The following is a 225,365-nucleotide window of genomic DNA, read 5'->3' as shown; positions in this document are numbered from 1 at the left end:
CCGCGTCCACTTCACCGGCTCCCACACCGCGACTCGCTGGCGCGCCTTCATTGACGGCGCGATCGAGTCGGGGAAGCGTGGAGCCAACGAGATCATCGAGAGCCAGGGAGGCGCAGCATGACCGTCGGACCCGTCGACGCGACCCGGATCCCGCGCTACGCGGGCGACACCACCTTCGCCCGGCTGCCGCGGCTGAGCGACGTCGAGGACGCCGACACCGTGATCTGGGGCGTGCCCTTCGACGGCGGGGTCTCCTACCGCCCCGGCGCGCGCTTCGGCCCCAACCACATCCGCCAGTCCTCGAGACTGCTGCGCCCCTACAACCCGGCCCAGGACAGCGAGCCCTTCGCCCGCGCCCAGGTCGCCGACGCCGGCGATCTCGGCGCCAACCCGTTCTCCCTCGACGAGGCGATCGCCTCCATCGAGGCCGGTGCCCGCGACCTGTCCGGCACCTCCCGCACCCTGCTCACCATCGGCGGCGACCACACCATCGCCCTCCCGCTGCTGCGGGTGCAGGCCGAGCGGCACGGCCCGATCGCCGTGCTCCACTTCGACGCCCACCTCGACACCTGGGACACCTACTTCGGCGCTCCCTACACCCACGGCACCCCCTTCCGGCGCGCGTCCGAGGAGGGCCTGATCGACTTCACCCACGCCATGCACATGGGCATCCGCGGTCCGCTCTACAGCAGGCTCGACCTCGACGAGTCCGAGGAGCTCGGCTTCTCCGCCGTCCACGCGCGCGACTTCGTGCGCTCGCCCATCGACGACATCATCAACCGGATGCGCGATCGTCTCGGCGACCGCCCCGTCTACGTCTCGCTCGACATCGACGTCCTCGACCCCGCCTTCGCGCCCGGCACCGGCACCCCCGAGGCCGGTGGCCTCTCCAGCGCCCAGCTGCTGGAGGTGCTCCGCGGCCTCGACGGGCTCAACGTCGTCGGGGCCGACATCGTCGAGGTGTCGCCGGCGTACGACCACGCGGAGATCACCGGCATCGCGGCCGCGCACGTCGCCTACGAGCTGCTGTCGGTGCTGCCGGGCCGGCCCGCCTGAGAGCTCGCCGCGGACGCGCGAAGGGCCCGACCTCGTGGCGGATTCGAGGGGTCGTCGCAACACCGCTGGTTGTTCTAGGTGGTGAGTAGATCATGCAGGCGCTCGGCTGGGGTTTCCCAGTCGAGCGTTTTGCGTGGCCGGCCGTTGAGTTCCTGGGCGACGTGTTCGAGGTCTTCTGGACCGTGGACGGACAGGTCGGTGCCCTTGGGGAAGTACTGGCGCAGCAGCCCGTTGGTGTTCTCATTGGTGCCGCGCTGCCACGGTGATGCCGGGTCGCAGAAGTAGACCTGCAGATCGGTCGCGGTCTTGATCTCCTTGTGCCGCGCCAGCTCGCAGCCCTGGTCCCAGGTCAACGACCCACGCAGGTGTGCGGGCAGGGTCGCGATGGTCGCGACCAGCGCGTCACGGACCTGTTCTGCGTTGTGCCCCTCGGGCAGGTGCAGCAACATCGTGTACCGGGTCGCACGCTCGACCAAGGTCCCGATCGCTGACTGGTTGCCGGCGCCCATGATCAGGTCGCCTTCCCAGTGCCCGGGCACGGCCCGGTCCTCGACCTCGGCCGGCCGGTCGCTGATCATCACCATGGGATCGACGAAACGCTGGGTTCGTTGCCCGGGCTGGCGGTGCGGTTTGCGGCGGGTCCTGCCACTGCGCAACGCGGTCTGGACCTCGCGCTTGAGCCCGCCACGGGCCTGGAAGTACAGCGCCTGGTAGATCGTCTCGTGGCTCACGCGCATGCTCTCGTCGTCGGGGTGATCGAGTCTGAGCCTGTTCGAGATCTGCTCGGGCGACAACTTTCGTTCCAGCCCGTGCTCGACCTCGGCACGCAGTCGGGTGTTGGTGACCAGCTTCGACGGCTTGGGGCGGGCACGCGTGGCCGCGGCGTCGCGGTGTGCCTGGTGGGGTAAGTAGATGCCTTCGATACGGTGTCGGGCGACCTCACGTGACACGGTCGAGACGTTCTTCCCGATCCCGGCCGCGATCGCGGTCAGTGTGTGTTTGTTGACCAGGCCGTCCGCGATCGCCAACCGGTCATCGAGGGAGAGGTACCGCTCACTGATGGCGACCTCGGCGCGTGCAGCTGGCGTCATAGCCTTCTGATAGCGGGTGCCGCTGGCGTAGTCCACGACCGTGCCGTCGGGATAGGTCCGCGTGTTGCTGGTCTTGGTGATCCCGCGTCGCCAGTCGCGTGCGGTGCGCTCGTTGACTCCGACCTCGCGAGCGGCGCGTGCTGAGGACCAGCCGTCGGTGATCAGCTCGAAGAACCTCGCCTTGGCATCCGCTTTGCCGGCCTTGTTCTTGGTCTGGGCGACCAGGCCGGCCGCGACCAGGATCCGACGCGCGGCGTCGTGGCTCAGTCCGCTCGCGATCGCGGCACGATTGACCTTGCCGGTCGCGGTGAACACCTCGACCACGACCCGACGATGCTCCTCGGTGATCCTCGCCTTCGGTCCCCGCCCACGGCCGGCGGCCTGCAGCAGCTCGTAAGCCCGACCCTTCGAAACTCCCAGAGCCGTGGCGGCTGCGGGGACCGGGACCCCGCTATCGACCAACCGCAGAAGACGGGCCTTCTCCTCCGAAAACGACACGGTCGTCGCAACTCCTCAAAACTCGAGGTGTTGCGACGACCGTGTGAACCCAAGCGTCGAGGTCGGGCCCTTCGTCGCCGTCAGGCGGACGTCACCAGGTGCGCACCCACATGCAGTACTCCGCCTTGCTCAGCGCCTCGACCGCCTCGGCCGACAGCGGCGCGGCGGCGTCGGTGACGACGTACCCGAGCCCGTCCTTGGTGGCGAGGTGCTGGTCGACGACGTTGTCGCCGGCGGCGGCGAAGGTCGCGTTGAGCTCGGCGAGGACGCCGGGGAGGTTGCGGTGGAGCAGGCCGATCCGGCGGCCGGGCGGCAGCTCCGAGGGGAGGACGGCGGGCAGGTTGACCGAGAGCGCGGTGGAGCCCTCGAGGGCGAACCGGGCGAGCTTCTCGGCGACGAACCAGCCGATCTCCTCCTGGGCCTCCTGGGTCGAGCCGCCGATGTGGGGGGTGAGGATGACGTTGTCGAGCCCGCGCAGGACGGAGTCGAAGGGGTCGCCCTGGGCCTTGGGCTCGGCGGGGAAGACATCGACGGCGGCGCCGGCGATGTGGCCGGAGAGCAGGTTGTCGCGCAGCGCCTCGTAGTCGACGACCATGCCACGCGAGGCGTTGATGAACAGGGCGCGGGGCTTCATCGCGGCGAACTCGTCGGCCCCGAAGAAGCCGGCGTTGCCGGGGCGGCCGTCGACGTGGAGGCTGACGACGTCGGCGATCTCGAGCAGCTCGCGCAGCGACCGGACCCGGCGGGCGGTGCCGTGGGCGGGGCGGTCGGCGGTGTCGTAGAAGACCACGTTGAGGCCGAGCGCCTCGGCGACGGTGGAGAGCTGGGTGCCGATGTTGCCGTACCCGACGATGCCGAGCGTGCGCCCCCGAACCTCGTGACTGCCCTTCGCCGACTTGTCCCAGGTCCCCTCGTGCATCCGCTGCGTCTTCTCCGGCAGCCGGCGCGCGAGCGAGATGATCTCGGCGATGACGAGCTCGACCACGCTGCGGGTGTTGGAGTACGGCGCGTTGAACACGCCGATCCCCTTCTCCGCGGCCGTCGCCAGGTCGACCTGGTTGGTGCCGATGCAGAAGCAGCCGATCGCCAGCAGGTCGGGCGACTCGTCCAGCACCCGCTTGGTCACGGTCGTGTTGGACCGGATCCCCAGCAGCTGGACGCCGTCGGAGAGGGCCGCGATCAGCTCGTCCTCGGACAGGGAGCCGGCTCGCAGCTCGACGTCGTAGCCGCGGGCCTCGAGGGTCTCGACGGCGGCCGGGTGGATGTTCTCGAGCAGGAGCGCCTTCACATCGGAATCCTACCGGCGGCGGCGCCTCGACCCCGGCCCAGGCCGCTCTCGTGGACACGGTCGAGAAAGTCCGGAAGGACCCGGTGATTCCCAGGTACGACGCGAGTACGTACTCACGAAAGGCCCCACCCACCGAGGAGCAACCATGACCACCACCGAGATCGACGCGGTCCTCGCCGAGACCTACCAGGCCTGGACCGACAACGACGCGGACGCCTTCGTCCGGCACTACACCGAGGACGCGACCGCCGTCCTGCCCGGCTCCCTGCGCGCCGGCCGGACGGCGATCCGCGACGCCATGGCCGCGAGCTTCGCCGGCCCCCTCGCCGGCAGTACGACGGTCGACCGGCGGCGGAGCCTGCGCTTCGTCGGCGCGGACGTCGCGATTGCCGTCCACGAGAGCGGGATCCGGCTCGCGGGGGAGAGCGAGCTGCCGGAGGGCCGCACGGTCGTGGCCACCTGGGTCTTCGCCCGGCGCGATGGGAGGTGGATGATCGCGGCGTACCACAACTGCCCGGCGTGAGGAGCCCCGTGACGACGTACGACGACCCCGGGTTCGCCGCCGCGGTGGAGCCCTTCCGCGGCGAGCTCACCGCCCACTGCTACCGGATGCTCGGCTCGGTGCAGGACGCCGAGGACGTCGTCCAGGAGACCTACCTGCGGGCCTGGCGCGCCCGCGACCAGTACGACGAGCAGCGCGCCTCGCTGCGCACCTGGCTCTACCGCATCGCCACCAACGCCGGGCTCACCGCGCTCCGGGGCAGGGGCCGGCGTCCGCTGCCGTCGGGGCTGGTGCCGGAGACGGACCCGCGCAGCCCGTTCGAGCTGGGGGAGGTGCCGTGGCTGCAGCCGATCCCGAGCGCGCGCGTGCCCGACGCGGACCCGGCGAGCCTGCGGCTGGCGTTCGTGGCGGCGCTGCAGCACCTCTCGCCGCGCCAACGGGCGGTGCTGGTGCTGCGCGACGTCCTCGACTTCTCGGCGGCAGAGACGGCCGATGTGCTCGACACCACGGTGGTCTCGGTCAACAGCGCGCTGCTGCGCGCCCGGTCCGCCATGAGCAGGGCCGATGCCGATCGCACCCGGGAGCCCGACGAGGCCGAGCGCCGGGTCTGGATCGACCGCTACACCGCGGCCTTCGTCGCCGCCGACGTCGAGGCGCTCAAGCGGCTGCTCGCCGCGGACGTGGTGATGGAGATGCCGCCGATGACCAACTGGTTCACCGGACCCGAGAAGTACGGCGTGTTCATGGACTGGGTCTACACGGCCAACGGCACCGACTGGCGCACCCTCCCGGTCGAGGTCAACGGCGGGCGCGGCTTCGCGGCGTACGTCCGCAAGGACGACGGACGCTACCACCGGCACACGCTCCAGGTGCTCGCGTTCTCGCCCACAGGAGAAGGCGTCACGCGCAACTCGGTGTTCGTCGAGGCCGACGTCCTCGATGCGTTCGGGCTGCCGTCTACCGTGGCGAGATGACGACCGTCCGCCAGATCCAGGTCACCTTCGACTGCGCCGCTCCCGACCGCGTCGCCCGCTTCTGGTGCGACGTCCTGGGCTACGAGCTCGCGCCCGGTGCCGAGGGGGAGACGGCGTGGTCGGCGTGCGTCGACCCGACGGGTGCCGGGCCGCGCTTCTACTTCCAGCGGGTGCCGGAGGGCAAGGTCGCCAAGAACCGCGTGCACGTCGACGTACGCGCGGGGACCGGGCTCGTCGGCGCCGCCCGCCTCGCCGTGCTCGAGGCCGAGCGCGACCGGCTGGTCGCCCTCGGGGCGACGTGCGTGGAGGTGCTGGCGGCCGACGAGGAGAACGAGTGCTGCATCGTGATGCAGGACGTCGAGGGCAACGAGTTCTGCCTCGATTGAGCGAAGAGAAGGACCGCCCCTCGCCGTCGGCACGGCGAGGGGCGGTCCGGAGCCGAACCTCGTGACTGACTCAGCTCCAGTCGACGCTGTAGTAGCGCGTCTCCTGGTACTCGCGGATGCCCTCGTGCGCACCCTCGCGGCCGATGCCGCTCTGCTTGACCCCGCCGAACGGCGCGGCCGGGTCGGAGACGATGCCGCGGTTGATGCCGACCATGCCGGCCTCGATCTGCTCGCCGAGGCGCAGCGCGTCCTGCAGCCGCCCGGCGTACACGTACGCCGCCAGCCCGAACTCGGTGTCGTTGACCGACGCGAGCAGCTCGGCCTCGTCGGTCCAGGTGACGATCGGCGCGACCGGCCCGAAGATCTCCTCGGACAGGATCGGCGCGCCGAACGGTACGTCGACGAGCACGGTTGGCGGGAAGAACCAGCCCTCCGCCGGGACCGAGCCCTGCACGGCGACCTTCGCGCCGTCGGCGACCGCGGCGTCGACCAGCTTGGCGATGCCGGTGAGCGCCTTCTCGCTGATCACCGGGCCGATCTGGTTGTCGGCGTCGGCGGACGGGCCGACCTTGAGCGCGGCGACAGCGGCGCCGAACTTCTCGACGAAGGCGTCCGCCACGTCGGCGTGCACGTAGAAGCGGTTGGCCGCGGTGCAGGCCTGGCCGCCGCCACGGAACTTCGCGATCATCGCGCCGGCGACGGCCGCGTCGAGGTCGGCGTCGGCGGTGATCACGAACGGCGCGTTGCCGCCGAGCTCCATGCTGGAGTTGAGCACCCGGCCGGCGGCCTGGCGCAGCAGCATCCGGCCGACGCCGGTCGAGCCGGTGAAGCTGACCTTGCGGACCCGGGCGTCCTCGAGCCAGGCGGTGACGACCCCGGCGGCGTCGGTGGTCGGGACGACGTTGACGACGCCCTCGGGCACGCCGGCCTCGAGCAGGATGCGGGCCACGGCGAGCGCGGTCAGCGGCGTCTCCGCGGCGGGCTTGACGACGACGGTGCAACCCGCCGCCAGCGCGGGCGCGATCTTGCGGGTGGCCATCGCGGCCGGGAAGTTCCACGGCGTGACGAGCGCGGCCACGCCCACGGGGACGTGCGTCACGAGCGTCTTCACGCCGCCGTTGGGGGCGTCGCTGTAGGTGCCCTCGCCGCGCACGGCCTCCTCGGAGAACCAGCGGAAGAACTCCGCGGCGTAGGTGACCTCGGCCCGCGCGTCCGCGACGGACTTGCCGTTCTCCGCGGCGATCAGGCCGGTGAGCAGGTCCGCGTCGCGGATCATCAGGTCGTAGCAGCGCCGCAGGATCTCCGCGCGGGCCCGGGCCGGCGTGGCAGCCCAGGCCGGGAAGGCGGCGGCGGCCGCGTCGACCGCGGCGGTCGCGTCGGCGACGGTGCCGTCGGCGACGGTGTCGATGACCGCGCCGGTGGCGGGGTCGTGGACCTCGAAGGTGTTCGTCATGGTCGTCTCCAGATCGGGGTGCGGGATCACGGGTAGAGGCCGCGCAGCTGGTGCGCCTGGGCCACGCGCTCGACGGCGAGGCAGGTCGCCGCCGTGCGCAGCGGGACGTCGAGCCGGGTGGCGGCGGCGTTGACCGAGTCCCAGGCCGCCAGCATCCGCTCGGCCAGCCGGTCCTCGACCTCGTTCTCGCTCCACCAGTAGGCCTGGTTGGCCTGGACCCACTCGAAGTAGGACACGATCACGCCCCCGGCGTTGGCCAGGATGTCCGGTACGACGAGCCGGTCGGCCTCCTGCAGGATCCGGTCGGCCTCGGGCGTGGTCGGGCCGTTGGCGCCCTCGACGACGACCTTCGCGCGCACCCGGCCGGCGTTGTCGGCACGCAGCACGCCCTCGACGGCGGCGGGGACGAGCAGGTCGACCTCGGCCTCCAGCACGTCGTCGTTGGTGATCGGGTCGGCGCCGGGGAACCCGACGACCGAGCCGGTCGCGTCGACGTGCTGTTCCAGGGCGACGATGTCGAGGCCGGCGGCGGCGAACACCGCGCCGTACTGGTCGGACACCGCGAGCACCCGGGTGCCGGCCTCGGCGAGGAAGCGGGCGGCGTACCGGCCCACCTTGCCGAAGCCCTGCACCGACGCCGTGGCCCCGTCCGGCGAGATGCCGCGCGAGCGCAGCGCCGCCAGGGCGACGTGGACGACACCGCGCGAGGTGGCGGTGGCCCGGCCGCGCGAGCCGCCGAGGCTGATCGGCTTGCCGGTGGTCACGCCGAGGACGGTGTGGCCCTGCTGGACGGAGTAGGTGTCCATCAGCCAGGCCATCGTCTTCTCGTCGGTCCCGATGTCGGGGGCCGGGATGTCGCGCTCGGGCCCGATCAGCGGGCTGATCTCGGAGGTGTAGCGGCGGGTGACCCGCTCCAGCTCGGCGGCCGAGTACTGGCGCGGGTCGATCCGGACCCCGCCCTTCGCGCCGCCGTACGGCACGTCGAGCAGCGCGCACTTCCAGGTCATCCACATCGCCAGCGCGCGCACCTCGTCGAGGTCGACGTCGGGGGAGTAGCGCAGCCCGCCCTTGGCCGGGCCACGCGAGAAGTTGTGCTGGACCCGGTGGCCCACGAACAGCTCGGTGCTGCCGTCGTCGCGGCGCAGCGGGATGCTGACGGTCACCTCGCGGCGCGGGGTGGCGAGCATCTGGTGCAGGCCCTCGTCGTAGCCGAGCAGCGTGGTGGCCTCCCGCAGCTGCGTGCGGGCGTCGTTCAGCGGCCCGGTCGCCGTGGCGACGGGCTCCTGGAGCGCGGTCATCAGCTCTCCTGGAAGACTTCCGTGAGGAGGTCGAGCGCCTCGTCGAGCAGGTGGTCGGGCATCGACAGGGGCGGCAGGAAGCGCAGCACGTTGCCGTAGGTGCCGCAGGTCAGCACGACCAGGCCCTTGGCGTTGGCGGCGGCGGCGACCTTCTTGGTGAGGTCGGCGTCGGGCTCGATGGTGCCCGGCTTGACCAGCTCGACGGCGATCATCGCGCCGCGGCCGCGGACCTCGCCGATGCGCGGGTCGCTCTCCTGCAGCGCGGCGAGCCGCTCGGTCATCGTCTTGCCGATGGTGCGGGCGCGGTCGACCAGCCCCTCGGCCTCGATCGTCTCGAAGACGGCGAGCGCGGCGGCGCAGGCGAGTGGGTTGCCGCCGTAGGTGCCCCCGAGGCCGCCGGCGTGGGCGGCGTCCATCAGCTCGGCGCGGCCGGTGACGGCCGCGAGCGGGAGGCCGCCGGCGATGCCCTTGGCGGTCACGATCAGGTCGGGGACGACGCCCTCGTGGTCACAGGCGAACAGCTCGCCGGTGCGCGCGAAGCCGGTCTGCACCTCGTCGGCGACGAAGACGACGCCGTTGTCGCGGCACCAGGCGACCAGGGTCGGGAGGAAGCCCTCGGCCGGGACGATGAAGCCGCCCTCGCCCTGGATGGGCTCGATCACGATCGCGGCCAGGTTGTTGGCGCCGACCTGCTTCTCGATGACGTCGATGGCCTTGCGGGCCGCCTCGGCACCGTCGAGCCCGCCGTCGCGGAAGGGGTAGGACAGCGGGGCGCGGTAGACCTCGGAGGCGAACGGACCGAACCCGCTCTTGTACGGCATGTTCTTCGCCGTCATCGCCATCGTGAGGTTGGTGCGGCCGTGGTAGGCGTGGTCGAAGACGACCACGGCCTGCTTGCCGGTGGCGGAGCGCGCGATCTTGACGGCGTTCTCGACGGCCTCGGCCCCGGCGTTGAACAGCGCGGAGCGCTTCTCGTGGGTGCCGGGCGTGAGCTCGTTGAGCTTCTCCGCGACCGCGACGTAGCCCTCGTAGGGGGTGACCATGAAGCAGGTGTGGGTGAACTCGGCGACCTGGCGGGTGACCGCCTCGACGACGCGCGGGGCGCTGTTGCCGACGGTCGTCACGGCGATGCCGGAGCCGAGGTCGATCAGCTGGTTGCCGTCGGCGTCGACCAGGATGCCGCCGCCGGCGGCGACGACCTGGACGGGCAGGCCGACGGCGACGCCGGACGCGACCGCCTTGGCCTTGCGGGCCGCGAGCTCCTGCGAGCGGGGGCCGGGGATCGCGGTGACGAGGCGGCGCTCCTGGGTGATGCCAGGGCCGCCGGAGGTGGGCGCGGAGGCGGTGTCGGTCATAGGTACGACGGTAGGACCGAGCGCTCGCCGCCACCATGCCCGTCCTGCACAATCTGAGTTGCCTAGTTGTGCAAGAATCGCACTGTGGTGACGGTGGCGGACCTGGTGGCGATGCCGGGCCTGGGCCTGCGGCCCGCCGAGGGTGCGCCGGCGCTCGACGGCCCCGTGCTGCGCTGGGTGGCGACCAGCGAGCTGGCCGACCCGACGCCCTATCTCGAGGGCGGGGAGCTGCTGCTCACCACCGGGCTCGGCACCCGCGGCTGGAGCCAGGAGTGGACCGCGTACGTCGACCGGTTGGCCGCCGCCGGCGCCGCCGCCCTCGGGCTCGGCACCGGCCTCACCCACGACCGGCTCCCGGCCGCCCTGGTCGCGGCCTGCGCGGAGCGCGGGCTGGTGCTGCTCGAGGTCCCGCGGGCCACCCCCTTCGTGGCGGTGTCGCGGGCCGCGGCCGAGCTGCTGCAGGACCAGGAGGCGACCACCACCCGGCTGGCCCTGGACCTGCAGCGCCGGCTGACCCGGGCCGCGCTCGGCCTCGACCTGCGCCCGCTCGTCGAGCGGCTGGCCCAGCTCCTCGACGCCGGCGTCGCGCTGGTCCACCGCGACGGCGAGCCGGCCGAGGGCCCGCTCGGCCCCCACCCCGAGACCCTGGACCTCGGGCTGGTCCGGGCGGAGGTGACGCGGATCAAGGGCCAGGGACTCGGCGCGGTCTCCACGACCGCCCAGGACGGCGGCACCACCGTGGTGCGCCCGATCGGCCTCGCCGGTCGCCCCGAGCTCTACCTCGCGGTACGCCTGCCCGGCCCGCTCGGCGACCCGCAGCGCTCCGCGGTCAGCACCGCCGCCGTCCTGCTGAGCCTCGCGGTGGAGCGCCGTGCCGAGCGCCGTGCGGCCGACCGCCGGCTGCGCGGCCGGGCCCTGGAGCTGCTCTGCGCCGGCGACCTGCGCTCCGCCGAGGTGCTCCTCGACGCCGCGGAGGGGGAGCGGTCGGTGCCCGAGCGGCTCCGCGTGGTGCGGATCGCCGGCGCCGAGGAGGCGCTCGGCGACCTCCTCGAACGGCTGGAGGACGACCTCGACGACGACGGCGTGCTGGCCGGTCCGGTCGATGACGAGCTGGTCGTCGTCGTACCCCCGGCCCGGCTCGCCGGCGTGCTCGCCGCCGTCGCCGACACCGGCCTGAGGGCGGGCGTCGGCCGCGCGGTGGCGGCTCCCGACGCGCGCCGCGGCGCCGAGACCGCCGGCCACGCACTCGACCGCACCACCGTCGCCAGCCCGGTCCGACGCTGGGAGGAGGTCGCCGACGCGGGGCCGCTGGCGCTGGTGCCCGAGGCCCTCGGCCAGGAGTACGCCGCCGCCTTCCTCGCGCCGCTGGACCCCGAGCACCGCGCCACCCTGGCCGCCTTCCTGCGCCACCACGGCTCCCGGGGCGCCGTGGCCGACGAGCTCGGGGTGCACCGCAACACGGTGCGCAACCGGCTGGCCGAGATCGAGCGGCTCACCGGACTGGACCTCGACGATCCGGCGGCCCGGGTGGGGGCGTGGCTGGCGCTGGAGCTGGCTGCCCCGTCCTAGGAGCGTCTCACCCGGCGTCCGGGTCGCGGATCCGGGGAGAAGGCGACCGAGATGCCGGGTGAGATGCACTCACCCCGGGAGCTCGCTGCGCCGGACCTTGCCGGTGAGGGTGCGCGGGAGCTCGGCCAGGAAGACGTACGTCTTGGGCCGCTTGGGCGGCGCGAGGTTCTCCCGCGCGAAGGCGACGAGCTCCGCCTCCGCGGCGGACCCGACCACCGCTGCGCACACCCGCTGGCCCCACTGCGGGTCGTCGACGCCGTAGACCGCGATGTCCTGGACGCCGGGACAGCCGCCGAGGACCTGCTCGACCTCGGTGGGATAGACGTTGACGCCGCCGCTGATGACGAGGTCCTCGCGGCGACCGTCGAGGTAGAGATAGCCGTCGGCGTCGAGCCGGCCCAGGTCGCCGACGGTGAACGCCGCTCCGTCGGGAGTCTCGCGCCAGGCGGCGGCGGTCTTCTCGGGCGCCCCGAAGTAGCTGAACCGCGCGAACTCCGGAACCGTGCACCAGATCGTCCCGTCGGGATCGGTGTGGAGGCGGCGCCCGGGGCGGGCCCGGCCGACGGTCCCGGGCCGGGCCAGCCACTCCTCGCTGCGGCATGCGGTGAACTGGCCCTCGGTCGAGCCGTAGAACTCCCAGGTCGAGCCCGCCGGGAAGGCCTCGATCAGCCGGCGCTTGAGGTCGGTGGGGCAGGGCGCGCCGGCGTGCGCCACCAGCCGGAAGCAGGACAGGTCGGGCCGCCCGTGCTCGTCCCAGTGCGCGAGGAGCCGCTGCAGGTGGGTCGGCACGCAGAACATCGTGGTCGGCCGCTCGGTCTCGATCGCCGCCGTCACCGCGGCCGGGTCGAACGGCCCGGGGATCACGATCCGGCCGCCGGCGAGGATCGTCCCCATCGCGAAGCGCAGCGGCGCGGAGTGGTACAGCGGGCTGAGGACCAGGTTCACGTCGTCGGACGCGAAGCCCCACAGGTCGCGCTCCTCGGCCACCAGCGCGGTGGCCTCCGCCGGGCTCAGGAGACCGGAGTAGACGCCCTTCGGCACTCCCGTCGTCCCGCTCGTGCAGTGCATCGGCCGGCCCAGCGGCAGCCCCGGCGCCGGCAGGCCGGCGGTGAGCGCGGCCAGCTCGGCGTCCGTGCGGACCACGGCCGTCGGCTCCAGCCCGGACAGGATCCGCTCCTGCTCGCCGGGCGTGAGCCGCGGGTCCAGTGGGATGGGGAAGACGCCGGCGGTGAGCATCCGCAGCACGGCGTCGACGTACGCGTGGGAGCCGGGCAGGAGCAGGGCGACCCGTTCGTTCTCCACGGGCTCACAGTAGGGTCCGCATGTGCGCGTCGGACTGACCGGGGGGATCGCCTCGGGGAAGAGCACCGTCTCCTCGATCCTGCGCGAGCTGGGCGCCGTCGTCATCGACGCCGACCAGATCGCGCGCGAGGTCGTCGCCCGGGGCACGCCCGGGCTCGCGGCCGTGGTCGAGGCATTCGGCCCCGAGATGCTCACTCCCGAGGGCGAGCTGGACCGGCCCAGGATGGGCGCCCTCGTCTTCGGTGACGAGGCGGCGCGGCGCCGCCTCGAGGGCATCGTGCACCCCCTCGTCTTCGAGAGGTACGCGGAGCAGGAGGCCGCCGCTCCGACCGACGCGATCGTGGTCCACGACATCCCGCTGCTCGTCGAGTCCGGCCGAGCGGGGGAGTTCGACGCGGTGATCGTCGTCGACGCCCCCGAGGAGCTGCAGCTCGAGCGGATGGTGCGCGACCGCGGCTGGACCGAGGACGAGGGCCGCGCCCGGATCGCCGCCCAGGCGACCCGGGAGCAGCGCCGCGCCGTGGCGACCTACCTGATCGAGAACACCGGGACGCGCGAAGACCTCCGTCAGCGCGTGACGGAGGTCTTCGACGTGCTGGCGGCTGTGGCTTAGGCCGCCATGTCCGGGTCGCCGAGGCGGCGCAGCTTCTGCAGCGCCTCGCGCTCCAGCTGGCGCACCCGCTCGGCGGAGATGCCGTGCTTGACGCCGATGTCGGCGAGCTTGTGCTGGCGGCCGTCGGTGAGGCCGTAGCGCGAGCGGATGATGTCGGCGGCTCGCGGGTCGAGCTGGTCGACCAGCGAGTTGAGCCGGTCGCGGGCCTCCACGTCGAGCACGGTCAGGTCGGGACCCGGGGCCGTCTCCTGCGCCATCAGGTCACCGAGGGACGTGTCGCCGTCCTCGTCGACCGGGGTGTCGAGACTGACGTGCTCGCGACCCCACGCCATCAGGTCGAGGACCCGGTCGACCTCCAGACCGAGCTCGGCGGCGATCTCGGCGGGCTCCGGGTCGCGGCCCAGCTGGCGCTCGAGGGTGCGGCGGGCGCCGCCGACCTGGTTGAGCTCCTCGACCACGTGCACGGGGAGCCGGACCACGCGGGCCTGCTGCGCGATGCCGCGGGTGATCGCCTGGCGCACCCACCAGGTGGCGTAGGTGGAGAACTTGTAGCCCTTGGCGTAGTCGAACTTCTCGACCGCGCGGATCAGGCCGGTGTTGCCCTCCTGGATCAGGTCGAGCATCGGCATCTGGGCCCGGCCGTACTTGCGGGCGATCGAGACCACGAGGCGCAGGTTGGCGTTGATGAACTCCGTGACGGCCTTGCGGCCCTCCTCGGCGATCCACTCCAGCTCGGCCTGGCTGGCCTGCTTGGGAGCCCCGCCCTTGCGCCGGCCGACCCGGCCCTCGGCGAGCAGGTGCTCGGCGTACAGGCCGGCCTCGATCGCCTTGGCGAGCTCGACCTCCCGTGCGGCGTCGAGCAGGGGGGTACGCGCGATCTCGTCGAGGTAGAGCCCGACGCTGTCGCGTCCCTCGATCTCGCGTCCGGTGTTGCGCGTCCTCGTCATCGTCGCTGCCATGGCGTCCCTCCTTGCCCGTGCGGCTGGAGCCCATCCGCACCTGTGGTTCCCAACACCGGGGAGGTACCCAGGATTCCCGAGGACCTTCGGTGTTGCTCTCACCGGCTTTGACGTCTGGGAATCCCCGGAAGTTGCGCCTGAGGCCGAATCTCAGGGAGTTCTCAACTTGCGGGCTCCGCGTCGGCCAGGCCGAGGCGGTCGAGGATCCAGGCGAGCGAGAACGCCCGGTCCTCCCAGGCGCGGTAGCGACCCGAGACGCCGCCGTGCCCGGCCGCCATCTCGGTGCGCAGCAGGACGTCGGCCCGCGGCGCCCGCTCGCGCAGCCGGGCCACCCACTTGGCCGGCTCGACGTAGAGCACCCGGGTGTCGTTGAGCGAGGTCTCCGCCAGGATCGGCGGGTAGGGGAGGTCGGCGACGTTCTCGTACGGCGCGTAGCCGGCGATCCGCTCGTAGGCGACCGGGTCGTCGCTCGGGTTGCCCCACTCGTCGTACTCCGGGACGGTCAGGGGCAGCGTCGCGTCGAGCATGGTGGTGAGGGTGTCGACGAACGGCACTCCCGCCACGAACCCGCCGAAGGCCTCCGGCGCCTGGTTGGCGACGGCGCCGATCAGCAGGCCGCCGGCGCTGGCGCCCTCGGCGACGATCCGGTCCGAGGTGGTCCAGCCGGTCTCCACCAGGTGGCGGGCCGCGGCGATGAAGTCGTCGAAGGTGTGCTGCTTGTGCTCGAGCTTGCCGTCGTCGTACCAGTGGCGGCCCATCTCGCCGCCGCCGCGCACGTGGGCGATCGCGAACGCCGCGCCGCGGTCCAGCAGGGACAGCCGGGCGACCGCGAAGTAGGGGTCGATCGAGGCCTCGTAGGCGCCGTACCCGTAGAGGTGCACGGGAACCGGCCCGGCGGTGCGCACGCCCTTGCGGACGACCAGCGAGATCGGCACCCGTACGCCGTCGACCGAGGTGGCCCACAGGCGGTGCTCCTCGTAGTCGTCGGCGTCGTAGCCGCCGAGGACCGGCGCCTGCTTGCGCAGCACCAGCTCTCCGGTGCGCAGGTCGTGGTCGTAGACCGCGGAGGGGCGCGCGAGGCTGGTCATGCCGACCCGGATCGTCGGCTGCTCGAAGGCGGGATTGCTGCCGGCGCCCACGGTGGCCAGCTCGCCGGGGAACTCGACCAGCCGGTCGCCGGTGACCGGGTGCTCCGGGTCGTCGCCGAGGGTGAGGACGCGCACCTGGCTGCTGCCCGCGCTGCGCTGCTGGACCACCAGGTGGCCCGCGAACGCGTCGACGTCCTCCAGGCGGACGGCGAGGTCGTGGGGGAGCAGCGGGCGCCAGTCGGCGGGCTTCGTGGGGGCCGCGGGAGCGTGACCGAGCTCGAACTCGGGCCCGGTCGCGTTGTGCAGCACCAGGAACCGGTCCTGGCCCCCGACGACGGCGTGCTCCAGCGAGTACTCGACGCCGGCGGTGCGCTCCGCGAAGCACACCGGCCGGGCCTCCGGGTCGGTCGCGTCGAGGACGTGGAACTCGGAGGTGGTCTTCGAGCTGGCGGCGATCATCACGTAGCGCCGGCTGCGGGTGCGCCCGACGCCGACGAAGTAGCGGCCGTCGGGCTCGTGGAACACCAGCTCGTCGTCGGCCTGGGCGGTGCCGAGGCGGTGTCGCCAGACCTTGTCGGGACGCCACGCCTCGTCGACGGTCGTGTAGTAGAAGTGGTCGGAGGAGCCGCCCCAGGTGACCCCGCCGAGCACGTCGGTGAGTACGTCGTCGTGCAGCTCGCGGGTGGTGAGGTCGAGCACTCGCACGGTGTAGCGCTCGTCGCCGACCACGTCGACGGCGTACGCCAGGAGGCGGTCGTCGGGGCTGACCGAGGAGCCACCGAGGCTGAAGAAGTCATGGCCCTCGGCGAGCGCGTCGAGGTCGAGCAGCACCTCCTCGCCGGGCAGCGCCGGCTCGTCGGGCCTCGCGTCGGCCGCGGGACGCGGGGGAGTCCAGTCGTCCGGGTCGGTCACGGGGACCCGGCAGCTGGCGCCGTACTGGCGGCCCTCGAAGGAGCGGCCGTAGTACCAGAAGCCGCGCACCCGGGTCGGCACCGACAGGTCGGTCTCGAGCGTGCGGGCCTTGATCTCCTCGAAGATCCGGGTGCGCAGGTCGGCGAGGTGTGCGGTGCGCTCCTGGGTGTAGGCGTTCTCGGCCTCGAGGTGCGCGATGACCGCCGGGTCCTCCTTGTCGCGCAGCCACTCGTACTCGTCGGTGCGGGTGTGGCCGTGGTGCGTCGTGGTGACGGGGTGGCGGGGGGCGCTCGGCGGGACGGGCATGCCTGGAACGCTACTGCCACCGGGTCAACGCGGGGTCGTCGGCACGGAAGGAGCGGACCGGGCCCGGCGGCGTCTCGGCCGTCTCGAAGCGGACCGTGACCACCCCCCGGCCCGAGCCCCACACCCAGCCCCGGCCGTACTCGGCGTGCACCACGTCGAGCCCGGGCGCCCAGGTCGCGCTGCGCCAGCGGGCGCCGGCCTGGTCGGGCTCGGCCTCGGCCGGCTCCTCCTCGGCGTCCGGCTCCTCGGCCGTCAGGGCGAACAGGTCCTCCTGGATCCAGTCCGCCAGCCCCGAGACGCCGACGCCGAGCAGACGCACGCCGCCCGAGGTGTCGAGGTCGTCGAGCAGGGTCCGGGCCAGCCGGGCGACGGTCGCGGGATCGTCGGTCGGCGCGGGCAGGGTCGACGAGCGGCTCAGCGTGGTGAAGTCGTAGAGCCGGACCTTGATCGTGACCGTGCGGCCCGAGAGCCCGCTCTTGCGCAGCCGCTTGGCGACCTCGCCGGCCTGGCGGGTCACGATCGCGCTCATCTGCTGCCGGTCGGTCAGATCGGTCTCGTAGGTTCCCTCCACGCTGACCGACTTCGTCTCGCGGTCGGGTACGACGGCCCGGTCGTCCTCGGCGCGCGCGAGGTGGAACAGGCTCTGGCCCTGTGCCTTGCCGACCAGCCGCACCAGCTCGTCGAGGCCGACCCGCTCCAGCTCCGCGACGGTGTGCACCCCCGCCCGGCGCAGCCGCTCGACGGTCGCCGGCCCGACGCCGGGGATCACCGAGACGTGGAGGGGGCGCAGCAGCGCCAGCTCGGTGCCGGGCTCGATCACCACCAGTCCGTCCGGCTTGCGCAGGTCGCTGGCGATCTTGGCGAGGAACTTCGACGACGCCACACCGACCGACGCGGTCAGCCCACCCGTCACCTCGTGGACCCGGCCGCGCAGCTCCTCGGCGAGCGCGGTCACCGTCGGCACCTCCAGGTCCGGCAGGTCCGCCGCGGCCAGGTCGACGAACGCCTCGTCGAGCGACAGCGGCTCCACCAGCGGCGAGCAGTCTCGCAGCACCTCCATCACGGCGGCGCTGGTCGAGCGGTAGGCCTCGAAGCGGCCGGAGAGGTACGCCGCGTGGGGGCAGCGGGCGCGCGCCTCGCGGGTCGACATGGCCGAGCGGACACCGAACGCACGCGCCTCGTAGGACGCCGTCGAGACCACGCCGCGCCCGCCGACGCCGCCCACGACGACCGGCTTCCCGCGCAGCGACGGCTTGTCGCGCTGCTCCACGGCCGCGAAGAACGCGTCGAGGTCCAGGTGGAGGACCGAGGCGTGGGGGCGCACTCGCGTCACGCTAGCGCTCACTGACGACATTCCCGTCCCTCGTCTCTCCACAGCCGCCTCCCCGCCCCACCTCCTCCACAGCCCCCTCCTCCCTTCCCCGCCCCCCGTCGTACCTCCCCACCAAGGTCGCCCCATGACCACCACACCCCGCCCCACCACCGCCCTCCACCTGCGCGAGCTCACCGACCTGATCGCCGTCGCCCCGGTCCTGCTCGGCTTCTGGCCCGAGCAGTCCGTGATGCTGATGACCTTCGGCGCCCGCGACCCCTTCCACGTCCGCGTCGACCTCCCCCGACTCCCGGCGCAGCGTCCCGACCTGCGCCGCGAGCTCGGCGAGGTGCTGGTCGAGCCCGCGGTGCGCCACGGCGCGAGCCACGTCGCGCTGCTCTACTACACCGACGACCCGGCCGAGGCCGAGGCGACGCACCGCTGGCTGCGCCGTGCGGCCCGGCGCGTGGGCCTGGTCGTGATGGCCGCGCTGCACGTCGAGTCCGCCCACTTCCGCGACCTCCACCATCGCGACCCGGCCGTGCGGACCCGGCGCCGTCCCTACGACGTCAGCGCCCACCCGCTCGTCCTCGAGGCACAGCTGTCGGGCCGGCCCATCCACCGCTCCCGCGCCGACCTCGCCGCCTCCCTCGACCCCGACCCCGCCGCGGTCGCCGCCGTCAGCTCGGCCCTCGTCGCCGGGCGCTACGCCGACGCCGGCATCCCGACCAACGGGCGCGCGCTGCGCGACGCCGGCGAGTGGGTGCAGCACGCCGTCCACGACCTCGTCGTCGACGAGACCCTGCCCGGCGACGACGACCTGGCCCACCTGCTGTGGGTGATGCAGGCCGGCCGGGTCCGCGACGCCGCCTGGTCCGCCATCGACCGCCCCACCAGTGCCGCCCACCTCCGCCTGTGGACCGACGCCGTCCGGCGCGCCCCCGACCCGCTCAGCGCCGCCCCCGCCGCCTTGCTCGCCTGGTCCGCCTGGCAGGCCGGCGACGGCGCGCTCGCCTGGATCGCCGTCGACCGCTCCCAGCGGGCCCACCCGGGCTACGTGATGGCCGACCAGCTCGCCACCCTCCTGCGCGGAGCCGTCCCGCCGTCGTACTGGGTGCCCGGGTTCGCCTGGGACGAGGGCCTCCCCGACGCCTCCGGCGACGGGTGAGGTCCATGCCGGTCGCGGGGCCTCCCTGCGCCGCTCGTCCCCCCGCCCGATCGTCTAGTGTCGGCCCATGGGAGACGACGTCGCGGCCCAGGAGTTCACCCCCGCCGACCGGACCCGCTACCGGGAGAAGGTCCGGCGCTGTCTCGACGTGTTCGAGCGGATGCTGCGCGAGTCGGCGTTCGACACCGATGATCCGTGGACCGGCGTGGAGGTCGAGCTCAACCTGGTGGACCAGGCGGGGGATCCGGCGCTGCGCAATGCGGAGGTGCTCGAGGCGATCGAGGACCCCGACTTCCAGACCGAGCTCGGTCAGTTCAACATCGAGCTCAACCTGGCGCCGGGACCGTTGGCCGGCGGCGGCCTGGAGGCCTATGAGAAGCAGCTGCGGGCCAGCCTCAACCACGCGGAGGAGCGGGCGGCGCCGCTGGGCGCCCACCTGGTGATGATCGGGATCCTGCCGACGCTGGCGCCCGAGCACCTGCGGGCCGAGGTGATCAGCGCCAATCCGCGCTACCGGCTGCTGAGCGAGCAGATCCTGCGGGCCCGCGGCGAGGACATCCTGATCGACATCCGCGGGGTGGAGCGGCTCAACACCACCGTCGACACGATCATGCCGGAGGCGGCGTGCACCAGCACCCAGTTCCACGTCCAGGTGAGCCCGGACCAGTTCGCGTCGTACTGGAACGCGTCGCAGGCGATCGCCGGCATCCAGCTCGCGGTCGCGGCCAACTCGCCGTACCTGCTCGGCAAGCAGCTGTGGGCGGAGACCCGGATCCCGCTCTTCGAGCAGGCCACCGACACCCGCGGCGAGGAGCTGAAGGCGCAGGGAGTGCGGCCGCGGGTGTGGTTCGGCGAGCGCTGGATCACCTCGGTGTTCGACCTGTTCGAGGAGAACGTCCGCTACTTCCCGCCGCTGCTGCCGGTGATCGACGAGGAGGACCCGCTGACCGTCCTGGAGGCCGGCGGGACGCCGAACCTGTCGGAGCTGCGCCTGCACAACGGCACCATCTACCGCTGGAACCGGCCGGTCTACGACATCACCGGCGGCCTGCCGCACCTGCGGGTCGAGAACCGGATCCTCGCGGCCGGGCCCACGGTCGTCGACACCGTGGCCAACGCGGCCTTCTACTTCGGCCTGGTCCGCGCGCTCGCCGACAACGACCGCCCGCTGTGGTCGCAGATGTCCTTCAGTGCGGCGGAGGAGAACTTCCACAGTGCGGCGCGCCACGGCATCGACGCCGAGGTCTACTGGCCCCAGCTCGGCCGGGTCCGCGCGACCGAGCTGGTCGTCCGCCGGCTGCTGCCGCTCGCCCACGAGGGCCTGGCGGCCTGGGGCGTGTCGTCCGAGGAGGCGCACCGCTATCTCGACGTCATCGAGCAGCGCTGCCTGGCCGGTACTAATGCCGCGGACTGGTTCGTCCGGCGGGTCCAGGAGCGCGACGACGCCGATCGCTACGACGCGCTGCGGGCGGTGCTCGCGGACTACCGGCAGCGGATGCACGACAACGAGCCGGTGCACACCTGGACCTGAGGGTCAGTGCCGCAGCCGGGTCCACCGCCGCCCGACCCCCGAGCGCGGATCGAGCCAGGACCGCCGGGTGACCACGACCAGGTCGAGGCGCACGCCGAGCTCGGGCCCGGCGCAGCCGGCGGCGGCCGCCCAGGCGAGGTCCTCGACGTCGGGACCGTCGGGGCCGCGGGTCAGCCAGAGCAGGGGGACGACGTCGCGGGCCAGCGGGTCGCGGCACATCGCCTCGACCAGCTCGATGCGCAGCGCCAGGTCGAGCACCTCGCCGGGGACCAGCTCGAAGGAGCGGACGGCGCCACCCGGGATGCCGACGTGCAGCGCGGGCGGCAGCCGGCGGCGCCCCTCGGCCGCGGCGTGGTCGCGCACGGCGCGCTGGAGCACCCGCTCGAGCAGCGTCGGGACCGGCTCCTGGATCATGCGGCGAGCCTGCCGGATCCGCGACCGTGGCGGGCGCGTCCTCCACAGGACCTCCTAGGCTCGCGACATGAGGTCGGGCCTGATCAGCGTCGAGGAGCTGCGCGCCACGCTCGGGGAGGTGAGCGTGCTCGACGTCCGGTACCGGATGGGCGGACCGGCGGGACCGGAGGAGTACGCGTCGGGCCACGTCCCCGGGGCGGCGTACGTCGACCTGGACGGCGCGCTCGCCGCCGCACCCGGGCCGCGCGGGCGGCACCCGCTCCCGGACGAGGCGGTGTTCACCGCCGCGATGCGCGCGGCCGGGGTGAGCGCCGGGCGTCCCGTGGTGGTCTACGACGACTGGTCGGGTCACGCGGCGGCGCGGTGCTGGTGGCTGCTGAGGTACCACGGCCACCCCGACGTGCGGGTGCTCGACGGCGGCTGGGCCGCCTGGCGCGAGGCCGGCGGCGAGTGCGAGACGGGTGCCGGCACGGAGCGCGAGAGCGGCGACTTCACCGCCCGTCCGGGCGCACTGCCCGTCGTCGGAGCCGACACCGTGCGCGCCGTGGACGTCCTGATCGACGCCCGCGCGGCCGAGCGGTACCGCGGCGAGGTGGAGCCGGTCGACCCGGTGGCGGGCCACGTGCCGGGTGCGGTGAACGTGCCGACCAGCCGCAACCTCGACGAGAACGGCCGGTTCCGCGCACCGGCCGGGCTCGCGGCGACCTACGCGGAGGTCGGCGCGGTGCCCGGCGCGGACGTCGCGGTCTACTGCGGCTCGGGCGTGACGGCGGCCCACGACGTGCTCGCCCTGGAGCTCGCCGGGGTCACCGCCGCGCTGTACCCCGGCAGCTGGAGCGAGTGGGTGGCCGACCCGAGCCGGCCGGTCGCGACCGGCTGACCTACCAGTGCACGCCCCGGAACAGCTGCGCCATCAGCATCTGCTCGGTCTCGCGGCGGTTGGAGGCGGGCGCCTCCTCGGCCGCGGCGGCCGCCTGCGACGCGGGCTTCTGGCCCTTCGCGGCGGCGGAGTCCGGGAACACCTGGTAGGCGAGGTTGAGGACCCGGAAGGCGGTGCGCGGCGCGATGGTGTGGGCCAGCTCGCCGGCGGTGCCGAGGGCGGTGTTGATCTCGTGGGGCTTGTCGACCATCGCCTTGACCACCACGTCCGCGGCCTGGGCCGGTGAGATGGTGGGGAACTTGTCGTAGATCTTGGTCGGGGCGATCATCGGCGTCCGCACCAGCGGCATGTGCACGTTGGTGAAGGTGATGCCGTGCCCGACGACCTCGGAGGAGACGACATTGCTCCAGGCGTCGAGCGCCGCCTTGGAGGCGACGTACGCCGAGAAGCGGGGCGGGTTGGTCTGCACGCCGATCGAGGAGATGTTGACGATGTGGCCCGAGCGCTGGTCGTGGAGCTGGGGCATCAGGCCCATGACCAGCCGGATCGCGCCGAAGTAGTTGAGCTGCATGGTGCGCTCGAAGTCGTGGAAGCGGTCCTGGGACAGCTTCAGGGAGCGGCGGATCGAGCGGCCGGCGTTGTTGATGACGTAGTCGACGCTGGGCAGCTCGGTCGTGAGCTGCTCGCACAGCCGGTCGATGGCCTCGAGGTCGGACAGGTCGCAGGGGAACACCTCGGCCCGGCCGCCGCGCAGCTCGATGAGGTCGCGGGTGGCCTCGAGCTTCTCCTTGCCGCGCGCGACCAGGACCGGGACGCCACCGGCCTGGGCGACCTTGAGCGCCACGACCTGGCCGATGCCGGACGAGGCGCCGGTGATGACGACGTACTTGTCCTTGAGCGCGGCCACGGCCTTCGGGTCGCGCCCGGTGGCGTCGTCGAGGTGCTCCTCCCAGTAGCCCCACAGCGCCCGGACGTAGGTCTCCAGCGGCGGCACGCTGATGCCGGAGCCGGCGAGCGCCTTCTCGGTGATCCGCGCGTCGAAGACCGACGGGAAGGAGGTGTGGGCGAGCACCTCGGCGGGGACGCCGAGCCGGCCGATGGTCTGGTCGAGGACCAGTTGGGCGGGGGCGGAGCGGACCACGGCGTTCATCAGGTTGATCGGGCGCAGTGCGCGCGGGATCAGGCCCAGCGGGCCGGCCGTGGTGACCGAGCGGTCGACGGGGGTGGCGAAGCGCGGCGCGCCCGCGGCCGAGCAGAAGGCGTTGATCATCTCGATCACCGGCTGCGGCTCGGGGTTGACCAGGTGGAAGGCCTCGCCGTCGCGCTCGGGCAGGTGGGCGAGATGGTCCATCGCCTTGGCGACGTAGTCGACCGGGACCAGGTTGGTGTCGCCGAGGTCGAGCCCGACCAGCGGCAGCCACGCGGGCAGCGAGTCGCGCAGCCGCTTGATCAGCGGGAAGAAGTAGTAGGGCCCGTCGATCTTGTCCATCGCGCCGGTCTCGGAGTGACCCACGACGATCGCGGGGCGGTAGACCCGCCACGGGATGGTGGCCTCGTCGCGGACGATCTTCTCCGACTCGTACTTCGTGCGGTGGTACGGCGAGGGCAGCGGCTGGCCCTCCTCGAACATGGTCTCGTCGAAGCGGCCGTGGTAGTCGCCGGCCGCGGCGACGGAGGACACCTGGTGGAAGACGCCGGCCCGCAGCGACTCGGCCAGGGCCAGCGCGTTGCGGGTGCCGTCGATGTTCATCGCGTCGTTGGTGGCGTCGTCGGCGGTGATGTCGTAGATCGCGGCGAGGTGGAAGAAGTGGTCGATCGAGCCGGCGTGCTCGGCGACCCAGGCGGGGTCGACGCCGAGACCGGGCTGGGTCAGGTCGCCGACGACGGGCTGCACCCGCTCGGAGCCCCACTGCCGGACCAGGGCCTCCATGCGGGGCAGCGACGACGCGCGGACGAGGACGAAGACCGGGCCGTCCCGGTGGTCGACGAGCTCGGCGATGAGGTGGCGCCCGATGAACCCTGTGGCGCCGGTCACGAAGTAGGCCATGCGCGCACGCTACGCGCTTTTGCCCGGCTCCGTTACCGGCCGGTCACTTGGCGGTTCCGCCTGCTACTGGTCGCCGCCACCGAACATGATCTCGTCCCAGCTCGGCACCGACGCGCGGCCTCGCTTCTTCTGCACCGGACGGCGGTGCTTGGCCCGCTCCGTCTCGCTCTCGGCGCCCTCGGCCGCCGGCGCCGCGGGCTCGGTCGGCTCGGGAGTCGTCGCGCGGATCGGCTCGTCGGCGAGCGGCTCGGCCGCCTCGCCGGAGACCAGGTCCAGTGCCTGGTCGACGGAGTCGCCGAGCGGCAGCGTGTCGTCGACCGAGCCGAGGGGCAGCGCCTCGCCGCCCAGCGGCAGCTCCTCGGGTACGGCGGCGAGCCGGCGCTCGCGGGCCTGCTGGAGGTCGTCGCGGGCCGGCGCGGCGGCGGGCGCCAGGACCTCCCCGATCAGCCAGCGCGCGTCGTCGTTGTCGGTGAGCACGTAGTTGCCGGGGGCGTCGTAGGTGAACCGCGCGACGCCGCCGCGCTCGGCGGTCTCGAAGGTGCCGGTGAGCACCCAGCGACCGGTGTCGCGCCGGTAGGCGTCCCAGGCCACCGACTCGGGGTCGCCGCCGCGCCCGCGCAGGTGGGCGGCGACCGCGTCGCCGAGCACCCGGCTGGCGGCCGGACCGGACTGGCCCTCGCCGGGGGTGCGCCGCACCGAGGCCTTCTGGGCCCGCTCGGCGACGTGCTCGCGCTCGGCGAGCACGGGGGCGACGTAGGGCATGATCGCCTCGACGGAGGTCCCGGCGGCCTCGGCCACCGCCTCCGCGGACTCGCCGGACCGGATCCGGGTCTGGATCTCGCGGGGCCGGATGCTGCTGCTCATCGGTGTCTCCAATCGACGCGGTGAGTCGCCGCGCACGGCTGCGCGCAGGTCGGGCGTGATGTCGAGGGTGAACTCGCCGCCCTGGTCGTCCACCAGCAGCAGCCGCCGCCGGTCGGGCCCGGCGGACTGACCAGCGGCGAGGGTCAGGCGCACGGGGCGGTGCGTGCCGCCCTGGTCCGCCGTGTCGGTCATGCTGCCCTCGGGTCGTCGGTGCTGTCGGTGCTGCTGGTGCTGCTGGTCTGCTCGCTGAAGGTTATCGGTCGAGCCTACGCCCTCCAGCGGGCCCGGCCGCGGACGTAGAGCCAGGTGTCGCCCTGCCGGCGGAAGCGGCTGATCTCGTGCAGCGAGCCCGGCCGGCCGTCGCGGGTGAACTGCGCGACGAACTCGACCATGCCGCGCTTGTCGGCGGGCCCGCCGTCCTGGGCCGCCAGCACCTCCAGGCCGGTCCAGGTGACGAGGTCGTCGAGCTGCAGTGCCGGCGGCCGGGTCGCGGGATGCCAGGTGTGCAGCAGGTAGGACACCAGCCCCTTCACGAACGCGGAGTACCGCGAGCGCATCAGCGCCTCGGCGGTGGGCGCCGTGCCCGGGTCGCGGTGGTAGGGGCGGCAGCACTCGTCGTAGGTCCGCCCGGAGTCGCACGGGCACGCCGGCCGCCCGGCGGCGTCAGCCACCGAGCACCCGGTCGAGGTAGGCGTTGGTGAAGACCCGGTCCGGGTCGAGCCGCTCGCGCAGGGCGAGCACGTCGGGCAGGCGCGGGTAGAGGCCCGCGAGGTCCGCGGCGTCCAGGGTGTGCAGCTTGCCCCAGTGCGGCCGGCCGGCGTGGGCGCGCAGGATCGGCTCCAGCACCGCGAAGTACGCGCGATGGTCGGCCAGGCGGTGGGTGTGGAAGGCGAGGTAGAACGAGTCGCGCTCGTACGACGTCGACAGCGGCACGTCGTCGGCCGGCGCCACCCGGATCTCGACCGGGAAGGAGACGGTCAGCCCGGAGCGCTCGAACGCCGCTCGGCACTCCCGCAGCACGTCGAGGCCCGCGGCGCGGGGGACGGCGTACTCCATCTCGCGGAAGACGACCTTGCGCTCGGTGGTGAACACGCGGTGCGCGAGGTCGGTGTAGGTGCGCGGCCCGAGCAGCCGCGACGCGAACCGGTTGGCGGCCGGGATCGCCCGCGGGGCCAGGTTGAGCGCCGCGGTCTGGGCGCCGAAGACCTGGTTGGAGAGCAGCTCGTCGTCGAGCCAGGCCCGCCAGCGGGGGAGCGGCTCGGCGGCGTCGAGGTCGGTGCCCAGCCGGGTGTTGCGCTTGGTGAGCATCCGGTCGGAGTGGGGGAACCAGTACATGTCGACGTGGTCGTGGGCCGCGGTCAGGTCGTCGAAGGCGGCCAGCGCGTCGTCCCACGACATCGGCCGCTCCTCGGCCCGCAGCAGGAACAGCGGCTCGACGGCGAAGGTGAGCGTGGTCAGCACCCCGAGCGCGCCGAGGCCGACCCGGGCCAGGTCGAGGACGTCGGGGTTCTCGGTGGCCGAGGCCCGCAGCACCTCGCCGGTCCCGGTGACCAGCTCCAGGCCGACGACCTGGGCGGCCAGGCCGGCGGCCCGGCCGCCGGTGCCGTGGGTGCCGGTGGACACGGCCCCGGCGAGGGTCTGCTCGGCGATGTCGCCCATGTTGTGCAGGCTCAGCCCCAGCCGGGCCAGCTCGGCGTTGAACACCTTGAGCTGGGTGCCGGCCAGCGCCGTCACCGTCATCGCGTCGCGGTCCACCGCGACGATGCCGCGCATCCGCTCGGGACGCAGGTGCACGTGGCGCGGGGTCGCGATGCCGGTGAAGCTGTGCCCGGTGCCCGCGCTCTTGACCGTGCGCCCGGCGGCGCGGGCCCGGCGGACGACCTCGGCGACCTCGGCGGCGTCGGCCGGCTGGACCACCTCGAGGCCGCTGGCCGACTCGAGGCCGGACCAGTTACGCCAGCTCGGCGCGGTGGGGGTTGTGCTCATGGGGAGGCACGCTATCCGGCCGCGGCGCCACCCGGATGAGCAGCGCGCCGACGAGGACCAGGACGCCGCCCACCAGGCACACCAGGTACGCCGGCGAGGCGCCCGCGTCGTCGATGACCACCCCGGCGACGGCGGCGCCGGGGGCGAGCCCGACGGCCAGGCCGGTCTGGATGAAGGCCATCCCCTCGGTCAGCCGGGCGGTCGGCAGCACCTGCTCGGCCAGCGACATCGCGGCGATCAGGGTGGGGGAGATGGCCAGGCCGCTGAGCAGCAGCACCGGCGCCATCACGACCAGGTTCGGGACGAAGGCGAGCGGCACGGTGGCGACCACCATGCCGACCGCGCCGATGCGCAGCCGGGCCAGCGGCCCGCGCCGCCAGGTGATCGCGCCGGAGACCACGCCGGCGAGCAGGCTGCCGAGCGCCCAGACGGCGAGATAGACGCCGGCCAGGGACTGGTGGCCCTGCTCGTCGGCGAACGCGACGGTGACGACCTCGGCCGCGCCGAAGACGACGCCGAGCGCGGCGCCGACCAGGGTGAGCGGCGCGATCGCGCCCCAGGGCATCGGCGGCCGGACGGCGTGCCGGTCGGTGCGCGGGTGGACGGGCGGCTCGGTCGCGCGCTGGACCGCGAACGCCCAGGTCCCGACCAGGCCGACGACCAGCGCCGTGCCCAGCCCGGCCGCCGGGTGCACCGAGGTCGCCAGCAGGGTGACCGCGACCGGTCCGGCGATGAAGACCGCCTCGTCGCCGACGGCCTCGAACGAGAACGCGGTGTGCAGCAGCGCGGGCCGGTCGGCGAGGGTGTGGGACCACCGGGCGCGCACGCAGGTGCCGACCGAGGGCAGCGCGGCGCCGGCGAGCACCGCGAAGGCGTACGTCGACCAGGTCGGCCAGTCCCACGACAGCGAGCCCATGGCCAGCGCCAAGCCGATGCCCCACAGGGTGATCACGACCGGCAGCACCCGGCCCTGACCGAGCCGGTCGATGAGCCGGCCCTGGGGGATCGCGAACACCGCGTTGGCGATCACGGCGGTCGCGGAGACCGAGCCCGCGAAGCCGTAGGAACCGGTCTCGTGCTCGGCCAGCAGGACGATGCCGAGGCCGACCATGGAGATGGGCAGGCGGGCGACCAGCCCGGTCAGGCTGAAGCGCGCGGTGGCCGGCGTGAAGATCTGGCGATAGGTCTGCAACATTGCGGGCTCATCGTCCTCCCTACGATGGTCGCGTGCCCAATCCGGACCCCCAGCCGACCGAGCCCTACGACGCCCTGCTGCTGCTGTCCTTCGGCGGACCCGAGCGCCCCGAGGACGTCGTCCCCTTCCTGGAGAACGTCACCCGCGGACGCGGCATCCCGCGGGAGCGGCTCGAGGCGGTGGGCGAGCACTACTTCCTCTTCGGCGGCCGCTCGCCGATCAACGACCAGAACAAGGCGCTGATCGCCGCGATCGAGGCGGACCTCGCCGCCCACGGGCTCGACCTGCCGGTCTACTGGGGCAACCGCAACTGGGAGCCCTATCTCGCCGACACCGTGGAGCGGATGGCCCGCGACGGCGTGCGCCGGGTGCTGTGCCTGGCCACGTCGGCGTACTCGTCGTGGTCGAGCTGCCGCCAGTACCGCGACAACCTCGCCGACGCGCTCGCCGCCGTGCCCGAGGACCTGGTCGCGCCGCGCATCGACAAGATCGGCGCCTTCTACGACCACCCCGGCTTCGTCGCCGCCAACGCCGACGGCGTGCTCGACGCGCTCGCCGGGCTGCCCGCGGAGGTCCGCGAGCACGCCCGGCTGGTCTTCGTCACCCACTCGATCCCGATCTCGATGAGCCAGTCCAGCGGTCCCGACGGAGGCGCCTATGTCGCCCAGCATCTCGAGGTCGCCGCGGCCGTCGCCGCGCGGGTCGCGGAGGCCACCGGCGTGAAGCGGCCCCACGAGCTGGTCTACTGCTCGCGCTCGGGCGCACCCCACATCCCCTGGCTCGAGCCCGACGTCAACGACCGGCTCGAGGAGCTGGCGGCCGAGGGCGCCGCGGCGGTCGTGCTGGTCCCGGTGGGCTTCGTGTCCGACCACATGGAGGTCGTCTACGACCTCGACACCGAGGCGCTGGCCACTGCCGAGCGGCTCGGCCTGCCCGCCCGGCGCGCGGCGTCGGCCGGCACCCACCCCGCGTTCGTGGCCGGGATCCGCGACCTGGTCCTGGGGCGCGCCGCCCGGGAGCGCGCGCTCACGCCGGTGCCCCGCGACCACTGCCCGCTGGGCTGCTGCGGGGGAGGCCGGTGACCGAGCCCGCCGCCCTCCGGGCGCTGGCCGAGGAGGTCGCCCGGGCGGCCGGCGTCCTGGTCCGCGAGCACGCCGCCGCGGGCGTCTCGGTCGCCGCCACCAAGTCGAGCGACATCGACGTGGTCACCGCGGCCGACCGGGCCAGCGAGGAGCTGATCCGGCGCCTGGTGCTCGCGGCGCGACCCGACGACGGCTTCCTCGGCGAGGAGGGCGACGACATCGTCGGCAGCTCCGGCGTGCGCTGGGTGGTCGACCCGATCGACGGCACGGTCAACTTCCTCTACGGCATCCCCGAGTACGCCGTGTCGATCGCCGCCGAGGTCGACGGCGAGGTGGTCGCGGGCGTGGTGCTCGACGTCGCCAAGGACGTGCTCTACGCCGGTCACCTCGGCGGCCCGGCCACCCGCGACGGCGTACCGCTCACCGTGCGCGGCCCCGCGCCCCTGGCGCACCGGCTGGTCGCGACCGGCTTCAACTACACCCGGCCGGTGCGGGAGGTCCAGGCCGCCGCGGCGGCCCGGCTGCTGCCGCGGATCCGTGACATCCGCCGTACCGGCTCGTGCGCGCTCGACCTGTGCCGGGTCGCCGAGGGCGCCCTCGACGGGTACGTCGAGGAGGGGGTGCACCTGTGGGACCACGCCGCCGGCGGACTGCTCGCGAGACTCGCCGGCGCCCGCCTGGTGGTCTGCGTCGGAGCCGGCGGCCAGGAGGCCGTCGTGTGTGCTCCGGAACACGGTTTCGAGGAGCTCCTGGAGGCGGTCCGGGACGCCGGGTTCCTGCGGGAATAGGACGGCCGCGAGGACTGTTCTGGGGACTCGCACCGACCCGGGTGTCGCGAACCGGCTCCGATGGTGCACAATCTGCCGCGCCCACCCGCACGATCCAGCGGGTGGCGGCCAGCCGAGGGGAGAGATCAACCAGTCATGGCGACTGACTACGACGCACCGCGCAAGAACGAGGACGAGCAGTCCGAGGAGAGCATCGAAGAGCTCAAGGCGCGCCGCCACGACAAGAACTCGGGCAAGGTCGACGAGGACGAGACCGAGGCAGCCGAGTCCTTCGAGCTGCCCGGCGCCGACCTGTCCCACGAGGAGCTCGCCGTCGAGGTCAAGCCCAAGCAGGACGACGAGTTCACCTGCATGAGCTGCTTCCTGGTCCACCACCGCAGCCAGCTCGCGGATCCCAAGAAGATGATCTGCAAGGACTGCATCTGACAACGACCGGAGCGGCCGTGGCGGTCTGACCGCCGCGGCCGCTCTGTCATGTCCTCAGCCGGGTTGCCCGGCCCGGGTCAGGCGTCGCCCTTGCGCAGTCCCGGCGGCAGCTGGCCGGTCGACTTGAGGTAGTAGCCGGCCGCCCGGCGCTGGGCGAGCATCTTGGCGAGCGCCACGAAGGTGCCGCTGACCGCCGCCCACGCGACCGCCTCCCAGACGTCGACGTCGGGGTCCGCCGGGTTCACCGGCGGCTTCTTGCCGGTTGCCGCGCGCCAGCTGGTGTCCAGCCCCTTCTTGGCGACCGCTGCGGCGCCGAGCGCCGCGACGAGGGAGAACGTCGACCAGACCTTGGAGCTGTCCTTTGCCATGGAGGCGAGCCTACTGGTCGGCCGCGCCGCCCGTCCGGACGGCGTTGAGGGCGCCGGCGAGGGCCCGCGGGTGGCGCGAGCTGACCAGCCAGTACGGCGCCGGGTCGGCCGGGTCGGTGATCTCCACCTTGACCGACTGGCGCAGGTAGGGGCGCAGCAGCAGGTAGGCGCGGGCGTCGGCCTCGGGGCCCGACACCCGGCGGGTCCGCTCGGCGTCCAGCGCCTCGGCGGTGCCGACGTACGTCAGCTCGATCCGGGCCCGGCCGGCCCGGAACCAGCCGTCGGACACGACCAGCCGGGCGCCGCCGTAGGACCGCAGCCAGGCGGCCATGCCGGCCAGCACCACGCCGGTCACCGCCCACGCCAGCCAGGCGGCGTGTCCGATCAGCGCGACGATCAGGGTCAGCCACAGCGTCGCGACGAGCATCGTGCCCTGGGCCCACCAGCGCAGCGGAACGCGCAGCCGCTCCTGGTAGCTCGCACTCTCGCTCACGGGGAGGATGATCCCATCCCGCCCCAGCCGGTCGTGCCCTAGGGTCTCCCCGTGCCCGACGACCTGGTGATCGCCGTCCAGCAGCTCGACCCCGGGCTGCCCCTGCCCGCGTACGCCCATCCGGGCGACGCGGGAGCCGACCTGGTGGCCGGCGTCGACGTCGACCTGGCCCCCGGCGAGCGGGCGCTGGTGCCGACCGGGATCGCGATCGCGCTCCCCGAGGGCTACGTCGCGCTCATCCACCCGCGCTCGGGCCTGGCCGCCAAGCACGGCCTGTCCATCGTCAACACCCCGGGAACCGTGGACGCGGGCTACCGTGGAGAGATCAAGGTGCTGCTGATCAACCACGACCCGGTGGAGGCGATCACGCTGCGCCGGGGAGACCGCATTGCCCAGCTGGTCGTCCAGCGGGTCGAGCGGGCCCGGTTCGAGGTGGTGACCGCCCTTCCGGACAGCGTGCGTGGCAGTGGCGGCTACGGTTCAACCGGAGGGTTCCAGTCGTGAGGAGGACACAGTGAGGCTGCGGCGCAAGGCTGCCGACCAGGCGGTCGAGGACGCGGGGGAGGAGACCACCGAGGTCGACCCGACCGCCGAGGTCGCCGCGAGCGACGCGACGGACGGCCCGTACGACGCCGACGACATCCCCGACGACGGCGTGGCCCGGCTCGACCTGGGCTCGCTGCTGGTCGCTCCCACCGAGGACCGCGAGCTGCGGGTGCAGGTCGACGAGCAGTCCGGCGCGGTCCGCGCCGTGCTGCTGGCGAGCGACGCGGGCGCGCTCGAGCTGCGCGCCTTCGCGGCGCCGCGCAATGGCGACCTGTGGAGCGAGATCCGACCCCAGATCGCCGCCGACGCCGCGCGCCGCGGCGGCACCGCCACCGAGCGCGAGGGCCGGTTCGGCACCGAGCTGGTGTGCGAGGTGCGGATGACCCGTCCCGACGGCGCCACGGGCACCCAGACCTCGCGGGTGATCGGCATCAACGGCCCCCGCTGGCTGCTGCGCGCCACCCTGCTGGGCGACCCGGCTCGCGAGCCGGAGTCGGCCGAGGCGTGGGAGGCCGCGATCGCCCAGGTCGCGGTGCGTCGTGGTGCCCATGCCATGCCCGTCGGCGAGCAGCTCCCGCTGTCGCTGCCCGAGGGCGCCACGCCGCGCGCCGTACCCACCAGCTGAGCGCTCCCATGCGCACCAAGAGCCGGCTGCGGCGCACCATCAGCAGATGGGCCAACCCCGACGAGGCCGAGGCCCGCGATCTCCGCAAGACCTTCAGCGGCACCGGCGTGGTGTGCATCGGCGAGGCACCCGACCGCGAGCCGGTCCGGCTGCGCGGCACCTTGCGCACGGTCACGCTGCGGCCGCGCGGCGGCGTCCCCGCGCTCGAGGCCGAGCTGTACGACGGCACCGGCGTGGTCACGGTGATCTGGCTGGGCCGGCGGCGGATCGCCGGCATCGACCCCGGACGGGCCCTCGAGGTCCTCGGCCGGGTCAGCAGCCAGGACGGCCACCGGATCCTCTACAACCCCCGCTACGAGCTGCTGTGAGCGCGGCGATCGGGGTCGACACCGTCGAGGCGCTGGTCCGGCGCCAGCTCGCCACCGCGCTCGGCGGGCGGCGAGGCATGGCCGAGGCCGCCATCCCGGGCGTGGTGTTCACGGCGGTGTGGCTGAGCACCAAGGAGCTCCAGTGGGCCCTGATCGGCAGCCTGGTGGTCGCCGGTCTGGCGCTGCTGGCTCGCCTGGTGCAGCGCTCGAGCACCCAGTACGTCCTCAACGCGGTGTTCGGCATCGGCATCGGCTGGGTGTTCGTGCGCTGGGCGCAGAGCTCCGGCGGCTCCGAGTCCGACCAGGCGCTGGCGTTCTTCCTGCCCGGCATCCTGATCAGCCTCGGCTACACCGTGGTGCTCGGGTTCAGCTGCCTGGTCGGCTGGCCGATGCTCGGCTTCATGCTCGGCAGCGTCACCGGCGACGCGACGGCGTGGCACGACGATCCGCAGGTGGTGCGGCTGTGCAGCCGGCTGACCTGGGTGATGCTGCTGCCCGGTGCGATCGGGGTGCTGCTGCAGGGACCGGTGTGGCTGCTCGGGCACAGTGGGCGGATCGACCCGGACCAGGCGGTCGTGCTGATCCTGATCCTGCGCACCGGCCTGGGCTGGGTGCTGCGGATCGGCTCCTGGTCGGCGATGATCTGGCTGCTCGCGCGCAACGCCACGCCGCTCTCGACACCCGCCGAGGTCGCCGAGGGCGCCGAGGCGCCGGACGCCGAGCCGGCCTGAGCCGGATCCGCGGGGCTACTTCTGCGGGTGCGAGCCCGGGGCCAGCAGGCGCTCGAGCTCGTCCTCGGCCTCGGCCGGCACCACGAACAGCAGCTCGTCGCCGGACTCGACCGGCTGCTCGGGCGTCGGCACGTAGACCTGCCCGTCGCGCAGGATCGAGACCAGCGCGCAGTTCTCCGGCAGCGGGATCAGCCCGGACGCCTTGCCGACGTACGGCGAGTCGGCCGGCAGCACCATCTCGACCAGGTTGGCGTTGCCCTTGCGGAAGGTGAACAGGCGCACCAGGTCGCCGACGCTCACCGCCTCCTCGACCAGCGCCGACATGATCCGCGGGGTCGAGACGTTGACGTCGACGCCCCACGCCTCGGTGAACAGCCACTCGTTGTTGGGGTGGTTGACCCGGCCGACCGTGCGCGGGACGCCGAACTCGGTCTTGGCGAGCAGCGAGGTGACCAGGTTGGCCTTGTCGTCGCCGGTGGCGGCGATGACGACGTCGCACTTGTCGAGGCGGGCCTCCTCCAGGGAGGAGAGCTCGCAGGAGTCGGCGAGCAGCCACTCGGCGTCCGGCACCCGCTCGGGCCGGATCGAGGACGGGGACTTGTCGATGAGGAGCACCTCGTGGCCGTTCTCGATCAGCTCCCGCGCGATCGAGCGGCCGACGGCGCCTGCTCCGGCGATGGCGACACGCATGTGTTTTCCTTGCCCCTCAGACGGTTCAGTCGGCGTGCTCGGGCCCGCGGCCGAGCACCTCGTAGGCCTGGTCCGCGGACTCCTCGCGGGTGACCAGGTGCAGCATGTCGCCCTCCTGGATGACGCTGTCGCGGTCAGGCAGCAGGCCCTCGCCGAGGCGGTCGATCCAGGCGACCCGGCAGCGGGCCTGCTCCTGGAGCTGGCCCACCCGGGCGCCCACCCAGACCTCCGGCGCCGGGAGGTGGTCGACCCGGATCGTGCCCGACGGGTCGCGGAAGTCGGGCTCGGCGCCCGCCGGCAGGATCCGGCGCAGCACCTGGTCGGCGGTCCACTTCACCGTCGCGACGGTGGTGATGCCGAGGCGCTGGTAGACCTCGGCCCGGCCCGGGTCGTAGATCCGGGCGACGACCTGCTGGATCCCGAAGGTCTCCCGGGCCACCCGCGCCGCGATGATGTTGGAGTTGTCACCGCTCGACACGGCCGCGAACGCGTCGGCCCGCCGGATCCCGGCCTTCTCCAGCACCTCCTGGTCGAAGCCGATCCCGGGGATCTTGTCCCCGTTGAAACCCGGCCCGAGGCGCCGGAAGGCGTCGGGCTCGCTGTCGATGATCGACACGGTGTGGTTGCGGTCCTCGAGGCTGCGGGCCAGGGTCGAGCCGACCCGGCCACAGCCCATGATCACGACGTGCACGGTGAGCACGCTATCCCACGTCTCATGCCGCAGGGCATGACCGCCGGCCCGCCGCCTGCTGCGCGGAGCACGGCATCCGACCTGGCGGCGTCGGCGTCGCTCGGAAGGCGATCCGGCCTGCCAGCGCTCCGCCGCCTTGCCAGCGCTCCGCCGCCTTGCCAGCTCGGCGCCGTACACCGCTCGCGACGACGCCAGTCCGGCGGTCATGCCCTACCGTTGTCGCTCGTGGGTGTCGGAGACGTATCGAAGCGCATCCTCCTCGGACGCAAGCTTCGCAGCGCCCAGTTGGGGGAGACGCTGCTTCCCAAGCGGATCGCGCTCCCGGTGTTCGCGAGCGACGCGCTGTCGTCGGTCGCCTACGCCCCGGACGAGATCTTCATCATGCTGGCGATCGCCGGTGCCTCGCAGTACATCTGGTCGTGGAAGATCGGCATCGCGGTCGCGATCGTGATGGCGGCGGTCATCGCGTCCTACCGGCAGACCGTGCACGCCTACCCGTCCGGCGGCGGCGACTACGAGGTGGCCACCGTCAACCTCGGGCGCACGGCCGGCATGACGGTCGCGAGCGCGCTGCTGGTCGACTACGTGCTCACGGTCGCGGTGTCGATCTCGTCGGGAGCCAACTACGCCTCGGCGGCGATACCGGCGTTCCAGGACCACGAGGCGCTGATCGCGGTCGTGCTGGTGCTGCTGCTGATGGCGATGAACCTGCGCGGCATCCGCGAGTCGGGCACCTTCTTCGCGATCCCCACCTACCTGTTCATGGCCGCGATCCTCGGGATGTGCGCCTACGGGCTGATCGAGGGGATCAGCGGCTCGCTGCCGATGGCCGAGAGCGCCGGGCTCGACATCGAGCCGCGCGAGGGCTGGGAGGAGCCGCTGACGACCTTCGGCCTGATCGTGCTGCTCGCCCGCGCGTTCTCGTCGGGCTGTGCCGCGCTGACCGGCGTGGAGGCGATCTCCAACGGGGTGCCGGCGTTCAAGCGGCCGAAGAGCAAGAACGCCGCCTCGACCCTGCTCCTGCTCGGCCTGATCGCGATCACGATGATGATCAGCGTGATCGTGCTGGCCAAGCAGATCGGGCTGAAGTACGTCGACCCCCACGAGCTCGAGCGGCTCACCATGAACGGCGTGCCGGTGCCGAAGAACTACGACCAGCACGCCGTGATCGCACAGATCGCCGACGCCGTCTTCCACGACTTCAGTCCCGGCTTCTACTTCGTCGTCACGGTCACCGGCATCATCCTGGTGCTGGCCGCCAACACCGCGTTCAACGGCTTCCCGGTGCTCGGCTCGATCCTCGCCAAGGACGGCCTGGCCCCGCGCGCGCTCGGCGCCCGCGGCGACCGGCTGGCCTACAGCAACGGCATCGTCTTCCTCGCCCTGATGGCGATCGTGCTGATCGTCGCCTTCGACGCCGAGACCACCAAGCTGATCCAGCTCTACATCGTCGGCGTCTTCGTCTCCTTCAACCTCAGCCAGCTCGGCATGATCCGGCACTGGACCCGGGCGCTCGCCACGGAGCGGGACGCCGCCGAGCGGCGCCGGATGATCCGCTCGCGGACCATCAACGCGGTCGGGCTCTCCTTCACCGCGGTGGTGCTGGTCGTCGTCCTGCTGACCAAGTTCCTCGCCGGCGCCTGGATCACCGTGCTCGCGATGGGCTTCTTCTTCGCGGTGATGAAGGGCATCAAGCGCCACTACGACAACGTCGAGCGCGAGCTCGCCGCCGACGAGGCCGACAAGGCGCTGCCGACCCGGGTGCACGCGATGGTGCTCGTCTCCAAGCTGCACAAGCCGACCCTGCGCGCGCTGGCGTTCGCGAAGGCGACCCGGCCCAACGCGCTGGAGGGCGTCTACGTCTCGGTCGACCAGAAGGAGACCGCGCGGCTGCTGGAGGAGTGGGACGAGCGCAACACCGGCATCCCGCTCAAGGTGCTCCACTCGCCGTACCGCGAGGTGGCCAAGCCGATCGTCGAGTACGCCTCCGCGATCCGCCGGGCCAACCCGCGGGGCGTGGTGGCGGTCTACATCCCCGAGTACGTCGTGGGCCGCTGGTGGGAGCAGTTCCTCCACAACCAGACCGCGCTGCGGCTCAAGGGGCGACTGCTGTTCACCCCCGGCGTCATGGTCATCTCGGTGCCCTACCAGCTGCGCTCCTCCCAGATCGCCCTCGAGCGCGAGGAGCGCGAGGAGCAGCGCGTCCACGCCGGTGACCTGCGCCGTGGCCGGGTGCGCGGCAACGACCGGCAGCACCCGCGGTGAGCCGGCCGGCTCGTCGTCCGTCGCGGCGGCCCCGGGCCCGCGCCGCGCGCGGCGACTCGGTCGCCGGCCGGCGGTTCGAGGCCGAGATCGGCCCGGTCGCCCACGGCGGGCACTGCGTCGCCCGGGTCGAGGACCGGGTGGTCTTCGTCCGGCACGCCCTGCCCGGTGAGCGGGTGGTCGTCGAGATCACCGAGGGCACCGAGGGCGACCGGTTCTGGCGCGGCGACGCCGTCGAGGTGCTCACCCCGGCACCCGACCGGGTCCCCGCTCCCTGTCCGTACGCCGGCCCCGGGCTCTGCGGCGGCTGCGACCTCCAGCACGTCACGCTGCCCGCGCAGCGCCGGCTCAAGGCCGAGGTGGTGCGCGAGCAGCTGCGTCGGCTCGCCGGGATCGACGTCGACGTGAGCGTGGAGGCGGTCCCCGGCGACGAGGACGGGCTGCACTGGCGCACCCGCCAGCGCTACGTCCCGCTGCCCGGCGGCGGCCGGGGCATGCGCAAGCACCGCTCCCACGACGTGGTCCCCGTCGAGGCCTGCCTGCTCGAGGCGCCCGCCGGTCCGTCGTACGTCGTGCGCGGGGTGGCCTTCGAGGTCGCCGACGGCGGCTTCTGGCAGGTCCACCCGGGCGCTCCCGAGGCGCTGGTCGACGCCGTCCTGGCGGCCCTGGATCCGCGGCCGGGGGAGAGCGCGCTCGACCTGTACGCCGGCGTCGGCCTGTTCAGCCGCTTCCTCTCCGAGGCGCTCGGCCCGACCGGCCGGGTCGCCGCGGTCGAGGGGGACCGGGCGGCCTCGGCCCTGTCCGAGCGCAACTGCCCGGGCGTCACGGCCGTCCCCGGCGACGTCGCCTCAGTGCTGGCCACCGGACTCCCCGCGGCCTGGAGCCGGGCCGACCTGGTCGTCCTGGACCCGCCCCGGGCCGGCGCCAAGCGGGCCGTCGTCGAGCAGGTCGTGGCCCGCGGTCCCCGCGCGGTCGCCTATGTCGCCTGCGACCCCGCGGCACTCGCCCGCGACGTCGCGATCTTCGCCGAGCACGGGTACCGGCTGGTCACGCTGCGCGCCTTCGACCTGTTCCCGATGACCCATCACGTCGAGTGCGTGGCGCTGCTGACCCCCTGACCCCGGCTCACCGGTGAGGCACGATCTGGTAACCCTTTGCCATGACGTCCGCCACGGTGGCGGCGCCACCCCACCGACAGGAGCCCCCATGACCTCCACCCCCTCCGCCGTCACCGACGAGATGGTCAACGCCTTCGCCGACACCTACTACGGCGGGCTCAGCTCCAGCATCTACGCGACCCCCGTGCCGCTCGACCCGGCGGACACGGTGCTGGTGCTGATCGACATCCAGGAGTGCATCACCAAGGATGCCTTCCTCAAGACCTTCGCCGCGCTCGGTGTCGACGCGGAGCCGATGCTGCCGGTCCTCGACCGGATCGAGGCCGACATGCGCGCCACGGTCGGCAACATCTCGGCCGTGCTGGAGAAGTGCCGGGAGACGGGGATCCGCCCGATCCACGTGCGCATCCAGGCCCAGCTCCCCGACGCCGCCGACACCGGCGCGCTGCACCGCTCGGCCGGGATGTTCTACCCGCCGGGCTCCAAGGACTCCGAGTTCCTCCCGGAGGTGATGCCGCGCGAGGACGAGATCGTGCTCAACAAGACCTGCTCGGGCATCCACGTCGGCACCCACATCGACCAGGTGCTGCGCAACCTCGGCGCCCGGAAGGTGCTGGTGGTCGGCTTCTACACCGACCAGTGCATCAGCGCCTCGGTCCGCGACCTGTCCGACCTGGGCTACCAGGTCGACCTGATCGAGGACGCCGTCGGCGCGCTCAGCCCCCAGCGCCACGAGTACGCGCTGCAGAGCATCAGGAAGATCTACGCGAACTCCGAGACCACGCAGACGCTGCTGGGTCGCCTCGCCGAGCTCCCCGCGCGCTAGTGTCCGCGGTCACCCACGCGGGCGCCCTGGCGACGGCCGTCGCGGTCCGCCGGTCGATCCACCAGCACCCCGAGCTGAGCTTCGAGGAGCACCGGACCTCCCGGCTGATCCAGGAGCACCTGGACCGGATCGGGCTGCCCTACCGGGCCGGCGTCGCGGGCACGGGCGTCGTCGCCACGCTCGCCACCGGCCGCCCGGGCCCGGTCACCGCCTTCCGCGCCGACCTCGACGCGCTGCCGATCGCGGAGGACACCGAGCAGCCGTTCCGCTCCACGGTCCCGGGCGTGATGCACGCCTGTGGGCACGACCTGCACACCGGGATCCTGCTCGGGCTGGCCGAGCGGCTGGTCGCCGAGGCGGCCGCGCTGAGCGGCACGATCGTCTTCGTCTTCCAGCCGGGGGAGGAGGCCAACGGCGGCGCCCAGCGGGTCATCGACGCCGGCGGGCTCGCCGCCGGGGTCGAGCGGATCTTCGCGCTGCACGTCGTGCCCGAGCTGCCGACGGGCTCGATCGCGGTGCGCGACGGCGCCCTGACCGCGACCGACGACGAGTTCGAGATCGCCGTCGCCGGACGGGAGGCGCACAGCTCGCAGCCCGAGCTGGGCGTCAACGCGCTGTCGGTGGCCGCCCGCATCGTGACGGCGCTCGACGGTCTGTGCGCCACGCTCAGTCCGTTCAGCGTGGCCACCTTGACCGTCGCCTCGGTCCACGGCGGAGAGGCGGTCAACGTGATCCCCGGCTCCGCCGAGGTGCGGGGGATGATCCGATGCGTCGAGTCCGCCGACAAGCTCGAGCTGCGCGAGCGGCTGGTCACGACGGCCGAGGCGATCGCCGCGTCGATGGGCGCGTGGGCCACCGTGCGCATCGTCGAGGGCTTCCCGCCGGTGGTCAACGACCCGGACCTGGCAGCCACGGTGCGGGCGGCGGCTCGCGACGTCCTCGTGCCGGGGGCTGGGGTCATCGAGCTGGAGCGACCCCACCTGGGCTCGGAGGACTTCGCCTACTACCAGCAGGTGGTGCCCGGCGCGATGTTCATGCTCGGCTGCGGGCGGCCCGGCGCCACGGCCGGCGGGCTGCACACGCCCACCTTCGACCCGGACGAGGGCGCGCTGGCCGTCGGCCTGGCGGTGTTCGGTGCGATCGCGCACCGGGTCCACGGCGCGACCTGACCGACGGGGCAGACTGGCCGTCATGACGAACCTGGTCATGACGGACGGGGCGGTCGCGGGGCTGCTGGAACCCACCTCGGTGGAGCTCACCCCTGGCGAGGTGGTGGTCGCGGTGGGCCGGCCGGGCCACGGGAACGTGGCCCTGGCCCTCGCCCTGGCCGGGCGACTGCGGCTGACGGGCGGCACCGTCGCCCTCGGTGAGGACGCCTCGCCCGGGGTGCTGCAGGCCGCCGTGGTGCTGGTCGACGTACCCGGGGTGACCGAGCCGGACGACAGCGTGCCGTTCCGGGTGGTCGTCGCCGAGGAGCTCGCGCTCGCCGGGCGGCCCGCGGGTCCGCGCTCGGCGTCGTCCTGGCTGCGGGCGCACCGGCTGGGCACCGGGCCGGGGCTGCGCACCGAGGACGTGCCGCCCGCCGACCGGGTCCGCTCGCTCACCGAGCTCGGGGCCGCCCGGCCGGACGCCCGGTTCCTGGTGCTCGTCTCGCCCGACCGCCACGGCCTGCACCGGCGGGACTGGTGGCCACCCGTGCGCGCGGCCGCGGACGCCGGCCTCGGGGTGCTGGTGACGGTCAGCGAGGCGGTCGACCTGACCGGCGAGGTGGTCCGCCGGGCCACGATCGGAGGCGCGGCATGAACACCCTGCGGATCGCCTGGAGCGAGCTGTCGCGGCTGCTGAGCCTCCGGATGGGCCGGATCACCGTGCTGGCGCTGGTGACGGTGCCGACGATCTACGCCGGCCTCTACCTCTACGCCAACCACGACCCCTACTCCGCGCTGGACCGGGTGCCGACCGCGCTGGTCGTCGAGGACACCGGCGCGACCGGTCTCGACGGGAAGCAGCTCGACGCCGGCCGCGAGGTGGCCGACCAGCTGCTGCAGTCCGCGGACTTCGGCTGGCACGAGGTCGACCGGGCCACCGCCAAGGCGGGGGTCGACGACGGGACCTACGACTTCGCGCTGCTCATCCCGCGCGACTTCTCCGCCGCGCTGACCAGCAGCTCGGGCGGGGACCCCGAGCAGGCGCGGATCACGATGCTCACCAATGACGCCAACTCCTATCTGTCGACCACGATCGCCAACACCGTCGCCACCAAGGTGCGCGACGCGATCGGGCAGCAGGTCTCCAAGGAGGCGGTCGGTACCTTCCTGCTCGGCATCGCCGACGTCCGGCAGGGCCTGCAGCAGGGCGCCGACGGGGCGGGCCAGCTCCACGACGGCCTGAAGCAGGCGCGACGGGGCTCCCGCGAGCTGGTCACGGGGAGCGGGCAGCTGGCCGACGGCACCGGGCAGCTCCACGGCGGCGCGACCCGCCTGCACGACGGGCTGACCACCCTGGCCACCCGTACGTCGAGCCTGCCGCAGCAGGCCCGGAAGCTGGCGTCGGGCGCCCGCCAGGTCGCCGACGGGGATCGGAAGGTGGCCGACGCGGGCGACCGGATCGCGGGTGCGGTCCACGACGCGCGCAAGGCGTTCGACGGCGGCCGGGCCGACCTCGTCGCCCAGATGAACCAGCTCGGCATCGACGCTGCGGCCCAGGACCGGCTGCTCGCGGTCTACGACCGCGTCGGCGGCAAGGTGCACGGCGTCGACGCCAAGGCGGGCGACGTCCGCAAGCAGCTCAACCAGCTCGCCGCCGGAGCCGGCCAGGTCGCCGCCGGCGCCGACCAGCTCGCCCGCTCGGCACCGGCCCTGGTGGACGGAATCCGCCAGGCGCGCAACGGCGCCGGAGAGCTGGAGTCGGGCGCCGCCCGGCTCGACAAGGGGGCCGGCACGCTGCACGACGGCACCGTCGAGCTGCGCCAAGGCCTGCGCCGGCTCACCGCCGGCGCCGGCAGCCTGCGCGACGGGCTCGCCGCCGGCGTCGAGAAGGTGCCCGACACCACCGCGGACTCGCGCGAGCGGATCGCCGCGACCATCGCCGACCCGATCGACGTACGGGCGCGCAGCGACGCGGCGGCCCGCAACTACGGCGCCGGCCTGGCGCCCTTCTTCCTGGCCCTGGCCGCGTGGATCGGCGGGTACGTGCTCTTCCTCCTCGTCCGCCCGCTGTCCAGCCGGGCGCTGGCCGCCAACCAGCACCCGCTGCGGATCGCCGTCGGCGGCTGGCTGCCGCCCGCCCTCATCGGCGCCACCCAGATGACCCTCGCGTTCGCGGTGGTCGCGCTCACCCTCGACGTCGGCATCGTCGAGAGCCTGCGCACCTGGCTGTTCATGATCCTGATCTCGGCGACCTTCGTCGCGATCGTGCACCTGATGAACGCGCTGCTCGGCACCCCCGGCCAGTTCCTCGCCCTGGTCCTGATGGTGGTCCAGCTGGTCACCGCGGGCGGCACCTTCCCCTGGCAGACGATCCCCGAGCCGCTGCACTGGCTGCACCAGGTGCTGCCGATGAGCTATGCCGTCGACGGCCTGCGCCAGCTGATGTACGGCGGCGACCCGGCCCGGGCGTCCACGGCGGTGCTGGTGCTGGTGGCGTACCTGGCCGGCGCGCTGGTGCTCACCTCGCTGGTCGCACGCCGGCACCGGGTGTGGACGCCGAGCCGGGTGAAGCCGACGGTGGTGCTGTAGCCCGGCTCAGCAGAGGTCAGCGCACCACGGCGTAGCAGAGCTTCTGCACGCCGTTGGCGTACGCCTCGCTCTCGACCAGGTCCAGCTTCTGGCGGTCCTTGTCGGTCTCGCTCCACATCCGCTTGCCGGCGCCGAGGACCCACGGGAAGACGAGCAGGTGGTAGCGGTCGAGCAGCCCGGCGTCGGCGAGGCCCCGGGCCAGGCTCGCCGAGCCGTGGATCGAGATCGGCCCGCCGTCGGTCTCCTTGAGCGCGGCGACGTCGTCGAGCGAGCGCAGGATCGTGGTCTCGCCCCAGTCGGCAACGAGGTCCTCGTCCTTGAGCGTGGTCGAGACGACGTACTTCGGCATCGCGTTGTACTTCGGGAACTCCTCGGTCATCGACGGCCACACCGGCGCGAACGCCTGGTAGCTGACCCGGCCGAGCAGCAGCGCGCCCGCCTCCTCCTGCTCGCGGCCCTTGAGCTCGTAGACCTCCGGGAGGAAGTCGATGCCCTGGAAGGTCCAGCCGCCGTTGCGGTAGCCGTCCTCCGGGCCGGGAGCCTGGACGACGCCGTCGACGGAGACGAAGGCGGTGTAGATCAGGGTGCGCATGGGTGACCTCCGGGGTCGGGATTGGGGGCGCTGACATCCTCTCCACGAACGGGCGTGGACGGATACGACAGGCCGACCGATTCTTTTCTCGGTGATTCTCCTGGGCGGGAGTCGCCGGCTTGTCCTCATGTCGGCTTGAGGTTCTACCTTCGGCACATGAGCATGGAGTCGATCGCCTGGAACCAGGTGTACCGGGGGATGCACGGGCCGGACGAGGAGCGGGAGTTCAGCGCCACGACCGCGAAGCGGATCCTGCGCTTCGCGCGTCCCCACCGCCGCAAGCTGATCGGGTTCCTGGTGCTCAGCGTCGTCACGGCCGGGCTCGCGGTCGCCACGCCGGTGCTGGCCGGTCACGTCGTCAACGCGATCGTGGCGGGCGACAGCCGCTCGGTCGTCGTCCGGCTGGCGCTGGGGATCGCGGTGCTCGCCGTGCTGGACGCCGGGCTCGGGCTGGTGTCGCGCTGGCTGTCGTCGAGCATCGGCGAGGGGCTGATCCTCGACCTGCGCACGGCCGTCTTCGACCACGTGCAGCGGATGCCGGTCGCCTTCTTCAGCCGCACCCGCACCGGTGCGCTGGTCAGCCGGCTCAACAACGACGTGATCGGGGCGCAGCGCGCGTTCAGCCAGACCCTGTCCGGCGTGGTCGGCAACCTGGTCACGCTGGTGCTGACGCTGGTCGTGATGCTCGGCATCTCCTGGCAGGTCACCCTGCTCGCGCTCGTGCTGCTGCCGGGTTTCGTGGTGCCGGCGCGGCGGATGGGCCGGCGACTGGCCGGCATCCAGCGCGAGGCGGCCGACCACAACGCCGCGATGGGCAACCAGATGACCGAGCGGTTCTCGGCGCCCGGCGCCACCCTGGTCAAGCTGTTCGGCCGGCCCGAGCAGGAGTCGGTGGAGTTCGCGGCCCGCGCCCGGCGGGTGGCCGAGATCGGCGTACGCACCGCGATGGTGCAGACCACCTTCGTCACCGCGCTGACCCTGGTCTCCGCCCTGGCCGTCGCCGTGGTCTACGGACTCGGCGGCGCCCTCGCGCTCCAGGGCACCCTCGACGCCGGTGACGTGGTCGCCCTCTCGCTGCTGCTGACCCGGCTCTACGCGCCGCTGACCGCCCTGGCGAGCGCCCGGGTCGAGGTGATGAGCGCGCTGGTCAGCTTCGAGCGGGTCTTCGAGGTGCTCGACCTCCAGCCGCTGATCACCGACCGGCCGGGCGCCGGCACCGTGCCCGAGGGACCGGTCGCGGTCGAGCTCGACGACGTCCGGTTCGCCTACCCGGCGGCCGACAAGGTCTCGCTCGCCTCGTTGGAGGCGGTGGCGACCCTCGACACCCGCGGTGGCGAGGAGGTGCTGCACGGCATCTCGCTGCGCGCGGAGCCCGGCCAGGTGGTGGCCCTGGTCGGCTCCTCCGGCGCCGGGAAGTCGACCATCGCCCAGCTCGTCTCCCGGCTCTACGACGTCGACGCGGGCGCGGTACGCCTGGCGGGGGTCGACGTGCGCGACCTCACCGCCGCCTCGATCCGCGACGCCGTCGGCATGGTCACCCAGGACGGCCACCTGTTCCACGACACGATCCGCGGCAACCTGCTGCTGGCCCGGCCGGAGGCCTCGGAGCAGGACCTGTGGGACGCGCTGTCCCGGGCCCGGCTGGCCGACCTGGTCGGCGCGCTGCCGGACCGGCTGGACACGGTGGTGGGGGAGCGCGGCTACCGGCTCTCCGGCGGTGAGCGGCAGCGGCTGACCATCGCCCGGCTGCTGCTCAAGCAGCCCCGGGTGGTGATCCTCGACGAGGCGACCGCGTCCCTGGACTCGACCTCGGAGGCGGCGGTGCAGGCGGCGCTCGGCGAGGCGCTGGCCGGCCGGACCGCGCTGGTGATCGCGCACCGGCTCTCGACGATCCGGGCGGCCGACCTGATCGCCGTGGTCGAGGACGGCCGGATCGTCGAGCGCGGCAGCCATGCCGCGCTGCTCGCGGCCGGGGGCCGGTACGAGGAGCTGTACCGGACCCAGTTCGCCGAGGACGCGCCGGACCCGGCCGAGCGTGGTGATCTGCCCACCCATCGTGTATCTTGACATCAAGAGATATCGGATCCCCGGATCTCTGCGGACTTAGGTCAGCCTCACTATCCCTTCCGCCGCTCGCGGCGGCAGGATGAACGGCAGACCTAGCGACAACGATGAAGTCGATGTGGACGGAGACGCGATGGCCAGCAAGAACAGCTTCGGAGCCAAGAGCACCCTGGACGTGGAGGGGAAGTCCTACGAGATCTTCCGCCTCGACGCGGTCACGGGGGAGGGCCTCGACGTCGAGAGCCTGCCCTTCTCGTTGAAGGTGCTGCTCGAGAACCTGCTCCGCACCGAGGACGGCGCGGACATCACGGCCGAGGACATCAAGGCCCTCGCGGGATGGGACGAGACGGCCCAGCCCGACAAGGAGATCCAGTTCACGCCCGCCCGCGTGATCATGCAGGACTTCACCGGCGTCCCCTGCGTCGTCGACCTCGCCACCATGCGCGAGGCGATGGCCGAGCTGGGCGGCGACGCCACCAAGATCAACCCGCTCGCGCCGGCCGAGATGGTCATCGACCACTCCGTCATGGCCGACGTCTTCGGCACCCCCGAGGCCTTCGCGCGCAACGTCGAGATCGAGTACGAGCGCAACCGCGAGCGCTACCAGTTCCTGCGCTGGGGCCAGGGCGCCTTCGACGACTTCAAGGTCGTCCCCCCCGGCACCGGCATCGTCCACCAGGTCAACATCGAGCACCTCGCCCGCACCGTCTTCACCCGCGAGGTCGACGGTGAGCTGCTGGCCTACCCCGACACCTGCGTCGGCACCGACTCCCACACCACCATGGTCAACGGCATCGGCGTCGTCGGCTGGGGCGTCGGCGGCATCGAGGCCGAGGCGGCGATGCTCGGCCAGCCGGTCTCCATGCTGATCCCGCGCGTCGTCGGCTTCAAGCTGTCCGGCGAGCTGCCCGAGGGCTCCACCGCCACCGACCTGGTGCTCACCATCACCGAGATGGTCCGCAAGCACGGCGTCGTCGGCAAGTTCGTCGAGTTCTACGGTCCCGGTGTCGCGGCGCTGCCGCTGGCCAACCGCGCCACCATCGGCAACATGTCGCCGGAGTTCGGCTCGACCATCGCGGTCTTCCCGATCGACGGCGAGACCATCAGCTACCTGCGCCTGACCGGCCGCTCCGAGGAGCAGATCGCGCTCGTCGAGAAGTACGCCAAGGAGCAGGGTCTCTGGCTCGACCCGGCCGCCGAGCCGCGCTACTCCGAGAAGCTCGAGCTCGACCTGGCGACCGTCGTCCCCTCGATCGCCGGCCCGAAGCGCCCGCAGGACCGCGTGCTCGTCTCCGAGGCCAAGGAGTCCTTCCGCGGCGCGCTGGTCGACTACGCCGGTCCGGCGCAGGACGCACAGGGCTACGACGAGGCCGTCGAGGAGTCCTTCCCGGCGTCCGACGCCCCGTCGCACGACCCCCACCAGGCCAACGGCGCCCCGGCCCCGAGCAACCACCTCTCCGCGGCGCCCGCCGACGGCGGCCGGGTGTCCAAGCCCGTCGAGGTGACCCTCGAGGACGGCACCACCTTCACCCTGGACCACGGCGCGGTGACGATCGCCTCGATCACCTCCTGCACCAACACGTCCAACCCGTCGGTCATGATCGGCGCCGCGCTGCTCGCCAAGAAGGCCGTCGAGAAGGGCCTGGCCCGCAAGCCGTGGGTCAAGACCACCCTCGCGCCCGGCTCGCAGGTCGTCTCCGACTACTACGAGAAGGCCGGCCTGACGCCGTACCTCGACAAGCTCGGATTCAACCTGGTCGGCTACGGCTGCGTCACCTGCATCGGCAACTCCGGCCCGCTCATCCCCGAGGTCTCCGCGGCGGTCAACGAGAACGACCTCGCCGTCGTCTCGGTGCTCTCCGGCAACCGGAACTTCGAGGGCCGGATCAGCCCCGACATCAAGATGAACTACCTGGCCTCCCCGCCGCTGGTCGTCGCCTACGCGCTGGCCGGCTCGATGGACGTCGACCTGTTCAACGACGCGCTCGGCCAGGACGCCGACGGCAACGACGTCTTCCTCAAGGACATCTGGCCCTCGCCGGCCGAGGTCGAGTCGACCATCGCGGGTGCCATCAACTCGGAGATGTTCGCCGAGTCCTACGCCGACGTCTTCAAGGGTGACGAGCGCTGGCGCTCGCTGCCCACCCCCGAGGGCAACACCTTCACCTGGGACGAGGCGTCGACGTACGTCCGCAAGGCCCCGTACTTCGACGGGATGCCCGACCAGCCCGCCCCGGTCACCGACATCTCCGGTGCCCGCGTGCTGCTCAAGCTCGGCGACTCGGTCACCACCGACCACATCTCGCCGGCCGGCTCGATCAAGGCCGACTCGCCCGCGGGCAAGTACCTCACCGAGAACGGCGTCTCCCCGCGCGACTTCAACTCCTACGGCTCGCGCCGCGGCAACCACGAGGTCATGATCCGCGGCACCTTCGCCAACATCCGGCTGCGCAACCAGATCGCGCCCGGCACCGAGGGCGGCTTCACCCGCGACTTCACCGTCGCGGACGGCCCGGTCACCACCGTCTACGACGCGTCGGTCAACTACCAGGCCGCCGGCATCCCGCTGGTCGTCCTGGCCGGCAAGGAGTACGGCTCCGGCTCCTCCCGCGACTGGGCCGCCAAGGGCACCTCGCTGCTGGGCGTCAAGGCGGTCATCGCCGAGAGCTACGAGCGCATCCACCGCTCCAACCTGATCGGCATGGGCGTGATCCCGCTGCAGTTCCCCGAGGGCCAGAACGCCGAGTCGCTCGGCCTGACCGGCGAGGAGACGTTCTCCATCGCCGGCATCACCGAGCTCAACGAGGGCACCACGCCCTCGACGGTGAAGGTCACCACCGACACCGGTGTGGAGTTCGACGCGGTCGTCCGCATCGACACCCCCGGCGAGGCGAACTACTACCGCAACGGCGGCATCATGCAGTACGTGCTGCGCAACCTGCTGCGCGGCTGAGTCTGCTCGATCCGACGGCCCGTCCCTGCTGGGGGCGGGCCGTCGGCGTATCTCTGGCTTGGGGCTGCTGGTGGCGGCTGTGGCGGCGGCGGCTGTCGGGCGGCGCTGTAACACGTTGTCCGCTGCTCCTCCTGACCCCGACCGCCTGTACCGGACCCGCTCAGACCCCCTCGACCGACGTCCCGGGTCCGGAAGAGCAGCGAACACCGTGTTACAGCGGGTCGCGGATCCCCACGCCCCCACCAGCCGCACCGCGCCACCTGCCCGGCCCGGCTCGATAGCACCAGCGCGGGCCGGTGTGCCACCCTGGGCACGTGGTGATCGCGGTCGTGCTCCCGGGGGCAGTGCTGCTGCTGTTCGGCGCCCTCACCGGGCTGGGCGAGCGCCGCCGCGGCGGATCGGCGCCGGTCGTGGCGCTGGCCGCGCTGGTGTTCCCGGTGGCCTGGGCGGTCTGGCATCTCCGGGACGAGCGGCCCTACGGCCGGCTCACGCGGCCTGCCGCCTGAGGCCGCCGCTCGTGCGCACCATCCCGGACACCTTCGACCAGTCCGCCGTCGCCGCGATCGACGGCCGGCTGGAGGACGTCGCTGCAGCCCACTGCGTGCGCATCCCGTGGGCGGTGGAGAGCGGGAGCCGGGCGTGGGGCTTCGCCTCTCCGGACAGCGACTACGACTGCCGCTTCCTGTTCGTGCGCCCGGCCGCGGCCTACCTGGCGCTGTGGCCGGCTCGCGACGTGATCGAGACGCCCCTCGACGGACTGCTCGACGTCAACGGCTGGGACCTCGCCAAGGCGGTCCGGCTCGCCACCGCCGGCAACGCGACGGTCGGGGAGTGGCTGCGCTCGCCGCTGGTGTACGACGGCGACCCGGCTTTCCGCGACGCCCTGCTCGACCTGCTGGCGGCGGTGACCGACCGCGGCCGGGTCCGGCGGCACTACCTGCACGTCGGACGCGGTCAGTGGGCGCACGCCCGTGCCGGTGCGGACGTCGTACGGCTCAAGCGGGTCTTCTACGCCGTGCGGCCGGCGCTCACCCTGCGCTGGCTCGACGATCACGCCGGCGTGCCGCCGATGAACCTCGACGAGCTGCTCGCCGAGACCGACCTGCCGCTCGGCGTCCGGGCCGAGATCGAGGAGCTGCGCCTCCTCAAGGCCCGGTCCCGCGAGCTGGGCGAGGCGCCGGTCCCGCCGGCGATCGCGGCGTGGGTGGAGCAGGTGCTCGCCCCCGAGCCCGACGTCGCCCCCGATCCGGGCTCCGCGGTGCGGGAGCGGGCGAACGCCGGCTTCCGCGACCTGCTCGACCGCTGGGCGCCCGCCGGCCGGTGAGGCCCGCCTGACTACCGTGGGCGCATGCTCGTCGCCTTCAGCATCAGCCCCTCCACCTCCGACGACACCGGTGGCGTCTCCGAGGCGGTGGCTGCCGCGGTCCGCATCGTCCGCGAGTCGGGGCTGCCCAACGAGACCAATGCGATGTTCACCAACATCGAGGGGGAGTGGGACGAGGTGATGGCGGTCGTCAAGCGTGCCGTCGACGCGGTCGCCGCCGTCTCGCCGCGGGTCGGGCTGGTGCTCAAGGCCGACATCCGCCCGGGCTTCACCGGCGAGCTCACCGCCAAGGTGGAGCGGGTCGAGCGGGCGCTCGAACAGTGACCCAGCCGCCGTTCCCGCCACCCCCACCACCCCCGCCGTACGGGCCGCCACCGGCGTTCCCGCCGGCGTTCCCCCCCGCCCCCGCGCCGTCGCTCGCCGCTGCCGATCGTCCTGGCGGTGCTCGTCGCCGTCCTCGTGCTGGCGGCCGCCGTGCTGGTGCCGCTGGCCCTGGCGAAGGACGACGACCCGGCCGCGACCGAGTCCGGGGCAGGCGGCGCGGAGACGGTCGACACCGACGGTCTCGCCGCCGTCGAGGAGTACGACGGGCTCACCAACCAGCATCTCGCCCCCGGCGTCGAGCACGACTACCCCCAGTCGCCTCCCGCGGGCGGCGACCACGCGCCGTACTGGCTGGAGTGCGGCGTCTACGACGAGCCGGTCCCCGAGGTCAACGTGGTCCACGACCTCGAGCACGGCACCGTCTGGCTGACCTACCGTCGCGACGACGTCGACGCGGCCGGCGTACGGCGGCTCGCCGACCAGCTGCCCGACAACGGCATCCTGTCGCCGTACGACGACCAGGAGGCGCCGGTCGTGATCACGGTCTGGGGCCGGCAGCTCGCGCTCACCGGCCCGGACGACCCGCGGATCGCCCAATTCGTCGCGGAGTTCGGTGCGGGCGACACGGCGCCGGAGCCGTTCGCGTCCTGCCACGGGGGAGTCGACCCGGCGGACCTGCCGCCGTCGGGCACCAGCGTCTGATCGGGGCTGCCGGCTGAGGTGGTCAGACCAGTCGTCAATTGGGCACAGACTGCAACAGATCGGCCGGATTTTCACGGATTGGTCCCAAACCGCAACTGGTCAGACCACCCCGCGTAGGCTGCCGGAGTGACCTCCCTCACCGTGCTTCCCGTCCCCGGCCACGGCGCGGAGGACGTCGTCGTGGCGACCTCAGGACCCGACCGGGGCTGTGTCTTCACCGGCACCGAGGACGGTGCCGTCTTCCGGGTCGGTCCCGACGGCGCCCGGGTGGACCGGGTCGCCCACACGGGCGGGCGCCCGCTCGGGATCGAGTTCGCGCCCGACGGTCGGCTGTTGGTGTGCGACGCGCAGCGGGGCCTGCTCTGGGTGGATCCGGCGAGCGGTCGGGTCGAGCTGATCACGGCCGATGTGGAGGGCCGGCCGATGCGCTTCTGCAACAACGCCGCGATCGCCGACGACGGCACCGTCTGGTGGTCCGACTCGTCCACGGAGTACGGCATCGCGCGCTGGAAGGACGACTTCGTCCAGCACACCCGCACCGGCCGGCTGCTGAGGCGCGACCCCGACGGCACGGTCGCCGTGGTCCTCGACGGCCTGGCCTTCGCCAACGGGGTCGCCCTCTCCGCGGCGGGCGACTTCGTCTGCGTCGCCGAGACCGGCGCCCGCACCGTCGTGCGGCAATGGCTCACCGGCGAGCGCCAGGGCACCCGCGACTTCCTGGTCACCGACCTGCCGGGCTACCCCGACAACATCGCCCGCGGCTCGGACGGACTGATCTGGATAACGATCGCCAGCCCCACGGACCCGCTCGTCGAGCGGCTCCAGCGCGGCCCGATGGCCCTGCGGAAGCTGGCCACCAGGCTGCCCGAGGCGCTGCAGCCGAAGCCGAAGCAGACCGTCCGCGTGGTCGCGTACGACGAGCGCGGCACCCTGGTCCACGACCTCGACCTCGCCTCCTCCGGGCCGGGTGCGGCGTACCACATGGTGACCGGCGTCCGGGAGCACGAGGGCCGGGTCTGGCTGGGCAGCCTGCACGAGCCCGCGATCGCGTTCACCGACCTGTGACCGCCTAGACTGGCCTTCATGTCTGTCCTCGAGAGCATCAGCACCCCGCGTGATCTGCGGGCCCTGTCCGAGGACGAGCTGACCCAGATTGCGGCGGAGATCCGCGACCTGATGATCCGCACCGTCGCGACCAACACCGGTCATCTCGGACCCAACCTCGGCGTCGTGGAGCTGACCCTCGCGATCCACCGGGTCTTCGACTCCCCGCGCGACAAGATCGTCTTCGACACCGGCCACCAGTCCTATGTCCACAAGCTGGTCACCGGCCGGGCCGGCGACTTCGGCACGCTGCGGCGCGAGGGCGGGCTGAGCGGCTACCCCAGCCAGGCGGAGTCCGAGCACGACCTGGTCGAGAACTCCCACGCCTCCACCGCGCTCAGCTACGCCGACGGCATCGCCAAGGCGTTCCGGATCCGCGGGGAGGACCGCCACACCGTGGCGGTCATCGGCGACGGAGCGCTCACCGGCGGCATGGCCTGGGAGGCGCTCAACAACATCGCGATCCAGCACGACTCCAAGCTCGTGATCGTGGTCAACGACAACGGCCGCTCCTACACCCCGACCATCGGCGGCCTGGCGACGGCGCTGACCAGCCTGCGCACCAACCCGCGCTACGAGACGGTCCTCGACATCGTCAAGCGCCGGCTCACCGCGGTTCCCGGCGTCGGCTCGGCGGCGTACGACGCCCTGCACGCCATGAAGAAGGGCCTGAAGGACGCGCTGGCGCCGCAGGGCCTGTTCGAGGATCTCGGGCTCAAGTACGTCGGACCGGTCGACGGCCACGACCGCGCCGCCGTCGAGCAGGCGCTGAGCCAGGCCAAGCGCTTCGGCGGCCCGGTGATCGTGCACGCGATCACCCGCAAGGGCTTCGGCTACGACCCGGCCGAGCGCCACGAGGCCGACCAGTTCCACTCGCCGGGCCCGTTCGACGTCCAGACCGGCGCCGAGAAGCCCAAGGGACCGATCTGGACCGACCACTTCGCCGAGCACATCGTGACCATCGGCGAGCGGCGTCCCGACGTCGTCGCGATCACCGCCGCGATGATGCACCCGGTCGGCCTCGACCGCTTCCAGGCCCGGTTCCCCGAGCGCACCTTCGACGTCGGCATCGCCGAGCAGCACGCCGCCACGTCGGCCGCGGGCCTGGCGATGGGGGGGCTGCACCCCGTCTTCGCCGTCTACGCGACCTTCCTCAACCGGGCCTTCGACCAGGTGCTGATGGACGTCGCGCTCCACCGGTGCGGCGTGACCTTCGTGCTCGACCGCTCCGGCGTCACGGGCGACGACGGCGCCAGCCACAACGGCATGTGGGACATGTCGCTGCTGCAGGTCGTGCCCGGGCTGCGCCTGGCCGCGCCGCGCGACGCCACCCGGATGCGCGAGCTGCTCGACGAGGCGGTGGAGGTCGCCGACGCACCCACCGTCGTCCGGTTCCCGAAGGGCCCGCCGCCGGCCGACCTCGAGGCGGTCGGCAGGGCCGGCGGCTGCGACCTGCTCGTCCGCGAGGGAGCGCGCGACGTGCTCGTCGTCGCGGTCGGCTCGATGGCCGAGACCGCCGTCGACGTCGCCCAGCGGCTGGTCGACCAGGGCATCGGCGTGACCGTCGTCGACCCGCGCTGGGTCAAGCCGGTCGACCCGGCCCTGATCGAGCTGGCCCGCACCCACCGCCGCGTCGTCACGATCGAGGACAACGGCGTCATCGGCGGCGTCGGCGCGGTGCTGCTGCAGACCCTGGTCGCCGCCGGCGTGCGCACCCCGGTCCGGATCCACGGCATCCCCCAGGAGTTCCTCGACCACGCCAAGCGGCCCGCGATCCTCGAGCGGATCGGGCTCACCCCCTCCGCGATCGCGCTGGACATCCTCCACGACATCACCGCCGAGCCCGTCGCGGAAGGTCGGTCGCTCCTCGATGTCGACGGCTCGCGCTAGGACCCTGCTCCCGGTCCTGGCCCTGCTCCTGCTGCCGCTCACCGCCTGCTCCGCCGACCCACCCCCGCCGACCGACTCCGGAGCCGGGTACGACGACGTCGCCACGTTGATCCAGCGGACGCTCGACAAGCGGGCCCGCGGCCTGCGCACCCACGACGTCGCCCGGTTCCGGAAGGCGCTGGACCGCTCCGACCCCGGACTGGTCCAGGAGCAGCAGACCTACTTCGACAACCTCGCCCAGCTGCCCGTGGGCGAGCTGCACTACGAGGTCGCCGCCGACACCATCACCCCGGTCGAGGGGAGCGAGGACTACTGGGTCGAGGTGGTCCTCAGCCTCGGCCTCGACGGGTACGACGCCGCGCCGACCCGCACCCGCGACCGGTTCCTGTTCACGCGCTCGCGCGACGGCCGCCGGCTGGTCATCACCTCGACCACCGACCACGCCTGGGAGACCGCCCACCCCGGCAACGTGCAGCCGTGGGACCTCGGCCCGATCCGGGTCGAGCGGACCGCGGGCGTGCTCGGCATCTTCGACGACACCACGGTGCGCCATGCCCGTGAGGTGCTCGCCGCCGCCGGCACCGGCCGCTCCGACGTCCGCGGCGTGATCGGGTCGACCGGCGAGGACGCGCCGTCGGGAGTGGTGGTCTACTCGCTGCGCGACCCGGCGTTCCTGCGCGGCCTCGCCGACCGGACCGTCGGCGACCCCGACCGCGCGGACGGGCTGACCATCGCCGTGCCGGTCGACGGGACCGACCCGGGCCAGGGCGTCGCGTCGTACCGGGTCTTCCTCAACCCGCGGGTCCTCGACCAGCCGGTCGGCGTGCTCGGCAGGCTGGTGCGTCACGAGCTCACCCACGCGACCCTCGGCTCGCGGGGCCGGGGCGCGCCGCTGTGGCTCAGCGAGGGGGTGGCGGAGTACGTCTCGGTCCAGTCGATGGCGCCGGCCCGCCGCCGGCTGCCGGCCCGGGCCCTCGACCTGGCGGCCGGCGTGCGCGACCTGCCGGGAGCCGCGCAGTTCGGCAGCGCGGATGCCGAGGCGTGGTATGCCGTGTCCTGGTGGGTCTGCGAGTACGTCGCGAGCGTCTACGGCCGCCCGATGCTCTTCCTGCTGCTCGACCGGCTCGCCGACGGCGCCGACCAGGCGCAAGTGCTGCCGGAGGTCCTCGGTGTCACTCCCGCACAACTGGCCCAACGGGGTGTAGGACTGATGGCACGCACCTACTCGGGTCAGGAGTAGTTCCATGAGCCTCTTCCGCACCAAGTCCGTCGAGCAGTCGATCGCCGACACCGACGAGCCGGACCACCGGCTGCGCAAGGACCTGTCGGCGCTCGACCTCACCGTCTTCGGCGTCGGCGTCATCATCGGCGCGGGCATCTTCGTGCTCACCGGCACCGTCGCCGCCAGCAACGCCGGTCCCGCGCTGGCGCTGAGCTTCGTGATCGCCGCCGTCGCCTGCGGCCTCGCGGCGCTCTGCTACGCCGAGCTCGCCTCGACCGTCCCGGTCGCCGGAAGCGCCTACACCTTCAGCTACGCCACCCTCGGCGAGCTGGTGGCGTGGATCATCGGCTGGGACCTGGTGCTGGAGTTCACCGTCGGCGCCGCGGCGCTCTCGACCGGGTTCTCGGCGTACCTCCAGGAGGTGCTGAGCATCGTCGACATCACCCTGCCGACCCAGATCGCCTCCGCCGCCGACGGCTTCATCGACCTGCCGGCGGTGGTGATCGCGCTGCTGGTGACCTTCCTCCTGATCCGCGGCACCAAGTTCTCCAGCCGGTTCAACCAGGTCGTCGTGGCGCTCAAGCTGGTCGTGGTCGCCGCCGTCATCGTGGTCGGGATCGCCCACATCGACGTGAGCAACTGGACCCCGTTCATCCCCGACGCCCAGCCCGCGCCCGAGTCCGGCGGCGGCTTCGCCGACGTGCCGCTCATCACCAGCCTGCTCGGCCTCGAGCCAGCCGTGTTCGGCATCGCCGGCGTCATCTCGGGCGCCGCGATCGTCTTCTTCGCGTTCATCGGCTTCGACATCGTCGCCACCACCGCCGAGGAGACCAGGAACCCCCAGCGCGACGTCCCGATCGGCATCCTCGGCTCGCTGGCCATCGTCACGGTCCTGTACGCCGCGGTCAGCCTGGTCGTCACCGGCCTGCGCAGCTACCGGGACATCGACCCCGACAGCGCCGCGCCGCTCGCCGACGCCTTCAAGGCATCCGGCGTCGACTGGATGCCGAACCTGATCTCGATCGGCGCCTGCATCGGCCTGGTCGTCGTCGCGATGATCCTGATGCTCGGCCAGTCGCGGGTCGGCTTCGCGATGGCGCGCGACGGGCTGCTCCCGCGGGCGCTGGCGAAGGTGCACCCCACCTGGGGCACGCCGTACCGGATCACCATCCTGACCGGCGTCGCGGTGGCCGCGATGGCGGGCTTCATCGACCTCAGCACCCTGGCCCACCTGGTCAACATCGGCACCCTGTTCGCGTTCATGCTGGTGAGCATCGGCGTGGTGGTGCTGCGCCGCACCCGGCCCGACCTGCCCCGCGGCTTCCGTACGCCGGCCGCCCCCGTCGTCGCGGCGATCTCCACCCTGATGTGCTTCTACCTGATGCTCAACCTGACCGGCGACACCTGGATCAGGTTCGGGGTGTGGATGCTCATCGGCTTCGTCGTCTACTTCGTCTACGGACGTCGGCACAGCCGGCTTCAGGCTGCGGTGCCCGGGACCGACCTCAGTGCCGACCGGGGTCGGCGCGCCGGGACGTGAGCAGCAGGAGCAGGGCGATCCCCGTCAGGACCGCCGCCACCCACACGGGCCCGACGTCACCGGAGCCCGACCGGGACACAGCCGCGACCGCGGGCCCGGCCGTCGCACCCAGGTTGAGCGCCGCGGTCGCGTAGGAGCCGGCCATGGTGGGCGCGCCGGCCGCCGCGTGGAGCACCCGGGCGATCAAGGTGCTGCCCACCGCGAACGCGACGACCCCCTGGACGAGGACCAGGCCGAGCACCAGCAGGGGACGGGTCGCGGTCACGCCGAGGGCCAGCCACCCCAGGAGCAGCACGGGAGTGGCCACGTCGAGGAGCCGAGTGGAGTGCCGGTCGGAGAGCCGCCCGGCGACGGTGACTCCGAGGAAGGAGCCGACGCCGAACAGGACCAGGGCCAGGGGGACCCAGATCTCGTCCAGTCCAGCGGTCCCGGTCACGAGCGGGGCCACGAAGGTGAAGACGGCGAAGGTCCCGCCGTTGACCAGGGCGCCGAGCGCCATCGCGAGGAGCAGCCGCGGCGCGCGCAGCGCAGCGAGCTCGGAGGCCAGAGAGGGACCGGCGGCGACCTCGGACGCCGGCGCCACGCCGGGGCGGATCCCGGCGACGATGGCGACTCCGGCGGGGACGCAGAGCAGCGCGACCGCCCAGAAGGCCGCGCGCCAGCCCAGCGTGGTCCCGAGCAGCGCGCCGGCCGGGACGCCCGCGACGGTGGCGAGCGTCGTACCGGACAGGAGGACGGCCAGGGCGCGTCCCTTCTGGTCCGTGGCCACCAGCCCGATCGCGGTGCTGAGCGCCACGGCCAGGAAGCCGGCGTTGGCGACCGCGGCCACGACCCTGGTTCCGAACAACACGGTGAAGGAGGCGGTCGTCGCGGCAACGACGTGGCACAGGGCGAAGACCGCGACACAGCCGAGGAGTGCGGACCGCGCCGGCCAGCGACGGGCGACGGCGGCCATGAGGGGTGCGCCGAGCACCATCCCGACGGCGAAGGCGGAGGTGAGGAGCCCGGCGGACCCGACCGACACGTCGATGTCGGCGGCGATATCCGGCACCAGGCCGGCGAGCATGAATTCCGAGGTGCCCATGGCGAAGACCGCGAGGGCGAGCAGGTAGAGCGCGAGAGGCATCGAGTTGCTCCGAGGCGAGAACGGACGGGAGGACGTCTCGTCACCGGGTCAGCCCGAGGGGACACCTGCATCGCGCTCCCGCGGGCAGCGGGAGAATGCGAGAGGTCAGCGGCGCAGGGGGCTGACGGTGTGACCGAAAGCCCCCGACGTGTCCGATTCGGGGCTCGCCATGCGCCCCAGGCTAGCGACGGGTACCCGGTGCCCGCACCTGCGTTTCGTCGAGCCGGACCGCCGCCAGCGAACTCCCGTCCTGCAGCAACTAGGCTCTCCGTGTGACCTCATCGCCCCGTCTCGTCCACATCGTCGACGAGGTGCCCGAGCTGGAGGGCGTCGAGAAGCTCGCCCTCGTGGTCGCGCTCGAGGGCTTCCTCGACGCCGGGAGCGCCGGTGCCCTCGCCGCCCGCCACCTGGTCCGGGCCGGCGCGTTCTCGACCGACGGCGGCGGCGTCGTGGTGGCGACCTTCGACGTCGACCAGCTCCACGACTACCGCGCCCGCCGGCCCCCGATGACCTTCGCCCGCGACCACTACGAGGGCTACGAGGCCCCGCGGCTGGTCGTCCGGATGCTGCGCGACGCCGGCGGTACGCCGTACCTCCTGCTCCACGGGCCGGAGCCCGACATCCGCTGGGAGGCGTTCTGCCGCGGGGTGCGCGAGATCGTGGAGCGCTTCGAGGTGTCCCTGGTGGTGTCGATGGGCTCGGTGCCGATGGCGGTGCCCCACACCCGGCCGATCGCGATCACCCACCACGCCAACAACCCGGACCTGCTCACCGGCTCCAGCCCGTGGCGTGGTGAGCTGAGGGTGCCGAGCAGTGCGCAGGCGCTGCTGGAGGTCCGGCTCGGCGACTGGGGCCACGACGCGCAGGGCTTCGTCGCCCACGTGCCCCACTATCTCGCCCAGCTCGACTACCCGCGGGCCTCGGTGTCGCTGCTCGAGCACGTCGAGCTCGCCGCCCGGCTCACCGTCGACCTCTCCGAGCTGCGCAGCGCCGCCGAGGCGCGCGAGGAGGAGATCGGCCGCTACCTGTCGGCCAACGACGAGGTGCAGGACGTCGTGACGGCGCTGGAGCAGCAGTACGACACCTTCGCGCGCGCCGAGCAGGAGGGCAGCAGCCTGCTGGCCGAGGACGAGCCGCTGCCCACGGGCGAGGAGATCGGTCGCCAGTTCGAGCAGTTCCTGGCCGGTCTCGAGGGCCCCGACGAGACCGGGGGCACGCCATGACCGACCAGGCGAAGGAGCGGGAGATGGGGGAGGCGACCCAGCGGCTGGTCGACCTGCTCGACCTCGAGCAGCTCGACACCGACCTGTTCCGCGGCCAGCAGCCCGAGACCATCCGCCAGCGCGTCTACGGCGGCCAGGTGGCCGCGCAGGCGCTGATCGCCGGGTCGCGCACCGTCGACGCCGACATGCATGTCCACTCGCTGCACTCCTACTTCCTGCTGCCCGGTGACTACAACGTCCCGATCATCTACGACGTCGAGCGGATCCGCGACGGGCGCTCCTTCGCCACCCGACGGGTGCTCGCGCGCCAGCACGGCCGCCCGATCTACTACCAGTCGCTGAACTTCCAGCGGGCCGAGGAGGGCCTCGAGCACCAGGACGTGATGCCGCAGGTGAAGCCGCCGGAGGACGGGCTCGACCTGATGCAGCTGATGGCCGACCGGGGCAGCGACGACGGGCTGAGCAAGGAGTGGGCGGCGCTCGACGTACGCTGGCTCGGCAGCTCCGCCTTCGGCCTGGACCCCGACCCGCTCCACCCGGCGCAGACCCAGGTCTGGATCCGGGTCGACGGCCGCCTCAGCGACGACCCGATCGAGCACCTCGCCACCTTCACCTATGCCAGCGACGTCTCCCTGCTCGGCGCGACCCTCGCCGCGCACCCGGAGCACGGCCCCCACAAGGTGCAGATGGCCTCGCTCGACCACACCATCTGGTTCCACCGGCCCTTCCGCGCCGACGAGTGGTGGCTCTACGACCAGTGGTCGCCCTCGGCCAGCGGCGGCCGCGGCCTCGCGCTGGGTCGGATCTTCACCCAGGACGGCACCCTCGTCGCCACCGTCGCGCAGGAGGGGCTGATCCGACCGCGCGCCCGCTAGGGCGGTCCCGACGCCGAACCCCGCCGTGGCGAGGGCGCGCGGCCCGCGCCCCTTGCCTCCGGGCCGCCGTAGGAGTTACGTGAGCCCATGGCGGACAAGCGCGCGGAGAGGCGGGGCGAGCACGACCTCGCGGTGACCGGGCCCGACCAGGTGCGCAACGTGGTCCTGGTCGGCCCCTCCCATGCGGGCAAGACCTCCCTGGTGGAGGCCCTCCTGCTGCGGGCCGGCGCGATCGGCCGCGCCGGGAGCACGCTCGACGGTACGACGGTGTGCGACACCGAGGAGGCCGAGCGTGCCCACGGCCGCTCCGTCTCGCTCGCGGTCGCGCCCCTGGTGCATCGCGGGGTGAAGGTGAACCTGGTCGACACCCCCGGGTACGCCGACTTCGTGGGCGACCTGCGCGCCGGCCTGCGCGCCGCCGACTGTGCGCTGTTCGTGGTGGCTGCCAACGAGGAGGTCGACGAGGCGACCCGGCAGCTGTGGCGCGAGTGCGACCAGGTCGTGATGCCGCGTGCGGTCGTGGTCACCAAGCTGGACCATCCGCGTGCCGACGTCGACGGCGTCGTGGCGCAGGCCCGGGCGGCGTTCGGGGAGCAGGTGCTGCCCGTCTACCTCGCCGGCCCCGACGGGCTGACCGGGCTGCTCACCGGCGCCACGGACGATCCGCGCCGCGGCGAGCTGATCGAGGCGATCATCGAGGAGTCCGAGGACGAGGATCTGATGGACCGGTACGTCGGCGGCGCGGAGATCGAGGTCGGCGTCCTGATCCGCGACCTGGAGACCGCCGTGGCCCGCGCCGGCCTGCATCCGGTGGTCCCGGTGTGCGGGGCGACGGGGGTCGGTCTCGGCGAGCTGCTCGACCTGTGCGTCGACGGCTTCCCCTCGCCGCTGGAGCACGCCTCGCCCGAGGTGTTCACCCCGGCCGGCGCCGCCGTGGGCCAGGTGTCGTGCGATCCCGCCGGGCCCCTGGTCGCCGAGGTGGTCAAGACCTCCGGCGACCCGTACGTCGGCCGGATCAGCCTGGTCCGGGTGTTCTCCGGCACCCTCCTGCCCGATGCGGCGGTGCACGTCTCCGGGCACTTCTCGGCCTTCTTCGCCGGCGACGCCGGCCACGAGGACCATGACGAGGACGAGCGGATCGGCCCCCTCGGCCACCCCTTCGGCGCGGCCCAGGTGCCGGCCGGGCAGGTGCTGGCCGGCGACCTCGGCACCGTCGCGCGTCTCTCCCGCGCCGAGACCGGCGACACCCTGTCCGCCGTCGACCGGCCACGGGTGCTCCGGCCGTGGTCGATGCCCGACCCGCTGCTCCCGGTCGCGATCGAGGCCGCCACCCGCTCCGACGAGGACAAGCTGTCCCAGGCCATGGCCCGGCTCACCGCCGAGGACCCGAGCCTGCGGGTCGAGCACAACGCGGAGACCGGCCAGCTGGTGCTGTGGGTGATGGGGGAGTCCCACGCGGACGTCGTCCTCGAGCGGCTGGCACAGCGGCACGGCGTGGCCGTCGAGCAGCGGGAGCTGCTGGTGCCGCTCCGCGAGTGCCTCACCGGGACCGCCAAGGGCCACGGCCGCAACGTCAAGCAGTCCGGCGGGCACGGACAGTACGCGATCTGCGAGCTCGAGGTCGAGCCGCTCCCGCAGGGCAGCGGTGTCGAGTTCGTCGACAAGGTGGTCGGCGGCGCCGTACCGCGCGGCTACATCCCCAGCGTCGAGAAGGGGGTGCGCGCCCAGCTGGAGCGCGGCCTGCGCCACGGCTACCCGGTCGTCGACCTGCGAGTCACGCTCACCGACGGGAAGGCCCACAGCGTCGACTCCTCCGACCTGGCCTTCCAGAGCGCCGGCGCCCTCGCGCTGCGCGACGCGGCCGAGGCTGCCGGCGTCGCGATGCTGGAGCCGTACGACGAGGTCGGCGTCCTGGTGCCCGACGACCTGGTCGGTCCGGTGATGAGCGACCTGAGCGCACGACGGGCCCGGCTGCTCGGCAACGAGAACGTCGCCGGCGGCCGGACCCTGGTCCGCGCGCACGTCCCGCAGCGCGAGCTGGTCCGCTACGCGGTGGACCTGCGAGCGGCCACCCGAGGTGCGGGCACCTTCACCCGCACCTTCGCGCACTACGAGCCGATGCCCGAGGAGCAGGCGCGGCAGGTGACGCCGCGCGAACGGTGACCGTCGGGCTCGAGGAGAGCCCGACGCAGGTCAGAGCGCTCTGGTGCGACCCAGCAGGTGGGGCGCGCCGGTCTTCGGGTTCACGAGGGTGAAGTCGTAGCCCGTCGAGGTCGCCTCGGCGCCGAACTGGGCCTTGCCGGGGAGGAAGATCGGCTTCTTGAACGCGACCTCGACCCGGACCGCGTCGGGCAGCCGGTTCTCCAGCGCCGCGATGCAGCGGGCCTTGCTCCACATGCCGTGGGCGATGTGGCGCGGGAAGCCGAGCGCCTTCGCGGTCAGCGGGTAGAGGTGGATCGGGTTGCGGTCGCCCGACACGGCGCCGTACCGGCGGCCGATGTTCTCGGGGATGCTCCACACCGGGCCCTTGGCGGTGATCGCGTCGAGCGACATCCCGGGGTCGCCAGCCTCCTTGTCGCCCTTCCCGACCCGGAGGTACGTCGACACCGACTCCCAGACGACCTCCTCGCCGACGGTCCCGGTGACGTTCATGTCCCAGGCCCGGCCCTTCGTGCTGGCGCGCAGGTTGTCGGCCGTCAGCGACAGCGACACGGTCTCGCCGATCGCGACCGGTCGGTGCTGGACGATGGTGTTCTCCAGGTGCACCGAGCCGATGGCCGGGAACGGGAAGCGCGCGTCGGTCATCAGCTGCAGGTGCAGCGGGAAGGCCAGCATGTGGAGATAGGGGACCGGCGCGACGTCGCGGTTCGGGAAGCCGCACACCGCGGCGTACCGCTCCACGGCCGAGCGCTCCACGAGGACGTCCTCGCGCGACAGGGTGAGGTCGGGCAGCGCGCCGCCGGTCTTCTTGATGCCGGGCAGCTGGTTCACGCCGGGGACCGCGGGCAGCGCGGCCTTCAGCATCACGGGGAGCGCCATCGTCAGGCTCCCAGCATCATCTGGCCGCAGACCCGCACGACGTTGCCGTTGACGGCGGTCGAGGCGGGGGAGGCGTACCAGGCGATGGTCTCGGCGACGTCGACCGGCAGTCCGCCCTGCGCCATCGCGTTGAGGCGCTGGCCGACCTCGCGGGTCGCGAACGGGACCGCGGCGGTCATCTGGGTGATGATGAAGCCCGGCGCGACGGCGTTGATCGTGATCCCGTCGTCGAGCTTCTCGGCGAGGGAGTCGACGAAGCCGATCACACCGGCCTTCGAGGCGGCGTACGACGTCTGGCCGAGGTTGCCGGCGATGCCGGCGATCGACGCGACGCCGATGATCCGGCCGTTGGCGTTGACGACCTTCTGGTCGAGCAGCTCGGCGGTGATCCGCTCCGGCGCCTCCAGGTTGATCTGCAGCACCTTGCCGAAGCGCTCCGGCGTCTGGTTCGCCAGCTTCTTGTCCAGGGTCACGCCCGCGTTGTGGACGACGATGTCGACCCCGCCGTGCTTCTCCTCGAGGTGGTGCGCGATCCGCTGCGGCGCGTCGGCCGCGGTGATGTCGAGGGTCAGCCAGTCGCCGTCGAGCTCGTTCATCACCTTGACCAGCTCGTCGGCGGCCTGCGGGACGTCGAGGCCGACGATCTTCGCGCCGTCGCGGTGCAGCACCCGGGCGATCTCCTCGCCGATGCCGCGGCTGGCGCCGGTCACGAAGGCGACCTTGCCGGCGAGCGGCCGGGTCCAGTCGGCGAGCGCCGAGCCGTGGGTCTCGTCGTGGGCGCCGATCCGGACCACCTGGCCCGAGACGTACGCCGACTTCGGGCTGAGCAGGAAGCCCAGGGTGGAGAGCACGGAGTCCTCGTAGCCGTCGGCGACGTAGACCAGCTGGACGGTGCCGCCCTTGCCGATCTCCTTGCCGAGGCTGCGGGTGAAGCCCTCGAGGGCGCGCTGCGCGATCTGCTCGCTGTCCTCGACCAGGGCGGGCGGCGTACCGATCACGACGACGCGGGCGCAGCTCTTCAGGCTGCGCAGGACCGGGGTGAAGAAGGCCTGCAGGTCGACGAGCTGCTCGACCGTGGTGATGCCGGTGGCGTCGAAGACCAGGCCCTTGTACTTCTCGCCCTCGGCCTGCGTGGTGACCGAGGCGATGCCGAGCACGTCGAGCAGGCCGGGCAGGGACTCGATCAGGCGGCCGCGGCCGCCGACGAGGACGGTGCCGTCGACCAGGGGGTCGCCGGCGCGGTAGCGGTCCAGCTTGGTGGGGTTCGGCAGTCCGAGGTTCTTGACGAGGAGCTTGCCGATCGGGGAGCTCACGAAGCCCTGGTACTTGTCAGTCATGACACCATGTAACTAGATGTGTAACTCTGAGTCCACATTTCGTGATCTCGCCCTCAATGGGTTCTCCCGAGGGCTCCGCTGCGTGAGGATTGAGCCATGACCGAGACTGTTCGCCGGGCCGCCGTACTGGGCGGTAACCGGATCCCGTTCGCCCGCTCCAACGGCGCCTACGCCACCGCCTCCAACCAGGAGATGCTGACCGCTGCCCTCGACGGCCTCGTGGCGCGCTTCGGGCTGGAGGGCGAGCGGCTGGGCGAGGTCGCCGGTGGCGCCGTGCTCAAGCACAGCCGTGACTTCAACCTGGTCCGCGAGTCGGTGCTGAGCACCCGCCTCGCCCCCGAGACCCCGGCCGTCGACCTGCAGCAGGCCTGCGGCACCGGCCTGCAGGCGATCAACTACATCGCCAACAAGATCAAGCTCGGCCAGATCGACTCCGGCATCGGCGGCGGCGTCGACACCACCTCCGACGCGCCGATCGCGATCTCCGAGAAGCTGCGCAAGAAGCTGATCCAGCTCAACAACGCGCGCTCGGCCAAGGACCGCCTCGCCGTGCTCGCCACCATCCGCCCCGGCGACATCGGCCTCGCGATCCCCTCCAACGGCGAGCCGCGCACCAAGCTCTCGATGGGCGAGCACCAGGCCCTCACCGCGCTGGAGTGGCAGATCGCCCGCGAGGCCCAGGACGAGCTGGCCGTCGCCTCCCACCACAACCTCGCCGCGGCCTACGACGAGGGCTGGCAGGACGACCTGATCACGCCCTTCCGCGGTCTCGAGCGCGACAACAACCTGCGCGCCGACTCCTCGCTCGAGAAGCTCGCCAAGCTCAAGCCGGTGTTCGGCAAGGGCGAGGCGGCCACCATGACCGCGGCCAACTCGACCCCGCTCACCGACGGCGCGTCCGCCGTCCTGCTCGGCTCCGACGAGTGGGCCGAGGCCCACGGCCTCGAGGTGCTCGCCTACTTCGTCGACTCCGAGGTCGCCGCCGTCGACTTCGTCAACGGCGCCGAGGGCCTGCTCATGGCGCCGGCGTACGCCGTCCCGCGGCTGCTGCAGCGCAACGGCCTGACCCTGCAGGACTTCGACTTCTACGAGATCCACGAGGCGTTCGCCTCGCAGGTGCTCTCCACCCTCGCGGCCTGGGAGAGCCCGGTGTTCTGCAAGGAGCGCCTCGGCCTCGACGCGCCGCTGGGCTCGATCGACCGCGCCAAGCTCAACGTCAAGGGCTCCTCGCTCGCCGCGGGGCACCCGTTCGCCGCGACCGGCGGCCGGATCGTGGCCAACACGGCCAAGCTGCTCAAGGCCAACGGCGGCGGCCGGGCGCTGATCTCGGTCTGCGCCGCGGGTGGCCAGGGCGTCGTCGCGATCATGGAGCGCTGACCCCCGCTCGCTGCTCGACGAGAGGGCGCGTCCGGCACCGGGACCGGTGGCCGGGCGCGCCCTTCGGCTATGCGGGCTCGATGTCGAGGACGTCGTACCAGCTCGAGGTCGGCGCCTCGCGGAGCACGCGGGCGACCTCCACCGGGCGCAGCCGGTCCTCCGGCGCGAGCCACGCGGTGAGCAGCGTGTCGCCGCGGCGGACCATCACGACCCGGTCGTCGTCGACCGTCTCCAGCCAGTAGCCGTCCTCGACCGTGCACGTCTCCCGCTGACACACCTCGTCCGGCAGCGGCGTGGCCCGGACCGAGAGGGTGGTGTACGGCGAGACCTTCCTGACGTAGTGCAGCCAGTAGTCGCCGGGATCGTCGTCCGGTGCGTCCTCGCCGTGGTCCCGGCGGTAGCCCGCCAGCTCGGGGGCGTACGGCGTCAGGCCGAGCGTCTCGAGCTCGGCGCCCCGGGCCTCCTCCGCCAGGGTCGCGCCGCGCTCGCCGGTCAGGAAGAAGCCGGCGACGGCCCCGCCCACGACCACGACCAGCACGATCGCGCCGAGGGCGGACGTGAGGTCCTCGATCCACAGCGAGCCGGTGCGGTGGGACAGGCTCACGGCGCCCAGGGTGAGCACGACGGCCGGCGGGCCCACCGCGAGCACGCCCCAGGTGTGGCCGGTGACGGCGCAGAGCGCTCCGGCCGTCAACAGCGCCACCAGGACGAACATCACCGCGGTGACCAGGCCGACGACCAGACCGGCGCGCCGCGCCCCGGCGACCAGGCCGGCGCCGACGAGCCCGGCGAGGGCCGCTCCGGCCGTCAGGGCGAGCACGAAGGTCGGCGTACGCGTGGTGCCGAGCGCGACGTGCAGCGGCGCCAGCAGGACCAGGCCGCCGCCGAGCGCCACGGCGCGCACCTGGCTCGCGGGCAGCGGGTGGGTTCGCATGGCCGCTCCCTGCCCGCCGCGGGTCTGGTGAAAACCGGGACTCAGCCCGCCGTGGGCGTCGAGACCAGGGCGAGCGCCGAGCGGACGAGGTAGGAGCGGACCTGGGCCGCCGAGATCTGCCCCACCGTCGGGATCCCCGGCGCCGCCTCGCTGACCAGGATGCCGAGCCGGGCGAGCTGCAGCGCGCCCAGGCCGCTGGCGTAGAGCGCGTTGGCGAGCAGCACCGGGTCGTCGCTCAGCGTGAACGCGCCCTCGTCGACGCCGCGGCTGAGCGTGTCGGACAGCACGGTCAGGCAGGACGTGATCCCGCGGCCCAGCCGGAACAGCGGGCCCTCGGCGATCTCGTCGAGCAGCTCGTCGCCCGGACGCACCATCAGCGCCTGCGCGCAGTCGACGAACGCGGGGTGGGCGACGCCGTAGTCGACGAACGCCCCCACGATCCGCTCCAGCTGCTCCCCGGGTCGCTCACCGCTCGCCGCGGCCGCCGCCATCGCGTCGCGCAGCTCCTCGAGATAGCCGACCAGGGTGAGCGCGAACAGCTCCTCCTTGCCGGTGAAGTGCCGGTAGACGATCGCGCGGTTGATCCCGACCGCACTGGCGATCTCCTCGATCTGGACGTCCCGCACGCCCTTGGAGTCGAAGATGAGGCGGGTCGCCGCGATGATCTCCGCCTGCCGCGCCTTGCGACGGGCTGCCGCGGCCTTGCGACGGCCGTCGGTGGCTGGTGCGTTGGTCGCCATGGGGGAAGTGTACGAGACGTGCAACTCGGTGTTGCAACATCTCGCCGGGCGGGTGGCTACGAACCCGGGGGAGCCGCCAGTGCCCGCACGGTCTCGATCGTGTCCGCCTCGTCGGCGCCCTTGTCGTCGCGGTAGCGAACCACCCGCGCGAAGCGCAGCGCCAGGCCACCCGGATAGCGCGTCGAGCGCTGGAGCCCGTCGAACGCGATCTCGACGACCTGCTCCGGGCGGACCGTGACCACCCAGCCGTCGTCGGCGACCTCCAGCTCGCGGAACCGGGAGGTCTGCCAGGCGAGCATCTCGTCGGTCATCCCCTTGAACGTGATGTGGAAGCGTGACTGAAGGCGGTCACAGCGCCACTTCGTCAGGGTTGATCTCGTCGGCTCTCCAGACAGTGTCGGCGGCATCGAAGAACCACACGGGCTGGTCGATCGCTTCGGCCACCACAAGTGACAGCGCCGCGACGCGCGCACCATCCCGGCACTCGACCATCGTCGCGCTCATCGGGGTGAGGTCCAATGCTGGTTCGCCACTTGCTGGCAGAACAGGTACTTGCCAGTCGTCGTTGACTGCGTACAGCAGGGCTGGAGCTTGCGAGTCGGGATCTACCTGGACGTACTCGCCGTCGTCACTGATGGCGGCACCGCCCCGTGCCAAGGCTTTGCGGACCAGGTCGAAGAATTCGGGCGCTTCGCTGACCAGCAAGCCTCCACGCATGGCGTGAGCCTAGAGATACGACCGCACCGTGGCGATGGTGTCGGCCTCCCCAGCGGTCTTGTCGTCTCGATAGCGGACGACGCGCGCAAACCGCAACGCGACACCGCCTGCGTATCGGCTGGAGCGCTGGACCCCATCGAAAGCGATCTCGACGACCTGCTCCGGTCGAACACGGACAACCCGGCCGTCGTCGGAGACCTGGAGCTCCCGAAACCGCTCGGTCTGCCACGCCAACATCTCGTCGGACATCCCTTTGAAGGTCTTTCCGACCATCACCCAGCCCGGTTCGTAACCCGTTTCCTCCAACGTCTTGCCGAGCATCACGAACCCGGTCGGCGAGGAGGCGTCCCGCGCGCCGAGGTGGATGTTGGAGAGCAGGCCGCGGCGCCGGCCCGAGCCGTGCTCGACGGCGAGCACCACCAGGTCGAGGGTGTGGACCGGCTTGACCTTGACCCACGCGGAGCCGCGGCGGCCGGCGTCGTAGGGCGCGTCGACCGACTTCACGACGACGCCCTCGTGGCCGGAGGCGAGGACGGTGGCGGCGAACTCCGTGGCCGCGGCGACGTCGGAGCCGATCCAGCGCCGGACGCGATGGGCGGCGGGGACGAGGCGCTCGAGGACCTGCCAGCGCTCGTGGGCCGGCTGGTCGATGAGGTCGGTGCCGTCGAGGTGCAGCACGTCGAAGAAGTACGGCGACACCACCGACTCCGCGTCGCCGCCGGCCGAGCTGGAGGTGCGGGAGGCGGTCTCCTGGAACGGCCGGGGCCGGCCGTCGGCGGCCAGCCAGAGCGCCTCGCCGTCGAGGACGACGCGGTGCGCCGGGAGCGACCGCGCCACGGCGACCACCTCGGGGAGGCGGTGGGTGATGTCGTCGAGGCTGCGGGTGGCGACCACGACGTCGTCGCCGTCGCGGTGTACCTGGATCCGGATGCCGTCGAGCTTCGCGTCGACGCCGACCGTCGCGGAGCCGGCCTTCGCGACCGCGGCGGCGACGTCGGGCGCGGACGAGGCGAGCATGGGCAGCACCGGTCGGCCGACGGTGAGGCCGACCTCGGCGAGTGCGGCGGGTCCCTCGAACGCCGCGTCCACGACGTACGTCGCCCCGCCGGCCAGCATCGCGGCGCGGCGCACGGCGGTGAGGGGTACGCCGGCGGCGGAGGCGAGCGCCTCGGTCACGATCGCCTCCAGCGCGCCCTGGCGGACCTCGCCCACGGCGACGGCGCGCAGCCACTGCTGCTCCTCGGCCGTGGCGCGGCCGAACAGCTCGGCGACCGCGGCGGTGCGCAGGCCGGCCGAGCCGGGCCCGGCGAGCAGTGACATCGCCTCGAAGGCGGCGTCCACCTCGCCGACCTCAAGCGACGACTCGGAGGAGGGGGAGGGGAGCGCCTGGAGGCCGCGCCACCCGAGGCCGGTGCGCCGCTGCCGCAGCCGCCCGCCGAGGTAGTGGGCGACCAGCGCGCGTTCGCCGGGCTCGGCCCGCAGCAGCAGTGCGCCGATCAGCTGGGTCTTCTCCTTGCGCGAGCGGGTCGCGGCCACCTGGCGGGAGACGTCGACCAGTTCGCGGAGCAGCATGGTCAGCGGGTGGCGTCCAGCGAGGCGGCCGTGACGCCGCCGTCGATGACGTGCTCGTAGACCTCGTCGAGGTCGACCAGCTCGGCGTTGGTGCCGGACAGGTCGCCGAAGTAGCCCGCGACCTCCAGGGAGACGAAGCCGTGGAGGCAGGCGAACAGAGCCATCGCGTTCTGGAGCAGCCGCTCGTCGGGCAGGCCGGCGGAGCGGCCCATGATCGCCAGCGCCTCGATGGCGTCGAGAGCCGCGGCGTAGAACGCCTCGCGGTCGATCGGGGGACGGGTCAGGGCGGCGTAGCGCTGGGGGTGGGTGCGGGCGAAGGCGCGCAGCGCGTGGCTCAGCGCGCGCAGGCCGGCGACGCCGGCGTGTCCCATCGCGGCGCCGCGGACGTGGTCGCCGAGCAGCCGCATCGCGCGCACCTGGATGAGCGCGCGCAGGTCCTCCAGGTTCGCGACGTGGTTGTAGAGGGAGGAGACCCGGGCCTCGAGCTCGGCGGCCAGCGAGGTCATGGTGAGGGCGTCGTACCCGTCGCGGTCGACGAGCGCCTCCGCCGCCTGGAGCACCGCCTCCTGGTCGAGGCGGGCCCGGCGACCGCGGGTCGTGTCGATGCTCAACTGCCCTCCGGAGCCTGAGGAAAGGTCGGTGATGAACGAAAGGTATTCGTTGCTGCGTGACAGAGCCTAGTCTCTCCCGACCCGGAGCGCAGGGACCCGCCCGCGCCCTACAGTGCTCCCGTGACCTCCCCGGACCAGCCGGTCGCCCCGGACGCCGCGCGCGTGTGGCGCCCCGGCCACCCGGTCCCGGTCGGTGGGCTGCTGCGCCAGCAACGCCACGGCGGCGGTGACCCGACCCATCGGCTGGCGCTCGCGGGCCGCCACTGGCGCGCCTGCCGTACGCCGCAGGGCGCGGTCACGCTCGCGGTCACCGAGCAGGACGCCGACGGCGCGGTCACGGCCCAGGCGTGGGGTCCCGGTGCCGACTGGGCGCTCGCCCAGCTGCCCGACCTGCTCGGCGAGCGCGACGACTGGAGCGCCTTCGAGCCGCGGCACCCGGTCCTCGCGGAGGCCCGGCGCCGGCACCCGCACCTGCGCCAGGGCCGCACCGGCCTGGTCCTGGAGGCGCTGGTGCCCGCGATCATCGAGCAGAAGGTGACCGGCCAGGAGGCGTTCGCCGGCTTCCGCGCCCTCGTACGACGGCACGGGACTCCGGCGCCCGGGCCGGGTGCCACGCTCGGCCTGATGCTGCAGCCCGATGCCGCGACCCTGCGGCAGGTCCCGTCGTGGGAGTGGCTGCGCTTCCACATCGACCCGGCCCGAAGTCGCGCGGTGGTGACCGCCGCCCGCCATGCCGAGGCCCTGGAGCGGGCAGCGGGCCTGAGCGGCGAGGAGGCCGAGCGGCGGCTGCGGGCGCTGCCCGGCATCGGCGTATGGACCGCTGCGGAGGTCCGCCAACGGGCGCTCGGCGACCCGGACGCCGTCTCCTTCGGCGACTACCACGTCGCCAAGGACGTGGGCTGGGCCCTGGAGGGGCGGCTGTTCGACGACGCCGAGCTGGCGCGCTACCTGCGTCCCTGGGCGGGCCAGCGCGGCCGGGTCCCGATGCTGGTGGCGGCCGCGGGACTGCACCGGCCACGCCGTGGTGCGCGGATGTCGCCACGCGAACATCTCCCGACCCGTGACCAAATGACGTGATAACTGTTACACCGAGCAACAGGCAGTCATGGGGGGCTGTTTCACGACCGAGGTGATCGGCGAGACAGGCAGGGGTGGTTATGCACGAGAGGCGGTTGCCCGGATGAGCGCCGTGGTCGCCGGAGGACGGTCCGTCCTCGACAACCTGACCGGTCGGTTCAAGGCAGGGGTGATCACCACCGGTGAGCTGGTCAAGCTCGCCGTGGAGTCCATCCAGTGGGGCTTCTCCGACATCGTCGCCCGCCGGTTCTCGTGGTCGGAGTTCCTGCTGCAGTGCTGGTTCATGACCAGGGTCTCGCTGCTGCCGACGATCCTGGTCGCGATCCCGTTCGGCGTGATCACCTCGGTCCAGATCGGCGCGGCGGCCAACCAGATCGGCGCCCAGTCCTTCATCGGCGCGGTCAACGGCATCGGCGTACTCCGCCAGGGTGCGCCCCTGGTGACCTCCCTGATGATCGCCGGCGCGGTCGGGTCCGCGGTGTGCGCCGACCTCGGCGCCCGCACCGTCCGCGAGGAGATCGACGCCCTCAAGGTGATGGGCATCTCGCCCATCCAGCGGCTGGTGGCGCCCCGCATCCTCGCCGCCCTGCTGGTCTCGGTGCTGCTGACGATCATCGTCGCGATGACCGCGATGACGACCGCGTTCGTGATCGTGGTGGGCGGTGGCCAGATCTCGTCGGGCACCTACCTCGACTCGTTCGTCGGCCTCGCCCAACCCGGTGACCTGGTGCTCGCCGAGTTCAAGGGACTGCTCTTCGGGTTCGTCGCGATCATCGTGTGCGCCCACAAGGGGCTCAGCGCCCACGGCGGCCCCAAGGCCGTCGCCGACGCCGTCAACCAGGCCGTCGTGCTCAGCGTGATCATCCTCGCGGTGATCAACGTGGGCCTGACCCAGGCCTACGTGATGCTCTTCCCCGGAGGTGCCTGATGTCCGAGGTCCAGCTCGGCCGCAGCATCGGCGCCCGCTTCTCCGACGCGCTCGTCGGCCTCGTCGACTCCGTGATGAGCACGCTCGCGATGCTCGGCTCCTTCGTCAGCTTCTCCGGCAAGGTCTTCCGCGAGATCCCCGCGACGCTCGCCCTCTACCCCAAGGAGGTGCTGCGCCAGATCAAGGACATCGCGTGGGGCAGCGGCGCCCTCCTTGTCGGCGGCGGCACCGTCGGCGTGATGATCCTGCTCTCCGTCGCCGCCGGCACGTCCATCGGCATCGAGGGCTTCAACGGCCTCGAGATCGTCGGCCTCGCGCCGCTGACCGGCTTCATCTCCGCCAGCGTCAACACCCGCGAGCTGGCTCCGCTGATCGCCGCTCTCGCGCTCGGCGCCCAGGTCGGCTGCCGGTTCACCGCCCAGATCGGCTCGATGAAGATCCACGAGGAGATCGACGCCCTCGAGGTGATGGCGGTCAGCGCGGTGCGCTACGTCTGCACCACCCGGGTGATCGCCTGCATGGTCGCGATTCTGCCGCTCTACCTGATCGGCCTGATCGGCAGCTACGTCGCCTCCCAGGCCTCGGTCGTCGTCCTCTTCGGGCAGTCACCCGGTCAGTACGACCACTACTTCTCGACCTTCATCCAAGGCAGGGACATCGTCTTCTCGATCATCAAGATCCTGATCTTCTCCCTGACCGTGGCGCTCATCCACTGCTGGTACGGCATGCGCGTCGGCGGCGGTCCCCAGGCAGTCGGCGAGGCGACCGGCACCGGCATCCGGGCCAGCATCGTCTCGATCGTGCTGCTCGACATGGTCCTCACCCTGGTGTTCTGGGGTGGCGACCCGGGCTTCCGGATCTCCGGGTGAGGTGACGACATGGCTCGTGAGATCTCCCGCAACCAGCTGGCCCGCCGCGGCCTGATCGCGATCGTCGCGCTCGCCGTCATCGGCGCCTTCATCACCCTGCGCAGCAACGGCACCTTCGGCGCCAAGCCCCACATCAGCGCCGAGGTGGCCAACGCCGGCGGCGCGCTCCGCTCCGGCTCCGACGTCAAGATGAACGGCGTCATCGTCGGCAAGGTCACCGAGATCAGCCGCGCCGCGTCCGGCGGGGTCGCCGTCGACATGGAGATGTCGAAGCAGGACCTGGACGTCGTCCCCGGCAACGTCGTGGCGCGGATCCTGCCCGCCACGGTGTTCGGCACGACCTTCGTCGACCTCGTCGTCCACGGCAAGCCGGCCGGCGAGCTCAAGGCGGGCGCGAAGGTCCCCGCCGACGGCAGCCAGGAGACCCTGGAGCTGCAGCAGGCGCTCGACGACATCGACCGCCTGGTCAAGGCGCTCGGCCCGGCCGAGCTCGCCTCCGCGATCGGCTCCGCCGCCGAGGCGCTCGACGGCCGCGGTGGCCAGATCGGGCAGACCGTCCGCACGCTCAACGACTACCTCGACCGGATCAACCCGCGGATGCCGCAGGTCCGGGCGGACCTGCAGGCCCTGGCCTCGACCACCCAGCTGGTGAACGAGATCGCGCCCGACCTGCTCGACGCGACCGACGACGTCCTGGTCACCCTCCACACCATCGTCACCCAGGAGGCCGCGATCACCGCGCTGATCAGCGGTGGCACCAACCTGGCGAAGACCTCGGGTGCCTTCCTGAACGCGAACAAGAAGAGGCTGGTGGACTTCATCAACGGCTCGGCCGTCCTGCTCGACGCGGTCTACGACAACCGCAAGGCCGGGATCACCGACGCGCTCGCCGTCAACATCATGCTCGGCACCACCCTGCCGCAGGCCGTGCGGGGCGGCTTCGTCAAGACCGACGGCACGCTGCGGCTCTCGCCGCCGCCCTACTACGGCAGCGGCCAGCGCCCGACGTACCGCACGGGCAGCACGGACCCGGCCGGTGTCGGCCGGCTGTGGGGGGAGGGCCGATGACCGGGCTGCGCTCCATCGCGATCAAGTTCACGGCCTTCGCCGTGGTGAGCGGGCTGATGCTGCTCCTGCTGGTCAACACCATGCAGAACGGCGTGCCCGGTGGCACCCACGAGTTCACCGCCGAGTTCGCCGACGTGAGCGGCCTGCGGGTCGGCGACGACGTCAAGGCCGCGGGGGTCCGGGTCGGCCAGGTCAAGGGCATCGAGGCCACGGCCGACGGCGCCGAGATCAAGGTCGAGCTCGTCAAGGACCAGCCGCTGCTCGACACCACCAAGCTGGTCATGCGCTACCAGAACCTCCTCGGCCAGCGCTACATCTCCCTGGTCCAGGGCGCCCAGCGCGGGCCGAAGCTGAAGGACGGGGCCACGGTCCCGATGGCCCGCACCGACCCGGGCTTCGACCTGACCGGGCTGCTCAACGGCTTCCGGCCGCTGTTCAAGGTGCTCCAGCCCGGTGACGTCAACAAGCTCGCCACCTCGCTGGTCAAGGTGCTCCAGGGCGAGGGCGGCACGGTCGAGCAGCTGCTCGCCCAGACCGGTGAGCTCAGCAACTTCCTCGCCGACCGCGACCAGGTGATCGGCGAGGTGATGACCAACCTCAAGCCGGTCCTCGACAACATCGCCGGCAAGGGCGACGAGCTCTCCCAGACCGTCGTCGAGCTGCGCAAGCTGATGACCGGGCTGGCCGAGGACCGCAAGTCCATCGGGGCGTCGATCGACGGCGTCAGCCGCCTCGTCGGCGCGACCAGCTCGTTGCTCAAGGAGGTCAAGGTGCCCCTGACCAAGACGACCGACCGCCTGGTCACGGTCGCGGACATGTTCGAGCGGTCGCGCGGGAGCCTGGTGCAGGCGATCCCGGCGTTCACGACCGTCTTCGAGTCGCTCGGCCGCGCCACGTCGTACGAGAACGCGCTCAACGTCTACGTCTGCTCGCTCTCCGTGGCGCTGACGGCGAACGGCTCGGGCATCAACCCGGCCGGCAACAACGGGCCCTGGTCGGCGGCGTGCCGATGAAGCCGATGAACGAGCGCAACCCGCTGCGCGTCGGCATGGTGACCCTGGTGGTCATCGGCCTGGTGGCCGGCCTGGTCATCTTCCTCAGCGTCAGCACCTTCGGCACCAAGAAGTACACCGCGCTGCTCGAGCACACCGCCGGCCTGCGCAAGGGCGAGGACGTCCAGGTCCACGGCGTCATCTCCGGCAAGGTCACCGGCATCGAGATCCAGGACGACCACGTCCTGGTGACCTTCGCCCTCGACTCCGACATCGGGCTCGGCGACCGGTCCACCGCGACGGTCAAGGTGGCGACCCTGCTCGGCACCCACTACCTCGAGGTCGACCCCAACGGGACGGGCAGCCTGGCCGGCGGCCAGATCCCGCTCGACCGGACCTCGGTGCCCTACAACCTCCAGGACGTCATCGAGAAGGGCACCGACGCCCTCGACGAGCTCGACCCGGAGCTGCTCGCCAAGGCGCTGACCGCGATGGCCGGCACCCTGGGCGCGAGCCAGGACGAGATCGGCCCGGCGCTGGAGGGCGTCGCCCGCCTCTCCGAGGTGGTGTCCAAGCGGTCCGACCAGGTCGGCGACCTGCTCGCCTCGACCCGCAAGGTCACCGACCAGCTCTCGGCCAGCAGCCAGGACATCGTCGGGCTGATGAAGCAGACCAACCTGGTCGTCAGCGAGATCACCGCCCGCCGCGAGGCGATCCACCGGCTGCTCGTCGAGACGACCGACCTGTCCAAGGCGCTCACCGCGATCGTCAAGTCGACCAACGGCAAGCTGAAGCCGGCCCTCAAGGACGTCAAGGCCGTCCTCGACACGCTCAACAGCCAGGACAAGCAGCTCACCAACCTCCTGGAGAACATGGCGCCCGCGATCCGGTACGTCGCCAACGCGACCGGCAGCGGCCCCTACCTCCCGCTCTACGTCAAGCCGCCGGCGATCCCGGCCGACGACACCACCTGCAAGCTGGAAGGGACGTGCCAGTGATGACCGCGGCACTCGACACCAGGCGCGTCGTGCGCGCCGCGGGCGCGGCCCTCGCCGCTCTCGCGGTCCTGCTCACCACCGGCTGCGGCGTCGTCGGGGGATCGGACACGATCACCGTCAAGGCCTACTTCGCCGACTCCGCGGGCCTGTTCGTCGGCAACGACGTCGGGGTGCTCGGCGTCACCGTCGGCTCGGTCACCTCGATCGAGCCGAAGGGCGACAAGGTCCTGGTCACCATGGAGGTCGACTCCGACCAGCCCGTACCGGCCGACGCCGGTGCGGTCGTGGTCGCCCGCTCGGTCGCGACCGACCGCTACGTCGAGCTGACGCCCGTGTTCCACCAGGGCGACCAGAAGATCGCCGACAACGCGACCATCGCCCTCGACAAGACCCAGACCCCGGTCGACTTCGACCAGGTGCTGGAGTCGCTCAACGACTTCGCCACCGGCATCGGCGGCAACGCCGAGACGACCAAGGCCGTGCAGCGGTTCATCGACGCCGGCACCCAGGCCCTGCAGGGGCGCGGCCCGCTGCTGAACCAGACCATCCACTCGCTGGCCAACGGCATCGACGGCATCGCCACGCACCGCGAGGACATCGCGGCCACGCTGAAGTCGCTCGACGTACTGCTGACGACGATCTCGGCCAACGAGGACACCGCACGTACCTTCATCCAGCAGGTCTCGCAGGCCTCCCAGCTGCTCGCCGACGAGCGGGGCAACTTCCAGCAGGCGCTGCGCTCGCTCGACGAGGCGGTGACCACGGTCGCGAAGTTCGCGGTCGACAACCGCCAGTCGATCGTGGACAGCCTCGACGGCTCGACCACGCTGATGAAGACGCTGCTGACCAAGCAGGACCAGCTCGCCGAGATCCTGCGGGTGATGCCGCTGGCGCTGCAGAACCTGCAGCTGATCCAGGGCGACCGGCTCCCGGTCCGGATCGACCCGCTGATCCTCGACCCGCTCGGCGGCGTCCTGCAGACGCTGTGCAAGGGCCTGCTCGGCCCGCTGTGCAGCATCATCAACGGCACGCAGCCGGGAGCGTGAGGGAGCGATGACCGCGATGAGGACGACGGCGAGGACAGGCCGCACCCTGGCGCTGCGCGGCGCCCTGGTGGCGCTGCTGGCCCTGGCGCTCGGCGTGATGTCGGCGTGCAGCACCACCATGCGCGACCTGCCGATCCCCGGGACGGGGGTCTCGGGCGACACCATCGAGATCAAGGCCCAGTTCGACGACGCGCTCAACCTGGCCGTGGGCGCGCCGGTCAAGGTCAACGGCGTCGACATGGGCAAGGTCAAGTCGATCGAGGCGGCCGACTTCACCGCCAGCGCGACGCTCACGGTGAAGAAGGACGCCGAGGTGCGCGAGGGGGCCCAGGCCCGGCTGCGCTACACCACGCCGCTCGGCGAGCTCTTCGTCGACGTCACCAACCCGGCGAGCGGCACCGTGCTGGCCGACCAGGCCGTCCTGACCCGGGAGAGCACCACCACCGCGCCCTCGGTCGAGGACGCGCTGGCCCAGGCCTCGCTGCTCATCAACGGCGGTGGTCTCGACCAGCTGCAGACCGTCACCGAGGAGCTCAACACCGCCCTCAACGGCAACGAGGCCGACTATCGCGCACTCCTCGACAAGGCATCGGTGTTCCTCACCCAGGCCAACTCGACCACGCAGGCCATCGACAGCGTGCTGACCTCGATGAACTCGCTGTCGACCACGCTCAACGGGCGCAAGAAGACGATCAACCGGGCCCTGAAGGACATCCGTCCGGCGGCCGAGGTGCTCCGCGAGAAGACGCCGGCGTTCACCGAGCTGCTCGCCGAGGTCGAGAAGTTCAGCGGCGCGGCCAACGACACCGTCACCAAGACCCGGACCCAGCTGCTCACCATGCTCAGCGAGCTCGAGCCGGTGCTCGCCGAGTTCGCCGCCAACAACGGCACCTTCGAGAGGTCCCTGCAGGCCGTGATCAAGGCGTCCGGCTCGGCCGACGCGGTGATCGGGACCGACTACCTCAACATCGCGCTCGAGCTCCACGTCGACAACCTCAACGTCAACGGGCTGCTGAACGGCACCGTCAACGGCGTGGTCACCGGCCTGCTCGGGCTGATCGGGCTCGACGACCTGCTGCCGAACCTGCCGCTGCTCGGCGGCAACAAGACCGGCGGAGCCAAGTCCGGCGCCAAGGGCGGCGGTACGCCGGCCACCGGGTCACCCGGCGGCACCGGCGGCACCGGCGCCACCAGCACCGACCCGCTCGGACTCGGTGGTCTGCTCGGGAACCTGTTCGGGCGGGGGGCCTGAGATGCTGAAGCTGCTGGGCAACAAGCTCTACCTGAGCCTCGCCGGCATCATCGTCGTGCTCATCGTGACGACCGCCTACATCTTCGCGGCGGTGCTCGACCAGCCGCTGACCTCGCGGCCGGTCGAGGTGAAGGTCGAGCTGGCCCAGACAGGCGGGCTGTTCGAGGGCTCGGTGGTCACCTATCGCGGCATCAAGGTCGGCAAGGTCAGCAAGATCCTGCCGACCGCCCAGGGCGTCGAGGCGACCATCCGGATCACCTCGGGCACCGAGATCCCGAAGGACTCGCTCGCCCGGGTGCGCAGCCTCTCGCCCGTCGGCGAGCAGTACCTCGACTTCCAGCCGAAGCAGGTGAAGGGGCCCTATCTCGCCTCCGGCGACGTGGTCCCCGCCGAGTCGACCGACCTGCCCAAGAGCCTGAGCTCGACCGTCGTGGCCGTCAACAACGTGCTGCGCCAGATCGACGACAAGAAGCTGCGGATCGTGCTCGGCGAGCTGAGCACCGGCCTCAAGGGCACCGGCGACGACCTCGGCCAGATCCTCGACCAGGGCACCGCCATCCTGCAGACGCTCGACGAGGTGTGGCCCGAGACCGACCGGATCATCTCCAACTCCGGCAGCGTGCTGTCGATCGCGACCGACAACGCCGACTCGCTGCGCCGGCTCGCCACCTCGGCCAAGCAGTTCGCGCGCTTCCTGCGCAACTACGACCCCGAGCTGCGCGACCTGCTCAAGCGCGGTCCCGGCCAGGTCGACGAGCTGATCAAGCTGGTCGAGGACGCCAACCAGGTGCTGCCCGGGTTCTTGTCGACGGGCGTTAGCTTCACTGACGTGTTCCGTTCCTACGAGCCCCACCTGCGCGCGCTGCTGCAGAACTACTCGCCCGGCCTGCAGTCGCTGCTCTCCAAGGTCCGCGACGGCGAGCTGCGCATCGAGCTCATCCCCGACATGGACCCGCGCTGCGACTACGGCACCACCCGCCTCGACCCGAAGCGCACCGAGCGCCGGGCGCTGCAGAAGGACGGTCGCTGCGCGGCCTCCTTCGCGACGCTCCAGCGCGGTGCCGCCCACGCGCCGGGACCGGTGCGGTGAACCGGGTGCGGCGAGGTCCGCTGGCGCTGCTGTGCGCGGCGCTGCTCGCGGTCGGGCTGCTGGCCGGTGGCTGCGGCTCGGGCGCCGACGACAAGGCACTCGAGGACGCACTGGCCAAGGTCGACGAGCTCACCGCGCGCAATGACGCCGAGCAGGCGGCGCTCGAGGCGGCCAAGCAGCTGCTGGTGCAGATCACGTCGTACTCCTGGAAGGACGGGGAGCACGACTTCGCCTGGGTCGACAAGATCGCCAACGCCGAGCTGAAGTCCAAGCTGGAGCCGAATGTCGCCGACCTGCAGAAGGCGATCGTCGAGGGCAAGGTCACCGCCAAGGGCCAGGTCGTCGACGCGGCCGGTCGGGTTGTCGACGACACCCAGGTGGAGGTCCTGGCGTTCGTCGACCAGGCGATCACCGACGGCGAGAACGCCGACGTCAAGATCGAGGAGCAGCGCACCAGCATGACCATGAAGCTGGTCGCCGGTGAGTGGCTGATCGACAGGCTGGACCTGCTCAGTGGGACCAACAGCGGCGAGGGTGCACAGTAGCCGCGCGGGCCACGCACTAGATTGACCCGCGTGGCGAACGACGACGGGGACACGCTGGCCGGTCTGCGGACCGTGCTGCGCCGGGTCCTGCTGACCCTGGTCGGCGTGCCGTTCGTCGTCGCCATCGCGATGTCGCTGGTCGACTCCTACCGGCGCCGCGGCAAGCGACCCAAGCCGTTCCCCACCACCGAGCCGCGCACCGTCGCGGTCGGCGACGGCGACGTCACGACGTACACCTTCGGCCGAGACCTGTACGACGACATGCTCGCCGCGATCGAGGGCGCCCAGCGCCAGATCCTCTTCGAGACCTACATCTGGAAGGGCGACGCGACGGGGGAGCGGTTCAAGCGCGCGCTGATCGCCGCCGCCGAGCGCGGCGTCGACGTCTACTGCATCTACGACGGCTTCGCGAACCTCGTGGTCTCGCCGGCCTTCCAGCGCTTCCCCCCGAGCGTGAAGGTGCTGCGCTACCCGGTCTACCCCGCCGGCTGGCGCTTCTTCGACCTGCGCCGCTACGGACGCGACCACCGCAAGATCCTCGTCGTCGACGACAACGTCGGCTTCGTGGGCGGCTACAACATCGGCTCGGCCTACGAGTCGGAGTGGCGCGACACGCACGTGCGGATCACCGGTCCGGCGGTCTGGGACCTCAAGCGGGCGTTCGCCGACTTCTGGAACCTCAACCGGCGGCGCCGGCTGCGCTCCTCGGAGCGGCCACTGCTGCTCGAGACCGCCTCGACCTGGGAGCCGCGGGTCCGGGTGCAGCGCAACGTGCCGCGACTGTGGATGTTCCCGATCCGGGCGATGTACATCGAGGCGATCAACCGGGCCAGCCGCAATGTGTGGATGACCCAGGCCTACTTCCTGCCCGACGAGGACTTCATCGACGCGGTCAAGGCGGCGGCGCGCCGCGGGGTCGACGTACGCCTGCTGCTGCCGCTCAAGTCCAACCACATCGTGGCCGACTGGATCTCGCGCGGTCACTTCACCCAGCTGCTCGACGCGGGCGTGCGGATCCTGCGCTACCGCGACGCCATGGTGCACGCCAAGACCGCCACCGTCGACGGCACCTGGGCCACCGTCGGCACCGCCAACATCGACCGGCTCAGCCTGACCGGCAACTTCGAGATCAACGTCGAGATCATCGACGAGGCCTTCGCCCGCGAGCTGGAGGCGATCTTCGAGGTCGACCAGTCCAACTGCCTCGAGCTCACCAGTGGTGAGTGGGAGGCGCGCGACGTGCACCGCAAGTTCACCGAAGCGGTGCTCGCGCCGCTGAGGCCGCTGTTGTAGCGGGGGTTTGCCAGACGCTTGCGTGGGCGCTGGGGGTGCGCGCTGGGTTGGTGCGCTGCGTGAGGGACTCACGGTGTTTGTTTGGCTCGCTGCTCTCGCATGTCGGGCGCGCTCTTATCGCGTGATCTTCCCTCGCTGCGCTCGCTTCCTCGCTGGCGCTCGGTCGCTCGCTCCACTCGGTCCAGATCACGCGGCGCGCCCGACGGAAACCCCGCTCGGCCGCATGGGGCAGCCGAAGGTCGTGCGCATGCGAAGGTCGTTCAGCTGAGTCTCGTCGCGCGCGCCGCGTTGCCTGGACGGAGCGCAGCGAGCGCCAGCGAGCGGAGCGGAGGAAGGCAACGCGTCAAGAGCGCGCGCGACCTGCGAGCGCAGCGAGCCAAACCAACACCGTGAGTCGGTTGCGTAGCGCGTCAGCCCCGTCGTTCAGCCGAGTGTCGTGCGCATGCGAAGGTCGTCCGGCTGTGTCCCGTCGCGCGCGCCGCGTTGCCTGGACGGAGCGCAGCGAGCGCCAGCGAGCGGAGCGGAGGAAGGCAACGCGCCAAAAGCGCACGCGACCTGCGAGCGCAGCGAGCCAAACAGCATTGACGAACAATGATGTTCGTGGAAGTCTCCGGACCATGGCGACCCTGCCCCGCGGCCGACACGGCCTGAGCCGCGCCGAGGTGGCCGCCGACCAGCGCGAGCGGATGTTCCACGCGCTCGCGGCGGCGATGACCGAGCGGGGCTATGTCGCGACGCCGGTCGCGGAGGTGATCAAGCGGGCGGGGGTCTCGCGGGAGACCTTCTACCAGCACTTCGGCTCCAAGCAGGAGTGCTTCATCGCTGCGTACGACTGGGCGACCGACGCGCTGCGGGCCGGCTTGGCGACGGGGCTGACGACGAGCGGCACCCCGCTGGAGCGGTTCGGCGTCCTGCTCGGCCGCTATCTGGGCGCCCTGGCCGAGGATCCCGACCGGGCGCGGCTGTTCCTGGTCGAGGTGTACGCCGCGGGCCCGGAGGCGATGCGCCGGCGGGTGGCGGTCCAGCAGGAGGCCGCCGCGACCCTCGCGGAGGTCGTCGGCGCCCGCACCGAGCAGGAGCGGTTCGCCTGCGAGGCGCTGCTCGCCGCGACGGTCCAGCTGGTCACCGCGCGGATCGGCCTCGGCGAGCCCGAGGCGCTGGCCGACCTGCACCCCCCTCTCGTCGCCCTGGCGGCGACGCTGTTCCCGAGCTGAGGAGAAGTCCATGTGGTTCCGAGCCCCGGTGCGTGATCTCGCCGGCAAGCAGGTCCTGGTCACCGGCGCCGCCAGCGGCATCGGTCGCGCGGTGGCCGAGCAGGCGGCCGCCAGCGGCGCCGTCCTGCACCTGACCGACATCCAGCCCGAGGCGTTGGCGGCCGTCGCCGACGGCATCCGGGCGCGGGGTGGCCGGGTCGGCACCGCCGAGGTCGCCGACGTCTCCGACCACGCCCAGGTACGCCGGCTCGCGGCGCTGGTCACCGAGCGCGCCGGTGCGATGGACGTGGTGCTCAACGTGGCGGGCATCGCCGTCTGGGGGACCGTGCGCAGCCTGGAGCCGGAGCACTGGCAGCGGTTGGTCGACGTCAACCTGATGGGCCCGATCCACGTGATCGAGGAGTTCGTGCCGCCGATGATCGACGCGCGGCGCGGCGGCCAGCTGGTCAACGTCTCGTCCGCGGCGGGGATCATCGCGATGCCGTGGCACGCGGCGTACAGCGCGACGAAGTTCGGGCTGCGCGGCGTCTCCGAGGTGTTGCGCTACGACCTGCGCAGGCACCGCATCGGCGTCAGCCTGGTGTGTCCCGGTGGTGTCGACACCGGCCTGGTCGAGACGATCCGGATCGCCGGCATCGACCAGCAGAGCAAGGCGTTCGTCCGCGCGCGCCGGCACTTCCAGAAGCGCGCGGTCTCGCCGGAGCAGGCGGCGGAGGCGATCTGGCGCGGAGCGCTGCGCAACCGCTACTGGGTCTACACCTCCGCCGACATCCGGCTGGCCCACTGGCTGCAGCGCTACTTCCCGCCCGGCTACGCCGTGGCCATGCGGATCTTCAACTACGGCGCCAACCGGGTGCTCCCGGCCGTCGAGCAGGCCCGCCGGGCCGACGCCGCATGAGCGAGCCGCGGATCGCTCCGGGCGGCTGGCGCGAGGTCGGGCCGTTCGTGGCCGGCTTCGCCCGGGTCGCGGGGCGGGTGCAGGGCACCGAGCCGCCCGCGGTCTTCCTCACCCTCGGCCGGCACCGCCGGCTCTTCTGGGGCTGGCTGCACTTCGCCGGCCGGCTGATGCCCGGGGGGCGGCTGTCGCGGCGGGAGTCGGAGCTGGTGATCGTGCGGGTCGCGGCGCGTCGAGCGTCGGCGTACGAGCTCGAGCAGCACCGGCGGCTGGCCCGCCGGGCCGGGCTGTCCCGCGAGGAGATCGTGGCGGTCGAGTCCTTCGCCGACCATCCGGGGCTCGCGGAGCGGGAGCGGCTGCTGCTGCGCGCCACCGACGAGCTGCTCGCGGACCAGGACCTGTCCGACGGGCTGTGGGCCGAGCTGGGGGAGCGCTTCGACGACCGGGAGCGGATCGAGATCCTGATGCTCGTCGGCCACTACGCGATGCTGGCGACCGCCCTCCACGCACTCCGGGTGCGCCCCGACCGGGCGCGTCGCGGCAAGGACTAGAACAGGTGTTCGAATCTGTGGTAGGGTGGCGTCAGGCCGTACGGCGGGATGCTTCGAGTGGTTCCGGGGACCTGAGGCCGAGCGTTGCCGGACAGGGCGCGCACCTGTGTGGTGCGTCACGACCGCTGAGCCCGAGGGGTTCCTCCGTGCAGGGCGAGACCGTGTTGTCGCGCCCTGGGAGTTTCAATGTCTGCCGCTGTTCTCACCGCACCGCACCCGATCGTGGGGTGTGCTGCTGAGTTGAGCGCGGTGTTGGCCCGGGTGGGGCAGGTGCAGCCGGTGTTCATGTCGGTGGCGGAGAAGGAGTCCGCGCTGGTGGGTCTGGCTCGGGTCGAGGCGCAGGTGGCCGAGCTCAAGGCCCGGGTCCTGGCGGCGGGTGAGGATGTCGCGGTGGCTCACGGTGCTCGGGACGTGGCGGCCTGGCTGGCCCAGGCGACCCGCTCTGATCCGGCCCCCGTGCGCGCGGAGCTTCGTCTGGCGCGGGCGCTGGAGCAGCGTGTGGTGGTGGCGGCGGGGATGCGCTCGGGTGAGGTGTCGCCCGCGCAGGCGCGGGTGATCGCCCGGGCGGTCGCGGAGCTGCCGGCCGGCCTGGGTCCGGAGCTGGCTACGCGGGCGGAGGCGACGTTGGTGGGCTATGCCGCGCATCATTCGCCGCGGGAGTTGAAGCGGCTGGGGCGTCGGATCCTGGAGGTGGTGGCGCCGGAGGTGGTGGAGGCCGAGGAGGGGCGCCGGTTGGAGGATGAGGAGCGTCGGGCGCGGGAGACGGCGTCGTTGCGGTTCCACGACCTGGGTGATGGCCGGACCCGGGTCGCGGGAGTGTTGCCCACGCCGGTGACCCAACGGCTGGAGCACTACCTGCAGGCGTTCACCTCACCGCGCCGGCCCGGCCGTGACGGCCCTGGTGACGGCCCTGGTGTTGGTAGTGGTGTTGAGCGGCTGCCGCGGCATCGTGCCTACGCGGATGCGTTCGCGGCGTTGTTGGAGCGGCTCGATCCGGCGCGGTTGCCCGAGCATGGTGGGGACGCGACGACGGTGCTCGTCACCATCGACCTGGCCGCGCTGCGGGCCGACCTGGCGATGGCCGAGGTGATCGGCGGTGATGGGGTGGAGTCGATCTCGGCGGGGCAGGCGCGGCGGTTGGCGTGTGGGGCGGGGATCGTGCCGGTGGTGTTGGGTGGTCGGGGTGAGGTGCTCGACCTGGGGCGGCGTCGGCGGTTGTTCTCGCGGGCGCAGCGGCGGGCGTTGCGGGTGCGGGATCGGCGGTGTCGGGCCGAGGGCTGCACGATCCCGGCGGTGTGGACCGAGGCTCATCATCTTCAGCCGTGGTCGTGGGGTGGGCGGACCGATCTGGGCAACGCGGTCAGTCTGTGTTCCCACCACCATCACCGCATCCATGACCGGGCCTACCGTGCGGAGCGGTTGGCGAGCGGTGACGTCCGGTTCCATCGACGCACGTGAGGAGGTGGAGCAGCGGTGTCGGTGGCCCCTCGTACGCTGGATCCATGCGTCCGGTCACCGATCTCGAGCGTCGCGTCGCGCCCTTCCACGTCCAGTCCGACTACCAACCCTCCGGCGACCAGCCGGCGGCGATCGCGGAGATCACGAAGCGGCTCAACGACGGCGTCCAGGACGTCGTCCTGCTGGGCGCGACCGGAACCGGAAAGACCGCGACGGTGGCCTGGGTGGCCGAGCAGGTGCAGCGGCCGCTGCTGGTGCTCCAGCCCAACAAGACGCTGGCCGCGCAGTTCGCCAACGAGCTGCGCCAGCTGTTCCCCGACAACGCCGTCGAGTACTTCGTCTCCTACTACGACTACTACCAGCCCGAGGCCTACGTCCCCCAGACCGACACCTACATCGAGAAGGACTCCTCGATCAACGAGGAGGTCGAGCGGCTGCGCCACTCCGCGACCAACAGCCTGCTCACTCGGCGCGACGTGATCGTGGTGTCGACGGTGTCGTGCATCTACGGTCTCGGCACCCCCCAGGAGTACGTCGACCGCATGGTCCGGCTGCGCGTGGGCGAGGAGCACGACCGTGACTCGGTGCTGCGTCGGCTGGTCGAGATCCAGTACACCCGCAACGACCTCGCCTTCACCCGCGGCACCTTCCGGGTGCGCGGCGACACCCTCGAGATCTTCCCCGTCTACGAGGAGCTCGCGGTCCGCATCGAGTTCTTCGGCGACGAGATCGAGCGGCTGATGACGCTGCACCCGGTCACCGGTGAGGTGCTCACCGAGGACCAGGAGCTCTACGTCTTCCCGGCCAGCCACTACATCGCCGGTCCGGAGCGGATGGAGCGGGCGATCCGCGGCATCGAGGCCGAGCTCGCCGAGCAGCTCGCGACCTTCGAGAAGCAGGGCAAGATGCTCGAGGCGCAGCGGCTGCGGATGCGCACGACGTACGACATCGAGATGATGCGCCAGGTCGGCTCCTGCTCGGGCATCGAGAACTACTCGATGCACATGGACGGCCGGTCGCGCGGCAGCGCGCCCAACACCCTGCTCGACTACTTCCCCGAGGACTTCGTGCTCGTCGTCGACGAGTCCCATGTCGCCGTCCCCCAGATCGGCGGCATGTACGAGGGCGACATGTCCCGCAAGCGCAACCTGGTCGAGCACGGCTTCCGGCTGCCGAGCGCGATGGACAACCGGCCGCTGCGCTGGGAGGAGTTCCTCGAACGGATCGGGCAGACCGTCTACCTCTCGGCGACGCCGGGCGACTACGAGCTCGACAAGGTGCAGGGCGACGTCGTCGAGCAGATCATCCGCCCGACCGGCCTGGTCGACCCCGAGGTGGTGGTGAAGCCGACCAAGGGCCAGATCGACGACCTGATCCACGAGATCCGGCTGCGCGCCGAGAAGCAGGAGCGGGTGCTGGTCACCACGCTCACCAAGAAGATGTCCGAGGACCTCACCGACTACCTCCTCGACGCCGGGATCCGCACCCGCTACCTCCACTCCGAGGTCGACACGCTCAAGCGGATCGAGCTGCTGCGCGACCTGCGCCTGGGCGCCTACGACGTCCTCGTCGGCATCAACCTGCTGCGCGAGGGCCTTGACCTGCCCGAGGTGTCGCTGGTGTCGATCCTCGACGCCGACAAGGAGGGCTTCCTGCGCTCCGACAAGTCGCTGATCCAGACCATCGGCCGCGCGGCGCGCAATGTGTCCGGCGAGGTCCACATGTACGCCGACCGGATCACCCCGTCGATGGAGTCCGCCATCGACGAGACCAACCGGCGCCGGGCCAAGCAGGTCGCCTACAACGAGGCCCACGGCATCGACCCCCAGCCGCTGCGCAAGAAGATCGCCGACATCACCGAGATGCTGGCCCGCGAGGACGAGACCACCCAGGAGCTGCTGCAGACCTGGGCAGATGTCGGCCAGAAGGGCCGCGCGGGGGGAGTGAAGCCCAAGAAGTCCCCGACCCCCCAGCTCCGCTCGACCGACATCGGCGGGCACGCCGCCGAGCTGGCCGGGCTGCCGAGCTCCGACCTGGCCCAGCTGATCCAGGACCTCACCGACCAGATGAAGGCGGCTGCTGCCGAGCTCCAGTTCGAGCTGGCGGCGCGGCTGCGCGACGAGATCGGGGAGCTGAAGAAGGAGCTGCGGCAGATGATGGAAGCGACGAAGTGAGGAGCGAACGCCGGCCGAGGAACGAGGCCGAGTGTTCGCGACGAGCGAGGAGCTGTGCGAGCGAAGCGAGCACCGGCGACCAAGTGAGGAGGGAGCGCCGATCGAGGAACGAGCGGGGGCGCCGCGTGAGCGGGCGCACGTCCGGCTGAAGTCGTCGCCCGTCGGAGCCCGCCGGTAGCCTGGTCGCGTGAGCGACGCGCCTGGGATCACCCCGGGTCGCAGCTACCTCGTCTGGATCGTCGGCCTGCTGGCCTATGCCCTGGCGGTCTTCCACCGAAGCAGTCTCGCGGTCGCCGGCCTGGCCGCGACCGAGCGCTTCGACATCTCGGCCAGCCAGCTGGCGTCGTTCACGGTGCTGCAGCTGCTGGTCTACGCCTCGATGCAGATCCCGGTCGGGCTGCTGGTCGACCGCTTCGGCTCGCGGACGGTGCTGACCGTCGCGGTGGCCGTGGTGAGCACCGGTCAGCTGGCGTTCGCGTTCGCCGACAGCTACCCGCTGGCGCTCGGGGCCCGGGTGCTGGTGGGAGCGGGCGACGCGATGACCTTCATCTGCGTGCTGCGGCTGGTGTCGTCGTGGTTCCCGCGGCACCGGGTGCCGCTGATCAGCCAGCTCACCGGCAACCTCGGCCAGCTCGGCGCGCTCGCGGCCGCCGCGCCGATGACCTGGGCGCTGGGGCACCTCGGCTGGACCCGTGCCTACCTCGGCGGCGCGCTCGCCGGTCTGGTGGTGCTGGTCGTGCTGCGGCTGCTGCTCCACGACACGCCGACCGAGCCGCACCTGCGGGGCGTGCCGATGTCGGCCCGGGCGCTGGGCGCCAGCCTGGCCTCGTCGTGGGCGCAGCCGGGGACCCGGCTCGGGCTCTGGGTGCACTTCTCGACGCCGTTCAGCACCACCGTGATGGGGCTGCTGTGGGGCTATCCCTTCCTGGTGACCGCCGAGCGCGTCTCACCCGGTACGGCGAGTGCGCTGCTCTCGCTGCTCGTCGCTACCTCAGTCGCGTACGGCCCGCTGCTCGGCTGGCTGGTCGGCCGGCATCCGTGGCACCGGTCGACGACCGCGCTGATCATCGTCGCGGCGCTCGCGGGGGTGTGGGGCCTGGTGCTGCTGTGGCCGGGCGACGCCCCGCTGCCGCTGCTGGTGCTCCTCATCGTCGTGGTGGGGGCCGGCGGGCCGGGGTCGATGATCGGCTTCGACGTCGCCCGGACCAGCAACCCCGACCGGCGTACGGCGAGCGCCAGCGGAATCGTGAACGTCGGCGGCTTCACCGCCGGGCTGCTGGCGGTACTGGCGGTGGGCACGGTGCTGGACGTGCTGACACCCGGGACGCAGGAGTACACGCCCGAGGCGTTCCGGTGGGCGATGGCGACGCAGTACCTGCTGTGGACCCTCGGCGTGGTCCAGGTGCTGCGCTACCGGCGCCGGATCCGCGGGCTCACCACCCGCGACCAGGTGGCCGCCGGCTCCTCGATGGTGGACCTCACCCCCGACGCGCGCTGAGCCCGACCAGCCGGGCGACCACGAGCGCCACGTAGAACACGCCGGCGACCTGCTCGACCATCACGAACGAGCGCGCCTGGCTGAGGACCGGGTAGACGTCGGACAGCCCGACGCTGGTCAGCGTGGTGAAGGAGAGGAAGAGCAGCTCGAACCAGCTCAGCGGGGTGCCGCCGTCGGGACTGTTGAAGCCGACGAACGAGCCGGGCCAGAGCACCTGCGCGGCGGCGTACAGGTAGGCGAAGGCCCAGGCGACGACGGTGAACGCGGCACCGGTCGCGAAGATCTCGTCCACGGTGACCCGGTCGTCGTGGAACAGGTAGCGGATCATCGCGTAGGAGACGAAGAGGTAGAACGGGACATGGAAGGCCGCCGAGGCCAGCACGATCCAGTCCACCTCGGGGTGCATGGCCTCGAGCACGGCGAGCACGACGGCCGGTGCGCCGAGGAGCAGCACCACCCAGCGCAGCGTCGCGGTCCGACGTACCGCCCACACCGCGGACAGCACGACGACCATCTGGATCACGCCGACGACGGCGCGTCCCGCGGCGGAGTCCTCGAGCGCCGGATAGGCGAGCACCACCACGAGCTGCGCCGCGAGCAGGACGGCGGAGGGGTGTCGGCTGATCGTCTCCAGGGGGCGGCGGCGCGGCGCGGCGGGGGAGGGCACGGCCCGATCCTAGGGAGGCCGCGGCGTGACCCCCGCCACTCCGGCGGCGTTGAGCAGGCGGAGGAGGGAAATTCCGACCGGGGGCAGCCGAGTCGTCTTGGTCACAACGAGAACGTGTTCTAATATCGCCGGAACCCTGGAGCGGGGTCGGGCTGGAACAGTCGTGGGGAGAGGAGTCGGGGCGTGGCTTTCAATGCCATGGCGGTCGTGCGTGGCCCTGGCGAGATCGCGCTGATGGTGGTCGAGGTGACCAAGCGGATCTTCACCCGGCCCTTCCAGTTCCGAGAGTTCCTCGAGCAGGCCTGGTTCGTCACCAGCGTGACGCTGATGCCGACGATCATGGTGTCGATCCCGTTCGGCGCGGTCATCTCGCTGCAGGTCGGCAACCTGACCGGCCAGCTCGGTGCGCAGTCCTTCGCCGGCGCGACGGCGGTGCTCGCCACCGTGCGGGAGGCGGCGCCGATGGCCGCGGCGATGATCATCGCCGGAGCGGCCGGGTCGGCGATCTGCTCCGATCTCGGGGCGCGCAAGATCCGCGAGGAGATCGACGCCATGGAGGTGCTCGGCATCGATCCGCTCGAACGCCTGGTCGCCCCGCGCGTGGTGGCGACCATGTTCGTCGCGTTCATGATCAACGGCATCGTGATCGGCACCGGCATCGGGGGCGGCTACTTCTTCACCGTGATCGTCCAGGGCGGGTCGGCGGGCGCCTTCCTGTCGTCGTTCACCGCCCTCGCGTCGCTGCCGGACCTCTACATCGCGATGATCAAGGCGATCATCTTCGGCTGGCTGGCCGCCATCATCGGCGCCTACAAGGGCCTCAACGCGGGCGGCGGCCCGAGCGGTGTCGGACGGGCGGTCAACGAGTCGGTGATCATCGCCTTCATGGCGCTGTTCTTCCTCAACGCCGTGATCACCGCGATCTACTTCCAGGTCGCTCCGCCGGTGGGGTTGTGATGGCGGCCGCCGGAGAGCTCATCAACGACGCCTACAAGAGTGGGCGCTCCACGCTCGAGGGGTACGGCGACCAGCTGCTCTTCTACGTCAAGGCGCTGGCCTGGGTGCCGCGGGCGATCAAGCGCTACCCGCGCGAGATCCTGAACACCCTGGCCGAGGTCGCCTTCGGCGCCGGTGGCCTGAGCCTGATCCTGGGCTCGGTCGGCGTGATCGCGTTCATGGCGTTCTTCGCCGGCACCGAGGTCGGCATCCAGGGCTACGCCTCGTTGAGCCAGATCGGCGTCGCGAAGTTCAGCGCGTTCATCTCGGCCTACTTCAACACCCGCGAGGTCGCGCCGCTGGTGTCCTCGATCGCGCTCGCCGCCACCGTCGGCTGCGGCTACACCGCCCGTCTCGGTGCGATGCGGATCTCGGAGGAGATCGACGCGCTCGAGGTGATGGGCATCCCGTCGCTGCCGTTCCTGGTGACCACCCGAATGGTGGCCGCGTTCATCGCGGTCATCCCGCTCTACATCGTGGCCCTGTGCGCGTCGTACCTCTCGCCGCGGCTGATCGTCACCATGATCTACGGCCAGTCGGGCGGCACCTACGACCACTACTTCCTGCAGTTCCTGCCCCCGATCGACATGGTCTGGTCGTTCTTCAAGCTGCTCTTCCTGGCCGTGGCGGTGATCCTGATCCACTGCTACTACGGTTACACCGCGTCGGGCGGCCCCGCCGGCGTCGGGCGTGCGGTCGGCAAGGCGATCCGCACCAGCATCGTGACCATCGTGATGGCCGACTTCTTCCTCACCTTCGCCATCTGGGGCTCGACCACGACCGTCCGGATCACGGGGTGAGTGGCCGATGCTGATGAACATCCACCACGACAGCGTCAAGGAGCACAACCGGCTCCTCGTCGCCGGCGTCGTCTTCCTGTCCGTGATCGCGCTGCTGATCTGGCTGTCGATCGCGATCTACAACAAGACCTTCGACAGCTCCACGACGGTCACGGTCAAGGCGGACCGGGCCGGCCTGCAGCTGGCCAAGTTCGGCGACGTCCGGATCAACGGCGTGCTGGTCGGCCGGGTCGACAAGATCGACCAGGACGGCGAGCAGGCCGAGATCACCCTCGCGCTCGACAACGAGGCGGCCAAGCGGATCCCGGCCAACGTCACCGTGCGGATCCTGCCGACCACGCTGTTCGGCCAGAAGTTCGTCGCCCTGGTGCGCCCCGAGGCCGCGGCCGGGCGGCTCCAGGACGGCGACGTGATCCCGTCGGACCGGGTGGAGACCAATGTCGAGCTGAGCCAGGTGCTCGCCGACCTGTTCCCGCTGCTGCGCGCGGTGCGTCCCGCCGACCTCAACGCCACCCTGCACGCCGTGGCCACCGCACTCGAGGGCCGCGGTGACCAGCTCGGCGCCACCATGGACCAGCTCGGCGACTACATCGGCGCGATCGAGGACCACCTGCCGACCCTGCGCCAGGACCTGGTCGCGCTGGCCGACGTCGCCGATGCCTACGACGTCGCGGCGCCCGACCTGCTCGACGTGCTCGACAACGTCACCGTCACCAGCAAGACGGTCACCGAGAAGGCCAAGGACCTCGACGTCTTCTTCTCCGACCTCACCGGCCTGTCCGACACCGCGACCAGGTTCCTGGCCGACAACGAGCAGAACCTGATCCGGATGGGCCAGGTCACCGCGCCGGTGCTCGACCTGCTCGCCGAGTACTCGCCCGAGTTCCCGTGCCTGATCCGGGGGGCCGCCAACTACGCGCCGATCCTGTCCAAGACCTTCGAGGGCAACGTGGTCAAGCAGTACATCGAGTTCTTCCAGCCCCAGTTCCGGCCCTACGACGAGCGCGACCTGCCGACGTACGGCGAGGTCGGGCACGGTCCGTGGTGCCTGGGTCTGCCCAACTTCACGGTGCCGGCGCCGGCGCACCCCCTCGACCAGGGCTCCGACATCGACGAGAAGGGCGGCTTCTCCCCGCTCCCGCTGCAGGGCCTCCTGGGCCGACCGGCCGCCATCGACAGCGGGTACGCCGGCAGCGCGGCCGAGCAGCGCGTGGTGAACGCGATGCTCGCCGGTGAGACCGGCCATGACCCGGAGTCCTACGGCGCCCTCGGCACCCTGCTCTACGGACCGGTCGTCCGGGAAGGGAAGGCGGCCGGATGAGGCCCGGAGGCAACCAGCGCAACGCGGCGACCACGGCCGCGGCGGTCAAGCTGGGCGTGTTCACGCTCGTGTCGATCTTCGTGACCGGGCTGCTGGCCGTGATCATGGGCAATGTCGGCTTCGGGCCGCGCAACGAGTACCAGGCGATCTTCACCAACGCGACGATGCTCGAGAAGGGCGACGACGTCCGGGTCGCCGGCGTCAACGTCGGCGAGGTGAAGAAGGTCGAGCACTACCGGCGGACCATGGCCAAGGTGACCTTCAAGGTCGACTCCGGGGTGAAGATGACGACCGCGTCCCGAGCCAACATCCGCTTCCTCAACCTGGTCGGCGACCGCTACATGAGCCTGGAGCAGGGGACCGGCGCCGAGGAGGCCCGGCCGCTCGCCGACGGCGCCACCATCCCGGTGTCCAACACCGAGCCGGCTCTCGACCTGACCGTGCTCTTCGACGGCTTCAAGCCGCTGTTCGCGGCGCTGACGCCCGACCAGGTCAACGAGCTGAGCATGAACCTGGTCCAGGTGCTGCAGGGGGAGGGCGGCACCGTCAAGAGCCTGCTCGACCACACCGCGTCGCTGACCTCGACCCTCGCCGACCGCGACCAGCTGATCGGCGACGTGATCACCAACCTCACCCAGACCCTGAAGACCGTCGACGACAGGCACCAGCAGCTCAGCTCGCTCATCGTGGAGCTGAAGGACTGGATGACCGACCTCGCCAAGGACCGCGACACCATCGGCTCCTCGCTCGACAACATCTCCCAGCTGACCGTCGCCGTCGCCGACCTGCTGCGCCGCGGCCGGCCGCTGCTCAAGGAGGACATCGCGGCGCTGCGCGAGCTCGCCAAGCTGCTCAACAAGAAGGAGAACCGCGACAACCTGGCCAGCCTCCTGGACCGGATGCCGGAGATGATGACCGACCAGACCCGGACCGGCACCTACGGCTCCTGGTACCAGTACTACGTCTGCGGCGTGTCGGCCCGGATCGTGCTCCCCATCATCAAGGACCTCCCGATCCTCAAGGAGATCCAGGACTACATCACCAAGTTCTCGTTCAAGTCCAAGGCGCCGAGGTGTCAGGACCGATGAACAAGCACCAGCGCGCCCGCGACGCCCGCGTCCTCCGCCTCGGCGTGATCACCCTGGTGATCATGGCCGTGGTGTCGGCCGCGACCTTCAACCTCGGCAAGTTCCCGGGCTTCCGCGGCACCACCTACTACGCCGAGTTCAGCGACGCCAGCGGGATCCACAAGGGCAACATCGTCCAGGTCGGCGGGATCCGGGTCGGCCGGGTCGCCGCGGTCACCCTGGCCGGCGACCGGGTCAAGGTGAAGTTCGAGCTCGACGGCGACGTCGAGTTCGGCAAGGAGAGCACCGCCTCGATCGAGGTGCTCAACCTGCTGGGCGAGAAGTTCCTCGACCTCACCCCCGCCGGCAAGGGACAGCTCGCCGAGGGCGGCACGATCCCGGTGGAGCGCACCCAGTCGGCGTACGACATCGTCGGGGTGTTCGGCGACCTCACCACCACCACCGAGGAGATCGACACCCAGCAGCTCGCGCAGGCGCTGGACACCGTGGCCGACACCCTCGACGAGTCGGCGCCCGAGATCCAGGCCTCCTTCGACGGCATCTCCCGGCTCTCCCGGAGCATCGCCTCGCGCGACGCGGAGATCCAGACTCTGTTCGACAGCTCGAAGGAGGTGACCAAGGTCCTCGCCGACCGCAGCGACGACATCGTCGAGCTGATGAAGAACAGCGACCTGGTCTTCCAGGAGCTGACCAAGCGCAAGGACGCCGTGCACGCGCTGCTCGTCAACGCCCGCAGCCTCGCCAAGGAGCTGCGTGGCGTCGTGAAGGACAACGAGGCGCAGATCGGTCCCGCGCTGAAGGAGGTCGACGGCCTGGTGTCCTTCCTGGTCTCCAAGAAGGACAAGCTCAAGGCGACGCTCAACGCGCTCGGCCCCTATGTGTCCATCCTCAGCAACATCATCGGCACCGGGCCGTGGTTCGACGCGTACGCCGCGAACGTCCTCGCGATCCCGACCGGTGAGTTCGTCCCCGGATTCGACGGGTGATCGCCATGGTGTCCACCGTCCTCAAGCGCATCGACCGGCGGGTGCTCGCGCTCGTCGCGGCGGTCCTGCTCGTCGCCGTCGCGGTCAACCTGGTCCGCTCGCCGGCCGAGATGAAGACCGTCACCGCCCACTTCCCGCGCGCCGTCAGCGTCTACAAGGGCACCGACGTGCGGATCCTCGGCGTCAACGTCGGCAAGGTGACCGCGGTGATCCCCGAGGGGAACTCGGTCCGGGTCGAGATGGAGTACGACGCGTCGTACGAGGTCCCGGCGAAGGCCCAGGCCGTCATCGTGACCCCGACCCTGGTCGCGGACCGCTTCGTCCAGCTCACGCCGGTCTTCCAGGGCGGCGACGTGATGGCGGACGGCGCCGACATCCCGCTGCCGGAGACCGCGGTGCCGGTCGAGCTGGACCGGATCTACGGCAGCCTGCAGGCGCTGACCCGGGCGCTCGGCCCCAACGGGGTCAACGCCGACGGCACCCTCGACCACCTGCTGGCGGCCGGCACCAAGGCGTTCAGCGGGCAGGGCGCCCGCGGCAACCAGATGATCCAGGACCTCGCCGACGCGGCGCAGACCTTCGGCGACGGCGCCGGCCCGCTCTTCGAGTCGGTCACCCAGCTCGCGAAGTTCACCACCACACTCGCCGAGAACGACACTCTGGTGCGTGCGTTCATGCAGGACCTGACCGGCGTCTCGGCGATGCTCGCCGACGAGAGCGACGAGCTGCAGCAGGCCGTGGCGGCCGTCGCCAAGGCCGTCGGCAGCGTCAAGGGCTTCGTCAAGAACAACCGCGACGCCTTCGTCGCCGACATCGAGAAGCTCACCGAGGTGATGCGGACCATCGCCTCGGAGAAGGACAACATCCAGACCGCGGTCGAGGTGGCACCGGTCGCGATGGGCAACCTGGCGATGGGCTTCGACCACGTCAGCGACAGCCAGAACTCCCGCTTCGCCATCGGCGGCAATGTGTGGGACGCCGACGGCTTCATCTGCGGCCTGATCCAGCAGCACCCGGCGATGCCGCCGGCGCTCAAGGACACCGCCTGCGAGCTGATCGAGAAGCTGATCGAGCCGATCGTGACCCAGCTGCCGTGGCTGCCGCCGGAGTACAAGACCTACCTGCCGAAGCAGGCCGCCTCGAAGAAGGGCGTCAAGGTGCCGGATTTCTCCGACGTGTCCTACTCCACCGGTGACGACGCCTCCGTCCAGAACCTGCTGGGAGGTGGCTCGTGAGCGCGCACCCCCTTCGCCGCCGCTGGCGCGGCCTGCTGGCCCTGCTGCTCGGCACCACCCTGCTCACCGGCTGCAGCGGCTTCGACGGCGCCTACGACCTGCCGCTGCCCGGCCACCCGGTCGACGCCGACGAGGCGTTCGAGGTCACGGCGTACTTCCGCGACGTGCTCAACGTCGTCCCGCGCTCGCCGGTGATGGTCGACGACGTCGTCGTCGGCGAGGTGACCGAGGTCGAGCGGTCCGGCTGGAACGCCAAGGTCACGCTGCGCCTGCGCGAGGACGTGAAGCTGCCCGACAACGCCATCGCCGACATCCGCCAGGTCTCCCTGCTCGGCGAGAAGTACGTCGCCCTGCAGGCTCCCCAGCAGGAGGCGCCGACCGGACGGCTCGGCCAGGGCGACCAGATCGAGCTGGCCAAGACCGGCCGCAACCCGGAGGTGGAGGAGGTGCTCGGCGCGCTGTCCTTCCTGCTCAGCGGTGGCGGTGTCGCGCAGCTCGGCACGATCACCCGCGAGGCCAACCTGGTCATGTCCGGCCGCGAGGACCGGCTGCGGGCGCTGCTCTCGTCGCTGGACTCGGTGGTCGGCACCATCGACCAGCAGAAGCTCGACATCATCTCGGCCCTGGAGTCGCTGAACAACCTGACCTCGACCCTCAACGCCGAGAAGAAGACGATCGGCGACGCGCTCGACGCGGTCGGTCCCGCGGTCGAGGTGCTGGCCGCCCAGCACGACGAGCTGGTCGCGATGCTCACCTCGCTCGACAAGCTCGGCGTCGTCGGCACCCGCGTCATCAACGCGAGCAAGGAGGACGTGCTGAAGATCCTCGAGGACCTCAGCCCGATCCTGCGCCGGCTCACCGAGGCCGACGAGCAGCTCGCGCCCGGCCTCAACCTGCTGGTGAGCTTCCCGTTCCCGCAGGCCGCCAACAACATCGTCCAGGGCGACTACGCCGACACGATCATCCGGGCCGACCTCAACCTCGAGAACCTCTACAAGACGCTCGGGCTGCCCGAGATCGAGCTGCCCGACCTGGGTGAGGTGCTCGACTCGGTCACCAAGTGCCTCCGGAGCGGCAGCCTCACCAGCGTGTCCTGCCTCAAGGTGCTCAGCGACGTCAACCTGCTGCAGGACCTGCAGAACAAGTGCAAGGACCCCAAGATCAGCTCCAGCCCGGTCTGCAAGCTGCTCACCTCGCTGCCCAACCTCGACCTCGGCGGGCTGCTGGGCGGCTCGAACGGCGTGCTCGGGCCCAACGGGCTGCTCGGCGGCCTGCTCAAGGGGCTCACCGGAGCCCAGCCGTCGTCGTACCGGACCACACCGGAGAGCCTGCTGGGCGGGGGAGCGGCATGACCAGGGGCGTGCGGATCCGGCTGATGGCCTTCGTGGTCCTCAGCGCCGTCGGCATCACCTACATCGCGGCGAGCTATCTCGGCATCGTCGACCGGATCACCGGCCGCGGGATCACCGTCACCGCGAGCCTGCCCGGCTCGGGTGGCCTGTTCGAGGGCAGCGAGGTGACCTACCGCGGCGTGAAGATCGGCCGGGTCGCCAAGATGGACGCCACCGAGAAGGGCGTCGACCTCACCCTCGACCTCGAGGAGAGCACCCGGCTCCCGCTGGACTCGCGGCTGTTCGTCCACAATCTCTCCGCGGTCGGTGAGCAGTACCTCGACTTCCAGCCGCCCGACGAGAAGGGCCCGTACGCCGAGGACGGCTCCCGCTTCGCCGGCGACGAGAAGTCGCTGCCGGTCGACGAGGGCGACCTCCTGGTCGACCTCAGCCGCTTCGTCGACTCGGTCGACAAGGACAGCCTCGAGCAGGTCGTCCAGGAGCTCGGCACCATGTTCGCCGACACCGGCGACGACCTGCAGCGGCTGCTCGACGGCGGCTCGGCGTTCATCGCCGAGGCCAGCGCCCACACCGACGAGACGATCCAGCTGCTCGACAGCGGACTGGCGGTGTTGAAGACCCAGCAGGGGCAGAAGGAGAACATCCGCCGGTTCGCCAACGACCTGAACACGATCACCACCGCGCTCCGGGGCAGCGACGGCCACCTGCGCACGGTGCTCAGCGCCACGCCCGGCGCGGCCAAGGCGCTGACCCGGCTGCTCAAGGAGCTGGAGCCGACCATCCCGGTGCTCCTCGGCGACCTGGTGACCGTCGACCAGGTGCTGGTCACCGAGCTCGACGGGATCGAGCAGCTGCTGGTGACCTACCCGGTGCTCATCTCCGGTGGCCCGACGGGCAGCACCGCCGACGGCTGGGGTCACGTCAACCTGCAGTTCGACTACAGCGTGCCGCCGTGCACCAAGGGCTACGTCCCGCCGTCCGAGTGGCGCTCGACCCAGGACCTGACCGACCGCAAGCCGGCCGACGTCAGCTGCACCGCGGGGCCGCCGTACTCCATGCGCGGCAGCAAGTACGCGCCGGCCTACCGCAAGAACCGGGCCTCGCCCGGACGCGTCTACAGTGGCACCTACGACCCGTCCACCGGTGAGGTGCCCGGGCTGGTCGACAACCAGGGGACTCCGGTCGAGCTGCGGCAGCCAGAGGACCTCTCCGTCCTGGGAGGGGATGCGTGGAAGTGGCTGTTGGTCGGTCCGGTGGCGAGCAAGTGAACCCACCGGAGACGCAGGACCGGAGCCGGGTCCGCCTCAACGTCGCGCTGTACGCCGCCACCGTGATCTGCGGCTGCGTCGCGCTGCTGCTGCTCTACCTCCACGTCAACAGCTCCGACAACGAGGTCAACGGCACCGACGTGGTCCCCGGCGCGGGCCAGGACGTCGGCCGCGGCCTCGTCGAGGCGGTGCCGCTGGCGAGCGACGCCGAGCAGCAGCGCACCGCCGCTCAGCTCGAGGCCGCGAGCAAGATGGTCACCTCATTCGTGAACTTCGACTACCAGGACCCCGACCGCACCATCGAGGCGGTCAAGTCGATGGCGACCGGCGAGTTCCTCTCGCAGTACACCAAGGGCGCCGCGGACCTCGAGAAGCTGGCGACCGAGGCACAGTCGACCATGGTGGCCGAGGTGGTCTGGACCGGCCTGGTCGCCGGCGACGAGGACACCGCGACCGCGATCGTGGCCACCAGCGGCACGGTGAAGAACAAGACGACGGACTTCCAGCCGGAGGCGCGCAACTACCGCATCCAGCTCGAGCTCGTGCGGGAGGGTGGTCGCTGGCTGACCAAGGACCTCCAGTACGTCGCTCTGGGCTGATGCCGCGCAGGACGAGGATCAGATGAGCCGCCCCACCCCCCGCAAGCCCGCCAGCTCCCGTGGGCAGACCCCCCGCCCGCGCCGGCTCGCCGGGCGGTCCGGAGCCCCGCGCCCGGCCGCCGAGGAGCCGACGCCCGACGAGGCCGACGAGACAGACGTGGTCGACGAGACAGACGTGGTCGACGAGAGCTCCGACGCCGACTCCGTCCTCGACGTCCGGGACGCCCCGCACGACGCGCGCCCCGGCCTGCTGGCCCGGCCGCGCACCACCCGGATCCTGATCGCCGTCCTCGCGCTGGTCACGCTCGCGCTGGTCGCCGAGTTCGCACTGCTCGTCGTCGACCGCCTCCGCGACGACGACGAGCCGGTCCGGGTCAGCGACGGCAACGGCCTGTCCGTGCCGAAGGGCCGGCCCGTCGTCGCCTCCGCCCTGCAGTGGCGCGACGGCGTCGAGGCCGCCGCGAAGGCGGCCCAGGAGCTGGTGTCGGTCGACTACGGCAAGTACGACGAGGAGGTGAAGTCCGCCGTCGCGCTGACCACGGCGCGCTACGAGAAGGACTACCTCAAGACGATCGGGGACGTGAAGGAGCAGGGCATCGCCCAGCAGCTCAAGGTCCAGGCGAGCGTCGTCGCGCAGGGGGTGGTGCGGGCCAACCGCACCCGCCTGGAGGCACTGGTCTTCCTCAACCAGGTGGTCGAGCGGGTGCGCGAGGGCAAGAAGGAGACCGTCGTGACGCCGTACCGGGTGCTGGTGACGATGGTCCACACCGACCACGGCTGGCTGGTCGACCGGCTCGACACCGATGACCCGGCGGCGGCGGCGAAGGCGGGCGGCTCGCCCAGCAGCGCTCCGAGCAGCGACACGCCCAGCCGGGACACGCCCAGTCAAGACGCGCCGACCAAAGACAAAACAAACTAGAACACGTTACAGTTCGGTCGTGGCCACTACGGGAGAGAGCATCGTGGACTGCGACCTGGCGGTGGTCGGCGCGGGTCCGAGCGGTCTGTTCGCAACCTACTATGCCGGATTCCGCGGGATGCGGGTCGCGTTGATCGACTCGTTGCCCGAGCTCGGTGGCCAGATCACCGCGATGTACCCGGAGAAGGCGATCCTCGACGTCGCGGGCTTCCCGGACGTCAAGGGGCGCGACCTGGTCGAGGGCCTGGTCGCCCAGGCGCTGACCGCGAAGCCCGAGCAGCTGCTCGGCCGCACCGCCACCGACCTGGTCACCGACGACGAGGGCCTGACCCTCACCCTCGACGACGGGACCGCCGTGCGCGCCAAGGCACTGGTGATCACCGCCGGCATCGGCAAGTTCAGCCCCCGACCGCTGCCGGCGGCCGCGGGCTGGGTCGGCCGGGGCGTCGAGTTCTTCGTGCCCGGCTTCGAGCCCTACCGCGACCAGGACGTCGTCATCGTCGGTGGCGGCGACAGCGCCTTCGACTGGGCGATCCACCTCGAGCCGATCGCGCGCTCGGTCACCCTGGTCCACCGTCGCGATGCCTTCCGGGCCCACCAGCGCACCGTCGACCAGGTCCTCGCCTCGTCGGTCCAGGTCGTCACCAAGGCCGAGGTGGCCGCGCTCCGTGACGCCGAGGGCGGCGCCTCGGGCCCGCTCGCCGAGCTCGAGCTGGTGGTCGAGGGGGAGTCGCGGGTGCTGCCCGCGCAGGCCGTGGTCGCGGCCCTCGGCTTCGTCGCCGACCTCGGCCCGCTGCAGCAGTGGGGCCTCGAGACGCACCGACGCCACGTCGTCGTCGACCCGTCGATGCGCACCTCGCTGCCGCGGGTGTTCGCGGCGGGCGACATCACCGAGTACCCCGGCAAGGTCCGGCTGATCGCCGTCGGGTTCGGTGAGGCGGCGACCGCCGTCAACAACGCGGCCGTCGTCATCGACCCGACCGCCCACGTGTTCCCCGGGCACTCCTCGGAGGGAAGCTGATGAGCTCCGGACGCGACCGGGTCAAGCTGAGCGAGGACGAGGTCCAGGCGCTGCTCGGCGAGAACCTGAAGGTGCAGGTCGCGGCCAACGGTCGCGACGGGTTCCCCCACCTGACCACGCTGTTCTACGTCGTGCGCGACGGCCGGATCGCGTTCTGGACCTATGGGCGCAGCCAGAAGATCCTCAACCTGGACCGCGACCCCCGGGTCACCGCGCTGGTGGAGGACGGCACCGACTACTTCGAGCTCCGCGGCGTCTCCATCGAGGGCCGCGCCGAGATCGTGCGCGACCCGGCGACCATCCTCGAGATCGGCTCGGCCGTGGCGACCCGGATGGTGGGCGCCGACTCGTTCGAGTCGCTGGGGGAGATCGGCATGCAGGCCGTGCAGAAGCAGGCGACCAAGCGGGTGGGCGTGATCATCCATCCCGAGCGGGTCGCGTCCTGGGACCACCGGAAGATGACCTGAAAGGCACCGTCATGAAGATCAAGGTCGACTTCGACCTGTGTGAGTCCAACGGCCTGTGCGAGGCCATGGCTCCCGAGGTGTTCGAGCTGGACGACGACGACTTCCTCCAGCTGCACACCGAGGACACCACCGAGGAGAACCTCGAGAACGTCAAGCGCGCCGTCGCGGCCTGCCCGCGCGCCGCCATCACCCTGGTGGAGGAGTGAGCATGGGGGCGACGACGTCGCTGGACGGCAAGGTCGCGATCGTCACCGGCGCGGGCGCCGGGCTGGGCCGCGCGGAGGCGCTGGCCCTGGCCCGCGCCGGAGCGCGGGTGGTGGTCAACGACCTGCCCGGGGCGGGCGACGAGGCGGTCGACGAGATCCGTTCGCTCGGCGGTGAGGCGGTCGTGGTGCCGGGGGACGTGAGCGAGCGTGCCACGGCCGACGCGATGGTGGCGGCCGCCGTCGACCGGCTCGGCGGCCTCGACATCGTGGTCAACAACGCGGGCATGACCCGCGACCGGATGCTCTTCAACCTCGGCGACGACGAGTGGGACGCGGTGATCGCGGTCCACCTGCGCGGTCACTTCCTGCTCTCGCGCAACGCCGCGGCGTACTGGCGCGGCAAGGCCAAGGAGAGCGAGACCGGCACGGTCTACGGCAGCATCGTCAACACCGCGTCGGAGGCCTTCCTCGGCGGCTCGCCCGGCCAGGCCAACTACGCCGCGGCCAAGGCGGGCATCGCCGCGCTGACCCTGTCCAGCGCGCGCGGGCTGTCCCGGATCGGCGTGCGCGCGAACGCGATCTGCCCGCGCGCCCGCACCGCCATGACCGCGGAGGTCTTCGGCGAGGACCAGTCGGGCAAGGCCGTCGACCCCTACTCGCCCGAGCACGTCGCGCCCGTGGTCGCCTATCTCGCCTCGCCGGCGGCGGAGCGGATCACCGGCCAGGTCATGGTCGTCTACGGCGGCATGGTCGCCGTGGTCGCCGCGCCGGTCGTGGAGGAGCGCTTCGACGCCTCCGGCGACCTGTGGACCGCCGACGACCTCGACAAGCAGCTCGGCGGCTTCTTCGCCGATCGGGACCCGCAGCTCGGCTTCGCCGCCGACTCGATCATGAAGCTGAGTGTGTGAGCATGGCTGACTCGAACGGACGCCTCGAGGGCAAGGTCGCGATCGTCACCGGAGCGGCGATGGGCCAGGGCGCCGAGATCGCCCGCGCGTACGTCGCCGAGGGGGCGCGCGTCGTCATCGCCGACGTCGCCAAGGAGCAGGGCCAGGCGCTCGCCGACGAGCTCGGCGCCGCGGCCCACTTCGCCCACCACGACGTGAGCGACGCCGCCTCCTGGGCCTCGCTCGTCGAGGACGCGAACACGCGCTTCGGCGCGGTGAGCGTGCTCGCCAACAACGCCGGCATCCTGCGCTTCGGCGACATCGAGCGGATGCCCGCCGAGGAGGTCGAGCTGCTCTGGCGGGTCAACCAGCTCGGCGTCTTCCTCGGCATGCAGGCGGTGGCCCGCACCATGCGCAAGAACGGCGGCGGCTCGATCATCAACGCCTCGTCGGTCGAGGGCCTGGCCGGGATGCCGTCCTGCACGGCGTACGCCGCGACCAAGTGGGCGATCCGCGGGATGACCAAGTGCGCCGCGATGGAGCTCGGTCCCAAGGGGATCCGGGTCAACTCGGTGCACCCGGGCATGATCGACACCCCGATGACCCGGGTCCATGGCGGCGACGCGGCGATGGAGTACGGCGCCAGCAAGGTGCCGCTGCGCCGGGTCGGCACGCCCGAGGACATCGCGCCGGTCTACGTCTTCCTCGCGAGCGACGAGTCGTCGTACATCAACGGCGCGGAGATCGCGGTCGACGGTGGCGTGACCTCGACCCACGCGTTCGGGGCCTGACGGCCCCCGCCGGGGTCAGTCGCGGAGGATGAGGTGGACGGCCTTCTCCATGTGCGTCGCGGTCTCCGCCGCCGTGGAGCGGCCGGTCACCCAGGCCACCAGGGCGGAGAGCCACACGTCGCCGATGACGCGCGCGATGGCGACGTCCTCCTCGGTGATCGCGTCGGCGGCGGGGACGCCGCCGTGCATCGCGTGGGTGACGATCGAGGTCATCGCCATGCCGACGACGTGGATCTCGTTGGTCACGCTGCTGTCGGCGAACATGAAGGCGCGGGTCAACGCCTCGGTGAGCTTGGGGTCGCCCTGCATGCCGCGGGCCATCCGCTTGAGTACGTACAGCACCCGCTCGGCCTGCGTGTCGCCGGGGATGTCGCGCTCGTTGAGGCGCGCCGAGGCGTCCTCGAACTGGCGGCCCAGGGCGGAGACGAGCAGATGGATCTTGGACGGGAAGTACCGGTACAGCGTGCCGAGGGCCACGTCGGCCTGCTCCGCGACGGCGCGCATCTGCACGGCGTCGAAGCCGCCCGACTTGGCCAGCTCGTACGTCGCGTCGAGGATTCGCTTGCGGCGCTCCCGCTGTGCGGCCGATCCGAGATCGTCGGACGTGGACGGGTTCGCGATGCTCACGGCGAGGTCCCCCTGCTCTGGTGTGACGGACGGGTCGTTGTGGACCCAGTCGATAGGCTACCGGCAAGTAGCGCATAATTTGGAACACGTTCCACTACGTTTCTGTTTCGGCCCTGCTCCCCGGGAGCTCGAAAAGGGGAGAAGTACCTGATGCGAATCGCGATGCTGTCCTACCGCAGCAAGCCCCATGTCGGCGGGCAGGGCATCTACATCCGCCGGCTCACCCGCGAGCTCGTCGCGCTCGGCCACACCGTCGAGGTCTTCTCCGGCCAGCCGTACCCGGAGCTCGACGAGGGCGTGGCGCTCACCAAGGTGCCGAGCCTGGATCTCTACCGGCCCGGTGACGAGTTCCGCAACCCGCGCCCGAGCGAGTTCCGCGACCTGGTCGACGTCGAGGAGTGGCTGACCATGCGCAGCGGCGCCTTCCCCGAGCCGCTCACCTTCAGCAAGCGCGTGGTGAAGGTGCTCGCGGCCCGCCGCGACGACTTCGACGTCGTCCTCGACAACCAGACCCTGGCGATGCCGCTGCTCGGCATCGAGGACCCGGCGAAGGTCGGCCTGCCGCTCGCCGCCACGATCCACCACCCGATCACCATGGACCGGCGCATCGAGCTGGCCGCCGCGGTCTGGGCCAAGCGCAAGCAGGGCTCGCGGTGGCGCTTCGAGCTGCCCAAGATCGGCGTGTGGCGCTGGTACTCCTTCCTCGGCCAGCAGAAGCGGACCGCGCCGCGACTGCGCCGGGTGATCGTTCCGTCCGAGTCGTCCAAGCGCGACATCGTGCGCGAGTTCGAGGTGGACCCGGCTCGGATCGAGACCATCCTGCTGGGCGTCGACGACCGGTTCCGGCCACCGAGCGAGCCGCGGGTGGCCGGTCGGATCCTCGCCATGGCGAGTGCCGACGCGCCGCTCAAGGGCATCTCCGTGCTGCTGGAGGCGTTCGCCAAGCTGGTCGTCGAGCGCGACCTCGAGCTGGTCCTGGTCACCAAGCCCAAGGCGGGCGGCGTGACCGAGAGGCTGATCGACAAGCTCGGCATCGCCGAGCGGGTGTCCTTCGCCAGCGGCCTCACCGACGACGAGCTGGTCGCGCTGATGGGCTCGGCCGAGCTGGCCTGCGTGCCCTCGCTCTACGAGGGCTTCTCGCTGCCGACCGCCGAGCTGATGGCGTGCGAGACGCCGCTCGTCGTGTCCCGCGCGGGCGCGATCCCCGAGGTCGTCGGTCCCGACGGGCTGTGCGCCGACGTCATCGAGCCCGGTGACGTGGGTGCGCTGACCGCGGCCGTCGCCGCCCTGCTCGACGACCCGGCCCGCCGGGCCGCGATGGGGGCCGCGGGCCGACGCCGGGTCAAGGAGCTGTTCAGCTGGAACGCCGTCGCGGCGAGCACCGCCGCCGTGCTGGAAGACGTGATCGCCGAGTACAAGGCCGAGCAGAAGGCCTGAGGGGAACTGACATGCTGACCGTTGACTTCGACCGCCTGGGTCTCCAGGCCGGTGACCGCGTCCTCGACATGGGCGCCGGTGCCGGTCGCCACAGCTTCGAGATGTACCGCCGGGGTGCCGACGTGATCGCGTTCGACCTCGACGCCGAGGAGCTCGAGAACGTCCGCAACCTGTTCGTCGCGATGAAGGAGGCCGGCGAGGTGCCCGCGGGCGCCGAGGCCGACGTCAAGCAGGGCGACGCACTCGCGCTGCCCTTCGCCGACGGCGAGTTCGACCGGATCGTGTGCTCCGAGGTGCTCGAGCACATCCACGACGACGTCGCCGCGATCCGCGAGCTGATCCGGGTGCTGCGGCCCGGTGGCACCCTCGCGGTCACCGTGCCCCGCTGGCTGCCCGAGGTGATCAACTGGCGGCTGTCGGCCGACTACCACAACGCCGAGGGCGGCCACATCCGGATCTACACCGACCACGAGCTGGTCGACAAGGTGACCAAGGGCGGCCGGTCCAACGACGGCACCCCCGGCGACGCCATGGTGTTCGAGGGCAAGAGCTACACCCACGGACTGCACGCGCCCTACTGGTGGATCAAGTGCGCGGTCGGTGTCGAGAACGACGACCACCCGCTCGCCAAGGCGTATCACAAGCTGCTGGTCTGGGAGATCATGAAGCAGCCCAAGGCGCTCCAGCTCGCCGGCAAGGTCCTCGACCCGATGATCGGCAAGTCGATGGTGCTCTACTTCCGCAAGCCCGACGCCGCATGACCCGGGGCACCACGCCCGAGGTCCCGCTCAGCCGGCTGCCGTACGTCGAGGGCGTGCTGAGCGCCCAGCAGGTCGCCGACACCGCGGCGGCGATCGCGGCGATGCAGGAGCCGTGGGGCGCCGTCCCGTGGACCACGGGCGAGCACGTCGACATCTGGAACCACGTCGAGGCCGCGATGGCGATGCTCGTCGGCGGCCAGGTCGAGGCCGCCGAGCGCGCCTATGCCTGGGTCCCGACGATGCAGCGCGCCGACGGCTCGTGGCCGATGAAGATCGTCGCCGGGGTCGCCGACGACGAGCGGGGTGAGGTCAACATGTCGGCGTACTTCGCCGTCGGCCTGTGGCACCACTGGCTGGTGCGCCGCGACATCCGCTTCGTCGAGCGCTACTGGCCCTCGGTGCGGGCCGGGCTCGACTTCGTGGTCTCGTTGCAGGAGCCGTTCGGCGGCATCCGCTGGACGCCCGTCGACGACTTCTGCCTGCTCACCGGCAACTCCTCGATCTACCACTCGCTGCGTGCCGGCGTCGCGCTCGCCGACCTGATGGACGATCCCCAGCCCGAGTGGGAGCTCGCCGGCGGCCGCCTCGGTCACGCCGTGCGCACCCACCCGGACCGGTTCGCCGACAAGTCGACGTACTCGATGGACTGGTACTACCCGGTCCTCGGTGGCGCGGTCCGCGGCGACGCCGCCCGGGCGCTGCTCGCCCGGCGCTGGGACGACTTCGTGGTCCCCGGCCTCGGCATCCACTGCGTCGACACCAACCCGTGGGTCACCGGCGCCGAGACCTGTGAGCTCGCCATGGCCCTCGACCTGGTCGGCGATCACGGGCGCGCGCTGCAGCTCGTCCGCGACATGCAGCACCTCCGCGAGGACGACGGCCGCTACTGGACCGGCTGGGTGTACGCCGACCCGTCCCGCCCGGCTCCCGCGGACGAGCCGCGCGACGTGCACTGGCCACACGAGCACACGACCTACACCGCGGCCGCGGTCGTCCTCGCCGTCGACGCGCTGGGGGAGACCTACGGGCACGCCACGCCCGGCTCGGGGATCATGCGCGGCACCTCGCTGGCCCCGCACTTCGAGGAGATCGCGCTGGAGTGCGACTGCTCGCCGGCTCCGGTCCGCTGACGATCTGGTCCGGCCGGCGGCTCAGGTCGCGCGTTGATCAAGACCAGCCGGCGCGACATGCGCGAGCGGAGCGAGCGCCAGATCAGAACGGGTCGCCGGCCGCGCCTGAGGTCCGCTGGAGCACGCGGAGCGAACCCGTGTGGGTGACCTCGGTGAACGCGCCGGACGCGAGCGCCGGCAGGTAGATCAGCTCGTACGGCGGCCGGCCGCCGTCCGCGGGGTCGGGGAAGACGTCGTGGATGGCGAGGTAGCCGCCGGCCTGGACCCAGTGCGCCCAGCCCGCGAAGTCGGCGCGGGCCGGCTCCTCACCGTGTCCGCCGTCGATGAAGAGCAGGGAGAGCGGTGTGCGCCAGTGGGCGGCGACGGTGGTGGACTGACCGACGACGGCGATCACCTGGTCCTCGAGGCCGGCGCGGGCGATGTTCTTGCGGAACTGGCCGAGGGTGTCCATCAGCCCGAGCTCGGGATCGACGACGCTCGCGTCGTGGTGCTCCCAGCCGGCCTGGTTCTCCTCGGATCCGCGGTGGTGGTCGACGGTGAAGACGGTCCCACCGACCTGCTGCGCGGCGGCGCCGAGGTAGATCGCGGACTTCCCGCAGTAGGTGCCGACCTCGAGCGCGGGGCCGTGGGGGAGCCGCTCGAGCGCGACCCGGTGGAGCAGCGCGCCCTCGTCCTCGGGCATGAAGCCCTTGGCGGCGCGCGCGTGGTCCAGCAGGGCGGACGGCATCGTGGACGGCGTGGTGTCGGTCACCCGGCCACTCTAGTAGAGTTAGAACGCGTTCTAGTTCTGGAGGAGCATCCATGTCGATCGGCATCACCGACGAGCAGGTCGAGCTCGCGGACAGCCTGCGCAAGTGGGCCGCGAGCCTGTCTCCCCTGGCGGCGGTCCGTGCAGCCGAGGGCGACCTGGGCGCCGACTTCGCGCCGATCTGGGCCGCCATCGAGGAGATGGGCGTCCACGCCATCGCGGTCCCCGAGGCACAGGGCGGTGGCGGCGGCACGATGCTCGACCAGGCGGTGGCGCTCGAGGCCTGCGCCCACGAGCTGCTGCCCGGCGGCCTGTTGGGAGCGGCGATCGGGAGCGCGCTGGCCGGGAAGCCCGGACGACACGGCGTCCAGCTGGACACGGACGGCGTGGTCTGGGACGGCGGCACGGCCGGCGTCGGCCGCCCGCACCCCGGCATCGACCTCTCCGCGCGGCACGCGCGGGGCAGCGGCCCGGGAAGCGCTGACCCCGCCGCGCGGTCGATCGCGATCACCCTCGCCGCCGCCGAGGCCGCCGGCGTCGCGCGCTGGTGCCTGGAGACCGCGGTCGACTATGCGAAGGTCCGCGAGCAGTTCGGGCAGAGGATCGGTGCCTTCCAGGCGATCAAGCACCTGTGCGCCGAGATGCTGGAGATCGCCGAGGCGATCACCGCCGCGGCGTGGGACGCCGCGGTGGCGGCCGACGCGGCCGACGCGGAGCAGTGGGCCTTCGCCGTCGACGTCGCCCACATCACCTGCTTCGACGGAGCGGTCCAGGTCGCCAAGTCCTGCATCCAGGTGCTCGGCGGCATCGGCTTCACCCACGAGCACGACGCCCACCTCTATCTGCGCCGCGCGCTCACCCTGCGCGCCCTCGCCGGCTCCGCCGACGCCGCCGCCGAGCGGGTGACCGCGGCGGCCGTGGCCGGCGTACGGCGCCGGGTCGACGTCGACCTCGAGGGCCGCGACGCCGCGGTGCGCCCGGACGCCCGCGCCACGGCGGAGCGGATCGCCGCGCTGCCGGTGGGGGAGCAGCGCGCCGCCCTGGTCGACACGGGCTACCTGACGCCGCACTGGCCCGCGCCGTACGGGCTCGGCGCGGACCCGACCCGGCAGATCGTGATCGACCAGGAGCTGGCTCGCGCCGGCGTCGTCCGGCCCGACCTGGTGATCGCGGGCTGGGCGGTCCCGACGATCCTGGCCCACGGAACCGACGCCCAGCGCGAGCGGTTCGTGCGGCCCTCGCTGCTCGGCGAGCTCACCTGGTGCCAGCTGTTCTCCGAGCCCGGCTCCGGTTCCGACCTCGCCTCGCTGCGCACCCGCGCGGTCCGGGTCGAGGGCGGCTGGTCGCTGACCGGTCAGAAGGTGTGGACCTCGGTCGCCGAGCGGGCCGACTGGGGCATCTGCCTGGCCCGCACCGACGCCGACGTGCTGCAGCACAAGGGCATCACCTACTTCCTCGTCGACATGCACGCCCCCGGCATCGACGTGCGCCCGCTCCGCGAGATCACCGGCGAGGCGCTGTTCAACGAGGTCTTCCTCGACGAGGTCTTCGTCCCCGACGAGTGCGTCGTCGCCGAGCCCGGCGACGGCTGGCGGCTGGCCCGCACCACCCTCGCCAACGAACGGGTCGCCATGGCCGGCGCCCGGCTGACCAAGAGCGTCGAGCGGGCCGTCGAACTGGCCGCCACCCGCGGGCTCGGCCCGGTCGAGCGGGTCGCGGTCGGCCGCCAGGTCGCCCTCGCCACCGTGTGCGCCCTGCTCGGCGTCCGCACGACCCTGCGCGCCCTCGGCGGCCACGGCCCCGGCGCCGAGTCGAGCGTGGCCAAGCTGCTCGGCGTACGCAGCCGCCAGGACTCCTCCGAGCTCGTCGTCACGCTCCAGGGGGACGAGCTCGCCCTCCTCGGCCCGCTCGGCAAGGAGTCCGGCGACCCGCTCGCCGCCGATGTCTGGGAGCAGCTCAACACCCGCTGCCTGTCCATCGCCGGCGGCACGACCCAGATCCTGCGCAATGTCGCCGGGGAGCGGATCCTGGGGCTGCCGCGGTAGCTAGGCCGCCGGTGGCAGGCGCTCGAGGATGGCGGCCAGCTTGTCGTCGATGCCGTCGAGCCGGCCGTCGATGCCGTCGAGCCGGCCGTCGATGCCGTCGAGCCGGCCGTCGATGCCGCCGAGCCGGCCGTCGATGCCCTTCAGCCGGCGGTCGATGCCGTCGAGTCGACGTCCGTGCTTGATCAGCTCGGCCTGGTGCTCGGTCAACATCTCGTAGATCGACGCGATGTCGTTGGTGTTGCGGTCGACCCGGCGTTCCAGGTCGGGGTGGGGTGTGGCCATCTCATTCCTCCGAGACGAGACGAGGCGAACAGGTGCCGCGACCTTAGACCGCCCGGGCCGCTCAGGCCAGCGCGTCCTCCGCGCCTGTGGACGACCGCTCGCGGCGCCAGCCGTTCCAGTGCCAGTGCAGGTAGCGCTCGGTCGCGCGGACCAGGTGCTGGGAGCGGATCGAGGGGAAGATGTCGAAGGCGTGCTGGGCCCCGGGGAGCTCGGCGTAGGTGACCGTGCGCTTCGACGTCGCGCGCAGTGCGGCCACGAAGGCGCGCGCCTGGCCGACGTCGACGAGCGTGTCGCGGGACCCGTGGACCACGAAGAAGTCCGGTACGTCGGCCGTCACCCGCAGCAACGGGCTGGCCTGCTCGAAGACCGCTCGCTCGGAGCGGGGCGACCTCTTGAACACGACCGGTGCGAGGAACTTGTCGCGCATCAGCTCGGCGGTGCGCAGGCCGCTCGCGCCGGCAAGGTCGTAGACGCCGTAGTAGGGGACCGCGGCCTGCAGGGAGGTGTCGGCGGACTCGAAGCCGGGCTGGAACTCGGGGGCGTTCGGGGTGACCGCGGCGAGGGCCGTGAGGTGGCCGCCGGCGGAGCCGCCCGTGATCGCGATGTACGACGGGTCGCCGCCGTACTCCGCGATGTGCTCGCGGATCCACGCGATCGCCGCCTTCACGTCCACGATCTGTGCGGGCCACGGGTCGCGGGGCGCGAGCCGGTAGTTGATCGCGACGCATACCCAGCCGCGCGCGGCCATGTGCTGCATCAGCGGCAGGCCCTGCTGCTCCTTGTTGCCGATCGTCCAGCCGCCTCCGTGCACCTGCAGCAGCACCGGCGCCCCGGCGGCCGGGGTCACCTCGGAGGTGTAGACGTCGAGCATGCCCCGCCTGCCGTACGGCGCGAACGGGATGTCGCGGTGCACCTCGACTCCCGCTCGCCGGGCCGCCCGCCCGAACGCGAACGGGTTGGCCAGTCGGCGCCAGGGGGTGGCGAGGTCGGCCGGCGTCGGCTTCGCGTCGAGCTCCTCGACGTAGTCGACGCCCAGTCCCTCGACGAGAGCCGACTCGGCGTCGTCGACGGCCTGCCGGCTCTGCCGGATCAGGTAGCCGAGGCCGGCGCTCGAGAGCCCGGCCAGCGCCAGCCCGCGCCAGGAGCGGCGGGAGCCGGTGGCGTGCGCGGCGGCGTCGGCGACGGTCAGGCCGAGCAGGTGGGGCGCGAGCTCACCGGTCAGCCAGCCGGCGAAGAACGCCGGGATGCCGCTGCGGAAGCCGGGGACGGGTCGGATGGCGTTGGCGGTCAGCGCGGCGGTGATCGCCTGGCGCCGTACGAATCCCATGACCCGAGGATATCCGGCTCGTTGTGAGAAACTGATACACGTTCTAGGTCGTCATGGGGGGTAGGGAAATGGATCGTCTCTCCGGACTGGACGCGAGCTTCCTCTACCTGGAGACGCCCGCCCAGCTGATGCACGTGTGCGCGGTGATGGTGCTCGATCCCGCGACGATGACGACGCCGTACGCGTTCGCCGAGATGCAGCGCGAGATCGAGGTCCGGGTCCGCGACGTGCCGGGCTTCACCCGCAAGGTCCGCGGCGTCCCGCTCGGTCTCGACCACCCGGTCTGGGTGCGCGACAAGGCCTTCGACATCGAGCGCCACGTGCACCGCCTGGCACTGCCGACGCCCGGTGGGTACGCCGAGCTGATGGACCTGTGCGCCCACCTCGCCTCGCTGCCGCTCGACCGCTCCCGCCCGCTGTGGGAGATGTGGGTGATCGAGGGCTACCGCCCGGAGGGGGAGGGCGGCGAGAAGGTCGTGGTCTTCGCCAAGATGCACCATGCCACCGTCGACGGCGTCTCGGGCTCCAACCTGATCTCCCACCTCTGCTCGCTCGAGCCGGACGCCCCGCCGCTGGTCCCCGAGAACGCGCCCCATCCCCGCGACCCGGGGCGGGGTGAGCTGCTCGGCCGCGCCGTCATCGGTACGGCGACCCGCCCGGTCACCCTGGTCAAGGTGCTCAAGCCCTCCGCCCAGCTGGTCACCAAGAGCATCGGCCGCGCCCGCCGGGGCACCGCCATGGCCGCGCCCTTCTCCGCTCCGCGCACGTCCTTCAACGGCACCATCACCTCACACCGGTCGATCGCGATGGCCGACCTCGACCTCGACGAGATCCGCCGGATCAAGAAGGTCACCGGTACGACGGTCAACGACGTCGTCCTCGCCGTCTCCGGTGGCGCGCTGCGGGCCTATCTCGCCGAGCGTGACGAGCTGCCCGAGTCCTCCTTGCTGGCCACGGTCCCGGTGAGCGTGCGCGACAGCTCGCGACGCTCGACGGGGGCCAACAAGGTCTCCGCGCTGTTCACCAAGCTCGGCACCGACATCGACGACCCGCTGGAGCGGCTGGGGATGCTGGCCGAGCGCAACCAGCACGCCAAGGAGCACCACAACGCGATCAGTGCTGACGCGCTGCAGGACTGGGCGGAGTTCGCCGCCCCCCGCACCTTCGGTCTCGCGGTGCGCGCCTACGCCAACCTGCGCCTCGCGGAGCGGCATCCCGTCGTCCACAACCTGGTGATCTCCAATGTCCCCGGCCCGCCGATCCCGCTCTACTTCATGGGTGCCCGGATCGACGCGCTCTGCCCGCTCGGCCCGGTCTTCCACGGTGCCGGCCTCAACATCACGGTCATGTCCAACGCGGGCCAGATGCACGTCGGCGCGATCGCCTGCCGCGAGTCGATGCCCGACACCGATGCGCTGGTGCGGCACTTCCCGGCCGAGCTGGCGAGGATCAGTGCGGCGGTCGACGGCGCGGGAGGTCCCGACGCCGCGCGTTGACGGTCGCGGCCGCCTCCACGAACCTCGGCACGAACCTCTCCGCGCCGAGAACGCACCCCGCGTGCCCGTCGTCCACCTCGTGCACGGTGGCGCCCGGGATCGCACGGGCGAGCGCGAGCTGGCGCGAGGTCGGGATCACCCGGTCGCGCATCATGGCCACCACCGCCGTCGGTACGTCGATCCGCCCGAGCCAGGGCCGCGAGTGGTGCCGGCCCAGGGCGGCGAGCGCCTGCCCGACCGCCCACGGGCTGGTGGAGCGGAACTCGCGCAGCGCCCAGGCGTGCAGGTCGGTGACCTCGAGGTCGACGCCGCGCGCGGCCGCCCGGGCGGCGCGCACGGCGGTGCGCGAGCGCGACACGCCCCGCAGCGCGACCATGGTGGAGCCCATGCCGAGGAAGAAGCCGCGCTCGGCGGCGGTGAGCTGGAAGCGGTCGGTCGTCGCGCCGAGCACCAGGCCGGACACGATCGACGGATGCTGGCGCCACACCCGCTGCGCGACGATCGAGCCCATGGAGTAGCCGCCGACGATCGCCTCGTCGATCCCGAGGACACCGGCCAGGGCGGCCACGTCGTCCGCGCAGTCCGTGAGCGAGAACTCGGCGCCCTGGATGCCACGTCCGTGCCAGCGCTGGTCGAGCGTGACGACGCGGAAGCGCCGCGAGAGCGGCTCGATCGCGGGGAACCAGGTCAGCAGACCGGTCGTGCCGAGTGCGTGTAGCAGGATGATCGCGGGCGCCTCCGGGCGCGGCCCCGGCGTGTCGGTGACGTAGGTCGACCCGCCCCGTCCCGGCAGGGCCACCATCCGCCCCGGCGGGATCCGGGTCGGCGCCAGCGCCACGCGACGTCGTGCCACATCGGCCAGTGAGACGGCTCCCATGCGCGTCAGACTAGAACACGTTACAGTTTCTCCGTGGATGCAGAGGCGATCAACGCAGTACGTGCCGTCGTCGGCGAGGTGCTCGAGCGAGAGTCCGAGGCCAGGAACTGGGCGGCCTGGGCGGGCGCGGGCCTGACCTCGCTGCCCGTCCCCGAGGAGCACGGTGGCGAGGGGCTCGGCCTCCGGGAGGTCGCCGTCCTGCTCCGCGAGACCGGTCGGGCCGGAGTCCAGGTGCCGGTGTGGGAGACGCTGTGCTGCGGCGCGCTCACGCTGGCCGACCACGGCACCGACGCCCAGCGCAAGGAGCTGCTGCCCGCGATCGCCGCCGGCGAGCTGGTCGTGAGCCCCGCGCTGCGCGGCGAGGCGACCTACGCCGACGGCGTGGTCTCCGGCCGCAAGCTCGCGGTCACCCTCGCCGAGCGGGCCGGCCGGCTCCTCGTCACGGCAGCCGAGGGCGAGCGCGACGTGGTCGTGCTCGTCGACCCCGCCGGCCCCGGCGTCACCCTGCTGCCCGCCAGCGCGTCGAGTGCCGCGCCCCAGCACACCGTCGTCCTCGACGGCGCCCCGGCCGAGCCGCTCGCCGACGGTGCCGCCACGCGGCTGCGCGACCTGGCCCGCGCCGGCCTCGCCGCCACCGCGGCCGGCGTGCTGGCCGGTGCCCGCGACCTGACCGCCGACTACGTCAAGGGCCGCCGCCAGTTCGGCCGCGCGCTCGCCGAGTTCCAGGCCGTCTCGCTGCAGATGGCCGACGTCTACGTCACCTCGCGCACCCTCGACCTGGCCGCCGACAACGTCGTGTGGCGGGTCGCCGAGGGCCTGCCGTCCGACGACGACCTGGCGGTCGCCGGCTACTGGGCGAGCCAGGTGGCGCCCTATGCCCTCCGCGCCTGCCACCACCTCCACGGCGGCATGGGCGTCGACATCACCTACCCGCTCGTCGCGCTGACCACGTGGGGCACCGACCTCGCCCACGCCCTCGACACCACCGCCGCCGAGGTCCCGGTCGAGAGCGCGGAGGCGAAGAACCTCGAGCTCACCGACGACCAGCGCGCCCTCAAGGCCCGGCTGCGCGCTTACTTCGGCGGCGTCGCGGCCGAGTTCGACGGCATCCACGACCCGGATCCGGTCGAGGGCGCGTGGAACCGGCACGGGCCGACCTACGAGCGGATGATCCGCCGCCTCGGCGACGACGGTTGGATGGGAGTCGGCTGGCCGAAGGAGTACGGCGGACACGGGCTCGGCGAGATCGAGCAGACCATCTTCGCCAACGAGGCGCAGTACGCCGATGTGCACCTCCCGTCGGTCACCCTGCAGACCGTCGGGCCGACCCTGATCCGCTACGGGACGCAGAAGCAGAAGGACCTCTTCCTCGAGCGCATCCTCAAGGGCGACGTGCACTTCGCGATCGGCTACAGCGAGCCCGACGCCGGCACCGACCTCGCGTCCCTGCGGACGACGGCCAGGCTGGTCGAGGGTGACGGCGACCCGTACTACCTGGTCAACGGCCAGAAGCTGTGGACCACCGGTGGCCACCAGGCCGACTACCTCTGGCTGGCCGTGCGCACCGACCCGGACGCCCCCAAGCACAAGGGCATCTCGATCCTGATCGTGGACACGAAGGACCCGGGCTACAGCTGGACGCCGATCATCACCGCCGACGGCTCGCACCACGTCAACGCGACGTACTTCAACGACGTGCGGGTCCCGGTCGACATGCTGGTCGGGGAGGAGAACCAGGGCTGGCGGCTGATCACCACCCAGCTCAACCACGAGCGGGTCATGCTGGGGCCGGCCGGGCGGATCGAGGGGCTTCGGGACCGCGTGGTCCGCTGGGCCGACGCCGCCGGGATCCGCGACCGCTCCGACGTACGGGACCTGCTCGGCAGGACGACCGCGGTGTTCCGGATCAACGAGCTGCTCAACTGGGAGGTCGCGCGCGCCGCTGCCGCCGGCGAGATCGAGGTGGCCGACGCGTCCTCGTCGAAGGTGTTCGCCTCCGACCAGGTGCAGCACCTGCTCGCCGACCTCGTCTCGCTCGTGCACCGCCACGGCGACGCGGGAGAGCCGCAGACGAAGGAACTGCTCGACTACCTCGACGCCCAGGCCAAGCGGAACCTGGTGCTCACCTTCGGCGGCGGCGTCCAGGAGGTGCAGCGCGAGCTGATCTCGATGTTCGGCCTCGGCCTGCCGAGGGTGCCCCGATGAGCGCGCCCGAGCTGGTGGACGCCACCGTCCACGAGAAGGTGATGGCCGAGGCCGAGCGGATCAAGGGCTGGGGAGAGGCGGCCGAGCGGTTCGCCCGCGACGAGGTCAACCAGCCCACGATCAACAACTGGCTGGAGGCGATCGGCCTCGACAGCCCGCGCTTCACCGCGGGGGAGGCGCCGCCGTCGATGGCCCAGGTCTGGACCATGTACGGCCTCGGCGGACGGCCGGCTGAGGACGACCCGCTGCACGCGATGATGCGGGCGCTCACCGACGCCGGCTTCACCGCCGTCCTCGGCACCAACTGCGAGCAGTCCTATGACCGCTACCTGAAGGTGGGGGAGCGGCTGCGGGTCACCACCGCGCTCGACTCGGTCGTCGGCCCCAAGGCGACCGGGATGGGCGTCGGCTACTTCGTGACCTCGCGCAACACCTGGTACGTCGACCACCCCGACGGGCGCGGTGAGCGGGTCGCGACCATGCTCTTCCGGGTCCTCAAGTTCGTCCCGCGCGCGAAGGCCGACGCGTGAGTGGCCCGGTGCGCCCGGTCGTCAACCGGGACAACGCCTACTTCTTCGAGGGCACGGCGGCCCACGAGCTGCGCATCCAGAAGTGCAACGCCTGCGGGGTGCTGCGCCACCCGCCGGGCCCGGCCTGCCCGGACTGCGGCGCCTTCGACCGCGGCTACGTCGTGGCCGCCGGCACCGGCACGGTGTTCTCCTATCTCGTGCACCACGCCCCGCAGGTCCCCGGCAAGCAGCTGCCCCTGGTCGTCGCCCTGCTCGACCTCGACGAGGGCGTGCGGATGGTGGCCGAGATGACCGGCCCGGTCGAGATCGGCGACCGCGCGGTCGTCGGCTGGAACGTGGTCGACGACGAGCTGACCCTCCCGATCTGGACGAAGGTGGACCGATGAGCGCCGTGCTGAAGGTGGGGGACCGGCTTCCCGAGTGGAGCCTGCCCATCACCCCGACCCTGGTCGTCTCGACGGCGATCGCGACCCGGGACTTCCAGGACGTGCACCACGACCGGGACATCGCGCAGGCTGCCGGCTCGAAGGACATCTTCGTCAACATCCTCACCTCCACCGCGCTGTGCGAGCGCTACGTCACCGACTGGGCCGGGCCCGACGTGCAGATCCGGGGGATCGCGATCCGGCTCGGCGCGCCGGCGTACCCCTATGACACGTTCACCTTCAGCGGCGAGGTGACCGAGGTCGCCGACGGCGTCGCGACGATCAAGGTGGTCGGCGCGGTGTCGCTCGGCGACCACGTCGTCGGAACGGTCACGGTGGCGGCATGAGCGAGCGCACCCTCTCCGGCAAGGCCGCGATCGCCGGCATCGGCGCCACCGAGTTCTCCAAGGAGTCCGGCCGCTCCGAGCTCCAGCTCTCCGTCGAGGCCGTGCGCCACGCCCTCGCCGACTGCGGCCTCACGCCCGCCGACGTCGACGGTCTGGTCACCTTCACCATGGACACGTCGTCCGAGATCGCGGTCGCCCGCGAGCTCGGGATCCCGGAGCTGCGCTTCTTCAGCCGGATCAACTACGGCGGCGGCGCCGCCTGCGCGACCGTCCAGCAGGCCGCGATGGCCGTCGCCACCGGCGTCGCCGACGTCGTCGTCGCCTACCGCGGCTTCAACGAGCGCTCCGGCGACCGCTTCGGTCAGGTCTCCAACTGGGCGGCGGCGCAGGTCAACACCAATGGCCTCGACAACGCCTGGACCTACCCGCTCGGCCTCTCCACCCCGGCCGCCACGGTCGCCATGCAGGCGCGCCGCTACATGCACGAGTACGGCGCCACCTCGGCCGACTTCGGCGCGGTCGCCGTCGCCGACCGGCGCCACGCGGCCACCAACCCGGCCGCCTTCTTCTACGGCAAGCCGATCACCATCGAGGACCACCAGGCGTCCCGGATGATCGCCGACCCCCTGCACCTGCTCGACTGCTGCCAGGAGTCCGACGGCGCCGTCGCGCTCGTCGTCGTGTCGGCCGAGCGGGCCCGCGACCTGGCCCAGCCGCCGGCGTACGTCGCGGCGGCGGCGCAGGGCTCGGGCAGGGACCAGTTCGTGATGACGTCGTACTACCGCGACGACATCGGGATCCCGGAGATCGGCGTCGTGGGCCGCGAGCTGTGGAAGCAGTCGGGCCTCGCGCCCGCGGACCTGCCGATGGCGATCCTCTACGACCACTTCACGCCGTACGTGCTGATGCAGCTGGAGGAGCTCGGCTTCTGCGGCCGCGGCGAGGCCAAGGACTTCGTCAAGGACGGCGCCATCGAGGTCGGCGGCCGGCTGCCCATCAACACCCACGGCGGCCAGCTCGGCGAGGCCTACATCCACGGCATGAACGGGATCGCCGAGGGCGTGCGCCAGATCCGCGGCACGTCGGTCAACCCGGTCGCCGACGCGCAGCACGTTCTGGTCACCGCCGGCACCGGCGTGCCGACGAGCGGGCTGATCCTCTCGGCCTAGGAAGCGGAGGAGCCTAGGACTCCTCGACCCACACGTTGTCGTGCGCCCGCATGAACGCGTCGTACTCCTCCGGCGTCCACTCCTCGCCGCGCGCCAGCCGGTCGAGCCCCTCGAAGTACGGCTCGCGCGGCGCGCCGGGCGCGAAGTGCAGCAGCATCGAGGCCGGGGCGCCGGACTCGTTGCGGAAGCCGTGGATCCCTCCGGGCGGGACGTGCAGGAAGTCGCCCGGGCGGGCGGTGGTCCACGCGGAGCCGGTGTGGATGCGGACCTCGCCGTCGAGCACGTAGAACGACTCGGCCATGGCGCGGTGGTAGTGCGGCCCCGGCCCGCTCACGGCGTCGGAGAACTCCCAGCGGTAGAGCCCGAACAGGCCGCCGGTCGCCTCGCCGCGGGCGAGGTAGTGCACCCGGTTGCCGTTGGGGTAGACGAGATCGGCCGGTGTCGCGCTCGGGCGCACCCACGCCGAGACCTCGCCGTCGCCGTCGTAGAGCGGAGGGGGATACGACATGGGGCGACGCTACGACAGTCCCAGTGACCGGACCCACAGTCCGCGGCGTGTCGCGGTGTGCCACCATGGTGCCAAGAGCTCGCGTGCTCTGGGGTCGGTGAAAATCCGAACCGGCGGTGACAGTCCGCGACCCGATCGCAGCCAGTGATCGGTTGACCAGGTGGAACTCCTGGACCGACGGTCAAAGTCCGGATGGGAAGTGCACGCACGAGTGTCCGACGGACGGCCGAGCACGGCCGCCCGACGTACGCCAGGCAAGCCCCGGAGTCCGCGTCCAGGACGACGAGAGGCGGTGGCCGGTGGCGGAGACGTTCACCCGGGAGTACGACGCGATGCGTCGTGCGCTCGCGCTGGCAGCGACCCCCGGGGTGCCCCTGCACCCCAACCCGCGGGTGGGCTGCGTGCTGCTCGCCCCCGACGGCAGCATCGTCGGGGAGGGCTACCACCACGGCGCCGGAACGCCGCACGCCGAGGTCGAGGCGTTGAAGGTGGCCGGCGAGCGGGCCCGCGGCGCGACCGCCGTCGTCACGCTGGAGCCGTGCAACCACACCGGCCGGACCGGCCCCTGCGCCCAGGCCCTGATCGCCGCCGGCGTGACTCGCGTCGTGATCGCGCAGCGCGACCCGAACCCGCAGGCCGCGGGCGGCCTGGACACGCTGCTGGAGGCCGGACTCGAGGTCGATGCCGGGCTGCTGGCCGACGAGGCCGCCGAGCTCAACCGGACCTGGACCTTCGCCCACCTCAACGGCCGGCCGTTCGTGACCTGGAAGTTCGCGACGACCCTCGACGGCCGCAGCGCCGCCGCCGACGGCAGCTCGCGCTGGGTCTCCTCGCCTGCCGCGCGCCGCGACACCCACCTGCTGCGCGCCCTGTGCGACACCATGCTCGTGGGCGCGAACACGGTCGAGGTCGACGACCCGCAGCTGACCGTGCGCGGCGACGACGACCAGCCGGTCGGGGAGCAGCCGCTGCGGGTGGTGCTGGGGGAGCGTGAGCTCGCCGAGGACCGCCGGGTGTTCGACGACGCCGCGCCCACGGTGCACCTGCGCACCCGCGATCCCGAGCAGGCCCTGCGCATCCTGTACGCCGAGCACGACCGCCACCACGTCTTCCTGGAGGGCGGGCCGACCCTGGCCGCCGCCTTCCTGCGGGCCGGGCTGGTCGATGAGGTCGTCACGTACGTCGCCCCGATGCTCCTCGGCGCCGGCCGCTCGGCCGTCGGCGACCTCGGAATCGGGACCATCGGCGACGCGTTGCACCTCCGGCTGATCGAGACCACCGTCGTCGGCGAGGGCGCCGAGGCCAACGTGCGCATGATCATGCGCCCCAGCGAGAGGAACTGAGGAATGTTCACCGGCATCGTCGAGGAGCTCGGCACCGTCACCGCCGTCGAGGACCAGGGGGACGCCATCCGGCTCACCATCGCCTCCGAGGTGACCCTGTCCGACGCCGGCCTCGGTGACTCGATCGCGGTCAACGGCTGCTGCCTGACCGTCGCCGAGCGCAGCGACACGACCTGGACCGCCGACGTGATGGCCGAGACCCTCGCCAAGACCAGCATCGGCGGCCTGGCCGTGGGCGACCGGGTCAACCTGGAGCGCGCCGTCACCGCGGAGAAGCGGCTGGGCGGCCACGTCGTGCAGGGACACGTCGACGCCGTCGGCGAGGTCGTCGCCCGCACCCCCAGCGAGCACTGGGAGATCGTCGAGATCAAGCTCCCCGACGACCTGGGGCGCTATCTCGTCGACAAGGGCTCGATCACCGTCGACGGCACCTCCCTCACGGTGGTCGAGGCGAGGGACGACACCTTCACCGTCAGCCTGATCCCCGAGACCCTGGCCCGCACGACCCTCGGCTTCCGCGGCGTCGGCGACCGGGTCAACCTCGAGGTCGACGTGATCGCCAAGCACGTCGAGAAGCTCGTGCGTGCCTACACCAGCGCCAGCAAGGAGAACTGACATGTCGGTGCGACTGGACCCGGTCGATCGTGCGATCGCCGACATCGCGGCGGGCAGGGCCGTCGTCGTGGTCGACGACGAGGACCGCGAGAACGAGGGCGACATCATCTTCGCCGCCAGCAAGGCGACGCCGGAGCTGATGGCGTTCACGATTCGCCACTCCAGCGGCGTGATCTGCGCGCCGATGCCCGGCGCGATGCTCGACCGGCTCGAGATCCCGCTGATGACCCCCCACAACAAGGACGCCTACCGCACGGCGTACACCATCTCGGTCGACGCCCGCGACGGCGTCAGCACCGGCATCTCCGCGGCCGACCGGGCCCACACGGTGCGGGTGCTGGCCGACTCCGCGACCGAGCCGTGGGAGCTGACCAGGCCCGGTCACGTGTTCCCGCTGCGCTACCGCGAGGGCGGCGTGCTGGTGCGCCGCGGCCACACCGAGGCCGCCGTCGACCTGTGCCGGCTCGCCGGGCTCACGCCGGCGGGCGTGCTGGTCGAGGTCGTCAACGACGACGGCACCATGAAGCGCGCGCCCGAGCTGCGCGCGTTCGCCGACGAGCACGGCCTGGCGATGATCTCGATCGAGGACCTGGTCCGCTACCGCCGTCGCGTCGAGACCCACGTGGTGCGCGAGGCCGAGACCAGCCTGCCCACCAGCCACGGCGACTTCACCGCCATCGGCTACACCATCACCGTCGACGGCAGCGAGCACGTCGCCCTCGTGTACGGCGACCCGGCGGCCCTCGCCGAGGGCGGCCCGGTGCTGACCCGGGTCCACTCCGAGTGCCTCACCGGCGACGTCTTCGGCTCCAGCCGCTGCGACTGCGGCCCCCAGCTCAACGAGGCGATGGACCGGATCGTCCAGGAGGGCCGGGGCGTGGTGGTCTACCTGCGCGGCCACGAGGGCCGGGGGATCGGCCTGGTCGCCAAGCTGCAGGCCTACCAGCTCCAGGACGGCGGCCGCGACACCGTCGACGCCAACCTCGACCTCGGCCTGCCCGCCGACGCCCGCCACTACGGCGCGGCCACGCAGATCCTCAAGGACCTCGGGGTGTCCGAGGTGCGGCTGCTGACCAACAACCCCGACAAGGTGACCTCGCTCGAGGACTACGGCATCACGGTCGGCGAGCGGGTGCCGCTCACCCCCCACCCCAACGGCCACAACCTCGCCTACCTGCTGACCAAGCGCGACCGGATGGGCCACGACCTGCCCGACCTCGACCTCGAAGGAGTCAACTGACATGGCCGGACACGGCGCTCCCGACATCGCCCCGACCGACTGCCACGACCTGCGGGTCGCGGTCGTCGCCGCGAGCTGGCACACCCAGGTCATGGACGGCCTGATCGCCGGTGCGCAGCGGGCGTTCGCCGACCACAAGGTCGAGGCGCCCGTCGTGGTCCGGGTCCCGGGCACCTTCGAGCTGGCCGTCACCGCCGACGCCCTCGCGCCGTCGTACGACGCGGTGATCGCGCTCGGCGTGGTGATCCGGGGCGGCACGCCCCACTTCGAATACGTGTGCAGCGCCGCCACCGACGGTCTCACCCGGGTCTCCCTCGACCATCACGTGCCGATCGGCTTCGGCGTGCTCACCTGCGACGACGAGGCGCAGGCCCTCGACCGCGCGGGCCTCGACGGCTCCCGCGAGGACAAGGGCTACGAGGCCGCGTCCGCCGCACTGCAGACCGCAGCCACGCTGAAGAAGATCCGCAGCCGCGGCTACGCGGGCTGAGACCGGGGGCGGTCGGTCCACGACCACGCCGTAGGCTGACCTCCCGTGAAGACGTTCGACGAGCTGTTCGCAGAGCTCAGCGAGAAGGCACAGACGCGGCCCGAGGGATCCGGCACCGTCCGGCAGCTCGACGCCGGCGTCCATGCGATCGGCAAGAAGCTGATCGAGGAGGCCGCTGAGTCCTGGATGGCCGCCGAGCATGAGGGCAAGGACGCCACGGCGCTGGAGATCAGCCAGCTCCTCTACCACGCCCAGGTCCTCATGATCGCGAGCGGACTCTCGCTCGACGACGTCTACGCACACCTCTGAGGCTGTACCGATTTCAAAGGCCATCTCCATGCTCAAGATCGCCGTCCCCAACAAGGGGGCCCTGTCCGAGGCTGCCTCCGGCATGCTCCGCGAGGCGGGCTACGCCCAGCGCTCGGACTCCAAGCAGCTCACCAAGCTCGACCCCGACAACGACGTCGAGTTCTTCTACCTGCGGCCCCGTGACATCGCGCTGTACGTCGGCGAGGGCACCCTCGACGCCGGCATCACCGGTCGCGACCTGCTCCTCGACTCCCACGCCACCGCCACCGAGGCGCTGCAGCTCGGCTTCGGCCGCTCGAAGTTCCGCTTCGCCGCGCGTCCCGGCACCGCCACCGGCGTGGCCGACCTCGCCGGCAAGCGGATCGCGACGTCCTACGACGGCGTGGTGAAGCGCTATCTCGCCGAGCAGGGGGTCGACGCCGCGGTCGTCCGCCTGGACGGCGCGGTGGAGACCAGCATCCAGCTCGGCGTGGCCGACGTGATCGCCGACGTCGTCGAGACCGGCTCGACCCTGCGCAACGCGGGCCTGGAGGTCTTCGGCGAGGTCATCTTGGAGTCCGAGGGCGTGATGATCACCCGCCAGGGCGCCGAGCCCAGCGCGCTCGAGGTCTTCACCCGCCGCCTGCAGGGCGTCCTGGTCGCCCGCGCCTACGTGATGATGGACTACGACATCCGCGCCGAGAAGGTCGAGCAGGCCATCGCGCTGACGCCCGGGATCGAGAGCCCCACGGTCAGCCCGCTCCATCGAGAGGGCTGGGTCGCGGTCCGCTCCATGGTGCAGCGGGCCACCGCCCAGCGGGTGATGGACGAGCTGTTCGCCCTCGGCGCGCGGGCGATCCTCACCACCGACATCCACGCCTGCCGGCTCTGACCCCGTGACTCCTGCCACCGACGTACCCGCCCTGCCGCGGACCTGGCGCCCGCTCGGTCCGCGGCTGGCGGCGGCCGTGTTCGCGGTGATCCTGGTCGGCGCCTTCGCCTGGCTCTGGGTGAGCTTCGACGATCAGACCAAGGACGCCGTCAACGACCTGGAGAAGGCGACGGTCATCTTCTTCATCCTGCTCGGCCTGGCGCTGCTCAACGCCCTGGCCCGGTCCCGGGTGGTCGCCCGCGAGGACGGGCTCACCGTCGTCAACGGCTACCGCAGCCGGCGGCTCTCCTGGGCCGAGGTCGGCGCCGTGCGCTTCCCGCAGGGCGCGCCCTGGCCACATCTCGACCTGGGCGACGACCAGCGGATCTCGCTGCTCGGCATCCACGCCTCCGACGGCGCCCGGGCCGCGACCGCGATCCGCGAGCTGCGCGCCGTGGTGGCGGCCCACCAGGACTGAGGCCCGGCGCTCAGACCGCGCGGATGCCCCACGCCGCCGTGAACGTCTCGCCGGGCGCCAGCACGACCAGGTCGTCGCCGGAGTTGAACGCGTCCGGGGGAGCGGTCATCGGCTCGACGGCGACGCTGACCCGCGGCGTGGGGGTGTCGTCGCCGGTGTAGAGCTGCAGCCACCGGTGGTGCTCGTCGACCCACAGCGCCACGCCGGACCCGCCGGCGCGCAGGGTCACCGTGGCGCGGCCGTCGTCGGCCCGGCCCAGGTCGGTCACCGCGTGGTTGAGCACCGTGGCCCCCAGCGGCGAGGTCACCCGTCCCCGGGCGGACGCCCTGCCGGTAGGGAGCAGCCGTTCCGGGTCGACCTCCAGCACCGTCGCCGCGTCCAGCTCGATCGTCCATTCGTCGCACGGACCCGGCCCGGCCACCAGGTAGGGATGCGCGCCCGAGGCGTACGGCGCCGCCGTCGCCGCCCGGTTGGTCGCGGCCTGGGTCACGGTCAGCCCGTCGGCCCCCAGCGCATAGGTCGTCGTGAGCGCCAGCGCCCACGGGTAGCCCGTCTGCGCGGGCAGGAAGTAGGTCAGCTCGACCCGGTCCTCACTCGCCGACGCGAGCGTCCACGACACCCACCTGACCAGTCCGTGCGAGGCATTGCGCCGCTTGGGCTCGGTCAGCGCGAGCTGCTGGGCGGCCCCCTCGAAGGTGTAGCGGCCGTCGCGGATCCGGTTCGGCCACGGCACCAGCAGCTGGCCGCGGCAGACCGAGGGCATCGCGTCCTCCGCGAAGCCGTCGACCAGCTCCCGGCCGTCGTGGGTCAGCGAGCGGAGCGCGCCACATCCCTGGGTGACGACGGCGCGGTAGCCGTGGGAGGACAGGACGTACTGCTCGCCGGTGGGTGCGGTCACGGGCACACCCTAGGGTCGCGCCCTAGGTCCGCACCACGAGGTCCGCGCGCTCCCGCGTCCGCTCCCGCGCGTGCAGCGCCTCCTCGTCGGCCAGCCAGGCGTCCCAGTGCGGTCGCATCGCCTCGCCGTCGCGCGCCAGCCACCGGGCCAGCCGTACGTCGAGGTCCGCCTCGACCCACACCGTGAGCGTCACCAGCGACGCGTAGCGGGCGGCGGCACTCCCGACCCCCTCGAGCACCAGGAGCGGGCCCGGCCGCACGACGACGGTGCCGTCCCAGGCGTCGGCGTACCAGTCCCAGCGCCGCCACCGCCCGGGCCGGCCCTCGGCGAGGGGGCGCAGCAGCGCCTCGACCGAGGCACCCAGACCGGGCAGCCCGCGCCAGCCCTCGAGCATCTCGTCGGTGCCCAGGACCACGGCCTCCGGGGCCAGGTCCGCGATCCCGCGGGCCAGGGTGGTCTTGCCCGACCCGGCCAGGCCGTCGACGCAGATCAGCCGTCCGGCGCCCAGGGTCGGCGGCCGGGACAGCGCCGCGGCCAGGACGTCAGAAGGCGAGGCCGTGGCCACGGTAGGTCGGGACCTCCTCGACGAACCGCTCGCCCTCCAGCAGCAGCACGCCGCGGCCGTGCTCGAACGGCTCGCCCGACTTCGCGTGCCGGAACCAGACCAGGTCGCCGATCGCGAGCCGGCCCGCGTTGGTGCCGACCAGCGGGGTCTGCACCTCGCCGGCGCCCTCCAGCCCGGTCAGGCTCAACCCGGCGGGCGCCCACGGCGTCGGCGCCCGGTCGGCTCCGGTGGGGCCGGAGGCGATCAGGCCGCCGCCGTGCACCGTCGCGACGTCGGCGGAGGGCCGGCGGGTGACCGGCAGTCCGAAGAAGGCGGCGGGGGTGGGGGAGAAGGACGCGTAGTGGTCGAAGAGCGTCGGGGCGAGCAGCCCGGAGCCGGCGGTCACCTCGGTCACGACCGGGTCGGCCGCCGACGACTCGATCGAACCGGAGCCGCCGGCGTTCCACAGCTCGATCCCGGCGAAGTCGCCGTGGCCCGCGAGCGCGTCGAGCGCCTCGACGATCGCCGCGCGCCGCACCTGCAGCTGGGCGACCGAGAGCCGCTTGAGCTGACGCACGATCGCCGACTTCGCACGCTGGTGCGGCACCGTGTCGGGGACGCCGGCCACCTGGCCCTCGTAGGTCATCACCCCGACCAGGTGGAAGCCGGGACGCTCGATCACGGTCCGGGCGAGGGCGGTGACCGCGCCGACGTCGTAGAGCGGGGAGCGCTTGGGGCCGACGGCCTGGCCGCCCCAGCGCAGCCCGGCGTCGATGTCGAGCGCCACGCGAACGGGCACCGCCGTCGAGGCGCGCAGGCTGTCGACCAGGTCGAGGTGGGCGACGTCGTCGACCATGATCGTGACCCGGGAGGCCGCCCGGGGCGAGGCGACCAGCGCGGCGAGCGCGGCCCGGTCGACGCTGGGGTAGGCGACCACGATGTCCTCGCAGACGTCGTGGTCGGCCAGCCACAGCGCCTCGGCGAGAGTGTAGGCGAGCACGCCGGCGAAGCCGTCGGCCGCGAGCGCCCGACTCACCAGCGCCGGCACCCGGATCGACTTCGACGCGACCCGGATCGGCGTCCCGCCCGCCCGGCGCGCCAGGTCGGCGGCGTTGGCGTCGAACGCGTCGAGGTCGACGACGAACACCGGGGTGGACAGGGGCTCGCGCCAGGCGGAGACCGCCGAGCGCAGGCGCGCGGCGAGCTGGTTGCGCGCGATCGACGACTGGTGCTGCATCCGGTCATCGTTCCACGGGTGCGATGATTCGTCGGTGAGCGCATCGCCGAACGAGCGTCCCGACGCCCGCCGTCTCCAGGGCTCGGAGTACGTCGACGACGACGGCACCGCCGACGCGGCCCTCGCCCGGGCGCTGCGAGCGCACCAGACCGGCGCGGCGCCGTACCCCGAGGTGCTGGCGGCCCTGAGCCGGTCCCGGCTGCTCGTCCCGGTGGTCGCGCTCCTGGGCGAGGCCGAGGTGGGCGCGGACGGCCTGGCCCGCGACAAGTCCAGCGACATGGCGGCGGTGCTGCTCACCGGCGCCGACGGCCGGCTCGCGCTGCTCGCCTTCACCGACCTGGCGGCGCTCGCCGCGTGGGACCCGCAGGCCCGGCCGGTGCCGGTCGCCGCGCACCTCGCGGCCGCGACCGCGGTGCAGGAGGGCGCGCACGCCCTGGTCGTCGACGTCGCGGGGCCGCACCCCTTCGTCCTCGCCGACGACGACCTGCACCGGATCGCCTCGCGCTGGACCACGGTCCGGCTCGAGGACGGCGACTGGGCCTGGCTCGGCGCCGCGGATCCCGCGGGTCCCGAGGATTAGGCCCCGCGGGAACAATCCGGCTAGCATCTGACGTTGACCGATCCGTCATGCCCGCGCGAGTGGGGGTGGCGGATCCACAAGCGGGGACCAGCACCATCGTCTCCCACCCGCAGCGGCCGCCAGGTCGTCGGGTCCGGTCCGTGGAAGCCCTGCCGGGGCCGTCGTACGACGACGCCGGAGTCCCAGGGCCCGTGACTGGCTTCCGCTTGTACCAGCGGGAGCCTCTTCTCATTTGCAGGGCTGAAGACCTCCCGACACACCTAGTTTGGAGGACACATCAGCACCGAGCTGCGCATCAACGAGCGGATCCGGGTTCCCGAGGTCCGTCTCGTGGGACCCAACGGAGAGACCGTCGGCATCGTCCCCACCGACCAGGCCCTCAAGCTCGCGCAGGAGGCCGACCTGGACCTCGTGGAGATCGCGCCGATGGGCAAGCCCCCCGTCTGCAAGCTCATGGACTACGGGAAGTTCAAGTACGAGAACGCCCAGAAGGCCCGTGAGGCGCGACGGAACCAGACCAACGTCATCATCAAGGAGATGAAGCTCCGGCCCAAGATCGACGCGCACGACTACGAGACCAAGAAGGGTCACGTCGTTCGCTTCCTCAAGGCCGGCGACAAGGTCAAGATCACGATCATGTTCCGCGGCCGCGAGCAGCACCGCCCCGAGCTGGGCTACCGGCTGCTGCAGAAGCTGGCCGAGGACGTCCAGGAGCTGGGCTTCGTGGAGTCCAACCCCAAGCAGGACGGCCGCAACATGACCATGGTCATCGGGCCGCACAAGAAGAAGGCCGAGGCGAAGCTCGAGGTGAAGGCCGCGAAGCAGGAGGCCGCCGCCGAGCGCGCCGCCGAGCAGGCCGCCGAGCACGCCGAGCGCACCGCCGTGCAGCCCTCGAGCACCAAGAAGGCCAAGCGGGCCAACGAGGCGCTCGACCCCGACATCGACCTGTAAGACGAACGAAGACACAGAGCGGACAGATCAGATGCCCAAGAACAAGACGCACTCCGGCGCCGGCAAGCGGTTCAAGGTGACCGGCAGCGGCAAGATCCTTCGCGAGAAGGCCGGCAAGCGCCACAACCTCGAGAAGAAGGCCTCCAAGGTCACCCGTCGCCTCACCGGCACGGTCGAGGTCGCCAAGAACGACGTCCCGCGCGCGAAGAAGATGCTCGGTCTCTGACCGGCCGTCGTCCGCCCCTGAACCGAAGCAACAAGGAGTAAGAAGATGGCACGCGTCAAGCGCGCAGTGAACGCGGCGAAGAAGCGTCGTACCACCCTCGACCGGGCCAGCGGCTACCGCGGCCAGCGTTCGCGGCTGTACCGCAAGGCCAAGGAGCAGGTCACCCACTCCCTGGTCTACAGCTACAACGACCGCAAGAAGAACAAGGGCAACTTCCGCCGCCTGTGGATCCAGCGGATCAACGCGGCCGCCCGTGCCGAGGGCCTGACCTACAACCGCTTCATCCAGGGTCTCAACCTGGCCGGCATCGAGGTCGACCGCAAGATCCTCGCCGACCTCGCCGTCAACGACGCGCCCGCCTTCGCCGCCATCGTGGCCCAGGCCAAGGCCGCGCTGCCCGAGGACGTCAACGCGCCCAAGGTCTCTGCCTGAGCATGACTCCTCTGACCGCGGGCAACACCCGCGTCAAGGAAGCACGCAAGCTGCACCGCCGTCCGGAGCGATCCGGGCGGCGGTGTTTCCTTGCCGACGGCCCGAAGGCCGTCGAGGGCGCGCTCGGCGCCGGTGTCGTGGTCGAGGTGTTCGCGACCCCCGTCGCCGCCGCGCAGTACGCCGACCTGCTGGCGAGTGCCCCGCTCACCCTGGTCGACGACCGGGCGATGAGCGGCCTGAGCGACAGCGTCAACCCCGCCGGCCTGGTCGCGGTGTGCCGCTTCCTCGACGCCGACCTGCCGGCCGCGCCGCGGCTGCTGTCGATCTGCGCCGACGTGCGCGACCCCGGCAACGCCGGCACCGTGATCCGCACGAGCGACGCCGCGGGTGCCGAGGCCGTGGTCCTCGCGGGCGACTCGGTCGACCCCTACAACCCCAAGACGGTCCGGGCCACGGTCGGCAGCCTGTTCCACCTGCCGGTGGTGCTCGAGCGCGACCCGGCGGCCGCCGTACGCCGGGCCCAGGCCGCGGGCCTCACCGTGCTCGCCGCCGACGGCGCGGGGGAGATCGAGCTGTTCGACGCAGACGAGCTGCTGGCCCGGCCCACCGCCTGGCTGTTCGGCAACGAGGCATGGGGGCTGCCCGAGGAGCTCGCGGCGCTGGCCGACCACCGGGTCCGGATCCCGATTCTCGGCGCCGCCGAGTCGCTCAACCTCGCCACCGCCGCCGCGGTCTGTCTCTACGCCAGCGCCCGCGCCATGATGGGCGCGTGAGCGACCCCCTCGACCCTCTCGATCTCCTGCCGGACGGTGTCGTGCTCGCCGGCGCCGACGGCACGGTGCGCGCGGTCAACGCCGTCGCGGCCACCATGCTGGCCGTCGACCGCGGCGACGCGGTCGGCCGGCCGCTCGACGAGGTGCTCGCGCTCACCGACCACGACGCGCGGACCTGGACCGACGCGAACGCCCCCTACGTCGGGCTTTCAACGCGCAGCGGGATCCCCGAGCAGTCCTGGCTGCTGCCCGACGGGACCGAGGTGCTGGTGACCGCCCGCCTGCACCGCGAGGTCCGCAACGGCCCGGTCTCCGCCGTGGCCGTCGACCTGCGCTCGGGCCGGGGCCGGGCCCGACTCGACCGCGACCGCTCCGACCTGGTCGCCACCCTCGCCCACGAGCTGCGCTCGCCGCTCACGGGCGTCAAGGGCTTCGTGCAGGCACTGCTCAACCGCTGGGACAAGCTCACCGACGAGCAGAAGCGGCTGATGCTCACCACCGCCAGCGCCGACGCCGACCGGCTCAGCCGGCTGATCACCGAGCTCCTCGACGTCGCCCGGATCGACACCGGACGCCTCCAGCTGCACCGCCGCCCCACGGAGCTGGGCCGCAAGACCGAGCTGGTCCGCGACTCGATCGCCGTGGTGACGTCCACCCCGATCGAGCTGGAGGTCGAGCCGGACCTGCCGCCGGTCGACGCCGACCCGGACAAGGTGATGCAGGTCGTCGCCAATGTCGTCGAGAACGCCGTGCGCCACGGCAGCGGCACCGTCCGGGTCCACGTCGGCCGCTGGGGCGAGGACACCGACCACCTCGCCGTCACGGTCACCGACGAGGGCGACGGCATCGCGCCGGAGCTGCGCCAACGGATCTTCACGAAGTTCTGGACCGAGGGCACCGGCGGCGGCTCCGGCCTCGGCCTCTACATCGTGCGTGGCCTGGTCCGCGCCCACGGCGGCACCATCGTCGTCGACGACCGCCCCGGCGGCGGCGCCCGGATCGTGACGACCTGGCCGGTCGCGCACTCCGTGCAACCATGACGCCATGACCGAGGGCCAGGACGTCGCCGTGCTCCGCCACTACCTCACCGGCGCCCGCGAGGCACTGCTCTGGAAGCTCGACGGCCTGGGGGAGCGTGCGCTGCGGCTGCCCCGCACGCCCACCGGCACCAGCCTGCTCGGCACGATCCTGCACTGCGCCAACGTCGAGATCGGCTACTTCGGCCCGACCTTCGGCCGGGCCTGGCCCGAGCCCGACCACCCGGCGCTCATCCCCGAGGACGCCTACGACGCCGATCCTCAGGCCGACTGGACCGTGCCCGCCGACCTCCCCGCGGCCGAGCTGATCGCGTTCTACGGCCGGGTCGGTGCCTTCGCCGACACCGCGCTCGTGGAGCTGCCGCTCGACGCCCCCGGCCGGGTGTCGTGGTGGCCCGAGGACCGCGCCGCGACCACGCTGCAGGAGATCGCGGTCCACGTCCTGTGCGACCTCCAGCGCCACGCCGGGCAGCTCGACATCCTCCGCGAGCAGGTCGACGGAGCAGCCGGACTGCGCCCCGCGATGAGCAACCTGCCCGACGACGTGGACTGGCCCGCGTACGTCGACCGGCTGACCGGGATCGCCGAGCGCTTCCCCGCGTAGTGCCCACGGGCGAATACCGGTTCGCCCGTCAGCGGCCCGGGTTCCTAGACTGGCGCCGATATGTCTGGCCCGAACACTGACTACGACCCCGTGGAGGTCGCCGCCGTGAGCCCTGCCGAGCTCGAAGCGGCGCGCGACGCCGCCCTCGCCGCGATCGCCGCCGCCACCGACCTGGAGCAGCTCAAGGCGGTGCGCGTCGAGCACGCCGGCGACCGCTCGCCGCTCGCCCTGGCCAACCGCGAGATCGGCGCGCTGCCGCCCCAGGCCCGCAAGGAGGCCGGCCAGCGCGTCGGCCAGGCCCGCGGCGCCGTGAGCCAGGCCCTCGCCGCGCGCCAGGAGGTGCTCGAGGCCGAGCACGAGGCGCGGATCCTCGTCGAGGAGGCGGTCGACGTCACGCTGCCGACCGACGCCGATCCGGTGGGCGCGCGCCACCCGCTCACCACCGGCGCCGAGCTGATCGCCGACATCTTCGTCGCGATGGGCTGGGAGGTCGCCGAGGGCCCGGTCATCGAGGCCGAGTGGCTCAACTTCGACGCGCTCAACCTGGGCCCCGACCACCCGGCGCGCACCATGCAGGACACCTTCTGGACCGAGCCGGCCGACCACCACGTCGTGCTGCGCACCCACACCAGCCCGGTCCAGGCGCGCACCATGCTCACCCGGCAGCCGCCGATCTACGTCGTGTGCCCCGGGCGCGTGTTCCGCACCGACGAGTACGACGCCACCCACTCGCCGATGTTCCACCAGGTCGAGGGCCTGGCCATCGACGAGGGCATCTCGATGGCCCACCTCAAGGGCACCCTCGACCACTTCGCGAGCCAGATGTTCGGCGAGGGGATCACCACGCGCTTCCGGCCGTCGTACTTCCCCTTCACCGAGCCGTCGGCCGAGGTCGACCTGGTCTGCTTCGTGTGCCGCGGGGTCGACAGCGACCAGTGCCGCACCTGCCGCGGCGAGGGCTGGATCGAGTGGGGCGGCTGCGGCATCGTCAACCCGCGCGTGCTCCAGGCCTGCGGTGTCGACTCGGAGCGCTACTCCGGCTTCGCCTTCGGCATGGGCATCGACCGGACCCTGATGTTCCGGCACGGCCTCGAGGACCTGCGCACCCTGTTCGAGGGCGACGTGCGCTTCACCACGGCATTCGGGAGTGAACTGTGAAGGCCCCTGTCTCCTGGATCCGGGAGCTCGTCGACCTGCCCGCGTCGGTCACCACCGAGGTGCTGACCGACCGGCTCACCGCGCTCGGACTCAAGCTCGAGGCGATCGAGTCCGCCGACATCACCGGCCCGCTCGTCATCGGCCGGGTGCTCACCAAGGAGCCCGAGCCGCAGAAGAACGGCAAGACCATCAACTGGTGCTCGGTCGACGTGGGTGACGCCAACGGCACCGGTGAGCCCCAGGGCATCGTCTGCGGCGCCCACAACTTCGAGCCCGGTGACCTGGTCGTCGTCATCCTGCCCGGCGGCGTGCTGCCCGGCGGCTTCGCGATCTCCGCGCGCAAGACCTACGGCCACGTCTCGGCCGGCATGATCTGCTCGGTCCGCGAGCTCGGCATCGGCGACGACCACGACGGCATCCTGGTGCTGCCGCCCGACGCCGGCGCCCCCGGCGACGACGCCTTCGGCCTGCTCGGGCTCGACGACGAGGTCATCGAGTTCGAGATCAACCCCGACCGCGCCTACGCCCTCTCCCTGCGCGGCGTGGCCCGCGAGGCCGCGCTCGGCTTCGACGTTCCGTTCGTCGACCCGGCCGGGCGCGAGCTCCCCGAGGCCGACGGCAAGGCCTGGGAGGTCGTCGTCGACGACCCCGCCGGCTGCCCCGTCTTCGCGGCGCGCCTGGTCAGCGGGTTCGACCCCGCGGCGCCCACGCCCGACTTCGTCAAGCGCCGTGTCGAGCAGGCCGGCATGCGCTCGATCTCGCTCGCCGTCGACGTCACCAACTACGTCATGCTCGAGCTCGGCCAGCCGATCCACGGCTACGACGCCGACAAGGTCGCGGGAGCACTCGGCGTCCGCCGGGCCCGTGAGGGGGAGCGGCTCACCACCCTCGACGACGTGGTGCGTACGCTCAGCACCGAGGACCTCGTCATCACCGACGACTCCGGCCCGATCGGGCTCGCCGGCGTGATGGGCGGGGCCACCACCGAGATGTCCGACACCACGACCCGGATCCTCGTCGAGGCCGCCCACTGGGACGCCACCTCGATGTTCCGCACCGGACGCCGCCACAAGCTGACCTCCGAGGCCGGCAAGCGCAACGAGCGCGGCGTCGACCCGCTGCTGCCCGGCATCGCCGCCGACCGCGTGGTCGAGCTGCTCGTCGCCCACGGCGGCGCGACCGCCGAGCCCGGCTACACCCTGGTCGGCACGCCTCCCGAGCGGCCGGTCATCACCATCGCCACCGACCTGCCCGCCCGGCTCAGCGGCATCGACATCACCGCGATGACCACCGTCGAGAGCCTCCGCGCGATCGGCGCCACGGTCACCGAGCAGGACGCCGACACGATCGATGTGCTGCCGCCGAGCTGGCGCCCCGACCTCAACGACCCCTACGACCTGGTCGAGGAGGTCGTCCGGATCGTCGGCTACGACCAGGTGCCGAGCGTGCTGCCGCGCCGGGCCACCGGGCGCGGCCTGACCCGCACCCAGCGGCTGCGCCGCCGCGTCGGCCGCACCCTCGCCGGCGCCGGGCTGGTCGAGGTGGTCAGCTTCCCGTTCGTCGGCGAGGCGACCTTCGACAGGCTCGGGCTGCCCGCCGACGACCCGCGCCGGGTGACCGTCGGGCTCGCCAACCCGCTGTCGAGCGAGGAGCCCGCCTACACCACGACGCTGCTGCCCGGGCTGCTCGAGGCCGCCGCGCGCAATGTCGGCCGGGGTGCGCCCGGCGTCGCCCTGTTCGAGACCGGCACCGTCGCCTTCCCGGCCGACAACGGACCGGCCCCGATCTACGGCGTGCACACCCGGCCGTCCGAGGCCGAGCTCGAGAAGCTGGTCGAGGCGCTGCCCGTGCAGCCGCAGCATCTCGCCGTGGTGCTCGCCGGCGAGCGGCGTCGCGCCGGTTGGTGGGGTGCCGGGACCGACGCCGGCTGGACCGACGCGCTGGCCGTCGTACGCCGGCTCGCAGCCGACCTCGGCGTCACCGTCCAGGTCGCCGCGGCCGGCCGGATGCCGTGGCACCCCGGCCGCTGCGCGCTGATCAGCATCGACGGCGTCGAGATCGGCCACGCCGGTGAGCTGCACCCCAATGTGTGCCGTGGCTACGGCCTGCCGCCGCGCAGTGCCGCCGTCGAGCTCGACCTCGACGCGCTGATGGCCGCCGCCACCGAGGTCGTCCCGGGACCGGAGTTCTCCACGATGCCGCTGGCCAAGGAGGACGTCGCGCTGGTGGTCGACGCCGAGGTCACGGTCGCCGCCGTCGAGGCCGCGCTGCGCGAGGGCGCGGGCGAGCTGCTGGAGTCCATCCGGCTCTTCGACGTCTACACCGGCGAGCAGATCGACGACGGCCGGAAGTCGCTGGCGTTCGCGCTGCGCTTCCGCGCGCCCGACCGCACCCTCACCGAGGCCGAGACCGGCGCCGCGCGGGACGCCGCGGTGGCCCGGGCCGCGGAGCTGACGGGAGCGGTGCAACGCTGAGCCGCACCCCGCCGCGGCTGCGGCTGGCCGACGAGGTCACCTGGGACGGCGTACCCGTTCCGGGCGAGCGGACGCGCACCCTGCTCGCGACGCTCGCCGAGGCCCGCGGCAAGACCGTCGGCGAGCAGTCCCTGATCGACGCGATCTGGGGTGCCGAGCCGCCGGCCAGCCCGACCAAGGCGCTGCAGGTCGTGGTCTCCCGGGCCCGGGCGGCGACCGCGCCCGGGGTCGTGGAACGGGCCGGACACGGCTACCGGCTCGCCCTCGACACCGGTGACGTCGACGTGTGGGCGAGCGACCAGGCGGTCGAGGCCGCGCGCCGGGCAGCGGCCGCGGGGGCGTGGAGCGAGGCCGCGGCGTACCTGCCCCAGCTCGGCGCGGATCCGGTGCTCGCCGGCCGCGTCCTCTCCGCGCTGGGCCGCCACGACGAGGCGCTGCCGCTGCTCGCCGCGGCGGGCGCCGACGGCACCGACCGCACCGCCGGCGACGACCTCGCCTTCGCCGCCCTGCTGCGCAGCGAGGCCGCGGTCCGGGGCGTGCCCGCTGCGCTGACCCGCTACGAGGACCATCGCTCCCGGCTGGCCGATCGCCTCGGCATCGACCCGGCGCCGGAGCTGCAGGCGCTCCACCACGAGCTGCTGCTCCTCGACCGGCCGGTCCGCTCCGGCCTGGCCCACTACGCCAGCAGCCTGGTGGGCCGCACCGACGATCTCGCCCGGCTGCGCGCGCTGGTCGGCTCCCATCGGGTGGTGTCGATCCTGGGGCCCGGTGGTCTCGGCAAGACCCGGCTGGCCCAGCTGGTGGCGGCCGAGGCCGACCAGCCGGTGGTCCACGTGGTCGAGCTGGTGGGTGTCGTGGACCCGGCCGACGTCGTCGCCGAGGTCGGCTCGGCGCTCGGCGTCCGCGACTCGCTGAGCAGTCGACACGGGCTGACCCCCGCGCAGCTGCGCGACATCCGGTCCCGGATCGCCCAGCAGCTCGACCAGGCCCCGACCCTGCTGGTCCTCGACAACTGCGAGCACCTCGTCGAGGCCGTCGCCGACCTGGTCGCCTTCCTGGTCGCGGTGACGCCGTCGCTGCGGGTGCTCACCACCACCCGCGCCCCGCTGGCCATCGCCGCCGAGCACGTCTTCGAGCTGCGCCGGCTCGACCGCGCCGACGCCGCCGACCTCTTCCGCCAGCGGGCCCTCGCGGCCCGGCCCGGTGTGGTGCTGCCGGATGACGCGGTCGACGAGGTGGTCGAGCGCCTCGACGGCCTGCCCCTCGCGATCGAGCTGGCCGCGGTGAAGGTGCGCGCGATGTCCGTCCCCGACATCGCGGCCCGGCTGGAGAACCGGTTCGCGCTGCTCCGCGGTGGCGACCGCAGCGCTCCCGACCGGCACCAGACCCTGCTCGCCGTCATCGACTGGTCCTGGAACCTGCTGGCCGAGCGCGACCGCCGCGGCCTGCGCCGGCTCTCGGTCTTCCAGGACGGGTTCACCCTCGAGGCCGCCGAGCGGCTGCTCGGCGCGGACGCATTGGCCTCCGTCGAGGAGCTGGTCGCCCAGTCCCTGCTCACCGTGCTCGATCCCGGGGCCGGGGAGCCGCTGCGCTACCGCATGCTCGAGACCGTCCGAGAGTTCGGCCGGATGCAGCTCGTCGACGCGGGGGAGCAGGCCGAGGCCCAGGCCGCCCACCAGGCGTGGGCGGTCGCCTTCGCCGACCGCCACGGCGCCGCCCTCTTCTCCCGCGACCAGGTCGTCACCATCGACGCCGTCGCGGTCGAGGAGGGCAATCTCGCCGACGCGCTGCGCAAGGCCCTGGCCGCGCCGGACCCCGACGCCGTGGTCGCGCTGATGGCGCTGCTCGGCGGCTTCTGGAGCATCCGCGGCGAGCACGCCCGGGTGATCATGCTCTGCGAGCCGCTGGCCGCCGCCGTCGCCGACTACGAGCCCGGCCCCGAGCGGGTCGACCAGGCCCGGGCCGCGCTGGCGCTGACCCTGGTCAACTCCTGGATCGCCCAGCTCGACGTCCTCGCCGACGTGCATGCCCGGCTCGCCGCGCTCGGCCCCGGTACGACGAGCCCGCGGATCGCGGCCGTCGTCACGGTCGTCCTCGGGGCGCGCGACGCCGGCAACGCTCATGACGCCACCGCCGGGCTCGGGGAGGTCGCCGGGCTCGACTCGTCCGACCCGATGATCCGCGGCGTCGCCCTCCAGTGGACCAGCCACGCCCGCGAGAACGCCGGTGACATCGAGGGCGCCATCGACGCCGCCGAGGAGGCGCTGGAGGTGGTGACCGACGACGTGGGGCCGTGGAGCCGAGCGGTGCTGCACACCCAGCTCGCCGGTCTCTACAGCCAGCTCGGCCAGGTCGACCGCGCGGAGCCGCACGCCCGGGCTGCCGGGCCGGTCCTGGCCCGCCTCGGCGCGCGCGAGGACGCCCTGCAGACCCTGACCGTGTCGGCGGTGGCCGCGCTGGTGCGCGGTGACCCCGACGCGGCCGAGCGCGCGCTCGACGAGGTGACGGCGTACGCCGGCGTCGACCACGCCGGCAGTCTCGGCACCGAGGGCACCGTCCTGGCCACCCGCGCCGAGATCGCCTTCGCCCGGGGCGAGGTCGAGGAAGGCTGTCGGCTGGTGCGCCGGGCGGCGACCACGATGAGCGCGCTCCGCTTCCCCGGGATGGGTCGCGACGCCGACCTGGCGCCGTGGACCATCTACGGCAACGGCGTCGCGGCGGTGGCGCTGTCCGCCCACGGCCGCGACGACGACGGAGCCGACCTGTACTCCTGGCTGACCGCCGCCGCCCCGCGGGTGCTCGGCCGGGAGCCGGGATTCGTCGACATCCCCGTCGTCGGGCTGCTGCTCCACGCCATCGGCCTGTGGGGCCTGCGCAAGCGCGCCCTGGCCGACGAGGACGCCATCCGGCTGCTGGTCCTCGCCGCGCGCTGTGCCTCACCGCGCTTCATCCCGACCCTCGACTGGTCCCACGTCGTCACGCTGGCCGAGGAGCGGCGCCCGGGCCTGCTCGCCGCGGTCGACGCGACGTACGACGAGCGCCGCGGGCTCGACCTGTTGGACGAGGTCCGCGACGTCGTCGGGCGGCTGTTCGGACCGCCCCCGGTGCTCTAGACCTTCCGGGCGTACGACCGCACCGCCAGCGGCGCGAAGATCGCCACCACCGCCGCGCAGCCGAGCAGCGCCCAGCCGACCTCGGCGGTGACCTGGCCCTCGTTGATCAGGTCGCGGCAGGCCGTGACGACGTGCGAGACCGGGTTCACCTTCACGAACGCCTCGAGCCAGCCGGGCAGCGAGTCCGCGGGCACGAAGGCGTTGGACAGGAAGGTCAGCGGGAACATGATCATCATCGAGATGCCCTGCACCGCCTGCGCCGAGCGGGCGACGGTGCCGAGCCAGGTGAAGATCCAGGCCAGCGACCAGGCGGCGACGATCGTGAGCAGCCAGCCGCCGAGGACGCCGGGCACGCCGCCGCCGGGGCGGTAGCCCATCGCCAGGCCGACCAGGATGGTCAGGGTCGCGGCGATCATGTAGCGGATGACGTCGGCCAGCGCCGGTCCCGCGAGCGGGGCGATCCGGGCGATCGGCAGCGACCGGAAGCGGTCGAAGACGCCCTTGTCCATGTCCTCGCGCAGCTGGGTGCCCATCGCCATGCAGGAGGTGAGCGCGGTCTGGGCCAGGATCCCGGGGATGATCAGCGGCAGGTAGTCCGTGACGCTCCCGGAGATCGCGCCGCCGAAGACGTAGGCGAACATCGCCGTGAACAGCAGCGGCTGGATGGTGACGTCGAAGAACTGCTCCGGGTTGCGGCGCATCTTCTTGGTCGCCCGCCACGCCATCGCCAGGGTCTGGTCGACGGTGTCGCGCAGGGTGGGCCGGGCCGGCAGCCCGGTCGGCGTCAGCGGTACGGCGGGCGCCGGGTGGGGGTCGATGAGCGTGGTCATCACGCCACCTCCTCGCTCTGGTCGTGGTCCTGGGGCTCGCTGTGGTGCCCGGTCAGCGCCAGGAACACCTCGTCGAGCGTCGGCTGGCGCACCGCCGCGGCGGTGATCGACAGCTCGGCCTGGCGCAACGCGATGAGCACGTCGCCGGCCTGGTCGGCGTGGGTCAGTGCCACGTTGAGCCCGCCGGCCTCGGGCGTGAGCACCGGCGCCTCGCCGAGGGTCCGCTCGACGACGGCGGCGGCCGCGGCGGTGTGCTCGCGCTCGGCCAGGCGCAGGTGGAGGGTCGAGGAGCCGACCCCGGACTTGAGCTGCTCCGGCGTGCCCTCGGCGACCTTGCGCCCCGCGTCGATGACCGCGATCCGGTCGGCGAGCTGGTCGGCCTCGTCGAGGTACTGCGTGGTGAGCAGGATGGTCGAGCCCTGCGCGACCAGCTCGCGGATGGTGTCCCACATCTGGCCGCGGGTGCGTGGGTCGAGCCCGGTGGTCGGCTCGTCGAGGAAGATCAGCGGCGGGCGGGCGATGAGGGAGGCGGCCAGGTCGAGCCGGCGCCGCATGCCGCCCGAGAAGTTCTTGATCTGGCGGGTCGCGGCCTCGGTCAGGCCGAAGCGCTCCAGCAGGTCGGCGGCGATCCGGTACGCCCCCTGCCGACGGTGCCCGAGCAGTCGGGCGAAGAGCACCAGGTTCTCGGTCGCGGTCAGGTTCTCGTCGACCGACGCGTACTGGCCGGTGACGCCGAGCAGCTGGCGCACGCGGTGCGGCTCGCTCGCGACGTCGACGCCGAAGATGCTGGCCCGGCCCGCGTCGATGGGGAGCAGGGTCGCGAGCATGGACAGGGTGGTGGTCTTCCCGGCGCCGTTCGGTCCGAGCACGCCGAAGACCTCGCCGCGCGCGACCTGGAGGTCGATCCCGTCGACCGCGCGGAAGCTGCCGAAGGTCTTCACCAGACCGGTGGCGTCGACCGCGAGCTCGCGTCCCCCGGTGGGAGGGTGGAGGATGTCGTTCATGGCGCCGAGCGTGCCGGTCCCCGCTTTCACTCCGGTTTCAGCGGGCCGCGTTAGCGGTTTCATGCAGGACCCTGTATGTTCATGCATATGAGCAAGGTGAGGGTCGCCGTCGCCGGCGCCAGTGGGTACGCCGGGGGTGAGGTGCTGCGGCTGCTGCTGGGCCACCCCGGGGTCGAGATCGGAGCGGTCACCGCGGGCAGCAACGCGGGGGAGCGCCTCGGTGCCCTCCAGCCCCACCTGCTGCCGCTCGCCGAGCGGGTCCTCGAGCCGACCACGGTCGAGGTGCTCGCGGGTCACGACGTGGTCTTCCTCGGGCTGCCCCACGGCCAGTCCGGCCCGCTCGCCGAGGAGCTCACCGCGCGGAACCCCGAGGTCGTCGTGGTCGACTGCGGCGCCGACTTCCGGCTCGAGGACGCGGCCGCGTGGGAGCGCTTCTACGGCAGCGCCCACGCCGGCACCTGGCCCTACGGCCTGCCCGAGCTCCCCGGCAACCGGGCCGCGCTCCAGGGCGCGAAGCGGGTCGCCGTGCCCGGCTGCTACCCGACCATCTCCTCGCTCGCCCTGGCGCCCGCCGTGGCCGCCGGGCTCGTCGTACCCGACGTGGTGGTGGTCGCCGCCTCCGGCGCGAGCGGCGCCGGCAAGGCCGCCAAGGCCCACCTGCTCGGCAGCGAGCTGATGGGCAACACGAGTGCCTACGGCGTCGGCGGGGTGCACCGCCACACCCCCGAGATCACCCAGAACCTCGGCCGGCTGACCGACGCCGAGGTCACGGTCAGCTTCACCCCGCTGCTGGTGCCGATGGCGCGCGGCATCCTCGCCACCTGCTCCGCGCCGCTCGCCGGCCCGGTCACCGCGGAGGAGGCGCACGCCACCTACGTCAAGGCGTACGCCGACGAGCCCTTCGTCCACGTGCTGCCCGCCGGCCAGTGGCCGCAGACCCAGGCGGTGCTCGGCTCCAACGCGGTCCACCTCCAGGTCGCCGTCGACGAGGCCGCCGGTCGGCTGGTCGCGGTCGGCGCCATCGACAATCTCGCGAAGGGCACCGCCGGCGCCGCCGTGCAGTGCATGAACCTCGCCCTGGGACTCGACGAGACCACGGGCCTGAGCACGGTAGGACTGGCCCCGTGACCGAGCAGAGCAGCTACTCCCTGTCCCGCTACCCCGAGACCCTCGCCGTCGTCCGGCTCGCCGCGGGCGCCGAGATCCCGCTGTGGGCGGAGTCGTCGTCGGTCTTCTCGATCACGGCGACGGCGACCGAGACCTCGCTGGTCTGCGCGGGGCGCAGCGTCCCCAAGAAGGCGCGCCACCACAAGCCGCTCACCGCGTTCTGCGTCGACGGCGAGCTGGACCTGTCCGCCGTCGGCATCCTGGTCGCGCTGCTCGCGCCGCTGGCCGAGGCCGAGATCCCGGTCTTCACGCTCTCCACCTTCGACACCGACTGGATCCTGGTGCCGACCGGGATGGCCGACCAGGCCGAGGAGGCCTGGCGACGATCGGGGCACACCGTCGCCCCGGCCGTCCCCGCCTGAACCGTCCCGAAGGAAGAGCATGAGCATCACCCACCCCGCCGGCTTCGTCGCCGCCGGCGCCGCGATCGGCCTGAAGTCCAGCGGCAACAAGGACCTCGCCCTCGTCGTCAACACCGGCCCCACCTCCGACTCCGCGTCGGTCTTCACCAGCAACCGCTGCAAGGCCAACCCGGTGCTGTGGAGCGAGCAGGTCGTCAAGGACGGCGTCGTGCGCGCCGTCGTCCTCAACTCCGGCGGCGCCAACTGCTACACCGGGCCCGAGGGCTTCCAGACCACCCACCAGGTCGCCGAGAAGGTCGGCGAGCTGGTCGGCATCGCCGCCGGCGACGTCGTGGTGTGCTCGACCGGCCTGATCGGCCTGGTCAACGACCGCCAGACCCTGCTCGACGGCGTCGCCACCGTCCACGCGCGGCTCTCCGCCGACGGCGGCCCCGAGGCGGCCGAGGCGATCATGACCACCGACACCGTGTCGAAGCAGGTCGTGGTCCAGGGCGACGGCTGGTCCATCGGTGGCATGGCCAAGGGTGCGGGCATGCTCGCCCCGGCGCTCGCCACCATGCTGGTCGTGATCACGACCGACGCCGTCGTACCCGCCGCCGACCTCGACGCCGCCCTGCGGGCCGCGACCCGGGTCTCCTTCGACCGGCTCGACTCCGACGGCTGCCAGTCCACCAACGACACGGTCACCCTCCTCGCGAGCGGCGCTTCCGGCGTGACGCCCGACCTCGCCGACTTCACCGCCGCGCTCACCGAGGCCTGCCGCTCGCTGGCGATCCAGCTGCTCGCCGACGCCGAGGGCGCCGACCACGAGATCGCGATCACCACCGTCAACGCGGCCACCGAGGACGACGCGGTCGAGGTCGGTCGCAGCGTCGCGCGGAGCAACCTGTTCAAGGCCGCCGTCTTCGGCAAGGACCCCAACTGGGGCCGGGTCCTCGCCTCCGTCGGTACGACGGGCGCCGCCTTCGACCCGGCCGACCTCGACGTCGCGATGAACGGCGTCTGGGTGTGCCGCAACAGCACCCCCGCCGAGGACCCCGCCCTCGTCGACCTGTCCGCCCGGCAGGTCAGCGTCACCATCGACCTGAAGTCCGGCGCCGCCGAGGCGACCGTCTGGACCAACGACCTCACCCACGCCTACGTCCACGAGAACAGCGCCTACTCCTCATGAACCTCGAAGCCCCCGGAAAGCCCGACCCGTTCAAGGCCGAGACCCTCGCCGGCGCGCTGCCCTGGCTGAAGGCCTACCACGGCAAGGTCGTGGTGATTAAGTACGGCGGCAACGCCATGACCGACGAGGCACTCAAGCGCGCCTTCGCCGAGGACATCGCGTTCCTCCGCTTCGCGGGCTTCCGCCCCGTCGTCGTCCACGGCGGCGGGCCGCAGATCTCCACCATGCTCGACCGGCTCGGCATCGAGTCCGAGTTCCGCGGCGGCCTGCGGGTCACCACGCCCGAGGCGATGGACGTCGTACGCATGGTCCTCGTGGGCCAGGTCCAGCGTGAGCTGGTCGGCCTGATCAACGAGCACGGCCCGCTCGCGGTCGGGCTGTCGGGTGAGGACGCCGGGCTGTTCACCGCCGAGCAGACCGGCACCGTCGTCGACGGCGAGGAGGTCGACCTCGGCCTGGTCGGCGAGGTGGCCAAGGTCCGCCCCGAGGCGGTCCTCGACCTGATCGAGGCCGGCCGGATCCCCGTCGTGTCCAGCGTCGCGCCCGACATCGACGGCGTCGTCCACAACGTGAACGCCGACTCCGCCGCCGCCTCCCTGGCCGCCGCGCTCGGGGCCGAGAAGCTGCTCGTGCTCACCGACGTCGAGGGCCTCTACCTGGACTGGCCGGACCCCGAGGAGGTGATCGGCGAGATCAGCCCCGAGGCGCTGGAGGAGATCCTCCCGTCGCTGGCCAGCGGCATGATCCCGAAGATGAGCGCCTGTCTGCAGGCCGTGCGCGACGGGGTGAAGCGCGCGACCGTCGTCGACGGGCGCCAGGCGCACGCCGTCCTGCTCGAGCTGTTCACCGACGAGGGCGTCGGCACCCAGGTGCTGCCCGGCGTCACCACCAAGACCCGCAAGGCCCGGGAGGCCCTCAAGTGACCGCCACGAACCCCGACAACCGGGAGTGGACCGAGCGCTACGCCGGCGCGCTGATGAACACCTTCGGCCCGCCCAAGACCGTGCTGGTGAAGGGTGAGGGCGCCCACGTCTGGGACGCCGACGGCCGGGAGTACGTCGACCTGCTCGGCGGCATCGCCGTCAACGCCCTCGGCCACGGCCACCCGCGCCTGGTCGCCGCCGTCACCGAGCAGCTGCAGACGCTGGGCCACATCTCGAACTTCTTCGCCAGCGCCCCCCAGATCACCCTCGCGGAGCGGCTGGTCTCGCTGCTGGGCACCGAGGCCCGGGTCTTCTTCACCAACTCCGGCGCCGAGGCCAATGAGGCCGCGTTCAAGCTCACCCGGCGTACCGGTCGCACCAAGATCGTCGCCACCGAGGGCTCCTTCCACGGACGCACGATGGGCGCGCTCGCGCTCACCTCCAAGCTCGCCTACCGCGAGCCGTTCGAGCCGCTCCCGGGCGACGTCGTCTTCGTCCCGTACGGCGACAGCGCGGCCCTCGAGGCCGCCGTCGACCGCGACACGGCGGCCGTGCTGGTCGAGCCGGTGCAGGGGGAGGCGGGCGTCATCGTGCCGCCCCGCGACTACCTCCCGGCGGCCCAGCGGATCGCCCACGAGAACGGGGCCCTGCTGTGGCTCGACGAGATCCAGACCGGCGTCGGCCGCACGGGCACCTGGTTCGCCCACCAGAACCCGGCCCTCGTGGATGCGCCCGTCACCCCCGACATCGTGACCCTCGCGAAGGGCCTGGCCGGCGGCATCCCGATCGGCGCCTGCCTCGCGACCCACGGCGCCGGCAAGCTGTTCGACCCCGGCAACCACGGCACCACCTTCGGCGGCAACCCGGTGGCCGCGGCCGCCGCGCTCGCCGTGCTCGACGTGATCGCCGAGGAGGACCTGCTCGCCCACGCGTGCGCCCAGGGTGCCGCGCTGCGTGCGGCCGCGGCCGCCGACCCGCGGGTCACCGAGACCCGTGGCGAGGGCCTGCTGATCGGGCTGACCCTCGCCGAGCCCAAGGCCGCCGAGGTGGTCACCGCCGCGCAGGACGCCGGCTTCCTCGTCAACGCCGCCACCCCCGAGCGGGTGCGGATGGCCCCGCCGCTCAACCTGCCCGACGCCGACGTCGCGGCCTTCGCGGCGGCCTGGCCGGCGATCCTCGACCATGTCATCGACCCGTCAGGAGTGACCGCATGACCCGCTCGTTCCTCCGCGACGACGACCTCACCCCGGCCGAGCAGGCCGAGGTCCTCGACCTCGCGGCCAAGCTCAAGGCCGAGCCCTACGACCACCGGCCGCTGGCCGGCCCGCGCACGGTCGCGATGATCTTCGACAAGCCGACCCTGCGCACCCAGGCGTCGTTCGCGGCCGGCATCGCCGAGCTCGGCGGGCACCCGATGCTGGTCGACGGCACGCTCGCGGGCATCGGCAAGCGGGAGTCGGTCGCCGACGTCGCCCGGGTCCTGGGCCGCCAGGCGGCCCAGATCGTGTGGCGGACCTATGCCCAGGCCAGCCTCGACGAGATGGCGGCCGCCTCGGGAGTGCCCGTGGTCAACGCGCTCACCGACGACTTCCACCCCTGCCAGCTGCTCGCCGACCTGCTCACCATCCGCGAGCACAAGGGCGAGCTGGCCGGCCTGACGGCCGCCTTCCTCGGCGACGGCGCCTGCAACATGGGCAACTCCTGGGTGCTCGCCGGCGCCACCGCCGGGATGCACCTCCGGATCAGCGGCCCCGAGGGCTACGTCCCCTCCGCCGACATGTTCGCCCGCGCCGGCGAGATCGGTGCGGCCACCGGCGGCTCGGCGCGCGCGGTCACCGATCCGCGTGAGGCGGTCACCGGGGCCGACATCGTCATCACCGACACCTGGGTCTCGATGGGCAAGGAGGACGAGCGCGACGCCCGACGCGCCGTGTTCGGCCCGTGGTCCGTGACGCCCGACCTGGTGGCGGCCGCGCGGCCCGACGCGATCGTGATGCACTGCCTGCCGGCGTACCGCGGCATGGAGATCGCCGCCGAGGTCCTCGACGGGCCGCGGAGCGTGGTGTGGGACGAGGCCGAGAACCGCCGCCACGCCCAGAAGGCGATCCTGACCTGGCTCGAGGGCAAGCGGTCCTGACATGAGCGAGCACGCCCTGACCCCGATGACGAAGAGCGCCCGGCAGGCGATCGTCGTCGAGCTCCTGGAGACCCGCGAGGTGCGCTCCCAGCCCGAGCTCGCCGACCTGCTGGGCGCCCGGGGCGTGCACGTCACCCAGGCCACGCTGAGCCGCGACCTGGTCGAGCTCGACGCGGTCCGGGTCCGCTCCGCCTCCGGCGCCCTCGTGTACGCCGTCCCCGCGGAGGGCGGCGACCGCTCCCCGGTGACGGGGGAGAGCGCCGCCTCCCAGCACCGCCTGTCGCGGCTGGCCTCGGAGCTACTGGTCAGCGCGGAGGCCAGCGCCAACCTGGTGGTGCTGCGCACCCCGCCCGGCGCCGCCCAGTTCCTGGCCAGCGCGATCGACAAGGTCGAGCTCGCCGACGTGCTCGGGACCATCGCCGGGGACGACACTGTGCTCGTGATCGGGCGCGATCCCGCCGGGGGAGACGCCCTGGCCCACAAGTTCACCGCACTCGCCGAGGGCGACACCCGAAAGGATTCACAGAGTTGAGCAAGGTCCTGACCTCCCTTCCCCAGGGAGAGCGCGTCGGCATCGCCTTCTCCGGCGGCCTCGACACCTCCGTCGCGGTGGCGTGGATGCGTGACAAGGGTGCGATCCCGTGCACCTACACCGCCGACATCGGCCAGCCCGACGAGCCCGACATCGCCGGTGTCCCCGCGCGTGCGAAGCAGTACGGCGCCGAGATCGCCCGCGCCGTCGACATCAAGCCCCAGCTGGTCGAGGAGGGCCTGGCCGCCTTGGCGTGCGGCGCCTTCCACATCCGCTCGGGTGCGAAGGCCTACTTCAACACCACACCGCTGGGCCGCGCCGTCACCGGCACCATGCTGGTCCGCGCCATGCAGGCCGACGACGTCAACATCTGGGGCGACGGCTCGACGTACAAGGGCAACGACATCGAGCGGTTCTACCGCTACGGCCTGATGGCCAACCCGGAGCTGCGCATCTACAAGCCGTGGCTCGACGCGGCCTTCGTCGACGAGCTCGGCGGTCGCCACGAGATGAGCGAGTGGCTGGTCGCCCACGGCCTGCCCTACCGCGACGCCACCGAGAAGGCGTACTCCACCGACGCCAACATCTGGGGCGCCACCCACGAGGCCAAGACGCTCGAGCACCTCGACGTCTCGCTGGAGACCGTCGAGCCGATCATGGGCGTGAAGTTCTGGGACCCGTCCGTCGCGATCGAGGCCGAGGACGTCTCGGTCGGCTTCGAGGCGGGGCGCCCGGTCGCCCTCAACGGGCGGCGCTACGACGACCCGGTCGCCCTGGTGCTGGAGGCCAACGCCATCGGCGGACGCCACGGTCTCGGCATGTCCGACCAGATCGAGAACCGGATCATCGAGGCCAAGTCCCGCGGCATCTACGAGGCGCCGGGCATGGCGCTGCTGTTCACGGCGTACGAGCGACTGCTGAACGCGATCCACAACGAGGACACCCTCGCCAACTACCACCTCGAGGGTCGCAAGCTCGGCCGGCTGCTCTACGAGGGCCGCTGGCTGGACCCCCAGGCGCTGATGCTGCGCGAGTCGATCCAGCGCTGGATCGCCTCGCTGGTCACCGGCACCGTCACCCTGCGGCTGCGCCGTGGCGACGACTACACGATCCTGCGCACCGAGGGCGACAACTTCTCCTACCACCCCGAGAAGCTCTCCATGGAGCGCGTCGAGAACGCCGCCTTCGGCCCGACCGACCGGATCGGCCAGCTGACCATGCGCAACCTCGACATCGCCGACTCGCGCGCCAAGCTCGAGGCGTACGCCGGCCAGCCGCTCGACCAGGGCACCGTCCTCGTCGAGCACGGCACCCTCTTCGGCGAGCTGCCGGCCGGTGGCTTCGACCAGATCACCGCCAACCCGGAGGGCGGCGACGAGGGCGAGGCGATCCTCGAGGAGGTCGCCATGGAGCTCGGGACCGACTGACGTGCACGACGAGCCGACGCGGCGCACGGTCGCGCGGGTGCTGCCGGTCAGCAGCGAGGGCAGGGTCCTGCTGCTGCTCGGCTGCGACCCGGCGCTGCCGGAGGTGCGCTACTGGTTCAGCATCGGCGGCGCCCTCGACCCGGGGGAGTCCCACGCCGAGGCCGGCGCCCGGGAGCTGCGCGAGGAGACCGGCATCGTCGTCGCCCCGGACGCGCTCGGGGAGCCGTTCGGCGGCTTCGAGGTGTCCTTCTCCTGGGACGGGCGCGACTACGTCAACGACTCGACGTTGTTCGCGCTCCCCCTCGAGGAGACGCCCATCAGCTTTGAGGGGCTCGACCAGCTGGAGTCGCAGTCGATCTTCGACGCCGCCTGGTGGACCCCCGACGAACTCGACCACGACGGCCGCGCGGTGGATCCGCGGCTGATCGACCAGATGCGGGCGGCGATCGCGCACGTCCGGCGTGACTGACAGGAGCGGAACAGCGCAATGAGCACCAACACCGGCAAGCTGTGGGGCGGACGCTTCGAGGGCGGACCCTCGCCGGAGCTGGACGCCCTCTCGCGCTCCACCCACTTCGACTGGAGGCTGGGGCTCTACGACATCGCCGGGTCCCACGCGCACGCCAAGGCCCTCGGCGCCGCCGGCCTGCTCACCGCCGACGAGGAGGCCGAGCTGCACCGAGGCCTCGACGCGCTCGCCCAGCGCTTCACCGACGGCTCGCTGCGGCCCGACCCGTCCGACGAGGACGTCCACGGGGCTCTCGAGCGGCTGCTGATCGAGGAGGTCGGCCCCGACGTCGGCGGCAAGCTCCGTGCCGGGCGCTCGCGCAACGACCAGATCGCCACGCTCTTCCGCTGCTACCTGCTCGACCACTCGGTCACCGTCGCGGGCCTGGTGCTCGACCTGGTCGACGCGCTCGCCGCCCAGGCGGACGCGCACCTGACGTCGGTCGACGGGGGACCGGCGATCATGCCCGGCCGCACCCATCTCCAGCACGCCCAGCCCGTGCTGCTCTCCCATCACCTGCTCGCCCACGCGTGGGCGCTGCTGCGTGACGTCGAGCGGCTGGGGGACTGGCGGCGCCGGGTGGCCGGCGACTCGCCGTACGGCTCCGGGGCTCTGGCCGGCCAGAGCCTGGGCCTGGACCCGGAGCTGGTCGCCCGCGAGCTCGGCTTCACCGGGTCCACGGCCAACTCGATCGACGGCACCGCATCGCGCGACTTCGTCGCCGAGTTCGCCTACGTCGCGGCGCAGACCGGCATCGACGTCAGCCGGATCGCGGAGGAGGTCATCCTCTGGGCGACCAAGGAGTTCGGCTTCGCCACGCTCCACGACTCCTGGTCGACGGGGTCGAGCATCATGCCGCAGAAGAAGAATCCCGACATCTCCGAGCTGGCCCGCGGCAAGGCCGGCCGGCTGGTCGGCAACCTGACCGGGCTGCTCACCACGCTCAAGGCCCTCCCGCTCGCCTACAACCGCGACCTGCAGGAGGACAAGGAGCCGGTCTTCGACTCCGTCGACACCCTCGAGGTGCTGCTCCCGGCGTTCACCGGCCAGATCGCCACGCTCGTCTTCGACACCGACAGGATGGGGGAGCTGGCCCCCCAGGGCTTCTCGCTCGCCACCGACATCGCCGAGTGGCTGGTCAAGCAGGGCGTCCCGTTCCGGATCGCCCACGAGCTCGCCGGCGCCTGCGTGCGCGAGTGCGAGGGACGCGGCATCGAGCTCGACCAGCTCACCGACGAGCAGTTCGCGGCCATCTCGCCCCACCTGACACCCGACGTACGCAGCGTGCTGACGGTCGAGGGCTCGGTCGCCTCCCGCGACGGACGTGGCGGCACGGCCCCCGTCCGCGTCGCCGAACAGCTCGCTGACCTGCGCAAACGCGTTCTGGAGGCCCGCTCCGCACGGTGAGGGGCACCCCGATTTGCAACGAGGGGGACGTGTGCTGTTAATGTTCTTCTCGTTGCGGGGAACGCAGCGAAAACCTCCGGGGCAAGGCCCCAAACAAGAGCGATTCGCTACGCCCGCAGCACGGTTCAGACCGAGTCTGACACTCCGCTAGCCCGGAGTTGACGAGCCGGACACGAACCACTAATGTTTCACAGGTTGCCCCGCGACCGAGGCCCGAGAGGGTCGAAGCGCGAGCGCGTGTGATGTTTGAGAACTCAACAGTGTGTCATGCATAGATTGTTGTGACGTTTGTGTGCATCTGATCTCCGTTTGGGGGTTGGGTGTGTGTTTTCGGCAATGATGATTCTGATGACAGTTTGTCAGCAGGTCTGAATGCTTGGTTTGAATTTTCTTATGGAGAGTTTGATCCTGGCTCAGGACGAACGCTGGCGGCGTGCTTAACACATGCAAGTCGAGCGGAAAGGCCCTTTCGGGGGTACTCGAGCGGCGAACGGGTGAGTAACACGTGAGTAATCTGCCCTGTGCTCTGGGATAGCCACCGGAAACGGTGATTAATACCGGATACGACCACTATAGGCATCTGTTGGTGGTGGAAAGTTTTTTCGGCATGGGATGTGCTCGCGGCCTATCAGCTTGTTGGTGAGGTAATGGCTCACCAAGGCTTTGACGGGTAGCCGGCCTGAGAGGGTGACCGGTCACACTGGGACTGAGACACGGCCCAGACTCCTACGGGAGGCAGCAGTGGGGAATATTGGACAATGGGCGGAAGCCTGATCCAGCAACGCCGCGTGAGGGATGACGGCCTTCGGGTTGTAAACCTCTTTCAGTACCGACGAAGCGAAAGTGACGGTAGGTACAGAAGAAGGACCGGCCAACTACGTGCCAGCAGCCGCGGTAATACGTAGGGTCCGAGCGTTGTCCGGAATTATTGGGCGTAAAGGGCTCGTAGGCGGTTTGTCGCGTCGGGAGTGAAAACACCGGGCTTAACTCGGTGCTTGCTTCCGATACGGGCAGACTAGAGGTATGCAGGGGAGAATGGAATTCCTGGTGTAGCGGTGAAATGCGCAGATATCAGGAGGAACACCGGTGGCGAAGGCGGTTCTCTGGGCATTACCTGACGCTGAGGAGCGAAAGTGTGGGGAGCGAACAGGATTAGATACCCTGGTAGTCCACACCGTAAACGTTGGGCGCTAGGTGTGGGGCCTATTCCATGGGTTCCGTGCCGTAGCTAACGCATTAAGCGCCCCGCCTGGGGAGTACGGCCGCAAGGCTAAAACTCAAAGGAATTGACGGGGGCCCGCACAAGCGGCGGAGCATGCGGATTAATTCGATGCAACGCGAAGAACCTTACCTGGGTTTGACATACACCGGAAGCCCCCAGAGATGGGGGTCTCTTTGATACTGGTGTACAGGTGGTGCATGGCTGTCGTCAGCTCGTGTCGTGAGATGTTGGGTTAAGTCCCGCAACGAGCGCAACCCTCGTTCCATGTTGCCAGCGGGTTATGCCGGGGACTCATGGGAGACTGCCGGGGTCAACTCGGAGGAAGGTGGGGATGACGTCAAGTCATCATGCCCCTTATGTCCAGGGCTTCACGCATGCTACAATGGCCGGTACAAAGGGCTGCGATCCCGTGAGGGGGAGCGAATCCCAAAAAGCCGGTCTCAGTTCGGATTGGGGTCTGCAACTCGACCCCATGAAGTCGGAGTCGCTAGTAATCGCAGATCAGCAACGCTGCGGTGAATACGTTCCCGGGCCTTGTACACACCGCCCGTCACGTCACGAAAGTCGGCAACACCCGAAGCCGGTGGCCTAACCCTTGTGGGGGGAGCCGTCGAAGGTGGGGCTGGCGATTGGGACGAAGTCGTAACAAGGTAGCCGTACCGGAAGGTGCGGCTGGATCACCTCCTTTCTAAGGAGCACACCCGCATCGATGGCCGAATGTGTTGTCGTGTTATGGGGTGTTCGGATAGTGGAACGCAACGATCGTTGACCGAGAGTTTTCTTGGTTGGTAGGTATGGCACGCTGTTGGGTGTCTGAGGCATCAGACGCCCGCCCTGAGTGTGGGGTGTTGCGCTGGTTTGGCTTCTGGTTGTTTGATTTCTTCATAGTGGACGCGAGCATTAATATAGTGTTTGTTTCGTGATTGTTTTGTGTGTTCTCTTAATTGGTTTGTTCCATGACGGTGGCCATTGACTGTTGCAGCGTGTTTGTTTGTTGTGTGTGTTGGTGGTTTGTTGTGGGCAAGTTGTTAAGGGCACATGGTGGATGCCTTGGCATCGAGAGCCGATGAAGGACGTTGGAGCCTGCGATATGCCCTGGGGAGTTGGCAACCGAGCGTTGATCCGGGGATGTCCGAATGGGGAAACCCAGCTGGAGTCATGTCCAGTTACCCGCATCTGAATAAAATAGGGTGTGTGGAGGGAACACGGGGAAGTGAAACATCTCAGTACCCGTAGGAAGAGAAAACAAAAGTGATTCCGAGAGTAGTGGCGAGCGAAATCGGATGAGGCTAAACCCATGTCGTGTGATAGCCGGCAGGCGTTGCGGTGTGGGGGTTGTGGGAGTGTTGTTTCCATCGCTGCCGTGGTGGAGCGCAGTAAGAAACCAAAGGCGAGGTCGAAGTCCGTTGGAAAGCGGTGCCGTAGCGGGTGATAGCCCCGTAGACGATAGTGTTTGGCTGTGTTCAGCATTTCCCAAGTAACACGCCACCCCTGAAATGGTGTGTGAATCTGGCGGGACCACCCGTTAAGCCTAAATACTCCTCGATGACCGATAGCGGACCAGTACCGTGAGGGAAAGGTGAAAAGTACCCCTGGCGGGGAGTGAAATAGTACCTGAAACCATGTGCCTACAATCCGTTGGAGCCTGCGCACTTGTTGCAGAGGGTGACAGCGTGCCTTTTGAAGAATGAGCCTGCGAGTTAGCGATACGTGGCGAGGTTAACCCGTGTGGGGTAGCCGTAGCGAAAGCGAGTCCGAATAGGGCGTTTGAGTCGCGTGTTCTAGACCCGAAGCGGAGTGATCTATCCATGGGCAGGTTGAAGCGCCGGTAAGACGGCGTGGAGGACCGAACCCACTTCAGTTGAAAATGGAGGGGATGACCTGTGGATAGGGGTGAAAGGCCAATCAAACTCCGTGATAGCTGGTTCTCCCCGAAATGCATTTAGGTGCAGCGTTGCGTGTTTCTTGCCGGAGGTAGAGCACTGGATAGCCGATGGGCCCTACCAGGTTACTGACGTTAGCCAAACTCCGAATGCCGGTAAGTGAGAGCGTGGCAGTGAGACTGTGGGGGATAAGCTTCATAGTCGAGAGGGAAACAGCCCAGACCATCGGCTAAGGCCCCTAAGAGGTGGCTAAGTGGAAAAGGATGTGGAGTCGCAGTGACAACCAGGAGGTTGGCTTGGAAGCAGCCACCCTTGAAAGAGTGCGTAATAGCTCACTGGTCAAGTGATTCCGCGCCGACAATGTAGCGGGGCTCAAGCCATCCGCCGAAGCCATGGCAATCGTATGTAACTCAGGCCACTACTTGATGGTGGTCCAGGGGTACGGTTGGGTAGGGGAGCGTCGTGTCACGGGTGAAGCGCCGGAGTGATCCAGGTGTGGATGTGACACGAGTGAGAATGCAGGCATGAGTAGCGAATCACGGGTGAGAAACCCGTGCGCCGATTGATCAAGGGTTCCAGGGTCAAGCTAATCTGCCCTGGGTAAGTCGGGACCTAAGGCGAGGCCGACAGGCGTAGTCGATGGACAACGGGTTGATATTCCCGTACCGGCGAAATGGCGCCCATGATGAGCCCGGTGATGCTAACCACCCGAAGCACCTCGTACTGATCCCTTCGGGGTGAGGGCTTGGTGTGGAGCGTGGGATCCGATCCGGTAGTAGTCAAGCGATGGGGTGACACAGGAAGGTAGCCCAACCGCCGCGATGGTAGACGGCGGGTAAGCATGTAGGACGGGGCTTAGGCAAATCCGGGTCCCAGCCCTTTGGTGGGTGAGTCTGAGATGTGATGCCGAGACCTTTTGGTCGAAGTGGGTGATCCTATGCTGTCGAGAAAAACCTCTAGCGAGCCATGAGCCGCCCGTACCCGAAACCGACTCAGGTGATCAGGTAGAGAATACCGAGGCGATCGAGACAACCATGGTTAAGGAACTCGGCAAAATGCCCCCGTAACTTAGGGATAAGGGGGGCCCGAGGCGTGTACCCACTTGCTGGGGAAGCGCCGGAGGCCGCAGAGACCAGGGGAAAGCGACTGTTTACTAAAAACACAGGTCCGTGCGAAGTTGTAAGACGATGTATACGGACTGACTCCTGCCCGGTGCTGGAAGGTTAAGAGGACGGGTTAGACGTAAGTCGAAGCTCAGAATTTAAGCCCCAGTAAACGGCGGTGGTAACTATAACCATCCTAAGGTAGCGAAATTCCTTGTCGGGTAAGTTCCGACCTGCACGAATGGAGTAACGACTTTCCTACTGTCTCAACCATGGACTCGGCGAAATTGCACTACGAGTAAAGATGCTCGTTACGCGCGGCAGGACGGAAAGACCCCGGGACCTTTACTATAGTTTGGCATTGGTGTTTGGTTCGGCTTGTGTAGGATAGGTGGGAGACTGTGAAGCCTCAACGCCAGTTGGGGTGGAGTCATCGTTGAAATACCACTCTGGTCGTACTAGATGTCTAACCTAGGGCCATGATCTGGTTCAGGGACAGTGCCTGATGGGTAGTTTAACTGGGGCGGTTGCCTCCCAAAATGTAACGGAGGCGCTCAAAGGTTCCCTCAGCCTGGTTGGCAATCAGGTGTTGAGTGTAAGTGCACAAGGGAGCTTGACTGTGAGACAGACATGTCGAGCAGGGACGAAAGTCGGAACTAGTGATCCGGCGACTCCGAGTGGAAGGGTCGTCGCTCAACGGATAAAAGGTACCCCGGGGATAACAGGCTGATCTTCCCCAAGAGTCCATATCGACGGGATGGTTTGGCACCTCGATGTCGGCTCGTCGCATCCTGGGGCTGGAGTAGGTCCCAAGGGTTGGGCTGTTCGCCCATTAAAGCGGCACGCGAGCTGGGTTTAGAACGTCGTGAGACAGTTCGGTCCCTATCCGCCGCGCGCGTAGGAAACTTGAGAAAGGCTGTCCCTAGTACGAGAGGACCGGGATGGACGAACCTCTGGTGTGCCAGTTGTACCGCCAGGTGCATGGCTGGTTGGCTACGTTCGGAAGTGATAACCGCTGAACGCATCTAAGCGGGAAGCACGTTTCAAGATGAGGTTTCCCACCCCTTTGTGGGTTAAGGCCCCCAGCAGAACACTGGGTTGATAGGCCGGAGGTGTACAGCAGTAATGCCCAGCCGACCGGTACTAATAGGCCGAAGACTTGCCACAACAAACCCCCAACACACTCAACAAGCACGACTGCACTGTGTTGGTGCGCGCGTCCACATGAAGAAGACCAACCCCAGACATACATGGGGTTCATAGAGTTACGGCGGCCATAGCGGCAGGGAAACACCCGGTCCCATCCCGAACCCGGAAGTTAAGCCTGCCAGCGCCGATGGTACTGCAACCGAGAGGATGTGGGAGAGTAGGACGCCGCCGGACAAACATTGGCTCAGGGCCAGCACTTTCGAGTGCTGGCCCTGAGTGCTTTTTCGGCCCATTCGCGACCATGCACGGACGTCTCATGTGCCCCACGAGTGCTGATCAGGTGCGTTGTTCGTCCCCAGGAGGGATGGCGGGGCTCGTGGTCCACAGCCGTCGTCGGGGGCGTTGGCGCGTGTCGGGGGTGGTGCGCAAGATCGTCACGTGAGCGAGCCATCGGGGCTCCCGGGTGAGGTGTGGAAGGTGGTCGGCCGATGTCGACGGAGGACGAGACGCCGGAGACGGCGAACACGGTGCAGTTGCGGGGTCGGTTGGCGGCCGACCCTCAGGAGCGAGTGCTGCCGAGTGGCGATCGGCTGTGGACCTGTCGCTTGATCGTGCCGCGGGCGGAGATCAGGATGCTGGCATCGGGGCGCAAGGGCCCGTCGGTCGACGTCATCGAGCTGGCGGGCTGGACGTCGAAGGTGCGCCGGTCGATGGGGAGCTGGCACGCCGACGACGTGGTGGGTGTCGAGGGCGCGCTGCGGCGGCGGTTCTACCGCACCGGCGGGTCCGTGGGCTCGCGGATGGAGGTCGAGGTCACGACGGCGCGGGTGCTGCGTCGCGCAGCGACCGGATGAGGACGCCGAGGCTCGGCTTGGGCTGGAAGGAGGTGGCCTTCTCGGGCAGCAGTCGGTCCGCTTCGGCGACGCGGAGGACCAGCCCCACGGAGGGTGCGGGCATCAGGACCGCGATCGCCTCCTGGCGGGCGCCGCCCAGCGCCTCGTCGACGGTGTGGTGGTAGGAGATCGCTGCTGGGCCGTGGGGCAGCGCCGGGACGATCCGGTGGTGGAGCGCCTCCACGGCCGCCTCGTCGGGCCCGATGGCCAGGTCGACGACGGCCCACCGCTCACCGTCGGTGGCGGCGAGCCGCGCGGACGACAGGGCATGGACGGCGTCGGCCTGCGTCGCGTCGTGGTAGTCGAGACCGAGCGTCTCGGCCGCGTCGCGCAGGTCCTCGAGGGAGGTGCCGCTGAGGGTGCGATGAATCGGGCCGAGGAAGAGGGGCGTGTCCGTCTGGTCGACGAGCATCGCGAGGCCGAGGTCGGTGGGGCGGGGGCCCATGGGGGCGCCGACACGGCGGCGCTGGAGCCGGAGATAGGCCGCGTAGCGGTGGTGTCCGTCGGCGATGAGCGCGCGGCCGTCGGCCAGCTCGGCGGCGATCGCGTCGAGGGTCTCCGGCGCGCGCTCGGCCCAGATCCGGTGCTCCTGGCCGCCGCGGTCGGTGAAGGCGTGGTCGGGCTCGCGGGCGGAGATGGTGGCGACGATCTCGCGCAGGCGCGGGCTGCCCTGGTGGACGAGGAGGATGGGCGCGGGGTTGAGCTGCATCTCGTCCATCCGGTCGGCGAGCTCGTCGGCCTGGGTGGGGTGGATCCCCTCGTGGGGCAGGACCGCCCGGTCGGCGGCGTGCGCGGCGCGGCGGGAGACGTCGAGGGCGCCGACGAGGCCGCGGACGGTCATGCCGTTGGAGCTGTACTCGTGCAGGTAGAGCGCCGGCTCGGTGTCGGCGGTGACCAGGCCGCGGGCCTGCCAGCGCAGGAGGCGGGCCGAGACGTCCTTGTAGGGCCGGGCGAAGGCGCGGCCGGTGGTCGGGTTGCCGACCCGAGCCGGCGCGAGCATCAGTGCGGCGAAGGGCTCCAGACGCAACGGACCGGCCACATAGGGCGGGGTCACGAGGGTGGTTGCGTCCATCAGGGCATCGTACGGAGCGAGTGGTGGTGCGGGCTGGCAAGGTGGGGCTCGTGTTGCTCACATCAGCGGATGCCCTGACCGGTGCCTATGACCTGGCGATGCTCGACCTGGATGGCGTGGTCTACATCGGGCGGGAAGCGGTCCCGGGCGCCGCGGGGCACATCGCCGGCGCCCGGGAGGCCGGGATGCGGGTCGCCTTCATCACCAACAACGCCTCGCGGTCGGCGGCTGTGGTGGCCGAGCATCTCCGGGAGCTGGGGGTGACGGCGCGGACCGAGGACGTGGTGACGAGCGCGCAGGCGGCGGCGCGGCTGCTGGTGGAGCGGTTCGGTCCCGGTGCCCGGGTGCTGTGCCTGGGCGGACCGGGACTGGAGAGTGCGTTGGAGGAGGCGGGTCTAGTCCCGGTCGCTGTAGAGGCGGACGCGGTCGCGGCGGTGAGTGGCTACGGACCCGACCTGCGCTGGCACGAGATCATGCGGGCCGCGGTGCGGGTGCGCGACGGACTGCCGTGGGTGGCGAGCAATACGGACCTGACCATTCCGACGTCGTACGGCACCGCGCCGGGGCACGGCGTCCTGGTCGAGATGATGGAGCGGTACACCGGCGTCACGCCCCAGGTCGCGGGCAAGCCGGCGCGGCCGCTGCTCGACGAGACCGTACGCCGGGTGGGCGGCCGGCGGCCGCTGATGGTCGGGGACCGGCTCGACACCGACATCGAGGGCGCACGGAACGCGGGGGTCGACTCCCTGCTGGTGCTGACCGGGGTGACCGGGCTGGCCGAGCTGGTGGCGGCGCGGCCGGGGGAGCGCCCCAGCTATCTGGCGCGCGACCTCGGCGGGCTGTCCGTGGCCCACCAGGCGCCGGAGCGGGTGCCGGACGGCTGGCGGCTCGGTGGGTGGCTCGGGCGGGTCGAGGACGGCCGGCTCGTGGTCGAGCCGGTGCGGTCGGGACCGGACGACCAGGCGAGCCTGAGCGTCGACGACTGGTGGCGGGTGGCGGCCGTGGCGGCGTGGCAGCACCAGGACGAGACGGGCGCGGTGCCCGACATCGGTGCGGCACGGGTCCCCGGAACGGGGTCGGGGGCGCGGTAGCCTCGGGCCATGACCGAGGTACCAGTTCCGGCGCCCACGCCGACCGGGATCGATGCCGTCGACCGGGTGCTCGACCTCGTGGCGGGTCTGGCCGAGCGCCCGCTCGAGGAGCACGCGAGCGTGCTGGAGGAGGCGCACGGCGAGCTCCGGCGCACCCTCGACAACCCACCGGCCGCACCGGCCGTCCCGTAGTGCCGCCGCGCCGACTGCGCCTCGACGCGGAGCTGGTCCGCCGCGGGCTGGCGCCGTCGCGCGAGCGCGCCGCCCAGCTGATCGCGGAGGGCCGGGTGAAGGTGGCCGGGGCGGTGGCGTCCAAGCCGGCGACGGGGGTGACGACGGACGTCGCGATCGTGGTCAAGGAGGGCGAGCACGGCCCCGACTACGTGTCGCGGGGCGCCCACAAGCTGGTGGGGGCGCTGGCGGCCTTCGGACCGCTGGGCCTGCGCGTCGAGGGCCGGCGGTGCCTGGACGCGGGGGCGTCGACCGGCGGCTTCACCGACGTGCTGCTGCGGTCCGGGGCGGCCGAGGTGGTCGCGGTCGACGTGGGCTACGGGCAGCTGCACTGGTCGCTGCAGCAGCACGACCGGGTGGTGGTGCACGACCGGACGAACGTCCGCACCCTGACCATCGACGACATCGGCGGCCCGGTGGACCTGGTGGTCGGCGACCTGTCGTTCATCTCGCTGACGTTGGTGCTGGACGCGCTGCTGGGCGTGACTCACCCCGACGGCGACCTCGCGCTGATGGTCAAGCCGCAGTTCGAGGTCGGCAAGGACCGCCTGGGGAAGGGCGGCGTGGTCCGCGACCCGGAGCTGTGGGCGGAGACGGTGCTGGGCGTCGCACGGGCGGCGGCCGAGCGCGGCTGGGGCGCGCGGGCGGTGACCGTGAGCCCGCTGCCGGGGCCCTCGGGCAATGTGGAGTTCTTCCTGTGGCTGCGGCACGGGCCGGCCGAGCTGGACGAGGAGTCCATGGCGGCGATCGTCCGGCGCGGAACGTCGGACCCGGATGAGAGGGTGAGCCCATGACGTCCGCGACGAGCCAGGTCCCGCGCCGGGTGCTGGTGCTCGCCCACACCGGGCGGGCCGAGGCCCGCGAGGTCGCGCGCGCCTTCGTCAAGGAGCTGAGTGGCCACGGCATCGTGGTGCGGCTGCTGCGCCACGAGGCCGAGGACCTGGACCTGGAGCCGGAGGCGTATGTCCCGGAGGTCGAGCTGACCGACTCGGAGTCCGACGCGAGCCACGGCTGCGAGCTGACCGTGGTGATCGGCGGCGACGGCAGCATCCTGCGCGCGGCCGAGGTGACCCATCAGCGCTCGACGCCGGTGCTGGGCGTCAACCTGGGACATGTCGGCTTCCTCGCCGAGGCCGAGCACGAGGACGTGGCGGCGACGATCGAGGCGATCGTCGAACAGCGCTACACCACCGAGGACCGGCTCACCCTCGACGTGAAGGCGTACGTCGGCGGCCAGCTCGTCTACGCGACCTTCGCGGTCAACGAGGCGAGCGTGGAGAAGGCGGCGCGGGAGCGGATGCTCGAGGTGGTGGTCGAGATCGACGACCGACCGCTGTCGCGCTGGGGCTGCGACGGGGTGGTGTGCGCGACGCCGACCGGGTCGACGGCCTACAACTTCAGCGCCGGCGGCCCGATCGTGTGGCCTCAGGTCGAGGCGCTGTGCATCGTGCCGCTGAGCGCGCACGCGCTGTTCGCGCGGCCGATGGTGGTGGCGCCGTCGTCGGTGATCGCGATCGAGGTGCTCGAGGGCAACCAGGGCTCCGGGGTGCTGTGGTGCGACGGGCGGCGCAGCGTCGACCTGCCGCCGGGGGCGCGGATCGAGGTGAGCCGGGGGCAGCGGCCGGTGCGGCTGGTCCGGCTGCACTCCGCGCCCTTCGCCGACCGGCTGGTGGCGAAGTTCGGGCTCTCCGTCGAGGGCTGGCGGGGCGCGGCGGAGCAGCGCCGGGAGGCGCGCTCCCGGGGGGAGGACGCATGATCGAGGAGATCCGGATCAGCTCGCTCGGGGTCATCGACTCCTCGACGCTCGAGCTGGGGCCCGGCCTGACCGTGATCACCGGCGAGACCGGTGCCGGCAAGACCATGGTGGTGACGGCGCTGGGGCTGCTGCTGGGCGGCCGGGCCGACAGCGGCGCGGTGCGGGCGGGCGCGAAGCAGGCCCGGGTCGAGGGGCTGGTGGCGGCGCGCTCGCTGCCCGACCTGGTGAGCGCGGTCGAGGAGGCCGGGGGCGAGGCCGAGGACGACGGGGTGGTGCTGGCGCGCAATGTGAGCGCCGAGGGCCGGTCCCGGGCGTTCGCGGGCGGCGCGGCGGTGCCGGTCGCGACCCTGGCCGAGATCGCCGAGCCGCTGGTGGCGGTCCACGGGCAGTCCGACCAGCACCGGCTGCTCAAGGCGCAGACCCAGCGTCAGGCGCTGGACCGGTTCGGGGCGCTCGACAAGCTGCTCGCGACCTACGGCAAGGTCCACGACCGGCTGGTGGCCACCGAGAGGGAGCTCGCCGAGGTGGTCGCGACGGCGCGGGAGCGGGCCCGGGAGGCCGACCTGCTGCGGTTCGGGGTCGACGAGGTCGAGGCGGTGGCGCCGCAGCCGGGCGAGGATGCCGAGCTGGCGGCCGAGGAGGCGCGGCTGGGGCACGCCGACACCCTGCGCGGCGCGGCCGAGCAGGCCCGCGAGGCGCTCTCCAGCGAGCACGGCTCACCCGATGCGCTGGGCGCCGTCGCGGCGGCGCGCGGACTGCTCGAGGGGGTGCGCGACCACGACCCCGAGGCGGCGGCACTGGCCGACCGGGTGGCCGAGGTGAGCTACCTGCTGTCGGACGTCGCGGCCGACGTGGCGTCGTACGCCACCCGGATCGACACCGATCCGGCCCGCCTGGCGGCGGTGTCCGAGCGGCGCGCGGCGCTGATCGGGCTGACCCGCAAGTACGGCGACACGGTCGACGAGGTGCTCGCCTGGGCCGAGCGGTCGGCGATGCGGCTGCTCGACCTCGACTCGACCGACGACAAGATCAAGGAGCTGAGCGCGGAGGCGTCCCGGCTGCGTGTCGAGCTCGCCCAGGCCGGCGGCCGGCTGAGCGAGGCGCGGGTCAAGGCGGCCAAGCGGCTCGGGACGGCGGTGTCCGACGAGCTCACCCTGCTGGCGATGCCGCACGCCGTGGTGACCATCCGGGTCTCGCCGCGGGCGGCGGAGCCGCCGGCCGACCCGGAGCACCCGCCGGCCGACCTGCTGCAGGTGGGGGAGCGCTGGGTGAGGTTCGGGCGCAGCGGGCTCGACGAGGTCGAGTTCCTGCTGGCCGCCAACACCGGCTCCGAGCCGCGGCCGCTCCACAAGGGCGCGTCGGGCGGCGAGCTGTCGCGGGTGATGCTGGCGGTCGAGGTCTGCCTGGCCGGCACCAGTCCGGTGCCGACCTTCGTCTTCGACGAGGTCGACTCCGGGGTGGGCGGCGCGGCGGCGGTCGAGATCGGGCGGCGGCTGGCCACGCTGGCCGACGACGCCCAGGTTCTGGTCGTGACCCACCTGCCCCAGGTCGCCGCCTTCGCCGACCGCCACGTGCTGGTGGAGAAGTCCAGCGACGGGTCGGTGACGAGCTCGGGCCTGGTCACGCTCGACGACGCGGGCCGCGAGCGGGAGCTGTCGCGGATGCTGGCGGGCCTCGCGGAGTCCGACACCGCCCTCGCCCACGCCCGCGAGCTGCTCGAGCTGGCGCGAAACGCCCCGCGAGCACGCTGAATCAGCCACTCATGACGTAGGATGGAATCCCGTGAACATGGCGCCGGGTAGTGGTTCGAATCGACAGGCAAAGCACGTCTTCGTCACCGGAGGCGTCGCCTCCTCGCTGGGCAAGGGCCTGACCGCCTCCAGCCTCGGCCGGCTGCTGCGCTCGCGCGGGCTGCGGGTCACGATGCAGAAGCTCGACCCCTACCTCAACGTCGATCCCGGGACGATGAACCCGTTCCAGCACGGCGAGGTCTTCGTGACCAACGACGGCGCGGAGACCGACCTCGACATCGGTCACTACGAGCGCTTCCTCGACACCGACCTCAACCAGATCGCCAATGTCACCACCGGGCAGGTCTACTCCTCGGTGATCGCCAAGGAGCGCCGCGGCGACTACCTCGGCGACACCGTCCAGGTGATCCCCCACATCACCAATGAGATCAAGGACCGGATCCTCGCCATGGGCTACGGCGAGGAGCCGGTGGACGTGGTGATCACCGAGATCGGCGGCACCGTCGGCGACATCGAGTCGCTGCCCTTCCTCGAGGCCGCGCGCCAGGTGCGCCACGACATCGGTCGTGACAACTGCTTCTTCCTGCACGTCTCGCTGGTGCCGTTCATCGGCCCGTCGGGCGAGCTGAAGACCAAGCCCACCCAGCACTCCGTCGCCGCGCTGCGCCAGGTCGGCATCCAGCCCGACGCGGTGGTCTGCCGCGCCGACCGGGAGCTGCCGGAGAGCATCAAGAAGAAGATCTCGCTGATGTGCGACGTCGACCAGGAGGCCGTGGTCACGGCCGCCGACGCGCCGTCGATCTACGACATCCCCAAGGTGCTGCACCGCCAGGGCCTCGACGCGTACGTCGTGCGCCGGCTCAACCTGCCCTTCCGCGACGTCGACTGGACGGTCTGGGACGACCTGCTCCGCCGGGTGCACCACCCCAAGGAGGACGTCACCATCGCCCTGGTCGGCAAGTACATCGACCTGCACGACGCCTACCTCTCGGTGAGTGAGGCGCTGCGGGCGGGTGGCTTCGCCCACGAGGCGAAGGTGGAGATCCGCTGGGTCGCCTCCGACGACTGCGAGACGCCGGCGGGCGCCGCCAAGCACCTCTCCGACGTCGACGGGATCTGCGTCCCGGGTGGGTTCGGCATCCGTGGCCTCGAGGGCAAGCTGGGCGCGCTGACCTACGCCCGGGCGCACGAGATCCCGACCCTGGGCCTGTGCCTGGGCCTGCAGTCGATGGTGATCGAGTACGCCCGCACCGAGCTGGGCCTGACCAAGGCCGGCTCGACCGAGTTCGACCCCGACACCCCGGAGCCGGTGATCGCGACGATGGAGGAGCAGAAGTCCATCGTCGAGGGCGCCGGTGACCTCGGCGGCACCATGCGGCTGGGCCTGTACCCCGCCCAGCTCAAGGCGGGCACCCTGGCCCGGGAGGTCTACGGCGCCGAGGTGATCGAGGAGCGGCACCGCCACCGCTACGAGGTCAACAACGCCTACCGGGGCCAGCTCGAGGAGGCCGGCCTGGTCTTCTCCGGGCTCAACCCCGACCTCGACCTGGTGGAGTTCGTCGAGCTCCCGCGCGAGGTCCACCCCTACTACATCGGCACCCAGGCCCACCCCGAGCTGCGCTCGCGCCCGACCCGCCCGCACCCGCTGTTCGCGGGCCTCGTCGGCGCCGCCATCAAGCGCCAGCGCGAGACCCGCCTGGAGATCGACGACACCAACCTGCACGCCGAGCCGACCGACACCGAGTGACACCGAATGACACAGCGTGAGCCCCGGGGTGCGCAGGTGCTCCGTGACACCCCTGAGTCGTGGCCGGTCGAGGACAGCGTTGACCTGCACCGCGACGACTGGGTGGTGGCCTTCCGCTCCGACCTGATCCGCCGCCCGGGCGCCGACCACGAGGAGCCCTTCCGGCGCCTGGTGCTCGAGCACCCGGGGGCCGCGGTGATCCTGGCGATCGACGCCGAGGACCGGGTGCTGTGCATCAGGCAGTACCGGCATCCCGCGCAGGCCCGGCTGGTGGAGCTGCCGGCGGGGGTGATCGACCACCCGGGCGAGGATCCCGAGGACGTCGCCCGGCGCGAGCTGCGCGAGGAGGCGGCGCTGGCGGCCGAGCGGTGGACCCACCTGCTGTCGACGCTCAGCTCGCCGGGCTACTCCGCGGAGCGGATCCACTACTACCTCGCCGAGGACCTCTCGCCCGCCGACCGGGGCGACTTCGAGCTGCGCCACGAGGAGGCCGATCTCGAGGTGCTCTGGGTGCCCTTCGCCGACCTGGTCGACGCCATCCTCGCCGGCGAGGTGTCCGACGGCCCGGTGGTGCAGGCGGTGCTCGCCGTCCAGGTCCGCCGTGATCGGCAGGCCGGGCGTGGCTGACCTCGACCCGATCGACGCCGCGATCGTCCGCGAGCTCCAGGACGACGCCCGGGTGGCCAACAACGTGCTGGCCGCCCGGGTCGGCATCGCGCCGTCCACCTGTCACGGCCGGGTCCGCTCGCTCTTCGAGCGAGGAGTGATCCGGGGCGCGCACGCCGAGATCGACCAGGCCAGCATCGGCCGGCCGCTGCAGGCGATGATCTCGGTGCGGCTGCGCCCCCACGCCCGGGGCGAGCTGAGTGCCTTCGCGCAGGCGATGGCGACCCTGCCCGAGGTGCTCAACGTCTACTTCCTGGCCGGGGCCGACGACTTCCTGATCCACGTCGCCACGGCGGGCTCGGAGGAGCTGCGGGAGTTCGTGCTCAACCACCTCAGTGGCACCCGCGACGTCGCGATGACCGAGACCAGCCTGATCTTCGAGCACCTGCGCGGCCGACCGGCCGAACAGGCTTCGGCGCGGCGTCCGTCTCAGGCCTGATCGCCGACGATCCGATCCGGCTTTCCGTGCCGGCCGCGAATTTTCGCTCTAGCCTCTGGCGGCTGGCTCGACTGATCTTCATCATTTCTCTCCACAGGGGAATCCGCGACGGATTCCGTGACCGGGAGGAATCCAGATGCGCGTCGGCGTGCCCCAGGAAGTCAAGAACAACGAGTACCGGGTGGCGATCACGCCGATCGGCGTGCACGAGCTGGTCGCCCACGGCCACGAGGTCGTCATCCAGGCCGGCGCCGGCGTCGGCTCCCAGATCTCCGACGACGACTACGTCGCCTCGGGCGCGACGATCCTCCCCGACGCGGACGCGGTGTGGGGCACGGCCGACATGGTCCTCAAGGTCAAGGAGCCGATCGCCGAGGAGTACGCCCGGATGCGCGAGGGGCAGGTGCTGTTCACCTATCTCCACCTCGCCGCCGACAAGGCGCTCACCGAGGAGCTGATCGCGCGCAAGGTCACCGCGATCGCCTACGAGACGGTGCAGCTGCCCTCGGGCGCGCTGCCGCTGCTGTACCCGATGTCCGAGGTCGCCGGCTGCCTGGCGCCGCAGGTCGGCGCCTACTCGCTGATGAAGGCCCAGGGCGGCCGCGGCGTGCTGATGGGCGGCGTGGGCGGGGTCGCCAACGCCAAGGTGGTGATCATCGGCGCCGGCGTCTCCGGCCAGAACGCCGCCAACATCGCGCTCGGCATGGGCGCCGACGTCACGCTGCTCGACACCGACCTCGACAAGCTGCGGATGTCCTTCTGGCGTTACAACAACCGGGTCCACGGCCTGGCCTCGTCGAAGCTGGCCATCGAGCAGCAGGTGATGGAGGCCGACATGGTGATCGGCGCGGTGCTGATCCCCGGCGCGGCGGCGCCCAAGCTGGTCTCCAACGAGCTGGTCTCCCGGATGAAGCCCGGCTCGGTGCTGGTCGACATCGCGGTCGACCAGGGCGGCTGCTTCGAGGACACCCGGCCCACCACGCACGCCGACCCGACGTACCAGGTGCACGACTCGACCTTCTACTGCGTGGCCAACATGCCGGGGGCGGTGCCCAACACGTCTACCTATGCGCTGACCAACGCCACCCTGCCGTACGCCGTGGCGTTGGCCGACAAGGGCTGGGCCGACGCGTGCCGTGCCGACGCCAGCCTGGCCCTGGGCCTCAACACCCACGCGGGCCTGCTGACCAACGCCCCGGTGGGCGAGGCCACGGGCATCGCCGCGGTGCCGGTCGCGGAGGCGCTGGCCTGACGGGTCGGCGCCATGGCCTAACCTGACCGCGTGAGTGGACCAGGCGCGGTGGACCGGGCGGTCCGCACGTACCTGGACCACCTCGCGGTCGAGAAGGGGCTGGCGGCCAACACGCTGACGTCTTACCAGCGCGACCTGCGCCGCTACCGCGCCCACCTCGCCGCCGCCGGGATCGACTCGCTGGACGCGGTCACGGAGGCCACCGTCACCGAGTTCCTGATGCGGCTGCGCGAGGGCGACGCCGACCACCCGCCGCTGAGCGCGTCGAGCGCCGCGCGCACGGTGGTGGCGGTCCGCGGCTTCCACAGGTTCGCGGTCGCCGACGGGCTGGCCCGGGTCGACCCGGCCGCGGCGGTCAAGCCGCCGAGCCCGGCGAAGCGGCTGCCCAAGGCGCTGCCCCTGGCCGACGTCGAGGCGATCCTGGAGGCCGCCGGTGCGCCGGACACCCCGCTCGCGCTGCGGGACCGGGCGCTGCTCGAGATCCTCTACGGCACGGGCGCCCGGATCTCCGAGGCGGTCGGGCTCGACGTCGACGACGTCAGCCATCTCGCCGAGCCGGACCTCGACCCGGGCGACGCGACCCTGCTGCTGCGCGGCAAGGGCGGCAAGGAGCGACTGGTGCCGGTCGGGTCGTACGCACGGGCCGCGCTGTCGGCGTACCTGGTGCGGGGGCGGCCCGCGCTCGTCTCGGCCGCGACGCCCGCGCTCCTCCTCAACGCCCGCGGTGGCCGGCTCTCGCGCCAGTCGGCGTGGGCGGTGCTGGTCAAGGCCGCCGAGCGGGCGGGGGTGACCCGCGACGTCTCGCCCCACACGCTGCGCCACTCGTTCGCCACCCACCTGCTCGACGGCGGCGCCGACGTGCGCGTGGTCCAGGAGCTGCTCGGGCACGCGTCGGTCACCACGACGCAGGTCTACACGCTCGTCACCGTCGACAACCTGCGCGAGGTGTTCGCCACCGCGCACCCGAGGGCGCGCCATGGCTGAGTCGAGTGACGCGGCGTACGACCGGATCCTGGCGCACACCGAGAGACAGGGGCTGACCCTCTACCCCCACCAGGAGGACGCGATCCTCGCGCTGCTGGCGGGTGACAACGTGGTGCTCGCGACGCCGACCGGATCCGGCAAGTCGCTGGTCGCGATGGCGGCCGCGATGGGGGCGCTCGCCGATGACCGGGTGACCTTCTACACCGCGCCGATCAAGGCGCTGGTGAGCGAGAAGTTCTTCGACCTGGTCGAGATCTTCGGCGCCGCCGACGTCGGCATGCTCACCGGCGACGTCGCGGTCAACGCCGACGCCCCGGTCATCGCGTGCACCGCGGAGGTGCTCGCCAACATCGCGCTGCGCGAGGGCGACCGGGCCGACGTCGGCATGGTCGTGATGGACGAGTTCCACTTCTACGGCGAGCCGGGCCGCGGCTGGGCCTGGCAGGTGCCGCTCATCGAGCTGCCCCAGGCGCAGTTCCTGCTCATGTCGGCCACCCTCGGCGACACCACCGAGCTCGCCGCCGACCTGACCCGCCGCAACGGCCGCGACACGACCATCGTCGACCAGGCCGAGCGCCCCGTCCCGCTGGACTTCTCGTGGTCCCTGGAGCCGATGGGGGAGAAGCTCACCGAGCTGGTCACCACCGGCCAGGGCCCCGTGTACGTCGTCCACTTCACCCAGGCCGCCGCCGTCGAGCACGCCGTGTCGCTGCTCAGCGGCCCGGGCCGGCTCGACCTGGTGGTGCCGAAGGAGCGCAAGGAGCAGATCGCCGAGCGGATCGCCGGCGTCCGCTTCGCCGCCGGCTTCGGCAAGACCCTCAACAAGCTGCTGCGGCAGGGGATCGGCGTCCACCACGCCGGCATGCTGCCGCGCTACCGCCGCCTCGTCGAGCAGCTCGCGCAGGCCGGCCTGCTGACGGTCATCTGCGGCACGGACACCCTCGGGGTCGGCATCAACGTGCCGATCCGCACGGTGCTGTTCACCGGCCTGGCCAAGTTCGACGGCTCGCGGCAGCGGGTGCTGCGGACCCGCGAGTTCCTGCAGATCGCCGGCCGCGCGGGGCGGGCCGGCTTCGACACGGCGGGCTATGTCGTCGTCCAGGCCCCTGAGCACGTCATCGACAACGAGAAGGCGAAGGCCAAGTCCGAGGCCAAGAACGCCGCCAACCCGAAGAAGAAGTCCAAGCCGCAGCTGCGCAAGCCGCCCGAGGGCACCGTCGTGTGGAGCGAGCAGACCTTCGAGAAGCTGGTCGCCGGCAAGCCGGACCCGCTGAAGTCGCAGATGAAGGTCGACAACGCGATGCTGGTCAACGTGCTCTCCCGCGAGGAGGACGCCTTCCCGGTGCTGCGCCGACTGCTGATGGACAACCACGAGGAGCGGCGCAGCCAGCTCCGCCTGGCCAAGCGCGCGGTCCGGCTGGCGCGCAGCCTGGTCACCTCCGAGGTGCTGACCCGGCTCGACGAGGTCGACGCCTTCGGCCGGCGCTATGTGCTCACCGAGGCGCTGCCGGAGGACTTCGCGCTCAACCAGCCGCTCTCGCACTTCGCGCTCGCTGTGCTCGACGTGCTCGACCCCGACGCCGAGACCTTCACCCTCGACATCGTGTCGGTGGTCGAGGCGACTCTGGAGGCTCCGCGCCCGCTGCTGATGGCCCAGCGGCACGCCGCCCGGGGCGAGGCGATCGCGGCACTCAAGGCCGAGGGCGTCGAGTACGACGAGCGGATGGCCCTGGTGGAGGACATCACCTGGCCCGAGCCGCTCAGCGAGCTGCTCGAGCCGCTCTTCGAGACCTATCGCGAGCGGCATCCCTGGCTGGCGCCCGACGCGCTGGCGCCCAAGTCGGTCGTGCGGCAGATGTGGGAGCAGGGGATGGGCTTCACCGACCTCGTCTCGCGCTATCAGGTGGCCCGCTCCGAGGGGCTGGTGCTGCGCTACCTCACCGACGCCTACCGGGCGCTGCGCCAGACCGTGCCCGCGACGTACCGCACCGAGGAGCTGGACCTGCTCGTCGAGTGGCTAGGGGAGACGGTGCGCCAGGTCGACTCCTCGCTGCTCGACGAGTGGGAGGCGCTCAGCGACCCCGAGCACGCGTCGCGAGCGGTCCACGACCACGCGCCGCCGCCCCCACCACGACCGCTGAGCCAGCAGGGCCGGGTCTTCGAGGTGATGGTCCGCAACGCGCTGTGGCGCCGGGTCGAGCTGGTCGCCCGCGACGACGTCGACGCCCTCGCCGCGGTGGAGCCCGAAGGATCGGAGATGACCGCGGACCGTTGGGATGCGGCGCTCGAGGGGTATTACGACGAGCATGAACGGCTCCTCACCGATGCCGACGCCCGCGGACCGGCGCTCCTCGCGGTCGACAGGAGCGCGAGCGGCGAGTGGCGCGTCGTCCAGACCCTGCACGATCCCGAGGGCCACCACGACTGGGTCATCGAGGCCGTGGTCGACCTCGCCGCGTCCGACGAGGCGGGCGAGGCCGTCGTCCGGACCGAGGCGATGCGCGCGCTGGGCGGCTAGCGCGACCGGGATCGAAGGCTGAGCACTCCTCGCGGCGCGCCTCCCGAATGTCGCCGTGTCGACATTGTTGGATGGAGGAGTCCCGGGCTCTGGGGAAGGAGCCCGCAACCACTCAGACAAAGGTGAGGGCGATGGTCGGCTTCTACGGAGGATCCAGTGCACCCGACATGCCGCCGAGGATGCCGATCCCGGCGCCCGGCAGCGACGTACCGCTCGGCACGGAGGACGCGGCCGTGACCGGGGAGGCGACGCGCGAGGACGCGATGACGCTGCAGTTCCCACTGCCGGACCGCGCCGCGCCCGAGACGGCGGCGGTGCAGACCCAGTCCGGCGAGCTGGGCCCGACCGGGCGGCCGATGCCGGTGCTGCCCGACCCGAAGCCGGTGACGGCCCACGGGAACGCCCGGGTGATCTCGATGTGCAACCAGAAGGGTGGCGTCGGCAAGACCACGACGACCATCAACCTGGGCGCGGCGCTGGCCGAGTACGGCCGCAAGGTGCTGCTCGTCGACTTCGACCCGCAGGGCTCGCTGTCGGTGGGCCTGGGCCTCAACCCGCACGAGATGGAGAGCACGGTCTACAACCTGCTCATGGACCCGGAGGCCACCCTCGACGAGGTCGTGGTGCCCTCCGGCGTGCCGGGCATGGACCTGCTGCCGTCCAACATCGACCTGTCCGCCGCCGAGGTGCAGCTGGTCCACGAGGTCGCCCGCGAGCAGACGCTGAAGCGCGTGCTCGCCCCGGCGATCGAGCAGTACGACGTCATCCTCATCGACTGCCAGCCCTCGCTCGGCCTGCTGACGGTCAACGCGCTCACCGCCTCCGACGGCGTGATCGTGCCGCTGGAGTGCGAGTACTTCGCGCTGCGCGGCGTCGCGCTGCTCAAGGCCACCATCGACAAGGTCAAGCAGCGGCTCAACCCCGGCCTGGAGGTCGACGGCGTCCTCGGCACCATGTACGACGGCCGCACCCTCCACGGGCGCGAGGTGTTGGAGCGCCTGGTGCAGGCCTGGGGCGACCAGGTCTTCCACACCGTGATCCGACGCACGGTGAAGTTCTCCGACTCCACCGTCGCCGGCGAGCCGATCACGTCGTACGCCTCCGGCTCGAGCGGGGCGGAGGCGTACCGCCAGCTCGCGAAGGAGGTGGCGGTCCGTTGCCTCGACGTGTGAGCATGCCGGCCGCGGACGACCTGTTCCGGCCGACCGCCGACGCGCCGGGTCCCGCGGTGCGCGCCGTTCCCGACCCGCCCGCCAACGTACCCGAGAAGCAGCCGAAGGGTCCCACCGGCCGGGTCCGCCACGAGGAGAAGATCACGGTCTACGTCTCCTCGGCGGAGCTGATGCAGCTGGAGCAGGCCCGGCTGACCCTGCGCGGGGAGCACGGCATGGCCGTCGACCGCGGTCGCCTGGTCCGCGAGGCGCTGCACCTGGTCCTGGGCGAGCTCGAGGCCGAGGGGGAGAGCTCCGCGCTGGTCAGGCGCCTGCGTGAGTCATGATGCAGGCGTGAGCGAGGTCGAGGCGGAGGAGGGGCACGGCGGGTTCGCCGTGCGCCTGGCCAACTTCGAGGGCCCGTTCGACCTGCTGCTGAGCCTGATCTCGAAGCACAAGCTCGACGTCACCGAGATCGCGCTGTCGAAGGTCACCGACGAGTTCATCGCCCACATCAAGCAGCTCCCCGACGACTCGCTGGAGGAGACGACCTCCTTCCTGCTGGTCGCCGCGACCCTGCTCGACCTCAAGGCCGCCCGGCTGCTGCCGGCCGGCGACGTGGAGGACGAGGAGGACCTGGCCCTGCTGGAGGCGCGGGACCTGCTGTTCGCCCGGCTGCTGCAGTACAAGGCCTACAAGCAGGTCGCGGCGGTGCTCGACCAGCGGCTGCAGGCCGAGGCGCGCCGCTACCCGCGGGCGGTCGGCCTGGAGGAGCGGTACGCCGGACTGCTGCCGGAGGTGCTGATCGGGATCGGCCTCGACGCCTTCGCGGCGCTGGCCGCCAAGGCGATGACGCCCCGCCCCGAGCTGCAGCTCACCCTGCACCACATCCACGCGCCGACCGTCAGCGTGCGCGAGCAGGCGGCGATCGTCGTCGACCGGCTGCGCCGCAGCGGCACCCTCACCTTCCGGGCGCTGTGCGGCGACTCGCCGGACACGCTCACCACGGTGGCCCGCTTCCTGTCCCTGCTCGAGCTCTTCCGCGAGGGCGCGGTGGCCTTCGACCAGGTGACCCCGCTCGGGGAGCTGACCGTGCGCTGGACCGGCGACGAGGCGGTCGACGTGGAGGACCTGATCACCGACGAGTTCGACGGGGCGGCGCCGGCCGAGGACGCGCCCGCGGAGGAGAAGCCCAGCGATGACGGAGCAGCCAGCGATGACTGACCAGACCGACGAGCCGGTCGAGGAGGCCGCGGCCGAGCCGGTCGCCGAGCTGCGGCCGGCGCTGGAGGCGGTGCTGATGGTCGCCGACCAGCCGCTCGACGCGGTGGCCCTGGCGACCGCGGTCCGCTATCCCGAGACCGAGGTCGTCGCCGCGCTGAGCGCCCTCGCGGCCGAGTACGACGAGCAGGGCCGCGGCTTCGAGCTGCGCAATGTCGCCGGCGGCTGGCGCTACTACACCCGCGAGGAACTGGCGCCGGTCGTCGAGGCGTTCGTGCTCGAGGGCCAGCAGGCCCGGCTCACCCAGGCCGCCCTGGAGACCCTCGCCGTCGTCGCCTACCAGCAGCCCGTCTCGCGGGCCCGGGTGTCGGCGGTGCGGGGGGTCAACGTCGACGGCGTGATGCGGACCCTGCTCAGCCGCGGCCTGGTCGAGGAGGCCGGCCGCGACGGCGAGCACGGCGCGACCCTCTACCGCACGACCAGCTACTTCCTGGAGCGGATCGGCATCGTCTCCCTCGACGAGCTGCCCGACCTGGCGCCGCACCTGCCCGAGCTGGCGGACGTCGAGGAGGAGCTGCGCGAGAGCGTCGCCGAGCCGGTCGAGGCGCCCGCCGAGCGCGGGGACGAGGAGGCGCGCGATGACGCGTGACATCGCGGTCGACGACGACGGCCAGATCCGGCTGCAGAAGCTGCTCGCCCAGTCCGGCGTCGCCTCGCGGCGCCGGTGCGAGGAGCTGATGCTCGACGGCGAGGTGGAGGTCGACGGCGAGGTCGTGACCCGGCTCGGCACCAAGGTCGACCCGCGGACCGCGGTGATCAAGGTGTCCGGCAAGCGGCTGCCGCCGGTGTCCGAGCACGTCTACCTGGTGCTCAACAAGCCCCGCGGCGTGGTCTCCACGATGTCCGACCCGCAGGGCCGGCGGACGCTCGGCGACCTGGTGGCCGACCGGCCGGAGCGGCTCTTCCACGTCGGCCGGCTCGACACGGACACCTCGGGCCTGCTGCTGCTCACCAACGACGGCGAGTTCGCGCACCGGATGGCGCACCCGTCCTTCGAGGTGGAGAAGACCTATGTCGCCGAGGTCGCCGGCCGGATCGCCAAGGGCACCGTCGCCGACCTGCTCGCGGGGGTGACGCTCGACGACGGCCCGGTGGAGGTGCGCCGGGCGCGGGTGATCGACAGCTCGGCCGACAGGTCGATCATCGAGCTGGTCATCCACGAGGGCCGCAACCGGATCGTGCGCCGGCTGCTCGACCAGGTCGGGCACCCCGTCCGCCAGCTCAGCCGCACCCGGTTCGGCCCGATCGAGCTCGGGACCCTGCGCGGCGGCGCGATCCGCGAGCTGTCCGACGACGAGCTGGGCCAGCTGCTCGAGCTGGTCGGGCTGTAGCCGTCGTCGTCTAGGGTGCGGAGATGACCCCGAACCCGGACGCACCGCGCCCGGTCGCGCTCGTCACCGGGTCCACCTCGGGCATCGGCGCGGCCGTCGCCCGCCGCCTGGCCGACGACGGCTACGCCGTGATCGTGCACGGCCGCTCCGCCGACCGGGGCGGCGCGCTGGCGCGCGAGCTCGACGGCGCCTTCGTGCGGGCCGATCTCGCGGACGACGCGGAGCGGGTGCGGCTGGTCCGCGAGGCGCTCGCGGCGTACGGGCGGCTCGACGTGCTGGTCAACAACGCCGGCCTGAGCCGGGTCATCGCGCACGACGACCTCGACGCCGCGACGCCGGAGGTGTGGCACGAGCTGACCGAGGTCAACGTCGTCGCCCCCTTCCGGCTCGTCGCCGAGGCCCGGCCCGCCCTGCTCGCCGCGGCGTCGCGCGGGCGCGCCGGGTGCGTGGTCAACATCAGCTCGCACGCCGGGGTGCGACCGAAGGGCGCGTCCATCCCGTACGCCGCGACGAAGGCGGCGCTCAACCACACCACCCGCCTGCTCGCCCGCACCCTCGCGCCCGCGATCCGGGTCAACGCGGTCGCGCCGGGACTGGTCCACACCCCGCTCACCGCGGACTGGACCGACGCCCAGGAGCTGTGGCGCGAGCACGCCCCGATGCGGCGCGCGGCCCGTCCCGAGGACGTCGCGGACACGGTCGCCGCGCTCGTCGCGTCGGACTACCTGACGGGCGAGATCGTGGTCCTCGACGGGGGAATGAGCCTGACGTGACCGACGACGGCGGTGCGGTGATCCCGGTGCCACCGGTGCCCGCCGCCCTGCGCCGACATGTCGTCGCGCGGATCCCGTACGACGTCGACTTCGGCGCGCCCGGCGTGCACCGGGGCCTGCCGTCGACCACGATCACGCTGGTGCTGCCGCTCGACGACCCGCTCCGGGTCTCCTGGGCCGGGCGGCCCGCCAGCCTGCACGCCGCGTGGGCCTCGCTGTCCGGCCTGCACACCGAGCCCGCGGCGATCCACCACGACGGGACGCAGCGAGGCGTGCAGCTCGCGCTGAGCGTCGAGGGCGTCCGGGTGCTGCTGGGGCGACCCGCCGCGGACCTGTCCGGCGCGCTGACCGACCTCGACGAGGCCGTCGTACCGGCGGCCTTGCGGGAGCTGCCCGAGCGGCTGCACGCGCTGAGCTCGTGGACCGCGCGGATCGCGCTGGTCGACCGCACCCTCGCCGCCCTGGCCGCGCGCGGCGGCGACCCGGCGCCGCGCGCGGAGGTGGCGCACGCCCTGGCGCTGCTGACCTCGGGCAGCCGGGTGAGCGAGGTGGCCGCCGAGGTCGGCTACAGCCGGCGCCGGCTCGGGACGCTGGTGCGAGCCGAGTGCGGGCTGGCGCCCAAGGCGTTCCAGCGGGTGGCGCGGCTGGAGAGCGCGCGCGGCCTGCTCGGGCATCGGCCCCTGGCGGAGGTGGCCGCCGCGTGCGGGTACGCCGACCAGGCGCACCTGACCCGCGAGTGGACCGCCCTGGCCGGCTGTACGCCGACCACCTGGCTGCGCGAGGAGTTCCCGTTCGTTCAAGACCGGCCGGGCGAGGAGGGCGCAGGCTCGGGTCATGAGCACTGAGCAAGCAGCAGCACGAGTCCGGCTCTGGCCCGCCCTGCAGTTCCGCGACGTCGACGCGATGACCGCGTGGCTGCGGACGATCGGGTTCGTCGAGCACGGCACCTACCGTGACGAGTCCGGCACCGTCGTCCACGCCGAGTGGCTGTGGCCGGCCGGCGGCGGGATCATGTTCGGCGCGGTCCGCCCCGACGCCCCGCTGCAGCCGGCGGGCTCGGGGGCGGCGTACCTGGTCACCGACGATCCGGACGCGGTCTTCGACGCGGCGCTCGCGGCGGGCGCCACGGTCGAGCGGGCGATGGCCGACCAGGACTACGGCGGTCGCGGTGGCAGCGTGCGCGACCCGGAGGGCAACCACTGGTCGTTCGGGTCCTACCAGCCGGGCGGGGAGCCGGAGGAGTGACCGGCATCCCCTAGCCTTGCCTGCGTGTCTGAGACGAGTGTGCTCGTAGGCCCGGTCGAGATCGTCGGGACCGGCCTGATCGGCACCTCGATCGCGCTGGCCTGCCGTCGCGCCGGGCTCGAGGTGCTGCTCACCGACACCACCTCGGACCACGTGCGCACCGCGACCGGGCTCGGCGCCGGCCGGGCCCGCACGGACCAGGACGAGCCGCAGCTGGTCGTGGTCGCCGTACCTCCGGACGCGCTGGGCGCGGTGATCACCGAGGTGCTCGACCGGGTCGGCCCGGAGACCGTCGTGACCGACGTGGGCAGCGTCAAGGCCGGTCCGCTGGACGCGGTGGCGGGCCATCGGTCCGTAAGCCGGTACGTCGGCAGCCACCCGATGGCCGGCACCGAGCACTCCGGTCCGCTCACGGCCAATGCCGAGCTCTTCGACGGCCGGCCCTGGGCGATCACGCCCGGCCCCGACGCGGCGCCGTCCGCGACCCGGGTGGTCGAGGCGCTGGCACTGGTGTGTGGTGCGGTCCCGGTGCACCTGAGCCCGGTCGAGCACGACCGTGCCGTGGCGCGGACCTCTCACGTCCCGCACCTGATGGCGGCTCTCGTCGCCGGGACGCTCGCGGGCGCCTCGGCCGACCACCTCGCGCTCTCGGGCACCGGTGTCCGCGACGTGACCCGGGTCGCCGGCGGTGACCCGCGGCTCTACAGCCAGATCATCGGCGGCAACGCGACCGCGGTCGCCGCGCTGCTGGCCGAGGTCCGCGACCGGCTGGACCTCGCCCTGGAGGCGGTCGTCGGCGGCGACCGGGTGGGCCTGGAGTCGCTTCTCGCCTACGGCCAGGCCGGCACCCGCGCCATCCCCGGCAAGCACGGCGCCGCGCCGGAGCCGATGGAGGCGGTCCGGGTGGCCCTGCCCGACCAGCCGGGCGGGCTGGCCCGGCTGTTCGCCGACGCCGGCGACAGCGGCGTCAACATCGAGGACGTCCGCATCGACCACGACCCGGGCCGCCCGGTCGGCCAGGTCGAGCTCGACGTCGTCGTGGGCCGGGCCGAGGAGCTGCGGGCCGCTCTGGAGTCGAGAGGGTGGGTGACCCACCGGTAAGGTGCCGCCCGTGGACCAGCCGGTGAATGTTGTCGTGGCAGTGGACGGAACCTCCGGCTCGGGCAAGTCCAGCACCTGCCGTGCCGTGGCCGACCGGCTCGGCCTGCGCTATCTCGACACCGGCGCCCAGTACCGCGCGGTCACCTGGTGGATGCTCGACCAGGGCATCGACGTGCACGACCCGGCCGCCGTCGCCGCGCGCGCCGGCGAGCCGGTGCTCGTCTCGGGGACCGACCCGCTCGCGCCGACGATCACCGTCGACGGCCGTGATGTCTCCGTCGAGATCCGCGGCGACGCGGTCAACGGCGCGGTCTCGCCGGTCAGCGCGGTCCCCGAGGTCCGCGCCCGGCTGGTCGAGATCCAGCGCGAGCTGATCGGCGCCGGGGGGATCGTGGTCGAGGGCCGCGACATCGGCTCCGTGGTGTGGCCGCAGGCGGAGCTCAAGGTCTACCTGACCGCCGACCCGGCTGCCCGCGCCGCCCGTCGGGCGCTGGAGAACGGCGGCGCCGACGTCGCCGCCACCCGCGCGTCGCTGCTGGCCCGGGACGAGATCGACTCGGGCCGCGCGGTCGCCCCGTTGACCATGGCCGACGGCGCGGTCCACGTGGACTCCACGGACCTGACCCTCGACGAGGTCGTCGACGTCGTGGTGGGCCTGGTGATGGAGCGGGTGTGACCGCGGGGGTGAGCGCACACACCCAGCGGCCGCGCAGCGACACGGTCCGGACGCCGGCGCGCGGGCTGCTGGTGCGCGGGCGGCCCACCTCGCGCTGGCTGATCCGACGCCGCTGGGACGTGCGGGTGCACCACCCCGAGCGGTTCCCCGCCACGGGCCCGGCGGTGGTGGCCGGCAACCACATCGGCTTCGTGGACGGCCCGCTGATGGCGATCTTCGCGCCCCGGCCGGTGCACGCGCTGACCAAGACCGAGATGTTCTCGGGGCCGCTGGGCGCCTTCCTGCGCGCCTCGGGCCAGATCCCCCTCGACCGCGACCACACCGACCCGGCGGCCGTCCGGATGGCGCTGCGGGTGCTGCGCGAGGGGCACGCCGTCGGGGTGTTCCCGGAGGGCACCCGCGGGCCGGGGGACCTGGAGCGCTTCCACGGCGGCGCGGCCTACCTGGCGCTGGTGACGGGGGCGCCCGTCGTACCGCTGATCTTCCTGGGCTCGCGCGACCCGGGCGGGTCGAGCAGCTCGCTGCCCCACGGGGGAGCGCGGATCGACATCGTCGTGGGGGAGCCGTACGCCGTCGATGCGGCTCCCTGGCCCCGGACGCGGGAGAATGTCCGTCTGACCTCGGCCGCGCTGCGCACCCACCTGCAGCAGCAGCTGGCCGAAGCCCTGGACGAGACGGGGCGGCGCCTGCCCGGACCGCTCCCGCAAGGAGAACCTGATGAGTGAAGACACCCCGACCGGGGTGGTCCCGGTGCTGGCCGTCGTCGGCCGTCCCAACGTCGGCAAGTCGACCCTGGTGAACCGGATCCTCGGTCGCCGCGAGGCCGTCGTCGAGGACATCCCCGGAGTCACCCGCGACCGGGTGTCGTACGACGCCGAGTGGGCCGGGCGGGCCTTCACGCTCGTCGACACCGGCGGCTGGGACCCCGACGCCCGCGGCATGGCCGAGCGGATCAAGGTCCAGGCCGAGGTCGCGGTGACCCTGGCCGACGCGGTCCTCTTCGTGGTCGACGCCTCGGTCGGCATCACCGACGCCGACGAGGCCGTGGTCCGGGTGCTGCGCAAGTCCGGCAAGCCGGTCGTGCTCGCCGCCAACAAGGTCGACGACGAGCGGGCCGAGGCGGAGGCCTACGGGCTGTGGAATCTCGGCCTCGGTGAGCCGCACTCCGTCTCGGCGCTCCACGGCCGCGGCTCGGGCGACCTGCTCGACGCCGTCCTCGACGTGCTCCCCGAGGCCCCCGACCGGGTCGAGGAGGAGCTCGGCGGACCGCGCCGGATCGCCATCGTCGGCCGGCCCAATGTCGGCAAGTCGTCGCTGCTCAACAAGCTCGCGGGCGAGGAGCGCGTCGTCGTCGACAATGTCGCCGGCACCACGGTCGACCCGGTCGACGAGCTCGTCGAGCTCGGCGGCCGCGAGTGGCGCTTCATCGACACCGCCGGCATCCGCAAGCGGGTCAAGGAGGCCTCGGGCCACGAGTACTACGCCTGGCTGCGCACCTCCACCGCGATCGAGCGGGCCGAGGTGTGCGTGTTGGTGCTGGCCGGCAACGAGTCCATCGCCGAGCAGGACATGCGGATCCTGCAGGAGGTGCGCGAGGCCGGCAAGGCGCTCGTGATCGCCTTCAACAAGTGGGACCTGGTCGACGCCGAGCGCCGCTACTACCTCGACCGCGAGATCGAGCGCGACCTGGTGCAGGTGCAGTGGGCGCCGCGGATCAACATCACCGCCAAGACCGGCTGGCACATCGACCGCCTGGTGCCCGCGCTGGACCGCGCGATCGAGGGCTGGGAGACCCGGATCTCCACCGGCGCGCTCAACGCCTTCCTCGGCCGAATCGTCGCCGAGCACCCCCACCCGGTGCGGGGCGGCAAGCAGCCGCGGATCCTGTTCGGCAGCCAGGTGCAGAGCGCGCCGCCGGTGTTCAAGCTGTTCACCACCGGCAAGCTGGACCAGGGCTACGAGCGGTTCATCGAGCGCCGGCTGCGTGAGGAGTTCGGCTTCGTCGGCACCCCGATCGAGATCAAGGTCCAGCCGCGGGAGAAGCGCGCCCGCCGCTGACCCGGCGGCGGGTCAGATCCGCTCGATGATGGTGCCGGTCGCCATGGCGCCGCCGGCGCACATCGAGATCAGCGCGGTGCCCTGGTCGCGGCGCTCCAGCTCGTGCAGGGCGGTGGTGATCAGCCGCACGCCGGTGGCACCCACCGGGTGACCGAGCGCGATCGCGCCACCGTTGACGTTGACCTTGTCCAGGTCGACGCCGTGCACGCCGGCCCAGGACAGCACGACGGAGGCGAACGCCTCGTTGACCTCGAACAGGTCGAAGTCGCCGATCGCCATGCCGGTCTTGTCGAGCAGGCGCTGGGTGGCGTCGATGGGGCCGTCGAGGTGGAAGTACGGGTCGGAGCCGACCAGGCACTGCGCCTTGATCCGGGCGCGCGGGGTCAGGCCCAGCGCGCGCGCCTTCTCCTCGTCCATGATGAGCAGCGCAGCGGCGCCGTCGGAGATCTGCGAGGAGGTGCCGGCGGTGTGCAGGCCGTCCTCGAGCACGGTGCGCAGGCCGGCCAGGCCCTCGGCGGTGGTCTCGCGCAGGCCCTGGTCGGCGTCGACGACCCGGGCCTCGCCGGTCGGGTTGCCCTCGGCGTCGAGGACCGGCGCCGAGATCGGGGCGATCTCGCGCTTGAAGCGGCCCTCGTCGACGGCCACCTTGGCCTTGGCCTGGGAGGCGAGGCCGAGCGCCTCGAGGTCGGCCCGGGTCAGGCCGCGGTTGCGCGCGATCCGGTCGGCGGCCTCGAACTGGTTGGGCATGTCGATCGACCAGTCGGCGGGCCGGGGGTCGCCCATCCCCGGCGGCACGTTGGCCCCGAGCGGGATGCGCGACATCATCTCGACGCCGCAGGCGATGCCGACGTCGATGGTTCCGGCGGCGACCATGTCGTTGACCAGGTGGGTGGCCTGCTGGCCCGAGCCGCACTGGGCGTCGAGGGCGGTCCCGGCCGTGGCCTGGGGGAGCCCGGCGTAGAGCCAGGCTCGGCGGACGGCGTCATTGGACTGCTCGCCGGCCTGGGTGACGCAGCCGCCGATCACCTGCTCCACCAGGGCCGGGTCGACCCCGGCGCGGCGCAGCACCTCGGCCTGCACGAAGCCCAAGGTCTGGGCCGGGTGCAGGCCCGCCAGCCAGCCCTTGCGCTTGCCGAGGGGAGTGCGGACTGCTTCGACGATCACCGGGTTGCCCATGAGCGCACCGTAGCACTGAAGTAGAACACGTTCTACCCGTCGTCCCACCGGCGGTTCGACACGGAAAAGTCGTTTCACGAAACCCTTTCGTATTGGCGCGATGCTTTGTACGGTGGCTCTAGAACGTGTTCCACCCCAATGGCCGTCCAGTAGCGAAAGGTTCGTCGCGTGACCGAGCTCCTCATCCCGGAGGGATGGGATCCCACCGATCCCGACATCAACGAAGTGGCGCTGCCGCACGACGAGTTCCGTGCGCTGCGGGCCAATGAGCCGATCCGCTGGATCGAGCAGGTCCCGGAGGCGCGCGCGGGCTTCCTCGACACCGGCTACTGGGCGCTGACCCGGCACGCCGAGGTCCGCCAGGTGTCCAAGGACAACGAGAACTGGTCGGCGATGGAGAACGGCGTCATCATCCGGTTCGCGCCCGACATGACCCGGGACCAGGTCGAGGTCCAGCGCGCGATGCTCATCCACCACGACCCGCCGGACCACACCAAGATGCGCGGCATCGTCTCGCGCGGCTTCACGCCGCGGGTGATCGCCGCGCTGAAGCAGGTGCTGGAGGAGCGCGCCCACGAGATCGTCGCCGAGGCCGTGGCCAAGGGCAGCGGCGACTTCGTCGAGGACATCGCCGCGGAGCTGCCGCTGCAGGCGATCGCCGACTTCCTGGGGGTGCCGCAGGAGGACCGCAAGAAGCTCTTCGAGTGGTCCAACCAGATGATGGGCTACGACGACCCCGACATCGGCGCCGACCCGGCGGTGGCGTCCATGGAGATCCTGGTCTACTTCGACCAGCTGGCCAACGAGCGCCGGGCGAACCCACAGGACGACATCGTCACCAAGCTGATCAGCGTCGGCCTCGACGACGACCACGGCGCGCTGACCAACGACGAGTTCGGCTTCTTCGTCATCCTGCTGACCGTCGCGGGCAACGAGACGACCCGCAATGCGACCAGCCACGGCATGCACGCCTTCTTCGAGCACCCCGACCAGTGGGAGCTGTGGAAGAAGGAGCGCCCGGAGACGGCCATCGACGAGATCGTCCGCTGGGCGACCCCGGTCACGGTCTTCCAGCGCACCGCCAAGAAGGACACCGAGCTCGCCGGCCAGGCGATCAAGAAGGGCGACCGCGTGGCCATGTTCTACGCGTCCGCGAACTTCGACGAGACGGTCTTCGAGGATCCCTTCACCTTCAACATCCTGCGCGAGCACAACCCGCACGTCGCCTTCGGCGGCCACGGCGCGCACTACTGCCTCGGGGCCAACCTGGCGCGGTTGCAGATCAACCTGATCTTCAACGCCATCGCCGACCTCGCGCCCGACATCGAGCTCGTGGGCAAGCCGCGCCGGCTCCGCTCCGGCTGGCTCAACGCGATCAAGGAGATGCAGGTCACCTACACGAAGTAGCCGGCCTCTTCAGCGCAGGTTCAGGGTGGCTCCGCGAGAATGGGGCCACCCTGAGCCGTCTCCTGGAGGTCGCATGCGTGTCCTGGTCGTCGACGACGAGCGGCGGCTGGCCCGCACCCTCCAGGTCGGCCTCGGCGCCGAGGGCTTCGCCGTCGACCTCGCCCACGACGGCACCGACGGCCTGTGGCTGGCCCGCGAGAACCCGTACGACGCGATCGTGCTCGACCTGATGCTGCCCGGCGTCAACGGCTACCAGGTGTGCCGCACGCTGCGCGAGGAGGGCAACTGGACGCCGATCCTGATGCTCACCGCCAAGGACGGCGAGTGGGACCAGGTCGAGGGCCTCGACACCGGCGCCGACGACTACCTCACCAAGCCCTTCTCCTTCCCGGTCCTGGTGGCGCGGCTGCGCGCGGTGGCCCGCCGGGGCGCGCGGGAGCGGCCGACGGCCCTCGAGATCGGGGACCTGGTCGTGGACCCGGCCGCCCGGCGGGTGCGCCGCGGCGACGTCGAGATCTCCCTGACGGCGCGTGAGTTCGCGGTGCTCGCCTTCCTCGCCCGCCACAAGGGCGACGTGGTCTCCAAGCGCCAGATCCTGGACGCGGTCTGGGACGGCGACTTCGAGGGCGACCCCAACATCGTCGAGGTGTACGTGCGCCACCTGCGCAACAAGGTGGACCGACCGTTCGGCCGCGAGGCGATCGAGACGCTGCGCGGCGCCGGGTACCGCCTGTCGAGCGACGGGGGCTGAGATGCGGCTGCGTACGACGCTCGCCGCCGTCCTCGTCGTCGCGGTGGCCCTGGTGCTGGCCGCCGTGCTGCTGGTCCTGGCGGTGCGCTCCTCCTTGCGCGACGCGGCCGAGACCGCCGCCGAGCACCGGGCGGACGACCTGGTGGCCCAGGTCGACGCGGGCCGACTCCCGGCGCCGGGGGAGCCCGACGACGAGTCCGACGACGAGCCCGACGACCTGGTCTGGCAGGTCACCGACGCCGACGGGCGGGTCGTCGTCGCCGCGGCGTCGCTGAGCGGGCGGCTTCCGCTCGACGACGACGAGGACGTCGCCCTGTCCGGAGCGGAGCACCGCTACCTGGTGGTCACCGAGGACACCGCCGACGGGGGCGCGGTCGCGGTCGCGGTGAGCCTGGAGGACGTCGACGAGACCACGGCGGCGCTGGCGGTGCCGCTGCTCCTCGGCGTACCGCTCCTGGTGCTGGTCGTCGGCGCCACCACCTGGCTGGTCGTGGGGCGCGCGCTGCGCCCGGTGGAGCGGATCCGGACCGAGGTGGAGCGGATCAGCGGCTCCAGCCTCGAGCGGCGCGTGCCGGTGCCCGCCGGGAAGGACGAGATCGGCCGCCTGGCGCACACCATGAACCAGATGCTCGGCCGGCTGCAGCGGGCCCGCGACCAGCAGCAGCAGTTCGTGTCCGACGCCTCCCACGAGCTGCGCTCGCCGGTCGCCAGCCTGCGCCAGGCAGCGGAGGTCGCCGAGGCCCATCCGGGCGCGCTGCCCGAGGGTGAGCTGGCCGCGACCGTGCGGGAGGAGTCGCTGCGGATGCAGCAGCTCGTCGACCAGCTGCTGACCCTGGCGAGGGCCGGCGAGGGCGCCGCGCGGATGACCCGCGCCGAGGTGGACCTCGACGACCTCGTCCTCGACCACGCCCGCCGCGGGGGCCCACCGGGACCGGTGGTCGACACCCGGCGCGTCGGACCCGGCCGGGTGCACGGCGATGCCGTGGCCCTCGGCCAGGTGGTGCGCAACCTGGTCGACAACGCCGTCCGGCACGCCCGGAGCCGGGTGCTGGTGGGCGTGGAGCAGCAGGCCGGCGTCGTCGTGCTGATCGTCGAGGACGACGGGCCGGGCGTGCCCGAGGCGGAGCGGGAGCGGGTCTTCGAGCGGTTCCGTCGCCTCGACGAGGCCCGGGCCCGCGACGCCGGGGGCAGCGGGCTCGGGCTGGCGATCGTGCGCGAGGTCGTGGCGGCCCACGGCGGCACCGTCGCACTCGACGCGTCCCCGCTCGGGGGTGCCCGGCTCGTCGTACGGCTGCCTTCCTGAAGGAGCCTTCAGTCGGCTTCAGGGAGCCTTCAGCACCGCTCCGGCAAGGTTCGGGACATCGGCAGAGAGGCTGCCCCGAGCGAAGGAGAGACCATGAACACCACCGCCCTGCGCCGCAAGCGGGTGCTGATCCCGGCCGTCGCGACCGTCGCCGTGCTCGCCGTCGGCGGCACTGTCTGGGCCGCGTCCGCCGACGAGGTGTCCGGCGACGAGCGCTCCCGGGTCGCCGCGGCCGCGGAGCAGGCGGCGGGCGGCGGGACGGCCGTCGACGTGGAGCACAGCGACGACGTCGGCGCGGCGTACGAGGTCGAGGTCCGCCTGGCCGACGGCTCCGAGGTCGACCTGACGCTCGACGAGGACCTGACGGTCGTGACCAAGGAGTCCGACGACGCCGACGATGCCGACGATGCCGACGATGCCGACGATGCCGACGATGCCGACGATGCCGACGATGCCGACGACCGCGTGCTCTCCGCGGACGAGCGGGCCGCCGTCGAGCGGGCCGCCCTCGACGCGGTCGGCGGGGGCACCCTGCTCGAGGCGAGCGCGAGCGACGACCCGGGTGTGGCCTACGAGGCCGAGGTCCGCGACGCGCAGGGCGTCGAGTGGGACGTCGACCTGGACGCGGGCTACGCGGTGGTGGCGAAGACGCAGGACCGCTGAGGGCGCTCGGGACCGTTCGGCGCGCCGGATGCAGTAGCGTCTCTGGTGCAAGCAGGCCGATCCTCAGGAGGTTGCGATGAGCGACGTCAACGCCGAGCAGTTCCCCGGGTTCTCCGAGAACCACTACCAGCACGGGATGCACTCCCTGGCCTGGATCTCGCTGTGGCTGATCGTGGGCCTCGGCGTCGCGTTCGGCATCTTCGGCTTCGTGTGGGGCATCAGCCACTGAGCTGCGGCCGCCGCCGGGTCAGCCGGCGGCGGTGCGCCTGACGAGGTCGTCGACCACGGCGACGACGCTCCCTCCGCTCCGCTCGGCGGCCGCCCGCTGCCGGGTCGCGCCGCCGCCCGCGAGGACCCGCGGGAGCGCCTCGGCGACCAGGGCGGCGTCGCCGTACCCCTCCAGCTGGTCGCGGACCTCCTCGACCAGCCGCTCCAGCACCTCCCGCGCCGGCCGCAGCTCGCCGGTCTCGGGCGCGAGCAGCCGGTCGCCCAGCCCGTACCGGGCGGCCCGCCAGCGCGCCGCGCGCAGCAGCTCGGCCCGCCACCGGCCACCCGGGAGGCCGGGCCCGTCGAGCTCGCGGGCCACCATCGCCCGCACCAGGACCGCGACCAGGGTCGCGTCGTCGGGGTCCGTGCAGACGTCGCCGATCCGTACCTCGACCGTCGGCTGGTGCGCCGACAGGCGGACGTCGAAGTAGAGCATCCCGTCGTCGAGGGCCGCGCCGGAGGCGATCAGTGCCCGGCCGAGCTCGTGGTAGGCCGCCACCGACCCGAAGCGGGTCGGTGAGGAGGCGCTGGGCCACTGCGCCCAGGCCTGGGAGCGCCAGGACGCGTAGCGGGTGTCGCGTCCGTGGTAGTACGGCGAGTTCGCGCTGATCGCGAGCAGCACGGACAGCCAGGGGATGAGGGCGTCGATCGCGCGCACGCCCTGCTCGTCGGAGTCGACCTGGACGTGGACGTGCTGGCCGCAGGTGCCGCCCGGCCGGGCGATCTCGCCGTAGGTCGCGATCATGGCGAGATAGCGGTCGTCGCGGGTGGTGCGGGGGGCTCCGCCCTGCAGCGGGACGGCGCCCGTGGCCGCGATCCGCGCACCCACCGCCTCGGCCGCCCGGGCGGCGCGGCCGCGCAGGCGCACCAGGTGGCGGCGCAGGTCCGCGGCGTCGCCGACCGGGGGCGTCCGGGTCTCCAGCTGGTGCGCGAACAGCTCGTGGTCGAGCTCGTCGGCCGGCTCCGGGTCGTGGTCCGCGACGTACCTGAGCACCTGCTCGGCGCGCGGCGTCGTCTCCCGGGTCTCGGGATCGACGAGGAGCAGCTCCTCCTCGACGCCCATCGTGCGCCGCTCCATGCCACCTCCCGGCCACCTCCCGGCCCTTCCGGTCCGGGCAGGAGGTACCCGCGCGGGCGAGGCGTCAGTCGCGGGCGGTGAGCACCAGCGGGTCGCCGGAGGTGATCGCGACGGTGTGCTCGGCGTGGGCGCCACGCGAGCCGTCGGCGCTGCGGATGGTCCAGCCGTCGGGGTCGAACACGATCTCGTCGGTCGTGTGCAGGAACCACGGCTCGATCGCGATCACCAGGCCGGGGCGGAGCTTGAGCCCGCGGCCGGGGCGGCCGTCGTTGGCGACATGGGGCTCGCCGTGCATGGTCCGGCCGACGCCGTGGCCGCCGAACTGCAGGTTGACCTCGAGCCCGGCCGCGTGGGCCACGTCGCCGATCGCGGCCGAGATGTCGCCGAGCCGGTTGCCGGCGCGGGCGGCGGCGATGCCGGCGGCGAGTGCGTTCTCGGTGACCTCGATCAGACGCAGGTCCTCCTCGCGCGGCGTCCCGACGACGACGGACAGCGCCGAGTCGGAGACCCAGCCGTCGACGGCGGCCGCGAAGTCGACGGAGAGCAGGTCGCCGTCCTGCAGCGTGTAGTCGTGGGGGAGGCCGTGCAGCACCGCGTCGTTGACCGAGGTGCACAGCACCTTGCCGAACGGGCTGGCGCCGAACGAGGGGTGGTAGTCGATGTAGCACGACTCCGCGCCGGCGTCCTTGATCATCTGGTGGGCCAGCGCGTCGAGCTCGAGCAGGTTGACGCCGACCGCGGCCTTCTCGGAGAGGGCCTGGATCACCGAGGCCACGAAGCGTCCGGCGGGACGCATCTGCTCGATCTGGGTGGGGGTGCGCAGCTCGATCACGAGGCCGAGCCTACTGACCGGACGAGGCGTCCCCGGCATCCACGACCACCGCGCTGTGGCTCGACGCGTCGTCGGCGTCGAACGCCAGCCCGTCGAGATGGCCGACGGCGCCGACGGTTCCGGTGCGGGCCGCCGTCTGACCGGGCTCGAGCATGCTCGGACCGTCGAGCCACGGGTCGTGCCACTCCCCGTCGACGACGGCCTTGACCCGGATGTGGTCGAGGTAGATCGTGCGGTCGCTGGTGTTGGTCGCCTCGAAGGCGAAGGTGCAGGGACTCTCGGCGCAGCTGATCGAGGTGACCGTGATCTCGAGGTCCCCGTCGTCGGTGGTGAACCGCTCGCCGATCTTCGCGCTCGGCTCGGGCGGGTCGACGAAGTCGAGCAGGTCGCCGAGGTAGCGCAGGGTCAGGAAGCCGACGACCGAGGCGATGGCGAGCGCGACGATCGAGAGCCCGAGGCCGGTCGCCGCCATCTTGGTGTGCCGACCGACCCGGCGTCCCCGGAGCACCCCGGCGACGCCCAGGCCGGCACCGAGGAGTGCCAGCAGGATGCCCAGGAAGTTGACCAGCGGGATCGGCGCGGCCACCAGCGCGACGATGCCGAGCACCAAGGCGGCGACGGCGACGCCGTTGGTGGCCGGACGTGCGGACGGCGGGAACGGCGGAGGAGGTGGGTACGGCGCGTCGCTCACGCCGTGACCCTAGCCGCGTCCGCCGCCCCCGAAACGCTCAGCTGGTCGGCTTGTCCGCGCCGACGACCCACATCGCGAAGAACTGCGAGCCGCCGCCGTAGGCGTGGCCGAGCGCCTTGCGCGCCCCGTCGACCTGGTGCTCGCCCGCCGCGCCGCGCACCTGCAGCGCCGCCTCGCCGAAGCGGAGCATGCCGGAGGCGCCGATCGGGTTGGACGAGAGCACGCCACCGGAGCAGTTGACCGGGATCCGGCCGGTCATCGCGGTCTCGCCTGCCTCGGTGAGCTTCCAGCCCTCGCCCTCGGCGGCGAACCCGAGGTTCTCCAGCCACATCGGCTCGAACCACGAGAACGGCACGTAGATCTCGGCCGCGTCGATCTCGTCGATCGGCGAGGTGATGCCGGCCTGCCTCCACAGCGCGGCCGCGGCGTCGCGGCCGGCCTGGGGGTTGACCTGGTCGCGCTCGGCGGCCGTGGTGGCCTCGGAGCGCATCACGGTGCCGTGGATCCAGGCCGGGTTCGGCGAGGACTTCGCGGTGTCCTCGTCGACGATGACCAGGGCGCAGGCGCCGTCGGAGGACGGGCAGGTCTCGTCGTACCGGATGGGGTCCCAGAGCATCTGCGAGGCCAGCACCGACTCGACGGTGGTGCCCTCGTTGTGGAGGTGCGCGTAGGGGTTCTTCAGCGCGTTGGTGCGGTCCTTGGCGGCCACGATCGCGCCGACGTGGGTCGGCGCCTGGGAGCGGCGGATGTAGGAGCGCACGTGCGGGGCGAAGTAGCCGCCGGCGCCGGCGTGGACCGGCATGTTGAACGGCAGCGGCACCGAGAGCGCCCACATCGCGTTGGACTCGGACTGCTTCTCGTAGGCGACCGTCAGCACCCGCTTGTGGACGCCCGCCTGGACCAGCGAGGAGGCGACGATCGCGGTCGAGCCGCCCACCGAGCCGGCGGTGTGCACGCGCAGCAGCGGCTTGCCGGCGGCGCCGAGCGCCTCGGCGAGGAACAGCTCCGGCATCATCACGCCCTCGAACAGGTCGGGCGCCTTGCCGACGACGATCGCGTCGATGTCGTCGAGCGTCAGGTTCGCGTCGAGGAGCGCGCGGTCGATGGCCTCGCGGCACAGGCCCGCCATCGAGACGTCCTCGCGCTTGGCGCGGTGGTGCGTCTGGCCGACGCCGATGATCGCTGCAGGCTGCTTGCCCATCAGATCCGTGCTCCTTCGGTGCTGGCTTCCAGGGTGCAGACGAGGTTCTGCTGCAGGGCGGGGCCGCTGGTCGCGTGAGCGAGGGTCTTGTCGGCCTCGCCGGACCAGATCCGCTGCGCGGCCTCGCCGACGCGGATGCCGCCGCCGGAGAACATCGGGTTGCTCGCGAGCGCGCCGCCGGACGGGTTGATGGCGACGTCGGCGCCGAGGCCGAGCTCCGCGCGGAGGATGAGCTCCTGGTGGCTGAACGGCGCGTGCAGCTCGGCCACCTCGACGCCGCCCAGGTCCAGGGCCGCGCCGGCCCGTTGGGCCGACGGCGACCGGGTGAGGTCGCGAACGCCCATCCCCATGGGGTCGACGTAGTGGGAGATGCCGGTGAGCCAGGCCGGGCGCTCCCGGACCTCGCGGGCCCGGTCACCCGCGGCGAGGACCAGGGCCGCCACCCCGTCGGTGACGGGGGAGCAGTCGTGCTTGCGCAGCGGGTCGGCGTACATCGGACGGGCGAGCAGCTCCTCGACCGACGAGCCGCCCTTGCGGACGGCGTACTCGTTCTTCTCGGCGTCGGTGAGCGAGCGGTTGGCGACTTCGGCCATCGCGCGCTCGTCCCAGAGGCCGGCGTCGATGCCGGCGCGGGCCTGGAGGCCCGCCAGCGACACCGTGTCGGGCCACAGCGGGGTCATCGTGTACGGCTCGAGCTGGAGCGCGAGGGTACGCCGCAGCACGCCCGCCGAGCTCTTGCCGAAGGCGTAGACGAGGGCGGTGTCGACCTCGCCGGTCTGGATCTTGATCCACGCCTCGTACATGGCCCAGGCGAGGTCCATCTCGACGTGCGACTCGTTGACCGGCGGGATGACGCCGATTGCGTCGACGGCCTGGACGAACGAGAACGAGCGGCCGGCCAGGTAGTCCGAGGAGCCGGAGCACCAGAACCCGACGTCCTTGCGGGTCCAGCCGGTCTGCTCGTACAGCTCCTTGAAGACCGGAACGAGGAGCTCGACGCAGGTCGGCGACCCGTCGAACCCGAGCATCTGTCGCTGGGCGAACCCGACGACGGCGACGTCACGCATCTGACTGTGTCTCCCGTCTCAGAGGTGGTGCTTGTAGGTGTCGAAGTCGGCGTCCGGGTCGCCGGTGGGCGCGAAGTGGTCGATGTTCTCCAGGGAGTACGCCCACTCGTCCCGCGGCTTCCAGACCGCCTTGACCCGCATGCCCATCCGCACCTCCTCGGCCGGGACGCCGAGGATGAGGTGCAGCAGCGCGATGTCGGCACCGTCGAGGAGCACGTACGCCGACACGTAGGGCGGGGTGATCTTCTGGCCGAGGAAGGGCACGTTGACGACGCAGAAGGTCGTGATGGTGCCGGTCTGGGCGAGCTCGACCTCCTCGACGGTCGGGGTGCCGTCGGAGGGGCAGGCGCTGCGCGGCGGGACGTAGACCTTCTGGCAGGTCGGGCAGCGCTGGCCCATGATCCGGCCCTCGTTGAGGCCGCGGTAGAACAGCGACTCCTCCGGGGAAGCGGCGTACTGGTAGTCGAGGGAGACCGTGGTGACCACGCCGGTGACCGGCTGGCCGGCTGCCGCCGCGGGGGCGGCGGTCTCCGTCTCGCCGGGCGCGAGCGGCTCGAAGCAGGCGATGTCGTTGATGTGGCCGACCCGCTCCGCGGCCCAGCGCACCCGTACCCGCATGCCGGTCGTGACCTCGGCAGGTGACGCGACGTCGAGGGCGTGCAGCAGCGGCACGTCGGCGCCGTCGAGAGTGACCAGCGCGAAGGCGAACGGCCGGTCGAAGGGCTGGTCCTTCACCGGCTCGGGGACCCAGGTCCACGAGGTGACCGTGCCGACGGAGGAGACCTCCACGAACTCGGTCGTCGCCTCGTGGGTGACCGGGTCGAACTCGAGCGGGGGGACGACGACCTGGCCGGCCGACGTACGCCCGCCCACGACCACGCCGTCGCGCAGGCCGGACAGGAAGCGACCGACGACGGGGCCGGTGGATCGCGTGTAGTCGAAGGCGACGGTGACCGGCGCCGAGAGGGTGCGGCTCATGGCCAAAGTGAAACATGTTCTGCCCAAAAGTGAAACATGTTCTAGAAATGCCGTGGCGGGTCACGGCATGATGCGACCCATGAAACTGGGCTTGCAGCTGGGGTACTGGTCCGCGCAACCGCCGCAGGGCGTCGGCGAGCTCGTCGCCGCCGCCGAGGACGCCGGCTTCGACGCGATCTTCACCGCCGAGGCGTGGGGCAGCGACGCGTTCACGCCGCTCGCCTGGTGGGGTCGCGAGACCTCCCGGGTCCGGCTCGGCACCTCGATCGTGCAGATGTCCGGCAGGACGCCGACCTCGATCGCCATGCATGCGCTGACCCTCGACCACCTGACCGGCGGCCGGGTGATCCTGGGCATGGGCGTCAGCGGTCCCCAGGTGGTCGAGGGCTGGTACGGCGTCCCCTTCTCCAAGCCGCTCGCCCGCACCCGCGAGGTGGTCTCGATCATCCGCCAGGTGCTGGCCCGCGAGGCGCCGGTGACCAACGCCGGCCCCCACCACCCGCTGCCGTACGCCGGCCCGGGCGCGGTCGGCCTCGGCAAGCCGCTCAAGCCGATCGTGCACCCGCTCCGCGCCGACCTGCCGATCTGGCTCGGCGCCGAGGGGCCCAAGAACGTCGCCCAGACCGCCGAGATCGCCGACGGCTGGATTCCGATCTTCTACACGCCCAAGAGCGCGGGCATGTACCAGCCCTGGCTCGACGAGGGCTTCGCGCGGCCGGGCGCTCGTCGTACGCGCGACGACTTCGAGATCGCCGCGACCTGCCACCTGCAGATCGTCGAGAACGCCACGCAGAAGCAGGCCGTGATCGACGGGATGAAGCCGTTCGTGTCGCTCTACATGGGCGGGATGGGCGCCAAGGAGCAGAACTTCCACCACCAGGTCTTCACCCGGATGGGCTACGGCGAGCTGGCCGACGAGGTGCAGGAGCTCTACCTGTCGGGTGAGAAGGACAAGGCGACCGCACTCATCCCGGACGAGCTGGTCGACGACATGCACATCATCGGCACGCCGACGGAGGTCAGCGAGCGGGTCGCGCAGTGGGAGGAGACCGGCGTGACCACGCTGCTGCTGTCGTGCCGCAGCGCTGCTGAGGTGCGGGGGATCGCGGAGCTGCTGGCCTGATGTCGTAGCGGTGAGTCTGGTCGCTGTCGGAGGACCGGACTACCGTCTCGTCGCATGAGGCGCGAGCCGCACGAGAACGTCGCCACGGTGCTGGTCGACCCTGCCCTCCTGCCGGACCTCGAGCTGGAGCTGGTGGAGCTCGACCTGTGGGCGTGGCCGGTCCGCACCGCCCCGATCTGCGTCGACGGCCCGCGCACGGAGTTCCAGCTCCGGCGCCGCCTGCTGGAGGCGCAGCGGGGCGCCTGGGACTGCGCGGCGGCCTGGACGCCGGTGTGGATCAGCTTCGGGGAGCGCTGGGCCCACGGCGACGACCCGTTGCCGTGGGCCGCCCACCGGGCGCTGTGGGACCTGCTCGACGCGCATGCCGACCAGGTCCGGTTCCACCGGCGGCTCGGTGGGGTGCGGCCGCTGGTCGCCCCGGTCGAGCGGCGGGCCACCGGCTGACTCCGGGTGAGCCGGTCGCCTACTCCGACTCGATCGGGTAGCCCCGCTCCCGAAAGGCCGCGATCACGACGTCCCGCTTGGCCTCGACCCGCTTGTCGAAGAGCCGCCGCCCGTCGGTGCCCTCGATGACGACCTTCCTGCCGTCGAGGTGGACGCCGACGACCGCCTCCCGAGCCAGGCGGCGCCGGTCCCGGTCGTGGACGACGACGATCGCGTCGTCGTGCACCTCCAGGCGCCACTCGTCGACCAGGACCAGGAAGGCGCCGACCAGGCCGGCCAGGAGGCCGACCGCGGGCCGGGCGACCCAGGCCCACGGCTGGTCGAGCTCGCCGACCCAGCGGAGCAGGTCCTTGAAGGGGACGAAGGGCACGTCCGCGAGCCACTGCGCGAGCAGCGGCCCGAGGGTGAGCAGCAGGACGCCGCCGGAACCCAGGAGGGCGTAGGTCCAGATCTTGTCCTCGCGGGTGGAGCCCAGGTCGTCGTACCGCACGCCACGACGCTAGGTGTCGCGCCTCCCGCGCCGCATCGGCCGCAGGGCGGGTGCGCTCCCGACCAAAGTCGGGTCCTTGCCCGGTCAATAGAACACGTTCTAGTCTGCGGGGGTGACCGACACGCTCCGCACGCCCGCCCACAACGGCCACCTGATGGTCGCCGCCCTCAAGCGCCACGCGCACCGCCCGATCGTCCACCTCGGGGACGTGACGCTGACGGGCAAGGAGACCGCGGACCGGATCTCGCAGTACATCCAGGCCTTCGAGGCGCTCGGCGCCGGCAGAGGGACGCCGGGGGCGCTGCTCGCGCTCAACCGGCCCGAGGTGCTCTTCATCCTCGGCGCCGGCCAGACCCAGGGCTTCCAGCGCACCTCGCTCCACCCGCTCGGCTCCGCCGACGACCACGCCTATGTCATCAACGACGCCGGCATCACCACGCTGGTGGTCGACCCCTACTTCGCCGACCGGGCCGTCGAGCTGCTCGGCAAGTGCCCCGGGCTCAAGCAGGTCCTCACCATCGGCCCGGTCCCCGAGAGCCTGGCCGAGGTCGGCACCGACCTCACCGAGGTCGCGGCGGGCTTCGAGCCGCGGCCGGTCCAGGCGGCGCTCCTCGAGCCGGACCACATCACCTCGATCACCTACACCGGCGGTACGACGGGCAAGCCCAAGGGCGTGATCGGCACCGTGCGCGCGTTCTCGACCATGGCGCAGATCCAGATGGCCGAGTGGGAGTGGCCCGCCGAGCCCCGCTTCCTGATGTGCACGCCGCTGTCCCACGCGGGCGCGGCCTTCTTCGTGCCCGTGGTGCTCCAGGGCGGCACCCTGTTCGTGTCCTCGCGCTTCGACCCGGCCGAGGTGCTGCGCACCATCGAGGAGCGGCGGATCAACTCGCTGATGCTGGTGCCGACCATGCTCTACGCCCTGATGGACCACCCCGACTCGCACACCCGCGACCTGTCGTCGCTGGAGACGGTCTACTACGGCGCGTCCGCGATCAACCCGGTCCGTCTCAAGGAGGCGATCGAGCGGTTCGGTCCGATCTTCGCCCAGTACTACGGGCAGTCCGAGGCGCCGATGGTGATCACCTACTTCCCGAAGGGCGACCACGTCGACGCCGACGGTACGCCGGTCGAGAGCCGGCTCACCTCGTGCGGCCGGCCCTCGGCGTACCTCCGGGCGGCGCTGCTGGACGAGGCCGGCGACCCGGTGCCGCAGGGCGAGCCGGGGGAGATCTGCGTGGCCGGCCCGCTGCTGTCGGCGGGCTACTGGCAGCTGCCCGACGCGACGGCCGAGACCTTCCGCGACGGGTGGATGCACACCGGTGACGTCGCCCGGGAGGACGAGGACGGCTTCTGGTACATCGTCGACCGGACCAAGGACATGATCGTCACCGGCGGCTTCAACGTCTTCCCCCGCGAGGTGGAGGACGTGATCGCCGAGCACCCCGCGATCGCCCAGGTCGGCGTGATCGGCACCCCGCACGAGAAGTTCGGCGAGGCGGTCACCGCGGTGGTGGTGCTGCGCGAAGGCTTCGAGCTGACCGACGAGGTCGTCACCCAGATCAAGGACGCCGTCAAGGAGCGCAAGGGCTCGGTCCAGGCACCGAAGGACGTGCTCGCCGTCGACGCGCTGCCGCTCACCGCGCTCGGCAAGCCGGACAAGAAGGCGCTGCGGGCCCGGTTCTGGACGGGGGAGCGCTCGGTCGGCTGAGCGCCCTCACTCGTCGATGAGGCGCAGGATCTCGTCGCGCGAGGAGTCGATGTGGCGCCGCATCGCCGCCGAGGCGGCCTCGCCGTCGCCCTCGGCGATCAGGTCGAGCACGAACTGGTGCTGGGCGTGGCTGGACTCCTTGATCACCTCGAAGTCGGCCAGGTCGACGGGCTGGAACATGCTGGCGCGGCTGTCCTCGATCGCGGCCGCGAGGTGCGGGTTGCCCGCGGCCCGCGCGACGGCGAGGTGGAAGACGGTGTCGGCGCGCCGGAACTCGTCCTTGTTGTCGACCGAGCGCAGCGTCTCCTGCGCGAGCCTCATCTCCGCGAGGTCCTCCTCGGTACGCCGCGCGGCGCAGAGCCGCGCGGCGACCGACTCGAGCTCTCGGCGGAACTCGATGAGGCTCAGCAGGGCGGTGCGCCGCTGCCGCAGCTCGTGAAGCGCGACTTCCGGGGCGACGCTGTTGTCCTGGATGATCGCACCGCCCGCGTTGCCGCGCAGGATCTGGATCTGACCGCTGCCCTCCAGGACCCGGAACGCCTGGCGCAGCGTCTCGCGCGCCACGCCGAGCCGTTCGGCGAGCTTGCGCTCGGCCGGCAGCTTGTCGCCCGGCAGCAGCCGGCCCAGCGAGATCTCGCGCCGGATCAGGTCGACGACGTCGGCATAGCCCGCCAGCGGGTGGTCGGGTCGGAGGGTCGCGGGAGTGCGCGCCAGCGGTGTGTCGGCCATGACGGAGCCATCCTAGGGTGTCGGGGTCGCTGACTCCGCCGGGTCGCCCTGCGCCACGGCGTCGAGAAGGGGGGCCCGCCGCTGCCGGGATCCGATCACGTAGCCGACGACCGCCGTCGCCAGGATCAGCAGCGGCATGGCGTTGACGAGGTCGGAGTCGCTGCCGGTCACGAGGGCGTAGTTGTCGAGGATGACGTAGGAGAAGTACGCGAGCGCCAGGCCGGCGGCGACCGGGGCGATCACGTGGTGCCAGGGTCGTACGGCGCCACGGCGGCGGAAGTAGAAGGGCACCGAGAACGAGCACAGCGCCATCAGCATGATGACCGACAGGGAGCCGATGCCGGCGGCCTGGGAGCCGAGGTCGACGTACGGGTCGGCGCCGGCGAGGACGTAGACCAGGGCGACGACCGCGACGAGGGCGGCCTGGGTGATCCCCGCGGCCTGCGGCGTCTGCCGCTCGGGGTGGGTGTGGGCCAGGTAGCGCGGGAGCACGCCCTCGCGTCCGAAGGCCATCAGGTAGCGCGAGGACATGTTGTGCAGCGCCATCAGCACGGCCAGCAGGCTGGTGAGCAGCAGCCAGTCGATCACCGTGGTCGAGCCGTCGCCGAGCACCGAGGCCATCGCGTCGATGGTGAACACGCCCGGGTCGGCCGCGGCCACGCTGCCGGCGTCCGTGCCGCCGTTGGTGCCGACGAGCACCCAGGCCGTCAGTACATAGAGCGTGCCGATCACGCTGATCGCCAGGTAGGTGGCCTTGGGCACGGTGCGGTGCGGGTCGCGCGCCTCCTCGCCGAAGATCGCGGTCGCCTCGAAGCCGATGAAGCAGGTCACCGCGAAGAGCAGGGCCAGGCCGGGGGAGCCGGACATGACCTCGCTCGGCGAGAACGACTGCGCGGGCAGGACGTCGAGTCCGTGCCGGGCGATGGACACGATGTCGAAGAGCACCAGGACCCCGGTCTCGACGAGCAGGATGACGCCCAGGGCCCGGACGTTCAGCTCGACGCCACGGATGCCGATGACCACCGCGATGGCGAGGGCGAGCGCCGAGAACACCCACCACGGCAGGTCCAGCCCGAGCTGCGCCTCGAAGGTCTGCTGGGAGAAGTAGCCGATCAGACCCACGACGTAGATCGTGAGCACGTTGTAGGCCACCACCGCGACCAGCCCGGCGGCCATGCCGATGCGCCGGCCGAGGCCGGCGCTGATGTAGGCGTAGAACGCACCGGCGTTGACCACGTGGGCGCTCATCGAGGTGTAGCCGACCGCGAAGAGCGCCAGCACCACCGCCACGAGCAGGAAGGTGCCGGGCGCGGCCACGCCGTTGCCGAAGCCCACGACGAGCGGCAGCGCGGTGGCCATCGCGGTCAGGGGCGCCGCGGTCGCGACGACCATGAACACGATGCCCCAGGGGGTGATGCTGTCGGCCTTGAGGGAGTCTCGCCGTTCCGCCGTCATGGGTTCTCCTCGGTGGTCCAGGTATTGATTGAATGGACGGTAATATAGGCCAATGGTCGTTGGCGAGGGTTTCGGCGAAGAATTTCTCCGCGAAATCTGGGGCAGCTTCTCCGGAAGTGTTGGACCCGATCTGGTCCATTGGTATATGATATGTGCCAATGCAGGCGAGACTCCGCCTCAGTGCGAACAGGAGGATGACCATGGTCGGCCCAAGGAGCTCAGGACGTCGCCGGGCGGCGGATGGCGGGAACGCCGCGGAGTTGGCCCGGTGAGGGGCGCCGGGAACCGGCCGGTGATCGGGCTGACCGGCCGGCGGATGGCGGCGCGGGTGATCGACGTGCCGGCGGGCTTCCACGACGCGCCCCTCGACATCTACATGAGCGAGTACGCGACGGCGGTGCTCCACGCCGGGGGCATCCCCCTGCACCTGCCGCTGGACATGAGCCCGGAGGACGTCCTCGATCTCGTGGACGGCGTGGTCTTCGTCGGCGGCGCCGACGTGGACCCGCGCCGGTACGGCGGCGTGCCCCACCCGCGCTCGGGCGGGCTCGAGCCGCTGCGCGACCAGTTCGAGCTGGACCTCGCGGCGCGCGGGCTGCGGGCCGGCGTGCCGATGCTCGGCATCTGCCGCGGCGCCCAGCTGCTCAACGTGGCGCTCGGCGGCACCCTGGTCGCCGACCTGCCGATCGGCGTGGGCGAGTCGCACGCGTCCTACGCCTACCCGCGGGCGCACCGCTCGCACGCGGTGTCCTTCACCGCCGGCTCCGCGCTCGAGGCGATCTACGGGCCCGAGACGGTCGTCAACTCCTTCCACCACCAGGCCGTCGACCGCCCCGGTCGCGACGTCGTCGTCACCGGCCGGGCCGACGACGGTGTGGTGGAGGCCTTCGAGGTCGCCGACCGCCCGGTCGTCGGCGTCCAGTGGCACCCCGAGTGCTTCACAGCAGATCCGATCTTCAACTGGTTGGTCGACGCGAGTGTCGCCCACAAGCTTCAGGAGAGTGCAGCATGACCGCAGTTCACGACGGCAAGTACGCCTACATCACCGGCGCCGGGTCGGGCATCGGCCGCGAGACCGCCCTCCGGCTGGCGCGCGAGGGCGCCCGGGTGATGGTGACCGACATCGACCTCGCGCTGGCCGAGGCCACCGCGAAGGCGATCGTGGACGCCGGTGGCGTCGCGCTCGCCGCGGCGGTCGACGTACGCGACCGCGAGGCGGTGGCCGCGTCGGTGCGCACGGTCGAGGAGGCCTGGGGCGCCCTCCACCTGCTGGTCAACAACGCCGGCCTGGTCACGCCCCACTCGTTCCGCGACCTGACCGACGACGCGTGGGACCTCGTCCTCGACGTCAACCTCAAGGGCCAGTTCGTGGTGGCCCAGGTGGTGGCCCCGCTCATCGCCCGCTCGGGCGGGGGCGCGATCGTCAACCTGTCCACGGTCGAGGCGATCGCGGTCGTCACGTCCGGCAGCACGACCCAGCCCCACTACAACGCGAGCAAGGGCGGGGTGCCGATGCTGACCAAGGCGCTGGCGATCGAGCTGGCGCCTGACAGCATCCGGGTCAACTGCGTGGCGCCCGGTCCGGTCGCCACCGACTTCTTCGACCTGGAGATGGTCACCTCGGAGGCCGGCCTGGAGTTCATGAAGCAGCGGCTCCTGGTGCCCCGGGTCGGGCAGCCCGAGGACATCGCCGCCGCGGTCTCCTTCCTGCTCTCGGACGACGCGTCGTTCATCGACGGCATCCAGCTGCCGGTCGACGGCGGGTGGCTGACCCGATGAGCGCGGACTGGCTGCTGGCCCCGGGCGACCTCGTCGCGGAGGGCATCCACACCGTCGTCGTCGCCTCGCCCGACCTCCAGGGCCGGCTGGTCGGCCGCCGGATCCCGGTCGAGAACTTCGACCGGGTCGTCGAGGACGGGGTCGAGGTCTGCACCTGCGTCTACGCCTGGGACCTGACCCAGGACCTCGGACTCGTGGAGGCCGACGTCTTCCCGCTGTGCGGCATGCACAACGGCGTCCCCGACGTCACCTTCCGGCCCGACCTGAGCACGCTGCGCCGCGCGGCCTGGCTCGACGGCATCGCCATCTGTCTCGCCGACCCGTGGGACGCGGGCAAGGGCGAGTACCTGCCGCTCTCGCCGCGGGTCATCCTGCGCCAGCAGATCGAGCGCTTCGGCGCCGACGGCCTGCGCGCCCAGATGGGCACGGAGCTGGAGTTCTACCTGTTCCGCAACGAGCCGCGTGAGCTGCGGCGCTCGGGCTTCCGCGACCTGGAGCCGACCACGATCGTGCCGGCCGACTTCATGATCCACGAGGGCAACACCTACGAGCCCTTCTTCCGCAAGCTCCGCGCCGACCTCAAGGCATCCGGCATCGAGATGGAGGCCGCGCAGTCGGAGTGGGGGACCGGCCAGTGGGAGATGACCTTCCGCTACGGCGACCCGCTCGAGATGGCCGACCGGCACGCGCTCTACAAGCTCGCCGTCCGCGACAGCGCCACGGCCGCCGGCATGAGCGCGACCTTCATGGCCAAGCCGCTGAACGGCGGACAGCCCGGGTCGTCGTGCCATGTGCACTTCTCGATCGTCGACGACGAGGGCCGCTCGGTCTTCTGGGACGACGACGCGCCGCACCACCTGGGGGAGCGGATGCACCACGCGATCGGCGGCATCCTGCAGGAGGTGCCGACGTTCATGGCGTGGTACGCCCCGACCGTCAACTCGTACCGTCGCGCGAACGGTGCCGACGTCGCCGGGTGGGGACGCACCTGGGGGCTCGACAACCGCACGACGTCGGTGCGCATCGTCGGCAACCGGCCCCGCGACCTGCGCTTGGAGTTCCGGCTCCCCGGTGCCGACACCAACCCCTATCTCACCCTCGCGGGCCTGCTCGCCTCGGCGCGCCACGGCATGGCCAAGGCCGTGACGCCACCGCCGATGACCGAGGGCAGCGGCTACGCGTCCCCGATCGACGCCGAGATCCCGCTGCACCTCGGCGAGGCCGCGAAGGCGTTCGCCGCCTCGTCGTTCGCGCGGGCGGAGTACGGCGACGACGTCGTCGAGCACTTCCGCATCCTCCTGGACCACGAGTGGCGCTCCTTCCTGGGCACCGTCAACGACTGGGACCTCGACCGCTACTTCGACAGGATCTGACGTGACCTTCACCCCACCCGAGCTCCGGACCTGGATCGACGGGACGCCGGAGGCCTCGGACCTCGAGCTCGACGACGCGCTGCACGACCCCAACACGGGCACGGTCCTGCAAGGCAACCGGGCCTCCTCGCCCGCCCAGGTCGAACGGGCCCTGGCCGGGGCCTGGTCCGCGCACAGCGCCGGCACCTGGCGCGACCTGGGCCTGGCCGGCCGGGCCGCGCTGCTGCACCGCTTCGCGGACCTCGTCGACGAGCAGCAGACGACGATCGCCGAGCTGGACTCCCTCAACAGTGGCGTCACGCTGCGGGAGACCACGCTGTTCGCGTCCAGCCTGGCCGGCACCGTCCGCGGTGCGATCGCGCTGGCCGAGCGGCGCGGCGAGTCGGCCGAGCTCGCGGCCGACCAGGGGCCGGTGCGGCTGCGCCGGGTGCCGTGGGGCCCGACCGCCCTGATCGCGCCGTGGAACGCCCCGGCCGCGGTGGCCGTCAAGAAGATGGCCTACGCGCTCCTCGCCGGTGCCCCGGTGGTGCTCAAGCCCTCGCCGGCGTCGCCGTGGAGCGCCCAGCTCCTCGCGGCCGCGGCGGCGGAGGCCGGGCTGCCGTCCGGCGTCTTCGCGCTGGTGCTCGGCGGGGGCGAGGTCGGTCAGCAGATCTGCGCCGACCCCCGGGTCAAGGCGATCTCGATGACCGGGTCGACGGCCACCGGCCGGCTGATCGCCCAGGCCAGTGCGCCGAACCTGACCCGGCTGCGCCTCGAGCTGGGCTCCAACAACCCGGCGATCGTGCTGGCCGACGCCGATCTCGCGGCCACGGTCGAGGACCTGGCCGCGGGCATGACCAAGCTCAACGGGCAGTGGTGCGAGGCGCCGCGCCGGGTGCTCGCGGACCGCGCGGTGTACGCCGACCTGGTCGCCGGCCTGGCCGAGCGGCTCCGGCGGACCCGGGTCGGCTCGGCCCTCGACGCCGACACCGAGGTGGGGCCGATGGCGTTCCGCCAGCGCCGCGACGACCTCGAGGCCCAGCGCGCACACCTGGTCGCGGCGGGCGCGAGCGCGGCGCACCGGACCGACGTGCCCGGTGGTGGCTGGTTCCTCGCTCCGACCGTCGTCTCCTCGTCCGGTCCGGTCGACCTGCCGGGCGAGGTGTTCGGCCCGATGATCGCGGTCGAGCCGTTCACGACGGTCGAGGACGCCCTCGTGCGGTCGAACGCCGGACCCCACGGCCTGGCCGGCTACGTCTTCGCCGGCGACGTCGAGCGGGCGATCGCGGTCGGTGGCCACCTCGAGGCGGGGGAGGTCAAGGTCAACGGCACCAGCCTGCTCGACATGTGCGCCGACTCGGCACAGAGCTTCTTCGGCGACAGCGGACTGGGCGGCCACGGCGACGCCGACGTCCTGGAGTTCTACGCGGGCAAGCAGATCGTGGGAGTGGACCTGGTGGACGCCCCGATGTAGGCGGAGGCGGCCCGTATCATGCTCGCCATGCGTCGACTCTCTCGGGCACTCGCCGTGGCATTCGTGGCCCTCGCCGTCCTGTTCACCGCCTCGCCCACGCCGGCCCAGGCGGCGGCCGAGCCCGACGGCAGTTACACCGCCGCGGAGACGCCGACCGAGCCCAACGGCCTGGACCGGCTCGAGATCCGGTTCCAGGTCGCCAAGAACGGCCGCAAGGTGAAGGGCTGGCTGGTCACCATGAACGTGGTCTGCGGACTCGACGTGCGACTGATCCAGCAGACCATGCCGACCATGAAGGTCAAGAAGAGCGGCCGGTTCGGCAGCGTCTTCGCCGGCACCCAGCCCGACGGCACGACCTACCGGATCGAGGTCGGCGGCAAGCTGGTCGCCAAGAAGCGCAAGGTCAAGGACGGCACGCTGTCCTACCAGGTCGGCCTGTGCCGGCGCGGCACCGACCCGGCCAACCCGCTGCGCTGGGCGGGCCGGCGTACCGGACGCTAGGCACCCGCCGGGCGCCCACGCCTCGGCGGATAGCGTGCGCCTCATGCCGGATCTCGTCATCGGGTTCGACCTCGACCTGACCCTCATCGACACCGCGCCCGGGTTCCGCGACGTGCTCGTCGCGCTGGGCACCGAGCTCGGCGTGGAGTTCCCGGTCGACGAGCTGGTGACCCGGCTCGGGCCGCCCCTCGACCTCCTGCTGGCCCCGTACCTGCCCGCCGAGGCGATCCCGGCGGCCGGTGACCGATTCCGGGCGCTCTACCCGGAGCACGCGATCGCGAGCGTGCCGGTGCTGCCGGGTGCGCACGACGCCATCGCCGCCGTACGACGCCACGGCGGCCGGGTCGTCGTGGTCACGGGCAAGTACGCCCCGAACGCCCAGCTCCACCTCGACCACACCGGCCTCGACGTCGACGTGCTCGAGGGCTGGGTCTGGGGCGTCGGCAAGGCCGAAGTGCTGCGCCGCGAGGGCGCGTCGGTCTACGTCGGCGACCACGTCCACGACGTGGAGGGCGCCCGGGCCGCCGGCGTCACGAGCGTCTCGGTGCTCACCGGCGGCAGCACCGCCGACGAGCTGCGCGCCGCCGGCACCGACGTCGTGCTGGCGGGGCTCGAGGAGTTCCCGGCCTGGCTCGACGCCCACCTGGCGGCGCGCGGCGGAGGGGTCACCGCCCCCTGAACTCCGGGGCCCGCTTCTCCAGGAACGCCCGCGGGCCCTCCTTGGCGTCCTCGGAGGAGAACACCGCCGCGCCGATCCTGGCGTCGTCGGCCCAGCACTCCTCCTCGTGCTTGCCCTCGGAGTCGCGCATGGTCTTCAGGATCGCCTGGACCGCGAGCGGGCCGTTGGCCGCGATCCGGTCGGCGATCTCGTGCGCCTTCGCGAGCGCCTCGCCGTCGGGGACGACATGGCCGATCAGGCCCAACTCCTTGGCCTCGGCCGCGCCGAGGGTGCGGCCGGTGAGCAGCAGCTCGGCCGCCACGGTGTAGGGGATCTGGCGGGGCAGCCGCACCGCGGAGCCGCCCAGCGGGTACAGCGACCAGCGCGCCTCGGCGACGCCGAACTTGGCGGACTCACCGGCGACGCGGATGTCGGTCCCCTGCAGGATCTCGGTGCCACCGGCGATGGCGGGCCCTTCGACCGCGGCGATGAGCGGCTTGGTGAGCCGGAAGCCCTTGAGCAGGCCCTTGATCGTCGTCGGGTCGTAGGCGCCGGACTCGAAGCTCTCCGACGGCGGCTTGTCGTCGGCGGCCTTGAGGTCCATGCCGGCGCAGAAGTAGCCGCCCGCGCCGGTGAGGATGCAGACCCGGATCTCGGGGTCCTCGTTGACCCGGTCCCACGCGGCCTCCATGATCCGCAGCATCTCGCTCGACAGCGCGTTGCGGCGCTCCGGCCGGTTCATCGTGACGACCAGCTTGTGGCCGTCCTGCTCGACGAGGCAATCAGTCATGTGAACAACGCTAGCGAAAAAGTGAAACGTGTTCTACTGTCGCCCTCGTGGCCCTGAACATCGCCGATCTCTTCGAACACGCTGTCGACGCCGTTCCCGACAAGCCCGCCGTGCAGGTGGGTGACGACGTCATCTCCTTCGCCGAGCTGGAGGCCGAGGCCAACCGGCTGGCGCACTACCTGCAGGCGCAGGGCATCGGGGCGGGCGACCACGTCGGCCTCTACGCGAAGAACAGCATCGAGCACGTGATCGCCCTGATCGGCATCCTGAAGGTGCGCGCGGTCGCGATCAACGTCAACTACCGCTACGTCGCGGGCGAGTTGGAGTACCTCTTCGACAACGCCGACCTGGTCGGCCTGGTGCACGACCGGGTCTACGCGCCCCTCGTCGCCGAGGTGGCGCCGAAGTTCCCGGACCTGCGGACGATCATCGCCGTGCCCAACCCGCTGGAGCCCGACGACGCGAGCGACCTGTCGTCGTTCGGCGGGGTCACGCTGGCGGAGGCGCTGGCCGGGCAGTCCGACGCCCGCGACTTCGGCGAGCGCAGCCCCGACGACATCCACATCATCTACACCGGCGGCACCACCGGCTTCCCCAAGGGCGTGATGTGGCGCCACGAGGACTTCTGGCGGGTGCTCGGCGGCGGCATCGACTTCATGACCTCCGAGCCGCTCGAGGAGTACGACCAGTCCAAGAAGGCGCTCCAGGACAGCCTGGTCACCCTGCCGCTCAGCCCGCTCATGCACGGCGGCGCGCAGGCCTCGCTGCTCATGCACCTGTTCGCCGGCCAGGTCACCATCCTGGAGCCCAAGTTCGACCCGGTGCGCACCTGGGAGCTGGTCGACAAGCACGGCGTGCAGATGATGTTCATGACCGGCGACGCGATGGCGGTCCCGCTGATCGACGCCTACGAGGCCGGTGGCTACGACGGCCAGACCCTGTTCGCCATCGCCTCCAGCGCCGCGATCTTCTCCAAGTCCGTCAAGGAGCGCTGGATGAAGGCGTTCCCCAACGCGGTCTTCACCGACTCCGTCGGCTCCTCGGAGACCGGCTTCCAGGGCACCGGCCTGCAGGACGCGAGCGCGCTGTCGACCGACGGCCCGGTCGTCTCGATCCCGCCGACCACCGTGATCCTGGGCGACGACAACCGCCCCCTCGACCCGGCCACGGACGTCGGCAAGATCGGCCGCACCGCGCGCGCCGGCAACGTCCCGGTCGGCTACTACAAGGACCCCGAGAAGTCGGCGAAGACCTTCATCGAGATCGACGGCGTGCGCTACTCGATCCCCGGCGACAACGCCCGGATCGAGGAGGGCAACCGGATCACGCTGCTCGGCCGCGGCTCCAACTGCATCAACACCGGCGGCGAGAAGGTCTACCCGGAGGAGGTCGAGCAGGCGATCAAGGCCCACCCGGGCGTCTACGACGTGCTCGTGGTCGGCCTGCCCGACGACAAGTACGGCCAGAGCGTCGCCGCCGTCGTCGAGCTGCGTCCCGGTCACGAGCTCGAGCTGGAGGAGCTGCGCACCTTCCTGCGCGCCCACCTGTCCGGCTACAAGCTGCCCCGCGCGCTGACGATCGTCCCGGAGATCCCGCGCAACGCCACCGGGAAGGCGCAGTACCCCCGGGCCAAGGAGCTCGCCCTCGCCTCCCGCACCCAGAACGAAGGAGCGAACGCCTGATGCACACCGCCCTGTGCGATGCCTTCGGCATCGAGTACCCGATCTTCGCCTTCACCCCCTCCGAGCACGTCGCGGCCGCCGTGTCGCGCGCCGGCGGCCTCGGCGTCCTGGGCTGCGTGCGGTTCAACGACACCGACGAGCTCGACCGGGTGCTCACCTGGATGGACGAGAACACCGACGGCAAGCCGTACGGCGTCGACGTGGTCATGCCGATGAAGATCCCCACCGAGGGGACCTCGGCCGACCTGTCGACGTACATCCCGGAGGACCACCGGAAGTTCGTCGACGAGACCCTGCTCAAGCTCGGCGTGCCGCCGCTGCCCGAGGGCGAGGGCCGCGAGGGCGTCCTCGGCTGGCTCCACTCCGTCGCGCGCTCCCACGTCGACGTCGCCCTGCAGCACCGCCCGGTCCTGATCGCCAACGCGCTGGGCTCGCCGCCGGTCGACGTCATCGAGCAGTGCCACGAGGCCGGCCTCAAGGTCGCCGCGCTCGCCGGCGCGCCCAAGCACGCGCTGAGCCACGTCGCCAACGGCGTCGACATCATCATCGCCCAGGGCTACGAGGCCGGCGGCCACACCGGCGAGATCGCCAGCATGGTGCTCACCCCCGACATCGTGGACGCCGTGGGTCCCGACGTCCCGGTGCTCGGCGCCGGCGGCATCGGCTCCGGACGGCAGATCGCGGCCTCGCTCGCGCTCGGCGCGCAGGGCGTGTGGACCGGCTCGATCTGGCTCGGCACCGAGGAGTACCGCAACCTGGCCGGCAACAAGGGCTGGGAGACCGCCTTCCTGCGGGCCACCTCCTCCGACACCGTGCGCACCCGGATCTACACCGGCAAGCCGGCCCGCCTGCTCAAGACGAAGTGGACCGAGGCCTGGAGCGAGGAGGGTGCTCCCGCGCCGCTGCCCATGCCCCTGCAGAACCTGCTCGTCGCCGACGCCCACAACCGGATCAACGCCTCCGGCGACCCCGACGTCATCTCGATGCCGATCGGGCAGATCGTCGGGCGGATGAACGAGGTGCGCCCGGTCGCCGAGGTCGTGGCGGACCTGGTCGCCGAGTTCGAGGCGACGGTGAAGAAGCTGGACGGTATCGCCGGGATCTGACGGGATCTTTTCACCGTCCCGGGCGCACCAGTACGGCGTGACCGACTCCTCCCTGCTGCCCTGGGCCTTCGACGACATCGCCGCCTTCGGCGCCCGCCCCCACCTCGCCGCGCACCGGCTGCACGAGCAGCCGGCGTTCACCGACGACGCCCTCGCCGACCTGCTCGACCGGCTGCCGCGCTCGGTCGTCCACCCCTACACGATGGGTGCCGACCCGACCCGGCCCGACGAGTGGCGGCGCGGCGCCGAGACCGACCTGCCGGGCAAGGAGCTGCTCGAGGTGGTCTCCCGCGGCCACCTGTGGCTCAACCTGGTCGGCGTCGACCGGCACGACCCCGAGATCGCGGGCCTCGTGGCGGACCTGTACGCCGAGATCCGGGCGCTCGTGCCGGGCTTCGCGCCGCTGCGGACCTCCGCCACGCTGCTGCTGTCGTCGCCGACGGCGATGGTCTACTACCACGCCGACAACCAGCCGAACCTGCTCTGGCACCTGCGCGGGCGCAAGCGCGCCTATGTCTACCCGCGGGCCTCGCGCTTCGTGAGCGACGAGAACCTCGAGCGCCTGGTCGCCGGCGAGACCGAGGAGGAGCTGCCCTTCGAGCTCGGGTACGACGACCAGGCGGCGGTGCTCGACCTGGAGCCCGGACAGGTGGCCTGGTGGCCGCAGAACAGCCCGCACCGGGTGGAGAACGTCGGCGGCCTGAACGTCTCGCTGTCGACCGAGCACTGGACCGCGGAGTCGGTGCGCCGCGAGCACCTGTGGACCGCCAACTACTACCTGCGCAGCCGGCTGGGCCGGGCGCCCCGCTCGACCCGGGAGCACGGCCTGCTCCCGGCCGCGAAGGTGGCGGCGATGCGGGTCGGTCGCCGGGTCGGCGTCCTGGACCCGGGGCAGCGACAGGGGCCGCGGCCGAGCTTCACCGTCGACCCGGACGTCGGCACCGGCGTCGGCGCGCTCACCCCAGCCGGGTGATCCGGACGTCGACGAACATCCGCGAGGTCGCGGCGCCGGTGTAGATGCCGCTGAGTGGGCGGACGTCGGCGTAGTCGCGGCCGGCGGCGACCATCACGTGGCGCTCGCCGGGGACCAGGTCGTTGGTGGGGTCGAAGGCGTGCCAGCCGTCGGCCCACCACTCCAGCCAGGCGTGGGACTCGCCGTGCGTCTCCTCGCCGACGAGCGGGTCCGGGTTGGGCAGCAGGTAGCCCGAGACGTAGCGGCTCGGGATGCCGACGGCGCGCAGTGCGCCGAGCGCGAGGTGGGCGATGTCCTGGCACACGCCGCTGCGCTGGCGCCAGGCCGTGGCGGCCTCGGCGTGCACGTCGGTCGCGCCCGGCAGGTAGGTGACCTCGTCGTGCACCAGCCGGAGCAGCTCGGTCGCCACCTCGTGGGGCGCGGCGCCGTCGGCGACCAGCCCGGTCGCCAGGTCGGCCAGGTCGGCGGGCGGGCGGACCCGGTCGGTGAGGGTGAGGAACTCGGCGACGTCGGCGCCGGGCGCGTCGGCCAGCTCGGCCCAGGTCGTCGTCGGGAGCGCCGTGGCGGGCGGCTCGGTGCGGACCATCGAGGTCGCGGTCACGGTCAGCTCGCGATGGGGCGCGAGCACCTCGAAGGCGGTGACCAGGGTGCCCCAGTAGTCGCGGTAGGACTGCGCCCAGGGGTGCGGCGACACCTCGACGCCGGCGTGGGTGACGGTCTGCCGGGCCGCGCTCTGGGGGGTCATCCGGGCCTCGTTGTACGACGCGCTGACCAGGCCGTCGTACTCGAAGCCGGTGACGTGGTCGATGCGGAGCTGCACGGTGGTGTCCTTGTCCTCACTGCCGGGTGCCGTGCCAGGCGAGTGCCTCGGAGCCGGCGAAGAAGTGGCGGGTGATCGCGTCGGTCGCGGCGGCGCAGGAGCGCTGGAAGCGGTCCATGGCGCCGGGGAGGTCGTCGAGGAGGTCGCTCACCGAGCGGTACTCCAGCTCGGAGCGGGCCCGGCCCAGGATCCGGCGGGCCTCGCCCTCGCTCTCGGCGCGGTACGACGTGGAGTCCAGGTTGGCCAGGCAGCGCTCGGCGCTGGTGACGGCGTACGCCACCGCGCCGGGGAAGAGCCGGTCCAGGAGCAGGAACTCGACCACCTCGCGGTCGGTCTCCAGCCCGCGGCGGGCGCGGAGGAAGGCCTCGTGGGCGCCGCAGGCGCGCAGCGTGGTGGTCCAGGCGTGCCCGGGGGAGAGCGCCGCGCTGGCCAACAGCCGGGCGGTCATGTCGGCGCGCTCGAGGGTGCGGCCGAGGACGAAGAACTGCCAGCCCTCGTCGCGGGTCATCGTCGCGTCGGCGGTGCCGTTGACCAGCGCCGCCTGGTCCCGGACCCAGCGCAGCCCACGGTCGCGGCGCATCGCCCGGAAGGCGCCGGAGTCGATGGTGAGATAGGTGGTGTTGATGGCCACCCAGAGCGGCTCCGACAGCGTCTCGCGGGCCCGGCGGGCGCTCTCCCGCGCGGCCTGCAGGCAGGCCGCGATCGACTCCGGCGACGAGAGGTCGTGGGCGAGCAGGTCGAAGAGCCGGGCCACGTCGAGCTCCTCGTCGTCCGGTGCCTCGGCGCCCATGATCGACAACACCGTCCGGCAGGTGGCCGACTCGTCCGAGGTCGGGTCCTCCAGCACGAGCTGGGTCTGCACGTCGAGGATCCGGGCGGTGTCGTCGGCCCGCTCGACGTACCGGCCGATCCAGAACAGCGACTCCGCGATCCGGCTCAGCACGGCGTCTCCCCGGTGCGGCTCTGCTGCTGTTGCTCCTGCTGGCCCTGGCGACCGGAGAGATCGCGCAGCGCGGGGCCGGCCACCTGCGGGGAGGGCGTCACGGGCGAGGTGACCGCGGTCGTCGCCGGCGTCCGGTCGGCCGTTGCCGGGCGGATACGGCCGGCCAGCACCCAGGTGTCCTTGGACCCGCCGCCACGGGAGGAGTTGACGATCAGCTCGCCCTCCGGCAGCGCGACCCGGGTCAGCCCGCCGGGGAGCACCCAGACCCGCTCGCCGTCGTTGACCGCGAACGGGCGCAGGTCGACATGACGCGGGCGCATCGCGCCGTCGGCGTACGTCGGCACGGTGGAGAGGCTGACCACGGGCTGGGCGATCCAGGCACGCGGCCGGCGGTGGATCTCGGCGCGCAGCCGGTCCAGCTCGGCCGGCGTGGCGGCCGGGCCGATCACGATGCCCTTGCCGCCGGACCCGTCGACCGGCTTCAGCACCAGCTCGTCGAGGCGGTCCAGCACCTCCTCGCGGGCGGCGTCCTCACCGAGCCGCCAGGTGTCGACATTGGGCAGCACCGGCTCCTCGGCGAGGTAGTAGCGGATCAGGTCGGGCACGTAGGTGTAGATCAGCTTGTCGTCGGCGATGCCGTTGCCGATCGCGTTGGCGAGGGTGACATTGCCCGCGCGGGCGGCGTTGACCAGCCCGGGGCAGCCCAGCATCGAGTCCGCGCGGAACTGGACCGGGTCGAGGAACTCGTCGTCGACGCGGCGGTAGATCACGTGCACCGGCTCCAGTCCGCGGGTGCTGCGCATCAGCACCCGGCCACGCCGGCACTCCAGGTCGCGGCCCTCGACCAGCTCCACGCCCATGGTGCGGGCCAGCAGCGCGTGCTCGAAGTAGGCGCTGTTGTGCACGCCCGGGGTCAGCACGACGACCGTCGGGTCGGTGACGCCGGCCGGAGCCGCCGCGCGCAGGGCGGCGAGCAGCGCCTGCGGATAGCCCGCCACCGGCCGGATCCGGTGCGCCGACATCGCCTCCGGCAGCACCGAGCCGATCGCGCGCCGGTTGGTCATCACGTAGGACACGCCGGAGGGCACCCGGACGTTGTCCTCCAGGACCAGGAAGCGGCCGTGCTCGTCGCGGATCAGGTCGATCCCGGCGACATGGCAGCGCACGCCGTTGACCGGCACGATGCCCGCCGCCTCGCGGTGGAAGGCCCCCGAGGAGACCACGGCGCTGCGGGGCACCACGCCGTCGGCGAAGACCTGCCCGAGCCCGTAGGCGTCGGCGAGGAAGGCCTCCAGCGCCCGCACCCGCTGCTGTACGCCCAGCTCGATCCGCCGCCAGTCGTCGGCCGCGATGATCCGCGGCAGGATGTCGATCGGGAAGGCCCGCTCCTCGCCCCCGATGTCGAAGGTCACGCCCTGGTCGAGGTACGACGCCGCCAGCGTGTCGATCCGGGTGCGCAGGTCGGAGCCATCGAGCGCGTCGAGCGAGGCCCGCAGCGCGTGGTACTCCGGGCGCACGCCCGATCCGTCGTGCATCTCGTCGTACGCGGCCGCCCCGTGGTCGGGAGCCCAGTCCACCGCCGTTGTCATGGTCGAACGCTAGGAAGGCGTCGTCACGGCAGTGTTTCGGCGTCGTGACGCTCTGGCGCGCCGGACCCCGGAAGTCATTAGGTTGGTCACATTACGCGCAATGTGCTGATCGCCGGGGCCGGGCCGGGAGTGAGCGGGTCCCTGGCCCGCCTGTACGCCGCGGAGGGTGGCTCGGTCGGCCTGCTCGGGGCCGACGAGGAGGTGCTGGCGCAGCTGCGCGCCGACGTGGAGGCCGCCGGCGCCCTCGCGGGCTCGGCCGTCGTCGACCTCACCGACGACGTCGCCACCCGCTCGGCCGTGACCCGCATGGCCGAGCACGTCGGACATCTCGACGTGGTCCACTTCAACCCGTCGGCCTACCGCGAGAAGGATCCGCTCAGCCTGACCCCCGACGAGCTGCTCGATGACGTCCGGCTCGGGGTCGGGGCGCTGCTCTCGGTGGTGCAGGCGGCCCGCCCGTTCCTGCGGCCGGGTGGGCGGATCACCGTCACCGGCAGCATGGCCGCCGACAGCCCGTGGTTCGGGGCCGCGTCCCTCGGCGTGCAGAAGGCCGGCGTGCAGAATCTCGTCCACAGCATCGACGCCACGGTCAAGGGCGACGGGATCCGGGCGGTGTCGGTGACGGTGCGGGGGCTGCTGAAGAAGGAGGGGCCGTTCGCCCCCGACAACGTGGCGCGGGCGCTGCGGGCCGCGATCGACCAGGACGAGTCCGCGTGGCGGACGGAGCTGCCCTACACCGGCTGAGGCCGGTCCTCAGAACGCCGACACGTCGGCGAGGTCGAAGGCGGTCCGGGCGGCGGTGACGAAGGAGTCGTGGTCCATCACCGCAGGCTAGTGGTGTGCCCTGATGGTCGACGCCACCAGCAGAGGCATGCGAGGGTGGCTCCGACCGGCGGCCGGAGGGCCGTCGTACCAGAGACGACATGGGGGTCGGCATGGTGCACGAGCAGACGACAGAGCGCGCCCGGAACCGGGGCGTACGACGACTGGTGCTGGCCGCGCTGGCGGCCGCAGTGGTGCTGGCGGGGGCGCTGGCGACGGCCGGGTCGTCCCAGGCCGACCTGTCGCTGGCCGGCGTGCCGCGGGCGAGCTGCGCCGACGGCGACCTGCCGGAGACCGCGCAGCAGGGCCGGGTGCCGGCGGCCGACTACGCCTCGGGTCGCGCGCTCCAGGGCTACCGCTGCAACACGACGGAGGTCGGGCACCACGGCAAGACCTCGCAGCTCGGCTCGGGTGGCTACAAGGTGCAGCGCTACACCGACGCGACCGGCCGGACCTGCGCCTACTACGACTCGGCGATGATGGTCGGCCTCAACCTGCCCGGCCTGCTGACCGGCGGCGCGGGGCTCGGCGTCGTGGTGCTCGACATGACCGACCCGGCGCGGCCCGTGAAGACGGCCAACCTGGTCACCCCGGCGATGCTGCAGCCGCACGAGTCGCTGCTCGTCAACGGCGAGCGCGGCCTGCTCGCCGCGGTGCTGGGCACCCTGGGCACGGCGCCCGGCGTGCTCGACGTCTACGACATCAGCCAGGACTGCCGCCGGCCGCGGCTGATGTCGACCACGCTGTCCGGCGTGATGGGCCACGAGAGCGGCTTCTCGCCCGACGGTCGCACCTTCTGGACCGCGGGCGCGGCCGGCTTCACGCTGACCGCCGTCGACCTGGCCGACCCGCGCCACCCGCGGGTGCTGCACACCAAGACCGGCGTGGTCTACCACGGGCTGCGCCTGTCCGACGACGGCCGCACCATGTACGTCGCCAACATCGGCAGCCCCAGCATCCTCACCGGTGGCCTGCTCGAGGGCGCCGGACTCGACATCCTCGACGTCTCCGACGTCCAGGACCGGCTCCCGAAGCCGGCGATCCGCACCCTCTCCCGGCTGACCTGGGAGGAGTCCTCGATCCCGCAGGTGGCCGAGCCGTTCACCCGCGACGGGAGGCAGTACGTCCTGGAGGTCGACGAGTTCAGCGACCTGTTCGGCGACTTCTCCCGGATCAACTCCGCCAAGAGCCCGGTCGGCGCCGCCCGGATCGTCGACGTCACCGACCCGCGCGCGCCGTCGGTCGTCTCGAACGTGCGCCTGGAGGTCCACGACCCGCTGCTGCGCGGCGAGGTGATGGGCGACCCGGGCGCCCGGATGATCGTGCGCAGCTACACCGGTCACTACTGCTCGCTGCCGACCCGCGACCAGCCGCGGATCGCCGCCTGCTCGATGATCGGCTCCGGGCTGCGGCTCTTCGACCTCACCGACCTGACCCGACCGCGCGAGGTGGGCTACTTCAACCAGCCCGGCCCCAACGGCGGCGCCGCGCTCTCGCAGCCCGCCTGGGACGTCGAGCGCCGGCAGGTCTGGTACACCGACCTCGACGAGGGCTTCTTCGCGGTCGGCCTGCGCGGACCGGCCGCGGCGCTGCTGCCCTGAGCCGGGTCCGCTCAGGCGTACGACGTCCCGCGCTCCGCGCGCACCCACACCGCCGCGTCGTCCGGGTCGACGCCGGCGGCGGCCAGCTCGCGCTTGACCACCTTGTTGGTGGCGGTGCGCGGCAGCGCGGCCACGATCCGCACGAAGCGGGGCCAGGCCTTGGGGGACAGGTCCTCCTGGGCGGCGAGGAAGTCCTCGAGCGCGGCCGGGGTCAGCGGGCCGCGCAGCAGCAGGGCGCAGGCGACCTGGTCGCCCACCTTGGGGTCGGGGACGGCGTAAACCGCCGCCTCGCCGATCGACGGGTGTCGCAGCAGCACCCGCTCGATGGGGGCGGTGGCGAGGTTCTCGCCGTCGACGCGCAGCCAGTCGCCGGAGCGGCCGGCGAAGTAGACCCAGCCGTCGGCGTCGCGATAGGCGAGGTCGCCGGACCAGTACATCCCGCCGCGCATCCGCTCCGCCTCGGCGGCCGCGTCCTTGTAGTAGCCGGCGAAGGCTCCGGCTCCGGTCGTGTTCACCAGCTCGCCGATCGCCTCCTCGGCGTTGGTCAGCCGCCCGGCGGCGTCGAACACGGCGTCGGGCGTGGGCGCTCCCGTCTCGGGCGAGCGGACCTCGACGCCCGGCAGCGGCATCCCGAGGCTGCCCGCGGGCATGTCCGGCCGGCGCTGGACGATGACGGCGTTCTCGGTGGAGGAGTAGGAGTCGACCACCACGCAGCCGAAGCGGGTCGCGAAGGCGGCGATGTCGGCGTCATTGGCCTCGTTCCCGAACACCAGCCGCAGCGGGTTGTCCGCGTCGTCGGGCTGCTCGGGCGTGGCGAGGACGTAGGTGAGCGGCTTGCCGACGTAGTTGGCGTAGGTCGCCCCGAAGTCGCGGACGTCGGGCAGGAAGCCCCGGGCCGAGAAGGGCGCGACGGCGACGGTCGCCCCGGTGGTCAGCGCGGGCGCCCAGCCCGCCATCACCGCGTTCGAGTGGAACATCGGCATCGCGACGTAGTGCACGTCGTCGGCGGTCAGCCCCAGTCGGCCGACGAGGTGGGTGCCCGGGCCGGTGACCTTCGCGTGGGTGACCCGCACCGCCTTGGGCGCGCCGCTCGTGCCGCTGGTGAAGATCAGCATGAACAGCGAGTCCGGGGTGGGCGCCGCGTCGGGCGGCGAGACGGCGCCGGAGTCGGCGTCCCGGGCGTCGGCGAGTGCGGTGAGGGCCAGACCCGGTGAGGCGACGACCAGCTGGCAGTCCGCCTTCGCGACGTCGGCGTCCAGTGCGGCGCCGCGGCGGGTCGCGTTCAGGCCGACGAGCACGTGGCCACCCAGGCCCGCGGCCGCGAGGTGGATCGCGAACGCCGGCCCGTTGGGCAGCAGTACGCCGACATGGGGCGGCGCGTCCGGCGTGAGCCGCTGCTCGATCCGGACGGCCAGCCGGGCCGCCGCGGCGACGTACTGCCGCCACGCCAGCTCGCGGACCGCGCCTGCCTCCCGCCAGCGCAGCGCCGGTCGGTCGTCGTCCGCGCGGGCGAGAAGCAGGTCGCGGACCGTCATGCGAAGCTGCGGCCGATCGCCAGCGCCTGCTCGGTCGCGCCCCCGAAGAGGAACTCGAAGCGCTTGCCGCTGGTGAAGTAGCGGTGCGCCTCGCCGTCGAGGTCGATCCCGACGCCGCCGTGGACGTGCACGGTGGTGTGGGCGATCCGGTGGCCCGCGTCGGCGGCCCAGAGCTTGGCGGTCGCGACCTCGGTCGCCGCCGGTAGGCCCTGGTCGAGGCGCCAGATCGCCTGCCACAGCGTCAGCCGCTGGCCCAGGACGTCGATGAAGCCGTCGGCGAGGCGCTGCGAGACCGCCTGGAAGGTGCCGATCGGGCGGCCGAACTGCTCGCGGGTCTTGGCGTACTCCGAGGTCAGCCGCAGCGCGCCCTCGGTCACGCCGAGCTGCTCGGCCGCGGCGAGCGCGACCAGGAGCTGGCCGAGGCGCTCGGCGAGGTCGGCGCCGCCCACGCGCTGTCCGGGTGCGCCGGAGAGGGTCACCAGCGCGGCCGTGTCACCGTCGCTCGTTCGCTGCCCCGCCCGCTCGACGCCGGCCGCGTCCGCCTCGACGAGGTAGACGCCGGGGCCGTCCGGACCGGTCGCGGTGACCAGGAGGGCGTCGGCGGCCAGGCCCGCGCGGACCAGGGTCTTGACGCCGTCGAGCGCGCCGTCGGCGTCGGCCGCGACCGTCGGCGTGGCCGGCAGGTGCGCGCGCTCCTCGGCGACCGCGGCCGCGTAGAGCCCGCGGTCGGCCGGGAGGCCGGCGCCGGTCAGCAGCGTCGTGCAGGCGCTGTGCGTCGCCAGGGGGAGGGGTGCGACGTGGCGGCCCACCTCGACCAGCACCCGGGCGAGGGTGACCAGGTCGAGCTCGGTCCAGTCGAAGGCGTCGCCCAGGGTCGCCCACAGCTCGCGGTCGAACCGGTCGCCGCCGGCCTCGACCGCCTTGAGGCGCGCGTTGGTGGTCTTGTCCTTCAGGATCTGGGCGGCGAGCTCCGCGGCCTCGTCCTGCTCGGGGGTGAAGAGAAAGTCCATGGTCGTGTCCTCTGCCCTCAGGCTCGCTTGGCGGCGGGCAGGCCGAGGCCGACGTACCCGATGATGTCGCGCTGGATCTCGTTGGTGCCGCCGCCGAAGGTCATCACCAGCGAGGAGCGGTGGAAGCGCTCCAGGCGGCCGGCGAGGACGGCGCCGGGGGAGTCGCCGGTGATGCCGGCGTGCGGCCCCACGACCTCCATCAGCGAGCGGTAGACCTCGGTCGCCAGCTCGGAGCCGTAGATCTTGGTCGCCGACGCCTCCGCCGGCGAGAGCGGTACGCCGTGGTCCGCGTCGGCGGCGAGCTTCCAGTTGATGAGCGTGAGCGCCTCGATCCGGGCGTGCGCGCGACCGAGCGCGATCTGCACCCACTCGGTGTCGATGACGCGGCCGCCGTCGGGGTTGCGCGTCTCGCGGGCCCAGTCCTTGACCAGCGTCAGCGAGTGCTGCAGGGGAGCGGCCGAGGTGAGCGCGACCCGCTCGTGGTTGAGCTGGTTGGTCATCAGCGCCCAGCCGCCGCCGCGCTCGCTGACCAGGTTCGACGCGGGCACCCGGACGTCGGAGTAGTAGGTCGCCGACGTGCCGACGCCGGCGACGGTGTGCACCGGCGTGTACGACACGCCCGGCGCGTCGGCCGGGACCAGGATCATCGACAGGCCCTTGTGGCGCGGGGCGTCGGGCTCGGTGCGGCACGCCATCCACAGCCAGTCGGCGTACTGGATGAGCGAGGTCCACATCTTCTGCCCGTTGATCACCCACTCGTCGCCCTCGAGCGTCGCCTTGGTCTGCAGCGAGGCGAGGTCGGTGCCGGAGCCCGGCTCGGAGTAGCCGATCGAGAAGTGCAGCTCGCCGGCGAGGATCTTCGGGAGGAAGTACTCCTTCTGCTCCTCGCTGCCGAAGCGCATGATCGTCGGCCCGACCGTGTTGAGCGTCAGGTAGGGGATCGGCACGCCCGCGATGGCGGCCACGTCGGTGAAGATCAGCTGTTCGACCATGGAGCGGGCCTGGCCGCCGTACTCCTTGGGCCAGCCGATCCCGAGCCAGCCGTCCTTGCCGATCTGGCGGATGACGTCCTTGTAGACGCCCGCCTCGCCGAACTCGCCGGTGGCCGACGCCAGGCCGGCGCGGATCTCGGGGGTGACGAGCTGGGCGAAGTACTCGCGGAGCTCGTCGCGCAGGGCTACCTGCTGCGGTTCCAGGTCGATGTGCATGTTGTCACCCTAACCGCAAAACTGTAACGTGTTCTACATGAGCGACACCCTCACCTCGAATGTGCGGAGCCTCGACCAGGGCAGCACGCCGATCCGCTTCGCGCGGGGCTGGCACTGCCTCGGGCTGGCCGAGGACTTCGCCGACGGCAAGCCGCACGCCATCCACGGCTTCGGGACCAAGCTCGTGGTCTGGCAGGGGGGCGACGGCGAGCTCAACGTGCTCGACGGCTACTGCCGCCACATGGGCGGCGACCTGACCCAGGGTGAGGTCAAGGGCGACAACATCGCCTGTCCGTTCCACGACTGGCGCTGGGGCGGCGACGGCAAGTGCAAGGAGATCCCGTACGCGCGACGCGTGCCGCTGCGGGCGCGGACCCAGCGCTACGAGACCGTCGTGCGCAACGGCCAGCTGCTCATCTGGCACGACCCCGAGGGCTCGGCCGCCGACCACGACCTGCTCCCGCCGGAGCTGCCCGACGTGATGACGGACAAGTACACGCCCTGGTCGTGGCACACCAAGGAGATCAACGGCTCCCACTGCCGCGAGCTGATCGACAACGTCGCCGACATGGCGCACTTCTACTACGTGCACTTCGCGTTCCCGACCAGCTTCCGCAACATCTTCGACGGGCACACCGCGACCCAGTTCATGGAGTCGAAGGGGCGCCCCGACACGATGGGCGGCGGGTACGGCGACGAGAACTCCACGCTCAAGTCGGTCGCGACCTACTACGGGCCGTCGTACATGATCAACTGGCTCGAGGTCGACTACAAGGGCTTCGTCACCGAGGTCATCCTGATCAACTGCCACATCCCGACCGGACCTGAGTCGTTCACGCTCCAGTACGGCATCAGCGTGCGCAAGCCCGAGGGCCTCGACGAGAAGACCTGCGCCTACATCGCCGAGCGCTACACCGAGTCCTTCGGCGACGGCTTCCTCCAGGACGTCGCGATCTGGGAGAACAAGGTCGCAGTCCAGAACCCGCTGCTGTGCGAGGAGGACGGGCCGGTCTACCAGCTGCGTCGCTGGTACGAGCAGTTCTACGTCGACGTCGCCGACATCAAGCCCGAGATGACCGACCGCTTCGAGTTCGAGGTCGACACCACCAAGGCCAACGAGTACTGGCACGCCGAGGTCGCCGACAACCTCGCCAAGCGGGCGGCCGCCGAGGCCGGGGCCGGCGCGACCGCGGACGCCTGATGGCCTCCTTCGTCCCGACCAGCGACGAGACCCTCGAGGACCTCCGGCGCTACACCGAGGACCGGCTCGTCGACGTGGCCTGCCTGGACTGCCTGGCCCGGGTCCGGGTCAAGAAGAACAGCGACCACCAGACCTCCGTGCAATGGAGCGCAGAGGCCAGGGCCGCTTGTCAAGAGTTCGTGCGACGAGACCAGCATCCCGGGGGACGGGATGTGCACAAGCCCTGCACGCGGCTGATGGCTAGCATCGACGACGCCGTTCGGGCCGGTGACGTCCCGGTCGGCGCGTACGACGGCTACTGAGCCCATCTTTTTCTCGTAGGGAGTTCCGTGGACATCGAGTCCTTCGTGCTGGACGTCGTCGCCGTGGTCGAGGAGACCGCCGACGCCAAGTCGATCAGCTTCGCCGTGCCCGCGGGCATGGAGGACAGGTTCGACTACAAGCCCGGCCAGTTCCTGACCGTGGCGGTGCCGAGCACCCAGACCGGCATCGCGGCGCGGTGCTACTCACTGTCCAGCAGCCCGCACGACGGCGGTCCGCTCACGGTCACCGTGAAGCGCACCGCCGACGGCTACGCGTCGAACTGGATCTGCGACAACCTCGCCGTCGGCGACACGCTGCGCGTGCTGCCGCCGTCCGGGATCTTCACGCCGGCCTCGCTCGACGCCGACCTGCTGCTGTTCGCGGGCGGCTCCGGGGTGACGCCGATCATGTCGATCACCCGCACCGCGCTGGCCCACGGCACGGGCCGGATCGTCGTCTTCTACGCCAACCGCGACGAGCAGTCGGTGATCTTCGCCGCCGAGCTGAGCCGGCTCGCGGCCGAGCACCCCGACCGGCTCCAGGTCGTCCACTGGCTCGAGTCGGTCCAGGGGCTGCCGACCGAGGCGCAGCTGAAGGCGTTCGCGGCGTCGTACGGCGGCTACGACTCGTTCGTGTGCGGCCCGGCGCCGTTCATGAAGATGGTCACCACGGTGCTCAAGGAGCTCGAGGTGCCGCGCAGCCTGCGCCACCAGGAGAAGTTCGTCTCGCTGGGCGGGAACCCGTTCGGCGACCTCGCCGAGCTGCAGGAGGTCGAGGCCGAGATCGCGCTGGCCGAGTCCGACGACGACGGCCCCGGCGCCGACGTGTTCGCCGACGCCCCGGCCGGGCCGGTCAAGGTCGAGGTCGAGCTCGACGGCGAGGAGTACACCTTCGACGACTGGGACCCGCGCACCAAGCTCCTCGACTTCCTCGAGAGCAAGGGCGTCAAGGCGCCTTACTCCTGCCGCGAGGGGGAGTGCTCGGCGTGCGCGATCCGGCTGGTCGAGGGCGACGTCAAGATGCTCTACAACGACGTGCTCGACAAGGACGACCTCGAGGACGGCATCCGCCTCGGCTGCCAGTCGGTGCCCTTGACCGACACGGTCAAGGTCAGCTACTCCTAGACGACAACGGCCACCGGCTGCACCCCCCTAGGATGCAGCCGGCGGCCGTCGGTCTGGGCGGCTGCCGGTGTCAGGCGGCCGGGGCCGGAGCCGCCGGCTGGGCGGCCAGGCACTTGTCGAGGCGCTTCTGGGCGTGCTCGACGCGCTGCTGCTGGAACTTCTTCGCCTTCTGCACGTGCTGCTTCTTCTCCTTGGCCGTGGCGACCGCGGCCTTGGCGTTGCGCTTCTCCTGCGCCGTGTCGGACGCCTTCACCTCGGCCTTGGCCGCGGCGATCGCCTCCTTCTTGGCGGCGAGCTTCGCGGTCAGCGACTCGAGCTTGGCCTGCGCCTTGTCGAGCTGGGCCTGCTGCTTCGCGCACGGGGCGTCGGTGGGCGGCGCGGCGACGGCGCCGGTGAGCGGCGCGACGGAGAAGCCGAGAGCGAGCACAGCCGCGGCGGCGGCGGTACGGGCGAGAGTCATGGGTGACGCTCCTTCGTGGGTCGAATCGTTCGTCACCCGGTACATGTCGTCAGCCGGGTGCGGTGTTACATCCGTCTCAGGAAAGGCGTGCGGCCAGCCGGGTGGCGCTCATGTGGGCGATCGACTCGATCGAGATCATCGGGTTGACACCGGAGGCCGTCGGGAAGCAGGAGCCGTCGGCGACGTACAGCCCCTCGACCTCCCAGGTCCGGCCGTCGGGGTCGACCGCCGAGGTCTCCCGGGAGCCGCCCATCCGCGCCGAGCCCATGATGTGGAGCGCGGCCAGGGCCAGGGTGGCCGGAGCGGCGCCCGCGGCGCGCAGGTCTCGCTCGAACGTGGCGGCGGAGCCGCGAACGCCGGGCTCGTAGCTGACCGTGCGGTGGTGGGTCGACGCGATCCACCGGGCGCCGGCCGCCTCGGCGATCCGGGCGCCACCGACCAGGCCCTGGACCAGGTGGTCGGTGTCGCGCGGGGAGAGCCGGTAGCGCACGATCGGCTCCCCGTGTCGGTCGACCCGTACGGTGCCGCCCGGGTCGCGGTCGCGGACGATGACCGCGACGCCGAGGGTGTGCCGCAGCTCGTTCATGCGCCGCCGGAAGTCGCCGGCGCCGCGCCAGTTGACGAAGCCGGTGCCGAACGCGGGCGTCAGCGGAGCGGTCTCGAAGAGCACGCCGTAGCCGTCGCCGTCGAGGTCGGTCAGCGCGTCGACGTAGCGGCTCTGCATGGCGCCGACCCAGCCGTCGACGGGCTCCTCCATCCGGCCCCAGACGGCCGTGGCCGGGTGGAGGCGGAGGTGGCGGCCGATGTTGGGGTTGGTCAGCCCGCTGCGCTGGAGCAGCGCCGGGGTCTGGATCGCGCCCGCGGCCACGACGACCGCGCGGGCCCGCACCTGGACCCGGTGCCCGTCGGCGGTGACGCCCTCGACTCCGGTGGCGCGGCCGAAGCTGGTGGTGACGGTGCGGACCGTGACGCCGGTGCAGATCCGGGCGCCGGCGCGGGCCGCGTCCTCGAGCCAGGTCTTCGCCGTCGACTGCTTGGCTCCGAGCCGGCAGCCCATCCCGCACCGCCCGCACTCGACGTCCTGGTCGCAGCCGAGCACATTGCGCGGCATCGCCGCGACCTCCCAGCCGAGCGCGCGAGCACCCCGCTCCAGGATCGCGTCGCGCGGCGCCGCCTTGTCGTGGTCGGTGTTGACGCCGAGCCGGGCGCAGACGGCGTCCATCGAGGCGGCGTACTCCTCGGTGGCGAACTGGGGTACGCCGTGACCCGCCCACTCCTCGCGCACCCGGTCGGGGGTGCGGAACGAGGTCGAGTAGTTGACGACGGTGCCCCCGCCCAGCCCCCGTCCGGCGAGCAGCGCCACCTGGCCCTCCGCCGTCGACTGCGGGCTGAGCGCGTAGAGCTGGAGGAAGCCGGTCTCCTCACTGCCGTCGAAGTGCCTCTCGTCGTGCATCCCGCCGGCCTCGAGCACGACGACGTCGAGCCCGGCCGCGGCCAGCACCCCGGCCGCCGTACCACCGCCGGCGCCGGATCCCACGACGACGACGTCGCAGCTAAGCGCGGTGTCGTGGGTGATCGGCAGCGGCCGGACCACCGGCGTCGGCGGGTCGGGGCGGAGGCCGAGCGGGCCCGGGTAGCCCAGCTCGTCCCACAGCGCCTGGCCCCCGCTCATGTAGTAGGGGAGCAGGCTCGCGGTCTTCAGGCCCTGGAAGAGCATCCGCTTCGCGCCGACCCGGCTGTCGGAGAGCGACAGCAGCACGCGTTCGCGCGCCGCCTGGTCCAGCTCGGAGAACCGCCGCGGCCGCCCGGTGAGCGTCACGCCCAGCGCCCGGCTGTTCCACGCGTCGAGAAGCGCCCGCAGCTGCCGAACCTCGCCCGGGCGTGGGTTGGCCGCCGCGATCCGCAGCGCCAGCTCGTGGGCGCCGACCTCGGTCGGGGCCGGGACGCCGTCGCCTCCGGGGGCGAAGGTGTCGGCGATGAGGCCCATGGCCCTGACCTGCCGCGCGGTGAACGCCATGACGGGACTGTAGGGCGTGTCGGTGGCCCATGGGAGGGTCTCGCCATGACTGTCGCCCTGCCCGGACCCGACGGCCGGCCCCGCTGTCCGTGGTCCCTGTCGCCCGACGAGCTGCCCTACCACGACACCGAGTGGGGCTTCCCCGTCGCCGACGACCAGCGCCTGTTCGAGAAGGTCTGCCTCGAGGGCTTCCAGTCCGGGCTGAGCTGGCGCACCATCCTGGTCAAGCGCCCCGCCTTCCGGGCCGCCTTCGCCGGCTTCGACTTCCGGGTCGTCGCCGGCTTCGACGAGCGCGACGTGGCCCGGCTGCTCGCCGACGCGGGGATCGTCCGCCACCGCGGCAAGATCGAGGCCACCATCAACAACGCCGGGCGCGCGCTCGACCTGGTCGAGGAGCGGGGCTCCCTCGCGGCCTACTTCTGGGGCTTCGAGCCGCCTCTCTCCGAGCTCGGTGACCCGCAGACGCTCACCACCTCGCCCGCGGCCGTCGCGATGTCGAAGGACCTCAAGAAGCGCGGCTGGAGGTTCGTCGGGCCCACCACCGCGTTCGCGTTCATGCAGGCGATGGGACTGGTCAACGACCACGTCGCCGGCTGCGTCACCCGCGACGAGGTCGCCGCCGCCAGGGCCGGGTTCACGCCCCCGGCGTGAGCCGCTCGCCCAGCACCGCCACCGTGTCCGGCACGAAGTCCAGCGTCGCCAGCATCTCCCGGAGCCGCTCCGGACTCACCCACGCACCCCAGGCGACCTCCTCGGGCTGCCAGGCGATCGGGCCGTCGTACACGCAGGTGTAGGCGAAGGCGTGGTAGGACGTGTGCGCGTCGGCGTAGTCGTCCTCGCCGATCGGCTCCAGCTCGACCCCGGTCACCCCGAGCTCCTCGGCCGCCTCGCGCACGGCGGCGTCGTACGGGTCCTCGCCGGCCTGGAGCACGCCGCCGGCCGCGAAGTCGTAGCGCCCGGGGAAGACGTCCTTGGTGTCGGTGCGCCGGTGGACGTAGACCTCGCCCGCGCTGTTGCGGACCACGATCAGGGTCGCCGCGTGCCGCAGGTTGCGGGCCCTCATCACCGAGCGCGGCGCCGACTCGCCCGTCGGGCGGCCGTCGGCGCCGTAGAGGGCGACCTGCTCCTCGGGGGTGTCAGCCATGGCCCCATCCTTGCTCAGGGCCGGGCATGGGTCGAGCCCCGCCGCGGGGGACGACTGTGCGCAGAACGACGACTGTTCGCACTGGTAATTCGAACAGGTGTGCGAATAGGATGAGGCATGTTCTCGGACCTGTCGGACGCCACGCCGGAGCGGCTGCTCCTGGCGGCTGAGGACGGTGTCCGTGAGCGGCGTGCGGCCGAGGTGCGGCAGCTCGAGCTGTTACTGGCCTGGGCCGACCTGCACTCCGGGGACCCGCAGGCCGAGCCCGACGCGGTCCCGGTCAGGTTCGGCGGGCCGCGGCTGGTCGACCTCGGCGGCGACGGCACCCCGGGGGTCCAGGACCTCGCGCTGCTGGAGATCGCGATCGCCCGCCACGAAGGCGTCCTGGCGACCCGCAACGCGCTCGCCGACGCCTTCGACCTGCGCCACCGCCTCCCGGCCGTATGGGCCGGCGTGCGGGCGGGACGCTGCGAGGTGTGGGTGGTGCGCAAGGTCGCGCGGATGTCGCGCAGGCTCGACCGCGCCCAGGTCCGCCTCGTCGACACCGCGCTCGCTGCGGCTCTCGACCAGGCCCCGTCGCGGATCCTGGCCATCGCCGAGGCGAAGATCATCGAGGCCGATCCCATCGCCCACCACGATCGGATCGAGAAGAACCGCCGCCTCCGGGGTGTCTGGTACCCCCAGCCCCGCCCCGGTTCCCAGATCGATGACGACACCGCCGGAGGCAGCCAGGCAGGGATCGGGACCGTGTTCGCCCGCCTCGACGAGGCCGACGCCCTCGAGCACGCCCGGATGGTCGCGAACCTCGCCACCGCGCTGGCCGAGCACGCCCCACCGCCCGCGGACGGCCAGGTGCCGCTGTCGATGGACCACTGGCGGGCCGAGGCCTTCGCGATGCTCGCCGACCCCGCCGCCGTGCTTACCTTCCTCAGCGGCCCCGCCGCCGGCGACGGCGAGGACGATGGACCATCTGATGCCGTCGCGGCCCCGGCCGCCGAGCTGGTCGTCCACGTGGCGCTGACCGACGCCGATGCGTTCGGCCCCGTCGCCCGGGTCGAGGGCCTCGGCCCGCGACTCCTCACCCAGGTCCGCGAGCTCCTCAACCACCACACGCGCCGCCACGCCACCGTCAGCGTGACCCCGGTCATCGACCTCCACGCCGGCAGGTCCGTCAGCGGCTACGAGCACCCCACCGACGTCAAGCGGCGCACCGAGCTGCGCACCGTCGGCGACATGTTCCCCCACGCCACCGGTCTCTTCACCAAGCGCGGCCGGTCACCTGACCACGACCACACCACGCCCTACGACACCCACGGCCCGCCCGGGCAGACCGGCGACCACAACGACACCCCGCTCGCGCGACACCACCACCGGGCCAAGACCCACGTCCCGGGCTACACCGTCCTGCAGCTCGGACCCGACCGTTGGGTCTGGGGTACGCCCCACGGTCTCTACCGCCTCGTCACCGGCGGTGGCACCCGACCCGTCACCCAGGCCGAGTACCACCTGCTCGCCGGGCGGTCACTCGTTCTCATGGGTGACCTGGCGGCCTGACCGCGTCACCAGCCCCGCTCGCGCCACTCCGCCACGTGCGGCCGCTCGACGCCGAGCCGCGAGTCGTTGCCGTGCCCCGGGTAGAACCACGTGTCGTCGGGCAGCGTGCCGAACAGCTTCGTCTCGACGTCCCCGATGAGCGACGCGAACGCGTCGGCGTCGCCGAACGTCCCGCCGACGCCGCCGGGGAACAGCGAGTCGCCGGTGAACAGGTGCGGGTGCCCGTCGGGGTCGCGGTAGAGCAGGCAGATCGAGCCGGGGGTGTGGCCGGTGATCCGGATCACGTCGAGCTCGCGGGAGCCGACCGCCACGGTGTCGCCGTCGGTGACCCGGCGCTCGACCGGGACGCCGGTCTGCTCGGTGATGGCGTCGGCGTCGGGCTCACCGGCGACCACCGTCGCCCCCGTCTCCCGTACGACGTCGGCGAGCGCGCGGTGGTGGTCCCAGTGCTGGTGCGTGGTGACGACGGCGGCCAGCCCGGCGGCCCCGATGAGCGGCAGCAGCACCTCGGGCTCGGCGGCGGCGTCGATGAGGACCTGCTCGCCGGTGTCGGTGCACCGCAGCAGGTAGCAGTTGTTCGACATCTTCTCGTCGACGGCGACCTTGGTGATGGTCAGTCCGGTCAGCTCGC

Annotated in this window: 217 protein-coding genes, 3 rRNA genes and 1 riboswitch (1 of these 221 running past the window's edge); of the genes, 157 read left to right on the top strand and 63 right to left on the bottom strand. The window is 72.0% G+C overall.

Annotation, left to right across the window (positions count from 1 at the left end):
- Positions 1 to 121, top strand: the final stretch of a protein-coding gene (locus tag JOD66_RS01095) for a flavin monoamine oxidase family protein (RefSeq protein WP_204835114.1). Its footprint begins 1,187 nt before the window's first position; only the last 121 of its 1,308 coding nucleotides appear in the window; its start codon lies beyond the left edge, outside the window; its stop codon occupies positions 119 to 121.
- Positions 118 to 1,056: an agmatinase gene (gene speB / locus JOD66_RS01090; protein ID WP_204835113.1), complete on the top strand. Its 939-nt coding sequence runs from the start codon at positions 118 to 120 to the stop codon at positions 1,054 to 1,056. The genes JOD66_RS01095 and speB overlap by 4 nt, the downstream gene beginning before the upstream one ends.
- 74 nt (positions 1,057 to 1,130) lie before the next feature.
- On the opposite strand, the gene JOD66_RS01085 is transcribed toward speB, so the two are convergent.
- Positions 1,131 to 2,309: an IS30 family transposase gene (locus tag JOD66_RS01085; protein ID WP_443678816.1), complete on the bottom strand. Its 1,179-nt coding sequence runs from the start codon at positions 2,307 to 2,309 to the stop codon at positions 1,131 to 1,133.
- Positions 2,310 to 2,736: 427 nt separating this feature from the next.
- Positions 2,737 to 3,933, bottom strand: a complete 1,197-nt coding sequence (gene serA, locus JOD66_RS01080) for a phosphoglycerate dehydrogenase (protein WP_204835112.1) — start codon at positions 3,931 to 3,933, stop codon at positions 2,737 to 2,739.
- 145 nt (positions 3,934 to 4,078) lie between these two features.
- On the opposite strand from serA, the gene JOD66_RS01075 reads away from it, so the two are divergent.
- The 3 genes from JOD66_RS01075 to JOD66_RS01065 are packed head-to-tail and all read left to right on the top strand — an operon-like array spanning position 4,079 to position 5,795.
- Positions 4,079 to 4,456 carry an SgcJ/EcaC family oxidoreductase gene (locus tag JOD66_RS01075; protein WP_204835111.1) on the top strand — a complete coding sequence of 126 codons (378 nt, stop codon included), beginning with the start codon at positions 4,079 to 4,081 and terminating at the stop codon, positions 4,454 to 4,456.
- A gap of 8 nt (positions 4,457 to 4,464) precedes the next feature.
- Positions 4,465 to 5,409 carry an RNA polymerase subunit sigma-70 gene (locus JOD66_RS01070; protein WP_204835110.1) on the top strand — a complete coding sequence of 315 codons (945 nt, stop codon included), beginning with the start codon at positions 4,465 to 4,467 and terminating at the stop codon, positions 5,407 to 5,409.
- On the top strand, positions 5,406 to 5,795 hold the full coding sequence (locus JOD66_RS01065) for a VOC family protein (RefSeq protein ID WP_204835109.1): 390 nt from the start codon (positions 5,406 to 5,408) through the stop codon (positions 5,793 to 5,795). Before JOD66_RS01070 ends, JOD66_RS01065 begins: the two co-directional genes overlap by 4 nt.
- A 70-nt stretch (positions 5,796 to 5,865) precedes the next feature.
- Here JOD66_RS01065 and JOD66_RS01060 read toward each other — a convergent pair whose 3' ends face one another.
- The 3 genes from JOD66_RS01060 to gabT are packed head-to-tail and all read right to left on the bottom strand — an operon-like array spanning position 5,866 to position 9,901.
- The gene (locus JOD66_RS01060) at positions 5,866 to 7,248 is read right to left on the bottom strand and encodes an NAD-dependent succinate-semialdehyde dehydrogenase (RefSeq protein WP_204835108.1); all 1,383 of its coding nucleotides are present in this window, start codon (positions 7,246 to 7,248) and stop codon (positions 5,866 to 5,868) included.
- Between the two features lie 26 nt (positions 7,249 to 7,274).
- On the bottom strand, positions 7,275 to 8,546 hold the full coding sequence (locus JOD66_RS01055; protein ID WP_204835107.1) for a Glu/Leu/Phe/Val family dehydrogenase: 1,272 nt from the start codon (positions 8,544 to 8,546) through the stop codon (positions 7,275 to 7,277).
- On the bottom strand, positions 8,546 to 9,901 hold the full coding sequence (gene gabT / locus JOD66_RS01050) for a 4-aminobutyrate--2-oxoglutarate transaminase (RefSeq protein WP_204835106.1): 1,356 nt from the start codon (positions 9,899 to 9,901) through the stop codon (positions 8,546 to 8,548). Before gabT ends, JOD66_RS01055 begins: the two co-directional genes overlap by 1 nt.
- Before the next feature lie 84 nt (positions 9,902 to 9,985).
- On the opposite strand from gabT, the gene JOD66_RS01045 reads away from it, so the two are divergent.
- Positions 9,986 to 11,470, top strand: coding sequence for a PucR family transcriptional regulator (locus JOD66_RS01045; RefSeq protein WP_204835105.1), 1,485 nt, complete (start codon positions 9,986 to 9,988; stop codon positions 11,468 to 11,470).
- Positions 11,471 to 11,539: 69 nt separating this feature from the next.
- Here the strand turns inward: JOD66_RS01045 and JOD66_RS01040 are convergent, their stop codons facing one another.
- Positions 11,540 to 12,772, bottom strand: a complete 1,233-nt coding sequence (locus tag JOD66_RS01040; protein WP_307823223.1) for a class I adenylate-forming enzyme family protein — start codon at positions 12,770 to 12,772, stop codon at positions 11,540 to 11,542.
- A gap of 22 nt (positions 12,773 to 12,794) precedes the next feature.
- On the opposite strand from JOD66_RS01040, the gene coaE reads away from it, so the two are divergent.
- The gene (coaE, locus tag JOD66_RS01035; protein ID WP_204835103.1) at positions 12,795 to 13,385 is read left to right on the top strand and encodes a dephospho-CoA kinase; all 591 of its coding nucleotides are present in this window, start codon (positions 12,795 to 12,797) and stop codon (positions 13,383 to 13,385) included.
- On the opposite strand, the gene JOD66_RS01030 is transcribed toward coaE, so the two are convergent.
- The 3 genes from JOD66_RS01030 to JOD66_RS01020 form a co-directional block, all read right to left on the bottom strand.
- Positions 13,382 to 14,344, bottom strand: coding sequence for a sigma-70 family RNA polymerase sigma factor (locus JOD66_RS01030; RefSeq protein ID WP_239545016.1), 963 nt, complete (start codon positions 14,342 to 14,344; stop codon positions 13,382 to 13,384). The genes coaE and JOD66_RS01030 overlap by 4 nt on opposite strands.
- A gap of 161 nt (positions 14,345 to 14,505) precedes the next feature.
- Positions 14,506 to 16,650 carry a S9 family peptidase gene (locus JOD66_RS01025; protein WP_204835102.1) on the bottom strand — a complete coding sequence of 715 codons (2,145 nt, stop codon included), beginning with the start codon at positions 16,648 to 16,650 and terminating at the stop codon, positions 14,506 to 14,508.
- 10 nt (positions 16,651 to 16,660) lie between these two features.
- Complete coding sequence (locus JOD66_RS01020) at positions 16,661 to 17,974, bottom strand: DNA polymerase IV (protein WP_204835101.1); 1,314 nt, start codon at positions 17,972 to 17,974, stop codon at positions 16,661 to 16,663.
- Positions 17,975 to 18,107: 133 nt separating this feature from the next.
- Between JOD66_RS01020 and JOD66_RS01015 the strand changes: the two genes are divergently transcribed.
- Together JOD66_RS01015 and JOD66_RS01010 are read left to right on the top strand one after the other, a co-directional pair.
- The gene (locus JOD66_RS01015) at positions 18,108 to 19,130 is read left to right on the top strand and encodes a DUF4192 domain-containing protein (RefSeq protein WP_204835100.1); all 1,023 of its coding nucleotides are present in this window, start codon (positions 18,108 to 18,110) and stop codon (positions 19,128 to 19,130) included.
- 67 nt (positions 19,131 to 19,197) lie between these two features.
- Entirely contained in the window at positions 19,198 to 20,661 is a 1,464-nt protein-coding gene (locus JOD66_RS01010; RefSeq protein WP_204835099.1) for a glutamate-cysteine ligase family protein, read from the top strand.
- Between the two features lie 3 nt (positions 20,662 to 20,664).
- Here the strand turns inward: JOD66_RS01010 and JOD66_RS01005 are convergent, their stop codons facing one another.
- Complete coding sequence (locus JOD66_RS01005; RefSeq protein WP_204835098.1) at positions 20,665 to 21,075, bottom strand: hypothetical protein; 411 nt, start codon at positions 21,073 to 21,075, stop codon at positions 20,665 to 20,667.
- A 67-nt stretch (positions 21,076 to 21,142) separates the two neighbouring features.
- On the opposite strand from JOD66_RS01005, the gene JOD66_RS01000 reads away from it, so the two are divergent.
- A complete protein-coding gene (locus JOD66_RS01000) occupies positions 21,143 to 21,955 on the top strand; it encodes a sulfurtransferase (RefSeq protein ID WP_204835097.1) in 813 nt (270 codons plus the stop codon).
- A gap of 1 nt (position 21,956) precedes the next feature.
- Here the strand turns inward: JOD66_RS01000 and JOD66_RS00995 are convergent, their stop codons facing one another.
- From JOD66_RS00995 to JOD66_RS00975, 5 genes are all read right to left on the bottom strand, one after another.
- Positions 21,957 to 24,002, bottom strand: a complete 2,046-nt coding sequence (locus tag JOD66_RS00995) for an SDR family oxidoreductase (protein WP_204835096.1) — start codon at positions 24,000 to 24,002, stop codon at positions 21,957 to 21,959.
- Positions 24,003 to 24,065: 63 nt separating this feature from the next.
- Complete coding sequence (gene sepH / locus JOD66_RS00990) at positions 24,066 to 25,058, bottom strand: septation protein SepH (RefSeq protein ID WP_204835095.1); 993 nt, start codon at positions 25,056 to 25,058, stop codon at positions 24,066 to 24,068.
- Between the two features lie 74 nt (positions 25,059 to 25,132).
- On the bottom strand, positions 25,133 to 25,537 hold the full coding sequence (locus JOD66_RS00985; RefSeq protein WP_307823222.1) for a YchJ family protein: 405 nt from the start codon (positions 25,535 to 25,537) through the stop codon (positions 25,133 to 25,135).
- Positions 25,530 to 26,852 carry a D-arabinono-1,4-lactone oxidase gene (locus tag JOD66_RS00980; RefSeq protein WP_204835094.1) on the bottom strand — a complete coding sequence of 441 codons (1,323 nt, stop codon included), beginning with the start codon at positions 26,850 to 26,852 and terminating at the stop codon, positions 25,530 to 25,532. Before JOD66_RS00980 ends, JOD66_RS00985 begins: the two co-directional genes overlap by 8 nt.
- Positions 26,818 to 28,047, bottom strand: a complete 1,230-nt coding sequence (locus tag JOD66_RS00975; RefSeq protein ID WP_204835093.1) for an MFS transporter — start codon at positions 28,045 to 28,047, stop codon at positions 26,818 to 26,820. Before JOD66_RS00975 ends, JOD66_RS00980 begins: the two co-directional genes overlap by 35 nt.
- Positions 28,048 to 28,079: 32 nt before the next feature.
- Here JOD66_RS00975 and JOD66_RS00970 point away from each other — a divergent pair, with 32 nt between their 5' ends.
- The 3 genes from JOD66_RS00970 (at position 28,080) to JOD66_RS00960 (ending at position 30,343) form a co-directional block, all read left to right on the top strand.
- On the top strand, positions 28,080 to 29,129 hold the full coding sequence (locus JOD66_RS00970; protein ID WP_204835092.1) for a ferrochelatase: 1,050 nt from the start codon (positions 28,080 to 28,082) through the stop codon (positions 29,127 to 29,129).
- Complete coding sequence (locus JOD66_RS00965; RefSeq protein ID WP_307823221.1) at positions 29,126 to 29,917, top strand: inositol monophosphatase family protein; 792 nt, start codon at positions 29,126 to 29,128, stop codon at positions 29,915 to 29,917. The genes JOD66_RS00970 and JOD66_RS00965 overlap by 4 nt, the downstream gene beginning before the upstream one ends.
- A 135-nt stretch (positions 29,918 to 30,052) precedes the next feature.
- A complete protein-coding gene (locus JOD66_RS00960; protein ID WP_179726422.1) occupies positions 30,053 to 30,343 on the top strand; it encodes a DUF4193 domain-containing protein in 291 nt (96 codons plus the stop codon).
- Between the two features lie 77 nt (positions 30,344 to 30,420).
- On the opposite strand, the gene JOD66_RS00955 is transcribed toward JOD66_RS00960, so the two are convergent.
- The gene (locus JOD66_RS00955) at positions 30,421 to 30,711 is read right to left on the bottom strand and encodes a DUF4235 domain-containing protein (RefSeq protein WP_204835091.1); all 291 of its coding nucleotides are present in this window, start codon (positions 30,709 to 30,711) and stop codon (positions 30,421 to 30,423) included.
- 10 nt (positions 30,712 to 30,721) lie between these two features.
- On the bottom strand, positions 30,722 to 31,204 hold the full coding sequence (locus JOD66_RS00950) for a DUF3093 domain-containing protein (protein ID WP_307823220.1): 483 nt from the start codon (positions 31,202 to 31,204) through the stop codon (positions 30,722 to 30,724).
- A gap of 51 nt (positions 31,205 to 31,255) precedes the next feature.
- Here JOD66_RS00950 and dut point away from each other — a divergent pair, with 51 nt between their 5' ends.
- From dut to JOD66_RS00930, 4 genes are read left to right on the top strand one after another with little or no spacing between them, the layout of a single operon-like run.
- Positions 31,256 to 31,708 (top strand): dUTP diphosphatase, encoded by a 453-nt coding sequence (dut, locus tag JOD66_RS00945; RefSeq protein ID WP_204835089.1) that lies wholly within the window; start codon positions 31,256 to 31,258, stop codon positions 31,706 to 31,708.
- A 10-nt stretch (positions 31,709 to 31,718) separates the two neighbouring features.
- Entirely contained in the window at positions 31,719 to 32,375 is a 657-nt protein-coding gene (locus JOD66_RS00940; RefSeq protein ID WP_307823219.1) for a DUF3710 domain-containing protein, read from the top strand.
- A gap of 8 nt (positions 32,376 to 32,383) precedes the next feature.
- Positions 32,384 to 32,743, top strand: a complete 360-nt coding sequence (locus JOD66_RS00935) for an OB-fold nucleic acid binding domain-containing protein (RefSeq protein WP_204835088.1) — start codon at positions 32,384 to 32,386, stop codon at positions 32,741 to 32,743.
- Entirely contained in the window at positions 32,740 to 33,474 is a 735-nt protein-coding gene (locus JOD66_RS00930; protein ID WP_307823218.1) for a DUF3159 domain-containing protein, read from the top strand. Before JOD66_RS00935 ends, JOD66_RS00930 begins: the two co-directional genes overlap by 4 nt.
- A 15-nt stretch (positions 33,475 to 33,489) precedes the next feature.
- On the opposite strand, the gene JOD66_RS00925 is transcribed toward JOD66_RS00930, so the two are convergent.
- The gene (locus tag JOD66_RS00925; RefSeq protein WP_204835087.1) at positions 33,490 to 34,164 is read right to left on the bottom strand and encodes a potassium channel family protein; all 675 of its coding nucleotides are present in this window, start codon (positions 34,162 to 34,164) and stop codon (positions 33,490 to 33,492) included.
- Between the two features lie 25 nt (positions 34,165 to 34,189).
- Positions 34,190 to 34,855, bottom strand: coding sequence for a potassium channel family protein (locus JOD66_RS00920; RefSeq protein ID WP_204835086.1), 666 nt, complete (start codon positions 34,853 to 34,855; stop codon positions 34,190 to 34,192).
- A gap of 225 nt (positions 34,856 to 35,080) precedes the next feature.
- Here JOD66_RS00920 and JOD66_RS00915 point away from each other — a divergent pair, with 225 nt between their 5' ends.
- The 6 genes from JOD66_RS00915 (at position 35,081) to JOD66_RS00890 (ending at position 42,798) form a co-directional block, all read left to right on the top strand.
- The gene (locus tag JOD66_RS00915) at positions 35,081 to 37,120 is read left to right on the top strand and encodes an APC family permease (RefSeq protein ID WP_307823217.1); all 2,040 of its coding nucleotides are present in this window, start codon (positions 35,081 to 35,083) and stop codon (positions 37,118 to 37,120) included.
- Positions 37,117 to 38,235 carry a class I SAM-dependent RNA methyltransferase gene (locus tag JOD66_RS00910; RefSeq protein WP_204835084.1) on the top strand — a complete coding sequence of 373 codons (1,119 nt, stop codon included), beginning with the start codon at positions 37,117 to 37,119 and terminating at the stop codon, positions 38,233 to 38,235. The genes JOD66_RS00915 and JOD66_RS00910 overlap by 4 nt, the downstream gene beginning before the upstream one ends.
- An 88-nt stretch (positions 38,236 to 38,323) precedes the next feature.
- Positions 38,324 to 39,061, top strand: a complete 738-nt coding sequence (locus JOD66_RS00905; protein WP_204835083.1) for a cysteine hydrolase family protein — start codon at positions 38,324 to 38,326, stop codon at positions 39,059 to 39,061.
- On the top strand, positions 39,061 to 40,230 hold the full coding sequence (locus JOD66_RS00900) for a M20 metallopeptidase family protein (protein WP_204835082.1): 1,170 nt from the start codon (positions 39,061 to 39,063) through the stop codon (positions 40,228 to 40,230). The genes JOD66_RS00905 and JOD66_RS00900 overlap by 1 nt, the downstream gene beginning before the upstream one ends.
- A 22-nt stretch (positions 40,231 to 40,252) precedes the next feature.
- A complete protein-coding gene (locus tag JOD66_RS00895) occupies positions 40,253 to 40,864 on the top strand; it encodes a hypothetical protein (protein WP_204835081.1) in 612 nt (203 codons plus the stop codon).
- Positions 40,861 to 42,798 (top strand): YhgE/Pip domain-containing protein, encoded by a 1,938-nt coding sequence (locus JOD66_RS00890; RefSeq protein WP_204835080.1) that lies wholly within the window; start codon positions 40,861 to 40,863, stop codon positions 42,796 to 42,798. Before JOD66_RS00895 ends, JOD66_RS00890 begins: the two co-directional genes overlap by 4 nt.
- Positions 42,799 to 42,814: 16 nt before the next feature.
- Here the strand turns inward: JOD66_RS00890 and JOD66_RS00885 are convergent, their stop codons facing one another.
- A complete protein-coding gene (locus JOD66_RS00885; RefSeq protein WP_204835079.1) occupies positions 42,815 to 43,390 on the bottom strand; it encodes a dihydrofolate reductase family protein in 576 nt (191 codons plus the stop codon).
- Between the two features lie 156 nt (positions 43,391 to 43,546).
- Between JOD66_RS00885 and JOD66_RS00880 the strand changes: the two genes are divergently transcribed.
- From JOD66_RS00880 to JOD66_RS00835, 10 genes are all read left to right on the top strand, one after another.
- On the top strand, positions 43,547 to 45,457 hold the full coding sequence (locus tag JOD66_RS00880) for an ABC transporter ATP-binding protein (RefSeq protein ID WP_204835078.1): 1,911 nt from the start codon (positions 43,547 to 43,549) through the stop codon (positions 45,455 to 45,457).
- A gap of 130 nt (positions 45,458 to 45,587) precedes the next feature.
- Positions 45,588 to 48,407 carry an aconitate hydratase gene (locus tag JOD66_RS00875; RefSeq protein WP_204835077.1) on the top strand — a complete coding sequence of 940 codons (2,820 nt, stop codon included), beginning with the start codon at positions 45,588 to 45,590 and terminating at the stop codon, positions 48,405 to 48,407.
- Between the two features lie 314 nt (positions 48,408 to 48,721).
- Positions 48,722 to 48,913, top strand: a complete 192-nt coding sequence (locus JOD66_RS00870; RefSeq protein WP_205126604.1) for a hypothetical protein — start codon at positions 48,722 to 48,724, stop codon at positions 48,911 to 48,913.
- Positions 48,914 to 48,924: 11 nt separating this feature from the next.
- Positions 48,925 to 49,731, top strand: a complete 807-nt coding sequence (locus JOD66_RS00865; protein WP_307823216.1) for a nucleotidyltransferase domain-containing protein — start codon at positions 48,925 to 48,927, stop codon at positions 49,729 to 49,731.
- Positions 49,732 to 49,755: 24 nt separating this feature from the next.
- Positions 49,756 to 50,055, top strand: a complete 300-nt coding sequence (locus tag JOD66_RS00860; protein ID WP_204835076.1) for a thiamine-binding protein — start codon at positions 49,756 to 49,758, stop codon at positions 50,053 to 50,055.
- Between the two features lie 117 nt (positions 50,056 to 50,172).
- Positions 50,173 to 50,757, top strand: a complete 585-nt coding sequence (locus JOD66_RS28005; protein WP_204835075.1) for a thioredoxin-like domain-containing protein — start codon at positions 50,173 to 50,175, stop codon at positions 50,755 to 50,757.
- Positions 50,758 to 50,883: 126 nt separating this feature from the next.
- Positions 50,884 to 51,822 (top strand): SMP-30/gluconolactonase/LRE family protein, encoded by a 939-nt coding sequence (locus JOD66_RS00850; RefSeq protein WP_204835074.1) that lies wholly within the window; start codon positions 50,884 to 50,886, stop codon positions 51,820 to 51,822.
- 18 nt (positions 51,823 to 51,840) lie between these two features.
- Complete coding sequence (dxs, locus tag JOD66_RS00845) at positions 51,841 to 53,751, top strand: 1-deoxy-D-xylulose-5-phosphate synthase (RefSeq protein ID WP_204835073.1); 1,911 nt, start codon at positions 51,841 to 51,843, stop codon at positions 53,749 to 53,751.
- On the top strand, positions 53,732 to 54,991 hold the full coding sequence (locus tag JOD66_RS00840) for a gluzincin family metallopeptidase (protein WP_204835072.1): 1,260 nt from the start codon (positions 53,732 to 53,734) through the stop codon (positions 54,989 to 54,991). Before dxs ends, JOD66_RS00840 begins: the two co-directional genes overlap by 20 nt.
- 4 nt (positions 54,992 to 54,995) lie before the next feature.
- Positions 54,996 to 56,513 (top strand): amino acid permease, encoded by a 1,518-nt coding sequence (locus JOD66_RS00835; RefSeq protein WP_204835071.1) that lies wholly within the window; start codon positions 54,996 to 54,998, stop codon positions 56,511 to 56,513.
- On the opposite strand, the gene JOD66_RS00830 is transcribed toward JOD66_RS00835, so the two are convergent.
- Positions 56,479 to 57,639, bottom strand: coding sequence for a Cmx/CmrA family chloramphenicol efflux MFS transporter (locus JOD66_RS00830; protein ID WP_204835070.1), 1,161 nt, complete (start codon positions 57,637 to 57,639; stop codon positions 56,479 to 56,481). The two genes, JOD66_RS00835 and JOD66_RS00830, sit on opposite strands and share 35 nt — an antisense overlap.
- A 272-nt stretch (positions 57,640 to 57,911) precedes the next feature.
- Between JOD66_RS00830 and JOD66_RS00825 the strand changes: the two genes are divergently transcribed.
- The 3 genes from JOD66_RS00825 to JOD66_RS00815 all read left to right on the top strand — a co-directional run bounded on the left by JOD66_RS00825 (position 57,912) and on the right by JOD66_RS00815 (position 61,900).
- A complete protein-coding gene (locus JOD66_RS00825) occupies positions 57,912 to 58,862 on the top strand; it encodes a proteasome assembly chaperone family protein (RefSeq protein WP_204835069.1) in 951 nt (316 codons plus the stop codon).
- Positions 58,859 to 59,737 (top strand): acyl-CoA thioesterase, encoded by an 879-nt coding sequence (locus tag JOD66_RS00820; protein WP_239545014.1) that lies wholly within the window; start codon positions 58,859 to 58,861, stop codon positions 59,735 to 59,737. Before JOD66_RS00825 ends, JOD66_RS00820 begins: the two co-directional genes overlap by 4 nt.
- 87 nt (positions 59,738 to 59,824) lie before the next feature.
- Entirely contained in the window at positions 59,825 to 61,900 is a 2,076-nt protein-coding gene (locus JOD66_RS00815; protein WP_204835068.1) for an elongation factor G-like protein EF-G2, read from the top strand.
- A 30-nt stretch (positions 61,901 to 61,930) separates the two neighbouring features.
- Here the strand turns inward: JOD66_RS00815 and JOD66_RS00810 are convergent, their stop codons facing one another.
- Both JOD66_RS00810 and JOD66_RS00805 read right to left on the bottom strand, forming a co-directional pair.
- On the bottom strand, positions 61,931 to 62,776 hold the full coding sequence (locus JOD66_RS00810) for a MaoC family dehydratase (RefSeq protein ID WP_204835067.1): 846 nt from the start codon (positions 62,774 to 62,776) through the stop codon (positions 61,931 to 61,933).
- A gap of 2 nt (positions 62,777 to 62,778) precedes the next feature.
- On the bottom strand, positions 62,779 to 64,113 hold the full coding sequence (locus tag JOD66_RS00805) for a 3-oxoacyl-ACP reductase (RefSeq protein ID WP_204835066.1): 1,335 nt from the start codon (positions 64,111 to 64,113) through the stop codon (positions 62,779 to 62,781).
- A 96-nt stretch (positions 64,114 to 64,209) separates the two neighbouring features.
- Between JOD66_RS00805 and JOD66_RS00800 the strand changes: the two genes are divergently transcribed.
- Entirely contained in the window at positions 64,210 to 65,490 is a 1,281-nt protein-coding gene (locus tag JOD66_RS00800; protein ID WP_204835065.1) for an acetyl-CoA C-acetyltransferase, read from the top strand.
- Positions 65,491 to 65,557: 67 nt separating this feature from the next.
- Here the strand turns inward: JOD66_RS00800 and JOD66_RS00795 are convergent, their stop codons facing one another.
- The 6 genes from JOD66_RS00795 to JOD66_RS00770 are packed head-to-tail and all read right to left on the bottom strand — an operon-like array spanning position 65,558 to position 70,064.
- Positions 65,558 to 66,424, bottom strand: a complete 867-nt coding sequence (locus JOD66_RS00795) for a hypothetical protein (protein WP_204835064.1) — start codon at positions 66,422 to 66,424, stop codon at positions 65,558 to 65,560.
- Between the two features lie 41 nt (positions 66,425 to 66,465).
- Entirely contained in the window at positions 66,466 to 67,164 is a 699-nt protein-coding gene (locus JOD66_RS00790; protein WP_204835063.1) for a TetR/AcrR family transcriptional regulator, read from the bottom strand.
- Between the two features lie 56 nt (positions 67,165 to 67,220).
- Positions 67,221 to 67,475, bottom strand: coding sequence for an ATP dependent DNA ligase (locus JOD66_RS00785; RefSeq protein ID WP_307823215.1), 255 nt, complete (start codon positions 67,473 to 67,475; stop codon positions 67,221 to 67,223).
- Between the two features lie 37 nt (positions 67,476 to 67,512).
- Entirely contained in the window at positions 67,513 to 67,881 is a 369-nt protein-coding gene (locus tag JOD66_RS00780; protein WP_204835062.1) for a hypothetical protein, read from the bottom strand.
- A gap of 9 nt (positions 67,882 to 67,890) precedes the next feature.
- Positions 67,891 to 69,453 carry an ATP-dependent DNA ligase gene (locus tag JOD66_RS00775; protein ID WP_204835061.1) on the bottom strand — a complete coding sequence of 521 codons (1,563 nt, stop codon included), beginning with the start codon at positions 69,451 to 69,453 and terminating at the stop codon, positions 67,891 to 67,893.
- A gap of 2 nt (positions 69,454 to 69,455) precedes the next feature.
- A complete protein-coding gene (locus JOD66_RS00770; RefSeq protein ID WP_204835060.1) occupies positions 69,456 to 70,064 on the bottom strand; it encodes a TetR/AcrR family transcriptional regulator in 609 nt (202 codons plus the stop codon).
- Positions 70,065 to 70,184: 120 nt separating this feature from the next.
- Here JOD66_RS00770 and JOD66_RS00765 point away from each other — a divergent pair, with 120 nt between their 5' ends.
- The 17 genes from JOD66_RS00765 to JOD66_RS00685 all read left to right on the top strand — a co-directional run bounded on the left by JOD66_RS00765 (position 70,185) and on the right by JOD66_RS00685 (position 89,012).
- Positions 70,185 to 71,141, top strand: coding sequence for a DNA-3-methyladenine glycosylase family protein (locus JOD66_RS00765; RefSeq protein ID WP_204835059.1), 957 nt, complete (start codon positions 70,185 to 70,187; stop codon positions 71,139 to 71,141).
- Between the two features lie 103 nt (positions 71,142 to 71,244).
- Entirely contained in the window at positions 71,245 to 72,069 is an 825-nt protein-coding gene (locus tag JOD66_RS00760) for an MlaE family ABC transporter permease (RefSeq protein WP_204835058.1), read from the top strand.
- Positions 72,069 to 72,938 carry an MlaE family ABC transporter permease gene (locus tag JOD66_RS00755; RefSeq protein WP_204835057.1) on the top strand — a complete coding sequence of 290 codons (870 nt, stop codon included), beginning with the start codon at positions 72,069 to 72,071 and terminating at the stop codon, positions 72,936 to 72,938. The genes JOD66_RS00760 and JOD66_RS00755 overlap by 1 nt, the downstream gene beginning before the upstream one ends.
- Before the next feature lie 9 nt (positions 72,939 to 72,947).
- Complete coding sequence (locus tag JOD66_RS00750; RefSeq protein ID WP_204835056.1) at positions 72,948 to 74,006, top strand: MCE family protein; 1,059 nt, start codon at positions 72,948 to 72,950, stop codon at positions 74,004 to 74,006.
- Entirely contained in the window at positions 74,003 to 75,019 is a 1,017-nt protein-coding gene (locus JOD66_RS00745; protein ID WP_204835055.1) for an MCE family protein, read from the top strand. The genes JOD66_RS00750 and JOD66_RS00745 overlap by 4 nt, the downstream gene beginning before the upstream one ends.
- Positions 75,016 to 75,996 carry an MCE family protein gene (locus JOD66_RS00740; protein WP_204835054.1) on the top strand — a complete coding sequence of 327 codons (981 nt, stop codon included), beginning with the start codon at positions 75,016 to 75,018 and terminating at the stop codon, positions 75,994 to 75,996. The genes JOD66_RS00745 and JOD66_RS00740 overlap by 4 nt, the downstream gene beginning before the upstream one ends.
- Positions 75,996 to 77,042 (top strand): MCE family protein, encoded by a 1,047-nt coding sequence (locus tag JOD66_RS00735; RefSeq protein WP_204835053.1) that lies wholly within the window; start codon positions 75,996 to 75,998, stop codon positions 77,040 to 77,042. Before JOD66_RS00740 ends, JOD66_RS00735 begins: the two co-directional genes overlap by 1 nt.
- A gap of 7 nt (positions 77,043 to 77,049) precedes the next feature.
- A complete protein-coding gene (locus JOD66_RS00730; RefSeq protein ID WP_204835052.1) occupies positions 77,050 to 78,294 on the top strand; it encodes an MCE family protein in 1,245 nt (414 codons plus the stop codon).
- A gap of 1 nt (position 78,295) precedes the next feature.
- Complete coding sequence (locus JOD66_RS00725) at positions 78,296 to 79,384, top strand: MlaD family protein (protein WP_204835051.1); 1,089 nt, start codon at positions 78,296 to 78,298, stop codon at positions 79,382 to 79,384.
- A 5-nt stretch (positions 79,385 to 79,389) separates the two neighbouring features.
- Positions 79,390 to 79,929 carry a hypothetical protein gene (locus tag JOD66_RS00720; protein WP_204835050.1) on the top strand — a complete coding sequence of 180 codons (540 nt, stop codon included), beginning with the start codon at positions 79,390 to 79,392 and terminating at the stop codon, positions 79,927 to 79,929.
- Positions 79,930 to 79,959: 30 nt separating this feature from the next.
- Positions 79,960 to 81,222 (top strand): phospholipase D-like domain-containing protein, encoded by a 1,263-nt coding sequence (locus JOD66_RS00715; RefSeq protein ID WP_307823214.1) that lies wholly within the window; start codon positions 79,960 to 79,962, stop codon positions 81,220 to 81,222.
- Between the two features lie 617 nt (positions 81,223 to 81,839).
- A complete protein-coding gene (locus JOD66_RS00710) occupies positions 81,840 to 82,436 on the top strand; it encodes a TetR/AcrR family transcriptional regulator (RefSeq protein WP_204835049.1) in 597 nt (198 codons plus the stop codon).
- A gap of 10 nt (positions 82,437 to 82,446) precedes the next feature.
- Entirely contained in the window at positions 82,447 to 83,334 is an 888-nt protein-coding gene (locus JOD66_RS00705; protein WP_204835048.1) for an SDR family oxidoreductase, read from the top strand.
- A complete protein-coding gene (locus JOD66_RS00700; protein ID WP_204835047.1) occupies positions 83,331 to 83,882 on the top strand; it encodes a carboxymuconolactone decarboxylase family protein in 552 nt (183 codons plus the stop codon). The genes JOD66_RS00705 and JOD66_RS00700 overlap by 4 nt, the downstream gene beginning before the upstream one ends.
- 186 nt (positions 83,883 to 84,068) lie before the next feature.
- A complete protein-coding gene (locus JOD66_RS00695) occupies positions 84,069 to 85,340 on the top strand; it encodes an HNH endonuclease signature motif containing protein (protein ID WP_204835046.1) in 1,272 nt (423 codons plus the stop codon).
- A gap of 44 nt (positions 85,341 to 85,384) precedes the next feature.
- Positions 85,385 to 87,514, top strand: a complete 2,130-nt coding sequence (gene uvrB, locus JOD66_RS00690; RefSeq protein ID WP_204835045.1) for an excinuclease ABC subunit UvrB — start codon at positions 85,385 to 85,387, stop codon at positions 87,512 to 87,514.
- Positions 87,515 to 87,701: 187 nt separating this feature from the next.
- On the top strand, positions 87,702 to 89,012 hold the full coding sequence (locus tag JOD66_RS00685; RefSeq protein WP_307823213.1) for an MFS transporter: 1,311 nt from the start codon (positions 87,702 to 87,704) through the stop codon (positions 89,010 to 89,012).
- Here the strand turns inward: JOD66_RS00685 and JOD66_RS00680 are convergent.
- Positions 88,993 to 89,679 carry an ion channel gene (locus JOD66_RS00680; protein ID WP_307823212.1) on the bottom strand — a complete coding sequence of 229 codons (687 nt, stop codon included), beginning with the start codon at positions 89,677 to 89,679 and terminating at the stop codon, positions 88,993 to 88,995. The genes JOD66_RS00685 and JOD66_RS00680 overlap by 20 nt on opposite strands.
- A gap of 183 nt (positions 89,680 to 89,862) precedes the next feature.
- On the opposite strand from JOD66_RS00680, the gene JOD66_RS00675 reads away from it, so the two are divergent.
- From JOD66_RS00675 to JOD66_RS00605, 15 genes are read left to right on the top strand one after another with little or no spacing between them, the layout of a single operon-like run.
- A complete protein-coding gene (locus tag JOD66_RS00675) occupies positions 89,863 to 90,636 on the top strand; it encodes an MlaE family ABC transporter permease (protein ID WP_443678730.1) in 774 nt (257 codons plus the stop codon).
- Entirely contained in the window at positions 90,636 to 91,475 is an 840-nt protein-coding gene (locus tag JOD66_RS00670) for an MlaE family ABC transporter permease (protein ID WP_204835044.1), read from the top strand. The genes JOD66_RS00675 and JOD66_RS00670 overlap by 1 nt, the downstream gene beginning before the upstream one ends.
- 7 nt (positions 91,476 to 91,482) lie before the next feature.
- Positions 91,483 to 92,796: an MCE family protein gene (locus JOD66_RS00665; RefSeq protein ID WP_204835043.1), complete on the top strand. Its 1,314-nt coding sequence runs from the start codon at positions 91,483 to 91,485 to the stop codon at positions 92,794 to 92,796.
- Positions 92,793 to 93,884: an MCE family protein gene (locus JOD66_RS00660; protein ID WP_204835042.1), complete on the top strand. Its 1,092-nt coding sequence runs from the start codon at positions 92,793 to 92,795 to the stop codon at positions 93,882 to 93,884. The genes JOD66_RS00665 and JOD66_RS00660 overlap by 4 nt, the downstream gene beginning before the upstream one ends.
- On the top strand, positions 93,881 to 94,870 hold the full coding sequence (locus tag JOD66_RS00655) for an MCE family protein (RefSeq protein ID WP_204835041.1): 990 nt from the start codon (positions 93,881 to 93,883) through the stop codon (positions 94,868 to 94,870). The genes JOD66_RS00660 and JOD66_RS00655 overlap by 4 nt, the downstream gene beginning before the upstream one ends.
- 5 nt (positions 94,871 to 94,875) lie before the next feature.
- Positions 94,876 to 96,105: an MCE family protein gene (locus JOD66_RS00650; protein ID WP_204835040.1), complete on the top strand. Its 1,230-nt coding sequence runs from the start codon at positions 94,876 to 94,878 to the stop codon at positions 96,103 to 96,105.
- Complete coding sequence (locus tag JOD66_RS00645) at positions 96,102 to 97,457, top strand: MCE family protein (protein ID WP_204835039.1); 1,356 nt, start codon at positions 96,102 to 96,104, stop codon at positions 97,455 to 97,457. Before JOD66_RS00650 ends, JOD66_RS00645 begins: the two co-directional genes overlap by 4 nt.
- Entirely contained in the window at positions 97,454 to 98,725 is a 1,272-nt protein-coding gene (locus tag JOD66_RS00640) for an MCE family protein (RefSeq protein WP_204835038.1), read from the top strand. Before JOD66_RS00645 ends, JOD66_RS00640 begins: the two co-directional genes overlap by 4 nt.
- The gene (locus JOD66_RS00635; protein ID WP_204835037.1) at positions 98,722 to 99,324 is read left to right on the top strand and encodes an Rv1363c family protein; all 603 of its coding nucleotides are present in this window, start codon (positions 98,722 to 98,724) and stop codon (positions 99,322 to 99,324) included. The genes JOD66_RS00640 and JOD66_RS00635 overlap by 4 nt, the downstream gene beginning before the upstream one ends.
- Positions 99,325 to 99,346: 22 nt before the next feature.
- Positions 99,347 to 100,243 (top strand): hypothetical protein, encoded by an 897-nt coding sequence (locus JOD66_RS00630; RefSeq protein WP_204835036.1) that lies wholly within the window; start codon positions 99,347 to 99,349, stop codon positions 100,241 to 100,243.
- Positions 100,244 to 100,262: 19 nt separating this feature from the next.
- Complete coding sequence (locus JOD66_RS00625; RefSeq protein ID WP_307823211.1) at positions 100,263 to 101,264, top strand: NAD(P)/FAD-dependent oxidoreductase; 1,002 nt, start codon at positions 100,263 to 100,265, stop codon at positions 101,262 to 101,264.
- Entirely contained in the window at positions 101,264 to 101,731 is a 468-nt protein-coding gene (locus JOD66_RS00620) for a pyridoxamine 5'-phosphate oxidase family protein (RefSeq protein WP_204835034.1), read from the top strand. Before JOD66_RS00625 ends, JOD66_RS00620 begins: the two co-directional genes overlap by 1 nt.
- A gap of 11 nt (positions 101,732 to 101,742) precedes the next feature.
- Entirely contained in the window at positions 101,743 to 101,937 is a 195-nt protein-coding gene (locus JOD66_RS00615) for a ferredoxin (RefSeq protein ID WP_204835033.1), read from the top strand.
- Positions 101,938 to 101,939: 2 nt separating this feature from the next.
- Positions 101,940 to 102,845 (top strand): 3-oxoacyl-ACP reductase, encoded by a 906-nt coding sequence (locus JOD66_RS00610; RefSeq protein WP_204835032.1) that lies wholly within the window; start codon positions 101,940 to 101,942, stop codon positions 102,843 to 102,845.
- A 2-nt stretch (positions 102,846 to 102,847) separates the two neighbouring features.
- Positions 102,848 to 103,615, top strand: coding sequence for a glucose 1-dehydrogenase (locus JOD66_RS00605; protein ID WP_204835031.1), 768 nt, complete (start codon positions 102,848 to 102,850; stop codon positions 103,613 to 103,615).
- 15 nt (positions 103,616 to 103,630) lie between these two features.
- On the opposite strand, the gene JOD66_RS00600 is transcribed toward JOD66_RS00605, so the two are convergent.
- On the bottom strand, positions 103,631 to 104,242 hold the full coding sequence (locus JOD66_RS00600; protein WP_204835030.1) for a TetR family transcriptional regulator: 612 nt from the start codon (positions 104,240 to 104,242) through the stop codon (positions 103,631 to 103,633).
- A gap of 150 nt (positions 104,243 to 104,392) precedes the next feature.
- Here JOD66_RS00600 and JOD66_RS00595 point away from each other — a divergent pair, with 150 nt between their 5' ends.
- The 3 genes from JOD66_RS00595 to JOD66_RS00585 are packed head-to-tail and all read left to right on the top strand — an operon-like array spanning position 104,393 to position 107,570.
- Positions 104,393 to 105,679, top strand: a complete 1,287-nt coding sequence (locus JOD66_RS00595) for a glycosyltransferase family 4 protein (RefSeq protein WP_204835029.1) — start codon at positions 104,393 to 104,395, stop codon at positions 105,677 to 105,679.
- 11 nt (positions 105,680 to 105,690) lie between these two features.
- Positions 105,691 to 106,440: a class I SAM-dependent methyltransferase gene (locus JOD66_RS00590; RefSeq protein ID WP_204835028.1), complete on the top strand. Its 750-nt coding sequence runs from the start codon at positions 105,691 to 105,693 to the stop codon at positions 106,438 to 106,440.
- On the top strand, positions 106,437 to 107,570 hold the full coding sequence (locus JOD66_RS00585; RefSeq protein ID WP_204835027.1) for a prenyltransferase: 1,134 nt from the start codon (positions 106,437 to 106,439) through the stop codon (positions 107,568 to 107,570). Before JOD66_RS00590 ends, JOD66_RS00585 begins: the two co-directional genes overlap by 4 nt.
- Positions 107,571 to 107,652: 82 nt before the next feature.
- On the opposite strand, the gene JOD66_RS00580 is transcribed toward JOD66_RS00585, so the two are convergent.
- Complete coding sequence (locus JOD66_RS00580; protein ID WP_307823210.1) at positions 107,653 to 108,321, bottom strand: class I SAM-dependent methyltransferase; 669 nt, start codon at positions 108,319 to 108,321, stop codon at positions 107,653 to 107,655.
- Between the two features lie 50 nt (positions 108,322 to 108,371).
- Between JOD66_RS00580 and JOD66_RS00575 the strand changes: the two genes are divergently transcribed.
- Positions 108,372 to 110,363, top strand: a complete 1,992-nt coding sequence (locus JOD66_RS00575) for an acyl-CoA dehydrogenase family protein (protein WP_204835026.1) — start codon at positions 108,372 to 108,374, stop codon at positions 110,361 to 110,363.
- On the opposite strand, the gene JOD66_RS00570 is transcribed toward JOD66_RS00575, so the two are convergent.
- Together JOD66_RS00570 and JOD66_RS00565 are read right to left on the bottom strand one after the other, a co-directional pair.
- Positions 110,364 to 110,645 (bottom strand): hypothetical protein, encoded by a 282-nt coding sequence (locus JOD66_RS00570; protein WP_204835025.1) that lies wholly within the window; start codon positions 110,643 to 110,645, stop codon positions 110,364 to 110,366.
- Between the two features lie 61 nt (positions 110,646 to 110,706).
- Positions 110,707 to 111,972 (bottom strand): alpha/beta hydrolase, encoded by a 1,266-nt coding sequence (locus JOD66_RS00565; RefSeq protein WP_204835024.1) that lies wholly within the window; start codon positions 111,970 to 111,972, stop codon positions 110,707 to 110,709.
- A gap of 68 nt (positions 111,973 to 112,040) precedes the next feature.
- On the opposite strand from JOD66_RS00565, the gene JOD66_RS00560 reads away from it, so the two are divergent.
- Positions 112,041 to 113,468, top strand: a complete 1,428-nt coding sequence (locus JOD66_RS00560) for a WS/DGAT/MGAT family O-acyltransferase (RefSeq protein ID WP_204835023.1) — start codon at positions 112,041 to 112,043, stop codon at positions 113,466 to 113,468.
- On the opposite strand, the gene JOD66_RS00555 is transcribed toward JOD66_RS00560, so the two are convergent.
- On the bottom strand, positions 113,422 to 114,345 hold the full coding sequence (locus tag JOD66_RS00555) for an alpha/beta fold hydrolase (RefSeq protein ID WP_204835022.1): 924 nt from the start codon (positions 114,343 to 114,345) through the stop codon (positions 113,422 to 113,424). The genes JOD66_RS00560 and JOD66_RS00555 overlap by 47 nt on opposite strands.
- 33 nt (positions 114,346 to 114,378) lie before the next feature.
- Here JOD66_RS00555 and JOD66_RS29325 point away from each other — a divergent pair, with 33 nt between their 5' ends.
- Genes JOD66_RS29325 through JOD66_RS00530 form a run of 5 tightly spaced genes read left to right on the top strand, consistent with a single transcriptional unit; the run spans position 114,379 to position 119,021 of the window.
- A complete protein-coding gene (locus tag JOD66_RS29325; RefSeq protein WP_204835021.1) occupies positions 114,379 to 116,550 on the top strand; it encodes an acyl-CoA dehydrogenase family protein in 2,172 nt (723 codons plus the stop codon).
- Positions 116,547 to 117,080 (top strand): FAS1-like dehydratase domain-containing protein, encoded by a 534-nt coding sequence (locus JOD66_RS00545; protein ID WP_204835020.1) that lies wholly within the window; start codon positions 116,547 to 116,549, stop codon positions 117,078 to 117,080. Before JOD66_RS29325 ends, JOD66_RS00545 begins: the two co-directional genes overlap by 4 nt.
- Complete coding sequence (locus tag JOD66_RS00540) at positions 117,077 to 117,466, top strand: Zn-ribbon domain-containing OB-fold protein (protein WP_204835019.1); 390 nt, start codon at positions 117,077 to 117,079, stop codon at positions 117,464 to 117,466. Before JOD66_RS00545 ends, JOD66_RS00540 begins: the two co-directional genes overlap by 4 nt.
- The gene (locus JOD66_RS00535) at positions 117,463 to 117,852 is read left to right on the top strand and encodes a MaoC family dehydratase (protein WP_204835018.1); all 390 of its coding nucleotides are present in this window, start codon (positions 117,463 to 117,465) and stop codon (positions 117,850 to 117,852) included. The genes JOD66_RS00540 and JOD66_RS00535 overlap by 4 nt, the downstream gene beginning before the upstream one ends.
- A complete protein-coding gene (locus JOD66_RS00530) occupies positions 117,849 to 119,021 on the top strand; it encodes a lipid-transfer protein (protein WP_204835017.1) in 1,173 nt (390 codons plus the stop codon). Before JOD66_RS00535 ends, JOD66_RS00530 begins: the two co-directional genes overlap by 4 nt.
- Before the next feature lie 13 nt (positions 119,022 to 119,034).
- On the opposite strand, the gene JOD66_RS00525 is transcribed toward JOD66_RS00530, so the two are convergent.
- Entirely contained in the window at positions 119,035 to 119,529 is a 495-nt protein-coding gene (locus tag JOD66_RS00525; protein WP_204835016.1) for a cupin domain-containing protein, read from the bottom strand.
- Between the two features lie 79 nt (positions 119,530 to 119,608).
- Positions 119,609 to 119,738: riboswitch (FMN riboswitch) on the top strand.
- Between the two features lie 123 nt (positions 119,739 to 119,861).
- Between JOD66_RS00525 and ribD the strand changes: the two genes are divergently transcribed.
- Genes ribD through JOD66_RS00490 form a run of 7 tightly spaced genes read left to right on the top strand, consistent with a single transcriptional unit; the run spans position 119,862 to position 124,854 of the window.
- The gene (ribD, locus tag JOD66_RS00520) at positions 119,862 to 120,872 is read left to right on the top strand and encodes a bifunctional diaminohydroxyphosphoribosylaminopyrimidine deaminase/5-amino-6-(5-phosphoribosylamino)uracil reductase RibD (RefSeq protein ID WP_205126178.1); all 1,011 of its coding nucleotides are present in this window, start codon (positions 119,862 to 119,864) and stop codon (positions 120,870 to 120,872) included.
- Positions 120,873 to 120,875: 3 nt separating this feature from the next.
- A complete protein-coding gene (locus JOD66_RS00515) occupies positions 120,876 to 121,487 on the top strand; it encodes a riboflavin synthase (protein ID WP_204835015.1) in 612 nt (203 codons plus the stop codon).
- Between the two features lies 1 nt (position 121,488).
- The gene (locus JOD66_RS00510; protein ID WP_204835014.1) at positions 121,489 to 122,727 is read left to right on the top strand and encodes a bifunctional 3,4-dihydroxy-2-butanone-4-phosphate synthase/GTP cyclohydrolase II; all 1,239 of its coding nucleotides are present in this window, start codon (positions 121,489 to 121,491) and stop codon (positions 122,725 to 122,727) included.
- Position 122,728: 1 nt separating this feature from the next.
- A complete protein-coding gene (gene ribH / locus JOD66_RS00505; RefSeq protein WP_204835013.1) occupies positions 122,729 to 123,217 on the top strand; it encodes a 6,7-dimethyl-8-ribityllumazine synthase in 489 nt (162 codons plus the stop codon).
- A 45-nt stretch (positions 123,218 to 123,262) separates the two neighbouring features.
- Positions 123,263 to 123,526 (top strand): phosphoribosyl-ATP diphosphatase, encoded by a 264-nt coding sequence (locus JOD66_RS00500; RefSeq protein ID WP_141798548.1) that lies wholly within the window; start codon positions 123,263 to 123,265, stop codon positions 123,524 to 123,526.
- Between the two features lie 28 nt (positions 123,527 to 123,554).
- Positions 123,555 to 124,397: an ATP phosphoribosyltransferase gene (gene hisG, locus JOD66_RS00495; protein ID WP_204835012.1), complete on the top strand. Its 843-nt coding sequence runs from the start codon at positions 123,555 to 123,557 to the stop codon at positions 124,395 to 124,397.
- A 4-nt stretch (positions 124,398 to 124,401) separates the two neighbouring features.
- On the top strand, positions 124,402 to 124,854 hold the full coding sequence (locus JOD66_RS00490; RefSeq protein WP_204835011.1) for a PH domain-containing protein: 453 nt from the start codon (positions 124,402 to 124,404) through the stop codon (positions 124,852 to 124,854).
- 10 nt (positions 124,855 to 124,864) lie between these two features.
- On the opposite strand, the gene JOD66_RS00485 is transcribed toward JOD66_RS00490, so the two are convergent.
- The 3 genes from JOD66_RS00485 to JOD66_RS00475 are packed head-to-tail and all read right to left on the bottom strand — an operon-like array spanning position 124,865 to position 127,533.
- Positions 124,865 to 125,752, bottom strand: a complete 888-nt coding sequence (locus JOD66_RS00485; RefSeq protein WP_204835010.1) for an aldose 1-epimerase family protein — start codon at positions 125,750 to 125,752, stop codon at positions 124,865 to 124,867.
- Positions 125,753 to 125,774: 22 nt separating this feature from the next.
- Complete coding sequence (locus tag JOD66_RS00480) at positions 125,775 to 126,317, bottom strand: uridine kinase family protein (protein ID WP_307823209.1); 543 nt, start codon at positions 126,315 to 126,317, stop codon at positions 125,775 to 125,777.
- Entirely contained in the window at positions 126,295 to 127,533 is a 1,239-nt protein-coding gene (locus JOD66_RS00475; RefSeq protein ID WP_204835009.1) for an amino acid deaminase/aldolase, read from the bottom strand. The genes JOD66_RS00480 and JOD66_RS00475 overlap by 23 nt, the downstream gene beginning before the upstream one ends.
- Positions 127,534 to 127,567: 34 nt before the next feature.
- Here JOD66_RS00475 and JOD66_RS00470 point away from each other — a divergent pair, with 34 nt between their 5' ends.
- The 10 genes from JOD66_RS00470 to JOD66_RS00430 all read left to right on the top strand — a co-directional run bounded on the left by JOD66_RS00470 (position 127,568) and on the right by JOD66_RS00430 (position 138,881).
- A complete protein-coding gene (locus JOD66_RS00470) occupies positions 127,568 to 128,113 on the top strand; it encodes an SseB family protein (protein WP_204835008.1) in 546 nt (181 codons plus the stop codon).
- A 276-nt stretch (positions 128,114 to 128,389) separates the two neighbouring features.
- Complete coding sequence (infC, locus tag JOD66_RS00465; RefSeq protein WP_222117996.1) at positions 128,390 to 129,064, top strand: translation initiation factor IF-3; 675 nt, start codon at positions 128,390 to 128,392, stop codon at positions 129,062 to 129,064.
- Positions 129,065 to 129,095: 31 nt separating this feature from the next.
- On the top strand, positions 129,096 to 129,290 hold the full coding sequence (rpmI, locus tag JOD66_RS00460; RefSeq protein ID WP_204835007.1) for a 50S ribosomal protein L35: 195 nt from the start codon (positions 129,096 to 129,098) through the stop codon (positions 129,288 to 129,290).
- Positions 129,291 to 129,335: 45 nt separating this feature from the next.
- The gene (gene rplT / locus JOD66_RS00455) at positions 129,336 to 129,722 is read left to right on the top strand and encodes a 50S ribosomal protein L20 (protein ID WP_204835006.1); all 387 of its coding nucleotides are present in this window, start codon (positions 129,336 to 129,338) and stop codon (positions 129,720 to 129,722) included.
- 2 nt (positions 129,723 to 129,724) lie between these two features.
- Positions 129,725 to 130,495, top strand: a complete 771-nt coding sequence (locus JOD66_RS00450) for a TrmH family RNA methyltransferase (RefSeq protein ID WP_204835005.1) — start codon at positions 129,725 to 129,727, stop codon at positions 130,493 to 130,495.
- On the top strand, positions 130,492 to 131,535 hold the full coding sequence (locus JOD66_RS00445; protein ID WP_307823208.1) for a sensor histidine kinase: 1,044 nt from the start codon (positions 130,492 to 130,494) through the stop codon (positions 131,533 to 131,535). Before JOD66_RS00450 ends, JOD66_RS00445 begins: the two co-directional genes overlap by 4 nt.
- Before the next feature lie 4 nt (positions 131,536 to 131,539).
- Positions 131,540 to 132,136, top strand: a complete 597-nt coding sequence (locus JOD66_RS00440) for a DinB family protein (protein ID WP_204835004.1) — start codon at positions 131,540 to 131,542, stop codon at positions 132,134 to 132,136.
- 60 nt (positions 132,137 to 132,196) lie between these two features.
- Positions 132,197 to 133,294: a phenylalanine--tRNA ligase subunit alpha gene (pheS, locus tag JOD66_RS00435; protein ID WP_204835003.1), complete on the top strand. Its 1,098-nt coding sequence runs from the start codon at positions 132,197 to 132,199 to the stop codon at positions 133,292 to 133,294.
- Entirely contained in the window at positions 133,291 to 135,768 is a 2,478-nt protein-coding gene (pheT, locus tag JOD66_RS28000) for a phenylalanine--tRNA ligase subunit beta (protein ID WP_307823207.1), read from the top strand. The genes pheS and pheT overlap by 4 nt, the downstream gene beginning before the upstream one ends.
- Before the next feature lie 191 nt (positions 135,769 to 135,959).
- Complete coding sequence (locus JOD66_RS00430) at positions 135,960 to 138,881, top strand: ATP-binding protein (RefSeq protein ID WP_372442382.1); 2,922 nt, start codon at positions 135,960 to 135,962, stop codon at positions 138,879 to 138,881.
- Here the strand turns inward: JOD66_RS00430 and JOD66_RS00425 are convergent.
- Both JOD66_RS00425 and JOD66_RS00420 read right to left on the bottom strand, forming a co-directional pair.
- Positions 138,878 to 139,711, bottom strand: coding sequence for an ABC transporter permease (locus tag JOD66_RS00425; protein ID WP_204835001.1), 834 nt, complete (start codon positions 139,709 to 139,711; stop codon positions 138,878 to 138,880). The two genes, JOD66_RS00430 and JOD66_RS00425, sit on opposite strands and share 4 nt — an antisense overlap.
- A complete protein-coding gene (locus tag JOD66_RS00420) occupies positions 139,711 to 140,715 on the bottom strand; it encodes an ATP-binding cassette domain-containing protein (protein ID WP_204835000.1) in 1,005 nt (334 codons plus the stop codon). The genes JOD66_RS00425 and JOD66_RS00420 overlap by 1 nt, the downstream gene beginning before the upstream one ends.
- A gap of 81 nt (positions 140,716 to 140,796) precedes the next feature.
- Between JOD66_RS00420 and argC the strand changes: the two genes are divergently transcribed.
- From argC to JOD66_RS00350, 14 genes are all read left to right on the top strand, one after another.
- Positions 140,797 to 141,843, top strand: a complete 1,047-nt coding sequence (gene argC / locus JOD66_RS00415) for an N-acetyl-gamma-glutamyl-phosphate reductase (protein WP_204834999.1) — start codon at positions 140,797 to 140,799, stop codon at positions 141,841 to 141,843.
- Positions 141,840 to 142,244: an ACT domain-containing protein gene (locus tag JOD66_RS28860; protein WP_204834998.1), complete on the top strand. Its 405-nt coding sequence runs from the start codon at positions 141,840 to 141,842 to the stop codon at positions 142,242 to 142,244. Before argC ends, JOD66_RS28860 begins: the two co-directional genes overlap by 4 nt.
- Positions 142,245 to 142,263: 19 nt before the next feature.
- A complete protein-coding gene (gene argJ, locus JOD66_RS00405) occupies positions 142,264 to 143,415 on the top strand; it encodes a bifunctional glutamate N-acetyltransferase/amino-acid acetyltransferase ArgJ (protein ID WP_204834997.1) in 1,152 nt (383 codons plus the stop codon).
- Positions 143,412 to 144,338, top strand: coding sequence for an acetylglutamate kinase (argB, locus tag JOD66_RS00400; RefSeq protein WP_204834996.1), 927 nt, complete (start codon positions 143,412 to 143,414; stop codon positions 144,336 to 144,338). Before argJ ends, argB begins: the two co-directional genes overlap by 4 nt.
- On the top strand, positions 144,335 to 145,552 hold the full coding sequence (locus JOD66_RS00395; RefSeq protein ID WP_307823206.1) for an acetylornithine transaminase: 1,218 nt from the start codon (positions 144,335 to 144,337) through the stop codon (positions 145,550 to 145,552). The genes argB and JOD66_RS00395 overlap by 4 nt, the downstream gene beginning before the upstream one ends.
- Positions 145,549 to 146,475, top strand: coding sequence for an ornithine carbamoyltransferase (gene argF, locus JOD66_RS00390; RefSeq protein WP_204834995.1), 927 nt, complete (start codon positions 145,549 to 145,551; stop codon positions 146,473 to 146,475). The genes JOD66_RS00395 and argF overlap by 4 nt, the downstream gene beginning before the upstream one ends.
- 1 nt (position 146,476) lies before the next feature.
- A complete protein-coding gene (locus JOD66_RS00385; protein WP_204834994.1) occupies positions 146,477 to 147,007 on the top strand; it encodes an arginine repressor in 531 nt (176 codons plus the stop codon).
- Positions 147,004 to 148,434, top strand: a complete 1,431-nt coding sequence (gene argG, locus JOD66_RS00380; protein ID WP_204834993.1) for an argininosuccinate synthase — start codon at positions 147,004 to 147,006, stop codon at positions 148,432 to 148,434. Before JOD66_RS00385 ends, argG begins: the two co-directional genes overlap by 4 nt.
- Before the next feature lies 1 nt (position 148,435).
- Complete coding sequence (locus JOD66_RS00375; protein WP_204834992.1) at positions 148,436 to 148,903, top strand: NUDIX hydrolase; 468 nt, start codon at positions 148,436 to 148,438, stop codon at positions 148,901 to 148,903.
- A gap of 18 nt (positions 148,904 to 148,921) precedes the next feature.
- Entirely contained in the window at positions 148,922 to 150,349 is a 1,428-nt protein-coding gene (gene argH, locus JOD66_RS00370; protein WP_204834991.1) for an argininosuccinate lyase, read from the top strand.
- Between the two features lie 390 nt (positions 150,350 to 150,739).
- Positions 150,740 to 152,259 (top strand): 16S ribosomal RNA (locus tag JOD66_RS00365).
- Positions 152,260 to 152,589: 330 nt separating this feature from the next.
- A 23S ribosomal RNA gene (locus JOD66_RS00360) occupies positions 152,590 to 155,724 on the top strand.
- A 99-nt stretch (positions 155,725 to 155,823) separates the two neighbouring features.
- Positions 155,824 to 155,940, top strand: a 5S ribosomal RNA gene (gene rrf / locus JOD66_RS00355).
- The 16S, 23S and 5S rRNA genes sit together here, the layout of an rRNA operon.
- Before the next feature lie 254 nt (positions 155,941 to 156,194).
- Positions 156,195 to 156,560, top strand: a complete 366-nt coding sequence (locus JOD66_RS00350) for a single-stranded DNA-binding protein (RefSeq protein WP_204834990.1) — start codon at positions 156,195 to 156,197, stop codon at positions 156,558 to 156,560.
- On the opposite strand, the gene JOD66_RS00345 is transcribed toward JOD66_RS00350, so the two are convergent.
- Positions 156,520 to 157,671 (bottom strand): DUF1015 family protein, encoded by a 1,152-nt coding sequence (locus JOD66_RS00345; protein WP_204834989.1) that lies wholly within the window; start codon positions 157,669 to 157,671, stop codon positions 156,520 to 156,522. The genes JOD66_RS00350 and JOD66_RS00345 overlap by 41 nt on opposite strands.
- A gap of 50 nt (positions 157,672 to 157,721) precedes the next feature.
- Here JOD66_RS00345 and JOD66_RS00340 point away from each other — a divergent pair, with 50 nt between their 5' ends.
- The 23 genes from JOD66_RS00340 (at position 157,722) to der (ending at position 179,722) form a co-directional block, all read left to right on the top strand.
- A complete protein-coding gene (locus JOD66_RS00340) occupies positions 157,722 to 158,762 on the top strand; it encodes an HAD-IIA family hydrolase (RefSeq protein ID WP_307823205.1) in 1,041 nt (346 codons plus the stop codon).
- Positions 158,763 to 158,771: 9 nt separating this feature from the next.
- Positions 158,772 to 158,954: a hypothetical protein gene (locus JOD66_RS00335; protein ID WP_204834988.1), complete on the top strand. Its 183-nt coding sequence runs from the start codon at positions 158,772 to 158,774 to the stop codon at positions 158,952 to 158,954.
- On the top strand, positions 158,954 to 159,787 hold the full coding sequence (locus tag JOD66_RS00330) for a TlyA family RNA methyltransferase (RefSeq protein ID WP_204834987.1): 834 nt from the start codon (positions 158,954 to 158,956) through the stop codon (positions 159,785 to 159,787). The genes JOD66_RS00335 and JOD66_RS00330 overlap by 1 nt, the downstream gene beginning before the upstream one ends.
- On the top strand, positions 159,784 to 160,749 hold the full coding sequence (locus JOD66_RS00325; RefSeq protein WP_204834986.1) for an NAD kinase: 966 nt from the start codon (positions 159,784 to 159,786) through the stop codon (positions 160,747 to 160,749). Before JOD66_RS00330 ends, JOD66_RS00325 begins: the two co-directional genes overlap by 4 nt.
- Complete coding sequence (gene recN / locus JOD66_RS00320) at positions 160,746 to 162,500, top strand: DNA repair protein RecN (protein ID WP_204834985.1); 1,755 nt, start codon at positions 160,746 to 160,748, stop codon at positions 162,498 to 162,500. The genes JOD66_RS00325 and recN overlap by 4 nt, the downstream gene beginning before the upstream one ends.
- A 37-nt stretch (positions 162,501 to 162,537) precedes the next feature.
- The gene (gene pyrG / locus JOD66_RS00315) at positions 162,538 to 164,247 is read left to right on the top strand and encodes a CTP synthase (protein ID WP_205126174.1); all 1,710 of its coding nucleotides are present in this window, start codon (positions 162,538 to 162,540) and stop codon (positions 164,245 to 164,247) included.
- Positions 164,248 to 164,253: 6 nt separating this feature from the next.
- Positions 164,254 to 164,874, top strand: a complete 621-nt coding sequence (locus tag JOD66_RS00310; RefSeq protein ID WP_204834984.1) for an NUDIX domain-containing protein — start codon at positions 164,254 to 164,256, stop codon at positions 164,872 to 164,874.
- On the top strand, positions 164,867 to 165,352 hold the full coding sequence (locus tag JOD66_RS29320; protein WP_307823204.1) for an Lrp/AsnC family transcriptional regulator: 486 nt from the start codon (positions 164,867 to 164,869) through the stop codon (positions 165,350 to 165,352). Before JOD66_RS00310 ends, JOD66_RS29320 begins: the two co-directional genes overlap by 8 nt.
- A 136-nt stretch (positions 165,353 to 165,488) precedes the next feature.
- Positions 165,489 to 166,604: an alanine dehydrogenase gene (ald, locus tag JOD66_RS00300; RefSeq protein ID WP_204834982.1), complete on the top strand. Its 1,116-nt coding sequence runs from the start codon at positions 165,489 to 165,491 to the stop codon at positions 166,602 to 166,604.
- Between the two features lie 30 nt (positions 166,605 to 166,634).
- Positions 166,635 to 167,588: a site-specific tyrosine recombinase XerD gene (locus JOD66_RS00295; protein WP_204834981.1), complete on the top strand. Its 954-nt coding sequence runs from the start codon at positions 166,635 to 166,637 to the stop codon at positions 167,586 to 167,588.
- Positions 167,581 to 170,106 (top strand): DEAD/DEAH box helicase, encoded by a 2,526-nt coding sequence (locus tag JOD66_RS00290; RefSeq protein ID WP_204834980.1) that lies wholly within the window; start codon positions 167,581 to 167,583, stop codon positions 170,104 to 170,106. Before JOD66_RS00295 ends, JOD66_RS00290 begins: the two co-directional genes overlap by 8 nt.
- 356 nt (positions 170,107 to 170,462) lie before the next feature.
- A complete protein-coding gene (locus JOD66_RS00285) occupies positions 170,463 to 171,278 on the top strand; it encodes a ParA family protein (protein ID WP_239545502.1) in 816 nt (271 codons plus the stop codon).
- Between the two features lie 2 nt (positions 171,279 to 171,280).
- Positions 171,281 to 171,604: a hypothetical protein gene (locus JOD66_RS00280; protein WP_372442821.1), complete on the top strand. Its 324-nt coding sequence runs from the start codon at positions 171,281 to 171,283 to the stop codon at positions 171,602 to 171,604.
- 7 nt (positions 171,605 to 171,611) lie between these two features.
- Complete coding sequence (locus tag JOD66_RS00275) at positions 171,612 to 172,481, top strand: segregation and condensation protein A (protein WP_204834978.1); 870 nt, start codon at positions 171,612 to 171,614, stop codon at positions 172,479 to 172,481.
- Positions 172,474 to 173,127: an SMC-Scp complex subunit ScpB gene (gene scpB, locus JOD66_RS00270; RefSeq protein ID WP_204834977.1), complete on the top strand. Its 654-nt coding sequence runs from the start codon at positions 172,474 to 172,476 to the stop codon at positions 173,125 to 173,127. The genes JOD66_RS00275 and scpB overlap by 8 nt, the downstream gene beginning before the upstream one ends.
- Complete coding sequence (locus JOD66_RS00265) at positions 173,117 to 173,869, top strand: pseudouridine synthase (RefSeq protein ID WP_204834976.1); 753 nt, start codon at positions 173,117 to 173,119, stop codon at positions 173,867 to 173,869. Before scpB ends, JOD66_RS00265 begins: the two co-directional genes overlap by 11 nt.
- Positions 173,870 to 173,892: 23 nt before the next feature.
- Positions 173,893 to 174,642: an SDR family NAD(P)-dependent oxidoreductase gene (locus JOD66_RS00260; RefSeq protein ID WP_204834975.1), complete on the top strand. Its 750-nt coding sequence runs from the start codon at positions 173,893 to 173,895 to the stop codon at positions 174,640 to 174,642.
- The gene (locus JOD66_RS00255) at positions 174,639 to 175,487 is read left to right on the top strand and encodes a helix-turn-helix domain-containing protein (RefSeq protein ID WP_307823201.1); all 849 of its coding nucleotides are present in this window, start codon (positions 174,639 to 174,641) and stop codon (positions 175,485 to 175,487) included. Before JOD66_RS00260 ends, JOD66_RS00255 begins: the two co-directional genes overlap by 4 nt.
- Complete coding sequence (locus JOD66_RS00250) at positions 175,477 to 175,887, top strand: VOC family protein (RefSeq protein ID WP_204834974.1); 411 nt, start codon at positions 175,477 to 175,479, stop codon at positions 175,885 to 175,887. Before JOD66_RS00255 ends, JOD66_RS00250 begins: the two co-directional genes overlap by 11 nt.
- A gap of 24 nt (positions 175,888 to 175,911) precedes the next feature.
- Positions 175,912 to 176,988, top strand: a complete 1,077-nt coding sequence (locus JOD66_RS00245) for a prephenate dehydrogenase (RefSeq protein WP_307823200.1) — start codon at positions 175,912 to 175,914, stop codon at positions 176,986 to 176,988.
- Positions 176,989 to 177,022: 34 nt separating this feature from the next.
- The gene (gene cmk, locus JOD66_RS00240; protein WP_307823199.1) at positions 177,023 to 177,664 is read left to right on the top strand and encodes a (d)CMP kinase; all 642 of its coding nucleotides are present in this window, start codon (positions 177,023 to 177,025) and stop codon (positions 177,662 to 177,664) included.
- An 8-nt stretch (positions 177,665 to 177,672) separates the two neighbouring features.
- Positions 177,673 to 178,389 carry a lysophospholipid acyltransferase family protein gene (locus JOD66_RS00235; protein WP_204834972.1) on the top strand — a complete coding sequence of 239 codons (717 nt, stop codon included), beginning with the start codon at positions 177,673 to 177,675 and terminating at the stop codon, positions 178,387 to 178,389.
- Positions 178,382 to 179,722 (top strand): ribosome biogenesis GTPase Der, encoded by a 1,341-nt coding sequence (gene der / locus JOD66_RS00230; protein ID WP_204834971.1) that lies wholly within the window; start codon positions 178,382 to 178,384, stop codon positions 179,720 to 179,722. Before JOD66_RS00235 ends, der begins: the two co-directional genes overlap by 8 nt.
- A 12-nt stretch (positions 179,723 to 179,734) precedes the next feature.
- On the opposite strand, the gene JOD66_RS00225 is transcribed toward der, so the two are convergent.
- Complete coding sequence (locus tag JOD66_RS00225; RefSeq protein WP_204834970.1) at positions 179,735 to 180,898, bottom strand: steroid 3-ketoacyl-CoA thiolase; 1,164 nt, start codon at positions 180,896 to 180,898, stop codon at positions 179,735 to 179,737.
- Between the two features lie 168 nt (positions 180,899 to 181,066).
- Here JOD66_RS00225 and JOD66_RS00220 point away from each other — a divergent pair, with 168 nt between their 5' ends.
- The 5 genes from JOD66_RS00220 (at position 181,067) to JOD66_RS00200 (ending at position 185,251) form a co-directional block, all read left to right on the top strand.
- Positions 181,067 to 182,305, top strand: coding sequence for a cytochrome P450 (locus JOD66_RS00220; protein WP_204834969.1), 1,239 nt, complete (start codon positions 181,067 to 181,069; stop codon positions 182,303 to 182,305).
- Between the two features lie 73 nt (positions 182,306 to 182,378).
- Positions 182,379 to 183,056 carry a response regulator transcription factor gene (locus JOD66_RS00215; RefSeq protein WP_204834968.1) on the top strand — a complete coding sequence of 226 codons (678 nt, stop codon included), beginning with the start codon at positions 182,379 to 182,381 and terminating at the stop codon, positions 183,054 to 183,056.
- Position 183,057: 1 nt separating this feature from the next.
- Positions 183,058 to 184,359, top strand: a complete 1,302-nt coding sequence (locus JOD66_RS00210) for a sensor histidine kinase (protein WP_204834967.1) — start codon at positions 183,058 to 183,060, stop codon at positions 184,357 to 184,359.
- 93 nt (positions 184,360 to 184,452) lie between these two features.
- On the top strand, positions 184,453 to 185,022 hold the full coding sequence (locus tag JOD66_RS00205) for a PepSY domain-containing protein (protein ID WP_204834966.1): 570 nt from the start codon (positions 184,453 to 184,455) through the stop codon (positions 185,020 to 185,022).
- Positions 185,023 to 185,098: 76 nt separating this feature from the next.
- Positions 185,099 to 185,251, top strand: coding sequence for a hypothetical protein (locus tag JOD66_RS00200; protein ID WP_204834965.1), 153 nt, complete (start codon positions 185,099 to 185,101; stop codon positions 185,249 to 185,251).
- An 18-nt stretch (positions 185,252 to 185,269) separates the two neighbouring features.
- Here the strand turns inward: JOD66_RS00200 and JOD66_RS00195 are convergent, their stop codons facing one another.
- The 6 genes from JOD66_RS00195 to JOD66_RS00170 form a co-directional block, all read right to left on the bottom strand.
- Positions 185,270 to 186,367 carry a carboxylate-amine ligase gene (locus JOD66_RS00195; RefSeq protein ID WP_204834964.1) on the bottom strand — a complete coding sequence of 366 codons (1,098 nt, stop codon included), beginning with the start codon at positions 186,365 to 186,367 and terminating at the stop codon, positions 185,270 to 185,272.
- A 64-nt stretch (positions 186,368 to 186,431) separates the two neighbouring features.
- Entirely contained in the window at positions 186,432 to 187,199 is a 768-nt protein-coding gene (gene map, locus JOD66_RS00190; RefSeq protein WP_204834963.1) for a type I methionyl aminopeptidase, read from the bottom strand.
- A 10-nt stretch (positions 187,200 to 187,209) separates the two neighbouring features.
- Positions 187,210 to 187,890: a hypothetical protein gene (locus JOD66_RS00185; RefSeq protein ID WP_204834962.1), complete on the bottom strand. Its 681-nt coding sequence runs from the start codon at positions 187,888 to 187,890 to the stop codon at positions 187,210 to 187,212.
- Between the two features lie 37 nt (positions 187,891 to 187,927).
- Positions 187,928 to 189,091, bottom strand: a complete 1,164-nt coding sequence (locus JOD66_RS00180; protein WP_204834961.1) for a thiolase family protein — start codon at positions 189,089 to 189,091, stop codon at positions 187,928 to 187,930.
- Positions 189,091 to 190,158: a thiolase family protein gene (locus tag JOD66_RS00175; protein ID WP_204834960.1), complete on the bottom strand. Its 1,068-nt coding sequence runs from the start codon at positions 190,156 to 190,158 to the stop codon at positions 189,091 to 189,093. The genes JOD66_RS00180 and JOD66_RS00175 overlap by 1 nt, the downstream gene beginning before the upstream one ends.
- Positions 190,159 to 190,176: 18 nt before the next feature.
- On the bottom strand, positions 190,177 to 191,136 hold the full coding sequence (locus JOD66_RS00170; protein WP_204834959.1) for a Zn-ribbon domain-containing OB-fold protein: 960 nt from the start codon (positions 191,134 to 191,136) through the stop codon (positions 190,177 to 190,179).
- A 79-nt stretch (positions 191,137 to 191,215) separates the two neighbouring features.
- Here JOD66_RS00170 and JOD66_RS00165 point away from each other — a divergent pair, with 79 nt between their 5' ends.
- Both JOD66_RS00165 and JOD66_RS00160 read left to right on the top strand, forming a co-directional pair.
- Positions 191,216 to 192,259: an LLM class F420-dependent oxidoreductase gene (locus tag JOD66_RS00165; protein WP_204834958.1), complete on the top strand. Its 1,044-nt coding sequence runs from the start codon at positions 191,216 to 191,218 to the stop codon at positions 192,257 to 192,259.
- A gap of 54 nt (positions 192,260 to 192,313) precedes the next feature.
- The gene (locus tag JOD66_RS00160; RefSeq protein WP_204834957.1) at positions 192,314 to 192,703 is read left to right on the top strand and encodes a hypothetical protein; all 390 of its coding nucleotides are present in this window, start codon (positions 192,314 to 192,316) and stop codon (positions 192,701 to 192,703) included.
- Between the two features lie 19 nt (positions 192,704 to 192,722).
- Here JOD66_RS00160 and JOD66_RS00155 read toward each other — a convergent pair whose 3' ends face one another.
- Positions 192,723 to 193,193, bottom strand: a complete 471-nt coding sequence (locus JOD66_RS00155) for a YqeB family protein (protein WP_204834956.1) — start codon at positions 193,191 to 193,193, stop codon at positions 192,723 to 192,725.
- 112 nt (positions 193,194 to 193,305) lie between these two features.
- Here JOD66_RS00155 and fadD8 point away from each other — a divergent pair, with 112 nt between their 5' ends.
- Positions 193,306 to 194,904, top strand: a complete 1,599-nt coding sequence (gene fadD8 / locus JOD66_RS00150; RefSeq protein WP_204834955.1) for a fatty-acid--CoA ligase FadD8 — start codon at positions 193,306 to 193,308, stop codon at positions 194,902 to 194,904.
- A 6-nt stretch (positions 194,905 to 194,910) separates the two neighbouring features.
- Here the strand turns inward: fadD8 and JOD66_RS00145 are convergent, their stop codons facing one another.
- Both JOD66_RS00145 and JOD66_RS00140 read right to left on the bottom strand, forming a co-directional pair.
- Positions 194,911 to 195,633, bottom strand: a complete 723-nt coding sequence (locus tag JOD66_RS00145; RefSeq protein WP_204834954.1) for a FadR/GntR family transcriptional regulator — start codon at positions 195,631 to 195,633, stop codon at positions 194,911 to 194,913.
- A gap of 12 nt (positions 195,634 to 195,645) precedes the next feature.
- A complete protein-coding gene (locus JOD66_RS00140; RefSeq protein WP_204834953.1) occupies positions 195,646 to 197,088 on the bottom strand; it encodes an APC family permease in 1,443 nt (480 codons plus the stop codon).
- Between the two features lie 268 nt (positions 197,089 to 197,356).
- Here JOD66_RS00140 and JOD66_RS00135 point away from each other — a divergent pair, with 268 nt between their 5' ends.
- Genes JOD66_RS00135 through JOD66_RS00110 form a run of 6 tightly spaced genes read left to right on the top strand, consistent with a single transcriptional unit; the run spans position 197,357 to position 202,873 of the window.
- Positions 197,357 to 198,100 (top strand): gamma-glutamyl-gamma-aminobutyrate hydrolase family protein, encoded by a 744-nt coding sequence (locus tag JOD66_RS00135; protein WP_204834952.1) that lies wholly within the window; start codon positions 197,357 to 197,359, stop codon positions 198,098 to 198,100.
- Complete coding sequence (locus tag JOD66_RS00130; RefSeq protein WP_204834951.1) at positions 198,097 to 198,867, top strand: SDR family NAD(P)-dependent oxidoreductase; 771 nt, start codon at positions 198,097 to 198,099, stop codon at positions 198,865 to 198,867. The genes JOD66_RS00135 and JOD66_RS00130 overlap by 4 nt, the downstream gene beginning before the upstream one ends.
- On the top strand, positions 198,864 to 200,240 hold the full coding sequence (locus tag JOD66_RS00125) for a glutamine synthetase family protein (protein ID WP_204834950.1): 1,377 nt from the start codon (positions 198,864 to 198,866) through the stop codon (positions 200,238 to 200,240). Before JOD66_RS00130 ends, JOD66_RS00125 begins: the two co-directional genes overlap by 4 nt.
- A 1-nt stretch (position 200,241) precedes the next feature.
- Complete coding sequence (locus tag JOD66_RS00120) at positions 200,242 to 201,693, top strand: aldehyde dehydrogenase family protein (protein ID WP_204834949.1); 1,452 nt, start codon at positions 200,242 to 200,244, stop codon at positions 201,691 to 201,693.
- A gap of 27 nt (positions 201,694 to 201,720) precedes the next feature.
- Positions 201,721 to 202,194: a hypothetical protein gene (locus tag JOD66_RS00115; protein WP_204834948.1), complete on the top strand. Its 474-nt coding sequence runs from the start codon at positions 201,721 to 201,723 to the stop codon at positions 202,192 to 202,194.
- A gap of 43 nt (positions 202,195 to 202,237) precedes the next feature.
- The gene (locus JOD66_RS00110) at positions 202,238 to 202,873 is read left to right on the top strand and encodes an HAD family hydrolase (protein WP_204834947.1); all 636 of its coding nucleotides are present in this window, start codon (positions 202,238 to 202,240) and stop codon (positions 202,871 to 202,873) included.
- On the opposite strand, the gene JOD66_RS00105 is transcribed toward JOD66_RS00110, so the two are convergent.
- Positions 202,860 to 203,642 (bottom strand): crotonase/enoyl-CoA hydratase family protein, encoded by a 783-nt coding sequence (locus JOD66_RS00105; RefSeq protein ID WP_204834946.1) that lies wholly within the window; start codon positions 203,640 to 203,642, stop codon positions 202,860 to 202,862. The genes JOD66_RS00110 and JOD66_RS00105 overlap by 14 nt on opposite strands.
- A gap of 47 nt (positions 203,643 to 203,689) precedes the next feature.
- Between JOD66_RS00105 and JOD66_RS00100 the strand changes: the two genes are divergently transcribed.
- The 3 genes from JOD66_RS00100 to JOD66_RS00090 are packed head-to-tail and all read left to right on the top strand — an operon-like array spanning position 203,690 to position 207,403.
- Positions 203,690 to 205,324, top strand: coding sequence for an acyl-CoA synthetase (locus tag JOD66_RS00100; protein WP_204834945.1), 1,635 nt, complete (start codon positions 203,690 to 203,692; stop codon positions 205,322 to 205,324).
- Positions 205,324 to 206,430, top strand: coding sequence for an NAD(P)H-dependent flavin oxidoreductase (locus tag JOD66_RS00095; RefSeq protein WP_204834944.1), 1,107 nt, complete (start codon positions 205,324 to 205,326; stop codon positions 206,428 to 206,430). Before JOD66_RS00100 ends, JOD66_RS00095 begins: the two co-directional genes overlap by 1 nt.
- Positions 206,431 to 206,467: 37 nt before the next feature.
- Positions 206,468 to 207,403, top strand: coding sequence for a hypothetical protein (locus JOD66_RS00090; RefSeq protein WP_204834943.1), 936 nt, complete (start codon positions 206,468 to 206,470; stop codon positions 207,401 to 207,403).
- On the opposite strand, the gene JOD66_RS00085 is transcribed toward JOD66_RS00090, so the two are convergent.
- From JOD66_RS00085 to JOD66_RS00075, 3 genes are read right to left on the bottom strand one after another with little or no spacing between them, the layout of a single operon-like run.
- Positions 207,387 to 208,223, bottom strand: a complete 837-nt coding sequence (locus tag JOD66_RS00085) for a transglutaminase family protein (RefSeq protein WP_204834942.1) — start codon at positions 208,221 to 208,223, stop codon at positions 207,387 to 207,389. The genes JOD66_RS00090 and JOD66_RS00085 overlap by 17 nt on opposite strands.
- Positions 208,224 to 208,239: 16 nt before the next feature.
- Positions 208,240 to 209,166, bottom strand: coding sequence for an alpha-E domain-containing protein (locus JOD66_RS00080; RefSeq protein WP_204834941.1), 927 nt, complete (start codon positions 209,164 to 209,166; stop codon positions 208,240 to 208,242).
- Positions 209,160 to 210,755 carry a circularly permuted type 2 ATP-grasp protein gene (locus tag JOD66_RS00075; protein WP_204834940.1) on the bottom strand — a complete coding sequence of 532 codons (1,596 nt, stop codon included), beginning with the start codon at positions 210,753 to 210,755 and terminating at the stop codon, positions 209,160 to 209,162. The genes JOD66_RS00080 and JOD66_RS00075 overlap by 7 nt, the downstream gene beginning before the upstream one ends.
- A gap of 102 nt (positions 210,756 to 210,857) precedes the next feature.
- On the opposite strand from JOD66_RS00075, the gene JOD66_RS00070 reads away from it, so the two are divergent.
- Both JOD66_RS00070 and JOD66_RS00065 read left to right on the top strand, forming a co-directional pair.
- Positions 210,858 to 211,499: an SDR family oxidoreductase gene (locus tag JOD66_RS00070; RefSeq protein WP_307823197.1), complete on the top strand. Its 642-nt coding sequence runs from the start codon at positions 210,858 to 210,860 to the stop codon at positions 211,497 to 211,499.
- A 179-nt stretch (positions 211,500 to 211,678) separates the two neighbouring features.
- The gene (locus tag JOD66_RS00065; RefSeq protein WP_204834939.1) at positions 211,679 to 213,178 is read left to right on the top strand and encodes an LVIVD repeat-containing protein; all 1,500 of its coding nucleotides are present in this window, start codon (positions 211,679 to 211,681) and stop codon (positions 213,176 to 213,178) included.
- A gap of 11 nt (positions 213,179 to 213,189) precedes the next feature.
- Here JOD66_RS00065 and JOD66_RS00060 read toward each other — a convergent pair whose 3' ends face one another.
- The 3 genes from JOD66_RS00060 to JOD66_RS00050 are packed head-to-tail and all read right to left on the bottom strand — an operon-like array spanning position 213,190 to position 216,931.
- Entirely contained in the window at positions 213,190 to 214,713 is a 1,524-nt protein-coding gene (locus tag JOD66_RS00060; protein ID WP_204834938.1) for an AMP-binding protein, read from the bottom strand.
- Entirely contained in the window at positions 214,710 to 215,723 is a 1,014-nt protein-coding gene (locus JOD66_RS00055; protein WP_204834937.1) for an acyl-CoA dehydrogenase family protein, read from the bottom strand. The genes JOD66_RS00060 and JOD66_RS00055 overlap by 4 nt, the downstream gene beginning before the upstream one ends.
- A gap of 17 nt (positions 215,724 to 215,740) precedes the next feature.
- Positions 215,741 to 216,931, bottom strand: coding sequence for an acyl-CoA dehydrogenase family protein (locus JOD66_RS00050; RefSeq protein WP_204834936.1), 1,191 nt, complete (start codon positions 216,929 to 216,931; stop codon positions 215,741 to 215,743).
- 37 nt (positions 216,932 to 216,968) lie between these two features.
- On the opposite strand from JOD66_RS00050, the gene JOD66_RS00045 reads away from it, so the two are divergent.
- The 3 genes from JOD66_RS00045 to JOD66_RS00035 are packed head-to-tail and all read left to right on the top strand — an operon-like array spanning position 216,969 to position 219,559.
- Positions 216,969 to 218,132, top strand: a complete 1,164-nt coding sequence (locus JOD66_RS00045; RefSeq protein ID WP_204834935.1) for a 3-ketosteroid-9-alpha-monooxygenase, oxygenase component — start codon at positions 216,969 to 216,971, stop codon at positions 218,130 to 218,132.
- Positions 218,132 to 218,434: a hypothetical protein gene (locus JOD66_RS00040; protein ID WP_204834934.1), complete on the top strand. Its 303-nt coding sequence runs from the start codon at positions 218,132 to 218,134 to the stop codon at positions 218,432 to 218,434. Before JOD66_RS00045 ends, JOD66_RS00040 begins: the two co-directional genes overlap by 1 nt.
- 27 nt (positions 218,435 to 218,461) lie before the next feature.
- Complete coding sequence (locus JOD66_RS00035; protein WP_204834933.1) at positions 218,462 to 219,559, top strand: ferredoxin--NADP reductase; 1,098 nt, start codon at positions 218,462 to 218,464, stop codon at positions 219,557 to 219,559.
- A gap of 70 nt (positions 219,560 to 219,629) precedes the next feature.
- On the opposite strand, the gene JOD66_RS00030 is transcribed toward JOD66_RS00035, so the two are convergent.
- Both JOD66_RS00030 and JOD66_RS00025 read right to left on the bottom strand, forming a co-directional pair.
- Positions 219,630 to 220,019, bottom strand: coding sequence for a hypothetical protein (locus tag JOD66_RS00030; RefSeq protein WP_204834932.1), 390 nt, complete (start codon positions 220,017 to 220,019; stop codon positions 219,630 to 219,632).
- A 76-nt stretch (positions 220,020 to 220,095) separates the two neighbouring features.
- Complete coding sequence (locus JOD66_RS00025) at positions 220,096 to 222,036, bottom strand: GMC family oxidoreductase (RefSeq protein ID WP_204834931.1); 1,941 nt, start codon at positions 222,034 to 222,036, stop codon at positions 220,096 to 220,098.
- A gap of 45 nt (positions 222,037 to 222,081) precedes the next feature.
- On the opposite strand from JOD66_RS00025, the gene JOD66_RS00020 reads away from it, so the two are divergent.
- Positions 222,082 to 222,687: a DNA-3-methyladenine glycosylase I gene (locus tag JOD66_RS00020; RefSeq protein WP_204834930.1), complete on the top strand. Its 606-nt coding sequence runs from the start codon at positions 222,082 to 222,084 to the stop codon at positions 222,685 to 222,687.
- Here the strand turns inward: JOD66_RS00020 and JOD66_RS00015 are convergent.
- The gene (locus JOD66_RS00015) at positions 222,671 to 223,180 is read right to left on the bottom strand and encodes an NUDIX hydrolase (protein ID WP_204834929.1); all 510 of its coding nucleotides are present in this window, start codon (positions 223,178 to 223,180) and stop codon (positions 222,671 to 222,673) included. The two genes, JOD66_RS00020 and JOD66_RS00015, sit on opposite strands and share 17 nt — an antisense overlap.
- Positions 223,181 to 223,297: 117 nt before the next feature.
- Here JOD66_RS00015 and JOD66_RS00010 point away from each other — a divergent pair, with 117 nt between their 5' ends.
- On the top strand, positions 223,298 to 224,734 hold the full coding sequence (locus JOD66_RS00010; RefSeq protein WP_204834928.1) for a 13E12 repeat family protein: 1,437 nt from the start codon (positions 223,298 to 223,300) through the stop codon (positions 224,732 to 224,734).
- 5 nt (positions 224,735 to 224,739) lie between these two features.
- On the opposite strand, the gene JOD66_RS00005 is transcribed toward JOD66_RS00010, so the two are convergent.
- Positions 224,740 to 225,365 (bottom strand): MBL fold metallo-hydrolase (locus tag JOD66_RS00005; protein ID WP_239545007.1); only part of this gene is annotated, 626 nt, incomplete at its 5' end.

Origin of the sequence: Nocardioides nitrophenolicus (genome assembly GCF_016907515.1) — a bacterium.
Lineage (GTDB): Bacteria > Actinomycetota > Actinomycetes > Propionibacteriales > Nocardioidaceae > Nocardioides > Nocardioides nitrophenolicus.
The sequence above is the reverse complement of the archived record's forward strand: the minus strand, read 5'-3'. Positions and strand labels throughout refer to the sequence as shown.

What these genes read in the sequence shown, in the direction of transcription:
- speB (WP_204835113.1), top strand. Translation starts at nt 118, where the DNA reads ATGACCGTCGGACCCGTCGACGCGACCCGGATCCCGCGCTACGCGGGC.
- JOD66_RS01075 (WP_204835111.1), top strand. Translation starts at nt 4,079, where the DNA reads ATGACCACCACCGAGATCGACGCGGTCCTCGCCGAGACCTACCAGGCC.
- JOD66_RS01065 (WP_204835109.1), top strand. Translation starts at nt 5,406, where the DNA reads ATGACGACCGTCCGCCAGATCCAGGTCACCTTCGACTGCGCCGCTCCC.
- JOD66_RS01060 (WP_204835108.1), bottom strand. Translation starts at nt 7,248, where the DNA reads ATGACGAACACCTTCGAGGTCCACGACCCCGCCACCGGCGCGGTCATC.
- JOD66_RS01055 (WP_204835107.1), bottom strand. Translation starts at nt 8,546, where the DNA reads ATGACCGCGCTCCAGGAGCCCGTCGCCACGGCGACCGGGCCGCTGAAC.
- gabT (WP_204835106.1), bottom strand. Translation starts at nt 9,901, where the DNA reads ATGACCGACACCGCCTCCGCGCCCACCTCCGGCGGCCCTGGCATCACC.
- JOD66_RS01030 (WP_239545016.1), bottom strand. Translation starts at nt 14,344, where the DNA reads ATGGCAGCGACGATGACGAGGACGCGCAACACCGGACGCGAGATCGAG.
- JOD66_RS01025 (WP_204835102.1), bottom strand. Translation starts at nt 16,650, where the DNA reads ATGCCCGTCCCGCCGAGCGCCCCCCGCCACCCCGTCACCACGACGCAC.
- JOD66_RS01015 (WP_204835100.1), top strand. Translation starts at nt 18,108, where the DNA reads ATGACCACCACACCCCGCCCCACCACCGCCCTCCACCTGCGCGAGCTC.
- JOD66_RS01010 (WP_204835099.1), top strand. Translation starts at nt 19,198, where the DNA reads ATGGGAGACGACGTCGCGGCCCAGGAGTTCACCCCCGCCGACCGGACC.
- JOD66_RS01005 (WP_204835098.1), bottom strand. Translation starts at nt 21,075, where the DNA reads ATGATCCAGGAGCCGGTCCCGACGCTGCTCGAGCGGGTGCTCCAGCGC.
- JOD66_RS01000 (WP_204835097.1), top strand. Translation starts at nt 21,143, where the DNA reads ATGAGGTCGGGCCTGATCAGCGTCGAGGAGCTGCGCGCCACGCTCGGG.
- JOD66_RS00995 (WP_204835096.1), bottom strand. Translation starts at nt 24,002, where the DNA reads ATGGCCTACTTCGTGACCGGCGCCACAGGGTTCATCGGGCGCCACCTC.
- sepH (WP_204835095.1), bottom strand. Translation starts at nt 25,058, where the DNA reads ATGACCGACACGGCGGACCAGGGCGGCACGCACCGCCCCGTGCGCCTG.
- JOD66_RS00980 (WP_204835094.1), bottom strand. Translation starts at nt 26,852, where the DNA reads ATGAGCACAACCCCCACCGCGCCGAGCTGGCGTAACTGGTCCGGCCTC.
- JOD66_RS00975 (WP_204835093.1), bottom strand. Translation starts at nt 28,047, where the DNA reads ATGTTGCAGACCTATCGCCAGATCTTCACGCCGGCCACCGCGCGCTTC.
- JOD66_RS00960 (WP_179726422.1), top strand. Translation starts at nt 30,053, where the DNA reads ATGGCGACTGACTACGACGCACCGCGCAAGAACGAGGACGAGCAGTCC.
- JOD66_RS00955 (WP_204835091.1), bottom strand. Translation starts at nt 30,711, where the DNA reads ATGGCAAAGGACAGCTCCAAGGTCTGGTCGACGTTCTCCCTCGTCGCG.
- JOD66_RS00935 (WP_204835088.1), top strand. Translation starts at nt 32,384, where the DNA reads ATGCGCACCAAGAGCCGGCTGCGGCGCACCATCAGCAGATGGGCCAAC.
- JOD66_RS00925 (WP_204835087.1), bottom strand. Translation starts at nt 34,164, where the DNA reads ATGCGTGTCGCCATCGCCGGAGCAGGCGCCGTCGGCCGCTCGATCGCG.
- JOD66_RS00905 (WP_204835083.1), top strand. Translation starts at nt 38,324, where the DNA reads ATGACCTCCACCCCCTCCGCCGTCACCGACGAGATGGTCAACGCCTTC.
- JOD66_RS00895 (WP_204835081.1), top strand. Translation starts at nt 40,253, where the DNA reads ATGACGAACCTGGTCATGACGGACGGGGCGGTCGCGGGGCTGCTGGAA.
- JOD66_RS00890 (WP_204835080.1), top strand. Translation starts at nt 40,861, where the DNA reads ATGAACACCCTGCGGATCGCCTGGAGCGAGCTGTCGCGGCTGCTGAGC.
- JOD66_RS00885 (WP_204835079.1), bottom strand. Translation starts at nt 43,390, where the DNA reads ATGCGCACCCTGATCTACACCGCCTTCGTCTCCGTCGACGGCGTCGTC.
- JOD66_RS00880 (WP_204835078.1), top strand. Translation starts at nt 43,547, where the DNA reads ATGAGCATGGAGTCGATCGCCTGGAACCAGGTGTACCGGGGGATGCAC.
- JOD66_RS00875 (WP_204835077.1), top strand. Translation starts at nt 45,588, where the DNA reads ATGGCCAGCAAGAACAGCTTCGGAGCCAAGAGCACCCTGGACGTGGAG.
- JOD66_RS00860 (WP_204835076.1), top strand. Translation starts at nt 49,756, where the DNA reads ATGCTCGTCGCCTTCAGCATCAGCCCCTCCACCTCCGACGACACCGGT.
- dxs (WP_204835073.1), top strand. Translation starts at nt 51,841, where the DNA reads ATGTCTGTCCTCGAGAGCATCAGCACCCCGCGTGATCTGCGGGCCCTG.
- JOD66_RS00840 (WP_204835072.1), top strand. Translation starts at nt 53,732, where the DNA reads ATGTCGACGGCTCGCGCTAGGACCCTGCTCCCGGTCCTGGCCCTGCTC.
- JOD66_RS00835 (WP_204835071.1), top strand. Translation starts at nt 54,996, where the DNA reads ATGAGCCTCTTCCGCACCAAGTCCGTCGAGCAGTCGATCGCCGACACC.
- JOD66_RS00830 (WP_204835070.1), bottom strand. Translation starts at nt 57,639, where the DNA reads ATGCCTCTCGCGCTCTACCTGCTCGCCCTCGCGGTCTTCGCCATGGGC.
- JOD66_RS00820 (WP_239545014.1), top strand. Translation starts at nt 58,859, where the DNA reads ATGACCGACCAGGCGAAGGAGCGGGAGATGGGGGAGGCGACCCAGCGG.
- JOD66_RS00815 (WP_204835068.1), top strand. Translation starts at nt 59,825, where the DNA reads ATGGCGGACAAGCGCGCGGAGAGGCGGGGCGAGCACGACCTCGCGGTG.
- JOD66_RS00810 (WP_204835067.1), bottom strand. Translation starts at nt 62,776, where the DNA reads ATGGCGCTCCCCGTGATGCTGAAGGCCGCGCTGCCCGCGGTCCCCGGC.
- JOD66_RS00805 (WP_204835066.1), bottom strand. Translation starts at nt 64,113, where the DNA reads ATGACTGACAAGTACCAGGGCTTCGTGAGCTCCCCGATCGGCAAGCTC.
- JOD66_RS00800 (WP_204835065.1), top strand. Translation starts at nt 64,210, where the DNA reads ATGACCGAGACTGTTCGCCGGGCCGCCGTACTGGGCGGTAACCGGATC.
- JOD66_RS00795 (WP_204835064.1), bottom strand. Translation starts at nt 66,424, where the DNA reads ATGCGAACCCACCCGCTGCCCGCGAGCCAGGTGCGCGCCGTGGCGCTC.
- JOD66_RS00790 (WP_204835063.1), bottom strand. Translation starts at nt 67,164, where the DNA reads ATGGCGACCAACGCACCAGCCACCGACGGCCGTCGCAAGGCCGCGGCA.
- JOD66_RS00785 (WP_307823215.1), bottom strand. Translation starts at nt 67,475, where the DNA reads ATGACCGACGAGATGCTCGCCTGGCAGACCTCCCGGTTCCGCGAGCTG.
- JOD66_RS00780 (WP_204835062.1), bottom strand. Translation starts at nt 67,881, where the DNA reads ATGCGTGGAGGCTTGCTGGTCAGCGAAGCGCCCGAATTCTTCGACCTG.
- JOD66_RS00775 (WP_204835061.1), bottom strand. Translation starts at nt 69,453, where the DNA reads ATGCTGCTCCGCGAACTGGTCGACGTCTCCCGCCAGGTGGCCGCGACC.
- JOD66_RS00760 (WP_204835058.1), top strand. Translation starts at nt 71,245, where the DNA reads ATGAGCGCCGTGGTCGCCGGAGGACGGTCCGTCCTCGACAACCTGACC.
- JOD66_RS00755 (WP_204835057.1), top strand. Translation starts at nt 72,069, where the DNA reads ATGTCCGAGGTCCAGCTCGGCCGCAGCATCGGCGCCCGCTTCTCCGAC.
- JOD66_RS00750 (WP_204835056.1), top strand. Translation starts at nt 72,948, where the DNA reads ATGGCTCGTGAGATCTCCCGCAACCAGCTGGCCCGCCGCGGCCTGATC.
- JOD66_RS00745 (WP_204835055.1), top strand. Translation starts at nt 74,003, where the DNA reads ATGACCGGGCTGCGCTCCATCGCGATCAAGTTCACGGCCTTCGCCGTG.
- JOD66_RS00740 (WP_204835054.1), top strand. Translation starts at nt 75,016, where the DNA reads ATGAAGCCGATGAACGAGCGCAACCCGCTGCGCGTCGGCATGGTGACC.
- JOD66_RS00735 (WP_204835053.1), top strand. Translation starts at nt 75,996, where the DNA reads ATGACCGCGGCACTCGACACCAGGCGCGTCGTGCGCGCCGCGGGCGCG.
- JOD66_RS00730 (WP_204835052.1), top strand. Translation starts at nt 77,050, where the DNA reads ATGACCGCGATGAGGACGACGGCGAGGACAGGCCGCACCCTGGCGCTG.
- JOD66_RS00725 (WP_204835051.1), top strand. Translation starts at nt 78,296, where the DNA reads ATGCTGAAGCTGCTGGGCAACAAGCTCTACCTGAGCCTCGCCGGCATC.
- JOD66_RS00710 (WP_204835049.1), top strand. Translation starts at nt 81,840, where the DNA reads ATGGCGACCCTGCCCCGCGGCCGACACGGCCTGAGCCGCGCCGAGGTG.
- JOD66_RS00705 (WP_204835048.1), top strand. Translation starts at nt 82,447, where the DNA reads ATGTGGTTCCGAGCCCCGGTGCGTGATCTCGCCGGCAAGCAGGTCCTG.
- JOD66_RS00700 (WP_204835047.1), top strand. Translation starts at nt 83,331, where the DNA reads ATGAGCGAGCCGCGGATCGCTCCGGGCGGCTGGCGCGAGGTCGGGCCG.
- JOD66_RS00695 (WP_204835046.1), top strand. Translation starts at nt 84,069, where the DNA reads ATGTCTGCCGCTGTTCTCACCGCACCGCACCCGATCGTGGGGTGTGCT.
- uvrB (WP_204835045.1), top strand. Translation starts at nt 85,385, where the DNA reads ATGCGTCCGGTCACCGATCTCGAGCGTCGCGTCGCGCCCTTCCACGTC.
- JOD66_RS00670 (WP_204835044.1), top strand. Translation starts at nt 90,636, where the DNA reads ATGGCGGCCGCCGGAGAGCTCATCAACGACGCCTACAAGAGTGGGCGC.
- JOD66_RS00665 (WP_204835043.1), top strand. Translation starts at nt 91,483, where the DNA reads ATGCTGATGAACATCCACCACGACAGCGTCAAGGAGCACAACCGGCTC.
- JOD66_RS00660 (WP_204835042.1), top strand. Translation starts at nt 92,793, where the DNA reads ATGAGGCCCGGAGGCAACCAGCGCAACGCGGCGACCACGGCCGCGGCG.
- JOD66_RS00655 (WP_204835041.1), top strand. Translation starts at nt 93,881, where the DNA reads ATGAACAAGCACCAGCGCGCCCGCGACGCCCGCGTCCTCCGCCTCGGC.
- JOD66_RS00650 (WP_204835040.1), top strand. Translation starts at nt 94,876, where the DNA reads ATGGTGTCCACCGTCCTCAAGCGCATCGACCGGCGGGTGCTCGCGCTC.
- JOD66_RS00640 (WP_204835038.1), top strand. Translation starts at nt 97,454, where the DNA reads ATGACCAGGGGCGTGCGGATCCGGCTGATGGCCTTCGTGGTCCTCAGC.
- JOD66_RS00630 (WP_204835036.1), top strand. Translation starts at nt 99,347, where the DNA reads ATGAGCCGCCCCACCCCCCGCAAGCCCGCCAGCTCCCGTGGGCAGACC.
- JOD66_RS00620 (WP_204835034.1), top strand. Translation starts at nt 101,264, where the DNA reads ATGAGCTCCGGACGCGACCGGGTCAAGCTGAGCGAGGACGAGGTCCAG.
- JOD66_RS00615 (WP_204835033.1), top strand. Translation starts at nt 101,743, where the DNA reads ATGAAGATCAAGGTCGACTTCGACCTGTGTGAGTCCAACGGCCTGTGC.
- JOD66_RS00610 (WP_204835032.1), top strand. Translation starts at nt 101,940, where the DNA reads ATGGGGGCGACGACGTCGCTGGACGGCAAGGTCGCGATCGTCACCGGC.
- JOD66_RS00605 (WP_204835031.1), top strand. Translation starts at nt 102,848, where the DNA reads ATGGCTGACTCGAACGGACGCCTCGAGGGCAAGGTCGCGATCGTCACC.
- JOD66_RS00595 (WP_204835029.1), top strand. Translation starts at nt 104,393, where the DNA reads ATGCGAATCGCGATGCTGTCCTACCGCAGCAAGCCCCATGTCGGCGGG.
- JOD66_RS00590 (WP_204835028.1), top strand. Translation starts at nt 105,691, where the DNA reads ATGCTGACCGTTGACTTCGACCGCCTGGGTCTCCAGGCCGGTGACCGC.
- JOD66_RS00585 (WP_204835027.1), top strand. Translation starts at nt 106,437, where the DNA reads ATGACCCGGGGCACCACGCCCGAGGTCCCGCTCAGCCGGCTGCCGTAC.
- JOD66_RS00575 (WP_204835026.1), top strand. Translation starts at nt 108,372, where the DNA reads ATGTCGATCGGCATCACCGACGAGCAGGTCGAGCTCGCGGACAGCCTG.
- JOD66_RS00570 (WP_204835025.1), bottom strand. Translation starts at nt 110,645, where the DNA reads ATGGCCACACCCCACCCCGACCTGGAACGCCGGGTCGACCGCAACACC.
- JOD66_RS00565 (WP_204835024.1), bottom strand. Translation starts at nt 111,972, where the DNA reads ATGGGATTCGTACGGCGCCAGGCGATCACCGCCGCGCTGACCGCCAAC.
- JOD66_RS00560 (WP_204835023.1), top strand. Translation starts at nt 112,041, where the DNA reads ATGGATCGTCTCTCCGGACTGGACGCGAGCTTCCTCTACCTGGAGACG.
- JOD66_RS00555 (WP_204835022.1), bottom strand. Translation starts at nt 114,345, where the DNA reads ATGGGAGCCGTCTCACTGGCCGATGTGGCACGACGTCGCGTGGCGCTG.
- JOD66_RS00545 (WP_204835020.1), top strand. Translation starts at nt 116,547, where the DNA reads ATGAGCGCGCCCGAGCTGGTGGACGCCACCGTCCACGAGAAGGTGATG.
- JOD66_RS00535 (WP_204835018.1), top strand. Translation starts at nt 117,463, where the DNA reads ATGAGCGCCGTGCTGAAGGTGGGGGACCGGCTTCCCGAGTGGAGCCTG.
- JOD66_RS00530 (WP_204835017.1), top strand. Translation starts at nt 117,849, where the DNA reads ATGAGCGAGCGCACCCTCTCCGGCAAGGCCGCGATCGCCGGCATCGGC.
- JOD66_RS00525 (WP_204835016.1), bottom strand. Translation starts at nt 119,529, where the DNA reads ATGTCGTATCCCCCTCCGCTCTACGACGGCGACGGCGAGGTCTCGGCG.
- ribD (WP_205126178.1), top strand. Translation starts at nt 119,862, where the DNA reads ATGCGTCGTGCGCTCGCGCTGGCAGCGACCCCCGGGGTGCCCCTGCAC.
- JOD66_RS00515 (WP_204835015.1), top strand. Translation starts at nt 120,876, where the DNA reads ATGTTCACCGGCATCGTCGAGGAGCTCGGCACCGTCACCGCCGTCGAG.
- JOD66_RS00510 (WP_204835014.1), top strand. Translation starts at nt 121,489, where the DNA reads ATGTCGGTGCGACTGGACCCGGTCGATCGTGCGATCGCCGACATCGCG.
- ribH (WP_204835013.1), top strand. Translation starts at nt 122,729, where the DNA reads ATGGCCGGACACGGCGCTCCCGACATCGCCCCGACCGACTGCCACGAC.
- hisG (WP_204835012.1), top strand. Translation starts at nt 123,555, where the DNA reads ATGCTCAAGATCGCCGTCCCCAACAAGGGGGCCCTGTCCGAGGCTGCC.
- JOD66_RS00475 (WP_204835009.1), bottom strand. Translation starts at nt 127,533, where the DNA reads ATGCAGCACCAGTCGTCGATCGCGCGCAACCAGCTCGCCGCGCGCCTG.
- rpmI (WP_204835007.1), top strand. Translation starts at nt 129,096, where the DNA reads ATGCCCAAGAACAAGACGCACTCCGGCGCCGGCAAGCGGTTCAAGGTG.
- rplT (WP_204835006.1), top strand. Translation starts at nt 129,336, where the DNA reads ATGGCACGCGTCAAGCGCGCAGTGAACGCGGCGAAGAAGCGTCGTACC.
- JOD66_RS00450 (WP_204835005.1), top strand. Translation starts at nt 129,725, where the DNA reads ATGACTCCTCTGACCGCGGGCAACACCCGCGTCAAGGAAGCACGCAAG.
- JOD66_RS00440 (WP_204835004.1), top strand. Translation starts at nt 131,540, where the DNA reads ATGACCGAGGGCCAGGACGTCGCCGTGCTCCGCCACTACCTCACCGGC.
- pheS (WP_204835003.1), top strand. Translation starts at nt 132,197, where the DNA reads ATGTCTGGCCCGAACACTGACTACGACCCCGTGGAGGTCGCCGCCGTG.
- JOD66_RS00425 (WP_204835001.1), bottom strand. Translation starts at nt 139,711, where the DNA reads ATGACCACGCTCATCGACCCCCACCCGGCGCCCGCCGTACCGCTGACG.
- JOD66_RS00420 (WP_204835000.1), bottom strand. Translation starts at nt 140,715, where the DNA reads ATGAACGACATCCTCCACCCTCCCACCGGGGGACGCGAGCTCGCGGTC.
- argC (WP_204834999.1), top strand. Translation starts at nt 140,797, where the DNA reads ATGCATATGAGCAAGGTGAGGGTCGCCGTCGCCGGCGCCAGTGGGTAC.
- argJ (WP_204834997.1), top strand. Translation starts at nt 142,264, where the DNA reads ATGAGCATCACCCACCCCGCCGGCTTCGTCGCCGCCGGCGCCGCGATC.
- argB (WP_204834996.1), top strand. Translation starts at nt 143,412, where the DNA reads ATGAACCTCGAAGCCCCCGGAAAGCCCGACCCGTTCAAGGCCGAGACC.
- argF (WP_204834995.1), top strand. Translation starts at nt 145,549, where the DNA reads ATGACCCGCTCGTTCCTCCGCGACGACGACCTCACCCCGGCCGAGCAG.
- JOD66_RS00385 (WP_204834994.1), top strand. Translation starts at nt 146,477, where the DNA reads ATGAGCGAGCACGCCCTGACCCCGATGACGAAGAGCGCCCGGCAGGCG.
- argH (WP_204834991.1), top strand. Translation starts at nt 148,922, where the DNA reads ATGAGCACCAACACCGGCAAGCTGTGGGGCGGACGCTTCGAGGGCGGA.
- JOD66_RS00350 (WP_204834990.1), top strand. Translation starts at nt 156,195, where the DNA reads ATGTCGACGGAGGACGAGACGCCGGAGACGGCGAACACGGTGCAGTTG.
- JOD66_RS00345 (WP_204834989.1), bottom strand. Translation starts at nt 157,671, where the DNA reads ATGGACGCAACCACCCTCGTGACCCCGCCCTATGTGGCCGGTCCGTTG.
- JOD66_RS00335 (WP_204834988.1), top strand. Translation starts at nt 158,772, where the DNA reads ATGACCGAGGTACCAGTTCCGGCGCCCACGCCGACCGGGATCGATGCC.
- JOD66_RS00325 (WP_204834986.1), top strand. Translation starts at nt 159,784, where the DNA reads ATGACGTCCGCGACGAGCCAGGTCCCGCGCCGGGTGCTGGTGCTCGCC.
- recN (WP_204834985.1), top strand. Translation starts at nt 160,746, where the DNA reads ATGATCGAGGAGATCCGGATCAGCTCGCTCGGGGTCATCGACTCCTCG.
- pyrG (WP_205126174.1), top strand. Translation starts at nt 162,538, where the DNA reads ATGGCGCCGGGTAGTGGTTCGAATCGACAGGCAAAGCACGTCTTCGTC.
- JOD66_RS00310 (WP_204834984.1), top strand. Translation starts at nt 164,254, where the DNA reads ATGACACAGCGTGAGCCCCGGGGTGCGCAGGTGCTCCGTGACACCCCT.
- ald (WP_204834982.1), top strand. Translation starts at nt 165,489, where the DNA reads ATGCGCGTCGGCGTGCCCCAGGAAGTCAAGAACAACGAGTACCGGGTG.
- JOD66_RS00290 (WP_204834980.1), top strand. Translation starts at nt 167,581, where the DNA reads ATGGCTGAGTCGAGTGACGCGGCGTACGACCGGATCCTGGCGCACACC.
- JOD66_RS00285 (WP_239545502.1), top strand. Translation starts at nt 170,463, where the DNA reads ATGCCGGTGCTGCCCGACCCGAAGCCGGTGACGGCCCACGGGAACGCC.
- JOD66_RS00280 (WP_372442821.1), top strand. Translation starts at nt 171,281, where the DNA reads ATGCCGGCCGCGGACGACCTGTTCCGGCCGACCGCCGACGCGCCGGGT.
- scpB (WP_204834977.1), top strand. Translation starts at nt 172,474, where the DNA reads ATGACTGACCAGACCGACGAGCCGGTCGAGGAGGCCGCGGCCGAGCCG.
- JOD66_RS00265 (WP_204834976.1), top strand. Translation starts at nt 173,117, where the DNA reads ATGACGCGTGACATCGCGGTCGACGACGACGGCCAGATCCGGCTGCAG.
- JOD66_RS00260 (WP_204834975.1), top strand. Translation starts at nt 173,893, where the DNA reads ATGACCCCGAACCCGGACGCACCGCGCCCGGTCGCGCTCGTCACCGGG.
- JOD66_RS00250 (WP_204834974.1), top strand. Translation starts at nt 175,477, where the DNA reads ATGAGCACTGAGCAAGCAGCAGCACGAGTCCGGCTCTGGCCCGCCCTG.
- der (WP_204834971.1), top strand. Translation starts at nt 178,382, where the DNA reads ATGAGTGAAGACACCCCGACCGGGGTGGTCCCGGTGCTGGCCGTCGTC.
- JOD66_RS00225 (WP_204834970.1), bottom strand. Translation starts at nt 180,898, where the DNA reads ATGGGCAACCCGGTGATCGTCGAAGCAGTCCGCACTCCCCTCGGCAAG.
- JOD66_RS00215 (WP_204834968.1), top strand. Translation starts at nt 182,379, where the DNA reads ATGCGTGTCCTGGTCGTCGACGACGAGCGGCGGCTGGCCCGCACCCTC.
- JOD66_RS00210 (WP_204834967.1), top strand. Translation starts at nt 183,058, where the DNA reads ATGCGGCTGCGTACGACGCTCGCCGCCGTCCTCGTCGTCGCGGTGGCC.
- JOD66_RS00205 (WP_204834966.1), top strand. Translation starts at nt 184,453, where the DNA reads ATGAACACCACCGCCCTGCGCCGCAAGCGGGTGCTGATCCCGGCCGTC.
- JOD66_RS00200 (WP_204834965.1), top strand. Translation starts at nt 185,099, where the DNA reads ATGAGCGACGTCAACGCCGAGCAGTTCCCCGGGTTCTCCGAGAACCAC.
- JOD66_RS00195 (WP_204834964.1), bottom strand. Translation starts at nt 186,367, where the DNA reads ATGGAGCGGCGCACGATGGGCGTCGAGGAGGAGCTGCTCCTCGTCGAT.
- JOD66_RS00180 (WP_204834961.1), bottom strand. Translation starts at nt 189,091, where the DNA reads ATGGGCAAGCAGCCTGCAGCGATCATCGGCGTCGGCCAGACGCACCAC.
- JOD66_RS00175 (WP_204834960.1), bottom strand. Translation starts at nt 190,158, where the DNA reads ATGCGTGACGTCGCCGTCGTCGGGTTCGCCCAGCGACAGATGCTCGGG.
- JOD66_RS00170 (WP_204834959.1), bottom strand. Translation starts at nt 191,136, where the DNA reads ATGAGCCGCACCCTCTCGGCGCCGGTCACCGTCGCCTTCGACTACACG.
- JOD66_RS00165 (WP_204834958.1), top strand. Translation starts at nt 191,216, where the DNA reads ATGAAACTGGGCTTGCAGCTGGGGTACTGGTCCGCGCAACCGCCGCAG.
- JOD66_RS00160 (WP_204834957.1), top strand. Translation starts at nt 192,314, where the DNA reads ATGAGGCGCGAGCCGCACGAGAACGTCGCCACGGTGCTGGTCGACCCT.
- JOD66_RS00145 (WP_204834954.1), bottom strand. Translation starts at nt 195,633, where the DNA reads ATGGCCGACACACCGCTGGCGCGCACTCCCGCGACCCTCCGACCCGAC.
- JOD66_RS00140 (WP_204834953.1), bottom strand. Translation starts at nt 197,088, where the DNA reads ATGACGGCGGAACGGCGAGACTCCCTCAAGGCCGACAGCATCACCCCC.
- JOD66_RS00130 (WP_204834951.1), top strand. Translation starts at nt 198,097, where the DNA reads ATGACCGCAGTTCACGACGGCAAGTACGCCTACATCACCGGCGCCGGG.
- JOD66_RS00125 (WP_204834950.1), top strand. Translation starts at nt 198,864, where the DNA reads ATGAGCGCGGACTGGCTGCTGGCCCCGGGCGACCTCGTCGCGGAGGGC.
- JOD66_RS00115 (WP_204834948.1), top strand. Translation starts at nt 201,721, where the DNA reads ATGCGTCGACTCTCTCGGGCACTCGCCGTGGCATTCGTGGCCCTCGCC.
- JOD66_RS00110 (WP_204834947.1), top strand. Translation starts at nt 202,238, where the DNA reads ATGCCGGATCTCGTCATCGGGTTCGACCTCGACCTGACCCTCATCGAC.
- JOD66_RS00105 (WP_204834946.1), bottom strand. Translation starts at nt 203,642, where the DNA reads ATGACTGATTGCCTCGTCGAGCAGGACGGCCACAAGCTGGTCGTCACG.
- JOD66_RS00095 (WP_204834944.1), top strand. Translation starts at nt 205,324, where the DNA reads ATGCACACCGCCCTGTGCGATGCCTTCGGCATCGAGTACCCGATCTTC.
- JOD66_RS00075 (WP_204834940.1), bottom strand. Translation starts at nt 210,755, where the DNA reads ATGACAACGGCGGTGGACTGGGCTCCCGACCACGGGGCGGCCGCGTAC.
- JOD66_RS00065 (WP_204834939.1), top strand. Translation starts at nt 211,679, where the DNA reads ATGGGGGTCGGCATGGTGCACGAGCAGACGACAGAGCGCGCCCGGAAC.
- JOD66_RS00060 (WP_204834938.1), bottom strand. Translation starts at nt 214,713, where the DNA reads ATGACGGTCCGCGACCTGCTTCTCGCCCGCGCGGACGACGACCGACCG.
- JOD66_RS00055 (WP_204834937.1), bottom strand. Translation starts at nt 215,723, where the DNA reads ATGGACTTTCTCTTCACCCCCGAGCAGGACGAGGCCGCGGAGCTCGCC.
- JOD66_RS00050 (WP_204834936.1), bottom strand. Translation starts at nt 216,931, where the DNA reads ATGCACATCGACCTGGAACCGCAGCAGGTAGCCCTGCGCGACGAGCTC.
- JOD66_RS00045 (WP_204834935.1), top strand. Translation starts at nt 216,969, where the DNA reads ATGAGCGACACCCTCACCTCGAATGTGCGGAGCCTCGACCAGGGCAGC.
- JOD66_RS00040 (WP_204834934.1), top strand. Translation starts at nt 218,132, where the DNA reads ATGGCCTCCTTCGTCCCGACCAGCGACGAGACCCTCGAGGACCTCCGG.
- JOD66_RS00030 (WP_204834932.1), bottom strand. Translation starts at nt 220,019, where the DNA reads ATGACTCTCGCCCGTACCGCCGCCGCCGCGGCTGTGCTCGCTCTCGGC.
- JOD66_RS00025 (WP_204834931.1), bottom strand. Translation starts at nt 222,036, where the DNA reads ATGGCGTTCACCGCGCGGCAGGTCAGGGCCATGGGCCTCATCGCCGAC.
- JOD66_RS00020 (WP_204834930.1), top strand. Translation starts at nt 222,082, where the DNA reads ATGACTGTCGCCCTGCCCGGACCCGACGGCCGGCCCCGCTGTCCGTGG.
- JOD66_RS00015 (WP_204834929.1), bottom strand. Translation starts at nt 223,180, where the DNA reads ATGGCTGACACCCCCGAGGAGCAGGTCGCCCTCTACGGCGCCGACGGC.
- JOD66_RS00010 (WP_204834928.1), top strand. Translation starts at nt 223,298, where the DNA reads ATGTTCTCGGACCTGTCGGACGCCACGCCGGAGCGGCTGCTCCTGGCG.